We start from the raw sequence: 166,856 nt of genomic DNA, 5'->3' as shown, positions 1-166,856 counted from the left end.
CAGGGGCTTCGGGTGCAGTTGCAGCGTCAGGCGCGGAGGCAGCATCGGGCGCGAGCATGCCGTCGATTGCCTCGATGCCGCCACCGCCGCCGCCCGAGCCGCCGATGGTGCGCTACTGGACCGCATACGCGAAGTGCATGCAGCAGCGCGGCTACTACACCCGCTAAATCAAGCGCGACATTCATTCGACGAAACACACGCAACGCACACGCCCCCACACTGCCTGAACCCAGGCAGCGCCGATTCGCGCGCCGAAAGCAAAGGCGCGTCGCATTGTTGAACACGCCAGACGCGACCTCACGGCCCGCATTCGCCTAGACTAGTACGCTGATACGCACCCGCCAGCTGGTATGAGCAGGCGATCGCACGCGAACTCAACGGACGGAACCATGAAAGGCATCTTGATCGAGAAGCAGGACAACGGCAGCCACGCATCCATCACCGACATCGACGAAGCGAATCTGCCTGCAGGCGATGTCACCGTGCGCGTCGAATGGTCGACGCTCAACTACAAGGACGCACTCGCAATCACGGGCCGCTCGCCCGTCGTGCGCAGCTTTCCGATGGTGCCGGGCATCGACTTCGCGGGCGTGGTCGAAACCAGTGAGCATGCGCAATGGAAGGCTGGCGATCGCGTGATCCTGAATGGCTTCGGCGTCGGCGAGAAACATTGGGGCGGCCTCGCGCAACGCGCGCGCGTGAGCGGCGACTGGCTCGTGGCCATGCCTTCCACGCTGAGCGCGCGCGACACGATGGCCGTCGGTACCGCGGGCTATACCGCGATGCTGTGCGTCCTCGCGCTCGAGCGCCATGGCGTCACACCGTCGCAGGGCAAGGTGCTCGTGACGGGCGCCGCGGGCGGTGTGGGCAGTGTCGCGATCATGCTGCTCGCCAAACGCGGCTACCAGGTGATTGCATCGACGGGACGCCCGGCCGAAGCGGACTATCTGCGTGAACTGGGCGCGCAGGAGATCATCGATCGCGCAGAACTGTCCGGGCCGGGCAAGCCGCTCGCAAAGGAACGCTGGGTTGCAGCCGTCGATGCTGTCGGCAGTCACACGCTCGCTAACGCGTGCGCGGGCACGGCGTATGGCGGCATCGTGGCCGCCTGCGGGCTCGCGCAAGGCATGGACTTCCCCTCTACCGTCGCGCCCTTCATCCTGCGCGGCGTGACGCTCGCGGGCATCGACAGCGTGATGGCGCCGCATGCGCGCCGCGTGGAAGCATGGCAGCGCATTGCGCAGGATCTGAGCACGGCGCAACTGGAATCGATGGTCAAGGAAATCGGTCTCGCCGAGGCGCTCGCGGTCGCGCCCGACATGCTCGACGGCAAGGTGCGCGGGCGTCTTGTGGTCGACGTGAACCGCTAAACCCGCCCGTCAATCATCCATGCAGTTTATGCGATCTACCATTTTTAATCGATTTGCCTGATCGAGGCGCGAACCTTAATCTGAGTGCGACTCCCCCCATTAGCAACAGACTGGATCGCACCATGCAAGCCCAATCGTTCAAGGTTCGCGTCGACGCCGTGCGCGATGAAGCACACGGCGTCCGCTCATTCATGATTTCGCGCCTCGACGGCCAGCCCTTCGATGCATACGAACCCGGCGCCCACATCGATGTGACGAGCCCATCCGGCGTCACGCGCCAATACTCGCTATGCGGCGACCCCGAGTGCCGCGACTCGCATCTGTTCGCCGTCAAGAAGGAAGTGCAATCGCGCGGCGGCTCGCGTTCGTTGCATGATGATGTGAAGATCGGCACCGAGCTGTCCGTCGGTGCGCCGCGCAATCTGTTCCGTCTCGCCGATAACGCGAGCCGGCATGTACTGATCGGCGCGGGTATCGGCATCACCCCGCTGCTTTCGATGGCGTATCGGCTCCTGAAGATGAACGTGCCGTTCGAACTGCACTACTTCGCGCGCAGCGCCGAGCATGCAGCGTTTCTTCCGCTGCTCTCGCGCGCGCCGTTCGACGGTTACGTCAAACTGCACTACGGCATCGAACCCGACGCGCTCGACGCGGAACTCGCAGCCTGTCTCGCCGATGCACCACAAGGCACGCACGTCTACACATGCGGCCCCGTACCGTTCATGGACCGCGTGGTCGCTGCGGGTGAAGCGCGTCTTCCTGCTGAAGCGATTCATCTCGAACGCTTTGCTGCCGAACCTCTGGCGCCTGCCAGTGACAACACGCTCGACAGCTTCGACGTGCAACTGGCGAGCACCGGGCAAACCGTGCATGTGGACAGCAAGACGTCGATCGTCGAAGCGCTCGCTGCAATCGGCATCGAAGTCGACACGTCGTGCGGTGAAGGCGTGTGCGGCACCTGCATGGTCGATGTCGTCAGCGGCGAGCCTGAGCATCGCGATCATTGCCTGAGCAAGGCAGAACGCGCGAGCAACAGCGTGATCTGCTGCTGCGTGTCGCGCTCGCGCACGCCCACGCTCGTGCTCGATCTCTAGCGCTTCTTCTGGTCGAAGCGCTTCACCATCTCGGCCATCAGATCACGCATCCACGCGATACCCTCGTCTTCGTCGAAGTGCTCGTGCCAGTGCATCGTGACGGTTGCCTGCGGAAGCGCGACGGGCAGCGTGTAGATGCGAAACGCGTCGTTGCTGTTGAGGATGCCAGCCAGCCTTTGCGGCAACGTCGCGAACAGATCGGTGACGGCCAGCACGGCCGGCAGCGCGACGAAGTGCGGCAACTGCAGCGCAATGTTGCGGCCCACGCCTTGCGCGCGCAATGCGTCGTCGAGCGCGTGGTGACTGTGCTCGACGGAGCGCACCTGCACGTGCGACGCCTGCAGGAAATGTTCGAGGCTCAACGCCGAACCCGCGGGCAAACCGCGGCGCTTGCGCGTCATGCACACATACGTCTCTTCGAATAGCAATTGATGGCGCGTGCGCGCCATCAACGTCGGCAGATTGCCGATGGCGAAATCCAGCCTGCTCGAACGCAGCGCATCTTCTATCTCTTCCACAGGTAACGGCTCGACCGACAACTTCACGCGCGGCGCGCGCTCATGCAGCGCTTCGCAGATCGCAGGCAGATACGCCATTTCTCCCGCATCCGATAGCGACAGCCGGAACGTGCGCGTGCTCGTGGCGGGATCGAAGCTTTCGGCATAGCGCAACGCCTCGCGCACGGTATCGAGCGCGCGGCCCACGATGCTCGCAAGTTCCAGCGCGATCGGCGTGGGCTGCATGCCCGAGCGCGTGCGGATGAAGAGTTGATCGTCGAACAGCGTGCGCAAACGCGCGAGCGAATAACTGATGGCAGGCTGCGAAAGCGCTAGCCGTTCGCCCGCTTTCGTGAGGCTGCGCTCTTCGACGATCGCCTGAAACACGCGCAGCAGATTGAGATCGACGTGATCGAGTGAGGTCATGGTGGGGCTTCCGACTGGGTCCATATTATTTGCCGGACTTATTTACCGGCTAATTTTTAATCGATTTGACGCATGATCGGTGCAAAGCGAGACTGATGTCAATGCGAAAGAAACACGACATGTGTGCACTTTCGCCCGATATCCACTTTCGACAATCACGTCCCGACACAACACACCGATGAGCGACACTACCTGGCAAACCATCGACACGGGTGCGCTGCGCGGCCGCGTTCAGTCCGACCGCATTGCGCCCTCGCTGTACTACGATCCGAACCTGTTCGAAGCCGAACTCGAACGCATTTTCTACAAGACGTGGATCTGGGTCGCGCATGAAAGCGAACTGCCGAACCCGGGCGACTTCCGCACCACGACGATTGGCCGTCAACCTGTGATCGTCGTGCGCGACAAGACGGGCGCGGTGAACGTGCTGCAAAACCGCTGCCGCCATCGCGGCGCGACGGTGTGTGAAGAGCACAAGGGCAACGCGAAAGGCTTCACGTGCCCGTATCACAGCTGGTCGTATGCGCTCGACGGCACGCTGCGCGCGCTGCCTTATGGCGACGGCTACGAAGGTGTGTGCGAGAAAGGCGACCTGCCGCTCGCGAAGCTGCGCGTGGGCATCTATCAAGGTCTGATCTTCGCGAGCTTCAATGACGGGATCGAACCGCTCGAAGATTTTCTGGGCGGCGCCAAGCCGTGGATCGATCTGTTCATGAAGCAAGGCGCGGGTTATCCCGTCAAGGCGAACGGCGAGCACAAGTTCAAGTTCAAGGGGAACTGGAAAATCCAGCTCGAGAACACGACGGACCTGTATCACTTCCCGGTCGTGCACAAATCGTGGATGAAATCGATCGACGATGAAACGGCCGCCGCGATCACGAGCTTCATGACGAGTGAAGATGCGTTCTGCCGCTCGCTCGGCAATGGTCACAGCCTCGCCGTGCTGGTGCCCGAACTCGTCGATCTCGACAAGGACGATGGCGCGCCGTTGCCAGAGCGTTTTAACGAACTGGCCGCACAGCTTGCGCAGCGTCACACGCCTGAAGAAGTGCGGCGCATCGTGCGTTCGCTGATGGGCGTCGGCTTCAATCTGAATCTGTTCCCGAACCTCGCGCTGTCGATGGCATTCTTCCGCGTGCTGCGCCCCATTTCCGCGGAAGAAACGGAGATCCGTCACGTCGCACTCGCAATGGACGGCGGCCCCGACGAAGCGAACCGCGTGCGTCTGCGTATTCACGAACATTTCCAGGGCCCGTTCGGTTTCGGCAGCCCCGACGACGCAGAAGCATGGGAGCGTGTGCAGCGCGGCTCGTACGCCGGGCCCGATGTGCCGATTCTCGTGAACCGTGGATTGAACCGCGAAACGACCGCAGAAAACGGTGAAAAAACGGCACACGCAACGGACGAAACAGGCATGCGCGAAGCGTATCGCCAATGGCGCGCAATGATGGAGCAGGCATGATGGACGATCGCAACGCACTCTTCTCTCAACAGACCTTCGCGCGCGCGATCGAATTCATCTGGCGCGAAGCCGAAATGCTGGACCGCCGCGACTACCGCGCGTGGCTCGATCTGTGGGATGCGTCGGGCTTCTACGTCGTGCCCATCGACCCGCAAGCGACCGACTTCGCCGCGACGCTGAACTACGCATACGACGACCAGCATATGCGCGAACTGCGCGTGCAGCGCATGACGTCCGGCTACTCGGCGTCGGCATCGGACGCTGCACGTACGGTGCGCACCGTGTCGCGCTTCACGTTGACGAGCGATGCCGCTGACGTGGTCGAAGTGAAATCGGCGCAGGTGATCGTCGCGTACAAGCGTGGCGCGTCGACGATCTTCGCCGCCGATCTCACGCACAAGATCAGCTTCGCGTCGGGCGAGCCGCGACTCGTCGAGAAGGTGATCCGCCTGATCGATTCGACGGAAGCGCTGAGCGCGATCGGCTTCCTGCTGTGAGTCTTTGATGCACGTAGCGGCCTTACGAAGGGCGGCTACGTGCAAGGAGCAAAACCCGAGATGCCAACACTCGAAGTCTATCTGCCGCATGGGCATGACGAAGCACGCAAAGCATCGCTGATTCAGGGCCTCACGCAGGCAACCGTCAGCGCGATCGGCGCGCCCGCCGAATCCGTGCGCATCCTGCTGAGCGAAATGCCCGCGGTGCATTTCGGCATTGGCGGCAAGACGGCGGCGCATGGCGCGCCGCCTTCGTTGCCCGTGATCGTCGCGATCCTGATTGCAGGACGCACCGATGCGCAAAAGGAAGCGCTGATCGCCGCGCTATCGGAGACGGCTGCTGCCGTGCTCGATGCACCGCTTCAAGCCACGCGCGTCATGATCAAGGACATTCCCAGCACCGATTTCGGCATTGGCGGTCAGACGGCCCGCGCGCTTGGACGCTGAGACAGAGCTGAATGCCCGCTCACGTGGCGGACGCAAGCGGCAACGCGACACGGCATTCGAGTCCGCTGCCATTCGCCGCATCGGCGGGTTGTGCCCAGATCCGTCCGCCATGCCGCGTGACGATGTTCTTGCACAACGACAGACCGATGCCGTTGCCGCCCGCCTTCGACGAAGAGAAGCCGTCGAACAGACGCTCGTGCGCATCGGCGGGTACGCCCGGACCATTGTCGATCACGCGCAATTCCGCGCGTCCGTCTGCCAGCGCCGTCGCGAGCGTGACGATGCGCGTCGCGTCCTGCGCTTGCGTCAACGCTTCGACAGCATTGAACGCGAGATTCAATATCACCTGACCGATCAGCACGCGTTCGCAAAACACGGGCAACGCTTCGCCCGACTGTTCGATGCGCACACGCACGCCCTCTTCTTTCGCGCGCAGTTCGATGAAGTAGGCGACGTCGTTGAGAATGTCGCGCAGATCGGCATGCGTTTCCGTCGGCTCGCGCTTGACGATGTACTCGCGCACGCTCTTGATGATCAACGCTGCATGCTCGGCCTGACGGTCCGCGCTACGCAGCCCCCAGATCGCGGAGTCGATGCTGCCCTGGCCGAGCCGCTGGATCGCGCCTTCGATAAAGTTGCGCACAGCCGCAAGGGGCTGACTCAACTCGTGCGCGATGGCCGTCGCCATTTCGCCCATCGCGTTGTAGCGGCCCGCGTATTCGAGCATGCGCGCTTCCGTGCGGCGCGCTTCTTCTGTCGCGACTTCATCGCTGATATCGCGGAAGTGGATCAGCAAGCCGTTCAGATCGTTCTCGATCGCAACCCGCCTGCACGTGATGCGCAACCAGCGCGTGACACCGTCCCGTCGCGTGATCCGATAGCGTTGCGCATGGGTCAGCTGTTCGCTGGTGGCATGACGCAGTTGCGTGACGAGCCTGTCGCGGTCCGCCCGCGTGCAATAGTCGAGCACGGCGCCAAGCGGTTCGCCCGACGCGACGCCCAGAACCCGGCGCCCCGATTCGCTGATGAATTCGAGCTTGCCGCGCGGCGTCAGCACGGCCACGCCTTCGCCGAGATCCTGCATGAACTCGCGCAGCCGCGTCTCATAGCGGCGCAACTTCTGACGCGTCGCTTCTTCTGCGCTGATATCGCGGAACTGCACCATCACGACCGCGCGCTCGCGCAACGGCACATAGGTCGCAATCGCCTCGGACAACATGTCGACACCCGCGCGCGAGCGATAACACCATTCGTACACTTGCGGCCCTTCGGTGATCGCGCGGTCCATCGCGGCCACGCCGATCTCGCGCCGGTACTTTGGCTCTGGACGCGTCATGTCGGGCGCCTTCAGCGGCAACAGTTCTTCGAGAGAAAAACCCAACGCGACGCACGCCGCGCGATTGGCCCACACGATCGACTTCGTTTGTGCGTCGTGCAACAGCACGCACAGCGTCAATGCGTCGAGCAGACGATGAAAATCTTCTTCGGCGGGAAAGTTCATGATGCGCGTGCGACGAGCCTTATATGCAGGTGTAACCATAACACCCACCTCGTCTGTCACCCGCCTAAAGAATTCTTTAGTCGCACGGGCGTCGATACCAGGAAACGCGAACGGGCGCCCCAATTGATGCCGTCTTTTTGCGTTTTTAGACTGGCCTGAACGTCAACAACATCGAACGCATTCAGGAGAATCGACATGTCAGCCGCCACTGCTCTCGCCTCGTGCCACGCATTTCAGGAGCCTTCATTGCACGCGCAAACCGAAGACGCACTGTCTCTCGATGAGGTGATCGCCGAAATCGCCGCGCGTCGCGATGAATTCGATCGCCTGTCGCACGTGCCGCGCGACGTGATCGCGAAGCTCAAGCGTGCCGGCATCTATCGTGCGGGAACGCCGCAACGTTTCGGCGGTGACGCGCGCGCTCCCGGCGAATTCCTCGCGATGATCGAACGCATCGCGGTTGCGGACGGTTCGGCCGCGTGGGTCGCGAGCTTCGGCAGCGCGAACGTGTATCTCGCCGCGTTGCCGCTCGCCACGCAGCAGGCGATCTATGCGAGCGGTCCCGATCAGGTCTTCGCAGGCGGACTGTTCCCCGTGCAGGCCGCACAACCTGCGCCCAACGGATGGCGCGTGAACGGCACATGGAAATTCGCGAGCGGCTGCAAGGGCGCGGACTGGCTGGGCGTCGGCATCGGCGTGGGCGGCAAGGATGGCGGCGCACCGGGCAAACCGCGTACGGCCGTGTTTCGCCCGGTTCAGGTCGAGATTGTCGAAAACTGGGATGTGGTCGGCATGCAAGGCACAGGGAGCCACGATCTGCGCGTCGCCGACCAGTTCGTCGCCGAAGACTGGACCTTCGTGCGCGGCGGCACGCCGACTGTCGACGAGCCGCTGTATCGCTATCCGACAATTGCGTACGCGGCGCAGGTGCTCGCCGTCGTGAACCTCGGGCTTGCGCGCGCCGCACTGGACGTCGCGAACCACATGGCGGGTGGTCGCAAGACGACGACGGGCGCGCCGCAACTCGCGGATCGCGCGTACTACCGGATCGAGCTGGCGAAAGCCGAAGCGCAGTTGCGCTCGGCGCGCGCGTTCTTCTACGAATCGACGGATAGCGTGTGGCAGTCGATCATCGCCGGCAACGACGTGACGCCCGATCAGGTAAGCCTGCTGCGCCTTGCGGCCACGCAGATTGCGCGCGAAGGCGCCGACGTCGTGGGCCGCGCGTACCGTCTGGGCGGCACGATGGCGATCTATCGTTCGCATCCGCTGCAGCGCCTGATGCGCGATGCGATGGTCGTCACGCAGCATGCGTTTCTCGGCGAAGGCAATTACGACGGCGCGGGTGCCGTGTTCGTCGGTGTGCCGCCGATTCCCGGTTATCTGTAACTACTTCAGCTACTGATCATTTGATATCTGTTTTCAAGGGAGTTTCGTTTCATGACTGACAATCGTTCGTTGCCGTTGCGTGTGCTGTTCTGCTGCGGCGTCACGCAGAATTTCTTCGACTTGCCGCGCGAGCAGATCGGTGAAGTCTGGCAGGCCTACGGCACGATGCTCGCGGCCGTCGAAGCAATGGACAACGTGCGCGTGCTCGGCGTGATGGACGACGACCGGCTGGTGGTCGGCAAGTCGGATGGCGCGCCGTGGACGTTCTACATCATGGCCGACGTCGCCGATTTCGACACGGCTGTGGCAGTGTGCAATCTGTATCGCACGACGCCCGTGGGCGAATACAACCTGTGGCGCTACGGCAAGATCGAGGCGCGCGTCGGGCGTGCATTGACGGTGCCGCCTGCCGTTCAGAACGCGTCCTGAGCGATGAGCACGATCCCGCACACCTCGGACACGATTGAAGCCTTGCTGGCCCGCATCGCGTCTCTCGAAGCCGAAAACGCCGTGCGCAAGACCGTTGCGCGCTATATGGCGCTATGCGACGTGCCGTCGGGCGCGCTCGACGGCGAAACGCTTGCCGCACTGTTCACGCAGGATGCAATCTGGGAAGGCATCGGCCCGCAGTACACGCAGAAATTCGGGCGTCTTCAGGGACATGACGCTATTCTTGCCATGCTGCAGCGTTATCTGCCGCCCGTGCCGCACTTCGCGACCAACGTACACTTTCTGACGTCGGAAACGATCGAGGTCGACGGCGCGCGTGCGAAAGGCCGCTGGATCATGCTGCAGGCATCGGGCTACGTCGATGCGCGAGCCGAACTGATTGCCGCACGGCTCGAGATCGACTTCGTGCCCGCGCAGAACGGCCGCAACTGGCTGATCCAGCACTTTCGCACCGAGCGCCTCTTCGATGCGCCCTGGCAAGTCAACGCTCGCAAGGACACGACATCATGACTGCATTCATCAGCGAATTCGCGCTGAGCAAGGACCCTGCCGCGCAAGGCCCGACCATTGCGATCAAGGATTCGATCGACGTGGCGGGTTATCCGACCACGGGCGCAAGCCGCTCGCTCGCCGATGCGCCGCCCGCCGCCGCGCACGCGGAAGTCGTCCAGCGTCTGCTCGATGCGGGCTGGCGCATTACGGGCAAGACCAACATGCACGAGCTCGCGTTCGGCATGACAGGCATCAACGACTACACGGGCACGCCCGTCAATCCGCAGGACGCCGCGCGCATTCCGGGCGGCTCGTCGAGCGGGTCGGCTTCGGCAGTCGGATTGAAGCTTGTGGATGCCGCGCTCGGCACCGACACGGGCGGCTCGATTCGCGGACCGGCCGCGTGTTGCGGCGTGGTCGGACTCAAGCCGACGTTTGGGCGCGTCTCGCGCAAAGGCGCCGTGCCGCGTGAATCCACGCTCGATTGCGTCGGTCCGTTCACACGCGATATCGCAACGCTCGTCGCTGCCATGGCCGCCATCGCGCCTGCGTTCGATACGAACGTAGCGAAACGCGCCAGCGCACATGCAAACGTTGCGATCGTTTCTGCCGATGCCGACGCGGCCATTCGACAAGGCGTGGAGCGCGCTGTGCAGATTTCGGGGCTTGCGTCGCGTGTGATCGAACTGGATGGTCTGAAAGAAGCCTTCGAAGCGGGCCTCGCCGTCATCAACGTCGAAACGGCGCGCGAATTCGCGCATCTCGTCGAGACGGGCAAGCTCGGTGCGGATATCGACGCACGACTGCGCGTCGCGGTGCAAACAACCCAGGCGCAACTCGACACGGCCGAACGCGCACGGCGCGCTTTCACCGCGGTTGTAGATCAGGCACTCGAAAGCGTCGACGTACTGGTGCTGCCTACTCTGCCCACACTGCCGATCACGGTTGAGGCCGCGCGTAACGGCACACCCGTGCTCACGATGTCGTCGCTAATCCGCCCGTTCAATCTGAGCGGGCATCCCGCGCTGAGCTTGCCGATCCCAATCGAAGGGTCGCACGTGAAAGCAGGCTTGCAGATCGTCGGACGCAAAGGCGCGGACGAACAGGTCTGCGCCGTCGCTGCGCACTTCGAAGCTGCGCTCGCCGCCTCTTGAGATCCGAAGGAACTGGTACACATGTCGAACAGAGTCGTCATCGTGACGGGCGCGGCGCGCGGATTGGGCGCCGTCGTCGCGAAGCATTTTCACAGCGCGGGTTACAAGGTCGCGCTGGCCGATATCGCATTCGATGCCGCGAACGCGCTCGCCACTGAACTCAGCGCGGATCACGACACCGCGTGCGCAATCGCCCTCGACGTGACGCGCAAGGAAGACTTCGAGGCCGCACGCGATACGTTGATCGCCCGCTGGGGCCGGGTCGATGTGCTCGTCAACAACGCGGGCGCTTCCAAGGTAGTGCCCGTGATGGAGATTAGCGCCGAGCAGTTCGATCAGGTCATGGACATCAACCTGCGCAGCGTGCTGTTCGGCTGCCAGGTGTTCGGCCAGTACTTCGCCGATCGCGGCGTGGGACGCATCGTCAATATCGCCTCGCTCGCGGGGCAGAACGGCGGCTCGGCGACGGGCGCGCACTATGCAGCGGCAAAAGGCGGTGCGATCACATTGACCAAGGTGTTCGCGCGCGATCTCGCGGCGCGTGGCGTGACCGTCAACGCCATTTCGCCGGGGCCGCTCGATCTGCCTATCGTTCACGAAAGCGTGCCCGCCGACAAACTCGACAAGGTGATCTCGAGCATTCCCGTCGGGCGTCTCGGGTCGGCGGATTATGTTGCGCAGGTCGCGTTGCTGCTCGCATCGGGCGATGCGTATTTTGCCAACGGCGCCTGCTGGGATGTGAATGGCGGGCTTTATATGCGCTGATGCGCAGGCTGAAACCGGCGCGACGTTCAGGCTGTCAAGTCGCGCCGGCAGGTTTTACTCACGGCCCTCGCCGGGACTCCAGACGGCCATCACATCGCGCACCAGCGTCGCGATCGACGACGCGCCGAGTTTGTCCTTGATGCTTGCGCGATGCACGTCGACCGTCTTCACGCTGATCGACAGATCCGACGCAATGCGCTTACTGCCCTTGCCGTCCAGCACGCCGCGCAGCACTTCCTTTTCCCGTGCCGTCAGCGATTCGATCCGTTGACGCAACTCGCGGTGCTTCTGGTCGGCCGCATGCCGTTGCGTCGCAAGTTTCATCGCACGCTGGATGCGTTCGAGCATCTGCTGCGAGTTGTACGGCTTCTCGACGAAATCGATCGCGCCGTTCTGCAGCGCACGCACCGACATAGGTATATCGCCGTGCCCGCTCACGAAGATGATCGGCAAGGTTGCGCCGCGCGCGTTGAGCTCCGCCTGCACGTCGAAACCACTCGTCTCGGGCATGCGAACGTCGAGCACGAGACACGCGGGCGTGTTGGCGTCGAAGGCCTTCAGGAAGTCTGCGGCGTTCGCGAACCCTTCCGACTTCACGCCCACCGACTCCAGCAGCCACGCGAGCGACGTGCGCATGCCGTTGTCGTCGTCGACGATATATACGACGGGCGCGGGCGGTGCGGTGGGCGGGACCTTGCTGGCTGGACTCATATGTGGAACCTGTTGGCCACGCGCGCCGTATGGGGTGCGGCTGTCTCTGCGCGTTGCCTGTGTGATTTTGTGAAGTCCCATCATAACCAGCGCAAATTCGCGTGAAAAGCCTTCTTTGCAGGCTTTTTCGCATGGCTGGGCCCGATGCGGAAATGCGTGTCTTACGCAACCTGGTAAAACCTTTAGTCGACTCGGGAAGCTCGCCAGCACGCGTGCCGCTCGCGCGGATTTTTTTCGTGCGGCACGTGCCGTACGCTTGATGCATGTGATCGTCGCGCGCACAACCATCGCGGGTGAACGGTCGATTCGCAGCGAACCCCATGCAGGAAGCCACGCTCATGTCCGCTATGTCCACTACGTCCGATTCTCAACGCCCGACCATGCTCGACCCGGACGACGCGCGCAAGCAGTTCCGCCAGGCAATGGCGCATCTGGGTGCCGCCGTCAATGTCATCACGACCTCCGGCCCATCAGGGCGCTGCGGCATTACCGCGAGCGCGGTCTGCTCCGTGACCGACGCGCCGCCCACGCTGCTCGTCTGCATGAACCGTTCGAGCGCGATGCATGCCGTATTCGAAAGCAACCGCAACGTATGCATCAACGTGCTGCCAGCCCATCACGAACTGCTCGCGCGGCACTTCGCCGGTCTCACGCAACTGCCGATGGACGCACGCTTCACCTTGCCGGTGTGGGACGAGGGCCTGCATGGCGTGCCCGTGCTGCGCGATGCGCTCGCGAGCCTGCAGGGAACGATCGTCGAGTTGAAGGAGGTGGGCTCGCACTCGGTGATGTTCGTTGAAGCCGTACAGATCCGTGTGTGCGCCGACGGTGACAGCCTCATCTACTTCGATCGACAGTTCCATTGCGTGCCGAGGCTGTGCGCGGCGTGAGCACCGCTGCGCCGGGCGTTGTTACCCTGAGTTACTTTTATCGCAACGCTGTAGCACCTGTGTCGAACAGGCGCCCCTAGACTGAAGCCGTACCTCAGTCACGCGCATCCATGCGCAGGGAGCAAAAATGAAGAAGATGATGCTTGGTGCAGCTATTGGTGTAGCAATGCTGGCCGCTTCGGCTGCGGCTTCGGCACATGTCGACGTGGCCGTCGGTTTAGGCGTGCCGGGTGTAGTGGTGCCCGCTCAACCTGTGTACGCTGCTCCTGCCCCCGTTGCCGTCGGCTATGGCGATGACTGGCGCGCGCGTCGGGAATGGCGTGAACATGAGTGGCGCGAACGCGAATGGCGCCGCCATCAGGCTTGGCGTGAGCACGAGTGGCGCGAGCGTCAACGCTGGGGGTATTGATCGGGACTCGTCGCGCGTTGCAACGTTGAACGCGTGATGTTCCATCGCCTCGCCGTGGCCGGATCACTTCCGGCTGCCGCGAGGCGATGTCGTTTCTGTGGCGTCACACGCCAGGCTTCCAGGGCCACGAAGGATACAGGCGCCCGTCGCTCTCGACGCTCTCGCGTGACTGATCGCCAACCTCGTCCACGCGCTCGATGTCGGCATCAGCCGTGGGCGTGTCGACATCATTCGGGGCTTGCGCCGATTCAACTTCGAGCTTCGGCATCTGGGCCAGCTCTTCTGCCGCTTCTGCAAAAGGCAACCCGTCGCCGAACCATTCGACTTCGCGCTTCATCGCGTCGATGTAGGCTCGCCATCCCGAGGGATTATCCGCAAACAGATTGTCTTGCACCGCTAGCGCGAGCGCGCTGTAGTCGACCTGTTCATCGAGCAGCCGCACGGGCCATTTCTCGAACGACGCGCTCGCGCGTTTAGCGAACTCAGTCGTCTTCATCTTCGCCGATACCGCCGCAAGCCATTCATGCGCGCCAAGCTCCGCATGCGCGTTCAGCAGATGATGCAGCGTGTGATGTTTTGCATCGGCGGCAAGCGCCGCGGAGATGGCCTGCAATGCGTCGCCCAGATGCAGCAGCAGCGCGCGTCGTTCAAAAGCGTCTTTCATCGAAACATGTCCATGCATAAGTCTCGCGCACCTTAACGGCTGGCGCGCGATGTGAAGCGGTAATCGTGAATTGGCCGGGCGCTACGAGCGAAGGCCGAAGAAGCCCTGCCACAGCGAATCGAAGACACCCGGAGTACGCTGCTCCTGCGCGGGCTTGTCGTGTTTCGACGCCGCTGCGGGCTGCGCCTGCGAAAGCGCGTCTTGCGTAACGGATTCGGACTCTGCCGCCGCAGCCGCCTGCGCATCGACGGATTCGGCCGACTGCGCCGCGCGCCGCGACTCCTGCAACGCCCACACGCTGTCGGCGATGCGCTGCGCCATGTCGGCGTCGCACTCGCGACCGAGCAGCACGCCGAACAGCACGTCGCGGTTATAACCTTCACCGGCGTAGCGCATGGCCACACCCACCATCTGCGTGTACTTCGCCTCGGCGGCAGCCTGTGCCTTGCGCGCTAGTGCCGCCTCGACTTCCTTCTGGCGCTTTTCAAGCGCTTCCCATCGACGCATTTCCTGCTCATAGACGGTGTCGTACACCTTGCGCTGGGTTTCGTCGGAGAGGATTGCGTATGCATCCTTGATCTCCTGGAACGCTGCGCGCGCGACATCTTCCTGTCCGACATTGCGATCGGGATGCCACTTCATCGCGGCCTTCCGGTACGCCCGTTTGATCTCTTCCCAGGTGGCGTCTTGAGACACGCCAAGCTTCGCGTAAAGGGTCATGTCGCGTTGGGTCTCGGTTTGCAGATGACGGTCAGGTTCATCGTAGCACGGCACTTGATGTCGCTAGAAACGCTCTGGTCCGACGAAAGCGATCACGTGTGGGCCTTGTCAGGCACCAAATTTGCGAAACGCTACGCGATGCGCGCATGCATCGCAGATGATCGGGTGTCCCATGAGCCAAGACAGCAACGCCGAAGAACGACAGCGAGAAACGACCGTTCGCACCAGTTCCGTTGATCGGCCCGAAAAGGCCGGCGCCGAATCGCCGCATCTGGACGAAGGCGAAAAAGATCAGGCCGCGCAGCACACCGCGCCACACGCGCTGATGCTGCATGAGATCGTGCGAGAAGAAGGCGAAGCGGCGCTCGAACGCACGGTGATCGCGCTCATGTGGTCGTCGCTCGCAGCGGGACTGTCGATGGGCTTCTCGTTTCTCACGACAGCCGTTCTCCAGGCCGGCCTGCCGGACACGCAGTGGCGTCATCTGGTGTCGAGCTTCGGATACACGACGGGCTTCGTGCTCGTCATCATGGGGCGCCAGCAATTGTTCAGCGAAAGCACGCTGACGGTCGTGCTGCCCGTGCTCACGCGGCGCGAGCTGGACTGTTTTCTGAAGGCACTGCGGTTGTGGGTCGTCGTGCTGTGCTGCAACGTGGTCAGCTCGTGGATCTTCGCGGCGATGCTGCGCCTGCCGGGCGTGTTCGAAGCGGATGTCGTCGACGCCCTCGACGAAACGTCGCGGGCCGCCATCGGTCCCGTCGACACTTTTCCTACCTTCATGCGCGCGGTGTTCGGCGGCTGGCTGATCGCGCTGATGGTGTGGCTGTTGCCGAGCGCGCGCTCCGCACGCCTTTTGACGGTGGTGCTGATCACCTGGGTCGTCGCCGTGGCGAAGCTGTCGCACATCATCGCGGGATCGACGGAGGTGGCCTATGCGGTGCTGGCGGGCGATGCGTCGCTTGCCGACTACTTCGGCCGCTTTCTGCTGCCGACGCTCGCGGGCAACATCGTGGGCGGCATGTCGCTTGTCGCGCTGCTCAATCATGCAGCGATCGCACCCGAAATCAGCGAACGGCGCTGAGTCTCGTTCATCCGGCGCACGCCTGAATACATCTGTAGCGATGATGTTTTCTCATGCGAATGTGTGCTGACGCACACAGCGCGCTGCGCGTAGACGCGCCGTCACATTTCCGACATACATGTCCCGCAAGATCGGTCCCCGGCAATAAAAAGTAAGAAATCGCGTAAGAAACCTTGCGCCCGGTCGCCCGTTTGCTTTCTTTTGCCGTACGCGCCCGGCGCCGCCTTCATTGCATTGCTCCGTTCAAGGGACATTCCTGTGCTGCGCTTATCGCTCTTCACCCGCACCATGATCGGTGCCGTCGCTTCGCTCGCGGCCCTCGCCGCTGCCCCCGCCGCTCATGCTTCTGTCGATCTGATCGCGATCGGCAAGCTCGACGGCAATCTGCTCGACAAGTCGAAAGAGACATCGGGCAAGCTCGAAAACGGTGCGCCCGGCAATCTGCTCGGCGGCCTCGGTTCGGGCCTCGGCTACGCGGGCTGCCATACGTTCCTCGCGGTGCCCGATCGCGGCCCGAACGCGATCTCGTACAACAAGGCGATCGACGATACGGCCTCGTACATCAACCGCTTCCAGACGCTGCGTCTGCATCTGAAAGACGCGCCGAAAGGTTCTTCACTGCCGTTCACGCTGACGCCGAAGCTCGTCGACACGACGCTGCTGCACACGTCGGACCGCCTCGTCTACGGCACGGGTGCCGCGTACGGCGTGCCCAATGGCGCGCCGAAACTGAACCGCGACAATCACACGAACTACCTCACGGGCCGCTCGGACAACTTCGATCCGACGCATCTGTCGACGTATCCGCTCGACGGCCGCTTCGATCCCGAGAGCATCCGCATTGCGAACGACGGCGACAGCGTGTTCATCTCCGATGAGTACGGCCCTTACGTGTATCGCTTCGATCGCAAGAGCGGCCGCCGCATCGCGACGTACAAGCTGCCCGACACATTCGCCGTGTCGACGCTCGCGCCTGTGGGCGACAACGAGATCAGCATGAACACGTCGGGCCGCGTCGCGAACAAGGGCATGGAAGGCCTTGCGATTTCACCTGACGGCAGCACGCTGTACGGCGCGATGCAAAGCCCGCTGATTCAGGATGGCGGCACCAATGCGCAATACACGCGCATCGTGAAGATCGACATCCGCTCGGGCCGCACGACGCAATACGCGTATCCGCTGACGAACATCGGCACGGCAGCGAAGCCGAAGTACCCGACCATCAGCGACGTGCTGGCGATCAACGATCACGAACTGCTCGTCGACGAGCGTGATGGCAAGGGTCTTGGCGACAATTCGACGGCAGCGTTCAAGCAGATCAACCGCATCGACCTGACGGGCGCGCAGGACGTGAGCCAGGCGAGCGGTGAAAGTGGTCTTGCGCCGTATGCCGTGAAGAAAACGCTGTTCCTGGATATCGTCGCTGCGTTGACGAAGTACGGGTACAACGCGAACGACATTCCCGCGAAGATCGAAGGCATCGCGTTCGGGCCGGATGTCACGGTGCACGGTGTGAAGAAGCACACGCTCTATGTCGCGAATGACAACGACTTCCTCGCGACGGTCACCGATACGAATCATCCGGCGGGGATCGCGAATCCGAATCAGTTTTTTGTTTTTGCAATTGATAGTGCTGATTTGCCTGATTATGTCGCGCAGCGTCTGCCGGGAGAGGTCAAAAGTGGTCATGATCATGACGAGGCTTGTCGTCGTGATGATGACGATGATCATGATGGGCATGGGCACTGATGTCGTTGGCTGATTTCCTGCGTTCCTGATTGATGATTTTTGTTTTTGTTTTGGTTTTGCTTTGAGCCGGCATCCGCGATTTGCTTTCGTGCTTCAGGCGTCGCCCCTGTGCGGGGCGGCACCTACTTTTCTTTGCCGCGGCAAAGAAAAGTAGGCAAAAGAAAGCCGCTCAACACCGCCAGTTCTTGTTCCCGCCTGAGGGCCCCCAACGGGTCCTCTTCTTCATGCGGCGTCGCCCTTCTCGATGCCCGCTGCCAACGCTTTGAATGAGCGCCTCACCCGCTTCACACTCCCGCGTCGCCACACGCGCGATCAAATCTCCCACGTTCTATAGCGGCAAACTGTGTGTAGGCTGTCGCGGCGTACACGCATCACTCCAGACTGAAAACCACGGTCGGTGTTGTAAGAACGCTGAGGTGTGAAGCACTACGACCTACACACAGTTTGCCACCTGGGCGGCCGTAACCATTCGCTGCCGCTGGCTGCGCTACGGGTGCTTGAAGTGGGTGAGGCGTCTAGCCAACGCGTTGGCGACGGGCACCAAACCAGGCAAGTTGCCGTGTGAAGCGGAGGACCCGTTGGGGGCCCTCAGGCGGTGGTCAAGAGCGGGCGGTGTTAGCCCGCTTTCTTTGCTTACTTTCTTTGCGGCGGCAAAGAAAGTAAGTGCCGCCCCGCACAGGGGCAACGCTTGCGCCGCGTAGGCGCTAACGCGGATGCCAGCGAAAACACCAGCAAACCAAAACCAAACCAAACCCGGCTAAAATCAACCCATGAAAACCCCCGTGTCCCCAGCCACGCGGCAACCCAGCCTAAGGGAACCCGAATTCCCGCTGCACGCGCCAAGCGTAGCATCCATCACATTAGCCGCGGCGATCGCCCTAATCTCATGGCTCGCGTTCGCTGCGCAAATCGATGTCACCGTGCATCGAATGTTATCGCGCGGCTATGGCGTGATGGACGGCATCGAGCGGCTCACGAGTTACCTCACCAATCTGACTATCTTCACCTGCGCAGTGTGCTTTACCTGCGTCGCCTGCTGCACGCGCTGCAGTCCGCCTCTCGTGCGGTTCTTCCTCCGACCCACGGTCATAACGGCTGTGACCTGCTATATCGTGTTCGTAGGGTTCGCGTACAACCTGCTGCTGCGGCATCTGTGGACGCCATCGGGCTGGCGCATGCTGCTCAACGAAAGCCTGCACACCGTCGTGCCGCTGCTCGTCGCGCTCTACTGGCTGCTGTTCGTGCCGCGCTTTCATCTGAGGCTGCGCCATCTGCTGTGGTGGCTCGTGTATCCACTCGGCTATCTCGCGCTGACCATGGTGCGCGGTGCGTTTTCGGACTTCTATCCCTACCCGTTCATCGACGTCGGCGAACTGGGCTACCAACGCGCGCTGATCAACGCAAGCCTGCTCGTGCTCGCGTTCATGCTGCTGATGGCCGTGTTCGTCGCCATCAATCACCGGCGGCCGATTCCGTCCATCGCGTCTGCTTCACCGCCTCGCCCACAAGAGAACGATCATGACAACAACCCGGCGTGAATTCATCGTTGCAGGGCTCGGCTCCGCAGTCGGCCTGTGTGCGGCACTTGCCGCCAGCCGCGACGCGCGTGCCGACGACAAATTGAGCGAAAGCGATCCCGCCGCGCAAGCGGTCGGTTATGTCATCGTCGCCGCAAAAGTCGACAAGAAGCGCTTTCCCGATTACAAGGCAGGACAGACCTGCAACAACTGCTCGCTGTTCCAGGGCAACCCGACGGACGCATGGGGCGGTTGCACACTGTTCGACACGAAGCAGGTAGCGGGCGGCGGCTGGTGCAGTTCTTACACGAACATGTAGCGCACATCGCGGCGGCGATGTTCGGTTAGTATCGGGCGCGTGACTGGCTGTCTTCGCATGCGGCCGTGTCGTTGATCGCGTTGTGCTCCCACGACTTCATAAAAATCGCCTGACCCGATGCAAACGTCCGACACGTCTTGCCGGCTGTCCTTCCGTTTGCCTGCGCGCAGTGCGCGACGACGTGCGATAGCACGCGTTGCCGCGTACTGCCTGCTCGGCATCGTGTCGCAGGCCCGCGCGCAAGGTTCTGTCACCCTCTATGGGCTGATCGACACCAGCATCGAAGTGACGAATCCCGGTAGCGGTTATGTCGCACGCATGGACTCGGGCGCATATCGCGGCACGCGCCTGGGCCTGCACGGCAGCGAGCCGCTCGGCAACGGTAATAACCTCGTCTTCACGCTCGAAAACGGCTTCGATTCGGCAGGCGGAGCGTTCTCGGTACCGGGCAGCATCTTCAACCGGCAGGCATGGATCGGCGCACAGGGCGGATGGGGCGAACTACGCGTCGGGCGTCAGTATTCGCCCATCTACATCCCGTTCAAGGGACAACTCGACGCGTTCGGCGCCGGCACCATTGCATCCGGCCTGAACAACCTGTCGAAGATCACGCCGTACACCGACAACGCATTTGCTTACCTGTCGCCGACCATTGCGGGTTTCAGCGCGACGGGCATGGTGGCGCTGCGCGATCCCGGCGACGGTAACGGCATCGGCGGCTACTACGTGACGGCCGAGTGGGCGCTCGGTGGGATGAAGCTGTTGTACGCGCATCAGCAGACGCATGGCGACGGCGCGTTGCGCGCGAACTTCGCGGGCGCGTCGTATCAATGGGGAGCACTCACAGGATTCGTCGCGTACTTCAATGGCGACGGCGGAACGCCGCGCTATCACGACGATGGACTGTCAGTGTCCGCACTGTGGCAGATCACACCACAAGCGAGTGCATCCGTCGGCTATGCGCATGCACGCGACCGCAGCGGCGGCGACAACGATGCCGACCAGTTCAGCATCGCGTTCGACTATCAGGTATCGAAGGCGCTGCTGCTCTATCTCAGCGCAGCCGACCTCGAAAACCGCGGACAGGCCACGTTCACGCTGCGCGGTGTGAATGTGACGGGTATCCCCGTCGCCTATCCTGGCGCACCCGTGCGTGGCGTGCAGGTCGGGATGATCGAGCGCTTCTAGCGCGATGCATTATCGTGCCTGCCGAACTATCGTTCACACCTCTGCAATCGGATGCCGCTGACGGATGGCACATGCATTGCGGTTTGATCGATGTGTCGAACTGCACTCGAGATATCCACGCGATGAACCAGACTGCGCTTCCTGTCCCTCCCGTTTCACCTTTTTCACCTTTTCAGACGGGCATCCGCCTGCACACGCCGATGCCACCCGAGATCGAACCCGATCCGACACCGCCGCCTGACGACGATCCCGATCGCGACCCCAGTTCCCCGCCCATTCCCGGACGCGAGCCGGACCGCGCACCGCCGAGCGAGGAACCGCCGGCAGGCGATCCACCCGAGCGCGCACCGCCAATGCGGGCTACCGAGGCTGCGCGTTGAGCGATCCGCAGTTGGACGTCAAAGCTGGGAGTCGAGCAACGCGACCACGCGCTCAACAAGCTTTTCGGTCCAGGGGCGCCCGTTCCAGTCGTCGAGCGTCACGCGCTTCGATTTCGCGAGATCGTCCGCGAAGATCTGCGTCTGACGGCGCGCAAACGTCGCGTCGTAGATGTTGAGGTTCGCTTCATCGTTGAGCTTGAACGAGCGCGAATCGAAGTTGGTCGAGCCGACTGAAACGAGAAATTCGTCGACGACCAGCAGCTTGACGTGGAACATCGTCGGCTGATACTCGAACATCTGCACGCCCGCTTCGAGCAACGGCCCCCAGCATGCACGCGACGCTTCGCGCACGGTATGCGTGTCGATATGTCTGCCCGGTGTGATGATCTGCACGTCGACGCCCCGCTTCGCCGCCTCGACGATCGCGTTGATCGTCAGCTTGTCGGGCACGAAGTAGGCGCTGGCGAGATGGATCGAGCGCGTTGCTGCCGTGATCGCCATCAGATACATCAACTGCATGTCGTCGCTGCCGCCCGAGGGCGAGCTGCTGAACATATGCGCGAGACCGTCACCCGCTTCATCGGCTGCAGGAAAATAGTCGGGCCCATGCAATACATTGCCGGTCGCCTTGATCCAGTTGTCCATGAACACGGCTTGCATATGGCCAACCACGGGGCCCGTCACGCGGAAATGGGTGTCACGCCAGTGCTTGTCGTCCTGTGCATGCCCCGTCCATTCCTGTGCGATGCCGACACCGCCCGTGAAGCCGATGCGTCCGTCGATCACCAGCAGCTTGCGGTGCGTCCGATCGTTCATGCGGCCGAGCCCCGTCCAGTGCGGCTTGTGATACTGGATCACCTCTGCGCCTGCACTTCTGAGCATCTCAAGGTAGCGCGTCTCCATCTTCTGTGAGCCGACCCAGTCGAGCAGCACATGCACTGCAATGCCTGCGCGAGCCTTCTCCGACAGCGCACGCGCAACCTGTTCGCCGATCTCGCCGGACCAGTAGATGAAGGTTTCAAACGTAATGGTTTTCTGCGCGGTGGCAATCCCTTCGAGCATCGACGGAAAAATTTCGTCGCCGTTGACGAGCACGTCGAAGCAGTTTCCGGACGAAACGGGCGGCCCAAGCAGCAGACCCATAGAGCGCATGAACTGAGGATCGTCACTGCCGTACCGGCGCTCGATCTTGTGCTCGATCTTCTTCTCGCCCGTGGACAGATTGGCGATCGCGAGCACGACGACCAGCGTGACCACGGCGGTGACCAGGATCGTCAGCATGCGCCGCGTCTAGCGGAAGAAGGTGCGTTCAGGCCCGACGCGCGCCACACAGTCAACAGCGGGTCAACGGCGGTGCGCGTCGGGACGACGGCATTACCAGTCGGGATTGTTGACTTCCTGGCGGTAGCCATAGACATTGTTGACGAGTCGATGCGGGCGTCCGCCTGCCTGCATCGCTTCGCGCCAGTTGCTGAGCGTGGCGAGCGAATCGGTGTGCAGTACCGCGTACGGTTTGCCGGAAATGTCCCCACTCGTGGACGTGCCGGGGAAGAACTCGATTGCAGTGTCGTCGACAGCGAGCAGCATGCGCATATCCGTTTGCAGGATCTGCATTTCATACAGCGTGGCGGGTGTCATGGCGTGGCGCTCCAGTGCATCGGAATGGTTCTAGACCGTGGGAGCCGACCATGATGATCGACGGGTTGGCGACGACGGTTTTCGAAGGAACGGGCTTCATGCCGTGGCGGCGAGTGGCGACGAATGAAGCCCAGCCGCATATTGAAAGCAAGCGGCATACCCAATACGTGCTCGATACGGGGCGCGGCTTACGCCGGATGGCCGGTTGGATCTTTGAAAAAAAGTCCAACGGAAGGGGTGAAAATTACGCGGCGCTGCTCGCTGGCCTGCGCCGACAGGCGCGCCAGCTTCGTATTGCGCTCGCGGTCGAGGAGTCAGTCGACGGGCAGCTGGTCGCAGGCGTTGGTCGCCGTCGACGCGCAAATGAACGAGTAGTCGCCGCTCCAGCGCACTGCGGCGGCGCTCGCATGCACGGCGTCCTGGAAACCAGGCGACGTTTCCCACGCGATGTAGCCGGAGCACAGCACAGCGGACATCACGACGAGAGAAAAGGCAATTTTTTCGAAGATCTGAAAACGGGGCGACATGGCAATCTCTTCCTATAAGCTCGCATTTTATCTCAATACTAGGGTTTTCACCTATGAGAATTGCGGCTTTGCAACATGTCACTAAGACAATGCACGCTCGTGTGCGCACTGCCTGCGCCCGATAACGGCGCACGGGGTGCATGAAGAGGCATTAGAGATGGGCAAATCAGAGCGCCAAGCGGTGCATTGAGCGCGAGACGGGGATGCTGGGAACATCGGCGGACGGCAAGCAGGAGCCTGCCGCCGCCGGATACGCATCACGCGAAAGGTGTCTCCGACTGACGCACGCGCGCGGGCTCCCCGCGGTGCGTGCGAGGCGCATCAGAGGTCTTGCAGCCGGCTTCTTCGAGTACAGTGCGCGCGCGCTCGCGCATGTCGGCGGCGGCGAGCTGCGCGTCCGCGCCGCTCACCCAGACAGCGAGCCGCACGGCTGCGCCACCGCCGCGTTGGTAATCGGCCGCCGTCACGACGGGTGCGAGCGTCGTGCCGCCCAGCACGCGCGGGTCGCCGGCAACCATTTTCTTCAGCGCCTCGATCGCGCTCGCAACGTCCTTGCGCTGCGCAATCCCGACTTCCACCTCGACGCGCTGCGTGCCGCCGCTGCTGTAATTGATCACCGGATTGCTCCAGATCTGGCTGTTCGGAACAAAAACAGCATTGCCGTCGCTGCGTTCGATGCGTGTCGTGAAGAGCCCCACTTCACGTACGATGCCCGCGGTCGCGCCCGATCCTTCGATCACATCGCCGGCACGAAATGGCCGTAGCATCAGCAACATAATGCCGGCTGCAATATTCTGCAGTGTCCCCTGCAGCGCGAGGCCGATCGCGAGTCCGGCCGCGCCGAGCACGGCCAGCACGCTGGCTGTTGCGACCCCGACTTCACTGAGTGCAGCAAACAGCACGAGCACGCGCACGGCCCACGTGCCGATTGCATTGATCATCGGTGCGAGCGTCGGGTCGGCATGCGTGCGTGACATGGCCTTCGACAGAAATCCGCCGATCCGGTTGGACAGCCACCATCCGGCAATCAGGATCAGGATCGCAACACCCGCATGCATCAGGTCTTGCGTGAGCGTGACGAGCAGCGAGGGTTGCAGGTGAAAAACGCGTGCGAGCAGATCATCCATGGTTCGTATCGATGGTTTGAAAAGAGGAAGCACAACGATCGCCGTAATGTCGCGTAACGGACCACGCGGGAACGCCTGTTACCACGGCGCGGCAAGCGCAAGCGACTTGCTCTAAACTGGCGGCCCGAACGATGTCTCGACAGCACATGCGATTGCGTTGAGCTATTTCCGTCCAAGCGCGTGCAAATGCGGTGCCTGAGCACCAATCCAGGCGCAACCGTGCAGGCTGCACGCGGAAACCGGCCCGTTATATGGGACGACCCTCCATCTATCGATGAAAAAACCATCCGCCGACGCCAGCGACCCGGTCAACCCGTCCCCCCGCTCTACCGCCGCCGACACCTTCGACAAGCTCGTCGACGACACCGTCCGCGAACCCGAAATCAGCCTGCCTCGACAGACGCCATTCCAGCGTTTCTGGTGCACCCGCGTGCTGTCGTCGATGTCGTTTCAGATGCTCGCCGTCGCGATGGGGTGGCACATCTACGCGCTCACGCACAGCGCATTCGCACTCGGCCTGGTCGGTCTCGCGCAATTCCTGCCGATGTTCGTGCTGACCCTCGTGGTCGGCCAGGTCGCCGACCGTTACGACCGGCGACGCATTGCAGCGATTTGCCAGGGGCTCGAATGCACGGCTGCGGCGCTCTTCGCGTGGGGCACCTTCGACGGCTGGATCAGCGCGCCCGTGATCTACGTGCTTGCCGCATGCGTGGGCGCAGCGCGGGCCTTCGAGTCGCCCGCCGTCGCGTCGCTGCTGCCCGGCGTCGTGCCGCGCGCGCAGCTTTCGCAGGCGACGGCATGGGCCACGTCGGCGAACCAGGCTGCGCAGATCGCCGGCCCTGCACTCGGCGGCCTGCTCTACGGCATTGGACCGGGCGCCGCGTATCTGGCGTGCACGCTGTCGTTCGCGCTCGCTTCCGCGGCTGTCAGCACGATTCCGCTACGCACGAAGCCCGTGCCGCGCGCGCCCGTCACGCTCGAATCGGTGTTCTCGGGCGTGCGGTTCATCCGCAGTCAGCCGGTAATTCTCGGCGCACTGTCGCTCGATCTGTTCGCGGTGTTATTTGGCGGCGCAACCGCCCTGCTGCCGATCTTCGCGCGCGATGTGCTGCACGCCGGGCCGCTCGGTCTCGGGCTGCTGCGTTCGGCCTCCGCTGTCGGCGCGCTTGGCGGCACGATCTGGCTTGCGCACTTTCCGCTGCGTAACCGGCCAGGTGCCGCGATGTTCGGCGGCGTGATCGCGTTCGGCATCGCGACGCTCGTGTTCGGGCTGTCGCACTCGTTCATCGTGTCGTTCTTTGCGTTGATGGCGCTTGGCGCGTCGGATGTGATCAGCGTGGTCGTGCGGCTCTCGCTCGTGCAACTGCGCACGCCCGACGAAATGCTCGGCCGTGTGAGCGCAGTCAATTCGCTGTTTATCGGCACGTCGAACCAGCTTGGCGAGTTCGAGTCGGGGCTGACGGCCGGCTGGTGGGGCGCGCAGCCCGCCGTGCTGGTCGGCGGATGCGCGACGATTGCCATCGCGCTGTTGTGGATGAAGCTGTTTCCGGAGCTGCGCCGCACGCGCACGCTGGAACGCGAAGAACAACACGAAGTGACGGCATAGCGCTTTGGCGTTGGTTGCCACGATGCGGCGCGCGATCAGGCGCGCTCATTGCAAGTCCAGCTGGGTAGATCGGCCGCAAACAGGCACGTGTGCATTGCACATGCACACGCTTGCGCGGCCATCCCTGCCTAGGAGACGCACATGCACCCGACCCGACGCGCCCGCCGTATCCATTCGATTCATATGATCGTCACGCTGACCGCGCTCGCGAGCGCCACGCTGATATCGTTGCCGGCCCGCGCCGACGACGCACCGAGCCCCTGCACCGCGCTCAAGCGCATCGTTGCGGCCGCGCCCACGGGCTTTTCCCAACTGACGCCGGACGACGGCAAAGGCGTCGCGCAGCCGTACGGCGACGACGCGCAATGCGGCGCTGCAAAAGGCAGCTACGAGTGCTCGTGGACGCCGAGCGGTGGCGTGGGATCGAGCACAGCGGCGTTACAGGCGGTCGCCGCCGACATCGCGTCATGCCTGCCCGACGCCACGCATGATGTGAATTCGCCCGCGCGCCAGCATTTTTACGTCGGCCCGCGCGAGGCGCGCACGCAGATCACTGCGATGCCTGCGGGCGCAAGCAAGGTGAAACTGGTGGTCTCAGGCAAGTAGCGAAAAAACGCCGCGACGCTATTCGAAACTATTCGATCCGATACCAGACGCGAATGCCCGAATACCAGTGACTCACGCTGGTGTCGTCGCCGGAACCGAACGTCGACAGACTTTCGACGTTGATCACGTCGACCTTGTTTTCCTCGATCCACGCATTCGCGCGATCGACGAGCGCAGCGGCGTTTTCGTATACATGGCCCCGAATCACGTGGCGTTGCAGAACCTGGCGATCGAAATCGTGGAACGCGATCTTGCTCATGAGTTGTCTCCGACAGGCTGTTTTAATGGTTGATGCCTGCCGCGAGTCTATCAATCACGGGACGGGAGCGGCAATTGCTCGATCATCGACAGGCAATGTCCTGAGGGAGTGATCATGAATAGCGACAAGCAGAAAACGTCGGCCGCGGCCGGCCCGGGCGGCGACATCGAACACCCGAAGCACCCGGTTCATAGCGACAACGAAAAGAGCAAGATGCCCGAGCGGCATGACGAAAATCGCAAGCAATCGCCGGCGGATCGTCCGGGTAAAAAATCCGGCGAAGGCGAAACATCCGTCGGCTAGAGAGGTTGGATTTCGCTTGATGCAATCGCGCGCAAGTGCGGTCATTCGCAGCAAGAAATACGGCGGCCTGCACATTTTGCAGGGCCGCCGGTTTTTTTTCGGCGCGCTTCGCGCATTGTCTGCCGTTCGGAACGACGCACGCTGCATTTTTTACTGAATTATTTCTGGTTATTTTTCCGTGCCCTTCAACTACCTTGCCGTTTGCGGCGAAAGATTTCGTAATGTGAAGCATCGCTGCCTTTGGTTAATGGAGCGAGCGGAAAACGATGACGACATCCTGCAAGGTTTCCATTTGCGTGCCGACCTACAACCGGCCTGAACTGATCGTCCAGTGTCTGGACTCGTGTCTCGCGCAGACACACGCGAACGTCGAAATCCTGATTGGCGACGATTCGACCGACGACCGCACACAGCGCCTGATCGAAGCGCGTTACGCGCACGATGCGCGCATTCGTTACGTCAGGAATGAACCGTCGCTCGGTCAGGCGCGCAACGTCGCGAGTCTGTTTGCACGCGCGAGCGGTGACAAGATCACACTGATTCACGACGACGACTATCTTGTCCACGACGGCATCGCGAGTTTGCTGGCGCTGTGGCAGCAGCATCCGCAACTCGAAGTCGCGTTCGCAGACCAGTATGAAGTCGATGCGCAAGGCCACGTCGACACAGTGAAAAGCGCGACGCTCAACGCGGACTTCTATCGCACGGCACAAGCGCAAGGCTTGCAGAAGCAACCGGGACGCACAGGTCTCGTGCAGATGTTCCCGAACAACGGCTGGATGGCCAATGCCGATCTCGTCAAGCACATCAGCTATCGTGACGACGTCGGCACGTGTTGCGATTACGTGTTCGGCACCGAGTTATGTCTTGCCGCGTCGCAGGTGTATTACCTGCATCGCTATGTGTCGTATTACCGCAAGACGGACGTGTCGATTTCGCACAGCACGCGTGGGTCGACGGTTGCCGCCACGCTGACGGCATTCGAGTTCGTGACGGCGCTCAGGCTTGATGCGTCGCTTGAACCCGCTCGACGGCTTGCGTTGCGAAGGCTCGCGCCGATTGTCGTGTCACTGTATGCGAAGAATCATGCGCCGCTTGCCGCGCTGCGTGTGGCGATGGAGCATCCGTATGCTTATGCGTATGGGTTCGATGCTCGCTTTTACTATCATCTGTCGTTGATCTTGCGGGCGGTTATCGCGTTGAAGGGGCGTGGGTTGCCGCCTTCGGCGCCGCGGTTTCCATGATTTTTTTGCGCGCTGTTGGCATCCGCGAAGCGCCTACGCGGCGCAGGCGTTGCCCCTGTGCGGGGCGGAACTTACCTTGGCTTGTCTTGCGATGCTGGTCGGTTTGCTTTTGTTGTCGCTGGCATCCGCGGTTTGTTATTGGTTCTTCAAGCGTTGCCCCTGTGCGGGGCGGCACTTACTTTCTTTGCCGCCGCAAAGAAAGTAAGCAAAGAAAGCGGGCTAACACCGCCCGTTCTTGACCATCGCCTGAGGGCCCCCAACGGGTCCTCTCCTTCACACGGCAACTTCTCAGTCACCGCCCCTTGCCAGCGCCTCGAACAGGCGCCTGACCCACTTCAATCACCCGTAGCGCAGCCAGCGGCAGCGAATGGTTGATGCCGCCCAGGTGGCAAACTGTGTGTAGGTCGTAGTGCTCCACGCGTCAGCGTTTCTACGACACCGATCGTGCTTTTCAGTCCGGAGTGATGCGTGTGCGGCGCGAAAGCCAACACACAGTTTGCCGCTATAGAACGCGGGCAATTTGACTACGTGTGCGCCGACGCGGGAGTGTGAAGTGGGTGATGAGCCAGTTCGAAGCGCTGGCAACGGACAATGAATGGCAGGTTGCCGTTTGAAGCGGAGGACCGGTTGGGGGCCCTCAGGCGGGAACAAGGGTTAGCGGTGTTCAGCGGCTTTCTTTTGCCTACTTTTCTTTGCCGCGGCAAAGAAAAGTAGGTGCCGCCCCGCACAGGGGCAACGCTTGAAGAACCACTAACATCACGCGGATGCCAGCGCAAACAGAACCTCACATCACGGTTCGTGACGCAAATACCCTTCCTTCGACGGATCCCGCATCCGGAACGACACAAGCCCAGCAATCGCGCACAACGCCGTCACATACCAGTAAAACAGCGGCTCGTTGCCCGCCTGCTTCAACCACAGCGCCACATATTCCGCCGAGCCACCGAAGATCGCGTTCGCAACTGCATACGACAGGCCCACACCGAGCGCGCGCACTTCAGGCGGGAACATCTCTGCCTTGATCAGGCCGCTGATCGACGTATAGAAGCTCACGATGGCCAGTGCAATCACCACCAGCACGAACGCCATCACCGGGCTCGTCACATCCTTCAGCGCATGCAGCAACGGCACAGTGCCAACCGTCGCGAAAAAGCCGAAAAACAGCATCGACTTCCGACGGCCAATCCGATCCGACAACGCGCCGAATGCGGGCTGCATGATCATGTAGACGAAGAGCGCCGCCGTCATCACATTGCTCGCCGTCTTCGCATGCATGCCAGCCGTGTTGACGAGGTACTTCTGCATGTACGTCGTGAACGTGTAGAAAATCAGCGAGCCGCCAGCCGTGAAGCCGAGCACCGTGAAGAACGCGCCCTTGTGTTGCCACATGCCGCGCAGCGTGCCCGCCTCCTTACGTTGACGCGATTCGGCCGTGGTCGTTTCGTCGAGCGAGCGGCGCAGGTACAGCGCAACCAGTGCCGCACATGCACCGACCACGAACGGAATGCGCCAGCCCCAGGCCTTCAGCTCTTCCGTCGTCAGCACCTGTTGCAGGATCACGAGCACCAGCAGCGCAAACAGCTGGCCGCCGATAAGCGTCACGTACTGGAACGACGCGAAGAAACCGCGGCGGCCCTTCAGCGCGACTTCACTCATGTAGGTCGCACTGGTGCCGTACTCGCCACCCACCGACAGCCCCTGAAAGAGACGCGCGAGCAACAGCAGCGCGGGCGCGAGCGCGCCAATCTGCGCGTAGGTCGGCACGACGGCAATCACGAGCGAGCCGCCGCACATCATGAACACGGAGACCATCATCGCGAAACGCCGGCCGCGCTTGTCGGCGAGACGGCCGAAGAACCAGCCGCCGATCGGGCGCATCAGGAAGCCTGCGGCGAACACACCTGCCGTATTGAGCAGCTGCGCGGTCGTATCGCCCTTGGGGAAAAATGCCGGCGCGAAATACAGTGCGCAGAACGAGTAGACGTAGAAATCGAACCACTCGACGAGATTGCCCGACGAAGCGCCGACGATCGCGAAGATGCGGCGCCGGGTGTCGGAGGGAGTGAAGACGGTTGTGTCGGTCATGGGTGTCGGTCCCTTGTTTTAAAGTTTGGCGGTCGGTTGCCGCCTTTTGTATTGCACGCTAACCGCTTTGCAATCTGGTTTCGGACTGGTTGCAAGCTGGTTGCAGTATGCGTGCGAGATTGTATAGAGATGTAAGCTTTTGCGCGGTCGGTATCTTAACGGATATATGGTGCGTGGGCGCTGTTTTGTGGTTTTGGTTTTGGGTTTGGGTTTGGGTTTGGGTTTGGGTTTGGCTTCGGTTTTGATGGCATCCGCGATTTGTTATCGGTTCTTCACGCGTTGCCCCTGTGCGGGGCGGCACTTACTTTCTTTGCCGCCGCAAAGAAAGTAAGCAAAGAAAGCGGGCTAACACCGCCCGTGCTTGTTCCTGCCTGAGGGCCCCCAGCAGTTCCTCCGCTTCACACGGCGTTTTGCCGTTCAGTGCCCGTTGCCAACGCTCTTATTGAGCGCCCCACCCACTTCAATCACCCATAGCGCCGCCAGCGGCAGCGAATGGTTTGCGCCGCCCAGGTGGCAAACTGTGTGCAGGTCGTAGTGCTTCACACCTCAGCGCTCCTACGACACCGATCGTGCTTTTCAGTCCGGAGTGGAACGCATAAGTCGCGAAGACCTACACACCGTTTGCCACTATAGAACGCGGGCGATTTGATGGTGCGTGTTTCGACGCGGAAGCATGAAGCGGGTGATGCGCCTAGCCGAAGCGTTGGCAACGGGCATCGAGGAGGGAGATGCCGCAAACAGGACGGGCCCGTTGAGGGCCCGTGGGCAAACGTCAAGAATTGGCGGTGTTAAGCGGCTTTCTTTTGCCTACTTTTCTTTGCCGCGGCAAAGAAAAGTAGGTGCCGCCCCGCACAGGGGCGACGCTAATAAACCACTAACATCACGCGGATGCCAGCAACCAAGCTCATCAAAGCCGCACAGCAGGCGCCGTATATCTGCATTCGTACCGCTTCCTGACGGTACCATTTTCATCGACACTTTCGAGGTACACATCGAACTGCCACAACCGCGCCATGTGCTTGAGCACTTCGTCACTGTCGCCCGACAGATGCCGGTTATCACTCATGAAGTGACGCAACGTCAAACTACGATCACCGCGCGTATTCACCGAATACACCTGAATATTCGGCTCGCGATGATGCATGTCGTACTGCCGCGACAAAGCCTGACGCACATATCGATAGCCACTATCGTCGTGGATAGCCGACACCTCCAGCGCATCGCGCATATCGTCATCGAGCACCGAGAAGAGCCGCATTTCGCGGATCAGATGCGGCGACAGATACTGCGCGACAAAGCTCTCATCCTTGAAGTTGCGCATCGCGTAGTGCAAGGCCTGCAGCCACGGACTGCCCGCAAGCTCTGGGAACCACTTGCGGTCCTCTTCCGTCGGGTTCTCGCAGATGCGGCGAATGTCGCTCATCATCGAGAAACCCAGCGCGTACGGATTGATGCCGCTGTAATACGGCTTTGTGACGGGCGGCTGATAGACGACGTTGCTGTGCGAATGGAGAAACTCCATCATGAAGCCGTCTTCGAGCTTGCCCTCGTTGTACATCGTATTGAGCAAGGTGTAGTGCCAGAACGTCGCCCAGCCTTCGTTCATCACCTGCGTCTGACGCTGCGGATAGAAATACTGACCGACCTTGCGCACGATGCGGATCACTTCCCGCTCCCACGGTTCGAGCAGTGGCGCATTCTTTTCCGCGAAATACAGCAGATTTTCCTGCGGCTCCGGCGGATAGCGCTCGTCGACTTCTTCCGGCAAAGGCGTGTGACGACTGGGCAGCGTGCGCCACAGTTCATTCACCTGTGATTGCAGATACGCTTCGCGTTCGCGGCGCGCTTCGAATTCCTTCTGCAACGACAGCTTCTGCGGACGCTTGTACCGATCCACGCCGTAATTCATCAGCGCATGGCACGAGTCGAGCAGTTCTTCGACACGATCGAGCCCAAACCGCTCCTCGCACTCCGCGATGTAATTCTTCGCGTAGACGAGGTAATCGATGATCGCGTGCGCATCCGTCCACAGGCGGAACAGGTAGTTCCCCTTGAAGAACGAGTTGTGCCCGTACGCCGCGTGCGCGATGACGAGTGCCTGCATCGTCATCGTGTTCTCTTCCATCAGATACGCGATGCAGGGGTTCGAGTTGATGACGATCTCATACGCGAGACCCATCTGCCCGCGTCTGTAACTCTTCTCGGTGGCTAGAAAGTGCTTGCCGAACGACCAGTGCCGGTAATTGACCGGCATGCCGACGGACGCGTAGGCGTCCATCATCTGTTCAGCGCTGATGAGTTCGAGCTGGATCGGATAGACGTCGAGTTCATATTGCTCTGCAACATGCGCAATATGTGTGTCGTACTCTTCGATCAGTTCGAAGGTCCAGTCGGACGGACACGGCAACGGCCTTCTGTCGGCAACGTTCATACGGACTTCCCTTTGCCCTTTGGTGGGCGCCCCGGTGGGTCCCCGTGCTGCAGCTGCGTCAGGCACTCCGCCTGCTCCGGCATCGGGCGCACGCGCGTCCTGCGCGTGTGCCGTGTTCGCCTCGGCATGCCCGGCCTCACTCTGCTTCGGCACGCCTTTCTTGCGCTCGGGTTCATACCCGCGCGCCTCGTTATGCAAGTGGCGAGTCGTCATGCGGCTTCCACCTGCTTTTCGAACAGCTCGCGGAACACTGGGTAGATATCCGCAGCCGTTTCGACCTTCTTCATCGCCATATGCGGCTGACTCAACGCGAGTTGCGCATATTCGAGCCACAGGTTCTGCTCTTCGGGCGTCACCTGAATGTACGCAAAATACCGCACCTTCTCCAGAATGTCATCAGCGAGTATCTTGCGGCACTTCGGCGAGTCGTCGGTCCAGTTGTCGCCGTCTGAAGCCTGCGCGCCGTAAATGTTCCATTCAGTCGGCGAGTAACGCTCGTCGAGAATCTTCTGCATCAGTTCCAGCGCACTCGATACGACCGTGCCGCCGCTTTCGGTCGAATGGAAGAACGTGTCTTCATCGACTTCTTCAGCGCGCGTGTGGTGCCGGATGAACACCACTTCGATCTTCTCGTAGTTCCGCTTGAGGAACAGATACAGCAGAATGAAGAAGCGCTTGGCGAGATCCTTGCGCTGCTCATCCATCGAACCCGACACATCCATCAGACAAAACATGACGGCCTGACTGGACGGTTGCGGCTGCTTCACGCGATTCACGTAACGCAGATCGAACGGATCGATGAACGGAATGCGCCAGATGCGCCCACGCAGATGATGGATCTCTTCTTCGAGCAGCTTGATGTCGTCGCGACGATCGGCGGGGTCCGCCTTCATCTCTTCGAGTTGCTTCTCGAGTTCGTGCAGTTCGTTGACGAGCGGCGCGCCGAGCGCGATACGCCGGCCCAATGCGCTGCGCAGCGAACGCACCACGTCGATGTTGTTCGGCGTGCCTTCGGCCGCCCAACCCGCGCGAATACTCTTCCACGTCGGGACGGCAAGCAGATGGGTTTTGACGAGACGCGGCAGTTCGAGGTCGTCGAAGAAGTACTGCATGAATTCTTCGCGGCTCAACTCGAAGACGAAATCGTCCTGGCCCTCGCCTTCGTTGCTGGCGCTGCCACCGCCGCCGCTGCCGCCGCCACCTTGCGGGCGCGGTATCTTGTCGCCGCGAATATAGTCGGCGTTACCCGGGTGCACCATTTCGCGCTTGCCGCCAGGGCCATGCCGGAACGACGGTTCGGCAATGTCCTTGCGCGGAATCGTGATGCTCTGGGTGTTCTGAATATCCTTGATGCTCCGGTCGCGCACCGCTTCTGACACCGCGCGCCGAATATAGCCCTTTACGCGACGCAGAAAACGTTCGCGGTTTGCAATGCTCTTGTTCTTGCCTGCCAGCCTGCGGTCGATGATTTGATGAAGCACATCCGGTCTCCCGCTCCGATTTGGAATACGCGGGGCGCAAGTTGCGCATGCAATCTTATGTCCATGCGGCTTGCGCCTCGCAGGAGGCTCGCGCAAATCGGGTGAAGCGAACCCGTTTGCGCGAGCTTTGCAGCACGCGTGTCATGACGACTTGCGCACACGCAGATACCAGTCACACAGGAGCCGCACCTGCTTCGGCGTATAGCCCTTGGTGACCATGCGGTTGACGAAGTCTTCGTGTTTGCGCTGTTCTTCTGCCGACCCTTTCGCATTGAACGAGATGACGGGCAGAAGTTCTTCCGTATTCGAGAACATCTTCTTTTCGATCACGACGCGCAGCTTTTCATAGCTGATCCACGCCGGGTTCTTACCCCCGTTCGCGGCACGCGCACGCAACACGAAATTGACGATCTCGTTGCGGAAGTCCTTCGGGTTACTGATACCGGCAGGCTTCTCGATCTTCTCCAGCTCAGCGTTGAGCGCCGCGCGGTCGAAGCTCTCGCCCGTGTCGTGATCGCGAAACTCCTGGTCCTGAATCCAGAAGTCGGCGTACGTCACATAGCGATCGAAGATGTTCTGCCCATACTCGGAATACGACTCCAGATACGCGGTCTGAATCTCCTTGCCGATGAATTCCGCATAACGCGACGCGAGCACGTCCTTGATGAACGACAGATACTTCTGCTCGGTTTCCGGTGGGAACTGTTCGCGCTCGATCTGCTGTTCGAGCACGTACATCAGATGCACCGGATTCGCCGCGACTTCTGTCGTGTCGAAGTTGAACACGCGCGACAGGATCTTGAACGCGAAGCGTGTCGAGACACCCGTCATCCCTTCGTCGACGCCGGCGAAGTCGCGATACTCCTGATACGACTTGGCCTTCGGATCGGTGTCTTTCAGGTTCTCACCGTCATACACCTGCATCTTCGAAAAGAGGCTCGAATTCTCGGGCTCCTGCAAACGCGTGAGCACCGACATCTGCGCCATCATCTTCAGCGTGCCTGGCGCGCACACCGCATTCGACAACGACGAATTGCGCAGCAGCTTCTCGTAGATCTTCATCTCTTCCGAGTAGCGCAGGCAGTACGGCACCTTCACCACGAAGATACGGTCGAGCAGTGCTTCGTTGTTACGGTTGTTGCGGAACGCCTTCCATTCGGACTCGTTCGAGTGAGCGAGGATGACGCCGTCGAACGGGATCGCACCGAAGCCTTCCGTGCCCTTGAAGTTGCCTTCCTGCGTTGCCGTCAGCAACGGGTGCAGCACCTTGATCGGGGCCTTGAACATTTCGACGAACTCGAGCAGCCCCTGGTTCGCGAGACACAGGCCACCCGAATAGCTGTATGCATCGGCATCGTCCTGTGCGTATTGCTCGAGCTTGCGGATATCGACCTTGCCGACCAGCGACGAAATATCCTGATTGTTTTCGTCACCAGGTTCGGTCTTCGCGATACCGATCTGCCGCAGGATCGACGGGTAACGACGCACCACGCGGAACTTGCGGATATCGCCGTTGTATTCATGCAGACGCTTGACCGCCCACGGGCTGAGGATGCTCTTCAGATAGCGGCGCGGTATGCCGTACTGCTCTTCGAGAATGGGACCGTCTTCGTCGTAATCGAACAGCCCGAGAGGCGATTCGTTGACGGGCGAGCCCTTGATCGCATAGAACGGCACGCGTTCCATGAGCTGCTTGAGGCGCTCGGCGATCGACGACTTGCCGCCGCCCACCGGACCCAACAGATAGAGAATCTGCTTCTTTTCTTCGAGCCCCTGCGCAGCGTGCCTGAAGTAGGCCACCACCTGCTCGATCACGTCTTCCATTCCGTAGAACTCACGGAACGCGGGGTATACCTTGATCACCTTGTTCGCGAAGATACGCGACGTGCGCGGATCGTTGCGAGTGTCGATCTGTTCTGGCTCCCCGATTGCCGTCAACATGCGTTCGCCTGCAGTGGCGTACGCGGCGGGATTTTCTTTGCAGAGCGCGAGATACTCCTCGAGCGAAAGTTCCTCCTCTCGCGTTTTCTCGAAGCGGGTCGCGAAACTGCTGTAGATATCCATGCTACCTCCTCGCCGAAGTCTGGGACGATGTCGTGCGCGGCGCGCTATCAGGAAACGACATCGCTCGAATTCATCCTAAACCCTTTTAAATTTTTTTTCACGAACTACGTTGTGAAAATCGCGCCACAGACAGCACGCTTCAGCCCCTGCTTGATGACGAAAATACGGTCACCTACAATCGTTGCCCACACTGCAAGAACATGAAGGGCAGTGCTGCGTTGCACTTCCTGTTCCTTCCCTACGCTTCATCTGTCGCATGAGATGCAAACCATGTGGCATCGCGCGATTTCCTGCACTTTTCCGCACATTCGCAAAAGTCTCATCTACCACGCTGTCTGCCTGACCACATTACGCCGACACATTACTTCGTCTTGCGTACCCGCGCAGTGCATGTGACTTCTCTTAATGACACCGCGCCTTATCCGCCATAACGCACGCATCGTCGCTTGCGACGACAGAATGCTCGCTGTGTTACATGTTTCGCATGTGCGCCAGCGCGCGTTTCCTGCAGTTCGTCAGCGCATCGGTCATTTCGTTCAACACAAAGCTGCAACAGACGAGTGCATGTTTCAGACGCTGCATGAGCGAGCAGCGTCGAAATCCATGCTGCCCGCAGGGTCTGCATGCACGCCCGTTCATGTCTGTATGACGACGCGTGCAGTGCATATCTGAATAGGGACATGTAGCCAGGTGTTTGCCCACGATTCATCACCGGAGCTGTGCCGGGACAAAGGGGCATGAGAGTGCATGCGCATGCAGCAGACGTCATCGACGTGCCGCTGCCGCGTGAAGTGGAGTGAAGCGGACGTAAAACGCTTAGTGGTTTACGTCAATTCGACTTCGATTTCGCCGAGTCCGTCGATATGGCCAACTACGCGTCCCGGCCCTTCGACCCGATGCGCGCCGACATACGAGCCCGTCGTAATGGTCCATTCGGGCTCGATCGTGATACCCATGGCCGCGCAATGGTTGACGAACCACACGAGCAGTTCGCGCGGATCGCCTGCCGGGTTGCCCGGCGATTCAGGCACGAGCGACTGGCCTTCGAACGTCAGTTCGAGTTCGGGCGACACGAAATCGAACGAACGCGCGATCGATGCGTAAGGCACTGCATGTCCCGTCACGAGTGCACCATTGTTCTGCGCGTCGGCAAGTTGCGCGAGCGGCGCGACGTTCGGCCATTCGGCAAACCGGCTGTCGACGATCTCGATGGTAGGCAGGACGGAACCGACACGCGCGAGCACTTCGTCGCGCGCATAGGCCTCGCCGTGCGGCTCGATGGGCTCCGCGAAACGGAATGCGACTTCCAGTTCCAGCAGCACGCGAAAAAACGCACCATGCTGCACCCTGGCCGGCGACGCGTACGTTAATGCCGCCGGAATCGGTGCACCCGATGCCGGGCCGCCCGGCGCCTTGGCACCGATTTTCCAGGCACCCGTTCCACCGCCGAGGCCCGCGATCACCGCCTGCTGGATCGCGTAGGCCGTGGCGGCGTCGGGCGGGAGAGCGTCGAGTGGCAGCGTGCCGATGGCGCGATGCTGGCGGCGCGCATGCACGAGGCGTTGCGCAAGGTCGTGATCCGTCATGTCGTTTCCCTTATTGGCTGTTATGGGGCGTCGCGAGGCAGAAGCAACGGCGCATGGCGTTGCGGCAAGGTGAAGGCGATGCGGCACACACAACCTTCACTTCATACGGTTCCTGGATGGCGTCATGCAGTGCGGATAGCGGCATGCGCGCCACGCGTCCGTCAATGTACCGGAACAATTGTGCGCCGGGTCGGTTCGGCCACGCGCCAGAAACAAAAAGACGGCTGCCCGCGAGGGCAGCCGTCCTATGGTTCTGCGTCAGCCTTCAGGCGTCCGCGCCTGCGGACGGCGCGCCTGCTGGCGCGCGGTCTCGCAGGCCCGCTTTTGGTGCGTCAGAATGTCTCCCAATCCGCATCCGATGTCACGGCCGCTTTCTGCGACGACACTGCCGTGCGGGCAGGCGCGGCTGCGGACGTGGGAGCCGCGGCAGCAGGCGCCGGTGCGGCGGCGGGCATCGACGGTGCAATCTTGCGCGGCGCGCTCACGGGCGCCGTGTGGCGCACAGCACGCTTGGCGGGTGCCGTGGAGAATCCACCGCCCGCTTCGTCGACCTGGAACACGGAAACGGTCGTACGCAGCTTGGCGGCCTGCTCTTCGAGCGACGACGCAGCCGCCGCCGCTTCCTCGACGAGCGCCGCGTTCTGCTGCGTCACCTCGTCCATCTGCGTGACGGCGCGCGCGACCTGGTCGATACCGCTGCTCTGCTCTTCCGACGCCGCGGCGATTTCGCCCATGATGTCCGTCACGCGCTGCACCGCGCCGATGATCTCCGTCATCGTGCGTCCCGCTTCGTCGACGAGCGCCGAGCCCACCTGGACGCGCTCGACGGACGTGTCGATCAGTTCCTTGATTTCCTTGGCCGCCGCCGACGAACGCTGCGCAAGGCTGCGCACCTCGCCCGCCACGACCGCGAAGCCACGCCCTTCTTCGCCAGCGCGCGCCGCTTCGACGGCCGCGTTCAGCGCGAGAATGTTGGTCTGGAACGCAATGCCTTCGATGATCGCGATGATGTCCGCGATCTTCGCCGAGCTCTGGTTGATGTCGCCCATCGTGCCGACCACCTGGCCGACCACCGAACTGCCCTTGTTGGCGATCTCCGAAGCATTCGCCGCGAGCGCGCTCGCCTGGCGGGCATTGTCGGCGTTCTGCTTCACCGTGCCGGTCAGTTGTTCCATGCTCGACGCCGTTTCCTGCAGCGCGGACGCCTGCTCTTCCGTACGCGACGACAGGTCGATATTGCCCGCCGCAATCTGGCGCGTAGCCGTCGCAATCGATTCGCTGCCCGAGCGCACCGTGCGCACCGTTTCCGTCAGGCTGCGCTGCATCTTGCCGATACCTTCGATCAGTTGGCCCATCTCGTCACGCGAGGTCGCGACGACGGGACGGCGCAGATCGCCCGCGGCGATCGCGTCGAAATGGTCGAGCGCGTCCGACAGCGGACGGGCGATCGCGCCACGCAGCGTGAAGTACGAGAACAGCGCGGCCAGCACGCCGGCAATCAGTCCGACGAGGCTGATCACGCGAAACGTCGAGAAGCTCGACTGGGCGTTGTCGAAGCCCGCTTTCGCCGATTCGAACTGGAATTTGCGCAGCGTGTCGTCGGCCAACGACAGGTCGTTGTAGGCCGCCTGCAGACGCTTCGCACCGTCGAGAATCTTAGGTTGATCGTTTGCGCTAACGGTTGCGTAAAAGGACTCCATCACCTGATGCAGCGCTTCACGCTTGCCCGAGGCTTCCTGTGCGAGGCGGTCTTCATCGCCTTCGCGCGGCAGCGACAGATAACGTTTCCACCATTCATCCGACAGCGTGCGCATCGAGCGGGCGCGCTCCAGTGTCGAGGCGGCTTCGGGCGTGCCGATCATGAACGCGGCGCGGTCCAGCGCGAGACGCTCGCGTGCCGCATAGATCTCGGCGTTGCCGATATCGACTGCGCTGGGCATCTGGTTCGTGTACATGTCGCGCACCGATTCGTTCGAGCGGCTCAGGCCAAACAGCCCGAGCAGCCCGATCGCGACCAGCAGCGCGGCGAGAAAAGCCATCGTCAGGCCGATTCGCGCCTTGATGGTGATGCCCTTGTTCATGCTTCTTCCTGTGAGATGTCGATGAGAGGCGCGTCGTAACGCATTGCGTATGCGGTGGTTTTGCGCGGCGCCGTTTGAGATGGATCGTGGCGCTCTCACTTCGTTTACGGCACCCAGGCAGAAGACTTGAAGCTTCTATATGGTCTGATGAAACACGCTGGAAGGACTTGTAAGTATTACAAGCGACCCATGCGCATGTTTTGCGAAAGCCCGTATCGGAAACGCGATCGATCAGTCGTTGCCGACTTCGGCGCGAGTGGGAATGGACGGCTGCGCGCCCGCGCGCGTCACCGAAATCGAGGCCGCGCGCTGCGCGAAGCGGATCGCATCGGCGACCCGCTCGCCGCGCGCCAGTTGCGCGGCAAAGCCGCCGATGAACGTGTCGCCCGCCGCGGTTGTGTCGACGGCTTTCACGCGCGGTGCTTCGAAGTGCTGTGCTGGCGACTTGTCGAGCGCAGCCACCACGCCTTGTGCGCCGATGGTCACGATCACGTTGCGAACACCCGCGCTGCGCAACGCGTCAGCGGCGGCCACGGCCTCTTCGGGCGAGGTCACGGGCAGGCCCGTCAGGGTTGCGGCTTCCAGCTCGTTGGGAATCAGGTAATCGATGAGAGGCAGCCAGTCGTCCGGCAACGGGCCCGTGGCGGGCGCCGGATTCAGAATCACGATCTTGCCGAGCCGCCGCGCGGCGGCCAGTGCCGCATGTACCGCGGCGGGCGGCGTTTCCAGCTGGCAGACCACGACCTGCGCCGCCGCCAGCGCCGCTTCGTGGCGCGCGACGGTGTCGGGCGTCACCTCGCCGTTGCTGCCCGCGATGATGACGATCGCATTCTGGCTGCCGTCGTCGACGATGATGAGCGCGACGCCCGTAGACGCGCTTGTGCTCGTTTCCAGTGCCGCGCAGTCGATCCCTTCCGCTTCGAGGCCCATGCGCAGTTGCGCGCCGTTCGCGTCGGAGCCGACGCAACCGAGCATCGACACCTTGGCGCCGAGCCGGGCCGCGGCAACCGCCTGATTGCCGCCCTTGCCGCCCGCGACCTGCGCGAAGGTGTGGCCCGCGAGCGTTTCACCCGGTTGCGGCAGGCGCGGTGCGCGCGCGACGAGATCCATATTCAGGCTACCGACCACCGTTACGTGGCCGCGCGCTTCATTGGTCGCCACTGCTGCCTCCTGTCGTTGGCATTCAGGCGTGGGCTCGTTGCACCCGCATATACAACTGGTCGGCAACTGGTCGCTGTCGCGCAGCGGCTTTGTCAGGCCGCCTTGACAGCGCGGCGTGCGCCCGCAAACGCCGCCGTCGATTCGCGCAAGATGAGCCGAGGCGCAATCACCCGACGCCGGAATGCCGCGCCCGTCGGCGCACCCACCGGTTTGCCGCCGATCCGCTCGATCAGCGTCTGCGCCGCCATTTCGCCGAGCGCGCGCACCGACTGGCCGACTGTCGAAAGGGCCGGATACGTGAAGCGACCCAGTTCGATGTCGTCGAAGCCGATCACCGAGACGTCCTGCGGCACGCGCAGGCCGCGCTCGGCCGCTGCGCGCAGCGCGCCGATGCCCATCATGTCGTTGCCCGCGAAGATCGCCGTCGGCTTCACCGTGTCGAACAGTTGTGCCGCCGCGCGGTAACCGCCCGTGCCCGAAAAGTCGCTTTCGACGATGCCGTTCGACGCGATCTCGATGCCGCGTTCGGCCATCGCGCGAATGAAGCCGTGCACGCGCATCGCGCTGACGGCCGTCTCGACGGGACCCGTGATGCAGCCGATCTTCGAATGCCCGAGTTGCAGCAGATGCCGCGTGGCCAGATACGCGCCCTTCTCGTGGTCGATCTGCACCAGATCGGCCGACAAGCCTTCAATGTTCCGGTCGACGATCACAAGCGGCTCGCGCGAATCGGCGAGCGTCTGCGCGAGCGTGGCGTCATCGCCCGCCGACGCGACGATCAGCCCGTCGATACGCTTTTCCTGCAGCACGCGCAGGTAGTTGCGCTGCTTCGCGGGATCGTCGTCCGAGTTGCAGAAGAACAGGCAGTAGCCATTGCGCGCGCAACCGTCCTCGATCCCGCGCGCCAGTTCCGCGAAGTACGGATTCGTGCTGTTGGGCACGACGAGGCCGATCGTCGCCGTCGACCGCGCCTTCAGCGACCGCGCGACGGCGGACGGCACGTAGTTGAGCTGGCGGATCGCCAGTTCGACCTTCGAGCGCACATCCGCCGACACCGGCCGCGTATTGTTCACGACATGCGACACCGTCGTGAACGACACGCCGGCTATGGCCGCCACATCCTTGATCGTCGCCATAAGCTGAAAACTCCCCTGCCTGTTTTTACTGCTGGCCAATGCAGCTCATGCTGCATCCGCGGTGCTCTCGTTAAGTTCTTGCGAAGCGGACGCCGTCCCGCGCCACGACTGCCCGCCCTTCTTTCAACTGCGTTTGCGCCTGCTGCGATACGTGTCCAGCACGACCGCCACCACGATCACAGCACCCGTGATGATCCGTTTGGTCGGCTCGTTCGCGCCGATCTGCGCGAGTCCCGCCGCCAGCACCGAAATGATCAACACGCCAAAGAACGTGCTGATGACGGAACCGCGCCCGCCCATCAGACTCGTGCCGCCGATCACGACTGCCGCGATCACCTGCAGTTCGAGCCCCGCGCCCGCGTTCGGGTCGGCCGCTTCCAGGCGCGAAATCTGGAACAGCGCGGCAAGCCCCGACAACGCGCCCATCAAGGCAAATACGATCACCTTGTACGGCTTCGGGTTCACCCCCGCGAGCCGCACCGCTTCCTCGTTCGTGCCGATGCCGACCAGATAGCGGCCGAACACCGTGCGCGTGAGCACCAGTTGCGCGACGATCATCACGGCCACCGCGATCAGGAACGCCGGCGAGATACCCACGGCGATCGGGTTCGACAGCACATCGAACGCATCGCCGATATACGCGGTGCGCGAATTCGTCATCTGATACGCGAGGCCGCGCGCCGCTTCCAGCACGCCGAGCGATACGATGAACGACGGAATCCGCCAGCCCACCGTCACCGCGCCCGTGACCGTGCCCGTCAGCGCCGCTGCCGCCAGACCCAGCACAGCGGCCGCGAACGGCCCGAGCTGCCACTTCAGCGCCGCCACGCTCACCACCGACGCACCCAGCGCCAGCACCGACCCCACCGACAGATCGATCCCCGCGATGATCAGCACGAAGGTCATCCCCACCGACATCACGACGAGATCGGGAATCTGGTTCGCGATCGTGACGAAGGTCTCGTACGTCAGAAAATGCGAGCTCAGCACCGAGAACAGCGCAATCATCGCGATCAGCGCGCCCATCAGGCCAAGATAGTTCGAAAAGCCCAGCCGCGTGCCCGCCGGCTTGCCGCTCGCGAGCGGCGCCGAGGGATCGGTAGCAGGCGCTGCGGGAGCCGGATCCTTGCCCGTGACCCTTTGGTCGTTCATGACTGAGTCTCTCCTTCGTCGGTGTCGTGCGTGTGCAGCAGCGCTTCGCGATTGCGATAGCCGGCGAAAGCCGCCGCGAGCAGCGCATCCTGCGTCCACTCGTCCCGCTTGAACACGCCCGTCATACGCCCCGCCGACATCACACCGATCCGGTCGCAGATCAGCATCAGTTCGCGCAGGTCGCTCGACACGACCACCAGCGCGCGCCCGTCACGGGCCAGCGCGCCCATCAAACCATAAATATCGAACTTCGCGCCGACATCGATGCCGCGCGTCGGTTCGTCGAATAGCAGTACCTTGCAATCGCGCGCGAGCCAGCGGCCGATCACGACCTTTTGCTGGTTGCCGCCCGACAGCTCGCCCACCGGCTGCGCCGGACCCGACGTGCGGATGCGCATCGCGTCGATCTGTTTCTTCGCGAGCGCGTTCTCGCGCTTCGCATCGACGATGCCATGCCGCGCGACACTGGCCAGATTGCCCAGCGACACGTTCGCCGCGATCGGCTGAGGCAAGAGCAGCCCTTCGCCCTTGCGGTCTTCCGTAATCAGCGCGATGCCGAGCTTCACGGCGTCCGTCGGCGCGTCGATCTGCACGGGCACGGGCGCCGCGCCCGGCGCGGGCGCCAGCGACACGGTCCCGGCATCCTTCTGGTCGGCGCCGTAAATGAGCCGCATCAGTTCGGTACGTCCCGCGCCGATCAGCCCGCTCACGCCAAAAATCTCGCCCGCCTTCACCTCGAACGACACGTCGCGCACCACTGGCGCACGGCTCATCCTGTCGACCTTCAGCAGCGGCGCACCGATGTTGCGCACGCCCAGATCGATCCGCTCGCCGATCTCGCGACCGACCATCAGCGTGACGATCTGGTCGCTGGTCAGGTTCGCCATCGCGTCGACCCGCACCAGCCTGCCGTCGCGCAGCACGGCGATCCGCTCGGCCACGCGCGCCAGCTCTTCGAGCCGGTGCGAGATGTACACGAGCGCGACGCCGCGCGACTTCAGTGCGTCGATCTGCTCGAACAGCAGGTCGACTTCGCGCGCCGTCAGCATGGCTGTCGGCTCGTCGAGGATCAGCACGCGGCAATCGCCGATCAGATTGCGCGCGATCTCGACCATCTGCTGATGCCCGATGCCGAGTTCGCCCACGAGCGTGTCGGGATCGATCGCTTCCAGGCCGACCTGGGCCATCGCTTCGCGCGCGTCCTCGCGCAGCTTCCTGCGGTCGATCCAGCCGAACGCATTGCGCGGCAGACGGTTCAGGAACAGGTTCTCGGCAACCGACAGCGTCGGCAGCAGATTCAATTCCTGCATCACCATCCGGATGCCGAGCGCCTCCGCTTCCGTGCGGCTCGTGGGCGCATACGGCTGGCCTTCGAGTTGCATCGTGCCCGTCGTCGGATCGACCAGCCCGCCGATGATCTTCGACAGCGTGCTCTTGCCCGCGCCATTCTCACCCGTGAGCGCGAGCGCCTCCCCGGCGTGCAACGCCAGCGAGACTTCGGCCAGCACAGGCTCGACGTAGGTCTTGCCTATGCCCGTCACGGACAGCACGGCAGGCAATGGTTGTTGGTCGGTTGATGCCATCGTGATCCAGATCTCGTAGCCGCCGCGCGGACCTTGCGAGAACGCCGGCACGTGCCGGCTGCCCGTCGCGAGGCGCCGCCCGCTGGCCGCGCAAGTCATGTGGCAGGCGTGCGCCAAACCATGCGCACCCTGAACAGGAGCGCTTCAGTCTGCGCTCCCGCTGTCCTCGCCCCCGCGCGAGTCGCCCGTCGTCATGACGCTTATCTCTGGCATAACGGCGGCACGGCGGATTTCTTGAGCGTTTGGTTAACTTTCGCTCGCGGGCGGCGCGCGCTGCTCGTTGCGCGCCGCCCGGCAAGGCGCGAGCCGTTACTTCGTGACGAGATCGACAGGCGTTTCGACGACGCCGGACAGATCCGACTGCTTCTTGTGCTCGGAGATTGCCTTGAGCGCAACGTCGATACCGAACACGGCCTGCTTCGCTGCGTACTGGTCAGCCGTGGCGAGCACGCGACCATCCTTCAGCATCGGCTTGATCGCGTTGATGTTGTCGTAGCCGACCACATAGACCTTGCCCTGCTTGCCCGCAGCACGTACGGCCGACACGGCGCCGATCGCCATGTTGTCGTTGCCGCACAGCAGCGCCTTGATGTTCGGATAGGCATTGAGCATCGACGATGCGATCGCGTTGCCCTTGTCGATTTCCCATTCACCCGACTGCACCGAGTCGACCTTCGCGCCGACCTTCTGCATTGCCGCCTTGAAGCCGGCCGTGCGTTGCTGTGCGTTGGTCGTGGTCGACACGCCTTCGATGATGCCGACTTCATCGCCTGACTTCAGCTTCCTGGCCAGATAGTCGCCGACTTTCTCAGCGCCCTTCGCGTTGTCCGGGCCGACGAACGGCACGTTCAGATCCTTCGACTTCAGCACGTCGGGATCGAGCCGGTTGTCGATATTGACGACGATGATGCCGGCATCCACGGCCTTCTTGACCACGGGCACGAGCGCCTTCGAATCGGCCGGTGCGAGCACGATCGCATCGACCTTCGACACGATCATCTGCTCGACGATGCGGATCTGGTTGGCGGTGTCGGTCTCGTCCTTGATGCCGTTCGTGATCAGGTCGAACTGGTTGGGGTTGTGCTTCTGATAGTCCTTCGCGCCCGTTTCCATCGTCAGGAAGAACTCGTTGGCAAGCGACTTCATCACGAGCGCGACCTTCGGTTTCTTCGCGGCCTGTGCCCATGCCGACGAAAACGGCATCGCGGCGGCTGCCGTGAGCACGACGGCCGAGGTCAAAATGCGGCGGCGAATGCGTTGGTTCATGCAGTATCTCCAGTTGTTGGACTCGCGCTGAGCCCGTTTTTGATTGTGCGCAATCGTTTGCGAGCGCTATTCTCGGCGGCGCCTGTTCGCAGTGTCAACGACCGATGCTGCTGCGCTGCACAGCGCGCTGCGGCTTGCGGCGCGCGGCTCGACGCGTGGTGTGCCGTGGTGCTTCGGCGATACGGCGAATAACGTCGTGGCAAGAATGGCTCGCTTGTTTCTTCGGTGGTCATGCCTTCCTTCTGCTTTCTATCTTCCCGCGAGCCGCAAGCTATGTGGCAGGCAGGTGGCATATGCTGGCCCTTTATTGCGCGTGCCGCAAGGGAAAATGCGCTTGCCGTCGCGCTCTGCGCAACAGATGGGATCTGCGTATCATCGGTTGAGTGCGCGTGTCATCGTGTTGTCGCTGTTCGCGGCGCTATGACTGAGCGCGCATTCATTCGCGGAGTTGCCATGTTTGGTATCAGCCAGTTCCCGCTGTTTCTCGTCGCCGTCACCGTGCTCAATCTGACGCCCGGTCCGGACATCGCGTATGTGGCCGGTCAGAGCATCGCGCAAGGACGGCGCGCGGGTTTGCTTTCCGCGCTCGGAGTCGCGTTCGGCGGCTGCATGCACACCGTTGCGTGCGCACTCGGCATCACCGCGCTGCTCGCGGCGTCGCCGGGCGCATTCAACGCGATCAAGTGGATCGGCGCGGCTTATCTGATGTATCTCGGCTTGAAGATGCTGTGGCCTGCGGCGGCGGCCGTCGCGAGAGGCAATGCGGCGCCCGATGCACCGCGCCTGTCGCGCGGCACACTGCTCTTTCGGGGCTTCGTCACCAACGCGTCGAATCCGAAGGTGCTGCTGTTCTATATAGCGTTCTTCCCGCAGTTCGTCAGCGCCGACAGCCCGCACAAGACGCTGGCGTTTCTCGTGCTGGGCGCCGTGTTCGTGACGCTCGGGCTTATCAACGACTGCGTGATCGCGTGGCTCGCCGCGACGGCCGCACGTGCTGTGCGCTCGCAGCCGGCCGTGCGGCGGTGGATCGACCGGGTGGTCGGCGCGAGCTTTATCGGTTTGGGTGTGCGGCTCGCGTTGACGAAACGCTGAGCGTTCCCTTCGCGCGAGCCATGTGCGCTACAGCCAGTTCGCTTTCTTGAAACGCCAGTACAGGAAGAGATCGACCACCACCATTGCCGCGATGCACACGGGGTATCCGTAAGCAAAATGCAACTCGGGAATGTGCTCGAAGTTCATCCCGTAGATACCGGCGATCATGGTCGGCACGGCGAACAGGGCGGCGAATGAGCCCAGCCGCTTGGTCACCTCGTTTTCCGCGAGCGAGATCATGCCGAGATTGACCTGAATAGCCGTGACGATCATTTCGCGGCGGCCTTCGATGGTTCGCACGATGCGGTCGAGATGGTCGTACACGTCGCGAAAGTACGCCTGCATGCCGACGCAGATCGCGGGGATGCGCCCGCCCGTCAGCTTGCTGATACCTTCGAGCAGCGGCTCGATGTGATGCTGCAGCATCACGAGACGGCGCTTCAACGAATACAGGTCTTCGATGATCGCGCGCGATGCCGCGAGGTCATGCTTGTCGAAGATGCGATCTTCGATCTCCTCGATCTCGGTGCCGATCGACTCCAGAATCGGAAAATACCGGTCGACGACGTTATCGGCGAGTGCATATAGCACGAAGGCCGAGCCTTCTTTCAATAGCTGCGGTTCGCGCTCGCAACGCGCGCGAACCTCCTGGAACCCGTGACGCGTGCCGCGCCGGACGGACAGCACATAGTTCGCGCCAACGAACACATCGACTTCGCCGATCACGAACTCGCCGTCGTCATCGGTTTCGATGGTGTGCATGACGGCAAACAGCGAGTTGCCGTACTCCTCGATCTTCGGCCGTTGATGGCCATGGCGCACGTCTTCGACAGCCAGTTCGTGCAGCCCGAACTCATGCTTCATTACTTCGAGTTCGCCCGGTCCGGGATCTTTCAACGCCACCCAGACGAAGCACTCGGGTTTCGCGACATAGACGCTGATGTCGTCGATTTCGATATCGGCCAGTTTGCGGCCGTCCTGATACGCGGCGCAGTTGATCAGCATGATTGAATACCTTGAATACGAATCGGCTTTGCGGATTACAAATTGTTAGTCACGATGGGCTACATGGCCCTGATGCAAAGCCGCGCGGGGCGCGGTGTCAAGCTGCGATGTTACGTGGAGTTGAGGCGTTGCGTTGTGTCGAATTGTCATTGGCGAGCCGCGGGATCAGTTCGCGACGCGCCGCAGCATGATGCGATGATCGTTGTTGAACGAGACACTCGCGCGGTTCGAATATCGCGTGTCGGGCGTAACGATAAAGTTGATTTCGACGACGGGATCGAACTGCGTCGACACGCCGATGCGATGCGTGCCTGGCGTGAGCCACAGGACGATGTGCTCGCCGTTCATGATGTCCGCAATCTGCTCGCCATCGACATACACGAGCGCGTCGCGAAACCGCACGATCACGTTGTCGGTACGCTCCCGGCGAAGGTCCACGGCAACCTTGCCTTCACCCGGCTGCGTGTAGCCCTGCTTGACGATACGTTCAGTGGGGACGTCCTTGAACGGCACCTTGTCCGCGGGCGTGGCAGCGCACCCGGAGAGCAACACGGCAACGACGACCGCGACGGCGGCACCCGAAGCTGCAGCCTTGAGCTTGACTGCTTGCTCTAACGCAAAGGGTTGCGTGCGTGTCATGGTTCGTCTCCCCTGTTGGTGTTTCGTTATCCCGGCGCGCTGCGTCACGCGCCGTCATATGTTATTTCACGCGCCTGCGCCGAACCTCACGCGTTCGGCAACTGGAACGGGTTCAACACCCGCGCGCCCGTGCCATCGAAGTCTGCCACGTTGCGAGTGACCACGGTCAGGTTGTAGATCAGGGCGGTTGCCGCGATCAGCTTGTCCAGCGAGTGTCCGGGATCCGGCACACGCAAGTGGCCCCACGCCTGTGCGACGTCCGTACCGACATTCAGGATGTGGCTACTGAATGAATCCATGATCGTGTCGAGCCAGCTTTCCAGACGCGATGCCTGGGAGCTGTCGCCGCGATGCCGGATCAGGTCGACGCCGCGCCGCAACTCGCCCACTGTGACCACGGATAGATACAGGCGATGCCCGCCTGCCTTCGCCGTTTCGAAAAAAGCCTGCACGCCAGGATTGGCGCGGCTTGCCTTGCGCATTTCGCTGATTACATTGGTATCAATCAAATACACCCGGTCCCTCGCCTTCGTCAGTTGCGTCATGACGGCGCTCGAAGTCGGCGTCCTCGCCAACGTCGGGCATGCTCATCAGCCACTCCGCGAAGCTGAGCTTCTTCGGCTGAAAGAGCGCCTGCGCCAGGATTTCCCGATGCTCTGCTTCGACGCTGCGCCCGTGAGCCGCGGCCTGCTCACGCAGGCTCTGCACCAACGCATCGTCCAGACCTCGGACCAACAGATTTGCCATTTACATTCCCCGGTACACGTGTGATAGCAATGATAGCAAAGGCGTTGACACAGTCAATCTGGCCGGATGGCATAGGCTTGCGGCACGCCGCCGTTCCCTTCAACATCGGTCCGGACAGCCACTCACTTCCATTACGGAGAATCCATCGACGTGACGCATCTGGTTTTTATCTGCGGCCATGCAGGCGTTGGCAAGACGACGCTGGCCAAACGGCTGATCGGCCCATTGATGAAGGCAACGGGTGAAGCCCTCTGCCTGCTCGACAAGGACACGCTGTACGGCGTCTACAGCGCCGCCGCGATCGGCGCGCTGACGGGTGATCCCAACGATCGCGACAGCCCGCTGTTCCTGCAGCATTTTCGCGACCCGGAATACCGCGGGTTGTTCGATACGGCTGCCGAAAATCTCCAGCTCGGCATCGGCGTGATCGCAGTCGGCCCGCTGTCGCGCGAAGTACGCGAGCGCAAGCTGTTCGATCACGCGTGGCTTGGGGTGCCAAAGGACGTGAACATCAGCGTCGTGTGGGTGTCGACTGAGGAAGACACGGCGCGCGAGCGGATCGGCGCGCGCGGCAATCAGAATGACGCGTACAAGCTCGCGCATTGGGATGAATACCGTCAGCGCCGCTTCGTACCGGAGGGCGACGCGCTCGACGGTCTTCTCATGTTCGACAACACATCGCCCACAGCCGCAGATTACGACGCGCTGCTCGCGCGCATCGTACAGACACCGCAACCGCCCAGCATGATGTTGCCGCCGATGCCGGTGTGAACCGCGCCGCATTACGTTGCAACCAGCAAAAAGGGCGTCCGACCAGCAAGGTCGGACGCCCTTTTTACGGTTGCCCAATAAACGGCTCTCTGCGGAGCCTCAATGACTCAGATGGCCCTCGGTCCGGCTGCTATCCGGCGTTAAGTCAGACCGTCGCCATCGCATCCAGCGCGCGGCCTTCATACAGCTGGCCAAAGCGGTTGGCCAGGAACTCGCGCAACGACACCTGCTCCTGCCGCACGAAGCCGCTTTGCGGCAGCTTCTTCTCGCGGAACAGATCGAGCACGGCGCACATCGCGCCTGCCGTTGTGATCTGGATCGCGCTCATCGGCACGCCGCACACCGTCTTCGCGAAAATCTTGCGCGTGAACACTTCCTGCACCAGTTGGCCGTCGCGCACGCCCGTCACGGTGATGAACACCAGCACGACGTCCTGTGCCGTCGAAGGCACCGAGCGGCGCATGATCGTCTTCAGCGTATCGCGGTCGCTGGCCAGGCGCAGGTCTTCCAGCAGGAACTGCATCAGATCGCGGTGACCGGGATAGCGCACCGACTTGTAGTCGAGCGTCTCGACGCGGCCCGACAGCGTCTCGCACAGCGTGCCCAGACCGCCCGACGTGTTGAACGCCTCGTACTCGGTGCCGTCGAGCGAGAAATGCTCGAGGCCTTCGAGCGGCTGCACCCATTGCGTGCGGCTGTCGCGGATCGCTTCGCAGGGCTGGCAGTATTCGTTGATGAGGCCGTCGACGCTCCACGTCAGGTTGTACTTCAGCGCGTTGGTCGGAAACTCCGGCAGCGCGCCGACGCGCATCTTCACGTCGCGGATTTCGGTGAAGCGGTTTGCCAGTTCATGCGCGGCGATACCGATGAAGCCCGGCGCGAGGCCGCATTGCGGCATGAATGCATGGTCGGCGCCGTCGGCGATCGCGCGGATCGCGTGCGTGGCGCGCACGTCTTCCGTCAGATCGAAGTAATGCACGCCTGCGCCCTTCGCCGCCGACGCGACGCTCACCGCGAGGTAATACGGCAGCGCATTGACGAGCGCATCGAAGCCCTGGATTTCGGCGCGCAACGCGGCGGGATCGGCGGAATCGACGCGGCGGGTCGGGATGCCTTGCGCGGCCAGCTTGTCGAGCGCGTGCTGGTCGCGATCCAGCGCGAGCACTTCGTAGTCGCCGGTTTCACGCAGCATGTGCGCGATGGTGTGACCGATCAGACCTGCGCCAACGATGGCAACTTTCATGCGCTTCTCCTTAGTTTCTCTGGTTGGTGTCGGTGCGCCGCAGCGAACCTCTACGAAAGAGTGTAGGGAGAAGGCGAGTCGGTTTATAGAAGCAAAGTGCTGCGCAATGACCATGATTTTCGACGATATGACGAAGCATTTCGTCGATTCGTCGAAAACGTATCAAAACGTCGTAAACGGCATGCCTGTGAACGGCTGATCAGACGCCCATCCCGCGATCGATCTTGCGCGCGAGAATGATCGACGTCGTCGTCCGTTCGACGCCTGCCAGTCCGCCAATCTGATCGAGCAGATCGTTCAGCCGGTCTGGCGAATCGGCGCGCAGCCACGCGACGTAATCGAACTCGCCGCTCACGGCACACAGCAGCTGCACTTCCGGCATGCGGTTGAGTTTCTTCAGCACGTCCGCGCCAAACTTCGGCGCGATGATGATGCCGACATACGCATGCATGCTCGCGTCGAGCACGTCCTGCCCAAGCCGCACGCTGTAGCCGGCGATCACGTTGGTCTTTTCGAGTCGCGCGATACGCGCGATCACCGTGGTGCGCGCAACGTCCAGTTGCCGCGCGAGATTCGCGACGCTTTCGCGCGCATTGGCTTGCAGCAGTGCGACGAGGTTACGGTCGAGTTCGTCGAGCTGATCGAGGCGCGGTGGTCTCATCGATTGAAGGTCAAGGTAGAAGGTGAACGCCCGCCAGACATGGCAGGCCGATGACGCGGATTATGCGCCTTGCTCACGCATGAGAGAACGCATGAGCGAACCCATGCGCGCTGCACATATCGGATGACGCCACGCAGACGAAGAACATCACACACCGAACCGGTCGATCACGAAGTCGATGAAGGTCGTGAGCTTCGGTGTCGGTTGCCGGTCGCGCGGATAGATCAGATGCACAGGCGCGCCTTCGGGCAGCCAGTCTTCGAGCACCGGCACCAGTTCGCCGCGTTCGATCTCGCGCGCAACCAGCGCCTCCGGCTGCAGCACGAGACCGAAGCCTTGCAACGCCGCCATCTTCAGCGCCTGGCCGTTGTTCGCGCGAAAGCGTCCGGGGCGCAGCTGATAGTCGCTCTCGCCGTCGCCATCGAGCCGCCACAAGCCTTCGCGTCCCCAATGCAGAAAACCGAGGCATTCGTGATGGACGAGATCGGCGGGCGTCTGTGGCGTACCCATACGCTGCAGATAAGCAGGCGACGCGCATGCGCGCATCCGGTAAGGTTTCAGCGGCCGCGCAACGAGACTCGAATCGGGCAGCTTGCCGATACGCACGGAAGCATCGAAGCCCTCTTCGACCAGATCGAAGATGCGGTTCGACAGATCGAGTTCGAGACTGACTTCGGGATAGAGATTCAGATAGTCCGTCATCGCGGGCGAAAACACTTCGACGCCATACGTGAGCGGCACCGTCACCTTCAGCGTGCCGCGCGGCACGGATGTCATCGCTTCCGCCAGCGATTCGGCGGCCTTCACGTCAGCGAGGATACGCCGGCACTGTTCGTAATACTGCCGTCCGATTTCGGTAAGACTTTGACGGCGTGTGGTACGTGTGAGAAGGCGCGTGGAGAGCTGCGTTTCGAGCGCGCGAATGTGCTTGCCGACCATCGCCGACGACAGATCGAAGCGCTCGGCGGCCGCCGTGAGGCTGCCCGCTTCGACCACGGCCACGAAGACTTCCATGCTGACGAATTTATCCACCGGCTATTTCCGATCGTTTCGGTTGTAAGCAGTTGTCGCAATAGAGACGCAATCGCGCGATAACGTGATACTAATAGCGCACAGCATGATGCATGTCGAAGCCGACGCGTCGTGTAGCAATTAGTCTTATACGAATAGACAACAGGAGTCTCAATGAAAAAAACGCTCGCCATTCTCGCTTCCGCACTGACCATGAGCGCCGCATTTGCACAGACGGCCGCGCCCGCAGGCGCATCCGGTCCGGCCATGTCAGCGGCAGCGCCGGCTTCGAGTGCGGCTCGCCACGAGCAGCGCGTCGAAGACCGCATCAAGTATCTGCACACCCAACTGAAGATCACGTCGGCGCAGGAAACGCAATGGAACGCATTCGCTGACGTCATGCGCAAGAACGGCGAAACGATGGGCAAGCTGTTCGAAGAACGCCGCGCACATGAAAACGTCTCGGCCCTCGACGACATGAAGCAATACGCCGCAATCACGCAAGCTCATGCCGACGGCACGAAGAAACTGGTCGACGCATTCGAGCCGCTGTACAACAGTTTCTCGCCCGAACAGAAGAAGCTGGCCGACACGACCTTCCGCCGCCAGCCGCCCGAAGGCCGTCCGCACCGCAGCCATTCGCGCAAGCCGGCTGCGCCCGCATCGGATGCAACTGTAAAGCCGTAATCTGCTTCGCATGAACCAACGACGCCTGCCTCACCGGCAGGCGTTTTTTATTAGGTGCCGCAAGAATCTGGCATCATGCCCGCCTGCGCTGCGTTTGCCTATGCGTGTTGTATCGACACGCACTTACGCAGCCCCGTCAATTCTTGCGTTATTTCGCCTCATGATCGAACTGAAAAACATCGACCTGCTCACCGACCCGGCCGCGCAACGCGTCGTCAAGGACGAAACCGTCGCCGTGCAATTCGCCGAGGGCGACGGCGAACTGATGAGCCTCGAAGGACCGAACCGTTATACACGCGGCGACGCGCTGATCACGGGCTCGACGGGTGACCGCTGGGTCGTGTCGCGTGAACGCTTCGACGCGAAGTACCTGCCTGCGGACATTGCACTCGCGCACGGCGAAGCGGGCGCATACCGCAACCGCCCTGCCGTTGTGCTCGCGAAGCGCATGGACGAAGCGTTCTCGCTCACGCGCTCGGCACAAGGCGGCGACGTCCTCAAGGGCACAGCAGGCGACTGGATCATGCAGTACGCACCCGGCGACTACGGCGTCGTGCAGGCCGCGCGCTTTGCCAAGGTTTACCGGCTCGCCGACTGAGCGCGACGCTTCACACTCAGGCGAACTCGTCGCCCAGGTCGACGGTCACTTCACGCGGTATGGTCTTGCCTTCCGCGTACTCTTCTTCGAGCGATCCCAGCGTCGCTTCCACATAGGCGCGCAGCACCGCAAAGCTGCGTCCGCGCACGCGCGGCGGCATCGCGCGGTAGCGTGCAAGCGCCGCAGGCGCGATGGCGACCGTCAGTTCCATGCGCTTCGCCGTCGAGCCGAAACGCATTGCGATCCAGTGCACGACGATCTGCGGGACGCCGTTTTCATCGGGACGCTCGATGAACTGCGTCTGCTCCGGAAAGAGATCGCTGATCACGCGTGCCAGCTCTTCCATCTCCGCGTTCGCGCATTCGTACTGATAGGTTTCCATGTCGATTGGCCTCGGGCCGTTGGGTGTGTTTATCTGCGTTGAAAGTCAGGCAGCGTGCGTTGTGCGCCTGTGCAGTCTGATCAGCACGGCAGCCACGGCGATGGCCGCGACGGCATAGATTGTGTCGACGGTCACGAGCGACAGCAGTCCCGCCTGCGACATCGCAGCGGGCACGTCGATCAGCGCGTGCGCGGCAATCGCGATGGGCAGTATCGCACGCGATCCGGCGCGCACGCCGCGCCACATCAGCACCGCCAGCCCGATCTGGAACACCAGCGCCGCCACGCGTTCGATCACGAACACACCCGCCATCGCCGGCGACAAGCTCGCAAGCAGCAGATGAATGCGCATCAGCGATCCCGGCGGCATGTTGCCGAGATATGCATCGAGTTGTCCGCGATTCTCCAGCACGCCGAACGCGATCCATTGCGCCTGCACCAGCACGCCGACCAGCCAGACTTCCGCGCCGCCGTGACCCAGGCCGTAGGCAAGCGCAGTGCCGTCTGTTGCCGTGTTGGGTGGATTGCGGCGCGCGAGCCACCGCATCGCAATGAAGCGCCCCACTTCCTCGCAGATGCCCGCAACAAGCGCGCCATAGACGACGAACGCAAGCGGATCCGACAGCCACTCGCTCGTGGCCGGGTTGTCGCGTAACAGATAGTCGTTGATCGCGCGTTCGATCACCATCGCGGACAGCGCGAACACGGCGATGCCCGCAATCGCGTCGCGCCGGTTGAACGCGAACGGCGCACGCCAGCGGCGGTACAGGAAGATGGGAAGCAGCGCGACGAGAATCGTCGCGGCGATCAGCACGGCAAGCGTGACGGGAGAAACAGGCAAGGCGGACATGAGCGTTGGGCGAGCGCACGATAGGCGCAAAGTACGGAACTCGCCGCGCATTGTAAGCGCGATGCCGGAATGGCGCCGGAATGTCGGCGCGTTTGTCGACGGGTTGACTGATGACTCAGCGCACCGTCGACGCCCGTTCGATCAGTTCGCCCGGCAGCAGACAGTCGCGTGCGCTGGCCTGCTCGCCATCGATACGTTGATGCAGAAACTCGACGGCGCGATAGCCGATATCGTAAGTCGGCTGGCGAATCGTCGTGATGCCGGCAAGCTCGGCCCATTCGGGATCGTCGATCGACAGCAGCGCGACGCGCTTCTGCCAGTCGGCGCCATGCCGCTGGTTCAGGTGCCGCGCGAGCGCCAGCGCGACCGGTCCGTTCGCCGCGAACAGCGCGACGCGCGGCGCCGCGCCCGCGCCGTCGCGATGCGTGGCATCCAGTTCGGCATCGAGCGCGTTCAGGGTTTGCGCGAGATCGTCGGCATCGCCGAGTTCGAGCACGACGGTGCGCCCGCTCACCTGCGGATACTGTTCCAGCGCACGATGAAACGCGGCTTCACGCTGACGCCGCGAACTGATGTTCTCGAATGGCTGCACGACGAACCACAGCCGGTCGAAACCGCGTTCGACCAGATGTCGTGTCGCGAGTGTCGTCGCGCCTTCGTTGTCCAGCCCGACCATGTCCGTCACGAGTCCGTCGACGGAGCGATCAACCAGCACAGCGGGAATTCCTCCACCGCCCACGGGCCGCAGCGTCTCTTCGCTCACGCCGAGCGCATTGACGATCACGCCTTCCACGCGATACGTCGTCAGCAGTTGCAGGAAGCGCCGCTCCATATCGACTTCGTTCGCCGCGTGGCAGATCAGCGGCATATAGCCGAGCGCGTGGCACGCCGCTTCGACGCCTTGCAGCACTTCGACGGAATACGGGTTCGTCAGGTCCGCGACCAGCATGCCGATCAGCCGGTTGCGCCCGCGCTTGAGACCGCGCGCCATCTGGTTCGGCTGATAGTCGAGCCGTTCGATCGCGGCCTCGATGCGCGCGCGCAGTTGCGGCGACAGCACGCTCAGTTCGCCGTTCAGATAGCGCGAGATGCTCGTCTTGCCCGTACCCGCTTCGCGCGCGACGTCGCTGATGGTGGCGCGGCGCGGTGCGCCTGACGTTGGCGTGTTCATCGCGAGAGGACTTCGCGGTTGACGATGTTGATCTTCAGCGTGCCGTCGAGCGCGCCGACCAGGTTCTCTGCCGCGCAACGCGCCATTGCGTGACGCGTTTCGTGCGTCGCCGAGCCGATGTGCGGCAGCGCGACCACGTTATTCATTGTCAGCAGCGGCGAGTTGGGACTGACGGGTTCCTTGTCGAACACGTCGAGACCCGCGCCGTGGATCGTGCCCGCCTGCAACGCTTCGATCAGCGCGTTTTCATCCACAGTCTGGCCGCGCGATGCATTGATCAGAATTGCGCTCTTCTTCATCTTGCGCAGTTCGTTCGCGCCGATCATGTGACGCGTTTCGGGCGTCAACGGCACTTGCAGGCAGACGAAGTCGGACGTCGCGAGCAGTTCATCGAGTTCGACGCGGCGCGCGCCGTAGCGCTGTTCGGCTTCCGCGTTCGCGCTGCGGTTCGTGTAGAGCACCTTCATGTTGAAGCCGAGCGCCGCACGGCGGGCCACCGCGCCGCCAATGCGTCCAAGACCGACAATGCCGAGCGTCTTGCCCTGCACATCGACGCCAAACAACTCCGGCCCGATGCTCGCTTTCCACTCGCCCGCCTTCACCCAGTCGGCCAGTTCGACAACGCGCCGCGCGCTCGCGAGGATCAGCGAGAACACCGTATCCGCCGTCGATTCCGTCAGCACGTCGGGCGTATGCGCAAGCACGATGCCGCGCGTCGTCAGGTCGGCGACGTCGAAATTGTCGTAGCCGACCGAGATCGTCGACAGCGCCTTGAGCTTCTCGGCGCCGTCGAGCATCGCCGGCGTGATCTTCACGCTCGCGCCGATCGCGCCATCGGCGTCTTTTAACGCGGCGACGAACGCATCGTGCTGCGCGGCATCGGCCTGCACCACTTCGGCATGTTGCTGGAGATACGCGAGCACATCATCCGGCAGCGGCTTGTACGCGACGATCTTGCGCTTCATCGATTCACTTTCCTTGAGTAGCGAGCTTCGGAGTCTGCATCGGCTGCGGCTTGACGGCAAGCGTCAGCACCACGGCGGCGATCAGCGCCACACTCATGAACACGTACGACGCCGAGGGCGAGCCCGTCGCGCCGTTCAGATAACCGACCACATACGAGCCGACAAACGAGCCGAGCGCGCCCATGCTGTTAATCAGCGCCATCGCGCCGCCCGCGACGTTCTTCGGCAGCAGTTCCGGCACGATCGCGAAGAACGGTCCGTACGGCGCGTACATCGCGGCGCCCGCGATCACCAGCAGCGCATACGACATCCAGAAGTGCGTCGATCCCAACGCGTACGAACCGGCGAAAGCTGCCGCGCCGATCAACAGGAACGGCCACACGAACGCGCGCCGGTTGTTGAGTTTATCCGACGCCCACGACGCTGCGAGCATCGCAATCGTCGCAGCCAGATACGGCAACGCCGACAGCCAGCCCGTTTCGACCATGCCGAGCGACGAGCCGTTCTTCAGAATGGACGGCAGCCACAGCACGAAGCCATATACGCCGATGCTCCAGCAGAAATATTGCGCGCACAGCTTCACGACAGCGGGCGAACGGAACGCTTCGCCGTAGTTGCGCATCGGCTTGATCGCGGCCTGCTCGGCGCGCAGCGTATCGGCGAGTTGCTTCTTGTCGGCATCCGACAGCCACGACACCTGCTCCGGCTTGTCCTTGACGATAAACCACCAGCACACGGCCCAGACGATCGCGGGCACACCTTCGGCGATGAACATATGACGCCAGCCGAACGAATGCACCAGATAGCCCGACACGACCGACATCCACAGCACCGTCACCGGATTGCCGAGAATCAGGAACGTATTGGCGCGCGAACGCTCGCGTTTGGTGAACCAGTTGCTGATGAAGATCAGCATCGCGGGCATCACGGCCGCTTCGACCACGCCGAGCACGAAGCGGATCACCATCAGCGACGGAATGTTGCTAACGACGCCCGTCAGCGCCGCGCAACCGCCCCACAACACCAGGCTCCAGAACACGAGCTTCTTGACGCTCTTGCGTTCCGCGTAGATCGCGCCGGGAATCTGGAAGAAGAAATAGCCGAGGAAGAACAGCGCGCCAATCAGCGACGACAAACCCTTGCTGATGCCGAGATCCTGGTTGATGCCGGCGGCGGCCGCGAAGCCGTAGTTCGCGCGATCGAGATAGGCGAGGCTGTAGGTGATGAAGACGATCGGCATGATCGTCCACCAACGGCGAATCGCGAGTGATGAGGACATGAATGTCTCCGGTTGCTTGCTGAGGCGGTCGGTTGGTGTGCTGTTGAGCCGCGTGTCGGTCTTTGAAGCCATTACGCGGCGCTGCATCTTGTTCTGAGTTCGTGGTACGGGTGCTACAGAAAATAAACGTCAGGCGGCGAGCGCGTCGGCCTGTTCGAGCGCGTCGAGTTCAGCGCGTGTCGGCAGGCCTTCGGAATCGCCGATCACCTGGATCGCCAGCGCGCCGATGCGATTGCCGCGCGCCACCGCTTGCGGCAGCGTACGGCCATCGAGCAAAGCGCTGACCACGCCGACAGCGAAGCCATCGCCCGCGCCGACGGTATCGACCACGTTCTCGACGCGCTGTCCGGCGACGACGCCCGAGTCATCTGCCGTGCGGTAATACGCGCCCTGCGCGCCGAGCTTCACGATCACGCCCTTCGCGCCGCGGTCGAGGTAAAACTGCGCGATGTCTTCGGCTTTCGTGTAGCCCGTCAGAATCTCGCCTTCGCCGATGCCTGGCAGCACCCAGTCGGCGAACGTCGCCAGGTCGTTCAATGCGGCCGCCATCGCTTCGCGCGATGGCCACAGCGTCGGGCGCAGATTCGGATCGAACGAAATCGTCTTGCCGGCCTGCCGCATTTCGCGCGCCAGATGGAATGCCAGTTCGCGCGAACTTTCGGAGATCGCAGGCGCAACACCCGTCAGATGCAGATGACGCGCGGGCAGCACGTAACCTGCCACGTAGTCTTCCATCGACAGATGGCTCGCTGCCGAACCCTTGCGGAAATACTCGACTGCGGGATCGCTGCCGTCGTCGTTCTTCGACTTCAGCTGGAAACCTGTCGGATAACGCGCGTCCGTCGTCACGCAGCCCTGATCGATGCTTTCCTTCGTCAGCGTGTCGCGCACGTATTGGCCGAACGAATCGTTGCCGACGCGGCTCATGTAGCCGACCTTGAAGCCCAACCGTGACAGACCGATCGCCACATTCAGATCGGCGCCCGCGATGCGCTTCGTGAACTGGCCGACGCCCGCGAGCGCGCCCGTTTCGGCTGCGACGAACATGGCCATCGCTTCGCCGTAGGTGATGACATCGAGTGTCGGATGCATGTGTTCTCCTGATGATTCGCGCTGCGCGCCGCTGCCTCAGCGGGCCGCGAGTTGTGCGACGTGATGCGACGCGTCCTCGGCGATGCGCGCCGCGTCGAACGGGAATTCGATGCCGCGCGGCACATCGCGCGGCAAGAGCGGCAGCACGGCCGCGAACACGGGATCGTCGGCAGCGGGCGCGACGGCGAAACGGCGCATGCCTTCGCCCGTCACCGCCTTGCAGTGGATGTACTCGACGTGATCGGCCAGCTTGCGCGCCGCCTCGACGGGATCGACGCCCGGCCATTGCCAGTTGCCGATGTCGAAGGTCATGCCGATCAGCTTGTGGTGGCCTTCCTTGGCGAGCGCGTTGAACAGCCCGTCGAACTGCGCGAGCGAGCCGCCGCGTTCCAGTTGGCCGTTTTCGACCACCAGCCGTGCAGCCACGCCCTTCGTGCAAGTCTTGATCACGTCACCATGCGCGCGGCCCGAAAAGCCGCCCAGTTGCAGCTTGACGAAGCGCGCGCCGAGCGCCGTCGCTTCGATCAGCGCCTGGCGCAGCGCGGCTTCGTCGAGTGTGCCGTCGGGCGCGTACAGTTCAGCGGGCGTCGAATACACGGACCACAGCCCCTTCGCCGCGATTGCCTTGCCGAGCGCGCACAGCGCTTCCGCCGACGCTTCGGCCTCCAGCGCGAACAGCTCGCGGCGCACTTCGAAACCCGCCGCGCCCGCTTGCGCCGCCGTCTTCAGCCACGCGTGATGACCGTCCTTGCGGATCGCATCCATTCCAAACGCACTCGCAACGATGACTACTTCCGGCATGCCAACCACCTTGCTCTGTTGCTTAAAACTGTCTTTGGAATCGGTTCCAAAGACAGGCATCAAAAAAGCGCCTCTGCGCCTGGAGCGAATACTGCCCCGCTCAGGATGATGCGCCAATAGTGGTAATCCCTTAACGCCCGGAGTCGCCCGTTGCAGGCCGCGCGTCGCCGTTCAGGCACAGTTCGAGAAAGCGGCCGACCAGCCGCGATGGTGCGCTCGCGTGCGGCACGAGGATCGAAAAACGCCGCGTGAGCGGCTCGGGGCCGAGCGGCAAGCGGCACAGCGCCTCGTTCTCATGGCGCATTGACATTGCCGACACGAAGCCGACGCCCATGCCTGCGCGCACCGCCTCCTTCACGCCTTCGACACCCGCAATCGCCAGCGCGACGCGCATCGGCGCACCTGCGCGGGCGAACGCGCGCTCGATCAGCTGACGCACGCCGGAGCCTTCCTCGCGCAACACCAGCGCATGTTCGCTCAGCGCGCCAAGCGTGACGGCTTGCAAACCGGTGGTGGCGAGGGGATGCGAGCGCGGCATGATCGCGACGATCTCGTCCTCGTGCCACGGATGCACGACGGTATCGGGCGGCAGGTCGCCGCCGACCTGCCCTTCGACCAGCGCGATATCGAACGACGAAAGTGCGCCAACAATATCGGCCGTGTTGCCGTCGTCGGTATGCACGGTCACGTCGGGGTGGCGGCGCTGGAACGCGGCGATCAGATAAGGCAGCAGATAGCTCGCGGGCGTCGTGCTGGCGCCGATGCGCAGCGTGCCCTGCTCCATGCCGCGCAGCGCGTCGCGATAGGCATAAGCCTGACGGAACGTGTCGCGCAGCCGCGCCGCGTAGCTGGCGAGCTGCTCGCCGGCCGGTGTGAGCTTGATGCCGCGGCCGTCGCGCAGATAGAGCGGCTCGCCGAATTCGTCCTGCAACTGCCGTAACTGGCCCGACACGGCGGGTTGCGACAGATGCAGCGCGAGCGCGGCGCGGCTGATATTGCGATGTTCGGCGACGGCGGCGAACGTTATAAGCTGGTCCGGGGTCATTCCGTAAAACTATCAGAATCTCCGATATATTTCATCCTAAATCACGATTTCTCATATCGATATATTCAAATTAGGATAAGGCCATCGACTCATGTAGCAAACCTGCTCCCGAAAAGGTTGAAGCCATGTCCACCGCTCACACCCATGCCGTTTCCGCGCCGTCCACAACGCGCGGCCAGATCAACGGCATTCTGTTCGTCGCCCTGTTCGCCGCCGCTGTCACGCGCATCGCCGCGATTCCGGCGATTGCGAACCTCGGCATCAGCCCGCTGATCGTCGGTATCGTCGGCGGGATGATCTACGGCAATGCGCTGAAAGACGGCATGCCCGATAGCTGGGCGGCCGGCGTCAACTTCTCGGCGCGCAAGCTGCTGCGCATTGCCGTCGCGTTCTTCGGTTTGCGCGTGAGCATTCAGGAAATCGCACAGGTCGGCCTGCCGGGCCTCGCCGAATCGCTGCTGATCGTGGTCAGCACGCTCATTATCGGCACCTGGGCCGGCATGAAGCTGATGAAGCTGGACCGCGACAGCGCACTGCTCACGGCAGCCGGTAGCGCGATCTGCGGCGCGGCCGCCGTGCTCGCGTTCGAATCGACGCTGCAATCGAAGCCGCACAAGAGCGCGATGGCCGTGGGCAGCGTGGTGCTGTTCGGCACGCTGTCGATGTTCCTCTACCCCGCTTTGCTGCGCGCCGGCATCCTCCATCTGGATACGACGGGCGTGGGACTGTTCTTCGGCGGCACGATTCACGAAGTCGCGCAGGTTGTAGGCGCGGCGAGCAACGTGAGCCCGGAAGCGACGCATATCGCCACCATCGTCAAGATGACCCGCGTGATGCTGCTCGTGCCCGTGCTGCTGGTGGTCGGCATGTGGGTGAACCGCCCGGCGCGCGGCGCTGCTGCAAAGGATGGCGCTCATGCACCGCGCAAGCTCGCCGTACCCTGGTTCGCACTCGGTTTTCTCGCCTGTGTCGCGGTGAACTCGCTGCATATCCTGCCCGAAGCGGCGACCAGCACCGTCAACATGCTCGACACGTTTGCACTGACGATGGCCATGACGGCGCTCGGCATCGAAACGCGCCTCTCGCAGATCCGCGACGCCGGTCCCCGCGCGCTGACGACGGGCCTGATCCTGTACGTGTGGCTTTTCGTCGGCGGTCTCGGCATCACGTGGCTGGTTCAGCACCTGCTCGGCTAAGCCGGCCTTCCCGCCAACAAGCCCCGCCTCGCGCGGGGCTTTTGTGCTTGTCGCGCGCCATCGGCCGGAAGCCGACGGCGCGCGTTTTTGCCTTACCGCAAGCACACCCGTTGCAAGCATCGCGCGGCATACTTCTAGCTCCCTTCCGTGTGCAAACGCGGCGCGATCCCGCGCTGCCCAAAACCGAATGAGGATCGACCGATGACTTATCAGCTCTATTACTGGGATGGCTTGCAGGGCCGCGGCGAATTCGTGCGGCTGGCGCTGGAGGAAGCGCAGGCGGACTACATCGAGGTCACGCGCGGCGACGAGCAGGACGGCCTTGGCACGGGCGCGATGATCGACGTGATGGGCAGTAAATCGGAAGCGTACCTGCCGTATGCACCTCCGTTCCTTCAGGACGGCGACCTGATCATCTCGCAGACCGCGAACATCCTGTTCTACCTCGGGCCGAAGCTGAATCTCGCGCCGAAGGTGGAAAGCCTGCGCTACGTCGCGAACGGCCTGCAACTGACCATCGCCGACATGGTCACGGAAGCACACGACACGCATCATCCGCTCGCATCGGGCATGTACTACGAGGAACAGAAAGAGGCCGCGAAAATCCGCGCGACGGATTTCATCGACAACCGGATTCCGAAGTTCATGAGCTATTTCGAGCGCGTGCTGAAGCAGAACCCCGCCGGCGACAAGCACATGGCCGGCGACACGCTGACCTATGTCGATCTGTCGATGTTCCAGTTGATCGACGGCTTGCACTACGCCTTTCCGCGCGGAATGAAGCATTTCGGCGAGCACTACCCGCGGCTTGCGAAGCTGCATGACGCCGTGCTCAAGCGTCCGAACATCGCCGCCTATCTCGACTCGGAGCGACGTCTGCCGTACAACGAAACCTGCGTGTTCCGCCACTATCCCGAACTCGACAAGGACGCGCGCTGAGATGGGCTGACTTCGTGCTTTCATCGAGCCTCGGCGCGCTTTCGCACATTGGCGCGCCCCTCTTCAAACTCGCGACGCGCAATGCCGATAACATGCAAAGGCTCGCGCCACAAAACCAACCTTAAACGCCCGCTCCCGCCGTGCTTTCATTCCTGCTGAGACTGCGCACCCGCGCTGCCCAACTGTTCCGACTGTCCGATGCGCACACGATGCTGGTGTGGTCGGTGATCGTCGGCATCGTGGGCGCTTTTGCGACGATCGCCTTCCGCGAAGGCATCTCACTGATGCAGCGCGCGTTCACCGGACAGGACGGCAGTCTCGTCGAAATGGCGCGGCGCCTGCCCATTCCGATGCGCATCGCCTTGCCCACGTTGGGCGGGCTCGCGGCGGGCGTGCTGCTGGTCATCGCGCAGCGCGGCGCCGACAGGAAACAGCATACGGATTACATGGAAGCCGTCGTGATCGGCGATGGCGTCGTGCCCGTGCGCCTGAGCTTGTGGCGCAGCGCGTCGTCGCTGTTCACGATTTCGAGCGGCGGCTCGATTGGCCGCGAAGGTCCAATGGTGCAGCTGGCCGCCTTGTGTGCGTCGCTGATCGGGCGCGTCGTGCATTTCGATCCGCCGCGGCTGAAACTGCTCGTCGCCTGCGGTGCGGCGGCGGGTATCACATCTGCATATAGCGCGCCGATCGCGGGCGCGTTCTTCGTCACCGAACTGGTGCTCGGCTCGATCGCAATGGAAAGCTTCGGGCCGGTGGTCGTGTCGTCGGTGGTGTCGAACATCCTGATGCGCGAATTCGCCGGCTACAAGCCGCCTTACGAGATGCCCGTATTCCCGCCCGTCGCGGGACTCGAAGTGCTGCTGTTCGTCGCGCTCGGTCTGCTGTGCGGCGCGGCGGCGCCCCAGTTCCTGCGACTGATGGATGGCAGCAAGGCCAGCTTCCGGCGTCTGCCGATTCCACTGCCCGTGCGGCTTGCGCTCGGCGGGTTGATCGTCGGCATTCTGTCCGTGTGGACGCCCGAGGTGTGGGGCAACGGCTATAGCGTCGTCAACTCGATCCTGCATTCGCCGTGGACGTGGTCGGCGCTCGTCATCGTGCTGGTGTTCAAGCTGATTGCTACGGCGGCGACGGTCGGCTCGGGTGCCGTCGGCGGCATTTTCACGCCGACGCTCTTCTTCGGCGCCGTGCTCGGCTCGCTGTTCGGCCTCGGCATGAACTCACTGTGGCCGCACGGCACCTCGGCGCCGTTCGCCTACGCAATGGTCGGCATGGGCGCCTTCCTCGCGGGCGCGACCCAGGCGCCGCTGATGGCGATCCTGATGATCTTCGAAATGACCTTGAGCTATCAGGTCGTGCTGCCGCTGATGGTGTCGTGCGTGGTCGCGTACTTCGCGGCGCGCGCGATCGGCAAGACGTCGATGTACGAAGTCACGCTGCACCGCAATCGCGAAGAAAAGGAACGTATGCGGCTGCGCTCGACGCAGATGCGCGAACTGATCCGCCCGCCGCAAACCGTCGTGCAACCGGACGCGACCGTGCAGGAGATGACGCGCGTGTTCCTCGAATATCCCGTCAAGTATCTGTATGTGACGGATGAAAACGGCTGCTTTCTCGGCGTGGTCGCGTTGAAGGACATCACGTCCGATCTGCTCGACAAGCGCGATACATCGGCGAAAACAGCGGCAGATTACCTGCAGCCCCATTTCGACGTGCTCACACCCGATATGCCGATCGGCGTCGCGCTCCAGCATTTCATGGCATTCCAGGGCGAGCGATTGCCCGTGGTCGAAAGCGCCGCCCGGCCGACGCTCGCGGGTGTGGTCTACAAGACTTCGCTGCTCGACGCGTACTTCCGGATGAACCCGACGCGCTAGGTTTTCGTCATCCCGGCATCCGTTCGGCGCATGGCAAAGCGCGGCAATTTCCCTACAATGGATTGACCATAAACGAGCCGCAAGCCGCATCCCGCGATGCACGGCGCTGAGCAACGCCGGCGGAGATGCCCGCTCTGCGAGCGGGAGCGAAGATGAGCAAACCGTCCATCGATGCCGTGCGCCGCGATCATGCGGGCTGGATCTTCGTGCATATCGAAGGCGAGCCCTATGACCGCGGCGAACAGCACGGCCAGTTACTCGCCGCCGAAATCCAGAACGCGATCCACACCGCCCGCTATCTCGCGAGATGGGACACGGGCGAAGACTTCGACACGTTCATCAACGCCGCCGTCGAGCAGTTCGCGCCGCGCATCGACAACGAATACGCCGACGAAATCCAGGGCATCGCCGATGGCGCGAAATTGACCTTCGCCGAAGTGCTCGCGTGGAACGGCTACATGGATCTGCTGCAAAGCTGGTGGCCGCAGCACGCGGCGCAGCAGAAGCCGCAACTCGGACTCAAACCGTGGCGCGGCCGGCGCGGCCATCATTGCAGCGCATTCATCGCCACGGGCAGCGCGACGCGCGACGGCCGCATCGTGATGGCGCATAACTCATGGGACCGCTACGCAGCGGGCGACGCGTTCAACGTCGTGTTCGACATCGTGCCCGAGTCGGGCAATCGCATCCTGATGCAAGGCTTGCCCGGCTGTATTTCGAGCCTGACGGATTTCTGGGTGACGTCGGCGGGATTGATGGTAACGGAGACCACGATTTCGAATTTCGCCGGCTACAACGCGGCGGGCGCACCCGAGTTCTACCGCTCGCGGCACGCAACGCAGTACGCGAACAGTATCGGCGAATGGTGCGAGATGTTCTCGCTCGCCAACAATGGCGGCTACGCGAACAGCTGGCTGCTCGGCGACATCAAGACGGGCGAGATCGCCCGCTATGAACTTGGCCTGCACTGCTCCGGTTTCGAAAGCACGAAGGACGGCTTCTACTGCGGCTACAACACGGCCACCGACCTGAAGATCCGCAACCAGGAATGCACGGGCGAAGGCGAGGATTACACCGACGTGCGCAGGAACGGCGCGCGGCGGCTACGCTTCATGCAACTCGAAGAGATGCATCGCGGCAAGATCGATGTCGAGCTGGCGAAAGAGATGATCGCCGACCATCACGACGTCTATCTCGACCGGCCCGACAATCCATGTTCGCGGACCATCTGCGGGCATCTGGAACTCGACGACCAGCGCTTCGGCAGTTCGGATCACGGGCCGTTCAATCCGTGGGGCGCGAATGACGGCAAGGTTGTCGACAGCGAGATGGCGCGCGACATGGCGTTCTTCGCGCGCTGGGGCCATCCGTGCGGCCGGCCGTTCGACGCGCAGGCGTTCATGAAGCGCCATCCGCAGTGGAACTGGCTGAATGGCTATATGCGCGACCGGCCTTCGTGGCCGTGGGCGCGCTTCGACGTGCTGCGCTGAAGGCGTTCCGGCACACAGTCGCCACGCGCGACCGCTGGTCCCGGGGGTTAACGCCACCCGCTTTCTACATACGGGATGCCTCACGCATCCCGCTCAGCCGCGCCGGTGCAGGCGCCAGCGCACCCGCCCGACACGAAACCGCTTCAAACCTTCATCATCGGCACGCCATTTCCGCGCTTCGCGGCGCCTCTCCAGCGCTTGTAAAAATAACTGGCGTAATATGTGGGGGACGCGCGGTGCTCGCAGACGGCAACCGCGTGGAGCGGGCGTCATCCGGCTGTTAGACGAATGGCATACCGCTTGCATGCAGTTCCTGCGCTGCCTGGCATAAGGAGGTCGAGCGATGAAAACCTCGACGCTGTTGATCATGGTGACGTTGTCCGCTTCGTGTTTCGCCGCGCCCGTGCATACGGCGCCCGACGGAACGATCGATACGGCCGCCGCCCGCGCCAACGCCGCCCCCGTCGCGCCCGCCGCGCCGGACGTCGCGGCCCAGACCGATATCCGGCCGGAGCGATGGGAGCACATTGCGCTGCCCAAGTCGCGACACCTGGAGCGCGGCTTCGTGGCACAGGACGAACATCTGCAGACATGACGGCGCGAGCGTCGCAGGACACGTCGACTCCGGCTCGCCGGGCGCATTCTCGCCGGGCAGATGGTTCTGCTCGCGCCAACTACTTTCAGAACAATGGAGCGCGAGCATGACGGCATCGGCTATTCCGGGTGAATCGATCGACCTGCAGATTGCAGATATCCTGAGCGGCGTTACTTACCCGCTCAATAAGGACGCGCTCGTCGATGCCGCGCGCGAAGCTGGTGCGAGCAACGAAGTGCTGTCGATGCTCGACGGCCTGCCCGAGCAGGACTACACGGATATCCAGTCGGTGACGAAGCTGCTCGGCAGCAATTTCGGGCCGGGTCTTGGCATCTGACGGCAAATCCGACGGCAAGCTTATGCAGCAGCAAGATACGAAGCCCGCCTCGACGGTGAATGCGACGGTGAATGCGACGGGGCTCGCGCACGACTGGATTCGCCGCGCGCCCGCGCAGGGCGGCGTCGAACGCATCGAGGCATTTTTCCAGCACAACGGCTACGCGCTGCACCGGCACGACACCTACGCGATCGGCCGCACGCTCGCGGGCGTGCAGAGCTTTCACTACCGGCGCAGTGTGCGCAACAGCCTGCCCGGCGGCACGATGGTGCTGCACCCCGACGAAATGCACGACGGCCAGGCCGGCACGGAAGAAGGCTTCCGCTACCGGATGATCTACGTCGAGCCCGCGCTGTTCCAGGCGGCGCTGGGCGGCAAACCGTTGCCGTTCATCGAAGGTGGGTTGTCGACCGATCCGCGCCTCGCCGCCGCGACGGAAGCGCTGTTGCAGGGCATCGACCGCGCGATGGACCCGCTGGAGCAGGACGACGCGCTCTTCGATCTCGCGCATGCGCTCGACGCCGTGTCGGGCGCGCGCCCATTGCGCGCTTCGGCCGACTTCCGCGCCGCGCAACGCGCGCGTGACTATATGCACGCGTCGCTCGAGCGCCCTGTTACGCTCGACGAACTGGCCGCCGCGAGCGGCCGCGACCGCTGGAGCCTGTCGCGCGATTTCCGTGCGTTCTTCGGCACCAGCCCGCATCGCTATCTGACAATGCGACGGCTCGACGCCGCGCGTCAATCGATGCTCGGCGGCATGGCGCTCGTCGACGCCGCCGCTGCCGCGGGTTTCGCGGATCAGAGTCACATGACGCGCCATTTCGTGGCCGCCTATGGCGTGACGCCGTCGCGCTGGCTGCGCATGCTCGACCCGCAAACCCGCTAGAACGCCACACGCGTTCCTTTCGAATCGCAATCGCGCGTGCACGAACGTTCAAGACGTTTGAGCGCGCGCGTCCCTACACTCGCGGCATCCACCTTCAACGAAAGGAAATGCCATGTCCGTTACGTCCTATCAAGCGATCAATTTCGCCGCCAAGCTCAGCCTGATCCACGACCAGTGGCAGCAACGTGTGGTCGCCGAGATGAACGACTACCAGTTCAAAATCGTGAAGATCGAAGGCGATTTCATCTGGCACGATCATGCCGATACGGATGAAACCTTTATCGTGCTGGAAGGCGAACTGCGCATCGACTTTCGCGACGGTGCGGTGACGATAGGAGCGGGAGAAATGTTCGTCGTGCCGAAGGGCAAGGAGCACAAGCCCTACGCAGAAAAAGAAGTGAAACTGCTGTTGATCGAGCCGCGCGGTGTGAAGAACACGGGCAACGAAACCAGCGAGCGAACCGCCGCGAACGACGTGTGGATCTGAGCGCGCCGCGCCTATTGCATCGTCCGGCCGAACACGACACGCGCAAAGAAATTGCCGAGCACTTCTTCTGCGCGGTCACCTGAGAAACGCTGCGGGTCGATGGTAAAGAAAAACTGCATGCCGTCGCACAAACCCATTAAACCGACAGCCAGCGTTTCGGCGGGCAACGGCAGCGGCGTGCCCACGCGCACCGAAAATTCCGTGATGTATGCAGTCAACTGCTCGAGTTTCTCGTTCATGAATGCATTAAAGCGCACGCGAAACCGCGCATCGCGCGCGGCGAGCAGCTTCGCCTCGACCCATAGCAGGAAGCACTTGTTCTCGCTCGGCATGCGGCTGTAATAGCGCAGCACGCTCGCCTCCATCTCTTCGCGCGTCGCGTTCGCTTCGAAGATGTTCTGCAGATCCGCCTGCATCGCCTCGTGATCGCGACGCAGCAGTTCCAAGAAGAGTTCTGGCTTGCTGCGGAAGTTCGAATAGAACGCACCGCGTGTGTAGCCCGCCGCTTCCGCGATGTCCTCGACGCTCGCCGCGACGAACCCCTTCTTCATGAAAATGGCCTGCGCGGCATCGAGCAAACGCAGGCGCGTCTGGTCTTTGCTCTGTTCGCGGGTGAGTCGTATGCGTTTCATATTTAACAGTCTAGCATCGATCCGTCACGAGATTCAGTTTTGCATTCAGATACAGCTGTGTATTAGAATGCAATTCATCATCTGAAGCAACGTGCCGTGTAGCGACATGAACTGAAGTGCTCGCGGCCTGCTTCGCTGCACGCCGTCGGTAGCCTCTGGCTCGCCGTATCCGTTTGCATTTCAGCCTGGGGGCATCGTGAATCGTTCCCGTCGTGGCGCGCCATCCATCGCGCGCAAGCCGTTCCGCCTGTCCGCATCTCCTGCTTTGCTTCGCCGTTCCGCGCTGGCCGTGCTCGTTCTTGCAGGTGCACTGACACTTGCCGCATGTCACAACAAGGAAGCTGCCGCGCCCGCACCGCGGCCCGTGGTCGCCGTCGCCGTGCATGCCGATGGACAGCCGCTCGCCGCATCGCTGCCGGGCGAAGTCCAGGCGCGTTATTCGACGCCGCTGTCATTCCGTATCGCCGGCAAGATCATCGAACGGCGCGTGCGTCTGGGTGATGTCGTGCAGAACGGCCAGATGGTTGCGCGGCTTGATCCCGCCGATGCGCAGAAGAACGCCGCCAGCGCCGCCGCGCAACTGGACGCCGCGCAACACCGTCTCGTCTACGCAAAGCAGCAGCTCGACCGTGATCGCGCGCAGGCGCATGAAAACCTGATCTCGCAGGCGCAACTGGAGCAGACGGAAGATGCGTATGCATCGGCGGCCGCGCAGCGCGATCAGGCGCAACAGCAGGCCGCGCTCGCCAAAGACCAGCTTCAATACACGACACTCGCCGCCGATCACGCAGGCGTCATCACCGCCGAACAGGCGGATACGGGGCAGAACGTATCGGCGGGACAGGCCGTGTATAACCTGGCGTGGTCCGGCGACGTCGACGTGGTGAGCGACGTGCCCGAAGGCGCGCTCGCGTCGCTGCGCGTCGGCACGCTGGCGACCGTCAAGCTCGGCGCTTTGGCCGGCCGCACCTTCAATGCGCGCGTGCGCGAGCTGTCACCCGCCGCCGATCCACAAAGCCGCACGTGGCGCGCGAAGCTCACGCTCGATCATCCCGGTCCCGACGTGCGACTCGGCATGACCGCCGATGTCGACTTTGCACACGACAACGCCGCTGCGCACGCTTCGCTTTACACGCTGCCCGCCACCGCCCTCTTCCATGACGGCACGCAGCCCGCTGTCTGGGTCGTGAAGAGCGGCAGCGATCAGCTCGAACTGCGCCGCGTGCAGGTCGCGCATTACGCCGAGCGCACCATCGCGATCTCGCAAGGTTTGAACGAAGGCGAGCGTGTCGTGTGGCAAGGCGTGCACACCGTGACTGCAGGAGAAAAAGTCCGCGTCGTGCCGCCGCTGCATCCCGAGGATTTCGCGTCATGAGCGCAGCGCACGACGAAGAAGGACGCTTCAACCTGTCCGCGTGGGCGCTGCGACATCAGGCGCTGGTCGTGTTTCTGATTACGCTCGCAACCGCATTCGGCATCCTCGCGTACACGAAGCTCGCGCAATCGGAAGATCCGCCGTTCACGTTCCGCGTGATGGTGATCCGCACGTTCTGGCCCGGCGCGACCGCGCGCCAGGTGCAGGAAGAAGTGACGGACCGCATCGGCCGCAAGCTGCAGGAAACGCCGGCCATCGATTTCCTGCGCAGCTACTCGCGCCCTGGCGAATCGCTGATCTTCTTCACGATGAAGGATTCGGCGCCCGTCAAGGACGTGCCCGAAACCTGGTATCAGGTGCGCAAAAAGGTGGGCGATATCGCGCAGACCTTGCCGCAAGGCATCCAGGGACCGTTCTTCAACGATGAGTTTGGCGATGTCTATACGAACATCTACACGCTCGAAGGCGACGGCTTCTCGTCGGCGCAACTGCACGACTACGCGGACGAATTGCGCACCGTGCTATTGCGCGTGCCGGGTGTCGGCAAGGTCGACTATTTTGGCGATCCTGACCAGCACATCTATGTCGAGATCACGAACACGCAGTTAACGCGCCTGGGCATTTCGCCGACGCAACTCGCGCAGGCAATCAACTCGCAAAACAGCGTATCGCCGTCCGGCACGCTGACCACTTACGACGATCGCGTATTCGTGCGTCCCACAGGACAATTCAAGGACCTGAACGCGCTCGCAGACACGCTGATCCGCATCAACGGCCGCTCGTTCCGGCTCGGCGATATCGCGACGATCAAGCGCGGCTACGACGATCCGCCCGTTACGCAGATGCGTTTTCAGGGCAAGCCCGTACTCGGCATCGGCGTGACGATGCAGCCTGGCGGCGATGTGATCCGGCTCGGCAAGGCGCTCGACGAGAAGATGACCGAACTGCAGGCGCATTTGCCTGCGGGACTCAAGCTCGTCGAAGTATCGAGCATGCCGCACGCGGTTGCGCATTCCGTCGACGACTTCCTCGAAGCAGTTGCCGAAGCGGTCGCGATCGTGCTGGTCGTGAGTCTCGTATCGCTCGGCGTGCGCACGGGGATGGTGGTCGTGATCTCGATTCCCGTCGTGCTCGCTGTGACTGCGCTGTGCATGTATCTGTTCGATATCGGCCTGCACAAGGTGTCGCTCGGTACGCTGGTGCTGGCGCTCGGCCTGCTCGTCGACGATGCGATCATCGCCGTCGAAATGATGGCCGTGAAGCTCGAACAGGGCTGGAATCGCACACGTGCCGCCGCCTACGCCTATACGAGCACCGCGTTTCCGATGCTGACGGGCACGCTCGTCACCGTATCGGGCTTCCTGCCGATCGCGCTTGCGAAATCGAGTACGGGCGAATACACGCGCTCGATTTTCGAGGTGTCGGCGATTGCGCTGATCGCGTCGTGGCTCGCTGCTGTCGTGCTGATACCGATGCTCGGCTATCACCTGCTGCCCGAGCGCAAACGTCAGGCGCACGAACCGGAAGATCACGAGCACGATATTTACGAAACGCGTTTCTACCGGCGTCTGACGGGCTGGATCAGCTGGTGCATCGAGCGGCGCTACATCGTGCTCGCGATTACCGTGGTTCTATTCGTCGTGTCGCTGGCGGGCTTCTCGCTGGTGCCACAGCAGTTCTTCCCGAGTTCTGACCGGCCCGAACTGCTCGTCGACGTGCGGCTGCCCGAAGGCGCATCGTTCCAGGCGACCTTGCGTCAGGCGCAGCGCGTCGAGAAGGCCCTTGAGGGCAGGCCTGAGATCGATCATCTGGTGAATTTCGTCGGGTCCGGTGCGCCCCGCTTTTACCTGCCGCTCGACCAGCAATTGCAGCAGCCGAACTTCGCGCAATTCGTGATCACCGCGAAGTCGGTGGAAGATCGCGAGAAGCTCGCGCGCTGGCTCGAACCCAAATTGCGCAACGATTTCCCTGCGATTCGCACGCGCCTGTCGCGCCTCGAGAACGGTCCGCCCGTTGGTTATCCGGTGCAGTTCCGCGTAAGCGGCGACGACATCGCAACCGTCCGGTCGATCGCCGAAAAAGTCGCCGCGACGATGCGCGCCAATGCAGGCACCGCGAACGTGCAATTCGACTGGGACGAACCCGCCGAACGCTCGGTGCGTTTCGAGGTCGACCAGAAGAAAGCGCGCGAACTGGGCGTGACATCGGCGGATGTGTCGAGCTTCCTCGCGATGACCCTGTCCGGCTACACGGTCACGCAGTACCGCGAGCGCGACAAGCTGATCAGCGTCGATCTGCGCGCGCCGAAGAACGAGCGCGTCGATCCGTCCCAACTGCTGACGCTCGCCATGCCGACGCCCAACGGCGCGGTTCCGCTCGGCACGCTTGGACACATGCGCGACGACCTCGAATATGGCGTGATCTGGGAACGCGACCGCCAGCCGACCATCACCGTGCAATCCGATGTGCGCGGCAACGCGCAAGGCATCGACGTCACGCATGCAGTCGACAGGCAACTCGCGCAGATCCGCACGACGCTGCCTGTGGGCTATCGGATCGAGATCGGCGGATCCGTCGAGGAAAGCGCGAAGGGACAGACATCGATCAACGCGCAGATGCCGATCATGATCATCGCCGTGTTGACGCTGTTGATGATCCAGTTGCAGAGCTTCGCACGCGTTCTGATGGTCGTGCTGACGGCACCGCTCGGACTGATTGGCGTGGTAGCGACGCTGCTGCTGTTCGGCAAGCCGTTCGGTTTCGTCGCGATGCTCGGCGTGATTGCGATGTTCGGCATCATCATGCGTAACTCGGTGATTCTCGTCGATCAGATCGAGCAGGATATTGCGCAGGGACACAAGCGTTTCGATGCGATCGTCGGCGCGACCGTGCGGCGTTTCCGTCCGATCACGCTGACGGCGGCAGCCGCCGTGCTCGCGCTGATTCCTCTGCTGCGCTCGAACTTCTTCGGCCCGATGGCCACGGCGCTGATGGGCGGCATTACGAGCGCGACGGTGCTCACGCTGTTCTATCTGCCCGCGCTGTACGCCGCGTGGTTTCGCGTGCGCGGCGACGAGCGCGATCCGCGCCCTGAACCGTCCGCACATTCGGGGAATTGATCATGAATCGTCTTTCGATGACCCGCACGACTTTTTCCGTAGCCATTGCATGCGTGTTCGCGTCGGCCTGTTCGTTCGGGCCGAACGGCAACCCGCCCGCGATGCCCGAACCCGCGCATTACGGCGCCGACGCGCAGCCGGCGCAGACCGTGCCCGCACAAGGCGTCACGCAGCAGTTCGTGGTTGGCGCGAAGGCCGTGCCGCAATGGTGGCGCACGTTTCAATCCGATGAGTTGAACGCGCTGGTCGACGAAGGCCTGCGCAACAGTCCGACGCTCGCCGCCGCCGACAAGAGCCTTACCGCCGCGCGCGAGCAGTTGCGCGCGCAGGTTGGCAGCAACATGTTGCCAACCATCGATGCGGGCGGCCAGGCCGCGCGCCAGCGCGCGCTCGCGATTCCTGAGATCGGCCCGAACACGTTTCTGTACAACACGTTTGTCGGGCAATTGCAGGCGCAGTACACGTTCGACATTTTCGGCGCAGCGCGGCTCGCGGATGCGGCACTGGCATCGCGTGTGAATGTGCAGGCCTATCAGTTCGATGCAGCACGGCGCGCGCTGGCCGCGAACATCGTGGCGGCGGCGATTTCGGCGGCGATGCTCGATGCACAGGTGCAGACCACCGAACGCCTCGTCACGCTCGCCAACGAGCAGGCACGCGATACGCAGCGCCGCTACGATCTCGGTGCGGTGTCGCATAGCGATCTGTTGAGCGCGCAACAAAATGCGGCCTCGCTGGCGGCGAGTTTGCCGGTTGCGCGGCAGCAGTTATTGACGACGCGTCACGCGCTCGCTGTGCTGCTTGGCCGCACGCCGGATGCAGCGCCGCCGCCGCTCGATCTTGCGTCGCTGCATGTGCCTGAACAGGTGCCGGTGTCCGTGCCGTCCGATCTCCTGAAAGCACGCCCCGATATCCAGGCGGCGGATGCAACGCTCAAGGCCGCTGCTGCCGATGTGGGCGTCGCGACGGCGCAGATGTTTCCGAGCATCACATTGAGTGCGTCGATGGGCAAAGGCGGATTTAGCTGGCCCGTTGCGCTGTCTGGCGCGGGCGCCATCTGGAGCATTGGCGCATCGATCACGCAGCCGATTTTTCACGGTGGCGCGTTGTTTGCGCAGCGGCGTGCGGCTGTTGCTTCGTACGAAGCTGCTACATCGCAATATAAGCAGACGGTGCTTGCTGCATTCCAGAATGTCGCGGATACGCTTGCTTCTCTGGAGCATGATGCGCAATCGCTCGATGCCGCTAATGTTGCGGCGCGTGCGGCGCGGCAGGCTTTTGATGAGACTGCTGCGCGGTATCGGTTGGGTGCTGTGCCTGTGGCGGCTTCACGCTCGAGCGAGCAGCAGTTTCGGAATGCGCGGCTCGATGAGATTCGGTATACGGGTGCGCGGTTGAACGACACGGCAGCGCTGTTTCAGGCGATGGGGAATCCTCCCGCGGAGGAAGCGCAGGCCGCTGCGCCGGTTGTTGCGCGGTGAGCCTCTTTCTTTCAGAGCTGGCTAGTCCGTCGAGTTATCAACAGTTTCTGTTGAAGGGGTTGTTGATAAGGGCTGGACAGGTGGGGTAAGTCGTTGAGTTTGCATCAGAATGTGGGGTTGCCGTGCGGCCTGTTTTTTTGTTTGCTTTCGCTGGCATCCGCGTTTCGTTATTGGTGCTTCACGCGTTGCCCCTGTGCGGGGCGGCACTTACTTTCTTTGCCGCCGCAAAGAAAGTAAGCAAAGAAAGCGGGCTAACACCGCCCGTTCTTCTCCCTGCCTGAGGGCCCCCAACGGTTCCTCCACTTCAAATGGCGCTCTGCCATTCAATGCCCATTGCCAGCGCTTCGGCGAAGCGCCTCACCCTCTTCGATCACCCGTAATGCAGCCAGCGGCAACGATTGGTCACGGCCGCCCAGGTGGCAAACTGTGTGTAGGTCGTAGTGCCTGACGCGTCGGCGCTCTTACGACACCGATCGTGCTTTCAAGCCGTGACCTTGGTTTTCCGTCCGAAGTGGAGCGCGTAAGCAGCGATAGCCTACACACAGTTTGCCGCTATAGAACGCGGGCGAATTGGTCGCGCGTGTGGCGACGTGGGAGTGTGAAGCGGGTGAGGCGCTCAATAAGAGCGGTGGCAACGGGCAGTGAAAAGCAGGTTGCCGTTTGAAGCGGAGGACCCGTTGGGGGCCCTCAGGCAGGAACAAGAGCGGGCGGTGGTCAGCGGCTTTCTTTGCTTACTTTCTTTGCCGCGGCAAAGAAAGTAAGTGCCGCCCCGCACAGGGGCGACACTAGCAGACCACTACCAAATCGCGGATGCCAGCAAAAGCAAAGCCAACACCAAAACCAAAACCAAAACCAAAACCAAAACCAAAACCAAAACCAAAACCAAAACCAAACCTTATGGCTTATTAGACTCAAACAAATCCATAATCTGTTTCTTCTCGGAATTGGAAACACTCGGCGGCGGCGCCGGCGGCGTCATCCCCGCTGGCCCAACAGCACCAACGGCATCGCCACCGCTAGCCAGCGGATTCGCCGAATCCATTCCGATACTCGCGACAAACCCGCTCCCCGGCGTCATATCCGCATAGAACAGCTCGCCATCAACAGACGTCACACCCTGAGGAATCTCAGGCTCAGTCTGCGGCACACCACGCAGCGCACGCTGCATGTACTCGACCCAGATCGGCAACGCCAGTTGCGCACCAAACTCGCGGCTACCCAGCGACTTCGGCTGGTCGTAACCCATCCACGCGACCGCCACGAGCGACTGCTGATAGCCGGCAAACCAGCCGTCCTTCGCATCGTTCGTCGTACCCGTCTTGCCCTGCAGGTCATTACGATGCAGCACGTTCGTCCCCGCACCCGTACCCGCCGTCGCCACCGAATGCAGCAGGCTGTTCATGATGTACGCGTTACGCGGCTCCAGAGTACGCGGCGCATCCTTGCCCGCCGTCAACGGCTGTGCACGCGACAACGGCTGACCATGCGCATCGTCGACTTCAGCGATCAGATACGGATTGATCCGATAACCGCCGTTCGCGAACACGCTATACGCGCCCGCCGACTGCAACGGCGTCACCAGACCCGCGCCAAGCGCCATCGGCAGATACGGCGGCGTCTTGTCGGCATCGAAGCCGAAGCGCTGCGTCACGAAATCCTGCGCGTACTTCGTGCCGATATACGACAGGATGCGAATCGACACCAGGTTCTTCGACTTCTGCAGCGCGAGACGCATCGGCATCGGACCATCAGGCTGATCGTCGTCCTTCGGCTCCCACGCGTCGCCGCCCGGCGCGCTCGGCGGGAAGTACAGCGGCGCGTCGTTGATGATCGTCGCCGGTCCGAGGCCCTTGTCGAGCGCCGCCGAATAGATGAACGGCTTGAAGCTCGAACCCGGCTGACGCCATGCCTGCGTCACGTGGTTGAACTTGTTCTTGTTGAAGTCGAAGCCACCGACGAGCGCACGGATCGCGCCGTCCTGCGGCGTCATCGACACCAGCGCGCCTTCCACTTGCGGCAACTGCGTGATCTGCCAGTTGCCGTTTGCATCGGCGATCAGGCGCACAATCGAACCCGGCCGGATGCGCTGCGCCTGCGCCGCGCGCGCCGACAGCGAGCCCGCCGCGAAACGCAAGCCGTCGCCCATGACACTCGCCTGCGTGCCGTCGAGCAGCTGCACCTTCACTTCCTTCGGCGTCGCCGACGTCACCACTGCCGCGATGATCTCGCCGTTGTCCGGGTGATCGTTCAGCGCGTCTTCGATCGCTTCGTCACGGTCGTCGCCGGCTGCCGGCAGCTCGACGAAGCCTTCCGGACCGCGATAGCCGTGCCGGCGCTCGTAGTCCATCACGCCCTTGCGCACCGCGCGGTACGCCGCTTCCTGATCGGCGGAATCAATCGTCGTCGTAACGTTCAGACCGCGCGTATAGGTCTCGTCCTTGTACTGCGCGTACATCATCTGACGCACCATCTCCGAGATGTACTCGGCGTGCACGCTGTATTCGTTGCCCGCCGTCTTCGTGCGGATTTCCTGCTTGATCGCTTCGTTGTACTGGTCCTGCGTGATGTAGTTCAGGTCGAGCATGCGCTTCAGGATGTATTCCTGACGGATTTTCGCGCGCTTCGGATTGACGACCGGGTTGTACGCGGACGGCGCTTTCGGCAGCCCCGCGAGCATCGCCGCTTCGGCCAGCGTGATGTCCTTCAGATCCTTGCCGAAGTACACGCGCGCAGCAGCCGCAAAACCGTAGGCACGCTCGCCCAGATAGATCTGGTTCATGTACAGCTCGAGAATCTGGTCCTTCGTCAATGCGCGCTCGATCTTGTACGCGAGCAGCATTTCATAGATCTTGCGCGTGTACGTCTTCTCGCTCGACAGGAAGAAGTTGCGCGCGACCTGCATCGTGATCGTACTGGCGCCCTGCGATGAACCGCCGTGCGCGAGATCCGCGAAACCTGCGCGCAGAATGCCGATGAAGTCGACGCCGCCATGCTCGTAGAAGCGATAGTCTTCGATCGCGAGCACAGCCTTCTTCTGAATATCGGGGATATCCTGGAAGCGCACGAGACTGCGACGCTCTTCGCCGAATTCGCCGATCAGCACATGGTCCGCCGTATAGATGCGCAGCGGCACTTTCGGGCGGTAGTCGGTGAGTGCATCGAGCGACGGCAGCTGCGGGCCCATCACGACGAGCGCGTAACCGATGATCAAGGCGCCGACCACCGCCAGCGTCGCGAACAGCCCCGCGAACCACATTGCGATCGTGCCGCCTATCGAGCGCCTTCCCGAGCGCCCCGAGCCGCCCGATGACTCCGCGCGCTCGTCATCATCACGCTGCGCGTAGCGGTAGTCGCGGCTCGGGTTGTCGTTGCTGCCGAAAGATGGCTCGCGGCCTGGATGCCCTGAGGAACTGGAAGATTGCGGTCGTTTGATGATTGGCATGACTGGAATGATTGGCGCTTCCTACACGCAGGATTGGCACGCGTGGTGCGCTTGAATCGAAATCGTGGTGCCGCTCGCGCGCGTCCGCGCACAGCCATGACACCGTTGCTCGCCAGAAAGACGTGCTCCCCGATCCGTCGAAGGCTAACGTGTGCAGCGCATCACGACGGTCTCCGCCCTGACGACTGCTGCCGCACGACACCGGATGTGTCACCCCGTCCCGGCCGGTCGCACGGCACGCCCGGGCAGTGTCTGGCGCAACGTAACAGCGCATTTTAAAGAAATCAAGCGGCGCGGAACGTGATTTTTTTGTAAGAATTCCCTCATGATTGTGCCCCGCAGTAAGAAAAAACACCGTTCTGCGCCCCGAAAGCCCCACTGCGCCGCGCCCGTGCAGTTATCAACAGAAAATGTGGAGAGCCCTGTGGACAAGGCTTCCGCAAGCGCGCCAACTCGTTGATGTGACAGCCATTTTACGTCCCGCCCTATTTGCGCCCGCGCGCACCGCCATTTAGTCTTATGATGGATCGACGCGCGCCAGGAATGAGTTGCCGCCCTGCCGCGCCCTGCCCGGATTCCTCCGCAGTTCGACACTAAACAAAGAACGCGAGCCGATCTATGAACAAGCCCAGCGAACGCATCGTCGTCTTCGTCACGCCCGCCCAGAAACGCGCCATCTCGTCGACGGCCGAAAACCTCGGCATCAGCGTCAGCGAACTGATGCGCCGCGCGGTACTGAGCTTCGGCGCGACCAGCGAGCAGGTCAAGGCAGCGAGCATCGTCGACCGTTTGCGCGCGCCGCGTGAGCCCGATGCATTGAATGAAGCGCTGCAACGCGTGGCGCGGGCGAACAGACATCTGCGGCAAACCACGCCCGCGGCGCTCAGGTCGCCCGCTCCGCGCGACAGACAGGCGCGCACTGAAAACGATACCGTCTTCACCGATACCAGCGCCGCGCAACAGCCACTCGCGCCGATCGATCTCGCCGCCCCCGTTGCTGCCTCCGTCGCCGCGCTGGCGACGCCCGGCACGCACAACCTGGCGGACGATCACGCAGCCGCCGCCCAGGCCGCAGCGCGCGTAGCGGCCGCGAAAGCCGCGGCGCTTGCCTCGCACGATGCCGCTGACGAACGCAACGCAGCCGATCCCGCCAGCGACGCGCGCGCGCCATCGAGAACCTCCACACTGCTCCCGTCGAAACGCAACGCTGCGGGCAAGCGCCCTCAGGAACACGAAGACGACGAACCGGGCATCGACCCCACTGAAGGCAACGGCCGCTTCGCCTGAATACACGACACCAGGAGTCGTGCGTGCGATGGCTGTATCGTCGGCTATCCGAAAGAATCCGGCTACGCACTTTGACAAATCCGCGCGCTGATTCGTTCATCACGTTGCGCATGCGAGCCTATGCTGCGAAGGATTGCGAAAGCGTCCGCCCAAACGCGCAACAAATCGCACTTTAAGACCGTTTTAAGGGTACGCGTGGTGTAATATCCGCGAGCTGTTGAATGCCCGGTCATGCATCGATTGCATCGTGTGGACGTAGCGTTGGCGGGCACCTTGAGGCAAGTTAAATTTGCGTGCAGCTATTGCATTTTGTGCGTGCGCCCCGATGTCCGGTCCGGCGGCGAAGCCATCATGAAACATGCGCGAGAACGCGCTGTCTGATGGCAAGCAGCATGACCCGCAAGCTCGCGCAGGGCGGCGTAAACTACGTTCAATCGACGTCGTCGCGCACGAGGTTGCAAGCGCCGGGTATTCAGCGTCGATTTCAATTTATGGAGGTATTTCATGTCGCTTTTTGACAGCATCACGCGGACAGTCAAAGGTCTCTTGAACGACGCGGCCGACTCCGTGCAGGATCCCTCGCGTGATGCGCGCCAGATCGTGCGCGAACTCGACGAGAGCATCGCAAAAGCGGAGAACTCGCTGATCGAGATCCAGGCGCAGGTTGCCACGCAGCAAAGCAAGCGCGACGTGGCCGCCGACAAGGCGAAGAAGTACGAAGACGGCGCGAAGCGCGCGCTGCAAGCTGGCGACGAAGCGCTCGCACGTGAAGCACTCGGCGCGCAGGCTACCGCCGAAGCGGAGCGCGATGCGCTCGCGAAGGAACTGACCACGCTCGAGCCTTCCGTCGATCAGCTGAAGACGCAGATCGACGACATGCGCCAGCGCCGCAACGACCTGAACGCACGCTCGAACATCCTGCAGGCCAAGCAGCAGATCGCGGAAGCCAAGGACACGGCTGCGACCGCGTTGGGCGGAATCGGCGGCAAGAATCTTGCTGAAGATTTTCAGAAGCTGGAAGACAAGGTCGCGCTGTCGACAGCACGTTCGGATGCGCGCCTGAATTCGGCTGACGTGAAGAGCGGCAAGGCGCTCGACGACAAGCTCGCGGACCTGAACCGCGGCCCGTCCGTCGACGACCGTCTCGCCGCGCTGAAGAAGCAGCTGGACACGCCGGCGCAGTAAGCGCATGGCGATGCGCCGCGCGGTATCGAATACTTTGCACGATTGCCGCGCGGCGCAGCAACTCGATAGTCATGGAGACGGGCGTCAATGCGCCCGGCCCGCATCATGAAAAAATTCCTCGCAGCAGCTGGTGTTTCCCTGACGCTTTCGCTGATGCTCGTATCGGGCTCCGCCTTCGCGGTGCCGACGGCGACGCAGATCGAAACCTCGATTCAACAGCAGGACTGGCGCAAGGCCGACTCGCAGTTGAACGAGGTGCTGAAGGCGCATCCCGATAGCGCGCGCGCACACTATCTGTACGCGCAGGTGCTCGACCGCGAAGGTCGCCCCGCCGACGCGCTCGCACAGCTTCAACAGGCGAAAACCCTCGACCCGCAGGTCCGCTTCACCGATCCTGGCCGCTTCGCGGAGACGGAAGCGCGTCTGCGTGCGGACGCCGCGCGCGTGAGCGGCGGCAGCGGCGGTGTCACGCATCGCACCAGCAATCCGTTTGCGCAGCAGGAATCCACGACAGCCGCGCCGTCGGCTTTGCAGGCGGCGCCTGAGCGGCACGGTCCTTCAATGGGCATGTGGATCGGCATCGTCGTGCTGATCGGCGCGATCGCACTTGTCCTGCGCTGGACGCTGCGCCGCGCGCGCTCCCAGGACGACACGCGCGCCAACGACGATCGTCGCGTGCAACTCAAGCGCGCGACCGACCTGCTCAACGACGTGCGCTCGCTGAAGCTCGACGTAAAACTGTCGACAGCGCCGGGGCATGAAGCGCTTGAACGCGAAGTCGAAGGCGCGGAAACGCAGTTGCGTCAGTTGGTCGAAGCGCTGTCGAACAGCAAGAATCCTGTGCCGCCGTATCAGATCGAAGATCTCGAACGGCAGGTTGCGAGCCTGAAGGCGCGCGCCGAAGGCCGGCCCGATCCGAATGCGGCGCCTGCAGCTCCTGTTGGTGGCGACTCCTCTTTCGCGCGCGAAGCCGACCAGGCGTTCGGTCGCGGCCAGCAGCAAGGTTATCCGCCGCAAGCGCCCTACCCGTATCCGCCGCAGCAACAGCAGCCGCCTGTCATCGTGCAGCAAGGTGGCGGCTTCGGCGGCGGCATGGGTGGGTTGCTGACGGGCGTGCTGCTCGGTGAAGCGCTCAACTCGGGACGCGACCGCGTAGTCGAACGCGATGTGATCGTCGACGACGAATCGCGCAAACGCGGCGGCAACGACGCAGGTTCGATCGACTTCGGCCAGGGTTCGAACGACTGGAGCGACGGCGGCGGAGATGGCGGCGTCGATATGGGCAGCAACGACGATTCGGGCGGCTGGAACGACACCTGACGCGCCCGCGTCACTTCCCGCTTCACTTCCTCTGCTCAGGCACACACGAAGGGCTCCTCACGGAGCCCTTTTTCATTACGCTTCGTGCTGCGCGAGCACGACGGCGCCCGCAAACAGCCTGACGATGAAACGCTCCGCGTAATCGATCAGCGACTCGCGCTGCACCGCATTGCCGATGAATTCATGCGACAGATGAAACAGTTGCAGCACGATCTGCGTGCAGATTTCCTCGACGGTCTCGCGCGTCAACGTCGGCATGAGTTTTAGTTGCACGACGTCCTCGGCCATTTCGGCCGACACTTCGTTCAGGTTCACACGCACAGCTTCGCGCAGGGCCGGCGATGTACCGTGATACTCGGCCAGCGCACTTAGAAACGCCTCACGGTTTTCCAGCGCGAATGCGAAGAACGCGGCGCATGCGCGACGCGGCACGCTATGCGGCTCGTCATGCGCAGCAAGCCAGCGTTCGCGCCGAAGCATCGGACGCAGACGCCGGCTGACGGACTCAACGGCTTCGCGCGCCAGATCGTCTAGCGTATCGAAGTGCCGATAGAACGTGTTGGGATTGAGGCCCGCCTCGCGCGCAATCTCGCGCAGCCCGAGGCTTGCGAAGCTGCGGCCGCCCGCGGTCAGGCGCAACGCAGCCTCGATCAGCTTGCGCTTGCCGGGAGCGAGTTCCAGTTCTGATGCGAGTTGCATGAGCTTCCGTATAGCGACGCCATTTGGGCCGATGCCACTGCGTTGGCCTTGGAGTCAGCAATGTACAACGATCTTGACGCGATGTGTACAGTTGTCTACCCTGCGCATAAACCGTCGTAGACGGATGTAGACAACTCCATTTTTCTCTTATTCGCCATCGGAGAGCTTGCAGACTTCGACGATGCGCCGGAGCGTTGAACCCATGCCTTCACCCCGTTCTTCTGACATGCGAATCGCGATTATCGGAAGCGGATTCTCGGGCATCGGCATGGCGGTCCGTTTAAAGCGCATGGGCTATACGTCGTTCACGATCTATGAAGCGGCGAGCGATCTGGGTGGTACGTGGCGCGACAACACCTATCCCGGCGCTGCATGCGATGTGCCATCGCATCTGTACTCGTTTTCATTCGAAGCAAACCCGTCGTGGTCGCGCGCGTTCAGTCATCAGGAGGAAATCCTCGCATACCTGAAGCATTGTGCACGGAAGTATCAGGTCGACAGTGCGATGCAGTTCAATGCACGCGTGACGGCTGCGCGTTTCGACGAAACACGACTCGTGTGGCTGCTCGACATCGTACGTAATGGCGTACATGAAACCGTCGAAGCGGATGCGGTCATCTCTGCGATCGGGCAATTGTCGCGGCCAGCGATGCCGCAAATCGAAGGGCTCGATACATTCGGTGGAAAGATATTTCACTCGGCACGCTGGGACCATGACTATCCGCTCGACGGCCGACGTGTGGCGGTGATCGGCACAGGCGCGAGTGCAATCCAGTTCATTCCGCAAATCCAGCCGCGCGTCGCGCAGATGCTGCTGTTCCAGCGCACTGCGCCGTGGATCATGCCGAAGCCGGACAAGCCGGTCAGCCAACGCGCGCGCTGGTTCTTTACGCATCTGCCGTTCACGCAACGTTGCGTGCGCAGCGCAATCTACTGGCAGATGGAGTCACGCGGGCTCGGCTTCTTCGTCAATCCGAAGCTCGTGAATCCCGCGATGAAATTTGCGCGCAGCTACCTCGAACGGCGGGTGAAAGATCCTGCACTGCGCGCGAAACTGACGCCCGACTTCACGCTCGGATGCAAACGCGTGCTGTTGTCGAGTGACTACTATCCCGCGCTCCGCCAGCCGAATGTCGAGGTACTCACGACGCCGATCCGCAATATCGTGCATGACGGTATCGTGACGGCCGACGGCACGCATCACGCGGTCGACGCGATCATCTGCGGCACGGGGTTTCAGGTGAACGACGTCGGCGCGCCATTTGACGTGACGGGACTCGGCGGCGTCGATCTCGGCGCACTCTGGCTGCGCGACGGACCCGAAGCGTATCTCGGCACGAGCATCGCGGGCTTCCCTAACTTCTTCATCATGACCGGGCCGAACACGATCCTCGGCCACAACTCGATGATCTACATGATCGAGTCGCAGGTGCAATACATTGCCGAATGTCTGCGCGAACTGCAGCGACGCGGTGCGCGCACGATGAACCTGCGTGCCGATGTGCAACGCGCCTTCAATGCAAGCCTGCAACGCGACATGCAGAACACGGTATGGGCAAGCGGCTGCCATAGCTGGTACCAGACGAAGAGCGGCAAGATCACGGCAATCTGGCCGCGATTCACTTTTAGCTATCGCCGCCGCACGCGTCGCGTGCGTGGCAGCGAATACACCTTTTCGCTTTAGGAGCGTGCATTGCAAGCAGAGTGATTTGAGCAGTACAACACAGGGAGACGAAAAAATGGAGAACGTCGAAATGACGCGGACGACTCACGCGCCGCTGCCACCCCGCTCGCTCACGGCGCGACTCGGCATAACGAGCGTCCCGCGAGATGAACTGAAACGCCGTTATACACAAGCGGGTTCACGATTCGTGCAGATCATGGGCGCTGATGTGCACTATATCGACGAGGGCGCGGGCGACAGCACGATCGTGATGATTCACGGGTTTGCGTCATCACTGCACACGTGGAACGATATTGCATCCGCGATGGCACGCGAGCATCGCGTGATCCGGCTCGACCTCCCGCCGTTCGGGGTGACGGGCCCGCTGCGCAATGCGGCGGGTGAGATCGAAACGATGAACCTTCCTGCCTATCGTCGCTTCTTCGGTACATTCATGCAGGCGCTCGGCATCGCGCGCGCCACGCTGGTCGGCAATTCGCTGGGCGGCCTGCTAGCGTGGGACTACGCGGTGCGCCATCGCGATGCCGTCGAACGCCTCGTGCTGATCGACGCAGCCGGTTTCCCGATGAAGCTGCCAATCTACATCGGCCTGTTCAATCACGCGCCCGTTCGCATGAGCGCGCCGTGGTGGCTGCCGGAAGCGATCATCAAGAGCGCCGTGCGAAATGTGTACGGGGATGCGAGCAAGATCACGCCCGGCGTACTGCGTCGCTACGTCGAGTTCTTTCATGGCGAAGGCACGCGCGAGGCAATCGGCAAGATGGTGCCGACGCTGGACTTCGCCGATCTCGACACCAGTGTGCTTGATTCGCTCGACGTGCCCACGCTCGTGTTGTGGGGCGCAAAAGACCGCTGGATACCGCCTGCACATGCAACCGAATTCACGCGCCGCATTCCAGGCGCACGTTCGGTTATGTACGAAAACCTCGGTCACATTCCAATGGAAGAAGCGCCTCAACGCGTATTGCAGGATCTGCGTGAGTTTCTTGCCCCATTGTCTACCGGACGTACTCCATTGCAGGTTTAGACGCTGACTGACGCATGTCCGACATACACGCGTGTTTCATAGGCGAAGTCGACCGTACCGTCGTGCGCGGTACGGTCGAACAGTTCACGTAGTGCATCGAGCATCGGTTGATGATTCGGATGACCGGCCTTCGGCGCATAAGACGACGACATCAGCCGCCCTTTGAGCCCATCGAAGTCGAGACGCTGCGCGTTCGGAAAACGCGCCTGATGAGCGAAAGCGTCCCCGAACCAGGCAGCCATCGACTGATCATCGCCATAGCGCTCGGAGACGGCCTGATAATCGACGCCGAAACGCTGCAGCAGCGCTTCATAGTCGGCAAGAAACGGCGTGCCTTCGAGCAGCCGGCTGTTCCACATCAATGCGATCAGTCCGCGCGGCTTCAGGATCCGCGCAAACTCGCGTCGCGCCGTGTCGGGATCGAACCAGTGGAACGCCTGAGCGGCGATGACGAGCTCGACGCTTGCGTTATCCAGTGACGTCGACCCGGCCGTGCCTGCGACGCTCGCGTAACCGGCATAGTGACTGAGCCACGCGTCGGCGGCAGCCCGCATCGCCTGATTCGGCTCGACGGCCACGACCGGATGCCCCGCTTCGAGAAACAGCCTCGACGAAATGCCCGTGCCCGCGCCGATGTCGGCGACGCGCGCGCCCTCGGCGAGTCCACACGTCGTGTGCAGAAAGGTCACGACTTCGCGCGGATAGTCCGGCCGATACTTGACGTAGTCGGCTACGCGGTCGGTAAAGCGCTGGGTGGAATCGTCGGTCATCGGCGGAGTGCACTGGCGGAATGAAATGGGTTTCAGCTTACTGCAAGTTCATCCTGCACCATATGACAGGGCATGCATTCGGATTCAGCCGCCGCCTAGCAGCCGCAGCAAACCCCACAGGAACTTGCAGACCATGACGATCAGTTCCCATAGATACACCAGCTGTTCCCAGCCCGAAACGCGCGCGAAGGATTCAAACATCGGTCATTGGTTGGAGGATTCGGCAGATAGGCGGCACGGCTCGCGCACGGACACCGGCGATCGTACCCGATCCGACCACGGGATTGTCCCTATCAAGTCGTCCCGTAAGACGCCGTAGAGAATCCGTAAGCATGTCAGACGAAGTGCAATTCATGTGCCGCAGTTCATCAATGGGGTGCCGATCACGACCTGTCGCCCTTTTGCCGCATGTACTCACACGGACATTAAACGGACGTTGGGACGGCGCGCATCTGCGCCGTTCAGGAGACTTGACCATGACGGGCTTCTTCAATCGCCGCCTGCGCCGCAGTGTCGGCACTTCATCCGTGGTCGGCGATATCGCTGCGCACGCGGGCAAGCTCGGCATCGAAATCTGCGATGTGTCGGGTCATATCGAAGAAGTCGCCACGCGAGTCGAACGCCAGGCCGACGTGTGCCAGACGCTGCGCCAGTCGGCGGCCGCGACGCTTGCCGGCAATCACCGCATCGCCGCCGCGGCCCGCGAAATGCGCACAGTCACCGCGCAGGCTGCTGGCGACGTCGAAGGCTCGCAGCAGACGCTCGACGCGTCGCTGTCGGACATTCATGGACTGGTCGAAGGCGTCACGTTGATCGAGAGCCAGATCGGCGCGTTGCGCGCGGCGCTGACGCATGTTAGCCGCGTGTCGGAGGAAATTTCACTGATCGCGCGCCAGACGCATCTGCTCGCGCTGAATGCCGCCATCGAAGCTGCCCGGGCGGGAGAATTCGGCAAGAGCTTCGCCGTCGTCGCTGCGGAAGTGAAGACGCTGTCGGCGAAAACGGCGCAGGCAACGGGCCAGATCGAAACCACGCTTGCGCAGCTCACGGAGCAGACCGAGCGCCTGATTACGGAAGGCGCCGAAAACACGGCGCGCGCGCAGCGCGTGCGCGAAGGCACGCGGATGATCGGTGACGTCGTGCACTCGACCGGTCACGCGATCATGCAATTGAATGCAGAGGCGAACCAGATCGCGACACTGTCGAGCGAAATCGAAGAGCAATGCAATGCATTCGAGTCGCAGGTGCTCGAAATCGCAACCGACGTCGAGCATTCGGGCGAAAACTTCGTGCAGGCGAAGAACCGGCTCGGCAATCTGCTCGGCGTGTCGGAAAACCTGATCGAACTGACCGCGGCCACCGGCGTCGCAACGACCGACACGCCGTTCATCGACGCTGTCGAACAGGCCGCCGCGAAGGTCGGCAAACTGTTCGAAGCCGCTATCGCGCGCGGCGAACTGTCGATGAACGATCTGTTCGATGATCGCTACGTACCCATGCCGGGGACGAACCCGCCGCAATTCATGACACGTTTCACTGACTTCACCGATCGCATCCTGCCATCGATACAGGAACCGATACTCCAGCTCGATCCGCGCGTGGCCTTCTGCGCGGCTGTAGACGTGCGCGGCTACCTGCCCACGCACAATCTCAAGTTTTCCCAGCCTCAACGCGGCGACGCTGTCTGGAACGCCGCGAACTGCCGCAACCGGCGCATGTTCAACGACCGCACCGGCCTCGCCGCCGGCACCCATACGAAGCGTTTCCTGCTGCAAACGTATCGGCGCGATATGGGCGGCGGCGAATATGCACTGATGAAGGACGCGTCAGCGCCGATTTTCGTCAACGGCCGCCACTGGGGCGGATTACGTATCGGCTATCGGATCTGAACCGACTCGCTTTGCCGGGGCCTTTCAAGATGCAGGCACCGGCAAAGGAAATGAAACGACGCAACCTGAACTAGATCGCCATCGCCAGGCGGCGCTTTTCGGCCCGCTGCATGAAGTGATTTGCCACCACGACGCCCACGGTAACGACGGCGATGAACAGCGTCGCCAGTGCGTTCATTTCCGGGTTCAAACCCAGACGCACGCGCGAGAACACCACCAGCGGCAGCGTCGTCGAGCCCGGCCCGGACAGGAACGCCGACAGCACCAGATCGTCGATCGACAGCGTGAACGACAGCAGCCAGCCGGCAATCAGCGCCTGCGAGATCAGCGGCAGCGTGATGAAGAAAAATACACGCAACGGCGTCGCGCCGAGATCCAGTGCCGCTTCCTCGAGCGACGGATGCAGGTCGCGCACGCGTGACTGCACAATAATCGCGACGTAGGAAATACACAGCATCACGTGGCCGATCCAGATCGTGAAAATGCCGCGCCCTGCCGGCCAGCCGAGCCACTTGCCCATTTCGATGAACAGCAGCAGCAGCGAAATGCCCTGGATCACTTCGGGAATCACGAGCGGCGCGTTGATCATCCCGGTGTACAGCGTGAAGCCACGGAAGCGCCCCATGCGCGCGAGCACGAAGCCCGCCCACGTGCCGATGATCACGGAAGCAAACGCCGTCAGCAACGCGACGCGCAGCGACAGCCACGCGGCGTTGATCAGTTCCTCGTCCTGCAGCAAAGCGGCGTACCAGCGCGTCGAGAAACGCGTCCATACCGTCACCAGCTGCGACTCGTTGAACGAATACACGACGAGGCTGACGATCGGCACATAGAGGAACGCGAAGCCGATTGCAAGCGCGATGAACTGTAATACACGATTCGGTTTCATCAGCGCTTCTCCTCCAGTGCCTTCGCCTGCGAGTACTGGAACAGCGCCATCGGCACGAGCAGCAGCAGCACCATTGCGCAGGTGACGGCGGAGGCCATCGGCCAGTCGGCGTTGTCGAAGAACTCATTCCACATCACGCGGCCGATCATCAGCGTGTTCGCGCCGCCGAGCAGTTCAGGAATCACGTACTCACCCACCGCCGGGATGAACACCAGCAGGCAGCCCGCGATGATGCCGTTCTTCGACAGCGGCAGCGTGATCTGCCAGAACGCCTTCCACGGCTTCGCACCGAGGTCGTAGGCGGCTTCCAGCAGCGTCAGGTCCATCTTGACGAGGTGCGCGTAGAGCGGCATCACGAGGAACGGCAAATACGAATACACCATGCCGATATAGACGGCCGTGTTGGTGTGATACAGCTCGATGGGCGAATGAATCAGCCCGATCGACATCAGGAAATTGTTCAGCAGCCCGTTGTTCTTCAGGATGCCGATCCACGCGTACACGCGGATCAGGAACGACGTCCAGAACGGCAGCATCACCGCCATCATCAGGATGTTGCGTGTAGCCGGGTTCGAGCGCGCGATGTAGTACGCCATCGGATAGCCGAGCAGCAGACACAGCAGCGTCGAGATGCCCGCGACGACCACCGAGTTCACGTAGGTCGCAAAGTACAGGCTGTCCTGCAACAGGAACGCGTAGTGCGACAGGTCGAGCGCGATATGAATCACGCCGTCCTTGATCGACGTCAGCTCCGTGTATGGAGGAATGCCGAGCTGCAGGTCCGCGAAGCTGATCTTCACGACCAGCAGGAACGGCACAAGGAAGAACAGCAGCAGCCAGATGAACGGCCCCGCGACGACCGCCGTGCTCCCCGTCAGATGGAAGCGGCGCACGGGCCACATCATGAAGGAATGCAGCGCGCGTTTCATGATGTCAGCACCACGCCCGCCGACGCGCTCCAGCGCACGTACACTTCATCGCCCCATGTAGGCGTTTCGATCTCCGACAGCGCGAGGCTCGACACGTTCGCGATCACCGTCTTGCCCGCATCGAGCTTCACGTGATACAGCGAGTAGCCGCCCATGTACGCGATGTTGGTGACCGTGCCCTTGCCCCAGTTGAACGCGCCTTCAGGCGGCTTGCGTGTCAGCGCGATGCGCTCGGGGCGCACCGAGATCGTCACGGGCATGCCGAGCGGCCCCGTGATGCCGTGGCTCACATAAAGGCGCACGGGCAGATCGGGCGTTTCGATGTACACGTGATCCGGCTCGTCCTCGACCACATTGCCGTCGAACAGATTGGTCGAGCCGATGAACTCAGCCGAAAAGCGGCTGTTCGGATATTCGTAGACTTCGTTCGGCGTGCCGAGCTGCACGATCTCGCCTTCGCTCATCACAGCAAGGCGGCTCGCCATCGTCATCGCTTCTTCCTGATCGTGCGTGACCATGATGCAGGTCACGCCGACCTTGTCGAGAATGTTGACGAGCTCGATCTGCGTGCGCTGGCGGATCTGCTTGTCGAGCGCCGACATCGGCTCGTCGAGCAGCAGCAGCTTCGGACGCTTGACGAGCGAGCGAGCCAGCGCGACGCGCTGCTGCTGGCCGCCCGACAGCTGATGCGGCTTGCGCTTCGCAAAGCGCCCCATCTGCACGAGTTCAAGCGCCGATTGCACACGCTCCTTCAGTTCGGCTTTCGGCACGCCTTCCTGCTTGAGGCCAAACGCGACGTTCGATTCGACCGTCATATGCGGAAAGAGCGCATACGACTGGAACATCATGTTCACGGGCCGCTTGTACGGTGGCATCTGCGCGAGGTCTTCACCGTCGATCAGAATCTTGCCCGACGTGACCGTTTCCAGTCCTGCAAGCATGCGCAATAGCGTCGACTTGCCACAACCGGAACTGCCGAGCAGGGCGAACAGTTCGCCCTTCTTCACCGACAGATTGACGCCCTTGACCGCAACCGTCTCGCCGAATTTCTTCACGACGTCGACGATCTGCACGAAGTTTTCCGCTGCGTTCTGCGCAGCGGCGGAATTGCCCGAGGACGACACGCCGGCCCCTGCCAGCACGTTCGACTGGTCACTCATGATCTGCTGCTTCTCTCCCTGCATTTGACGAACAAAGCCCCCGGCTGCAAACCGAGGGCTTCATGATGATGCTTTCCTGCACAACCGTGTGGCTCAGGTCCGCTTAACGGCCGGACTTGAACTCGGTCCACAGCCGCGTCTGCAGACGCTGGATTTCAGGCGGCAGCGGCTTCAGCAGGAACAGCGTCTTGACGACATCCGCCGGCGGATAGACGGCCGGGTCGTTCGCGACATCCTTGTCCACGTACTTGCGCGCTTCCGCATTCGCGCTCGGGTAGTAGACGGCATTCGTGATGGCGGCGTGAACCTGCGGCGTCTCGATGTAGTTGATCCACTCCATCGCGGCTTCCTTGTTCTTCGCGTCCTTCGGAATCGCCATCACGTCGAACCACACGGGCGCACCGCCCTTCGGAATGTAATAGTCGACCTTGTACGGCTTCTTCGCTTCCGCCGCGCGATGCTTGGCGATCACGACGTCACCCGACCAGCCGTACGCGAAGCAGATGTCGCCGCCGACCATGTCGTTGATGTAGCCCGACGAGTTGAACTGCGTGATGTACGGACGGATCTTCTTCATCATCGCGAGTGCTTCGCGATAGTCGGCCGGGTTGGTGCTCATCGGATCCTTGCCGATGTAGTGCAGCGCGGCTGCGAACATCTGGTCCGGCGCGTCGAGCACGGAGACGCCGCACGCCTTCAACTTCGAGATGTTTTCCGGCTTGAACAGGATGTCCCAGTTATCGAGCGCGACGCCCTTGCCGAGAATCTGCTGCGCCTTCGTCACGTTGTAGCCGAGGCCCGTCGTGCCGTACGCCCAGGGCACCGAGAACTTGTTGCCCGGGTCCGCGCCCGCGACGAGCGCCATCAGCGCAGGATCGAGATACTTGAGGTTCGGGATCTTCGACTTGTCGAGCGGCGCAAAGATGCCCGCTGCGATCTGCTTGCCCGCGTAGTTGCTGGTCGGCACGACGATGTCGTAGCCCGAGTTACCCGTCAGCAGCTTGGCCTGCAGCGTGTCGTCGCTATCGTAGTTGTCGTACTTGACCTGGACGCCCGTCTGCTTGGTGAAGTTCGGAATCGTGTCCTTGGCGATGTAGTCCGACCAGTTGTACACATTCAGTTGTGTATCTTTTGCAGCCGCCGACAGGAAAGGCGTCGCGCACAGCACCAGCGCGGCCAGTTGGCCCACCACCCGTTTCTTCATTCCGTTCTCCGTTCTGACCGGCGCGAAACCGGTCGCTTACCCCGCTTCATGCCGCTGCGTGCTGCCAGTGGCGACCCTTGAAAAACCCGAAAACTACCATCAAACGATGCCCGATTCAAAAAAAACCGCCAGATGTCGCGCAAAGGGTACAGCGCGCCGCCATCCGTGAGCTGTGCTCGACTTCTGTGGGCTTCTGCCTGCTCTCCGCCCGCTTCCTGCGCGGTTTCTCTGCCGTGTCTGGGGTCGAGGGCACCAGCGGCCTGTGAAGGCCGATATGTGGTGCTCCGGCCCGCCAGAATGCACTGAGCCGTTGCGGCCGACACGCGCCGCAAAATTGGCCGCAATTTTATCGGGTTATCGCGTCCTGTCCACCCGAAAAAAACCCGCTTTCGCGCATCGAACCGCCATGTTCCGTTCAGGCCCACTGAAGCGGACTGCATCCACCCAATACACGTCTTCCACCCTCACTATAGACTGTCAAATTAGCCCAGATAGTGGTCGTAATGTGACCGCCTGAAAGGCATTGGAATGCATGGCATGCCGCTTGCCCTTTCAATTGCGTGCTTTGCCATCGATCTGCGATGAACTCGAATCCGTCCGCATTGAATCCGTCCCGCCGGCCCCGCCGCGCGGGCAACCGGCCGCCGCGTTCCGCCAACTGGCTGACGTTCGTCGGCGCGGGCGCGCTCGTCGCGATCGGCTACATGGACCCCGGCAACTGGGCGACGGCGCTCGCAGGCGGTGCGAGCTATGGCTATGCCCTGCTGAGCGTCGTGGTCATATCGAGTCTGATGGCGATGCTGCTGCAGTGGGTGGCATCGCGCCTCGGTGTCGTGACGGGGCGCGACCTCGCGCAGCTATGCCGCGAGCGCACCGGCCGGCACATGACGCTGTTCCTGTGGGTGACGAGCGAGATCGCGATCATCGCCTGCGACGTAGCCGAGGTAGTCGGCAGCGCGGTCGCGCTGCAGTTGCTGTTCGGCGTGTCGCTGACGGCGGGCGTGCTGATGTCGGCGGTCGGCACCTTCGCGATGCTCGCGTTGCAGCGGCACGGGCAGCGCACACTGGAAACGGTGGTGGTCGCGCTGATCCTGTTCGTCGGCTTGTGCTTCGTGATCGAACTGGTGCTCGCGCGCCCCGACTGGCGAGCCGCACTGACGGGCGCGGCGCCCAGCGCCGAACTGCTGCGCAACGCCGGGATGGTGTGGCTCGCGGCGGGCATTCTGGGCGCGACGGTCATGCCGCACAACCTCTATCTGCATTCCGCGCTCGTCAAGACGCACGCGCGGTGCGCCACCGATACCGAGATCGCCAGCACGTTGCGCGGCGTCAACTTCGGCACCTTCAGCGCGCTTTCACTGGCTTTCGTGATCAATGCAGCGCTGCTGGTCGTCTCGGCGGCCGTCTTCCACGCGAGCGGTCATCGCACCGTCACCGATCTCGCCGACGCGCACCGGCTCATCGCGCCCATCGTCGGCTCGCACTGGGCGGCGATCCTGTTCGCAGCCGCATTGCTCGCGTGCGGCCTGAGCGCGACCGTGACCGGCACGCTCGCTGGCCAGGCGGTGATGGAAGGCTTTCTGCAGATCCGGCTGCCACGCTGGCAGCGCGCACTGCTGACGCGCGCACTGGCGATCGGCCCCGCACTCATTGCCGTGGGCCTGTTCGGGCAGCACGGCTCCGCGCAGTTGCTGGTGGCAAGCCAGGTCGTGCTGAGCCTGCAACTGCCGCTAGCCGTCGTGCCCTTGATCCGTTTCGCATCAGATAAACGGCTGATGCACGGCTGGCGCGTGCACGGCGTGCCGCTCGTGCTCGCGTGGATGTGCGCGGCGGGCATCATCGCGCTGAACGGCGCGTTGATCTGGGAAACGGCAACAGGATGAACTTCAATGCTTGCGAATCCATTGCAGAAGCGCCGCTCCGTCCGTTGTAAGTCGCTTTTTCAATGACCTGGTCGTTACTCGCATGCAATGAGATGCAATGCACAGTAATGCATGGGAAGCGCAATGCACGGCCTGCTGCCGCTCCTTTCCTGCCGAGCGCTGGTGTGGCAGCGATAGTGCGAGGAACGTCACTGTGTGTCGGCCGCCAATAAATTGGGTGCCGGAAGCCCGTTTCGCTTTTGGTTTACCATAGCGGACCGCACGCATTCCCCGTTCAAGGTAACTCGATGTCATCGAATCTTCACGACCTCCCCGACAGCCCCTGCATCGGCGTCTGCTCGACGCTCTTCGACGAAGTCTGCAAAGGCTGCGGGCGTACGGCGACGGAAGTGTCGAACTGGGTTTTTCTCACCGACGAAGAGAAGCGCGCTGTCTGGACGCGCATCGAGGGCGAAGGCACGGCCATGCGGTTCAAGTACGACAAGCTGTAATGCCACGCGCTCTGCGCATGCACTGATGTGATCAGCAAAAACGCCGGCTCATCGAGAGGCCGGCGTTTTTCATTGCATGATCCATCACGCGCGAGGCACTCAGAACTTCATCCCGACGCCGAAGCCGACGATCCACGGATCGATATGCAGTGTGCCGAGCGATGCGCCATTGAGCGATGCATCCGTTTTCATCCAGATTTTCTTGACATCGACGTTTGCGAACACCGTCTTCGTCACCTGTACGTCGACGCCCGCCTGCAATGCCGGACCAAAACTGCTGCGCTTGACGGATATCTGCTGGTCGCCCACATGCAGCCCGTCATTGTAGAAGTACGTATAGTTCACGCCCGCGCCGACGTACGGCCGTATCTTCCCCTGGTGATTGAAGTGATACTGCAACAGCAGCGTCGGCGGCAAAACGTTGACACCGCCAAGGTTGCCGAGACTCGACGTCAGCTGATGACGCGACGTGGCGAGGATCAACTCGACACCGATGTTGTCGCGGATCATATACGTGAAGTCGAGTTCAGGCACGATGGCATTGTTGACGTCGACGTTCAGTGCAGACAACGTGTTGTTCGTACTCACCTGCGGCATGATGGAGATGGCCCGCAAGCGCACCAGCACGTCGCCCGCGTGGATGCCTGAAGTCGGATCGCCATCTGCGGCCCATGCATGCGTGGACATCAGCGCCAGTCCCGCCGCGCACAGCGCGGCAGCGATCGATCGGATTGTTGTGTTCATGAGCTACCCTGATTTTCTTGTGTGATTGCGCAAAACGCGATGCATTGCGCAAGAGCATTGTCGAAGCTCGCCGCCGCTCGCTTCTTGATGCCCGTCAACCCAGAGAAAACGCAAGGCGCCCTGCGACAGCCGGTCGCGCCACGCCCGTCAGCAGCAGTTCGAGGAGATCGCGGACGCTGCGGATTGCTGTGCCGAACGGCAAGGCTTCGCGTCCGCGAAAGAACAGACCGTTGTTGACGTCGCCGCGCAGTGCAGCCGCGAGCCGCGTATCGATGCAGAAATGGCCGAACTTTTCGATACCGTCGCGCAGACCGCATGCACTGAGGCATTCGAGTGCAGTCGGACAGGCACGCTTGAGTGCACCAATCTTGGTGCGAATGCGCGATTCGTTTCGCAGATAGCGCTCGAGCCACGGTGTCTTCACAGCGCGCGCGGGCAGGCCTGTCACGCTGACGAATTCGACGATGTCGTCGGGCGTCGCATCGGCAAGCACGCGCTTGAAGTTCGGATGCGCATCGCCCTCTTCCGTGACGGCGAATGGCGTGCCGATCTGCACGCCGTTTGCGCCCGCGTCGAAACACGCACGCACCGCTGCATGGCTGTTGATACCACCTGCAACGATCACCGGCACTTCAGTTCGGTTGATCTGCAGCGAAGTGAAAAGCTGATCGATCTCCTGCAGTACCCGTGTGAAGTCGAAGCGCGCATCGTGCATGTCGTCGAGATGGGTCACGCCGAGATGACCGCCCGCGTGCGCCGGATGCTCGATCACGATTGCATCGGGCAAGCGGCCTTTTTTCAGCCACTTCTTGAGCACCACACCAACGCCCCGGCTATCGGACAGAATCGGCACCAGCGCGATGTCGCATCCTTGCGTCAAGTCGGGCAGATCGAGCGGCAGCCCCGCTCCCATCACGATTGCATCCGCGCCCTCCTCGCAGGCGATGCGCACATAGTCGGCATGCGCGTTGACAGCCTTCATCACGTTGACGGCAATCATTCCGCGCCCTTCGCTGAGCGCCCGCGCCGCGCGGATCTCACGCACAAGCGCAACGCGGTTGGCATCTTCGAGTGTCGCGCGATCGGGCGCTGTACGGCACCGCTCGAGCAGATCGGCATGGTGATGGCGCAGATCGATGCTGGCGATCGTGCCGAGCGCGCCTTCGCGTGCCACACTGCCCGCAAGCCGGTGCGCCGACACACCGACGCCCATGCCGCCCTGCACGATGGGCAGCAGCGTTTGCCCGCGAATCACAAGCGGCGCAAACGGATGAGAAGGAAACATAAGAGGCCTCCGACGTCGACAGGATTCGACGAAAAGCCTCGATGGTCGCAATTGGCCGATGCAGCATCTTGCGTGAGATCAAACAAAAAGCGCGTGCCGGGTACCGACACGCGCTTTCGTTGCGCTCCATCATCATTCATGCACGTCACGCCGACATGAACTGCCGTGCAGCGTGCTCATGCAGTGCTATGCAGGCTTGTTGACCTTCAACTGCATCGACTTGTACTCGAGGTACTCTTCGAGCCCGTATGCGCCGTTCTCGCGTCCGTGTCCCGACTGCTTGAAACCGCCGAATGGCGCGGCCATGTTCCATGCGCCGCCGTTGATATCGACCTGGCCCGTGCGAATGCGCCGCGCGACACCCATCGCGCGCTCGTCGCTGCCAGCCCATACGGCACCGCCAAGTCCATACACCGAGTCGTTAGCGATACGCACCGCTTCTTCCTCGTCCTTATAGGTGAGGATGGTCAGTACCGGACCGAAGATTTCCTCCTGTGCGATGGTCGCCTTCGGATGCACGCGACCAAATACGGTCGGCTTCACGAAAAAACCCTTCGAGATGCCATCGGGCATGCCAGTGCCGCCCGTCACGAGTTCCGCACCTTCCTCAATCCCGCGGGCAATATAGTGCTGCACGCGCGACTGCTGCGCGGCGGAAGCCAGCGGACCAAGACGCGTCGTCTCGACACGCGGATCACCGGCAACGAACGCTTCTGCGGCCTTCTTCGCGAGCTCGCGCGCCTCGTCATAGCGCGATTCAGGCACGATCATGCGCGTGTGCGCCGAGCACGTTTGCCCTGAATTCAGGAAGCACGCGCTGAGTGTCCCTTTGACCGCCGCCGCGAAATCCGCATCGTCGAGAATGACGGACGCCGACTTGCCACCGAGTTCCAGCGCGACACGCTTCACGGTCGCAGCAGCCAGTTCCGACACACGCTTGCCCGCACGCGTCGACCCGGTGAACGACACCATGTCGACCGACGGGTGACTGGCCAGCACTTCACCGACCACCGGGCCATAGCCACTTACGAGATTGAATACGCCAGCGGGCAAGCCTGCTTCATGAATCGCTTCGGCGAGCACGAACGCGTTGAGCGGCGCGATTTCCGACGGTTTGAGCACGATAGTGCAGCCCGCTGCCAGTGCAGCGGCCACCTTGAGCGTGATCTGGTTCAACGGATAATTCCACGGCGTGATCGCCGCAACGACGCCGACGGGTTCTCGCACGACGAGCGAATTGCCCACCTGCTGCTCGAACTGGAATTCACTCGCAAGCTTCGCATAGGCATTCCAGTTGTACACGGGACCGCCAACCTGAATCGCGCGCGCGAGTTTGATCGGCATACCGACTTCACCGCAGATATAGCCTGCCAGCTCATCCGTGCGCGCCTTAAGGTTGTCTGCAATCTTTCGCAGGTACACACCGCGCTCTTTTGGCGTCGTCGCTGCCCAACTGTCGAAAGCGGCACGGGCAGCAGCGATGGCGGCCTCAGCGTCGGCCTCGATTCCTTCGGGAATCCGGCCCATCAACTCTTCGGTACCCGAGTCGATCACGTCGATTGTCCCTGTGCCACAGGGGTTGATCCATTTGCCGTCGATATAGAAGTGTTCGAAGGTCTTCATTGTCTTGTGTCCTGTCTCCTAGATAGTCCGTTTATTTTACTCGTGGGCAAAAGACTCGATCGGACACAGGCAGGAGGAATCGGAGCGCGCGCACCAACGCGTCAGCAACGGGCCAATAAAAAAGCCCGCTTCATGAGAAGCGGGCTTTTGTCGGAACTGATGCGGTAACGCTTACTGCAGACCCTGGCTCGACAGGAAGTCTTCATAATTACCGCCGAAATCGTTCAGCGTGCCATCCGTCTTCACTTCGATGATGCGGTTAGCCAATCCGCTCACGAATTCACGGTCGTGCGAAACGAAGATCAGCGTGCCATCGTATTTGTCGAGTGCGATCTGCAGCGACTCGATCGACTCCATGTCCATGTGGTTGGTCGGCTCGTCCATCAGCAGCACGTTGTGGCGGCCGAGCATCAGCTTGCCCCAGATCATGCGACCTTTCTCGCCACCCGACAGCACCTTCACCGACTTCTTGATGTCGTCTGCATTAAAGAGCAGACGGCCGAGCGTGCCACGCACCATCTGCTCGTCGTCGCCTTCCTTGCGGTACTGGTCAACCCAGTCCATCAGCGTGACGTCGTTCGGGAACTCTTCGTACGTGTCCTGCGGCATGTAGCCGACGTTGGCGTTCTCGGCCCATTTGATCGAGCCGTGGTCAAGCGACAGACTGCCCAGCAGCGAACGCAGCAGCGTCGTCTTGCCCGCGCCGTTTTCGCCGATGATCGCGATGCGCTCGCCCGGCTGCACGCTGATGCTGAAGTTATTGAAGATCGTGCGCTCGTACTTCTTCGAGATGCTTTCCGCGACGACCGCAATATTGTGCAGCTTCTTCTCGTACTCGAAGCGGATAAACGGATTCTGGCGCGATGACGGCTTGAATTCCTCGATCTTGATCTTGTCGATCATCTTCAGACGGCTGGTTGCCTGACGTGCCTTCGACTTGTTGGCCGAGAAGCGGCGCACGAAGTCCTGCAGATCGGCGACGCGCTCCTTTGCTTTCGCGTTCGCGGCCTGCTGGCGCTCGCGCGCCTGCGTGCTCGCGAGCATGTAGTCGTCGTAGTTGCCCGGATAGACCTTCAGCGTGCCGTAGTCCATGTCTGCCATGTGCGTGCAGACCTGGTTCAGGAAGTGTCGATCGTGCGAGATGATGATCATCGTCGAGTCGTACTCGTTGAGCACGTCCTCGAGCCAGCGGATCGAGTTGATGTCCAGGTTGTTGGTCGGTTCGTCGAGCAGCAGCACGTCCGGCTTCGAGAACAGCGCCTGCGCGAGCAGCACGCGCAGCTTCCAGCCCGGCGCGACGTTGCTCATCGGACCATTGTGCAGGTCTATCGAGATACCGATGCCGAGCAGCAGTTCGCCCGCGCGCGCTTCGGCCGTGTAGCCGTCGTACTCGGCGAACTTTGCTTCCAGTTCAGCCGCGTGCATGTAGTCGTCGTCGGTCGCTTCCGGGTTCGCGTAGATCGCGTCGCGCTCGGACATCGCCGCCCACATTTCCGTGTGGCCCATCATCACGACGTCGAGCACGCGCACGTCTTCGTACGCGAACTGGTCCTGACGCAGTTTACCGAGACGCACGTTCGGTTCGAGCATCACGTTGCCCGAGCTCTGCTCCAGGTCGCTGCCCAGGATTTTCATGAACGTCGACTTGCCGCAACCGTTCGCGCCGATCAGGCCGTAGCGGTTACCTTCGCCGAATTTGACCGAGATGTTCTCGAACAGGGGCTTCGGCCCGAATTGCATGGTGATGTTGGCAGTAGACAGCACGGCGCGTCCCTTTGAATGATAGATCGGCGAAAAACCAATTATTTTAGCAGGTTATCGCGTCACGCGCGCCGCGCTCCGGACTGCCGCGCCTGTCCTGCTACCCTTTTTTACGCGGCGTGTGCAACACGTCGATGAAACCGGCGAAATCTGCATTCGCGAGTCCCATGGCTGCACCGAGACGCAACAGCTGCTGCACTGTGCCCGAAACCGGCATTGGAGTGCCTGTTTCATATGCAGCGGCTGCAATCGTGTCCACATCCTTCTGGAACGTGCTCAGCGCCCCGATAGGCGGCTGGCCCGACTGGGTCATGCGCGGCACGAAGGTCTGCAGCAACACCGAGTCGGCCCAGCCGCCCGCCAGCGCCTGCGTCAGCCGTGCTGCGTCAATGCCGCTGCGCTGCGCAAGGCTGACGGCTTCGGCGATGGCCGCCACCGTCGAGGTCACGATCGCCTGATTGCACAGCTTGGTGGTCTGTCCCGCACCGGCTGCGCCCATATGCGTGACGCGCGATGCGTAGGCTTCGATCACGGGTGTGACGGCTTCGACATCGGCCGTCTCGCCGCCCACCATCACCGCGAGCGTGCCAGCGACCGCGCCTGCCACGCCGCCCGAGACGGGCGCGTCGATCCAGCCGATGCCCGCTTCCGCTGCCCGCCTGGCGAAAGCGCGCGTCGCTGAGGGCGGAATGCTGCCGTGATCGACGATCCAGCGCACCGGGCTTTTGCCGTTCACCTGTTCCACGCCCGGCACGATGCCGTTCACGCCGAACACCACCTCTTCGACAGCTGCTGCGTCCAGCACACACAGGAAAATCGCTTCAGCTGGTCCGACGAGTTCGGCCGGGGTCGACGCGACCGTCGCGCCATCTGCAATGAGCGCTTCCGCTTTCGCGCGCGTGCGGTTCCATACCTGCACTGCATGACCTGCACCCAGCAGATGCCGGATCATCGGCGCGCCCATCAGGCCCGGTCCGCAAAAACCGATCTTCACGTCTCACTCCTCCGTTCGATGCATTGCACGCATCGGGTTGCATCCGCCGGCACGATGCAGCCGGCGACGTTCGAACCGCCCATGATACCGGCCGTATCGCGTTGCAGCATGCCGGGCATGCGATGTGCGGCATGTATTCGGGTTCATCGGGTGCTGTCGTACGACACGCATTGCCTATACTTTTTCGACCACCAGGAGGTAAATCATGAGCGACCACGTGTACAAGCAGATCGAGCTGACGGGTTCGTCGACCAAATCCAGCGACGACGCTATCCGTTGCGCGATCGAAAAAGCAGGTAAAACGCTGCGTAATCTGCACTGGTTCCAGGTCGTGGAAACGCGCGGCCATATCGAGGACAACAAGGTCTCGCACTGGCAGGTGACGCTGAAAGTGGGCCTGCGTATCGACGACTGATCTGGCGCGCGGTCCGCGCGACCCGCAGACATGAAAAAAGCTGCATCCGGCGAGAAACCGGATGCAGCTTTTAGCGTTCGCGCTTGCCGTGCAAACACATGTATTGCGTTGCATTCTCGCAAATCACAACTCGCGCGAATGCAAGCGCTTCATTTCACGCTGATCACTTCGGCAGCGTACCGTCCACGCCCTCGACATACCAGTTCAGGCGTTGCAGTTCAGGATCGGTCAGCGTCTTGCCAGCCGGCACTTTCACTGCACCCGTCTGATCCTTGATCGGGCCCGTGAACACATCCCACTTGCCGCCTGCCAGTTCCGTGCGCTTCGCGTCGACATCCTTCATCGCGTTGGCCGGAATTGCCGACGTGTTCATGTCCTCGAGATTGACGGCCTTCTGCGGAATGCCCCACCAGACGGGATCGTTCTTCCACTTGCCGTCCAGCACCTGCTGGATCGCAGCCGTGTAGTAGACGCCCCAATGTGCGACGACTGAACCCAGGTGCGCCTCAGGGCCAAACTTCTTCATGTCCGAGTCCCAGCCGAATGCATGCACATGCTTTTCTGCAGCAGTCGCCAGCGTCGCGCTGGAATCTGTGTTTTGCAGCAGCACGTCTGCGCCCTGTCCGATCAGCGTTTCGGCTGCCTGCTTTTCCTTACCCGGATCGAACCAGCTGTTGATCCAGATCACCTTCGTATGCACCTTCGGATTCACCGAGCGCGCGCCGAGCGTGTATGCATTGATGTTCCGTACCACCTCAGGAATCGGCACCGAAGCGACAAAACCCAGCGTGTTGGTCTTCGTCACGTAGCCGGCCGCGACGCCTGCGAGATACGCACCTTGATACATGCGCACGTCGTAGGTACCAAAGTTCGCTGCCTTCTTGTAGCCCGTCGCGTGCAGGAAGACGGTGTCTGGAAAGTCCTTCGCGACCTTCAGTTCGAAGTCCTGGAAGCCGAAGCTCGAACCGATGATGATCTTGTTGCCCTTGTTCGCCAGATCGCGGAACACGCGCTCGGAGTCAGCCGACTCGGGCACGTTCTCGACTCGCGTGATCTTGATCTTGTTGCCGAACTTCGCTTCCGCTTCCTTCGATCCCTGATCGTGCGCGTAGGTCCAGCCTGCGTCGCCGGGGTTGCCGAGATACACGAACGCGACGCCGGGCGCATCGGCGGCCTGGGCAGTCTGCGTCAGCGCACCGCCCGTCGCGAGCGTCGCGGCGGCCAATGCCAGTGCGCTCAGTATGGTTCTTTTCTTCATGTTTTCTCCTGTCGTTGAATCAGATGTTTTTACTTGATGAACTGGCATACACCGACATGCAATGTGCGGCACACGTTCAGCCGGCCGCAAAGAATGGCTTGCCGAGCGATGCAGGCGCATTCAGGCGAATCGTGTTCGGATTGCGCGAGATCAGCACGAGCACGACGACCGTCGCGACATACGGCAGCATCGCAAGGAACTGCGTCGGCACCGGGACGCCAATCGCTTGCGCATAAAACTGCAGGCCCGTCACTGCACCGAACAATAGTGCACCAATGAGCAGACGACCCGGGCGCCATGTCGCGAACACCACGAGTGCCAATGCAATCCAGCCGCGACCTGAAGTCAACTGCTCCTGCCACAAGTGCAGGTTGACGATCGAGTAGTAACCGCCTGCAAGCCCGGCCATTGCACCGCCGAACAGCGTCGCGCCGTAGCGCACGCCGATCACGGGAAAGCCGACCGAATGCGCAACCTGCGGCGACTCGCCGACCGAGCGCAGAACGAGCCCGGCGCGCGTGCGATACAGGAACCAGCCGACCACGCCGAACATGATGAAGGCGAGATAGTCGAGCGGCGTCAGGCTGAAAAGCGCCGGGCCGAGCACGGGAATTTTCGAAAGACCCGGAATGACCCACGTGCCGATCGACTCGCGCACGGCAGCCGATGTGTATGGCTTGCCGACATAAGCTGACAGGCCGATGCCGAAGATCGTCAGCGAGAGTCCCGTCGCAACCTGGTTGGCGAGCATCGACAACACGAGAAACGCAAACAGCAGCGACATCGCGATGCCCGCGCCGATCGCGGCGAGCACGCCTAGCCACGGGCTGCCCGTGATTGCCGTGACGGCGTATCCCGTCACCGCGCCCATCAGCATCATCCCTTCGACGCCGAGGTTGAGCACGCCCGACTTTTCGGTGACGAGTTCGCCGACGCCCGCGAACATCAGCGGAATCGCTGCAACGACGGCGCTCGACGTGAGCGCGCTGGCTTGTTGAATATCCATAAGATCCAGTCTGGGTTCGGACGGTTTTACGATGCCGCGATACCGCGACGGCGCACGCGATAGTTGACGAACAGGTCCGCACCCAGCAGGCAGAACAGCAGCAGCCCCTGGAACACACCCGACAGCGCCTGCGGTAGTTGCATCGACGTCTGCACGGCTTCGCCGCCGAGGTACAGCAAGGCCATCAGCAGGCTCGCGAGCACGATGCCCACGGGATGCAACCGTCCGACGAACACCACGATGATTGCGGTGAAGCCATAGCCCGGCGACCAGGTCGCCTGCAACTGGCCGATAGGGCCGGAAATTTCACCCATGCCGGCGAGGCCAGCGAGGCCGCCGCTGATCAGCAGCGAGGTCCAGATCGTCTTCTTGTCCGAAAAGCCCGCGTAGCGCGCGGCCAGTGGCGCCAAGCCGCCCACGTTCATCCGGAAGCCCGCGAAGCTTTTGCGCATAAAGATCCAGACCAGCGGAATCGCGATGATCGTCACGAAAATCGATGCGTTCAGACGCGTGCCCTTCAGAAGTTTCCAATGCCAGTCGCCGTAGAGCGTCGGATAGAGCGCGTCGCCTGAGAACATTTCGGAGAGCGGGAAGTTCATCCCTTGCGGATCGCGCCACGGGCCGCTTACCAGATAGATCAGCAACTGCGTCGCGACGTACGTGAGCATCAGGCTCGTAAGAATCTCGTTGGTGTTGAAGCGGCTCTTGAGCAGTGCGGGAATCGCCGCCCACGCCATGCCGCCCAGCACGCCCGCGACCATCATGGTCGGCAGGATCCACCAGCCGGTTGCCTGGTCGAAGTAGATCGCGACGCCGCTCGCCGCGATGCCGCCCAGCAGCATCTGGCCTTCCGCGCCGATGTTCCAGACGTTGGCGCGGTAGCCGATAGCAAGGCCTAGTCCGATCAGACAGAGCGGCGACGCTTTCAGCAGCAGTTCTGCCCAGCCATTGATGCTCGACAGCGGCTCGATGAAAAACGCAAACATCGCCTGGCCGGGATCGCGCCCGACGAGGCTGAAAATCAGAAAGCCGATCGCGAGCGTGAGCAGCGCGGCGATCAGCGGCACGGCAATCTGCATCGTTCGCGATGGCGTCGTGCGGGCTTCAAGTCGATACGGAAGAATCATTGTGCGTGTGGTCGATGTTGTCTCTGCAATTGCATTCGGTGGCATTTCAGTTCATGCATGAAAGATCATGCATGCGCCGGTTGCCCCGCCGACGGTGGCGTGCCTTCGCGATCGCCGAACAGCCCTGCCATCCAGCGGCCGATCTCTTCCGCGTTCGTTTCACCCGTTTTGCGGGTCGGCGACATGCGTCCGCGCGCGATCACCGCGATGCGATCGCAGATGTCGAACAGTTCTTCGAGTTCTTCGGAGATCACCAGAATCGCGACGCCGCGCGCAGACAGATCCAGCAACTGTTGCCGGATGAACGCGGCTGCACCGACGTCGACACCCCACGTCGGTTGCGCGACGACGAGCACCTTGGGCGCCTGCAATATCTCGCGCCCAACGATGAATTTCTGCAGGTTGCCGCCCGACAGGCTCTGCGCAAGCGCACCTTCTCCGCCGCAGCGCACGTCGAACGATTCGATGCAGCGCTTCGCGAACGCGCGCATCGCGCCCGCGTTGATCCAACCCGAGCGCACCATCTGTTGTCGGTGCGCCGTGAGAAGCGCGTTTTCCGCGAGCGACATCGCTGGCACTGCCCCGCGTCCGAGTCGCTCTTCGGGCACGAAGGCAAAACCGAGCCTGCGACGCGCCGCTGCGCCGAGCCTGCCCGCCGGCTTGCCGCAGATCGTGACGGCATCGGCGCGCTGTCCCTTGTGCTCGCCCGACAGCGCCGCGAGCAGTTCCGCCTGGCCGTTGCCCGACACGCCCGCGATGCCGAATATTTCACCTGCGTGCACGCTGAACGACACATCGTCGAGCGACGTGCCGAACGGATCGTCGCTTGCAGATGAAAGATTTTTCACATCGAGCAGCACGTCACCCGGCGTATGTGAGCGGCGCTCGTAATCGGGCAGCGAGTGGCCGACCATCAGTTGCGCGAGCGACGCATGCGTCTCTTCGCGCGGCGTCACACGCCCCGTCACCTTGCCGCCGCGCATCACGGTGGCCGTGTCGCAGAGTTCCTGGATTTCGTCGAGCTTGTGGCTGATGTAGAGAATGCTGCAGCCCTCCGACGCGAGCCGGCGCAGCGTGCCGAACAGCTTGCGCACGGCTTGCGGCGTGAGCACCGAGGTCGGCTCGTCCATGATCAGCAACCGTGGGTTCTGCAGCAGGCAACGCACGATCTCGACGCGCTGCCGCTCGCCGACTGTCAGGCTGTGCACGTGGCGCTGCGGATCGATGTCGAGGCCGTATTCGGCGGACACTTCGCGAATGCGCTTGCCGAGCACCTTCAGATCGAACGGCTCGTCCAGTGCGAGCGCGATGTTTTCGCCGACGGTCAGCGTCTCGAATAGCGAGAAGTGCTGGAACACCATGCCGATGCCGAGCTTGCGCGCCGCAGCCGGGTTGGCGATATCGACGGTTTGTCCTTCCCAACGGATTTCGCCTGCATCCGGGCGCACTGCACCGTAGATGATCTTCATCAGCGTGCTCTTGCCTGCACCGTTTTCGCCGAGCACTGCATGAATTTCACCGGGCGCGACGATCAACGTGACGTCGTCGTTTGCGCGAACGGCAGGATATTGCTTGCTGATGCCGGTCAGCGCGAGGCGCGGTGTGGCGCCGCCGCTACGGTTTGCGCCGTTTGCGTGTGTGCTGCCGCCCGTCGGGCTGCCTGTGGATGTGTCGCTCATGTTCTTCCGTGTTACGCGTGTGGCCAGCGGCACGCGGCGTCCCGCGCGCTCCCCGCCTGAATCCTGCCCGGATCCAGGTTACATCCCGCTTGATACATCGGCCCGGACGCGCGCGTCGTGCTACCGCAGCCGATCGACAATACCGAAATCGACCCTCTCAGTCGAGCCGCCAAAATTCCCGCAGAGCCGCGCCACTGCGTGGTTTGCGGGTATCCCACCCTTGACGGTTTTTTATCTATATATTAAAACGCATATACCCCCAAGCCTGATCGATCAGCCAGAACATATATTTCGGAGAAGTCATGAGTCAGCAACGCGAGGCGATCGACACTTACCTACTGCGCGTCTTGCACACCCTTTTGATGGAGCGCAGTGTCACGCGCGCCGCCGTCAAACTGAACCAGTCCCAACCCGCGATCAGCGCGGCGCTGCGGCGCCTGCGCGACATTACGGGCGACCCATTGCTCGTGCGCGGCAAGTCCGGCATGGTGCCGACGGAGTACGGGCTGCGCCTGCTCGAGCCTGTGCAAAATGCACTGCGCGAGATCGAACGCATTAAATTTCAGCAGCACAACTTCGATCCGGCGACTTCGATCCGTTGCTACCGGATCGGCTGTCCGGACTACCTGAACGTGCTGTTCGTGCCGACTGTCGTCGAGCGCTTCCGCCAGGCCGCGCCGAACGCGACACTCGAGTTCCATTCGCTCGGGCCCGCGTTCGACTACGAACTGGCGCTCGAGGACGGCAAGCTCGACATCGTCGTCGGCAACTGGCCGGAACCGCCCGAGCAGTTGCACCTGTCCAACCTGTTCGTCGACCAGATCGTGTGCCTGATGAGCAACACGCATCCGTTCGCCAAGCGTGGCGGTCTGACGCTCGACCAGTACCTGAACGCGCCGCATCTCGCGCCGACGCCCTATTCCGTCGGCCAGCGCGGCGCCATCGACGTCCACCTCGCGCGCGAGCGCCTCAAACGTCATGTCGTCGTCACGCTGCCGTACTTCAACCTGGCGCCGTACGTACTGATCAAGTCCGATCTGATCTTTACGACCACGCGCCTCTTCGCCGACTACTACGCGAAGTTCCTGCCCCTGACCGTCGTGCCCGCGCCGCTCGACTTTCCGCCGATGCAGTACTACCAGTTGTGGCACGAGCGCGTGCACTATTCCGATGAAGTGCGCTGGCTGCGCAGCCTCGTCGCTGAAGCGACCAAGACGCTGATCGACAAGTAACTCCAGGCACTATCCTGCAGGGCGGCGGTCTCGGACTGCCGCCCTGCTTTCATGCACTACGCTCAGGCTGCACTTTCATACAGCGTCTGCGCTAGCCGGTTGTGCCGCTCGATCACCGGACCGAGATCCACGGTCGTCAACACACCGTCCTTCACCACGACCTTTCCGCCGATCACGCTCGTCGACACCTGCGACGGCGCGCAGAACACCAACGCCGCGACGGGATCATGCAGCGCGCCCGCGAATAGCGGCTGACGCAGATCGAACGACACGAAATCCGCCGCCATCCCCGGCGCCAGCGCGCCGATATCATCGCGGTTCAGCACCTTTGCGCCGCCGAGCGTCGCAATCTCCAGTGCCTCACGCGCGGTCATCGCATCGGGTCCGAAGCCGACCCGCTGCAGCAACAGCGCCTGGCGCACTTCAGCGACCATCTGCGCGCCGTCGTTCGATGCCGATCCGTCGACACCCAGACCGACGGGCACACCCGCAAGCCGCATCTTCTTCACGGGAGCAATTCCCGATGCGAGCCGCATGTTCGAACACGGACAATGCGCGACGCCCGTCCCTGTGCGTGCGAATAGCTGGATGCCGGCATCGTCGAGCTGGACACAGTGCGCATGCCATACGTCGTGGCCGACCCAGCCGAGATCTTCTGCGTATTCGGCCGGCGTCATACCGAACTTCTCGCGGCTGTATGCAATATCGTTCACGTTCTCCGCCAGGTGCGTATGCAGCGACACGCCGTACTGGCGCGCCAGTGCAGCCGACTCACGCATCAGGTCGCGGCTCACTGAAAACGGCGAGCATGGCGCGACGACGACACGCAGCATCGCGTAACGCCCTTCATCGTGATATGTCTCGATCAGACGCTGCGTGTCTTTCAGAATGTCCGCTTCCTTTTCGACAACGGAATCCGGCGGCAAGCCGCCGTCCTTCTGTCCAACGCTCATGCTGCCGCGGCTAGCGTGAAACCGCATGCCGATGCGGCGCGCGGCGGCAATGCTGTCGTCGAGCCGGCTGCCGTTCGGGTAGATGTAGAGATGGTCGCTCGACGTCGTGCAGCCCGATAGCAGCAGTTCGGCCATCGCCGTCAGCGTCGACACCTCGATCATCTCCGGCGTGAGATTCGCCCACACCTTGTACAGGCTGGTCAGCCAGCCGAACAGCTCGGCATCCTGCGCGGCGGGAATCGCACGCGTCAGGCTCTGATACATGTGGTGATGCGTGTTGACGAGGCCGGGAATCACCAGATGCCCCGTCATGTCGAGGATTTCGTCGGCAGTATCCGGCAACTGGTCTGTCGGCCCGACCGCGACGATCCGGTTGTCCTCGATATAGAGGCCGCCATCGCGCAGTTCGCGCCGCTCGCCGTCCATCGTCACGAGCACGGCCGCGTGCCTGACCAGCATTGTTTTGCCGCGCTGGCCAGTTGTATTGTTTTGCATCGTCATTCGTTTCTCCAGTGCTGCCCTGTGTTGCCGCCAATGTGGCCGCTGCACGATGCTGCCGCCCTGCGCTGCATCGCTGTGCCGTCACCGCAGCATGCGGCTTTCCGGGCAAGTGCAAAAGTCGTTCGAACGCGATACCGGCGGCACGCCACCGTGCCGCCGCGTCCGTTCGAACGCAGTTGGCCCGGTTACCCAGCGTGATCCGCCGTCTTCGGGATGCGCGGCCACGCCGCGCATAGCCATAACCTTCGGGCGACAAAATTGCGCTGACAACTCGCGCCATTGCGATACCGAAGTTCACGCCCGTCATATAGTCCGCATTTTTGGCGCCGGTAGGATCGGAACCGTGCAGCACCACCGCCCGTCGCGCATGCATCAGACTGCCTTTCCAGCATCTGTCAGCGGCGCTTCATGCGGCAGCGATTATCTTTCCTATCGCTGGCTCGCGGAACTGAACAATGTTTCTACAATGGATGTCACGGCGCTCGTTTCAATCCGCCGACGGGTATGTAGCCACTGACGTGGAGCCTCGATCCGCCGCAACGTGTAATGGATCGGGCCGCCGCTGAAACCTCGCATCTACACAAGGACAATCGCGAATGGGCAAGCTCACTACCCACGTGCTCGACACGGCCAACGGCCGTCCCGGCGCAGATATCAAGGTTGAACTCTTTGCGCTTTCCGGCGACTCGCGCCGCGCGCTCAAAACCACTACCACCAATCACGACGGCCGCTGCAACGAGCCGCTGCTCGAAGGCGAGGCGCTCGTCGCCGGCGAATATGAACTGGTGTTCCATGCGGGCGACTATTTCGCATCGATCGGCACCAAAGTGCCGGAACCGCGCTTCGTCGATCGCGTCGTGCTGCGTTTCGGCGTGGCCGATGCAGGTGCGCACTATCACGTGCCGCTGCTGGTGTCGCCGTGGTCGTACAGCACCTACCGCGGCAGCTGAAGCGAACCCGGTACGCGTGCACGATCGTGCGCACGCTTGCATTTCGCAGATGACATGGAGACATATGCGAAGCGCAAGCTCAGCAATCGACGGTCGATCAGCATCCGATTTCATCCAACTGCCATCGCATGCACTGATCCGATAGTGGACATGCACCGGCACAACAACCCCGCATGCCGCGCAACACCCCAGATGCTGCGCGAACAACGAATCAGGAGTGGAGGAGTTTCATGGAAGGCTTTATCACCGACTGGCTGAATCTCGCGATTCGCTGGTTTCACGTCATCGCCGCAATTGCATGGATCGGCGAATCGTTCTATTTCGTCGCGCTCGACAACAGCCTGAAACCGCCTACGGACCCGAACCAGCGTCGACGCGGTGTGTTCGGTGAACTGTGGCACGTGCACGGCGGCGGCTTCTACAACATGCAGAAGTACACGGTCGCGCCGCCTGAAATGCCCGATGACCTGCACTGGTCGAAGTGGCCTTCGTACACGACCTGGCTGTCGGGCTTCGGTCTCTTCACGGTGCTCTATCTGTTCGCGCCGAACACGTATCTGATCGACAAGAACGTGCTCGATATGGGCCCCGTCGTCGCGATCTTCTCGGCACTCGGCTTTCTGATCGCGGGCTGGATCGTGTATGACTCGCTGTGCCGGATTCTCGGCAACAAGGACAAGGTGCTCGGTATCTGCGTCGGCATCTACGTGCTGGTCGCCGCGTTCCTCGCGTGCCATATCTTCGCTGGCCGTGCCGCCTATCTGATCATGGGTGCGATGCTCGCGACGATCATGTCGGCGAATGTGTTCTTCGTGATCATCCCCGGCCAGCGCAAGATGGTCGATGCGATGCTCAAGGGCGAGACGCCGAACCCGATCTACGGCAAGCGCGGCAAGCAACGCTCGGTGCACAACACGTACTTCACGCTGCCCGTCGTATTCGCGATGCTGTCGAACCACTACGCGATGACGTACACGCATCCGTATAACTGGGCCGTGCTCGTCGTCATCATGCTCGCTGGCGCGCTGATCCGTCAGTTCTTCGTGATGCGTCACCGTGGCCAGGTACTGTGGTATCTGCCGCTGGCCGGTATCGTGCTGATGTTCGGCGCTCTCTTCTGGACGATGCCCAAGCCCGTCGTGCCTGTTGCGGAAGCGGCGAATGCGCCTGTCATCAAGACGGCCGATATCGTGCCTGTCCTGCAGCAACGTTGCGTGGCATGTCACTCCGCGCATCCGACGATGATGGGTAGCGCGCCCGCTGGCGTCCTGCTCGATACGCCCGCAGAGATTTCGACGAACGCACAGCGCATCTACCAGCAGGCTGTGACGCTGAAGGCGATGCCGCTTGGTAATGTCACGCATATGACTGACGAAGAGCGTCAGAAGATCGCTGCCTGGTTCCAGGGTGGCGCAGTGAACTGAAGATCGAGGTGTCGGTGACGGGCGCAAGCCCGTTTCTTCGAGGTTAGCGGACTATTCGCGCGAGCGGTGGTCCGCTTTTTTTTGCGCCTGGAGGGTGGCGCTTGTTCGTGCGGCATGGTTTGCAGGTTCGTTGCATGCGCAACGAGGGATGCGAAAGCGTTCGCGGTTTGCTTTTGTGGTTTATGCGTTGGTTCAACGTAGTTGTGTTCGCGATGGCATCCGCGATATGCCTTCGTGCTTCACGCGTTGCCCCTGTGCGGGGCGGCACTTACTTTCTTTGCCGCCGCAAAGAAAGTAAGGGAATCTCTGCAAAAGACCTGGCATTGACGCCAGCCTGGAGTATCCTGGGATCAGGAGAAATTCAGGGAGTAGCGTGATGACACAACTCGGTCTTGGTCTGGATCTGTCAACGAAGCGCACGCGCAAGCGCGAGTTTCTGGATGAAATGGACCGCGTGGTGCCGTGAAAGAAACTGATTGCGCTGATCGAGCCTCATTACCCTAAAGGCAAGACGGGGCGTCCGCCGTTTCCGATCCAGACGATGCTGCGCATTCACTTCATGCAGCAGTGGTTCAGTCTCTCGGACCCGGCGATGGAAGAGGCGCTGCACGATATCCCGCTATACCGTGAGTTCGCGCTGCTGGGCACGGGCATGACGCGGCTGCCTGACGAGAGCACGATCCTGCGCTTCCGGCACCTGCTTGAAGCGCATGCGCTGTCGGCCAGCATGCTGGCAACGGTCAACAAGATCCTGCAGTCAAAGGGCTTGACGCTCAAGGTGGGCTCAGCGGTCGACGCGACGCTGATTTCAGCGCCCAGTTCGACCAAGAAGAGTGGCACACGCGACCCCGAAATGAGCCAGACGCAAAAAGGCGGCAGCTGGTACTTTGGCATGAAGGCACACATTGGAGTCGATGTGGAGTCGGGGCTGGTGCACACGGTGAAGTGCACGCCAGCCAATGTTCACGACATCACGGTGGCGCATGAACTGTTGCACGGCAAGGAGAAGGTTGCGTTTGCCGACGCGGGCTACGTGGGCATTGAGAAACGAGGCGAAACGAAGGCGGTTCAGTGGCACGTCGCGATGCGCCCGAGCAAGCGCCGAAAACTGGACAAGAGCAAGCGGCTGGATCGGATCTACAACGAGATCGAGCGGCTCAAGGCGGGCGTGAGAGCGAAGGTGGAGCACCCGTTTCGGGTGCTGAAATGCCAGTTTGGCTATCTGAAGGCGCGATATCGGGGGCTGGCAAAGAACACAGCGCACATCGAAACGCAGTTCGCGTTGGTTAACCTCTGGATGGCGCGCAAGGCGCTCGCCAAAGCGAAATGAAGGGCGAACACGCCCCGCAAGGGCGCTGCGCCCTTGCGCAAGAGGCGATCGGGAGCCGATCCATCTGTTGTAAATGACCAGGCGACGCTCTCTCTGAGCGTGTCAGTTAGAAATCCAAAGCAGAAAACGGGTTGTTCAGACCTTCCTAAGCAAAGAAAGCGGGCTAACACCGCCAATTCTTGACCACTGCCTGAGGGCCCCCAACAGTTCCTCCACTTCATACGACAACCTCTCAGTCCCCGCCCGTTGCCGGCGCTTCGAACAGGCGCCTCACCCACTTCAATCACCCACAGCGCAGCCAGCGGCAGCGAATGGTTACGGCCGCCCAGGTGGCAAACTGTGTGTCGGTCGTAGTGCCTCACACCTCAGCGCTCCTACGACACCGGTCGTGCTTTTCAGTCCGGAGTGATGCGCGTACGCCGCGAAAGCCTACGCACAGTTTGCCGCTATAGAACGTGGGAGATTTGATCGCTCTAGTGCCGACGCGGGAGTGTGAAGCGGGTGAGGTGCTCATTAAGAGCGTTGGCAGTGGGCGTCGAGAAAAGCAACGCCGCATGAAGGAGAGGACCCGTTGGGGGCCCTCAGGCAGGAACAAGAATTGGCGGTTTTAAGCGGCTTTCTTTTGCCTACTTTTCTTTGCCGCGGCAAAGAAAAGTAGGTGCCGCCCCGCACAGGGGCAACGCTAGCAAACCAAAGGCAAAACGCGGATGCCAGCGCACAGAGCAAAAAACCAACCAAATGCCTGCGCAGCAAAAAACAAACCACAAAACCGATCAAACAACAACCGCATTCATCGCATCTTCCGTCAGCCACTGCGACTCACGCAGATCCTGCTCGTTGAGATTGAGCCCATCGCCACCACGATCGACGACGATGAAATCTGTCACCTCACCCAACGCCAGCAGCGGATGATGCCACACGCCTTTCGCGTAGTTCACGCCTTGCCAGCCGCTAGTCACGAACGCACGAATCTGCGATTCATCCAGCTCGCCAGCAGGGGCAACAACAACCAGATACGGTTTGTCGTTTAACGGAACGAACGCCTGCGAACCCAGCGGATGCCGCTCCATCATCCTGATTTCGAACGGCAGCATACGCGGCTGTCCGCGAAAAAGATTGACGAGCGTGCGGCCGCCTTCATCCGTGACGTCCACTTTCGCGAGATCGTGATAGCGGATCGTCGTGCCGAGATTGATGGGGATCTGCTTCGCGCCTTCCAGTTCGATCACATCGCCGAACGGCGCGAACGCTTCGCGTGTCAGCGGTTCGATAGCGAGTGTCTTCATGATGCGAGCGTGCCCCACAAACGCAGACGCGACACGCCGCCGTCCGGAATGATGTTGAAGCGGATATGCGTGACGGGGCCGAGAGCCGCAATCTCGCTCTCGTAGAAGTGCTGCTTGTCCATCTGCAGTTTCTGTTCGCCCAGCAGCACGGGCCAGAACATCGCCTGCGTGACCAGCGAGCTATCCGTGCCGCCAGTCACGTACGCGGCCTGAATCGAACAGCGGTCCGGATAGTTGCCCTTGAAGTGCGCCGTGTCGACTTCGATCTTCTTGATGACGCCCGGCTGTGCCAGCGCGACGATCGCCCAGTCGTTGCCCGGCTCACGGCGACGACGCGTTTCCCAGCCGTCGCCCATGTTGACTCCGCGGCCCGGCATCAGCAGCGTCGATGCAGCGCCGAAGTGCTGGTTGTTCGCGCCGACCAGGTACGCGCCGTTTTCCATCGCGGCGAGGTCGAACAGATCGGTGCGGCTCGCGCCCGCCCAGTCGACTTGCGGCTGGCCGTACACGCGCAGGCGCGCAATGCCGCCGTCCGGATAGATGTTCACGCGCAGGTGGGTGTACGCGTTCGTGTCGCCCACTTCGAGGTAGTGGTGGCTATTGCCTTGCAGCGTCGTCGACGGGACGATCTCAGTCCATTGCGTCGACTGGTTCGGTGCGCCATCGACCACGCGTGCCGCCTCAACGGACGCCGCTGGCGGGAAGTTGCCCGTGAAGTGGCTGGTGTCGAGATCCAGGCCCTTGATCACGCCCGGACGCGCGAGCTTGACGACGCACCAGTCATAGCCCGTCGTACGCTTGCGGCGCGTTTCCCAGCCGTCCATCCACTTGCCGTGATCGTCGTACTTGCCCGGAATGAAAACGGCCGGCTCCGGATTCAGCATGCGGTCTTTCGGCGCGAAAAAATCGTCGCTGGCTTCGAGCGCCTGCGCGCCAAGACGCGGGTCCGCGAGATTCACGAAACGGCGTGTGAATTCGGGAGCGTTGGGATCGAGAATCGGGAGTGCCATTGTTGTCTTCCTTGCTGTCTGGTTGTTGCTTTGAGAGTGCGTGTCGCTATCGTGACGATGGTGCGTCGATCAGCCTGCCATCAGGCGCTGATCAGATCGTCGAGACGGAAACGCGCGATACGGTAGATCTGGTCGAGGCTGGCGCGCAATTCGTCGGCGCGGCTGTTGTTCACGCGCGCTTCGAAGTTCGCGATGATGCCGTGCCGGTCGTAGCCGCGTACGGCGAGAATGAACGGGAAACCAAACTTCTCACGATAAGCTGCATTCAACTGCATCAGCTTGTCGAACTCTTCCTGCGTGCACAGGTTGAGACCTGCACCGCTTTGCTCGCGTGTCGATTCGGCCGTCAGTTCGCCGCGCACAGCCGCCTTGCCCGCGAGTTCCGGGTGGGCATTGATGAGCGCGAGCTGCTTCGCTTCGCCCGCTGTTTCGACTGCATGCGACATCGTCTTGTGCAACGCGTCGATGCTCGCGTACGGGCGCTGCGCGGCCGCGATTTCGGCGACCCACGGCGAATGCTCGAAGATGCCCGACAGCGCTGCGACGAACGCGTCGGTCGAGATGCTGTTGAGTTGGTCCAGTGTGTATTGCATCGCCTTCATGCCGCAGCCCCGCGGTTGTCCTGTTGTTGATAGGGATGATGCTCGCGCCAGTGACGCGCGATATCGACGCGCCGCGTGACCCATACGCGCTCATGCTTTTCGATGTGATCGAGGAAGCGTTGCAGCGCGCGGAAGCGGCCCGGACGGCCGAGCAGCCGGCAGTGCATGCCGATCGACAGCATCTTCGGTGCTTCATCGCCCTCTTCGTACAGGACGTCGAATGCATCGCGCAGATACGTGAAGAAATGATCCGCCGTGTTGAAGCCTTGCGGCGTAGCAAAGCGCATGTCGTTGGTGTCGAGCGTGTACGGCAGGATCAGTTGCGGCACTTTAGTGCCGCCTGTCGTTTCGACATCCATCCAGAACGGCAGATCGTCGCCGTAGTTGTCGGAGTCGTACAGGAAGCCGCCGTATTCGGCCACGAGACGCCGCGTATTGGGACTGTCGCGGCCCGTGTACCAGCCGAGCGGCCGCTGGCCCGTCACGCGTTCGATCGCTTCCATGCCCAGGCGCATATGCTCGGCCTCGCGTTCGGCCGACATGTCCTGATAGTGAATCCAGCGATAGCCATGGCACGCGATCTCATGCCCCAGTTCGACGAATGCGCGCGCAACTTCCGGATGCCGTTCGATCGCCATGCCGACCCCGAACACCGTCAGCGGCAAGCCGCGCTTCTCGAACTCGCGCAAGATGCGCCACACGCCCGCGCGCGAGCCATATTCGTAGATCGATTCCATGCTCATGTGGCGCGATGGATACGACGCCGCGCCCACGATTTCCGACAGAAACTGCTCCGAGCCCGGGTCGCCGTGCAGCACGCAGTTCTCGCCGCCTTCTTCGTAGTTGAGAACAAACTGGACAGCGACGCGTGCGCGTCCCGGCCAGTTTGCCTGCACAGGGTGGCGGCCGTAGCCGATCAGATCGCGTGGATAGTTCGGGTCGAGTGACATGATGTGAATGCGCAGCGGTTGACGTGAGCGTTGACAGATACACGCCGGCGGACGTCGTGAAAGCGGCAAAACGCGCTACGGCAAGGCCGGCAGGGTTGAACCAGTGTAGCGAAAACACCCGGGTGCGCCCATACACCCGGGCAGATAGTGCATGTCAGACTGAGTGTATGTGCGGTGCAATATCGGCGGCTGGGTCGCCGCGCAGTGCATTTGCGTTTACCCGAAGCAGCGCTTCAGCGGCACTTTGGTGCACAACCGGCGCAGCAGCGGGCTGATCGCCCGTCGGGCTGAAGCGTGCGAACTCGCCGTCGTAGCGCTTGGCGAGCGGGCGCGCGTAGTCACCGCGCTTGGCGGTGGCCAGACGCAACGAGACGAGCGCTTCGACCCACTTCACCGCCGCCGTCACGCCTTCGACGACCGGCGCGCCCAGTGCATCCTCGATCTCACGGCACAATTCAGCCATCCCCGCACAGCCGAGCACGATTGCATCCGATCCGTCCTCGTCGAGCGCACGGCGGCATTCGTCGAGAATGATGCGCCGCGCGGACGAACCGGGCTGATCGAGTTCGAGCACGGCGACATCCGTTGCCCGCACGTTGCGACAGAAGCGTTTCATCCCGTAGCGCTCGGCCAGATGCCAGGCCATGCCGCAGGTGCGCGAGAGCGTCGTCACGACCGAAAAGCCCGGCGCCAGCACGCTCGCCGCATGCATCGCCGCTTCCGCGATGCCGATGACCGGGCCGCGCGCCAGTTCACGCGCCGCATAAAGGCCGGGATCGCCGAAACATGCAATCACGTAACCATCGAAGCCATCGCGCTCGCCCGCTTCGATTTCCGCAAGAAGCCCGGGCGTGGCGAGCGCCTCGTCGTAATACCCTTCGATCGACGGCGGGCCCATCGTCGGGCTCACCGCCACCAGCTCCGTACCCGGCGCTACGACGTCTCGCGCACAACGGCCCATGGCCTCCGTCATCCGTTGCGTCGTGTTCGGGTTGATCAGTTTGATACGCATGTCGACTCCGATTGCATCTTGATGAACTTTCATGCACCGCGCAGCAGCTTGCGAGCCAGCACGCTGTAGAACACTGCACCCAGGCCTGCGCCGATGAACCACGAGAAGTTAGCGAGACCATTCAGCGACGGCACCATCACGCAGATCACCGCAATCACTGCAGCCGGCAACAGCGCGCAGACTGCACGATAGTTCACGCCATTGTGATACCAGTACGAACCTTTTTCAGACACCGTGTACAGGTCGTCGAGCACGATCTTCTGACGTTTCACGAGGAAGAAGTCGACGATCAGGATGCCGTACAAAGGTCCGATGAAGCTGCCGAGCACATCGAGTGTGTAGTGGATGACAGCCGGGTTGTTGAACAGGTTCCACGGCGTGATGAAAATCGATGCAACCGCAGCCAGCATACCGCCTGCACGCCAGCTGATGAGCTTCGGTGCAACGTTCGAGAAATCGAATGCAGGTGACACGAAGTTGGCAACGATGTTGATACCGATCGTGGCAATCGTGAAGGTCAGCGCTCCGAGAATCACAGCCGTCGGATAGTCGATGCGGCCAACTGTTTCGACGGGGTCGGTAATCAGTTCACCGAACACGGGAAGCGTCGCAGCCGTCGTGACGACCGTCACCAGCGAGAACGCGAGGAAGTTGACCGGCAAGCCCCAGAAATTGCCGCGCTTGACGCTGCGGAAGCTCTTGCCGTAGCGCGAGAAGTCACCGAAGTTCAGCATCGGGCCCGAGAAGTACGACACCACCAGCGAGATCGCCGTAATCATCACGGGGATCACTTCCATGCCGTGATACTTCACGCCGCCCAGGTTGATGCCGATGTTCTGCCAGCCTGCACGCCAGATCATGTAGCCAGCGAGAATGAACATCACGACATACACGGCAGGACCGGCGAAGTCGATGAACTTCTTGATCGTCTCCATGCCGTTCCAGAACACGAGTGCCTGCAACACCCACAGCAGCATGAAGCCTGCCCAACCGACTGTCGACAGACCCATGAAGCCGTGATGATGCACATCGGCATAAGGCAACAATTGCGGGACGAACTTGAGCACGACAATGACGAGCGCGCTCGATGCAAGATACGTCTGAATGCCATACCACGCGACCGCGATCAGCCCGCGAATCACGGCGGGAACGTTGGCGCCCAGCACGCCGAAAGTCGCGCGACACGCAACAGGATACGGCACGCCGTTCTGCTGGCTGGGCTTCGCGATCATATTGCACAGCACGTTGACGATCGTAATGCCGACGAGCAGCGCAATCAGCACCTGCCAGCTCGTCAGGCCGAGTGCGAAGAGACTCCCCGCGAACACGTAGCCGCCGACACTGTGCACGTCCGACATCCAGAACGCGAATATGTTATAGGCGCCCCACGTCTGATGCTTCAACGGCGCAAGGTCTTCGTTGTACAGGCGTTCGCTGTAGCCAGCGGGCAGCGCGTGTGCGCCTTGTCCGCTGCTGTCGTAATCAGGGATTGCCGAACTATCCGGTGCTGCACTGAACTGAGCCATGGATTCCTCCTAAGATGGGAACGCCGACGGGAATCGACGAACATTGCATCGTGTATGCCAGGCGCACGGCCAGTCCCCTACGTGACTGACGCGTATGCATATCGCTTACAGGTTGCCGCGGGTGTCTCCGTACTTACGTACTTGTTTTGATGACCCGGCAGGCTTTCCGCGAATGCCTGCCGGGCTTTGCCGTGTGAGCGTGGATGCCTGATGGGCGTCCTTCGCCGTACGGTCTTTCGGTCTCGATACATGCCGGGTGCGGCCTGTACCGGATGGGGTCTCAATCCTCAATCGACCTTTGGGTCGACTTTCTGGTCAATCACCGTTCACTTCAGTGCAGCGCGCACCGCCGGCGAGCGCGGGCGTGCGTCAGGCTTGCACTTCGATCAACGTCAGCCGGCTGCGGCCTTCATCGCGCGCGTGCCGAATACTTCGTGCAGATCGGTCCCACCGCTAGCCGGCCGATCCAGCATCTTCAACTCCACGCTTTGCAGGTGACGTGACATCAGCGCGCCTGCTGTTTTTGCGTCGCCGGCATCGAGCGCGGCGAGAATCGCTTCGTGGTCCTCGAACGAACACGGGCTGCGGCCGAGCGATTCATACAGCGCCGAGATCAACGTCGAGCGCGCCACCAGACCGTCGAGGCAATCGCACAGCACCGTGTTGCCCGTCAACGACGCAAGTTCCGTATGGAACTCGCCCGACAGCCTGATCCACGCCGGGAAGTCGCGCGATTCGAACGCCTTGCGCTCCCGCGCGATCATCCCGCCGATGTTCTTCAAACGCCGCGAGCCCTGGCTCGCGCAAATCTTGTCGACGACAGCCAGCTCGATGATCCGGCGCATCTCGAACACTTCATGCACTTCCTGCAGCGACGGACTCGCGACAAACGCGCCGCGGTTCGGTTCCAGATCCACCAGATGGTCGGTGGCCAACTGGGCCAGCGCCTGGCGGATCGGTCCGCGCTTCACGCCGAACACTTCGCACAACTGGGCTTCCGTCAATTTCGCGCCGGGCGCGAGCCGATGCTCGAGGATCGCGGCGCGGATGCGCTCGGCGATCGCTTCGGGTTTCGTGTTGCTCGCAGTGGCGTTGGGTGTCTCGGACATGATGATCGTGCTGTTATGGAGTCCATCTTAGGATGGACATAAAAATTGTCAACAATTTTGACAGTCGATTTTCGACAATTTCGGTTTGGACTGACCTGCCGAAAATGTATCGAAAGCGGCTATGTCTGTTGCTGGATAAAGGTTTTGACGTAAACAAGCCGGTCGGAACCCGCTTGTCTTGCTGGCCATTTTGTCAACAAAAGTGGGCTTCGTGGTGGCGTATCAGCATTTGCAGGGGTGCGATCTGACAGACAGTTAGTTGCGAATGAACCCCAAAAATATAGGCGAGTCACCTCGCCTTCCCATCGATTTGCCACGGAGCGCTGAAGTCAGTCGAGCACAGGATGCCCCGACACCGTCAGCTTGAACCCATGCGCACCCGAAACGAGATGCGCGTCGGCGCCCACGGGCAGCGTCACCATATCGGGGATGTGCCCGAACTGCAGGCCCGTCACGATCGGAATGCCGACCACCGACCTCACCTGCTCGACCATCGCGCGCAGATCGTAGCCGTTGTCGTAGTCGAAGGGTTTGCCGCCCGAGAAATCTCCGAGTACAAGCGCCTGTTGCCGTTCCAGAATGCCCGCCAGATGCAGCTGATAAATCAGCCGCTCGATCCGGAACGGTTGTTCGTTCACGTCTTCGACGAACAGGATGCCGCCTTCGACGGGCGGCATATACGGCGAACCAACCAGCGACGCCAGCACCGCCAGATTGCCGCCCCATAGCGTGCCCGACACCTCGACCGTCTGCGGCTGGGCAACCGTGCTGGACACCGTGAACGTTTCCGACGTCAGCGCTTTCCAGAAATGCTTCATCGTGAAATCGCTGACGTTTTCCGCGCCGAAATCGACGGCAAGCATCGGCCCGCCAAAAGTCGTCACGTTTGCCTGCGACAGCAGCGCGAGCTGCAGCGCCGTGAAATCGCTGTGTCCGCAAAACGCAATCGGCTGATCGGTCAGGCGCCGCTGCAAGCCACGATAGTCCAGACCATGCAGTATCCGCACCGCGCCATAGCCACCGCGCACGGCGAGCACGATATCCGGCAATTCACGCGACGGATCCGCGAGGTGATTCACTTCCGCCGCGCGTTCGCCATCCGTGCCGGCGAAACGCTGATAGCGCCGCTGCGTCGCGTTGACGTTCTCGACGTGATGTCCTTGCGCGCGCAAGCGCTTGAGCGCCAGATGAATCGCGTTCGGATCGTGCGGATAGCCGGAAGGCGCGATCAGTTCGATGGTGCGGTGCTTGGCCATGGGCAGTGGCAAGTCAGGAGGTCTGGGAATTGTCGGAGCGCGAAGCGTCCGTGTCCGATTCGTTTTTCAATGCGGCCGCGGCACGCGCTTCCCGCGCGGCGCGTCGGCGGTCGGCGAAAAATGAGCGCAATGCAGCGCCGCACTCGTCTTCGAGCACGCCGCCCGTGACGGTCGTATGGTGGTTCAACTGCGGATTGGCAAATGCATCGACGACGCTGCCGCACGCGCCCGTTTTCGGATCGCGCGCGCCAAATACGACGCGTGCAATGCGCGCGTGCATGATTGCGCCCGCGCACATCAGACACGGTTCGAGCGTCACATACAGTTCGCAGCCCGGCAGCCGGTAATTCTCGAGTTTTTGCGCAGCGGCGCGCAACGCGGCCATCTCGGCATGCGCGGACGGATCGTGTCCGCCGATCGGATGATTGAATCCCTTCGCGATCACTTCGTCGCCGAGCACCAGCACGGCGCCGACGGGCACTTCGCCGGCCGCGCGTGCCTCGTCGGCAGCAGCCTGCGCGAGCGCCATGAAATGGAGATCGCGTTCGGAAATGGGGACGGGTTCTAGTGCGGGCGCACTGGCGTCATTCGCACCGGCTTCACCGGACGAAGGAACGGGCGAATCTTCAGATGAATTAGGAATCGAAGCCGACACAACTTCAGAATCGACGCCCGTGCTCACGCCTGCCCCGCGTCGGCGGCCGGCTCGATCGCGACGCGCTCCGACAGACGCTCGGCGATCCGGCGGCAATACTCGCGCGGCATCGTGAGCGGACCGCCGCGCAGCGATTCGAGCGCCATATCGAGGGCCAGCATTTTCGCCTGCAGGCGGCAGCGCGTCGTGCTGTCGCTGACGGCATCGAGTTCGTTCTGAAGGTCGCGGAGCGCCCGCAATTGTTCGACGGCAGGCGGCACGAAGCCCGCATTCTTCAGAATGCGGTTCGCGACTCGAACTTCCTCGGGCACCAATGCGTCGTCATCGAGAACCTGCGGTGCGCCGGTTCCCGGCAAATCATCGAACTCGCCGCGCGCGGCCGCGGCGGCAATCCGTTGTTCGACAAGTGCATCAAGCAATTTCATTTGCAGTCCACTACGTTGCGGCTCGGTCATTTTATCAGGACGTTGCGAAATGGATTTGTCAGACGCCTAGAGGACACACCCAGGAATAGGATTTGTCGTATGGGATGGCATTTCTCGCCGAGATATGGTTGTGAGTTTTGCCGATGCACGACTCCCCATGTCCCTTCAAAAATTTTCACCTGCCATTGTCTCGATTCAACCGAAGCGCGCCGTCAAACCCACTATCTGCGCGAGCACCCAGCGGGGTCGGATCGTGTGGTTCGTGAAGGTAGTCGTAGCGAGCGTCGTTCTGTCGCTCGCGTTGTCGGGCTGCGGCGTGTTCTGCAACATCGGCGGCGGCAGTGGCGGGATCGGCGGCAATTGTGACGTCGGCACCGGCTTCCGCTTCTGAGCCGTCCCTCTCCGATCCATTTCCTGCTCGCGCGATCGTTTCGCAAAACGTTTTTATCCGAGGCGCAATTTACACACTGTTACGCGAGCCGCGCGTCAATAACGATCTGCCTTTCCCTATACTCGTCGCCGTCCACAGCTGGTGGCGCCACGACAATTACGCAACATGACCCACACCCGTTTTGCTCGCCCGATCGTTCGAACGACGTTGATCGCGCTCTGCGTCACGCTGCCGCTCGCAGGCTGCGTCGTCCCTGGCAATTCGCCTTATGCATCGGGCTATGGCTCGACTTACGCTACGCAACCGGCTTACGCGCAACCGGCACAGCCTGCCTATGCGCAACCTGGTTACGTGCAGCCGCCGCAGTATCAGCAGCCGTATCAGCAGCCCTACGCACAACAGCCGCAGTATCAGCAACAGCCCGGCTACGATCAGCAGTCCGACTGGCAGAACAACCAGGCTTACCAGCAGCCGCAGCAGGGCTACGGCGAGCAATACGGCGTAGTCTCGTCGATCCAGCCGCTCGCGAATCCGGGCGCCGTGACGACGGGCGGCGTCGCCGGAACGGTGATCGGCGCGGTCGTGGGCGGTGTGATCGGAAATCAGTTCGGACGCGGCCACGGACGCGATGCGGCAACGGCTATCGGCGTGCTGGGCGGCGCCGTCGCGGGTAATCAACTGGGTCAGCAGGCAGGCGCGTCGTCGCCGGGTGGCTACCGTATTTCGGTGCAACTCAACGACGGCTCGGTGCGCGCGTTCGACGTCGGCACGCCCGGCGATCTGCATCCCGGCGACCGCGTGCGTATCGCGGGCAACCGGCTCGACCGTTACTGAGTCATCTGGCCCATGCGCTGATCCATGCGCGGGCGCACACTGTGCGCCGCGCATGTCGCTCTGATCACGCTACCGAACAGCATCACTCCGATTCAACCGCCCTGCCCGGCTCATAAAACATCGCAAATAGTTCGGACTGCGATCCGACGCCCAGCTTCGCGTAGATGTGCTTCTTGTGTGCGCGCACCGTCTCGAACGAAATGGACAGCTTCTCAGCGATCGCGCGCGACGAAAACCCGCTCAACGACAGCATCGCCACTTCGATCTCGCGCGCAGTCAACGCGCCGCGCCCGTTCTTGCCGGTGAGCATGCCGAAGCGCGCGTGCAGATCTGCCCCGTCGCTTTCCGACGCACGCGGCACCTCCTCGACGACGAACTTCTCGAAGCGCAAACGCTGTTGCATCAGCGCGAGCACCCACGGTGAGTACAGCGTCAGCAACGCAATCTCGCGCTCATCGTAGCGACTCGTCTTGCCGAGCGAAAAGCCCATCGTGTGATCGCGATCGATCACGACATTGAAGTGCACCTCGTCGCCGACGATATTCTTCTTGAAGTACCGCTGGTAATACTCGGTCATCCGGAAGTTGTCGGGCGCGACGTCCGCGAGCGTGTAGAAGCCCGACGCCTGCGTTTCGAACGCGGCGAGATAGAACGGATCGAGCTGATACAGCGCGGCCAGATAATCCTGGAACATCACGTCGATCTTGCCGTCGGGCAGCGCCTGTTCGGCGAGCACGAGCGGCGCGGCATCGCGGTGAAAACGCAGCGCGACCCAGCTATCGAAACCGACATGCCGCTCCAGCACGCGCGTGAGGCGCGCCCAGAAATGCGGCCCGTCGAGGGCATCGATGGCCGAACCGATCTCCCGATGAAAAGCGAGATCTCGCCATTCGAAGTCCATCGTGTCCTCCGGTGAGGGTAACCCTCGTGGGTAATTTCAAGACAAAAATAATACCCCGATAATCAGCCTCAATACGAGCAATGGCGGCGCACGCACTGTTCTGCGCGACGCAAGAATCGCGCGGCACGAGCACACTGGCAGCACAGCGCACGACACTGAAAGGCATCTGGAAGGAGGCAATACATGCAGGTAGAACTGGCGCAACTCGCGCTGATCGACAGCGACGTCGCGAACAATACGCGCAAGGTCATCGAAACGATCCAGCGCGCCGATACGGCGGGCGGCACGAAGCTGATCGTGTTCCCCGAAACCTCGCTGTCGGGCTTTCCGACGCGCGAAAACGTCGCCGATGTCGCGCAGACGCTCGACGGCCCGGCACTGACGTCCGTGCGCAACGCGGCGTGCGAAAAAGGCGTGTCGGTCGCTGTCGGCCTTGCCGAACGCGACGGCGGCCAGTTCTACAACACGACTGTGCTGGTCGACGAACAAGGCGAGATCGCGCTGCGTTATCGCAAGACGCATCTGTGGGCATCGGACGTGGGCGTGTTCACGCCGGGCGACCGCTACGAGACCTGCATGTGGAACGGCCTCACCGTGGGCCTGCTGATCTGCTACGACATCGAGTTTCCCGAATCCGCGCGCGCGGTTGCCGCGCTCGACGCCGATCTGCTGATCGTCACCAACGGCAACATGGACCCGTTCGGTCCCGTGCATCGCCGCGCAATCCAGGCGCGCGCGATGGAAAACCAGATGTTCGCGCTGATGGTGAACCGCTGCGGCACCGGCGACGACAACCTGAGCTTCCCCGGCCTGTCCGCGCTGATCGATCCGTTCGGCGAGACCGTGCTCGAACTGGGCGGCGACGAAACGGTGACGAAGGCGACGATCGATTTCAAGCGGCTCGAAGCCAGCCGCGAGCACTACAACTATCTGCACGATGCACGGGTGCCGCTTGGCCTCGTGCCCGTCGAACAGTCGAACGGCCATCGCGCGCTGATGATCGAAGCGCGCCGCCGCCGAAACGACTAACCGCTTTTCAGCAGTCTGCAAGGAACATACCGCACGGGGCATGCGCGCCCCGTGCGTGTGCGCTCACGTCCGTCGAAATGCCAGCCATAAGGCATCCATACGACATCCATATCGGCCATTCCTGTTGGCCTGGCTTTAGGAGAAATCATGCAAGCGTCGTCATCCTCTGAACCGTCGCACCTGAAGCGCACGCTCGGCTTGCCGTCCGTGCTGTTGTTCGGCCTCGCCTACATGGCGCCGCTGATCGTCTACGGCACTTATGGCGTGCTCGCCAAGGCGTCCGACGATACAGCCGCCCTCGCCTATCTGCTCGCGCTGATTGCGATTGCGTTCACGGCACTCAGCTACGGCAAGCTCGCGCGACTCTTTCCCGTCGCCGGCTCGGCATATACGTACACGCGCAAGACCTTCAATGCGCATCTGGGCTTCATGATTGGTTGGGCAACGCTGCTCGACTATTTCTTCCTGCCGATGGTGATCTGGCTGATCGGCGCGGCGTATCTGAACGCCGCGTTTCCGCACGTGCCGTCGTGGATCTGGATCGTCGCGTTTATCGTGCTGACGAGCGGGTTGAACATCGTTGGTATCGAACTGGCTGCGCGCTTCAATATCGTGCTGATGGTCGTGCAGCTGGCGATCGTCGCGATGTTCGTCGCGCTGTGCTGGCACTATGCGTCGGCAGCGGCGGGTCCCGGCGGTATTGCGATGGCCGAGCCGTTCTTCAAGCCGCACGTGCCGCTCGGCGCGACGATGGCGGGCGCAGCGATTGCCGCGTATTCGTATCTCGGCTTCGATGCCGTGTCGACGCTGACGGAAGAAACCATCGATCCGAAGAAGAACATGCCGCGTGCGATCCTGCTGATCGCGCTGATTGGCGGCGCGATCTTCGTGATCGCCGCATACACGATGCAGCTTGCACACCCGGGCGTCGAGTTCAAGGACACCGATTCGGCTGCGTTCGAAGTGGCGAAAATGATCGGCGGCGACATCTTCGTGACCGTGTTTCTCGCGGGTCTGATTCTGGCGCAGTTCGCGTCGGGGATTTCGGCGCAGGCGAGCGTCGGCCGGTTGCTGTATGCAATGGGCCGCGACGAGATTCTGCCCAAGCGCTTTTTCGGCTATATCCATCCGCGCTACAAGACGCCGGCGATCAATATCGCGATTGCGGGCATCGTCGGGCTGATCGCGCTGAAGCTCGATGTGGCGACGTCGACGTCGTTCATCAACTTTGGCGCATTCCTCGCGTTCACCGCGGTGAACCTGTGTGTGATCCGTGTGTATCTGTCGGGTAATCACGGCGACCGCAAGATTGGCGTGCTCGGCGGGCTGGTGTTTCCGCTGATCGGCGCGGTGTCGGATATCTGGCTGCTCGCGAGCCTGGAGAAGACGGCGCTCGTGCTCGGTGCGGTGTGGTTCGTGCTCGGTCTCGTGTATCTGTGCTGGATCACGCGCCTGTTCCGCCAGGCGCCGCCGGAAGTGGCGATCTAAGAGACTGTCCTGCTCGCTCGAGCGACCAGGTCGAATAAAACGCGGCGCAATCAGCGCCGCGTTTTTTCCATTCACGCTGTACAGCTTTCGGATCGAAAAACGAAACAAAGCCAGGACAGCGACGGAATTGGCTCCCTTCCCTGACTTGTGGACATCAGCGGACAGCGTAAAATACTGTACACATATACAGTGTCGCTGTCCGCCATGGAACTGCTCAAAAAGCTCGAAATACTCGCCGACGCCGCCAAGTACGACGCGTCCTGCGCGAGCAGCGGCGCACCGAAACGCAGTTCGCGCGGCGGCGAAGGGCTGGGCGCCAGCACGGGCTCAGGCATCTGCCACAGCTTCACGCCCGACGGCCGCTGCGTGTCGCTGCTGAAAATCCTGCTGACCAACTTCTGTCTGTACGACTGCCAGTACTGCGTGAACCGGCGCACGAGCAATGTGCCCCGCGCACGCTTCACGCCGGAAGAAGTCGTGAGTCTCACGCTCGATTTTTACCGGCGCAATTACATCGACGGGCTGTTTCTGAGCTCGGGCGTGATCCAGTCGTCCAACTACACGATGGAGCAGCTGGTGCGCGTCGCGCAGTCGCTGCGCGAAGATCATCTGTTTCGCGGCTATATCCATCTGAAGACCATTCCCGATGCCGATCCGCAACTGATCGCACAAGCTGGCCGTTACGCGGACCGCCTGAGCGTGAACATCGAACTGCCGACGGAAATCAGCCTCGAACGGCTCGCGCCCGAAAAAAGCGCGCGCACGATTCGCCTGGCAATGGGTTCGATCCGCCTCGCCCGCGACGAAGCCGATAGCGACGCAAAGGCGCCCCGCTTCTCGCCTGCCGGGCAAAGCACGCAGATGATCGTCGGCGCGGACGACACCAGCGACAGCACCATTCTGCAGACGGCCGAAACGCTGTACGGCTCGTATCAACTCAAGCGCGTCTACTATTCCGCGTTCAGCCCGATTCCCGACAGCCCGACGGCGTTGCCCGCACAAGCGCCGCCGCTGCTGCGCGAGCATCGTCTGTATCAGGCAGATTTTCTGCTGCGCGGCTATGGTTTTCGCGTCGATGAACTGTTCGACCAACCCGGCAACCTCGCGCTCGATATCGATCCGAAGCTCGCATGGGCATTGAGTCATCGCGACAGCTTTCCCGTCGATCTGAACCGCGCCAACGCGCGCATGATCGCGCGCGTGCCGGGTATCGGCATGCGCAATGCAAAGCGTCTGGTGGAACTGCGGCGCTCGCGGCGTATCCGCTATCAGGATCTCGTGCAGTTGCGCTGCGCGATGGGCAAGACGCGGCCTTTCGTCGTCACCGACGACTATCGTCCCGCACAGGACGACATGTCGACGCAGCGCTTGCGGCACGCGTTGACGCCGCCGCCCGCGCAATTGTCGCTGCTCTGACTGCGAGCGCACGCGCATGCGAGTCATTGCGATCGAAGACAGCTATACGGCGTGGCGTGAAGCTGCCTTGCAAGCGCTCGCAGGCCATGTGGCGCCGGAAGAGATCGACTGGCGTATCGATGGCGACGAAGCTCGCGCGGCCGCCTCCGCGCTGTTTGATGACGCTGAACCTCTAGCGCTCGCGAGCGGCGTGTCTGCGGAGGTCCGCATTTCCCGCGACCTCGCCGAGTTGCTGAAGGACGCAGCGCTCTATCGCGATACGGCGCGTTGGGCGTTTCTGTATCGCGTGCTCTGGCGCTGGCATGGCGGCGATCGATCCGTAGCATCGCCCGCAGACAGCGACGGCGCCCGGCTCTACAAGATGGCCAAAGCTGTGCGCCGCGCGAAGCACGACATGATCGCGTATGTGCGTTTCCGGCTGCGCGAGCCCGGCAACGATGCGCCCGCGCCGGATCTGCCCGAATATGTCGCGTGGTACGAACCGGACCATGACGTGCTCGCATGGTGCGCCGAGCATTTCGCGCGTCGCATGGGGCGTTCGACGTGGCTCATTTCGACGCCCGACAGCGCGGCATGGTGGGACGGCCGCGCGTTGCATCTCGAGCGTCGTCCGGCGTCGTCCCATGATCATGCCAGGCACGGCGCCGATGAAGCCGAAGCGCTCTGGCTCACCTACTACCGCAGCACGTTCAATCCGGCACGACTGAACGAAACCGCGCTCGAACAGCACATGCCCGTGCGCTTCTGGAAGGGTTTGCCGGAAGGCCACCTGATTCCGTCGATGATCAGCGAAGCGAAAAGCGGCGCGCAGCGGCTCGCGCAGGCGCGCGGCGTCGGCGAACTGGGCGGCAAAAGCGTGCCTGTCGATGCGCACAGCGCGCAGCCCACGCGTCAGCAGCCCTCGACGCTCGACGCCTGCAGGCGCTGCGAATTGTGGCGGCACGCGACGCAGGCTGTCGATGGCATCGGTCCCTTCGATGCTTCGATCATGCTGATCGGCGAGCAGCCGGGCGATCAGGAAGATCTCGCGGGCAAGCCGTTCGTCGGCCCGGCAGGCAAGCTGCTCGATATGGCGATCGAGCGCGCGGGCTTGCAGCGTGAGAGCCTCTACCTGACCAACGCCGTCAAGCACTTCAAATGGCAGCTGCGCGGCAAGCGGCGTCTGCATAAAACCGCGGCGCAGCAGGAAATCGACGCTTGCGGGTACTGGCTCGAACGGGAGCTTGAGCGTGTGAAGCCTGCTGTCGTCGTGACGCTGGGCGCGACTGCGTTGAGTGCGCTGCTGCGCGAGAAAGTCAGCTTGCGCGACTGGATCGACAAGCCGCTCGATGTGGACGGCATGCAGGTGATCGCGACCTATCACCCGTCTTTCGCGCTACGCCAGGACAGTGACGATGCGCGCGACCGGGTGCTCGATGCGATTGCTTCGGCGCTTGCCCGGGCGCGTGATCTGGCGCGCACGCAACAGGAACGGCAGCACGCGGCGCGCTAACGTCACGCGTCTTTGCCACCGGCATGCATGAAGTGTTTTGTGAAAAGCCGCTTTGCTTCACGCAGCCCCTCGTCGGTAAACACGACGGACTTCGCCTTGTTGACGGGATCATCGATCATGCCCCGCTCGTGGAGCCGGTTCAGCGCATCCCAATCGAAGTTCTTCCATGCGCGGTCGTTGTCGTGCAACGTCAGGTAAAGAAGTGCGAGAACCGCGTCATCAACAGCAGCAGTATCGATGTCCATTGCGTTCACTCAGATGCGTTAAAGATTGGCCGAAGTACCGTTCGATACTTGCCAGAATCTGATCGAACGACCTGCGCCCACGCGTCGGCACAACGATTTTAGGATCGATCCATTGCCCGTACACTCGACACGCGTTTTGCTCCCTTTCGCCGGGAATGAAAGCTGGCGCGTCGTCGCAGAATGCGCGAGCATTCGTTGATGCGATGGACCAACGCCGTGCTAACCACGCTCGAAACCTTACGTCTGCGCCTCGAACCGTTCGACGAAACTCACTTCGCCGGGCTGCTCGTGCTCAACTCCGATCCCCTGATCATGCAATTCCTCGGCGACGGCTCGCCCGCGACGCAGACGGAAGTGCTCGAGAGCATCGATACCGCGAAGGCGCGCTGGGAACGGTTCGGCTTTTCGTGGTGGTCATTCATCAGCAGACAGAGCGGCGAAATCATCGGCGCCGGCTGCGTGCAACACATCGAAAACGAAGCGGGCAATCCCGTCGAAGTCGGCTGGCGTCTGAAGCGCGATCATTGGGGACAAGGCTACGCGACGGAGGCCGCGCAGGCGATGATCGGCTTCGCATTCGATCAGCTAGCGCTCCCTGCTGTTTATGCGACCACGCATCCGTCGAATGAACGATCGATCAATGTGATGAAGCGGCTTGGCATGCGCAGCGTCGGGTTGCAGCCGTACTACGGGACGCTTGCCGCGACGTATGTGCTGGAAAGAGCGTAACCCGCAGCCCATCCATCTCAAAATTAGTCCTCGTCCGATGTCAGACGCTTACGCGCTTCCCTATTCTTGAAGCATCGACAGCGCGCCACTCGACACCAAAGCGACCGCGCCTGTTACCACCTTCATCGACAGGAGCGCGTCATGTTTGCCTACTTCCTTCTCAGCCAGTTCAGCCAGTGGCTCCGTTTCGTGGACAAACCGCGTTGCGGCGCGTTTCTTGCCGCGTCCGTCGATATCGAAGAACTGAACAGGAACGTTCGACGATACGATCGATGACGTCGCCCCGATGCGTCTAGACAAGAAAAAAGCCCGCTTGCGCGGGCTTTTGAACATTCAGGCGTTGGTTAGTGCCGGCACGTCAAGACGTCCGATCACTCCCATTCAATCGTCGCAGGCGGCTTGCCCGAAATGTCGTACACCACACGATTGATACCGCGCACTTCATTGATGATCCGGTTCGACACATGGCCGAGCAGATCGTGCGGCAGATGCGCCCAGTGCGCCGTCATGAAGTCGAGCGTCTGCACCGCGCGCAGCGCGACGACATATTCATACGTGCGGCCATCGCCCATCACGCCGACGCTCTTCACCGGCAGAAACACCGCGAACGCCTGGCTCGTCAGGTCGTACCACGACTTGTCCGTGTCCTTGTCGATGAACGTACGCAGCGTTTCGATGAAAATCGCATCCGCGCGACGCAGCAGATCCGCATACTCGCGCTTCACTTCGCCGAGAATCCGCACGCCGAGGCCGGGGCCAGGGAACGGATGGCGATACACCATCGAAGGCGGCAGGCCGAGCTTCACGCCCAGTTCGCGCACTTCGTCCTTGAAGAGTTCGCGCAGCGGCTCGAGCAGCTTCAGATTCAGCGTTTCCGGCAGACCGCCGACGTTGTGATGGCTCTTGATCGTATGCGCGGCCTTCTTGCCCTTGCCCGCCGATTCGATCACGTCCGGATAGATCGTGCCTTGCGCGAGCCACTTCGCGTCAGTCAGCTTGCCGGCTTCCGTCTGGAACACCTCGACGAACTCCGCGCCGATAATCTTGCGCTTCGCTTCGGGATCCGTCACGCCCTTGAGCTTCGACATGAACGCTTCGCTCGCGTCGACGTGGATCACCTTCACGCCGAGGTTGTCGGCGAACATCGACATGACCTGCTCGGCTTCGTTCAGACGCAGCAGACCGTGATCGACGAACACACAGGTAAGCTGATCGCCAATCGCGCGATGCAGCAGCGCCGCCGCCACCGACGAATCCACGCCGCCCGACAGACCGAGAATCACGTGCTCGTTGCCGACCTGCTTGCGGATGTTCTCGACGGCTTCGTCGATGTAGTTGCCCATTTCCCAGTCGGGCTTCGCGTCGCAGATCTTCAGCACAAAGCGCTCGAGCATCGCGCGGCCCTGCACCGTGTGCGTGACTTCCGGGTGCCATTGCACGCCGTAGAAGTGACGGGCCTCGTCGGCCATCGCGGCGATCGGGCACGATTCCGTCGATGCCATCAGCTTGAAGCCTTCCGGCATTTCCAGCACCTTGTCGCCGTGGCTCATCCACACCTTCAGCATGCCGTGGCCTTCCGCCGTCGCGAAGTCCTGGATGCCGTCGAGGAAGCTCGTATGGTTGCGCGCGCGCACTTCCGCGTAGCCGAATTCGCGCATATGGCCGACGTCGACCTTGCCGCCGAGTTGCTCGGCCATGGTCTGCATGCCGTAGCAGATGCCCAGCACCGGCACGCCCGCTTCGAACACCGCTTGCGGCGCGCGCGGCGTGTCGCTCTCGGTCACCGAGTTCGGGCCGCCCGACAGGATGATGCCCTTCGGTTTGAATTCGCGGATGAACTCGTCGCTGACGTCGTGCGGATGGATTTCCGACAGCACGTGCGCCTCGCGGATACGACGTGCGATCAGTTGGGTGACTTGCGAACCGAAGTCGAGGATCAGGATCTTGTCATGCATGGCAGCGGACGGAATCTAAAAAGAACGGATAGGGAAAGCCGTGGGGGCCGCAATGCGACCGAACCGAACGGCGTTGTATTTGAAACGGATTGGCTTGCGCGGCGTGGGCGGACTGAGCGCCGCATCGCTGCGTGCCGTGATCGACTGAAAAGCTCGATAAAAGACCTGCGCGCAGACGGATTCCAGTTGGTTCGACAGTGGGCGTGAGCTTGCGCGGGTCAGCCATGAAACGGCGGCCGGGGCGTGCCGGATTTGCCTTCGGCGGCACGCGCATCGGCTTCGTTGCGCTCGGCTGCCGCGCGTTCGCGCGCAGCGGCGTCCTCGTGCACTTCGGCGCGGCGTTCGTGCGCCTGCGCATCTTCATGCGCGGCGGCGGCCGCTTCGGGCATGGTTGCGCGCGGCGCTGCTGCAGCAGCCGTCAGACCAGGCTCGACGGGATGTCCCGTCGCGGGACTCACCGGCGTAGCGCGCAACGACGGCTCGACATGCGGCCCGCTAGCAGCGGGATACACGACGCCGGGGCGCGCCACCTCGCGCTCGCGTTCAGCCTTGCGCGCCTCGTTCTCGGCATCGCGCGCGGCTACACGGTCGGCACGCTCAGCGGCGGCCGTACCGGCCAGCCGCTCACGCCGCTTCACAGCACCCGCGAGCCTGACGCCACCTAACCCGAGCACGAGCAGCACGACGGCCACCAGAACCGCCACCAGCTGACCCAAACCCGTCAACTGCGGTGTATGCAAGCCGACCAGCCAGACCAGCATCAATACGCCTGTCAGCCAGTTCACGTGGCCAACGACCTTGGCCGTCGTCACCGTCATCGCACCGTTGATCGACGCATGCAGTGCAAGCCACGCGAGACCGATCAGCGCAATGCCTGCACCCTGCCCAACCAGCACAGGATCCGTTTGCACCAGCTGCAGCGCGTCGTACAACGATTTCCATGGCGTGAGCAGGAACAGCAGCCCGAACGCCAGCAACAACAGAGCATCGATGATCAGTACGGCACGCAGCAGCGGCTTCATCGGCGATTAGTCCACGTGGTAGTTGGGGGCTTCCTTCGTGATCTGCACATCGTGCACGTGCGATTCGCGCATGCCCGCCGCCGTGATTTCGACGAACGACGCCTTGTCGTGCAGTTCGTCGATCGTGCGGCAGCCGCAGTAGCCCATCGAAGCGCGCACGCCACCGATCAGCTGGAACAGGATCGCGCCAACCGAGCCCTTGTATGCGACACGGCCTTCGATGCCTTCCGGCACGAGCTTGTCGATGTTCGCGGAGTTGTCCTGGAAGTAGCGGTCAGCCGCGCCGTCCTTCATCGCGCCAACGGAACCCATGCCGCGGTACGACTTGTACTGGCGGCCCTGATACAGGAACACGTCGCCCGGCGATTCTTCCGTGCCGGCGAACATGCTGCCCATCATCACCGCATTCGCGCCGGCTGCCAGCGCCTTGCTGACGTCGCCCGAGAAGCGCACGCCGCCGTCCGCGATCACGGGCACGCCCGTACCCTTGAGCGCATCCGACACATTGGCGATAGCCGAGATCTGCGGCACGCCCACGCCTGCGACGATACGCGTCGTGCAGATCGAGCCCGGGCCGATACCGACCTTCACGCCGTCCGCGCCGTATTCGACGAGCGCCTTCGCTGCGTCGGCCGTCGCGATGTTGCCGCCGATCACTTCGACGTGCGGGAAGTTCTTCTTGACCCACTGGACGCGCTCGAGCACACCCTTGCTGTGGCCGTGCGCCGTATCGACGACGATCACATCGACGCCTGCCTGCACCAGCAGTTCCACGCGCTCTTCGTTGTCCGCGCCAACGCCGACGGCCGCGCCTGCGCGCAGCTTGCCGTGTTCGTCCTTACAGGCGTCCGGGTGTTCCGTCTGCTTCGTGATGTCCTTCACGGTCATCAGGCCGCGCAGTTCGAACGCGTCGTTGACGACCAGCACGCGCTCGAGGCGGTGGCTGTGCATCAGCGCCTTCGCTTCGGCGAGCGGCGTGCCTTCCTTGACCGTGACGAGGCGCTCGCGCGGCGTCATGATGGTGCGCACGGGCTCATCCAGACGGGTTTCGAAACGCAGGTCGCGGTTCGTGACGATGCCGATCAGTTGCGCGCCTTCGACGACCGGAAAGCCCGAAATGCCATGCTGGCGCGACAGCGCGATCACGTCGCGCACCTTCATTTGCGGCGGAATCGTGATCGGATCGCGCACGACGCCCGACTCGAAGCGCTTGACCTTCGCGACTTCGCGAGCCTGCTCTGCCGGCGTGAGATTCTTGTGGATGATGCCGACGCCACCCATTTGCGCCATGGCAATAGCAAGGCGAGCTTCGGTGACGGTGTCCATCGCGGCGGACACGAGCGGCATGTTCAGGGAGATGTTGCGGGTCAGCCGGGTTTTCAGGCTGGTGTCGCGCGGCAAAACGTCGGAGAAAGCCGGGACGAGGAGCACGTCATCGAACGTGAGTGCTTTTTGGATCAGACGCATGGCAAATCCTATGGGCGCAAAAGCGGATTATACGCGATACCGCCCGGTTTTCGCTGCGCGAACAGTCAGTTAGCGAAATTCTTCAATGCTTTTTCGCGTCGAACGACCGTCTGATTTCGCTTCTGCGTTCGCCTCGCGTTCGAACGGGTTTCGTATGCTCGTTCGAACGTGCGAGCGTCCGGGCGTGCCGTCAGGCATGCTTTTTCCAGCATAGACGACGCACGGCAAAGTGCAGGATCGAACAAGACGCGAACCCGTCCGACCCGCTATGCTTCGCGCACTTTTCAGTTTTCGATGGGGCAAGACAATGCGGCGCGGCGTGGTGTACGGGATGTTGGCGGGAGCGTTATGGGGCATGGTGTTTCTGGTGCCGCGGCTGCTACCCGATTTTTCGCCCGTGCTGCTGAGCGCCGGCCGCTATGTGATGTATGGCGTCGTGTCGCTCGTCGCCGCGCTGCCGTCCGCACGCTCGCTGCTGCGCCGTCTCACCCGCGAAGATCTGAACGCGCTCGTCAAGCTTGCGCTGGCGGGCAATCTGCTCTATTACCTGCTGCTGACGGGTGCCGTGCACCTGGTCGGTATCGCGCCGTCGTCGCTGATCGTGGGCGTGCTGCCCGTCACCGTGACGCTGCTCGGGCGGCGCGATCATGGCGCCGTGCCGCTTGCGCGGCTGGCGTGGCCGCTCGCGCTGGTTGTTGCGGGTATCGCGTGCATCAACGTCGATGTGTTCGGTAGCGCGGGAGAAACTTCGGGGTCAATCATCACCAAGCTCGTCGGGATTGCCTGCGCGGTCGGCGCGCTTGCCTGCTGGACGTGGTTCGCCGTCGAGAACGCGCGCTATCTGCAGCGGCATACCCATTTCAGCGGCAATGAGTGGTCCGTGCTGTGGGGCGTCGTGACGGGGATGTTGGGTGCGCTGCTGTGGCTCGGTGTGGCTGTGCTGCCGTCGTCGGCGGTCGATACTTCCCATGTCGACGCACGCTGGCATCTTTTCTGGCTGCTGAATCTGGGACTTGCGATCGGCGCGTCGTGGCTCGGCAACGGCTTGTGGAATGCCGCGTCCAAGCGCCTGCCGCTGACGCTGTCGGGCCAGCTGATCGTCTTCGAGACCTTGTTCGCGCTGCTCTACGCGTTCATTTACGACCACCGGATGCCCCGTCCGCTCGAACTGGCGGCGATCGTGCTGCTGGTCGCGGGCGTCAGCTGGTCGGTGCGCCAGCACGCCGACGACGATTCCGACCGCACGACGCTCGAAGACAAGGCTCAGGCGGCTGTGCACTAGCCGCTGATGCGGGCCGGGCCACGAACGCTGGCCGCCCGTTCGAGTCCCCAAACAGAAACGGCGCACCGCCTGACACGGTGCGCCGTTTGTCCTTTGTTCACGCGAAATCGCGGGTCAGCGCGAATCCTTGTGCAGCCACTTGCGCCCTTCCACCGATCCCTCCTGGCGCGACTTTGCGACCCGCCGCTGCCGCGCGAGCTTCGGATCGACGATCAGCGGCCGGTAAATTTCGACGCGATCGTGATCCGCGAGCACCGTATCCAGCGGTTTGAGCTTGCCGAACACACCCGTTTTCTGTTTCGTCAGATCGATTTCCGGATGCCGCGCGAGGATACCGCTCGTGTCGATGGCCTGCCTGAGCGTCGCGCCTTGCGGCAGTTGCAGTTCGATCAGCGTCTGCGCGCCCGGCAGCGCGTAGCAGACCTCGATGGTCAGATTGCTGCTCATGCCTTGCCGTAGCGCTGGTCGGCGCGCTTCACGAACGATTCGACAAAAGTGTTCGCGATATGGCTGAACACCGGCCCGATGAGTTTCTCCAGCAGAATGTTCGAGAACTCATAGTGCAGCGCGAACTCGATCTTGCAGGCATCGGCGCGCAGCGGCGTGAAGCGCCAGTAGCCGGTGAACTTCTTGAACGGGCCGTCGGCGAAATTCATGTCGATGCGCGTCGGGCGTTCCTGGGTGTTGTGGGTCGCGAAGTGCTGCTTGATGCCCTTGAAGTTGATGTCGATCTTCGCTTCCATCAGGTTTTCCTCCTGGCGGCGAATCTCGACGCCGCCGCACCAGGGGAGGAAATTGGGGTAATCGGCGACATCGGTGACGAGGTCGAACATCTGTTCCGCCGAATGGCGTATCAACACGGTTTTCTGGACATCTGCCATAAATTGAACAGCGCGTGGCAACAGGGATTGAGAAATAGCGAACGCGTGACAACTGAATGACACCGCGGCGGGTTTTCGGCGCCCCGCTTTGCTAAAATCGTGATTTTAAACGAGTTGGCCAGTTTCCATTCATGAGCATCATCGACAACAGAAAAGCGTTCTTCGACTACTCGGTCGAGGAGCGTTACGAGGCGGGGCTCGTGCTGGAGGGCTGGGAAGTCAAGGCGCTGCGCGCCGGGCGCGGGCAGATCAAGGAAGGCTACGTGGTCATCAGGAACGCGGAGCTGTTTCTGATCGGCACGCATATCAGCCCGCTGCCCGAGGCATCGAAGTTCGCCAATCTGGATCCCGTGCGCACGCGCAAGCTGCTTTTGCACGCTGAGGAGATCAGCAAGCTGATCGGCAAGGTCGAGCAGCGTGGGTATACGCTCGTGCCGCTGAATTTCCATTACAAGAATGGGCGGGTGAAGTGTGAGATCGGGCTTGCGAAGGGCAAGAAACTCCACGACAAGCGTGAGACCGAGAAGAAGCGGGACTGGGAGCGGGAGAAGGCACGACTCATGAGGTCGTGAAGGTTTTTTGCTGCTTGCAGCGCCTGGCTTTTTTTGCTGTTTTTGGGGTTGCTGCTGGTGGTTTTGGTTTCAGGTTTTCGCTGGCATCCGCGATTTGTCTTGCCTGCTTCACGCGTCGCCCCTGTGCGGGGCGGCACCTACTTTTCTTTGCCGCGGCAAAGAAAAGTAGGCAAAAGAAAGCCGCTGAACACCGCCAGCTTTTCTTCCTGCCCACGGGCCCCCAACAGCCCCGTCCTGTTCGCGACAGCGTTCTTCTCGACACCCGCTGCCAACGCTCTTATTGAGCGCCTCACCCACTTCACATTCCCGCGTCGCCACATGCGCGATCAAAACGCCCACGTTCTATAGCGGCAAACTGTGTGTAGGCCATCGCGCCGTACACGCATCACTCCGGACTGAAAAGCACGATCGGTGTCGTAGAAACGCTGCCGGGTGAAGCACTACGACCGACACACAGTTTGCCACCTGGGCGGCCGCAACCATTCGCTGCCGCTTGCTGCGCTACGGGTGATTGACGCGGGTGAGGCGCCTGTTCAAGGTGTTGGCAACGGGCATTGAATGGCAGAACGCCGCGTGAAGTGGAGGACCCGTTGGGGGCCCTCAGGCGGCGGTCAAGAACGGGCGGTGTTAGCCCGCTTTCTTTGCTTACTTTCTTTGCGGCGGCAAAGAAAGTAAGTGCCGCCCCGCACAGGGGCAACGCGTGAACAAGGCAAGACAAAACGCGGATGCCAGCGCAAAGCGCAGAAAAACCAAACCCAGCGTCACAGACACAACCAACCCAACAACAACTTCAAGCCTTAGCCTGCCCCTTAACAATCGTCAAAGCCGAAGCAATCATAGAACTCACATCAGCCATATTTCCAGGCACGATGAGCGTATTACCTGCCTTGGCCAGGTTGCCAAACGCATTCACATACTGCTCAGCAACCTTAAGATTCACAGCCTCCATCCCACCAGTAGATTGAATAGCAGCCGCGATCTTTTGAATCGCCTGCGAATTAGCCTCCGCAACAGCAAGAATCGCGGCCGCCTGCCCTTGCGCCTGATTGATCGCCGCCTGACGTTCACCCTCAGACTTCTGAATCGCCGCCTCGCGGCCCCCAGACGCGATATTGATCTGCTCCTGCTTCCGCCCTTCAGAGGCGGCAATCAGCGCACGCTTCTCGCGCTCCGCCGTAATCTGCGCCTGCATCGCATGAAGAATCTCCTTCGGCGGCGTCAGATCCTTGATCTCGTACCGCAGCACCTTCACGCCCCAGTTCGACGCGGCTTCGTCCAGCGCCGACACGATCGAATGATTGATGAAGTCGCGTTCCTCGAACGTCTTGTCGAGTTCGAGCTTGCCGATCACCGAGCGCAACGTGGTCTGCGACAACTGCGTGATCGCGAACACGAAGTTGCTCGACCCATACGACGCCTTCATCGGATCGGTGACCTGAAAATACAGCACGCCATCCACCTGCAACTGCGTATTGTCACGCGTGATGCAAACCTGGCTCGGCACGTCGAGCGGAATCTCCTTGAGCACATGCTTGTACGCGATCCGGTCGATGAACGGCAGCACGAAGCTCAGGCCCGGCGTGAGCGTCGCGTGATAGCGGCCGAGGCGCTCCATCACCCACGCATGCTGCTGCGGCACGATCTTGATCGTCTGCGCAGCCATCACGATCACGACGATCAGCAACACCAGTCCAACGATGCTCGATGAATCCATTCCTGCACCCCCACTCTATTTTGATTGTTGTGCGCTTTCAGATGCGCTTAGGTCAGATCAGACGACTCAGGCTCGCGCCGGTGCATGCCTGCAAGCAACGACGACAAGGCAACTGCCGCGCAGCGCAGTAATTTCGTAGAGATGCGCATCTTCCGGCTCGCCGGGCGCGAGTTCGACGTCCCATGACGCGCCGCGGTAATTTGCGCGCGCACGTCCGTCGTGCCACGCGGACACGGTCAGCGTCGAGCCGATATCGATATTGACGTCAGGATTGCGCGCAGCCTCGGCGCGCGTTTTCGTTTTGCGCCCAAAGCGCGATTTGCGCAGCAACAGCATCGCGGCGAGCGCCACCGCAGCCGCGATGCCCAGTTGCAGCGAAAGATCGAGGCCGGCGAGACGCGCCAGCGCCGCCGCGATAAAACCGAGCGCCACCATCAGCAGATAGAACGTGCCATGCATCAGTTCGAGCACGATCAGCACGCCCGCGCCAATCCACCAGAACAGTCCACTTTGCAACACTTTCGCCTCCACAAAGCAAAACACCCCGGATCTACCGGGGTGTTTATAGCATGAAGCGTCCAGCTTTTATCGTTCGCGGAAGCACGTTTTACGTGCCTCTACAGATCGATGCGCAATGCTTATTTTGCCGTCACTTTCGCCAGGTTTTGCCACGTCTCGATGATCGTGTCCGGGTTCAGCGAAATCGACGCGATGCCTTCCTTCGTCAGCCACTCGGCGAAGTCGGGGTGATCCGACGGACCCTGACCGCAGATACCGACGTACTTGTTCAGGCGCAGGCACGTTTCGATCGCGCGCTTGAGCATGAACTTGACGGCCGGATCGCGCTCGTCGAAATCGACGGCGAGCAGTTCCATGCCCGAGTCGCGGTCCAGACCCAGCGTGAGCTGCGTCAGGTCGTTCGAACCGATCGAGAAGCCGTCGAAGTACTGCAGGAACTCTTCGGCGAGGATCGCGTTCGACGGCACTTCGCACATCATGATCAGGCGCAGGCCGTTTTCGCCGCGCTTGAGGCCATACTTCGCCAGCAGACCGACCACGCGCTCCGCCTGCTTCAGCGTACGCACGAACGGCACCATGATCTCGACGTTGTCGAGGCCCATCTCTTCGCGAACGCGCTTGAGCGCGATGCACTCCATCTCGAACGCCTGCGCGAAGTCTTCAGCGATGTAACGCGACGCGCCGCGGAAACCGAGCATCGGGTTTTCTTCGTCCGGCTCGTAGCGCGAACCGCCGATCAGCTTCTTGTACTCATTCGACTTGAAGTCCGACAGACGCACGATCACGGGCTTCGGGTAGAACGCCGCGCCAATGGTGGCGATGCCTTCCGTCAGCTTGTCGACGTAAAACGCACGCGGCGATGCGTGACCGCGCGCGACGCTTTCGACTGCCTTCTTCAGGTCCTGATCGATGTTCGGGTATTCGAGAATCGCCTTCGGGTGAACGCCGATGTTGTTGTTGATGATGAACTCGAGACGCGCCAGACCCACGCCCTTGTTCGGCAGTTGCGCAAAGTCGAACGCGAGTTGCGGATTGCCGACGTTCATCATGATCTTGACGGGGATTTCCGGCAGTTCGCCGCGCTGGATTTCCGTCACTTCCGTTTCGAGCAGACCGTCGTAGATCTTGCCTTCGTCGCCTTCCGCGCACGAGACCGTCACCAGCGCGCCGTCCTTCAGCACGTCCGACGCATCGCCGCAACCAACCACTGCCGGCACGCCCAGCTCACGCGCGATGATCGCCGCGTGGCACGTACGACCGCCACGGTTCGTGACGATCGCCGCCGCGCGCTTCATGACGGGTTCCCAGTTCGGGTCGGTCATGTCCGCGACCAGCACGTCGCCCGGCTGCACACGCTCCATTTCCGACGGATCGTGAATCACGCGCACGGGGCCCGCGCCGATCTTCTGGCCGATTGCGCGGCCAGTTGCCAGCACCTGCGACTGACCCTTCAGCTTGAAGCGCTGCTCGGCCTTGTTGCCGCCCTGGCTCTTCACCGTTTCCGGGCGCGCCTGCAGGATGAACATCTTGCCGTCGCGGCCGTCCTTGCCCCACTCGATGTCCATCGGACGCTGGTAGTGCTTTTCGATGATGACGGCGTACTTCGCCAGTTCGATCACGTCTTCATCGGTGATCGAGTAGCGGTTGCGCTGCTCGTGCGGCACGTCGACGGTCTTCACGCGGCCTTCTTCGCCAGCCTTCGTGAATTCCATCTTGATGAGCTTCGAGCCGATCGAGCGACGGATGATCGGGTATTTGTTCTGTGCGAGCGTGGTCTTGAAGACGTAGAACTCGTCCGGATTCACGGCGCCTTGCACGACGGTTTCACCAAGGCCGTAGCTCGACGTGATGAAGACCGCGTCCTTGAAGCCGGATTCCGTATCGAGCGTGAACATCACGCCCGCTGCGCCGACGTCCGAACGCACCATGCGCTGCACACCCGCCGACAACGCGACTTCAGCATGCGTGAAGCCCTTGTGGACGCGATAGGAGATTGCGCGGTCGTTGTAGAGCGACGCGAACACGTGCTTCATGCGATCGAGCACGTCTTCGATGCCGACCACGTTCAGGTAGCTTTCCTGCTGGCCGGCGAACGATGCGTCGGGCAGGTCTTCCGCCGTCGCCGACGAACGCACGGCAAACGACAGCTCTTCAGGCGAGCTCTTGGTCAGCGTGTCGAACGCTGCACGGATTTCCTGCTCGAGACGCGCTTGCATCGGGGCGTCGACGATCCATTGACGGATCTCTTTGCCCGCAGCGGCGAGCGCCTTCACGTCGTCGACGTCGAGCGTCTCGAGACGTTGGGCGATGCGTTCGGTCAGGTTGTTGTGATGCAGGAAGTCGCGAAATGCGAGCGCCGTCGTGGCAAAGCCCGTCGGCACACGAACACCCGCTTCAGCGAGCTGACTGATCATCTCGCCGAGCGAAGCATTCTTGCCGCCGACGATTTCCACGTCGGTCATTCGCAACTGCTCGAATGGAACTACATACGCCTGATCCTTAGCAACGTTAACTGCGTTAGTCATACAAGCCCCTAAGTGTGGAAAAAATACACGATTGCGCAAGTGGGCTTGAACACGGGGCGCCCATTGGGAGCGTGTACCCGTGCCTTGCGCAACCTGTTGGAGAAGCAATCGCGAGTGGCTTTTGTGCACCGCACGAAGCCCGACGAAGCAGGAGATTGCCCGAACTTGCCGCGTAGCCGCGCAAGTTAGAAACAAATCACGCCGCAATCAGAGTGGGATAACAGATAGTTACACCCGATTTCGCTGCAATTGCTTATCCAACAGGTTGCCGCTATTCTACCGTGCCGACTCTCAAAATGTGACAGTCGGACGAGAAATGCGCCAGAACGGCGCACACTGCGCCGCAGAAGCGCCGTTGCAAGTTTCCGGCCAGCCACCGGGCAGCGCGCGAAGCGGCAATGTCTGATTTCGAGTGGCTGCTGCCGCTCATGTTCCCTGCCCACTGATGCCGCCCACCGTATTCATCGTCTCCGACGGTACCGGGATTACTGCCGAAACCTTCGCGCACTCGATCCTCTCCCAGTTCGACCAGAAATTCCGCCTGGTCCGCGTGCCGTTCGTCGATTCGACGGAAAAAGCCTACGCTACGCTCGAAAAGATCAACGAAGCCGCGAATCACGAAGGCCGCCGTCCGATCGTCTTCACGACGCTCGTGAATAGCGCGTCGAACCAGATCGTGAAGGATTCGAATGCGCTCGTGCTGGACATGTTCCAGACCTTCGTCGAGCCGCTCGAACAGGAACTGGAGCTGAAGTCGAGCCACGCGATGGGCCGCGGCCACCAGAACGCGGACACAGAGGAATACAAGAACCGCATCGAAGCGATCAACTTCTCGCTCGCGCACGACGACGGCCAGTCCAATCGCAATCTGGAAGAAGCCGACGTGATCCTGGTTGGCGTGTCGCGCAGTGGCAAGACGCCGACCAGCCTTTACCTGGCGATGCAGTACGGCGTGAAGGCGGCAAACTATCCGCTGATTCCCGAAGATTTCGAGCGCGGCAAGCTGCCGACGCCGCTGCTCGCGCATCGTACGAAGATGTTCGGCCTGTCGATCGATCCGCAGCGGCTTTCGGAAATTCGCAACGAGCGGCGTCCGGGCAGCAAGTACGCGGCAATCGAAAACTGCCGCTATGAAATCAACGAAGCCGAGACGATGATGCGGCGTGAAGGGGTCAAGTGGCTCTCGTCGACGCACAAGTCGATCGAGGAAATCGCGACGACGATCCTGCAGGAAATCAAGCTGGACCGGTCGTCGTATTGAGAACGATGCAGTGACATCAGCCGGCAGCGCGCTGCTGCCGGCACTGCTCGAAAAGACACACGGCGGCGGCGGCCGCGACATTCAGCGACTCCATCCCGCCCGGCTGCGGAATCGTCACGCGGTACGTCACCGCGTCGCGCCACGGCTGCGACACGCCCGCCCCTTCATTGCCAAACACCCACGCCACCGGGCCCGCAAGATCCGTGTCGTAGATCGCTTCGGCGCCATGCGAGTCGGTGATCGCGACAGGCACATCGAGCCGTTCGATCAGCGTCTGCGGTTCGATATCCTCGTGAATCTGTAGCAGAAAATGCGCGCCCATGGCCGAGCGCAGCACTTTCGACGACCACGCGTACGCCGTGCCCGGCGCGCAGAACACGTGATCGATGCCCGCCGCAGCCGCGCTGCGCAGAATCGACCCGACATTGCCCGCATCCTGCACGCCGTCGAGCACGACGCAGCCTTGCGTCACGCGCTCCGGCAATGGCAGATCGAGCTTCTCGACCAGCAGCAGCATGCCGACGCCATTGACGACGTTCGACAGTTGCCCAAACAGCGCATCCGGCAACGTGACGAGGCGCCGCTCCTCGATGCGCGCGACGATCGCCTGCGCTTCGTCGTGACGCAGCGCGCCCTCCGTGACGACGCACATTTCCGGCTGGCCCGCGACGTCGAGATACGCGCTCGCAAGGTGAAAGCCTTCGAGCAGCGCATGACCGCTCTTGCGCTGTTGATGCGTCGAACCGGCCAATGCCTTCAGACGTTTGTAGAGCGGATTGTCCCGCGAGGTGATGGCTTTCACTGGCAGCGAAGACCGTATCGGTACGAAAAATAAAGCGGTGAAAAGAAAAGCGCCCGCGGGCGCTTGATCGTGTTGTGCGCAGCGTCAGAAAGGCGCACTGTCGTCGACGGCAGCGGGCGGCATGACCACCACACCTCGCGGCAGCGCGACCGCCGTGCCAAGCCGCAAATGCGCCTCGCGCACGGGCGCAAACGAGCGCCGGTGATGCTCACACGGACCATGCTCGCGCAGCGCCGTCAGATGCTGCGGCGTGCCGTAGCCCGCATGTGCATCGAAACCGTACATCGGAAACATCTGATGCAGTTCGAGCAGCATGCGGTCGCGCGTGACTTTCGCGAGAATGGACGCGGCCGAAATGCACGGCACGAGCGCGTCGCCACTGACGATCGCCTCGCTGCGGATACTCAGCGTCGGGCAGCGATTACCGTCGATTTTCGCCAGCGTCGGCGTGACTTTCAGACCTTCGACGGCGCGCTTCATCGCCAGCATCGTCGCGTGCAGGATGTTCAGCGAATCGATTTCCTCGACCGACGCCGAGGCGATGCAATACGCCAGCGAGCGCTCAATGATCTTCTCGTACAGTTCGTCGCGCTTTTTTGCCGTCAGTGCTTTTGAGTCATCGAGGCCGCGAATGCGCGGCTTCGATGGATCGAAAATCACGGCGGCGGCCACCACGGGACCCGCGAGCGGACCACGTCCCGCTTCGTCAACACCGCAAATGACGTCTTCCGGCGACGAAAAATCGAAGCCGTCCTGATTCACGGTCTTCGATGCCGTCTTGCGGGTCATGGACGCCCCCGGCGCGTTTCGATCACTTCGACGACGGCGTCCGCAGCCCGCTGCGCTGTGTTTTGCCTGAGCACGTGATGCATCTCGGTGAAAATTTCCGTCAGCGTGCGCCGGTTTGCATCATCGCGCAACTGGGTGAGCGTGGCGTCCGCCAGCGCCTCAGGCGTTGCGAAGTGCTGCAGGATTTCCGGCACGACGAAACGTCCCGCCAGAATGTTCGGCAAGCCCACGTACGGCAGATACCCTTGGCGACGCATGATCTGCCCCGTCAACCAGGGCACCTTGTACGAGATCACCATCGGCTTTTTAAGCAGCGCTGCTTCGAGCGTCACCGTGCCGCTTTTCACGAGAATCGCGTCGGCAGCGGTCATCGCGACTTGCGCGTTGCCGTCTGTCAGCGTCAGCGGCAGCTTCGGGTGTGCGTCGACGAGCGGTTTCAGCAGTTCGCGCAGCGCCGGCGTCGCGGCAGGCATCACGAAGCGCACGCCCGGCTCGCGCTGCAGCATCAGTTCCATCGCGTCGAAGAACGTCGGGCCGATCAGCGAGATTTCCGAGCGGCGGCTGCCCGGCAGCACCGCGATCACCGGGCCGCTTTCAGGCAGCCCGAGTGTGCGTCGCGCGCCGGCCATGTCCGGTTCGAGCGGAATCTCGTCGGCGAGCGGATGGCCGACATATGTCGCCTTCACACCCGATTTCTCGAGCAGCGCCTTTTCGAACGGAAACACGCACAGCATGTGATCGACGGCCTTGACGATCTTCTTGATGCGGCCGCCGCGCCACGCCCAGATCGACGGACAGACGAAATGGATGGTCGGAACGCCCGCATCGCGCAGCGGATGCTCGAGGCCGAAATTGAAATCGGGCGCGTCCACGCCGATAAACACCGACGGCGGCTCCGCCAACAGTTGCCGCTTTAGCTCGTTTCGGATCCCGAGAATCTCGGGGATATGCCTCAGCGCTTCGACGTAGCCGCGCACCGACAGCTTTTCCATCGGGAAATGCGCGTCGAAGCCCTTCGCGATCATGCGCGGGCCGCCGATGCCGAAATACTGCGTCGAATCAGGCAGACGGGCCGCCAGCCCGTCCAGCAGCGAAGCCGCCAGCAGATCGCCCGACGGCTCGCCGGCTACCATTGCGAGCCGTAGCGGACTGGTAGGCAACGGCATCGGTCAGCGGATGATGCCGCGCTGCGACTGCTCGACGAAGTCGACCAGCGCGCTCACCGGCTCGTCGCCGTCGCCGCCCGCCGAAGCGAGCTCGCGCAACTGCACCTTCGCTTCTTCGAGCGACAGACCGTTCTTGTACAGCAGACGGTAGGCCGAGCGCAGCGCCGAAATCGCATCCGGCGAGAAGCCGCGGCGACGCAGCCCTTCGACGTTGATGCCGTGCGGCTCGGCCTTGTTGCCCGCCGCGATCACGAACGGCGGAATGTCCTGCACGAGCGCCGACGCGCCGCCAAGCATGGAATGCGCGCCGATGCGCACGAACTGGTGCACACCCGACATGCCGCCGACGATCGCGTGATCGCCGATGATCACGTGGCCCGCCATCTGCGCGTTGCTCGACAGGATCACGTTGTTGCCGATCTGGCAGTCGTGGCCGATGTGCACATACGCCATGATCCAGTTGTCGTCGCCGAGCGTGGTGATGCCCTTGTCCTGTACGGTGCCCGTGTGGATCGTGGTGAACTCGCGGATCGTGTTGCGATTGCCGATCACGAGCTTCGTCGGCTCGTCGCGATACTTCATGTCCTGCGGACGGCCGCCGACCGACGCGTAATGGCCGATCCGGTTGTCTTCGCCGATCGTCGTGTAGCCTTCGACCACACTATGCGAACCAATCGTCGTGCGCGCGCCAATCGTGACGTTCGCGCCGACAATGGCGTACGGTCCGATTTCGACCGATTCGTCGAGCTGCGCGCCCGACTCGATGATCGCAGTAGGATGAATCCTGCTCATGCGCCCTCGCTAGTATTTCCGCGTATCAGTTACATGGCGCGGATGACGCTGCGGCGTCATCCGACGCGTTGAAGCGGTCACGATGCAACCCATCTTGTGACCGCCCGAGGTGTCGATTGTTCTGCCTTGCGTGTAACCGGACGTGACCACGAATGGCCGCCCGGCCGCCGGCAGTTACTCGCTGTCCGTCTGGCGCACCGCGCACATCAGGTCGGCTTCCGCCGCCACCTGGCCGTCCACTTCGGCGCGCGCCTTGAACTTCCAGATGCCGCGCATATGGCGCTCGAACGTGACGTTCAGGATCAGCTGGTCGCCCGGTTCGACCACGCGCTTGAAGCGCGCATTGTCGATGCCAACGAAGAGGTACAGCGTGTTGTCGGGGTCGTGCGGCTCTTCCGCGAAGGTCAGCAGCGCTGCCGTCTGCGCGAGCGCTTCCAGAATCAGCACACCCGGCATGACGGGGCGCTTCGGGAAGTGACCCATGAAGTACGGTTCGTTGATCGACACATTCTTCAGCGCTTTGATGCTCTTGTGCGGCTCGAGTTCGAGCACCCGATCGACCAGCAGGATCGGGTAGCGATGCGGCAGCAGCGTGAGAATCTTGTGAATGTCGAGATTGATTTTTTCGGTGCTCATGGTGTTTCTGCTCACGCAGGGGTTGCGCGATGATGACTGCGAATGCTGGGTAGAGGGGCCTGAATGATGATGACGCGCCCTGCCGCCCGTTCCTGTGCCGGTTGCGCGCGTTTTGGGGGCCGCGCGCGCCGGCGCTCGTTTCCGTGATGCTTATGGTGCCGGGATGCTTACGCCTTGTCTCCGGAGGCGCTGGCAACCGCGGCTTCGAGTGCCTTGATACGATCGCGCAACTTGTCGAGATTGCGCATCAACGCGGCGCTTTTGTTCCAGTCGGCATGATTGACGGCCGGGAATGCGCTCGTGTACATGCCGGGCTTGCTAAGCGACTTCGACACACCCGACTGCGCGGTGACGATCACGTAGTCGGCAAGCGTGACATGACCGGCAATGCCGACCGCGCCGCCGATCATGCAGTGGCGGCCGATCGTCGTGCTGCCCGCGATGCCCGCGCAACCGGCGATCACCGTGTAGGCGCCGATCTTGCAGTTGTGGCCAATCTGCACGAGATTGTCGATCTTCACGCATTCTTCGATGACAGTATCGGCCATCGCGCCGCGGTCGATCGTCGTATTTGCGCCGATTTCGACGTCCGGTCCGATCGATACGCCGCCCACTTGCGGAATCTTGACCCAGCTGCCCGTGCGCGCATCGCCTTCGCCGACGAAATCGGGCGCAAAGCCGAAACCGTCCGAACCGATCACGGCGCCCGCGTGGATGATCGCACGCTCGCCGATCTTGCAGCCGTGATACACGGCGACGTTCGGATACAGATGCGAGTCCGCGCCGATTTTCGTACCGCGGCCAACCACGACGTTCGCGTCGAGGCGCACGTTCTCGCCGATCGAGACGCCCGCTTCCACCGTCACATTCGGGCCGATCACAGCGCTCGCGGCGATCTGCGCGGACGGGTCGATGGTTGCGCTGGCATGCACGCCGGGCTTCGCCTTCGGCGTCGCCATGTCGATGAAAGCCTGCGCCAGACGCGCGAAGTAAGCGTAGGGATTCGGCGTGACGATGAAATTACGGCCGTCGCGCGCTGTTACCTTGTCCAGATCCGCCGCGTTGATCAGCACCGCGCCCGCGCGGGTCGTCTCGACCTGCGCCAGATACTTCGGGTTGGCGAGAAACGCCAGTTGATCGGGGCCGGCCTGATCGAGCGGCGCCAGGTTGCCGACGCGGTGCGCGCGATCGCCGACGATCTCTCCGCCGAACCGCTGGACGATCTGCTCGAGCGTGAATGCCATGCGTGTACTGCTCCTGCTGTTCAGTTGCCCAACCTGCGCGAGATCGACCGCATCCCGCGCGCCGGGGAGTTGCGCAGAACGGCTGCCGTCGGCGCCGTCCTGCCCGGCTTCAATTGCCCGACGCTGCCAGTGCCTTCAGCACCTGGTCGGTGATGTCGATACGCGGGCTGACGTACACCGCTTCCTGCACGATCAGATCGTAGTGCTGCTGCTCGGCGATCTGCTTGATGACCTTGTTCGCACGGTCGAGCACAGCCGCCAGTTCCTCGTTGCGGCGCTGGTTCAGGTCTTCGCGGAATTCACGCTGCTTGCGCTGGAAGTCCGTATCGAGCTGCGACAGGTCGCGCTGCTTCTGCGCGCGATCAGCCGCCGACAGCGACGCGCCGTTCTTGTCGAGCGAGTCGGACATCGACTTCAGACGTTGCGCCATGTCCTGCAGGTCCTTGTCGCGCTTCGCGAACTCCGCTTCGAGCTTGGTCTGCGCAGCTTTCGCCGCCGCCGACTCACGCAGGATGCGATCCGAATTCACCGCGGCGATTCTCGCTTCCTGCGCCAGCGCGGCATTTGCCGCGCCCACGCCGAGCGTCATGGCCAGAGCCATTGCACACGCCACACGTTTCGAAAACATACCAGTTAGCAAAGTCATCCTCTCGATGCTGTAAGGGGTTCCAGTTCCGGCGCGCGCGATCAGAACGCCGTACCGATCTGGAACTGGAACTTCTGATACTGGTCGCCCGTGTGCTTCTGCAGCGGGAAGCCCAGCGACAGCTTGAGCGGCCCGATAGGCGAAATCCACGCGAGACCGACACCGTAACCGTAACGCAGGCCGTTCGAGCCGGTGGCCGTATCGCCGCCCTGACGCGAATCGCCCCAGACGTTACCGGCATCGAGGAACGTGAACACGCGCAGCGTACGGTCATAGCCCGTACCCGGCAGCGGGAACGTCAGTTCGACGTTGGACACGAACATCTTGTTGCCGCCGATCGGGTCGTTCGTGACCTTGTCGCGCGGACCCAGCGAGCTCGGTTCATAGCCACGGACCGAGCCGATACCGCCCGCGTAGTAGTTCTTGAAGATCGGGTACGCGTTGCCGATACCGTTGCCGTAGCCGCCCTGAACGTTGAAGCCCAGCACGAAGCCGCGCGAGAACGAGTAATAGTACTGCGCCTGCAAGTCGGCCTTGTAATACTGGACGCCGCCCAGCGGCGTACCGTACTCGGTGTTCGCCTGCGTGAAGTAACCGCGGCTCGGTACCAGCGCGCTGTCACGTGCGTCGCGCGACCAGCCGATCGTCAGCGGCACGTTGTTCGACACGCGGCCGAAGTCCTGCACGTAGTTCTTGTAGGCCTGCGGCGTATTCGCGTCGACGTCGAGCGTGTTCTGCTCGAAGCCCGCGCCGAAGTAGACCGTGTCCACTTCCGAGAACGGAATACCGAACTTCAGGTCACCGCCCATCGTGACGATACGGAAGCTCGAATCCGTCGAGTAATACAGCGGCTCGTACGTACGGTAGTAGACGTCGGTAATGCGCTTGATGCCGTCGACCGTGAAGTACGGGTCGACCTGCGTGACCGTCAGCGTACGGTACGTCTTAGCGGTGTTCACGTTCACCGACAGACTGGTACCCGAGCCGAACACGTTGTCCTGCGACACGCCCGCCGACAGCACCACCTTGTCCGTCGACGAGAAGCCGGCGCCCAGCGTGATCGCGCCCGTAGGCTTTTCGGCGACCTTCACGTCGACGTCCACCTGGTCCGGCGTGCCTTCCACCGGCACGGTCGTCACGTCGACATCCGTGAAGTAACCGAGACGGTTGATACGGTCTTTCGACAGCGCGAGGCGGTTCGAATCGAACCACGAGCTTTCGAGCTGGCGCATTTCACGACGCACGACTTCGTCGCGCGTACGCGTGTTGCCCACCACGTTGATGCGGCGCACGTACACGCGGCGGCTCGGGTCGACCTGCAGCGTCAGGTCGACCTTGTGATGCTCCTGATCGATCTGCGGCAGCGCGTTCACCGTAGCAAACGCATAGCCGTATTCGCCGAGCTTGTCGACGATCGCCTTGGTCGTGGCCTGCAGCTTTTCCGCCGAGAAACGGTCACCCGGTTTGATCTTGATCAGCTTGTTCAGCTCGGCTTCGCGGTCGAGCAGATTGCCTGCGAGCTTGATGCTGTTGATGGTGTACGGCTCGCCTTCATGCAGCGTCACCGTCAGGTACATGTCCTTCTTGTCCGGCGAGATCGACACCTGGGTCGACTCGATATTGAACTCGAGGTAACCGCGATTCAGGTAGTACGAGCGCACGTTCTCGAGGTCGCCCGTGAGCTTTTCCTTCGCGTACAGGTCGTTCTTCGTGTACCACGAGAACCAGTTCGGCGTGGACAGCTGCATTTCATCGCGCAGCGTGCTCGTGCTGAACGCCTTGTTGCCGATGAAATTAATCTGGCGGATCTTCGCGCTCGGACCTTCGATCACGGCGAACAGGACCGCAACACGGTTGCGATCGATCGGCGTGATCGTAGTCGTGACTTCAGCTGCGTAAAAACCGCGCGTCAGATACTGGCGCTTCAGTTCCTGTTCGGCCTTGTCGACGAGCGCCTTGTCGTAATAGCGGCCTTGCGAGAGACCGACGGCGCGCAGCGCCTTGATCAGGTTGTCCTTCTCGAACTCGTGCAGGCCGGAGAAGTCGATCGTGCCGATGGCGGGACGCTCGAGCACCTGCACCACCACGACGTCGCCTTCGGTGGCGATCTTCACGTCGTTGAAGAAGCCCGTTGCGTACAGCGCGCGGATGGCTTCGGAAGCCTTCTCGTCGGTAAACGTATCGCCTTGCTTGATGGGAAGGTAGGAGAACACCGTGCCGGGCTCGACCCGTTGCAGCCCTTCGATCCGAATGTCTTTCACCACAAAAGGTGTCGTCGCGTGAGCTACCAGCCCATGCGCGGCGATTGCCGCGGCTACAACCGTCTTTGGAACAAAGCGATGAGGTTTAAACAACGTGCTTCCCCAGTGTGTATAGCTGCATCAGGTCAGGCGGGCGTCATCGTACGCCGCCAGACACTTTAAAAATGGATTAAACGAGCAAGATCGTTGAACAGCGCAATCGCCGACAGGGCGACGATACAAGCCAGTCCCGCTCTTTGAAGAACGAGCTGCCAGCGATCCGATACGGCTTTGCCGGTAACAGCTTCAACCAGATAATATAACAGATGCCCCCCGTCCAATACCGGTATTGGTAAAAGGTTGAGCACGCCGAGGCTTATGCTGACTAGCGCGAGGAACGACAGGAATGCTGACGGACCGAGCCTCGCGCTCTTGCCCGCATAGTCCGCGATGGTCACCGGACCGGACAGATTCTTCAGCGACGCCTCGCCGACAATCATCCTTCCGAACATCCGCACCGAGTACACAGCAAGGTCCCACGTGCGATGCGCGCCGAGCCGCAGGCTTTCTGCAGGACCATAACGGACGTCGATCGACGGCACCTGCGTGGCGAGCTCGGCACCGATACGGCCGATCGGCTGACCCGTCGTTTCATCGCGCTGCGCACCGGGGACGATGGTTAGATTCTGTAATGCACCCGTCGTCGGCTGATCGGCTTTCGGATTCTTCCCGCCACGCTCGATCTGCAGCACGATCGGCTTGCCCGCGTGCGACTTGATGTAGTTGATGAAGGTGGTCGCGTTGTCAGCGGGATGGCCATCGACGGCGCGAATCTTGTCGCCTGCCTGCAGTCCCGCCGCCAGCGCCGCGCTGCCCGGCTGCACGCCCGCCACCGACAACGTACCGCCGCCCGGCTCGAAACCGAGGCGCGACATGAAATCGTCATCGACTTCCTTTTCGCTCAGGCTTTGCAGGTCGAGCGGAAAGTCGAACGTGCCATGCGTGTCCTTCGCGGTGAGCACGACGCGCTTGTGATCGAACGCGGCGCCGAGCAGCTTCCAGCGCAGGTCGGACCACGAACGCACGGTCTCGGATTCACCCGCGTTCGCGTCGCGCACCGCGACGACCTTCTCGCCGCCTTCGAAACCCGCGCGAGCAGCAGCCGTGTCGGACGCCGGCGCGGCGACGATCGCGGCGGGCTCGGTGACCCCCGTAGCGAAGACGGCTGCAAACAGCACGACGGCCAGAATGAAATTGGCGATCGGACCAGCGGCCACGATCGCGATGCGTTTGCCCACCGATTGACGGTTGAACGCGTGTGGCAAGTCGGCGGGCGCGATGGGTGCGCCCTCTTCGCGCTCGTCGAGCATCTTGACGTAGCCGCCGAGCGGCAGCGCCGCGATGGTCCACTCGGTGCCCGTCTTCTTGCTGACCCAGCGCGCGAGCGGCTTGCCGAAGCCGATCGAAAACCGCAGCACCTTGACGCCGCACAGGCGCGCGATGCTGTAGTGGCCATATTCATGGACGACCACCAGTACGCCAATCGCGACTGCGAAGGCGACCACTTCGATCAGCAGGTTCATAAACGCCTCACTGGACGGCGCGTTCCGTAAGGCGAGCGCCCGCCGGCAGACCGTCGATGAATGCGTGGGCGGCACGGCGCGCAGCGGCGTCGGCGTCGACCACGTCGGCGAGGCTCGATGCCTCGCGGTTGGGCAATGCGTTCAACACGGCATCGACGACCTGGGCGATCGCCATGAAACCGATACGGCGTGACAGGAACGCTTCGACAGCAATCTCGTTCGACGCATTCAGCGCAGCGCTCGCGATACCGCCTTCGGCGAGTGCTTTCATGGCCAGCGCGAGACACGGGAAGCGCGTGTAATCGGGCTTCTCGAACGACAGCTGCGCGATCTCCGCGAGATCGAGTTGCGCGACGCCCGAGTCCACGCGATCCGGGAACGCCAGCGCGTGCGCGATCGGCGTGCGCATGTCGGGATTGCCCAGTTGCGCGAGCACCGAACCGTCCGCATACGAGACCAGCGAGTGAATCACGCTTTGCGGATGGATCAGCACGTCGATGCGATCGCCGGGCAGATTGAACAGATAGTGCGCCTCGATCACTTCGAGGCCCTTGTTCATCATCGTGGCCGAATCGACGGAAATCTTGCGGCCCATCACCCAGTTCGGATGCTTGCACGCTTCTTCCGGCGTAACGTCGACGAGGCTGGACGGTTCGCGCGTACGGAACGGGCCGCCCGATGCCGTCAAAATGATCTTCGACACGCCGCCATGCTGCGCGATTTCACGCGGCAGGCATTGGAAAATCGCGTTGTGCTCGCTGTCGACGGGCAGCAGGATCGCGCCGTTGTCACGCACCGCGTCCATGAAGATCTCGCCCGACATCACGAGCGCTTCCTTGTTCGCAAGCAGGATGCGCTTGCCGGCGCGCGCGGCCGCGAGGCTCGGCTCGAGGCCGGCAGCACCGACGATCGCCGCGACGACGGTATCGCAGCTGTCGCTCTTCGACACGTCGACCAATGCCTGCGGGCCGTAGGTCACTTCCGTCTTGCAGCCCGCTGCGCGCAGTTTCTCCGCGACGCTCGCAGCCGTATCGGCATCGCCGACCACGGCCACTTCGGGCTTGAAGCGCAGGCATTGCTCGACGAGCTTGTCGCCGTTGCGGTGCGCCGTCAGCGCATAAACCGAGAAACGTTCGGGATGACGCGCGACGACGTCGAGCGTACTGTCTCCGATCGAGCCCGTGGAACCGAGCAAAGTGATTCGTTTTTGCATATCTTTTCTCTAGCCGATAGCTACGACAACAGCAGCATCGCGAGCGGCAGCACCGGCAACAAAGCATCGATACGGTCGAGCACGCCGCCGTGACCCGGCAGCAGATTGCTCGAATCCTTCACGCCGGCCTGGCGCTTGAGCATCGATTCGAACAGATCGCCCACCACGCTGAACACGACCAGCAAGGTCAGCGTGGCAAACGCACGAGCGGTGCCCAGATGGTCGAGCAACGCGGAATACAGGGTGGGCGCGAACGCATGGGTGACGACGGCCACGGCCGCGACGATCATCACGGCCAGCCACCCGCCGATCGCGCCTTCCCAGGTCTTGCCGGGGCTGATCGACGGCGCGAGTTTGTGCTTTCCAAACGCCTTACCCGCGAAGTATGCGCCGATATCGGCCAACCAGACCACCAGCAGCAGGGAAAGCACGAATGGCACGCCCGCCATCCGCGCCGCGACGAGCGCGTGCCAGCAGGCGGCGAACACCACCACGCCCGCCAGCAGCAGGAACGGCCGCCACGCGCCCTGCGCGAGCGTCGGCTTGCGCAGCAGCACGAACGGGCCGGCGAATATCCAGAAGATTGACGAGGCCTCGAAGAGCGGCCGCGGCGCCGCGACGCCCGTGCCGAGCTTCGTGCTCGCGACCAGCGCCAGCGCGGCGACAATCGCGTAGATCACGGGGCCTGCGCCTGGCAGCTTCAGCAGCCGCGCCCATTCCCACGCGGCAAACACGACGACGAACGCGATCAGCGCGCCAAACCCGCCGATCGGCGCCCAAAGCGTGACGGGAAGAAGAATGGCCAGCAGGACGATCGCCGTGATGACACGGGTTTTTAGCATGGAAGCGAATCGGCGTTTTGCGATTGCGGTTCGAGTTGCGCGCTGGTGCGGCCGAAGCGGCGCTCACGGCCCGTGTACGAGCCGATGGCGCGACCAAGCGCGTCGGCGTCGAAATCCGGCCAGTAGGTGTCGGTGAAATAGAACTCGGTGTACGCGAGCTGCCACAGCAGGAAGTTGCTGATGCGCTGCTCGCCGCCGGTGCGGATAAAGAGATCCGGCTCGGGTGCGTAGGCCATCGCCAGGTGTTCGGCGAAGGCTTCCTCGCTGACCTCGACGGGACGGCCCGCTGCCACCGACTGCTCGATCAGCTTGCGCGTGGCCTGCATGATGTCCCAGCGGCCGCCGTAATTCGCGGCGATGGTCAGCGTGAGGCGCGTGTTGCGCGCCGTCTTGGTTTCGGCGCGATTGATCAGATCCTGGATCTTCTTGTCGAACATCGACAGATCGCCGACCACGCGCAGACGGATGCCGTTTGCGTGCAGCTTGCCGATTTCGCGCTCGAGCGCGGTCACGAACAGGCGCATCAGGAACGACACTTCGTCGGTCGGACGGCGCCAGTTTTCGGAGCTGAATGCGAACAGCGTCAGATATTCGACGCCCTGGCGCGCGCAGGCTTCGACGGCTGCGCGCACTGCGTCGACGCCGCGCGTATGGCCCGCCACGCGCGGCAGACGGCGTTGCGTCGCCCAACGGCCATTGCCGTCCATGATGATCGCGATGTGACGCGGTACGGCTGCGACGTCAGGAACGCGAACAGTTGAGCTTGTATAGGTCATGGCCGTCGGGTAAAGCTACGAAGAAAGAAACGATGATCAATGAAAGTCTTGATGTCTGGTGTGCGCCAGACCATCAAACCGTCATGATCTCGCCTTCCTTGGTCTGCACCAGCTTGTCGATTTCGGCCACGAACTTGTCCGTCAGCTTCTGGATGTCGTCGCTGCCGCGGCGCTCGTCGTCTTCCGAAATTTCCTTGTCCTTCACGAGCTTCTTCAGTTGCTCGTTGGCGTCGCGGCGCAGGTTGCGCACTGCCACCTTGGCCGTTTCGCCTTCGCTCTTGACGACCTTCGTCAGTTCGCGGCGGCGCTCTTCCGTCAGCGGAGGCATCGGCACGCGGATCAGGTCGCCGTGCGTGGCCGGGTTCAGGCCCAGATCCGATTCGCGGATGGCCTTCTCGATCACGCCGACCATCTTCTTTTCCCACGGCTGCACGCCGATCGTGCGGGCGTCGACGAGCGTCAGGTTGGCAACCTGCGAGATGGGCACGGGCGAGCCGTAGTAGTCGACCTGGATGTGATCGAGCAGGCCCGTGTGCGCACGGCCCGTGCGGATCTTCGACAGATCGTTCTTGAACGCGTCGAGCGAGCGCTGCATCTTTTGCTCAGCGCCTTTTTTGGTGTCAGCCACAGACATGATTAAACCTCCGAACCTTCAAAACGATGCGGGCCCGCCAGCGCGCGAGGCGCAGCCTGAGCCCGCGTTCAAGCCCACAGACGTGAAAGAGAGTTTACACGTGGACGAGCGTGCCTTCGTCCTCGCCCTGCACGATGCGCTTGAGCGCGCCCGGCTTCACGATCGAAAACACACGGATCGGCAGCTTCTGGTCGCGGCACAGCGCAAAGGCCGTCGCGTCCATCACCTGCAGGTTGCGGCCGATCGCTTCGTCGAAACTGATCGTCGTATAGCGCGTAGCCGACGGGTCCTTCTTCGGATCGGCCGAGTAGACGCCGTCCACCTTGGTTGCCTTCAGCACGACTTCCGCGCCGACTTCCGAACCACGCAGCGCAGCCGCCGTGTCGGTCGTAAAGAACGGGTTGCCCGTGCCGGCCGCGAAAATCACGACTTTGCCCTCTTCCAGCTGGCGGATCGCGCGGGGACGGATATACGGCTCGACCACCTGGTCCATGCGCAGCGCCGATTGCACGCGCGCTTCGATGCCGGCGTGGCGCATTGCGTCCTGCAGCGCCAGCGCGTTCATCATCGTGGCCAGCATGCCCATGTAGTCAGCCGTTGCACGGTCCATGCCCGCTGCGCCGCCTGCGACGCCGCGGAAGATGTTGCCGCCGCCGATCACCACCGCCAGTTGCGTGCCGAGCCGCACCACCTCGGCCACGTCCGCCACCATTCTTTCGATGGTCGCGCGATTGATGCCGAATGCATCATCGCCCATCAGGGCTTCGCCAGAGAGTTTGAGGAGGACGCGTTTATAGGCAGTGGGCATAGAGATATCCAGGTCGCGCTGAGCAGGGCAAATAGAGCCGCCAAACAACAGGAACTAACTGTAGGGGTGAAATACGGGTTCGGGCAAGCGCCGCCAAATTGACGCGCCCCGGCGCCAGGCCAAAGCTGCGAACAGGCGGCTGCGGCGCGCCTTTCGCGCGTGCAGCCCAAGGGGCGCTGCCGGCCGCGGCGAAGTCCAGCCCCGCCGCGGGTCAAACGGTACTGCTTGAAACTTAAATGACGCTTATTGTTGCTTTGCAGCAGCGACTTGCGCAGCGACTTCAGCAGCGAAGTCGTCCTGGCGCTTCTCGATGCCTTCGCCGACGACGAACAGCGAGAACTTCTGCACGCTCGAGCCAGCTGCCTTCAGCATCTGTTCGATCGTCTGCTTGTCGTTCTTCACGAACGGCTGGTTCAGCAGCGACACTTCCTTCAGGTACTTCTGCACCGAACCGTCGACCATCTTCGCGACGATTTCAGCCGGCTTGCCGGATTCAGCAGCCTTCTGCTCGGCGATGCTGCGCTCTTTGGCGATCAGATCCGCCGGAACGTCGTCCGACGACAGCGAGACCGGCTTCATAGCCGCGATGTGCATCGCGACGTCCTTACCGACCTGCTCGTCCGCGCCCGTGTACTCGACCAGCACGCCGATGCGCGTGCCGTGCAGGTACGCAGCCAGCTTGTTCGACGTTTCGAAGCGTGCGAAACGGCGGATCGACAGGTTTTCACCGATCTTGCCGACCAGTGCCGAGCGCACTGCGTCGACCGTCGAGCCGTCCAGCGGCAGTGCCGACAGCGCAGCGACGTCAGCCGGATTCTGCTTGACGATGAGTTCAGCGACCTGCTTCGTGAAGCCGATGAAGTCGTCGTTCTTCGAGACAAAGTCGGTTTCGCAGTTCAGTTCGACGATTGCGCCGACGCCGCCTTCGATGAACGAAGCGATCACGCCTTCAGCCGTGACGCGCGACGCAGCCTTGCTGGCCTTGTTGCCGAGCTTCACGCGCAGCAGTTCTTCCGCGCGCGCCATGTCGCCGTCGGCTTCCGTCAGCGCCTTCTTGCATTCCATCATCGGCGCGTCGGTCTTCGCGCGCAGTTCTGCCACCATGCTTGCGGTAATTGCCGCCATCATTCGCTCCTTGAGTCTGTCTGTCACACGCCGCCCGCATTCGATGCCGGCGACAGAATTTCGTTTCCGCGCAGCGCACAAATTTTCGGGCGCTGCCGCGTGCCCGTTGCGGCACGCACATTCAGATCGTCGCGACTAAAAAAAAGGGGACTATAGAGAGCCCCCTTTTTTGCCGGACACAGGGTGCTTTACGCTTCCCCGTTGACCTCGACGAACTCGTCGCCGTCGGTGCCGCGGACAGCTTGCACGACTTCGTTCACTGCGTTCGCACGGCCTTCGACGATCGCGTCAGCCACGCCTTGCGTGTACAGAGCGACTGCCTTGCTGGCGTCGTCGTTACCCGGGATCACGTAATCGATGCCTTCCGGCGAGTGGTTCGTATCGACCACAGCGATAACGGGGATGCCCAGCTTGTTCGCTTCCGTCACAGCAATCTTGTGGTAGCCGACGTCGACCACGAAAATTGCGTCAGGAATGCCACCCATGTCCTTCACGCCGCCGATCGACTTTTGCAGCTTGGCGATTTCGCGTTCGAACAGCAGCGCTTCCTTCTTGCTCATCTTTTCGAGCTCGCCTGCCTCGACTGCTGCCTCCATGTCCTTCAGGCGCTTGATCGAAACCTTCAGCGTCTTGAAGTTGGTCAGCATGCCGCCGAGCCAGCGTGCGTTGACGAACGGCATACCTGCGCGCAGCGCTTCTTCAGCGATCGTGTCGCGCGATTGACGCTTCGTACCGACGAACAGGATCGTGCCGCGGTTCGCTGCCAGTTGACGCACGTACTTCAGTGCGTCGTTGTACATCGGCAGCGTCTTTTCGAGGTTGATGATGTGAATCTTGTTGCGATGGCCGAAAATGAAGGGGGCCATCTTGGGATTCCAGAAGCGCGTCTGGTGACCGAAGTGGACACCGGCTTCCAGCATTTGACGCATGGTAACTGCCATGAAAATCTCCGCTAGGGTTGGGTCTTAAGCCGGCCGCCGTATCCGCCGCGCCGCCTTCACCACATTTTGGGAAGACCTGACGCCGCGAACACCCTGGGTGCGCCGGCTTGCGAATCTCGTGAATTGCGGCACATGCCGCCGTTGACGAGGAAAGCCTGCCGCCAATACGAATTCCGGATGTGAACATCGCAGATATTCAAACTGACGATTGACTTAGCCAAAGAGTATAGCACGCGAGCATTGCAGGACTCAACCTGCCCGGTGGCTCCCAGTGATGTCGCGGGTTGCACCTCCACCCGCCCGAACACCCGGCAATTTCCAGCGATAGCGCGAATAAGGTGCGATAATTACACGATAAACCGCATTTCAGGCCCGACTCATGGCTATTAAGCTCCAAAACCAAGACGATATCGCGCAAATGCGCATCGCCGGACGGCTCGCGAGCGAAGTGCTCGACTACATCACGCCGTTCGTGAAACCCGGCGTCACGACGGGCGAACTTGACCGCCTGTGCCACGAGCACATGACGAACGTGCAAGGCACGGTTCCCGCGCCGCTGAACTATCAGCCGCCCGGCTATCCTCCGTTTCCGAAGGCCGTCTGCACGTCGGTGAACGACGTGATCTGCCACGGCATTCCCGGCGACAAGGCGCTCAAGAACGGCGACGCGCTCAATATCGACGTCACCGTGATCAAGAACGGCTATTACGGCGACACGAGCCGCATGTTCATCGTCGGCGAAGGCTCGATCATGGCGAAACGTCTCGTGCAGACCACCTATGAATGCATGTGGCTCGGCATCGAGCAGGTGCGCCCGGGCGCGCATCTCGGCGATATCGGCTACGCGATCCAGAAGCATGCGGAAAGCCTCGGCTACAGCGTGGTGCGCGAATACTGCGGCCACGGCATCGGCCAGGTGTTCCACGACGAGCCGCAGGTGTTGCACTACGGCCGCCCAGGCACCGGTATCGAGTTGCAGGAAGGCATGATTTTCACGATCGAGCCGATGATCAACGCCGGCCGCCGCGACATCCGCACGATGCCCGACCAGTGGACCGTCAAGACGAAGGACCGCAGCCTGTCCGCGCAATGGGAGCACACCATCCTCGTCACGCCGACGGGCTACGAAGTGCTGACCGTTTCGGCCGGCACGCCCGAGCGTCCGCAAATCGCGGCCGCCGCCACCGCCTGACCCTTTTCGCCCCTAACCGCCGCCTATGAGTAGCGTTCACGCTGTCGCCCATTCCGATGCCACGTCTCTCAAGGCGGACTACAAGGTGGCCAAAACCCCGCTGCTCGACCGCTTCAAGACCGCGACCAACGTCGACACGCTGATGCGCGCGCTCGCGCGCATCACCGACGACGCACTCCGCGGCGCATGGGCTGCCTGTGAGCTGCCCGAGACACTGGCGCTGCTGGCCGTCGGCGGTTACGGGCGAGGCGAACTCGCGCCCCACTCCGATATCGACATTCTGGTGCTGCTGCCCGATGAACCGGTGCAGCATCTGGAAGCGCGCATCGAGCGCTTTATCGGGATGGCGTGGGACCTAGGGCTGGAACTGGGCAGCAGCGTGCGCACGGTGTCGCAATGCATCGAGGAAGCGGCGAATGACGTCACCGTGCAGACTTCGCTGCTGGAAGCGCGGCGCATCGTCGGCAGCACGGCGCTGTTTGAGAACTTCTCGCAGCGCTACCGCGACGCACTCGATCCACGCGCATTTTTCCAGGCAAAAGTGCTGGAAATGCGCCAGCGTCATGCGAAGTTCCAGGACACGCCCTACGCGCTCGAACCGAACATCAAGGAAAGTCCGGGCGGGTTGCGCGACCTGCAGCTGATTCTGTGGATCACGCAGGCGGCCGGATTCGGCAGCAGTTGGCGCGAACTGGACGCACGCGGCCTGATCACGGATCGTGAAGCGCGCGAACTGCGTCGAAACGAAGGCTTTCTGAAGACGCTGCGCGCGCGTCTGCACGTGCTCGCCGGGCGTCGCCAGGACATTCTGGTGTTCGACCTGCAGACCGCGCTCGCCGAAAGCTTCGGCTTCAAGGCGACGACCACGCGCCGCGCCAGCGAACAGCTGATGCGCCGCTACTATTGGGCCGCCAAAGCCGTCACGCAGCTCTCGACCATTCTGATTCAGAACATCGAAGCGCAGCTTTTTCCTAGCACGAGCGGCATCACGCGCGTTCTGTCCGATCGTTTCGTCGAGAAACAGGGCATGCTGGAAATCGCCAGTGACGACGTGTTCGAGCGCGAGCCGAACGCGATCCTCGAAGCCTTCCTGCTGTACGAAAAGACGCCGGGCGTCAAAGGACTGTCGGCGCGCACGCTGCGCGCGCTTTACAACGCGCGCGACAAGATGGATCACCGCTGGCGGCGCGATCCGGAAAACCGGCGCCTGTTCATGGAAATCCTCAAGCAGCCAGTGGGCATCACGCACGCGATGCGTCTGATGAACCAGACCAGCGTGCTGGGGCGTTATCTGCTGAACTTCCGCAGGATCGTCGGACAGATGCAGCACGATCTGTATCACGTCTATACCGTCGATCAGCACATCCTGATGGTGCTTCGGAATATGCGGCGCTTTGCCGTGGCCGAGCACGCGCACGAATATCCGTTCTGCAGCCAGTTGATCGCGAATTTCGAGCGGCCGTATGTGCTGTACGTGGCGGCGCTGTTCCACGACATCGCAAAGGGCCGCGGCGGCGATCACTCGACGCTCGGCATGGCCGATGCGCGCCGCTTCTGCCGCGAGCATGACATGTCGGCGGACGACACCGCGCTCGTCGTCTGGCTTGTCCAGCATCACCTGACGATGAGCCAGGTCGCGCAAAAGCAGGACACGAGCGACCCCGAAGTCATCAAGCGTTTCGCCGAAATGGTCGGCACCGAGCGGCACCTGACGGCGCTCTATCTGCTGACGGTCGCCGACATCCGCGGCACCAGCCCGAAGGTCTGGAACACGTGGAAAGGCAAGCTGCTCGAAGACCTGTACCGCGCGACGCTCGCCGTGCTCGGCGGTGCCCGCCCCGACGCGCACTCGGAACTCAAGCAGCGCCAGGAAGAAGCGCTCGCGCTGCTGCGGCTCGAAACGGTGCCCGAAAACGCGCACCGCGCGCTGTGGGACAAGCTCGACGTCGGCTATTTCCTGCGTCATGACGCGGCCGATATCGCATGGCAGACACGCGTGCTGTATCGCCATGTCGAGACCGAAACGCCGATCGTGCGCGCGCGGCCCTCGCCCATCGGCGAAGCGCTGCAGGTGCTCGTCTACGTGAAGGACCGCCCCGACCTGTTCGCGGGCATCTGCGCGTATTTCGACCGCAACGCGCTGTCGGTGCTCGATGCACGCGTCAGCACCACCCGACACGGCTATGCGCTCGACAACTTCCTCGTCGCGCATACGGAACGTGACGTGCATTATCGCGACATCGCCAACCTCGTCGAACAGGAACTGACGGAACGCCTGAGGGCGGAAGGCACACTGCTGCCGGATCCGTCGAAGGGCCGTCTGTCGCGCCTGTCGCGCACGTTCCCTGTGACGCCACGCGTCGACCTGCGGGCCGACGAGCGTGGCCAGTATTACATCCTGTCCGTGTCGGCCAACGACCGGCCGGGCCTTCTTTATTCGATCGCGCGCGTGCTGGCCGAGCACCGGGTCGGCGTCCATGCGGCGCGGATCAATACACTCGGCGAACGCGTCGAGGACGTGTTCCTACTCGATGGACACGGCCTCTCCGACAACCGACGACAAATCCAGGTCGAAACGGAGCTGCTGCGCGCGATCGCAGTGTGAGATTTCATGCGAGTCAAACTGACAGCCAAGCATCCGCGGCCGGCTTCGTCCGAACGCACCCCTGTGCGTTCGGGCAGCACGACTGCCCGCAAGCCGACGCGGCCTGCCCCCGCCAAAACTGCATCGTCGACGGGACCGCGCGGCAGCGCCGGTGCCAGCAGCGCACCGGC

At 62.2% G+C, this 166,856-nt stretch carries 154 protein-coding genes and 2 pseudogenes; 65 read left to right on the top strand and 91 right to left on the bottom strand.

The window, feature by feature from the left end:
• The first annotated feature begins 389 nt into the window (after positions 1–389).
• Together G3O01_RS28635 and G3O01_RS28630 are read left to right on the top strand one after the other, a co-directional pair.
• Positions 390–1,370 carry an MDR family oxidoreductase gene (locus G3O01_RS28635; protein ID WP_205809959.1) on the top strand — a complete coding sequence of 327 codons (981 nt, stop codon included), beginning with the start codon at positions 390–392 and terminating at the stop codon, positions 1,368–1,370.
• 122 nt (positions 1,371–1,492) lie between these two features.
• Positions 1,493–2,464 carry a PDR/VanB family oxidoreductase gene (locus tag G3O01_RS28630; RefSeq protein WP_205809958.1) on the top strand — a complete coding sequence of 324 codons (972 nt, stop codon included), beginning with the start codon at positions 1,493–1,495 and terminating at the stop codon, positions 2,462–2,464.
• Here the strand turns inward: G3O01_RS28630 and G3O01_RS28625 are convergent.
• Complete coding sequence (locus tag G3O01_RS28625; protein ID WP_205809957.1) at positions 2,461–3,387, bottom strand: LysR family transcriptional regulator; 927 nt, start codon at positions 3,385–3,387, stop codon at positions 2,461–2,463. The two genes, G3O01_RS28630 and G3O01_RS28625, sit on opposite strands and share 4 nt — an antisense overlap.
• Before the next feature lie 178 nt (positions 3,388–3,565).
• Between G3O01_RS28625 and G3O01_RS28620 the strand changes: the two genes are divergently transcribed.
• Genes G3O01_RS28620 through G3O01_RS28610 form a run of 3 tightly spaced genes read left to right on the top strand, consistent with a single transcriptional unit; the run spans position 3,566 to position 5,793 of the window.
• On the top strand, positions 3,566–4,849 hold the full coding sequence (locus tag G3O01_RS28620; RefSeq protein WP_205809956.1) for an aromatic ring-hydroxylating dioxygenase subunit alpha: 1,284 nt from the start codon (positions 3,566–3,568) through the stop codon (positions 4,847–4,849).
• The gene (locus tag G3O01_RS28615; protein ID WP_205809955.1) at positions 4,846–5,346 is read left to right on the top strand and encodes an aromatic-ring-hydroxylating dioxygenase subunit beta; all 501 of its coding nucleotides are present in this window, start codon (positions 4,846–4,848) and stop codon (positions 5,344–5,346) included. The genes G3O01_RS28620 and G3O01_RS28615 overlap by 4 nt, the downstream gene beginning before the upstream one ends.
• Before the next feature lie 60 nt (positions 5,347–5,406).
• The gene (locus G3O01_RS28610) at positions 5,407–5,793 is read left to right on the top strand and encodes a tautomerase family protein (protein WP_205809954.1); all 387 of its coding nucleotides are present in this window, start codon (positions 5,407–5,409) and stop codon (positions 5,791–5,793) included.
• Between the two features lie 19 nt (positions 5,794–5,812).
• Here G3O01_RS28610 and G3O01_RS28605 read toward each other — a convergent pair whose 3' ends face one another.
• Positions 5,813–7,294, bottom strand: coding sequence for an ATP-binding protein (locus G3O01_RS28605; RefSeq protein WP_205809953.1), 1,482 nt, complete (start codon positions 7,292–7,294; stop codon positions 5,813–5,815).
• Positions 7,295–7,489: 195 nt separating this feature from the next.
• On the opposite strand from G3O01_RS28605, the gene G3O01_RS28600 reads away from it, so the two are divergent.
• Genes G3O01_RS28600 through G3O01_RS28580 form a run of 5 tightly spaced genes read left to right on the top strand, consistent with a single transcriptional unit; the run spans position 7,490 to position 11,544 of the window.
• Positions 7,490–8,683 carry an acyl-CoA dehydrogenase family protein gene (locus tag G3O01_RS28600; protein WP_205809952.1) on the top strand — a complete coding sequence of 398 codons (1,194 nt, stop codon included), beginning with the start codon at positions 7,490–7,492 and terminating at the stop codon, positions 8,681–8,683.
• A 51-nt stretch (positions 8,684–8,734) separates the two neighbouring features.
• On the top strand, positions 8,735–9,112 hold the full coding sequence (locus G3O01_RS28595; protein ID WP_205809951.1) for a hypothetical protein: 378 nt from the start codon (positions 8,735–8,737) through the stop codon (positions 9,110–9,112).
• Between the two features lie 3 nt (positions 9,113–9,115).
• Entirely contained in the window at positions 9,116–9,643 is a 528-nt protein-coding gene (locus G3O01_RS28590; protein ID WP_205809950.1) for a nuclear transport factor 2 family protein, read from the top strand.
• On the top strand, positions 9,640–10,779 hold the full coding sequence (locus G3O01_RS28585; protein ID WP_205809949.1) for an amidase: 1,140 nt from the start codon (positions 9,640–9,642) through the stop codon (positions 10,777–10,779). Before G3O01_RS28590 ends, G3O01_RS28585 begins: the two co-directional genes overlap by 4 nt.
• A gap of 21 nt (positions 10,780–10,800) precedes the next feature.
• Positions 10,801–11,544 (top strand): SDR family oxidoreductase, encoded by a 744-nt coding sequence (locus G3O01_RS28580; protein WP_205809948.1) that lies wholly within the window; start codon positions 10,801–10,803, stop codon positions 11,542–11,544.
• A gap of 54 nt (positions 11,545–11,598) precedes the next feature.
• Here the strand turns inward: G3O01_RS28580 and G3O01_RS28575 are convergent, their stop codons facing one another.
• Positions 11,599–12,255: a response regulator gene (locus G3O01_RS28575; RefSeq protein ID WP_205809947.1), complete on the bottom strand. Its 657-nt coding sequence runs from the start codon at positions 12,253–12,255 to the stop codon at positions 11,599–11,601.
• Positions 12,256–12,602: 347 nt separating this feature from the next.
• Here G3O01_RS28575 and hpaC point away from each other — a divergent pair, with 347 nt between their 5' ends.
• Together hpaC and G3O01_RS28565 are read left to right on the top strand one after the other, a co-directional pair.
• Positions 12,603–13,145, top strand: a complete 543-nt coding sequence (gene hpaC / locus G3O01_RS28570; RefSeq protein ID WP_205809968.1) for a 4-hydroxyphenylacetate 3-monooxygenase, reductase component — start codon at positions 12,603–12,605, stop codon at positions 13,143–13,145.
• A gap of 127 nt (positions 13,146–13,272) precedes the next feature.
• Positions 13,273–13,554 carry a hypothetical protein gene (locus tag G3O01_RS28565; RefSeq protein WP_205809946.1) on the top strand — a complete coding sequence of 94 codons (282 nt, stop codon included), beginning with the start codon at positions 13,273–13,275 and terminating at the stop codon, positions 13,552–13,554.
• A gap of 103 nt (positions 13,555–13,657) precedes the next feature.
• Here the strand turns inward: G3O01_RS28565 and G3O01_RS28560 are convergent, their stop codons facing one another.
• On the bottom strand, positions 13,658–14,218 hold the full coding sequence (locus tag G3O01_RS28560) for a hypothetical protein (RefSeq protein WP_205809945.1): 561 nt from the start codon (positions 14,216–14,218) through the stop codon (positions 13,658–13,660).
• 81 nt (positions 14,219–14,299) lie between these two features.
• A complete protein-coding gene (locus G3O01_RS28555) occupies positions 14,300–14,938 on the bottom strand; it encodes a J domain-containing protein (RefSeq protein WP_205809944.1) in 639 nt (212 codons plus the stop codon).
• A gap of 172 nt (positions 14,939–15,110) precedes the next feature.
• Here G3O01_RS28555 and G3O01_RS28550 point away from each other — a divergent pair, with 172 nt between their 5' ends.
• The 6 genes from G3O01_RS28550 (at position 15,111) to G3O01_RS28525 (ending at position 21,172) form a co-directional block, all read left to right on the top strand.
• On the top strand, positions 15,111–16,019 hold the full coding sequence (locus tag G3O01_RS28550) for a formate/nitrite transporter family protein (protein ID WP_205809943.1): 909 nt from the start codon (positions 15,111–15,113) through the stop codon (positions 16,017–16,019).
• 288 nt (positions 16,020–16,307) lie between these two features.
• Positions 16,308–17,768: an esterase-like activity of phytase family protein gene (locus tag G3O01_RS28545; protein ID WP_205809967.1), complete on the top strand. Its 1,461-nt coding sequence runs from the start codon at positions 16,308–16,310 to the stop codon at positions 17,766–17,768.
• A 770-nt stretch (positions 17,769–18,538) separates the two neighbouring features.
• The gene (locus tag G3O01_RS28540) at positions 18,539–19,306 is read left to right on the top strand and encodes a Pr6Pr family membrane protein (RefSeq protein WP_205809942.1); all 768 of its coding nucleotides are present in this window, start codon (positions 18,539–18,541) and stop codon (positions 19,304–19,306) included.
• Complete coding sequence (locus G3O01_RS28535) at positions 19,287–19,604, top strand: high-potential iron-sulfur protein (RefSeq protein WP_205809941.1); 318 nt, start codon at positions 19,287–19,289, stop codon at positions 19,602–19,604. Before G3O01_RS28540 ends, G3O01_RS28535 begins: the two co-directional genes overlap by 20 nt.
• Positions 19,605–19,721: 117 nt before the next feature.
• On the top strand, positions 19,722–20,792 hold the full coding sequence (locus G3O01_RS28530) for a porin (RefSeq protein WP_205809940.1): 1,071 nt from the start codon (positions 19,722–19,724) through the stop codon (positions 20,790–20,792).
• A gap of 122 nt (positions 20,793–20,914) precedes the next feature.
• On the top strand, positions 20,915–21,172 hold the full coding sequence (locus G3O01_RS28525; protein WP_205809939.1) for a hypothetical protein: 258 nt from the start codon (positions 20,915–20,917) through the stop codon (positions 21,170–21,172).
• Between the two features lie 18 nt (positions 21,173–21,190).
• Here the strand turns inward: G3O01_RS28525 and cls are convergent, their stop codons facing one another.
• On the bottom strand, positions 21,191–22,453 hold the full coding sequence (cls, locus tag G3O01_RS28520) for a cardiolipin synthase (protein ID WP_205809938.1): 1,263 nt from the start codon (positions 22,451–22,453) through the stop codon (positions 21,191–21,193).
• A gap of 93 nt (positions 22,454–22,546) precedes the next feature.
• The gene (locus tag G3O01_RS28515) at positions 22,547–22,810 is read right to left on the bottom strand and encodes a hypothetical protein (protein ID WP_205809937.1); all 264 of its coding nucleotides are present in this window, start codon (positions 22,808–22,810) and stop codon (positions 22,547–22,549) included.
• Between the two features lie 50 nt (positions 22,811–22,860).
• On the opposite strand from G3O01_RS28515, the gene G3O01_RS28510 reads away from it, so the two are divergent.
• Positions 22,861–23,355: a hypothetical protein gene (locus G3O01_RS28510; protein WP_205809936.1), complete on the top strand. Its 495-nt coding sequence runs from the start codon at positions 22,861–22,863 to the stop codon at positions 23,353–23,355.
• A 239-nt stretch (positions 23,356–23,594) separates the two neighbouring features.
• Here the strand turns inward: G3O01_RS28510 and G3O01_RS28505 are convergent, their stop codons facing one another.
• Positions 23,595–24,464 (bottom strand): mechanosensitive ion channel family protein, encoded by an 870-nt coding sequence (locus G3O01_RS28505; protein WP_205809935.1) that lies wholly within the window; start codon positions 24,462–24,464, stop codon positions 23,595–23,597.
• 274 nt (positions 24,465–24,738) lie between these two features.
• Here G3O01_RS28505 and G3O01_RS28500 point away from each other — a divergent pair, with 274 nt between their 5' ends.
• Positions 24,739–26,070: an MFS transporter gene (locus tag G3O01_RS28500; RefSeq protein WP_241024322.1), complete on the top strand. Its 1,332-nt coding sequence runs from the start codon at positions 24,739–24,741 to the stop codon at positions 26,068–26,070.
• A gap of 141 nt (positions 26,071–26,211) precedes the next feature.
• Positions 26,212–26,676: a hypothetical protein gene (locus G3O01_RS28495; RefSeq protein WP_205809934.1), complete on the top strand. Its 465-nt coding sequence runs from the start codon at positions 26,212–26,214 to the stop codon at positions 26,674–26,676.
• A gap of 28 nt (positions 26,677–26,704) precedes the next feature.
• On the opposite strand, the gene G3O01_RS28490 is transcribed toward G3O01_RS28495, so the two are convergent.
• A complete protein-coding gene (locus tag G3O01_RS28490) occupies positions 26,705–26,935 on the bottom strand; it encodes a hypothetical protein (RefSeq protein WP_205809933.1) in 231 nt (76 codons plus the stop codon).
• A 114-nt stretch (positions 26,936–27,049) separates the two neighbouring features.
• Here G3O01_RS28490 and G3O01_RS28485 point away from each other — a divergent pair, with 114 nt between their 5' ends.
• Together G3O01_RS28485 and G3O01_RS28480 are read left to right on the top strand one after the other, a co-directional pair.
• Positions 27,050–27,238 (top strand): hypothetical protein, encoded by a 189-nt coding sequence (locus G3O01_RS28485; protein WP_205809932.1) that lies wholly within the window; start codon positions 27,050–27,052, stop codon positions 27,236–27,238.
• 266 nt (positions 27,239–27,504) lie between these two features.
• Positions 27,505–28,482 carry a glycosyltransferase family 2 protein gene (locus tag G3O01_RS28480; protein WP_205809931.1) on the top strand — a complete coding sequence of 326 codons (978 nt, stop codon included), beginning with the start codon at positions 27,505–27,507 and terminating at the stop codon, positions 28,480–28,482.
• 789 nt (positions 28,483–29,271) lie between these two features.
• Here the strand turns inward: G3O01_RS28480 and G3O01_RS28475 are convergent.
• The 12 genes from G3O01_RS28475 to G3O01_RS28425 all read right to left on the bottom strand — a co-directional run bounded on the left by G3O01_RS28475 (position 29,272) and on the right by G3O01_RS28425 (position 46,508).
• Positions 29,272–30,567 carry an MFS family transporter gene (locus tag G3O01_RS28475; RefSeq protein ID WP_205809930.1) on the bottom strand — a complete coding sequence of 432 codons (1,296 nt, stop codon included), beginning with the start codon at positions 30,565–30,567 and terminating at the stop codon, positions 29,272–29,274.
• 417 nt (positions 30,568–30,984) lie between these two features.
• Complete coding sequence (locus tag G3O01_RS45595) at positions 30,985–31,110, bottom strand: hypothetical protein (protein ID WP_277403056.1); 126 nt, start codon at positions 31,108–31,110, stop codon at positions 30,985–30,987.
• A gap of 364 nt (positions 31,111–31,474) precedes the next feature.
• Complete coding sequence (locus G3O01_RS28470) at positions 31,475–33,211, bottom strand: SpoVR family protein (RefSeq protein WP_205809929.1); 1,737 nt, start codon at positions 33,209–33,211, stop codon at positions 31,475–31,477.
• Positions 33,208–34,479 carry a YeaH/YhbH family protein gene (locus tag G3O01_RS28465; protein ID WP_205809928.1) on the bottom strand — a complete coding sequence of 424 codons (1,272 nt, stop codon included), beginning with the start codon at positions 34,477–34,479 and terminating at the stop codon, positions 33,208–33,210. The genes G3O01_RS28470 and G3O01_RS28465 overlap by 4 nt, the downstream gene beginning before the upstream one ends.
• A 141-nt stretch (positions 34,480–34,620) precedes the next feature.
• Positions 34,621–36,543 carry a PrkA family serine protein kinase gene (locus G3O01_RS28460; RefSeq protein WP_205809927.1) on the bottom strand — a complete coding sequence of 641 codons (1,923 nt, stop codon included), beginning with the start codon at positions 36,541–36,543 and terminating at the stop codon, positions 34,621–34,623.
• Between the two features lie 824 nt (positions 36,544–37,367).
• A complete protein-coding gene (locus tag G3O01_RS28455) occupies positions 37,368–38,129 on the bottom strand; it encodes a hydratase (RefSeq protein ID WP_205809926.1) in 762 nt (253 codons plus the stop codon).
• Between the two features lie 332 nt (positions 38,130–38,461).
• A complete protein-coding gene (locus tag G3O01_RS28450) occupies positions 38,462–40,210 on the bottom strand; it encodes a methyl-accepting chemotaxis protein (RefSeq protein WP_205809925.1) in 1,749 nt (582 codons plus the stop codon).
• Between the two features lie 231 nt (positions 40,211–40,441).
• Positions 40,442–41,371 carry a ribokinase gene (gene rbsK, locus G3O01_RS28445; protein WP_205809924.1) on the bottom strand — a complete coding sequence of 310 codons (930 nt, stop codon included), beginning with the start codon at positions 41,369–41,371 and terminating at the stop codon, positions 40,442–40,444.
• A gap of 92 nt (positions 41,372–41,463) precedes the next feature.
• Entirely contained in the window at positions 41,464–42,507 is a 1,044-nt protein-coding gene (locus tag G3O01_RS28440; RefSeq protein ID WP_205809923.1) for a LacI family DNA-binding transcriptional regulator, read from the bottom strand.
• Positions 42,508–42,630: 123 nt separating this feature from the next.
• Complete coding sequence (locus G3O01_RS28435) at positions 42,631–43,659, bottom strand: ABC transporter permease (protein WP_205809922.1); 1,029 nt, start codon at positions 43,657–43,659, stop codon at positions 42,631–42,633.
• Entirely contained in the window at positions 43,656–45,242 is a 1,587-nt protein-coding gene (locus tag G3O01_RS28430; protein ID WP_205809965.1) for a sugar ABC transporter ATP-binding protein, read from the bottom strand. Before G3O01_RS28430 ends, G3O01_RS28435 begins: the two co-directional genes overlap by 4 nt.
• A 309-nt stretch (positions 45,243–45,551) precedes the next feature.
• Positions 45,552–46,508 carry a sugar ABC transporter substrate-binding protein gene (locus G3O01_RS28425; RefSeq protein ID WP_205809921.1) on the bottom strand — a complete coding sequence of 319 codons (957 nt, stop codon included), beginning with the start codon at positions 46,506–46,508 and terminating at the stop codon, positions 45,552–45,554.
• 453 nt (positions 46,509–46,961) lie between these two features.
• On the opposite strand from G3O01_RS28425, the gene G3O01_RS28420 reads away from it, so the two are divergent.
• Positions 46,962–47,600, top strand: a complete 639-nt coding sequence (locus G3O01_RS28420) for a LysE family translocator (protein ID WP_205809920.1) — start codon at positions 46,962–46,964, stop codon at positions 47,598–47,600.
• A 27-nt stretch (positions 47,601–47,627) separates the two neighbouring features.
• Here G3O01_RS28420 and corA read toward each other — a convergent pair whose 3' ends face one another.
• From corA to G3O01_RS28400, 4 genes are all read right to left on the bottom strand, one after another.
• Positions 47,628–48,605 carry a magnesium/cobalt transporter CorA gene (gene corA / locus G3O01_RS28415; RefSeq protein ID WP_205809919.1) on the bottom strand — a complete coding sequence of 326 codons (978 nt, stop codon included), beginning with the start codon at positions 48,603–48,605 and terminating at the stop codon, positions 47,628–47,630.
• A gap of 165 nt (positions 48,606–48,770) precedes the next feature.
• Positions 48,771–49,244 carry a hypothetical protein gene (locus G3O01_RS28410; RefSeq protein WP_205809918.1) on the bottom strand — a complete coding sequence of 158 codons (474 nt, stop codon included), beginning with the start codon at positions 49,242–49,244 and terminating at the stop codon, positions 48,771–48,773.
• 86 nt (positions 49,245–49,330) lie between these two features.
• Complete coding sequence (locus G3O01_RS28405) at positions 49,331–49,759, bottom strand: type II toxin-antitoxin system VapC family toxin (RefSeq protein ID WP_205809964.1); 429 nt, start codon at positions 49,757–49,759, stop codon at positions 49,331–49,333.
• Positions 49,746–49,991, bottom strand: a complete 246-nt coding sequence (locus G3O01_RS28400; protein ID WP_205809917.1) for a DNA-binding protein — start codon at positions 49,989–49,991, stop codon at positions 49,746–49,748. Before G3O01_RS28400 ends, G3O01_RS28405 begins: the two co-directional genes overlap by 14 nt.
• Before the next feature lie 150 nt (positions 49,992–50,141).
• On the opposite strand from G3O01_RS28400, the gene G3O01_RS28395 reads away from it, so the two are divergent.
• Complete coding sequence (locus G3O01_RS28395) at positions 50,142–50,762, top strand: ATP-binding protein (protein ID WP_205809916.1); 621 nt, start codon at positions 50,142–50,144, stop codon at positions 50,760–50,762.
• Positions 50,763–50,907: 145 nt separating this feature from the next.
• On the opposite strand, the gene G3O01_RS28390 is transcribed toward G3O01_RS28395, so the two are convergent.
• The 3 genes from G3O01_RS28390 to G3O01_RS28380 form a co-directional block, all read right to left on the bottom strand.
• On the bottom strand, positions 50,908–52,005 hold the full coding sequence (locus G3O01_RS28390; protein ID WP_205809915.1) for a saccharopine dehydrogenase C-terminal domain-containing protein: 1,098 nt from the start codon (positions 52,003–52,005) through the stop codon (positions 50,908–50,910).
• 199 nt (positions 52,006–52,204) lie between these two features.
• Positions 52,205–52,666, bottom strand: a complete 462-nt coding sequence (locus G3O01_RS28385) for an Lrp/AsnC family transcriptional regulator (RefSeq protein ID WP_205809914.1) — start codon at positions 52,664–52,666, stop codon at positions 52,205–52,207.
• A gap of 147 nt (positions 52,667–52,813) precedes the next feature.
• Positions 52,814–53,698, bottom strand: coding sequence for a LysR substrate-binding domain-containing protein (locus G3O01_RS28380; protein ID WP_205809913.1), 885 nt, complete (start codon positions 53,696–53,698; stop codon positions 52,814–52,816).
• 153 nt (positions 53,699–53,851) lie between these two features.
• On the opposite strand from G3O01_RS28380, the gene G3O01_RS28375 reads away from it, so the two are divergent.
• Positions 53,852–54,364, top strand: a complete 513-nt coding sequence (locus G3O01_RS28375; RefSeq protein ID WP_205809912.1) for a Spy/CpxP family protein refolding chaperone — start codon at positions 53,852–53,854, stop codon at positions 54,362–54,364.
• Between the two features lie 160 nt (positions 54,365–54,524).
• Complete coding sequence (locus G3O01_RS28370; protein WP_205809911.1) at positions 54,525–54,962, top strand: PGDYG domain-containing protein; 438 nt, start codon at positions 54,525–54,527, stop codon at positions 54,960–54,962.
• A 16-nt stretch (positions 54,963–54,978) separates the two neighbouring features.
• Here the strand turns inward: G3O01_RS28370 and G3O01_RS28365 are convergent, their stop codons facing one another.
• The 8 genes from G3O01_RS28365 to G3O01_RS28330 form a co-directional block, all read right to left on the bottom strand.
• A complete protein-coding gene (locus G3O01_RS28365) occupies positions 54,979–55,344 on the bottom strand; it encodes a DUF3022 domain-containing protein (protein ID WP_205809910.1) in 366 nt (121 codons plus the stop codon).
• A gap of 45 nt (positions 55,345–55,389) precedes the next feature.
• Positions 55,390–56,193: a YhfC family intramembrane metalloprotease gene (locus G3O01_RS28360; RefSeq protein ID WP_205809909.1), complete on the bottom strand. Its 804-nt coding sequence runs from the start codon at positions 56,191–56,193 to the stop codon at positions 55,390–55,392.
• Positions 56,194–56,308: 115 nt separating this feature from the next.
• Entirely contained in the window at positions 56,309–57,364 is a 1,056-nt protein-coding gene (locus tag G3O01_RS28355) for a LacI family DNA-binding transcriptional regulator (protein ID WP_205809908.1), read from the bottom strand.
• Positions 57,361–58,329 (bottom strand): D-glycerate dehydrogenase, encoded by a 969-nt coding sequence (locus G3O01_RS28350; RefSeq protein ID WP_205809907.1) that lies wholly within the window; start codon positions 58,327–58,329, stop codon positions 57,361–57,363. The genes G3O01_RS28355 and G3O01_RS28350 overlap by 4 nt, the downstream gene beginning before the upstream one ends.
• A 4-nt stretch (positions 58,330–58,333) precedes the next feature.
• Positions 58,334–59,608 carry an MFS transporter gene (locus G3O01_RS28345; RefSeq protein ID WP_205809906.1) on the bottom strand — a complete coding sequence of 425 codons (1,275 nt, stop codon included), beginning with the start codon at positions 59,606–59,608 and terminating at the stop codon, positions 58,334–58,336.
• A 129-nt stretch (positions 59,609–59,737) separates the two neighbouring features.
• Positions 59,738–60,700 carry a sugar kinase gene (locus G3O01_RS28340; RefSeq protein ID WP_205809905.1) on the bottom strand — a complete coding sequence of 321 codons (963 nt, stop codon included), beginning with the start codon at positions 60,698–60,700 and terminating at the stop codon, positions 59,738–59,740.
• Between the two features lie 36 nt (positions 60,701–60,736).
• On the bottom strand, positions 60,737–61,501 hold the full coding sequence (locus G3O01_RS28335) for a TIM barrel protein (protein WP_205809904.1): 765 nt from the start codon (positions 61,499–61,501) through the stop codon (positions 60,737–60,739).
• 130 nt (positions 61,502–61,631) lie between these two features.
• A complete protein-coding gene (locus G3O01_RS28330) occupies positions 61,632–62,546 on the bottom strand; it encodes a LysR family transcriptional regulator (RefSeq protein ID WP_205809903.1) in 915 nt (304 codons plus the stop codon).
• Between the two features lie 125 nt (positions 62,547–62,671).
• Between G3O01_RS28330 and G3O01_RS28325 the strand changes: the two genes are divergently transcribed.
• The 8 genes from G3O01_RS28325 to G3O01_RS28290 all read left to right on the top strand — a co-directional run bounded on the left by G3O01_RS28325 (position 62,672) and on the right by G3O01_RS28290 (position 70,350).
• Positions 62,672–63,742: a YeiH family protein gene (locus G3O01_RS28325; RefSeq protein ID WP_205809902.1), complete on the top strand. Its 1,071-nt coding sequence runs from the start codon at positions 62,672–62,674 to the stop codon at positions 63,740–63,742.
• 201 nt (positions 63,743–63,943) lie between these two features.
• Positions 63,944–64,681 carry a glutathione S-transferase gene (locus G3O01_RS28320; protein ID WP_205809901.1) on the top strand — a complete coding sequence of 246 codons (738 nt, stop codon included), beginning with the start codon at positions 63,944–63,946 and terminating at the stop codon, positions 64,679–64,681.
• Between the two features lie 140 nt (positions 64,682–64,821).
• Positions 64,822–66,555: a ClcB-like voltage-gated chloride channel protein gene (locus G3O01_RS28315; RefSeq protein ID WP_205809900.1), complete on the top strand. Its 1,734-nt coding sequence runs from the start codon at positions 64,822–64,824 to the stop codon at positions 66,553–66,555.
• Between the two features lie 152 nt (positions 66,556–66,707).
• Positions 66,708–68,045, top strand: a complete 1,338-nt coding sequence (locus tag G3O01_RS28310) for a C45 family peptidase (protein WP_205809899.1) — start codon at positions 66,708–66,710, stop codon at positions 68,043–68,045.
• Between the two features lie 343 nt (positions 68,046–68,388).
• Positions 68,389–68,640: a hypothetical protein gene (locus G3O01_RS28305; RefSeq protein ID WP_205809898.1), complete on the top strand. Its 252-nt coding sequence runs from the start codon at positions 68,389–68,391 to the stop codon at positions 68,638–68,640.
• Between the two features lie 106 nt (positions 68,641–68,746).
• Positions 68,747–68,977 (top strand): DUF2795 domain-containing protein, encoded by a 231-nt coding sequence (locus tag G3O01_RS28300; protein WP_205809897.1) that lies wholly within the window; start codon positions 68,747–68,749, stop codon positions 68,975–68,977.
• Positions 68,978–68,999: 22 nt separating this feature from the next.
• Positions 69,000–69,863 carry an AraC family transcriptional regulator gene (locus G3O01_RS28295; protein ID WP_241024321.1) on the top strand — a complete coding sequence of 288 codons (864 nt, stop codon included), beginning with the start codon at positions 69,000–69,002 and terminating at the stop codon, positions 69,861–69,863.
• Positions 69,864–69,975: 112 nt separating this feature from the next.
• Positions 69,976–70,350: a cupin domain-containing protein gene (locus G3O01_RS28290; protein WP_205809896.1), complete on the top strand. Its 375-nt coding sequence runs from the start codon at positions 69,976–69,978 to the stop codon at positions 70,348–70,350.
• A gap of 11 nt (positions 70,351–70,361) precedes the next feature.
• Here the strand turns inward: G3O01_RS28290 and G3O01_RS28285 are convergent, their stop codons facing one another.
• A complete protein-coding gene (locus G3O01_RS28285) occupies positions 70,362–70,982 on the bottom strand; it encodes a TetR/AcrR family transcriptional regulator (protein WP_205809895.1) in 621 nt (206 codons plus the stop codon).
• A 265-nt stretch (positions 70,983–71,247) separates the two neighbouring features.
• On the opposite strand from G3O01_RS28285, the gene G3O01_RS28280 reads away from it, so the two are divergent.
• Genes G3O01_RS28280 through G3O01_RS28270 form a run of 3 tightly spaced genes read left to right on the top strand, consistent with a single transcriptional unit; the run spans position 71,248 to position 76,957 of the window.
• On the top strand, positions 71,248–72,357 hold the full coding sequence (locus G3O01_RS28280; RefSeq protein ID WP_346779226.1) for an efflux RND transporter periplasmic adaptor subunit: 1,110 nt from the start codon (positions 71,248–71,250) through the stop codon (positions 72,355–72,357).
• Positions 72,354–75,476: an efflux RND transporter permease subunit gene (locus tag G3O01_RS28275; protein WP_205809894.1), complete on the top strand. Its 3,123-nt coding sequence runs from the start codon at positions 72,354–72,356 to the stop codon at positions 75,474–75,476. The genes G3O01_RS28280 and G3O01_RS28275 overlap by 4 nt, the downstream gene beginning before the upstream one ends.
• A gap of 2 nt (positions 75,477–75,478) precedes the next feature.
• The gene (locus tag G3O01_RS28270; RefSeq protein ID WP_205809893.1) at positions 75,479–76,957 is read left to right on the top strand and encodes an efflux transporter outer membrane subunit; all 1,479 of its coding nucleotides are present in this window, start codon (positions 75,479–75,481) and stop codon (positions 76,955–76,957) included.
• A gap of 895 nt (positions 76,958–77,852) precedes the next feature.
• Here the strand turns inward: G3O01_RS28270 and G3O01_RS28265 are convergent.
• Entirely contained in the window at positions 77,853–80,399 is a 2,547-nt protein-coding gene (locus G3O01_RS28265; RefSeq protein WP_205809892.1) for a penicillin-binding protein 1A, read from the bottom strand.
• Positions 80,400–81,017: 618 nt separating this feature from the next.
• On the opposite strand from G3O01_RS28265, the gene G3O01_RS28260 reads away from it, so the two are divergent.
• The 3 genes from G3O01_RS28260 (at position 81,018) to G3O01_RS28250 (ending at position 84,191) form a co-directional block, all read left to right on the top strand.
• Positions 81,018–81,686: a hypothetical protein gene (locus tag G3O01_RS28260; protein ID WP_205809891.1), complete on the top strand. Its 669-nt coding sequence runs from the start codon at positions 81,018–81,020 to the stop codon at positions 81,684–81,686.
• 504 nt (positions 81,687–82,190) lie between these two features.
• The gene (locus G3O01_RS28255) at positions 82,191–82,871 is read left to right on the top strand and encodes a PspA/IM30 family protein (protein WP_028370824.1); all 681 of its coding nucleotides are present in this window, start codon (positions 82,191–82,193) and stop codon (positions 82,869–82,871) included.
• A 105-nt stretch (positions 82,872–82,976) separates the two neighbouring features.
• Positions 82,977–84,191, top strand: coding sequence for a tetratricopeptide repeat protein (locus G3O01_RS28250; protein ID WP_205809890.1), 1,215 nt, complete (start codon positions 82,977–82,979; stop codon positions 84,189–84,191).
• Positions 84,192–84,266: 75 nt separating this feature from the next.
• On the opposite strand, the gene G3O01_RS28245 is transcribed toward G3O01_RS28250, so the two are convergent.
• Entirely contained in the window at positions 84,267–84,890 is a 624-nt protein-coding gene (locus tag G3O01_RS28245; RefSeq protein WP_205809889.1) for a TetR family transcriptional regulator, read from the bottom strand.
• A 202-nt stretch (positions 84,891–85,092) separates the two neighbouring features.
• On the opposite strand from G3O01_RS28245, the gene G3O01_RS28240 reads away from it, so the two are divergent.
• On the top strand, positions 85,093–86,574 hold the full coding sequence (locus G3O01_RS28240) for an NAD(P)/FAD-dependent oxidoreductase (RefSeq protein ID WP_205809888.1): 1,482 nt from the start codon (positions 85,093–85,095) through the stop codon (positions 86,572–86,574).
• 70 nt (positions 86,575–86,644) lie between these two features.
• Positions 86,645–87,601, top strand: a complete 957-nt coding sequence (locus G3O01_RS28235) for an alpha/beta fold hydrolase (RefSeq protein ID WP_241024320.1) — start codon at positions 86,645–86,647, stop codon at positions 87,599–87,601.
• Here G3O01_RS28235 and G3O01_RS28230 read toward each other — a convergent pair.
• Positions 87,598–88,371: a class I SAM-dependent methyltransferase gene (locus G3O01_RS28230; RefSeq protein ID WP_205809886.1), complete on the bottom strand. Its 774-nt coding sequence runs from the start codon at positions 88,369–88,371 to the stop codon at positions 87,598–87,600. The genes G3O01_RS28235 and G3O01_RS28230 overlap by 4 nt on opposite strands.
• Positions 88,372–88,847: 476 nt before the next feature.
• Between G3O01_RS28230 and G3O01_RS28225 the strand changes: the two genes are divergently transcribed.
• Positions 88,848–90,260, top strand: a complete 1,413-nt coding sequence (locus tag G3O01_RS28225) for a methyl-accepting chemotaxis protein (protein WP_205809885.1) — start codon at positions 88,848–88,850, stop codon at positions 90,258–90,260.
• 70 nt (positions 90,261–90,330) lie between these two features.
• Here the strand turns inward: G3O01_RS28225 and G3O01_RS28220 are convergent, their stop codons facing one another.
• The 4 genes from G3O01_RS28220 to G3O01_RS28205 all read right to left on the bottom strand — a co-directional run bounded on the left by G3O01_RS28220 (position 90,331) and on the right by G3O01_RS28205 (position 94,442).
• Positions 90,331–91,149 carry an ABC transporter permease subunit gene (locus G3O01_RS28220; RefSeq protein ID WP_205809884.1) on the bottom strand — a complete coding sequence of 273 codons (819 nt, stop codon included), beginning with the start codon at positions 91,147–91,149 and terminating at the stop codon, positions 90,331–90,333.
• Positions 91,149–92,078 (bottom strand): ABC transporter permease subunit, encoded by a 930-nt coding sequence (locus tag G3O01_RS28215; protein WP_205809883.1) that lies wholly within the window; start codon positions 92,076–92,078, stop codon positions 91,149–91,151. Before G3O01_RS28215 ends, G3O01_RS28220 begins: the two co-directional genes overlap by 1 nt.
• Positions 92,075–93,238, bottom strand: coding sequence for a polyamine ABC transporter ATP-binding protein (gene potA, locus G3O01_RS28210; RefSeq protein ID WP_205809882.1), 1,164 nt, complete (start codon positions 93,236–93,238; stop codon positions 92,075–92,077). Before potA ends, G3O01_RS28215 begins: the two co-directional genes overlap by 4 nt.
• Positions 93,239–93,341: 103 nt before the next feature.
• A complete protein-coding gene (locus G3O01_RS28205) occupies positions 93,342–94,442 on the bottom strand; it encodes a polyamine ABC transporter substrate-binding protein (protein ID WP_205809881.1) in 1,101 nt (366 codons plus the stop codon).
• 77 nt (positions 94,443–94,519) lie between these two features.
• On the opposite strand from G3O01_RS28205, the gene G3O01_RS28200 reads away from it, so the two are divergent.
• From G3O01_RS28200 to G3O01_RS28190, 3 genes are all read left to right on the top strand, one after another.
• The gene (locus G3O01_RS28200) at positions 94,520–94,708 is read left to right on the top strand and encodes a hypothetical protein (RefSeq protein ID WP_205809880.1); all 189 of its coding nucleotides are present in this window, start codon (positions 94,520–94,522) and stop codon (positions 94,706–94,708) included.
• A gap of 315 nt (positions 94,709–95,023) precedes the next feature.
• Positions 95,024–96,325 (top strand): Nramp family divalent metal transporter, encoded by a 1,302-nt coding sequence (locus G3O01_RS28195; protein WP_205809879.1) that lies wholly within the window; start codon positions 95,024–95,026, stop codon positions 96,323–96,325.
• Between the two features lie 287 nt (positions 96,326–96,612).
• A complete protein-coding gene (locus tag G3O01_RS28190) occupies positions 96,613–96,816 on the top strand; it encodes a DUF1289 domain-containing protein (protein ID WP_205809878.1) in 204 nt (67 codons plus the stop codon).
• Positions 96,817–96,915: 99 nt separating this feature from the next.
• Here G3O01_RS28190 and G3O01_RS28185 read toward each other — a convergent pair whose 3' ends face one another.
• The 5 genes from G3O01_RS28185 to G3O01_RS28165 all read right to left on the bottom strand — a co-directional run bounded on the left by G3O01_RS28185 (position 96,916) and on the right by G3O01_RS28165 (position 103,223).
• Complete coding sequence (locus G3O01_RS28185) at positions 96,916–97,560, bottom strand: OmpW family outer membrane protein (protein ID WP_205809877.1); 645 nt, start codon at positions 97,558–97,560, stop codon at positions 96,916–96,918.
• 94 nt (positions 97,561–97,654) lie between these two features.
• Entirely contained in the window at positions 97,655–98,845 is a 1,191-nt protein-coding gene (locus G3O01_RS28180) for a nitronate monooxygenase family protein (protein WP_205809876.1), read from the bottom strand.
• A 186-nt stretch (positions 98,846–99,031) separates the two neighbouring features.
• Positions 99,032–100,468 (bottom strand): aldehyde dehydrogenase family protein, encoded by a 1,437-nt coding sequence (locus G3O01_RS28175; protein ID WP_205809875.1) that lies wholly within the window; start codon positions 100,466–100,468, stop codon positions 99,032–99,034.
• Positions 100,469–100,639: 171 nt separating this feature from the next.
• Positions 100,640–102,232: an ABC-F family ATPase gene (locus G3O01_RS28170; protein WP_205809874.1), complete on the bottom strand. Its 1,593-nt coding sequence runs from the start codon at positions 102,230–102,232 to the stop codon at positions 100,640–100,642.
• 97 nt (positions 102,233–102,329) lie between these two features.
• The gene (locus tag G3O01_RS28165) at positions 102,330–103,223 is read right to left on the bottom strand and encodes an NAD(P)-dependent oxidoreductase (protein WP_205809873.1); all 894 of its coding nucleotides are present in this window, start codon (positions 103,221–103,223) and stop codon (positions 102,330–102,332) included.
• Positions 103,224–103,428: 205 nt separating this feature from the next.
• On the opposite strand from G3O01_RS28165, the gene G3O01_RS28160 reads away from it, so the two are divergent.
• Complete coding sequence (locus tag G3O01_RS28160) at positions 103,429–103,638, top strand: dodecin (RefSeq protein ID WP_205809872.1); 210 nt, start codon at positions 103,429–103,431, stop codon at positions 103,636–103,638.
• Between the two features lie 163 nt (positions 103,639–103,801).
• On the opposite strand, the gene G3O01_RS28155 is transcribed toward G3O01_RS28160, so the two are convergent.
• The 4 genes from G3O01_RS28155 to G3O01_RS28140 all read right to left on the bottom strand — a co-directional run bounded on the left by G3O01_RS28155 (position 103,802) and on the right by G3O01_RS28140 (position 108,708).
• The gene (locus G3O01_RS28155) at positions 103,802–104,896 is read right to left on the bottom strand and encodes a BMP family ABC transporter substrate-binding protein (protein ID WP_205809871.1); all 1,095 of its coding nucleotides are present in this window, start codon (positions 104,894–104,896) and stop codon (positions 103,802–103,804) included.
• Between the two features lie 76 nt (positions 104,897–104,972).
• A complete protein-coding gene (locus G3O01_RS28150; RefSeq protein WP_205809870.1) occupies positions 104,973–105,902 on the bottom strand; it encodes an ABC transporter permease in 930 nt (309 codons plus the stop codon).
• A 26-nt stretch (positions 105,903–105,928) separates the two neighbouring features.
• On the bottom strand, positions 105,929–107,029 hold the full coding sequence (locus tag G3O01_RS28145; protein ID WP_205809869.1) for an ABC transporter permease: 1,101 nt from the start codon (positions 107,027–107,029) through the stop codon (positions 105,929–105,931).
• 65 nt (positions 107,030–107,094) lie between these two features.
• Positions 107,095–108,708 carry an ABC transporter ATP-binding protein gene (locus G3O01_RS28140; RefSeq protein WP_205809868.1) on the bottom strand — a complete coding sequence of 538 codons (1,614 nt, stop codon included), beginning with the start codon at positions 108,706–108,708 and terminating at the stop codon, positions 107,095–107,097.
• A gap of 302 nt (positions 108,709–109,010) precedes the next feature.
• On the opposite strand from G3O01_RS28140, the gene G3O01_RS28135 reads away from it, so the two are divergent.
• Positions 109,011–109,940, top strand: coding sequence for a LysR substrate-binding domain-containing protein (locus G3O01_RS28135; RefSeq protein WP_028370402.1), 930 nt, complete (start codon positions 109,011–109,013; stop codon positions 109,938–109,940).
• Positions 109,941–110,002: 62 nt separating this feature from the next.
• On the opposite strand, the gene G3O01_RS28130 is transcribed toward G3O01_RS28135, so the two are convergent.
• A complete protein-coding gene (locus tag G3O01_RS28130) occupies positions 110,003–111,394 on the bottom strand; it encodes an 8-oxoguanine deaminase (protein WP_205809867.1) in 1,392 nt (463 codons plus the stop codon).
• Positions 111,395–111,990: 596 nt separating this feature from the next.
• Here G3O01_RS28130 and uraH point away from each other — a divergent pair.
• The 3 genes and pseudogenes from uraH (at position 111,991) to G3O01_RS28115 (ending at position 115,098) form a co-directional block, all read left to right on the top strand.
• The gene (uraH, locus tag G3O01_RS28125; protein ID WP_205809866.1) at positions 111,991–112,344 is read left to right on the top strand and encodes a hydroxyisourate hydrolase; all 354 of its coding nucleotides are present in this window, start codon (positions 111,991–111,993) and stop codon (positions 112,342–112,344) included.
• A 230-nt stretch (positions 112,345–112,574) separates the two neighbouring features.
• The gene (locus G3O01_RS28120) at positions 112,575–113,768 is read left to right on the top strand and encodes a urate hydroxylase PuuD (RefSeq protein ID WP_205809865.1); all 1,194 of its coding nucleotides are present in this window, start codon (positions 112,575–112,577) and stop codon (positions 113,766–113,768) included.
• A 376-nt stretch (positions 113,769–114,144) separates the two neighbouring features.
• Positions 114,145–115,098, top strand: a pseudogene (locus tag G3O01_RS28115) (IS5 family transposase).
• A 773-nt stretch (positions 115,099–115,871) separates the two neighbouring features.
• Here the strand turns inward: G3O01_RS28115 and G3O01_RS28110 are convergent.
• The 10 genes from G3O01_RS28110 to G3O01_RS28065 form a co-directional block, all read right to left on the bottom strand.
• Entirely contained in the window at positions 115,872–116,384 is a 513-nt protein-coding gene (locus tag G3O01_RS28110) for an ureidoglycolate lyase (RefSeq protein WP_205809864.1), read from the bottom strand.
• Complete coding sequence (gene alc, locus G3O01_RS28105; protein ID WP_205809863.1) at positions 116,381–117,394, bottom strand: allantoicase; 1,014 nt, start codon at positions 117,392–117,394, stop codon at positions 116,381–116,383. The genes G3O01_RS28110 and alc overlap by 4 nt, the downstream gene beginning before the upstream one ends.
• A gap of 80 nt (positions 117,395–117,474) precedes the next feature.
• Entirely contained in the window at positions 117,475–117,996 is a 522-nt protein-coding gene (gene uraD / locus G3O01_RS28100) for a 2-oxo-4-hydroxy-4-carboxy-5-ureidoimidazoline decarboxylase (RefSeq protein ID WP_205809862.1), read from the bottom strand.
• The gene (puuE, locus tag G3O01_RS28095) at positions 117,993–118,946 is read right to left on the bottom strand and encodes an allantoinase PuuE (RefSeq protein WP_205809861.1); all 954 of its coding nucleotides are present in this window, start codon (positions 118,944–118,946) and stop codon (positions 117,993–117,995) included. The genes uraD and puuE overlap by 4 nt, the downstream gene beginning before the upstream one ends.
• Positions 118,947–119,100: 154 nt before the next feature.
• Positions 119,101–119,958 (bottom strand): aspartate/glutamate racemase family protein, encoded by an 858-nt coding sequence (locus G3O01_RS28090; protein ID WP_205809860.1) that lies wholly within the window; start codon positions 119,956–119,958, stop codon positions 119,101–119,103.
• A 29-nt stretch (positions 119,959–119,987) separates the two neighbouring features.
• A complete protein-coding gene (locus G3O01_RS28085; protein WP_205809859.1) occupies positions 119,988–121,484 on the bottom strand; it encodes an NCS1 family nucleobase:cation symporter-1 in 1,497 nt (498 codons plus the stop codon).
• Positions 121,485–121,876: 392 nt separating this feature from the next.
• A complete protein-coding gene (locus tag G3O01_RS28080; protein WP_205809858.1) occupies positions 121,877–122,593 on the bottom strand; it encodes a GntR family transcriptional regulator in 717 nt (238 codons plus the stop codon).
• 329 nt (positions 122,594–122,922) lie between these two features.
• The gene (gene ldcA / locus G3O01_RS28075) at positions 122,923–123,849 is read right to left on the bottom strand and encodes a muramoyltetrapeptide carboxypeptidase (protein WP_205809857.1); all 927 of its coding nucleotides are present in this window, start codon (positions 123,847–123,849) and stop codon (positions 122,923–122,925) included.
• Between the two features lie 13 nt (positions 123,850–123,862).
• Positions 123,863–124,402: a tRNA adenosine(34) deaminase TadA gene (gene tadA, locus G3O01_RS28070; RefSeq protein WP_346779225.1), complete on the bottom strand. Its 540-nt coding sequence runs from the start codon at positions 124,400–124,402 to the stop codon at positions 123,863–123,865.
• Positions 124,403–124,527: 125 nt separating this feature from the next.
• The gene (locus tag G3O01_RS28065; protein ID WP_205809855.1) at positions 124,528–124,929 is read right to left on the bottom strand and encodes a DnaJ family domain-containing protein; all 402 of its coding nucleotides are present in this window, start codon (positions 124,927–124,929) and stop codon (positions 124,528–124,530) included.
• A gap of 157 nt (positions 124,930–125,086) precedes the next feature.
• Between G3O01_RS28065 and G3O01_RS28060 the strand changes: the two genes are divergently transcribed.
• Together G3O01_RS28060 and G3O01_RS28055 are read left to right on the top strand one after the other, a co-directional pair.
• Complete coding sequence (locus G3O01_RS28060) at positions 125,087–125,320, top strand: hypothetical protein (protein ID WP_205809854.1); 234 nt, start codon at positions 125,087–125,089, stop codon at positions 125,318–125,320.
• A gap of 165 nt (positions 125,321–125,485) precedes the next feature.
• A complete protein-coding gene (locus G3O01_RS28055; RefSeq protein ID WP_205809853.1) occupies positions 125,486–126,154 on the top strand; it encodes a glycine zipper 2TM domain-containing protein in 669 nt (222 codons plus the stop codon).
• 82 nt (positions 126,155–126,236) lie between these two features.
• Here the strand turns inward: G3O01_RS28055 and G3O01_RS28050 are convergent, their stop codons facing one another.
• On the bottom strand, positions 126,237–127,055 hold the full coding sequence (locus G3O01_RS28050) for a helix-turn-helix transcriptional regulator (protein ID WP_205809852.1): 819 nt from the start codon (positions 127,053–127,055) through the stop codon (positions 126,237–126,239).
• A gap of 183 nt (positions 127,056–127,238) precedes the next feature.
• On the opposite strand from G3O01_RS28050, the gene G3O01_RS28045 reads away from it, so the two are divergent.
• The 4 genes from G3O01_RS28045 to G3O01_RS28030 all read left to right on the top strand — a co-directional run bounded on the left by G3O01_RS28045 (position 127,239) and on the right by G3O01_RS28030 (position 132,480).
• Positions 127,239–128,084, top strand: coding sequence for a carbon-nitrogen hydrolase family protein (locus G3O01_RS28045; protein WP_205809851.1), 846 nt, complete (start codon positions 127,239–127,241; stop codon positions 128,082–128,084).
• Positions 128,085–128,231: 147 nt separating this feature from the next.
• Positions 128,232–129,572, top strand: coding sequence for an APC family permease (locus G3O01_RS28040; protein ID WP_205809850.1), 1,341 nt, complete (start codon positions 128,232–128,234; stop codon positions 129,570–129,572).
• A 204-nt stretch (positions 129,573–129,776) separates the two neighbouring features.
• Positions 129,777–130,988, top strand: a complete 1,212-nt coding sequence (locus G3O01_RS28035; RefSeq protein ID WP_205809849.1) for a putative DNA modification/repair radical SAM protein — start codon at positions 129,777–129,779, stop codon at positions 130,986–130,988.
• Positions 130,989–131,004: 16 nt separating this feature from the next.
• Positions 131,005–132,480 carry a UdgX family uracil-DNA binding protein gene (locus G3O01_RS28030; RefSeq protein ID WP_205809848.1) on the top strand — a complete coding sequence of 492 codons (1,476 nt, stop codon included), beginning with the start codon at positions 131,005–131,007 and terminating at the stop codon, positions 132,478–132,480.
• A 2-nt stretch (positions 132,481–132,482) separates the two neighbouring features.
• Here the strand turns inward: G3O01_RS28030 and G3O01_RS28025 are convergent, their stop codons facing one another.
• Positions 132,483–132,725: a DUF6429 family protein gene (locus G3O01_RS28025; RefSeq protein ID WP_205809847.1), complete on the bottom strand. Its 243-nt coding sequence runs from the start codon at positions 132,723–132,725 to the stop codon at positions 132,483–132,485.
• 198 nt (positions 132,726–132,923) lie between these two features.
• On the opposite strand from G3O01_RS28025, the gene G3O01_RS28020 reads away from it, so the two are divergent.
• Entirely contained in the window at positions 132,924–133,454 is a 531-nt protein-coding gene (locus tag G3O01_RS28020) for a GNAT family N-acetyltransferase (protein WP_241024318.1), read from the top strand.
• Between the two features lie 60 nt (positions 133,455–133,514).
• Here G3O01_RS28020 and G3O01_RS28015 read toward each other — a convergent pair whose 3' ends face one another.
• From G3O01_RS28015 to guaB, 4 genes are all read right to left on the bottom strand, one after another.
• On the bottom strand, positions 133,515–133,787 hold the full coding sequence (locus G3O01_RS28015) for a hypothetical protein (protein WP_205809845.1): 273 nt from the start codon (positions 133,785–133,787) through the stop codon (positions 133,515–133,517).
• A 38-nt stretch (positions 133,788–133,825) separates the two neighbouring features.
• Positions 133,826–135,409 carry a glutamine-hydrolyzing GMP synthase gene (gene guaA, locus G3O01_RS28010; protein ID WP_205809844.1) on the bottom strand — a complete coding sequence of 528 codons (1,584 nt, stop codon included), beginning with the start codon at positions 135,407–135,409 and terminating at the stop codon, positions 133,826–133,828.
• Between the two features lie 218 nt (positions 135,410–135,627).
• Complete coding sequence (locus tag G3O01_RS28005) at positions 135,628–136,431, bottom strand: hypothetical protein (protein ID WP_205809843.1); 804 nt, start codon at positions 136,429–136,431, stop codon at positions 135,628–135,630.
• 6 nt (positions 136,432–136,437) lie between these two features.
• Positions 136,438–137,898, bottom strand: a complete 1,461-nt coding sequence (gene guaB / locus G3O01_RS28000) for an IMP dehydrogenase (protein ID WP_205809842.1) — start codon at positions 137,896–137,898, stop codon at positions 136,438–136,440.
• A gap of 307 nt (positions 137,899–138,205) precedes the next feature.
• Here guaB and G3O01_RS27995 point away from each other — a divergent pair, with 307 nt between their 5' ends.
• Positions 138,206–139,180 (top strand): DMT family transporter, encoded by a 975-nt coding sequence (locus G3O01_RS27995; RefSeq protein ID WP_205809961.1) that lies wholly within the window; start codon positions 138,206–138,208, stop codon positions 139,178–139,180.
• Between the two features lie 114 nt (positions 139,181–139,294).
• Here the strand turns inward: G3O01_RS27995 and G3O01_RS27990 are convergent, their stop codons facing one another.
• Positions 139,295–139,627, bottom strand: coding sequence for an RnfH family protein (locus G3O01_RS27990; RefSeq protein ID WP_205809841.1), 333 nt, complete (start codon positions 139,625–139,627; stop codon positions 139,295–139,297).
• Positions 139,624–140,061 carry a type II toxin-antitoxin system RatA family toxin gene (locus tag G3O01_RS27985; protein WP_205809840.1) on the bottom strand — a complete coding sequence of 146 codons (438 nt, stop codon included), beginning with the start codon at positions 140,059–140,061 and terminating at the stop codon, positions 139,624–139,626. The genes G3O01_RS27990 and G3O01_RS27985 overlap by 4 nt, the downstream gene beginning before the upstream one ends.
• 131 nt (positions 140,062–140,192) lie before the next feature.
• On the opposite strand from G3O01_RS27985, the gene smpB reads away from it, so the two are divergent.
• Positions 140,193–140,633 (top strand): SsrA-binding protein SmpB, encoded by a 441-nt coding sequence (gene smpB / locus G3O01_RS27980; RefSeq protein ID WP_205809839.1) that lies wholly within the window; start codon positions 140,193–140,195, stop codon positions 140,631–140,633.
• A gap of 790 nt (positions 140,634–141,423) precedes the next feature.
• Here the strand turns inward: smpB and G3O01_RS27975 are convergent.
• The 3 genes from G3O01_RS27975 to ppsA form a co-directional block, all read right to left on the bottom strand.
• Entirely contained in the window at positions 141,424–142,347 is a 924-nt protein-coding gene (locus tag G3O01_RS27975; protein WP_205809838.1) for an SPFH domain-containing protein, read from the bottom strand.
• A 66-nt stretch (positions 142,348–142,413) separates the two neighbouring features.
• Positions 142,414–142,866, bottom strand: coding sequence for an NfeD family protein (locus tag G3O01_RS27970; RefSeq protein ID WP_205809837.1), 453 nt, complete (start codon positions 142,864–142,866; stop codon positions 142,414–142,416).
• 119 nt (positions 142,867–142,985) lie between these two features.
• Positions 142,986–145,391: a phosphoenolpyruvate synthase gene (gene ppsA / locus G3O01_RS27965; RefSeq protein ID WP_205809836.1), complete on the bottom strand. Its 2,406-nt coding sequence runs from the start codon at positions 145,389–145,391 to the stop codon at positions 142,986–142,988.
• A 445-nt stretch (positions 145,392–145,836) separates the two neighbouring features.
• On the opposite strand from ppsA, the gene G3O01_RS27960 reads away from it, so the two are divergent.
• Positions 145,837–146,652: a pyruvate, water dikinase regulatory protein gene (locus tag G3O01_RS27960; protein WP_205809835.1), complete on the top strand. Its 816-nt coding sequence runs from the start codon at positions 145,837–145,839 to the stop codon at positions 146,650–146,652.
• Between the two features lie 16 nt (positions 146,653–146,668).
• Here G3O01_RS27960 and G3O01_RS27955 read toward each other — a convergent pair whose 3' ends face one another.
• The 16 genes from G3O01_RS27955 to rpsB all read right to left on the bottom strand — a co-directional run bounded on the left by G3O01_RS27955 (position 146,669) and on the right by rpsB (position 162,889).
• Positions 146,669–147,454: an RNA methyltransferase gene (locus G3O01_RS27955; RefSeq protein ID WP_205809834.1), complete on the bottom strand. Its 786-nt coding sequence runs from the start codon at positions 147,452–147,454 to the stop codon at positions 146,669–146,671.
• Between the two features lie 84 nt (positions 147,455–147,538).
• Positions 147,539–148,243: a ribonuclease HII gene (rnhB, locus tag G3O01_RS27950; protein WP_205809833.1), complete on the bottom strand. Its 705-nt coding sequence runs from the start codon at positions 148,241–148,243 to the stop codon at positions 147,539–147,541.
• A complete protein-coding gene (gene lpxB / locus G3O01_RS27945) occupies positions 148,240–149,409 on the bottom strand; it encodes a lipid-A-disaccharide synthase (RefSeq protein ID WP_205809832.1) in 1,170 nt (389 codons plus the stop codon). The genes rnhB and lpxB overlap by 4 nt, the downstream gene beginning before the upstream one ends.
• A gap of 3 nt (positions 149,410–149,412) precedes the next feature.
• Positions 149,413–150,201 (bottom strand): acyl-ACP--UDP-N-acetylglucosamine O-acyltransferase, encoded by a 789-nt coding sequence (gene lpxA / locus G3O01_RS27940; protein ID WP_205809831.1) that lies wholly within the window; start codon positions 150,199–150,201, stop codon positions 149,413–149,415.
• A 174-nt stretch (positions 150,202–150,375) separates the two neighbouring features.
• Positions 150,376–150,837 carry a 3-hydroxyacyl-ACP dehydratase FabZ gene (gene fabZ, locus G3O01_RS27935; RefSeq protein WP_035990836.1) on the bottom strand — a complete coding sequence of 154 codons (462 nt, stop codon included), beginning with the start codon at positions 150,835–150,837 and terminating at the stop codon, positions 150,376–150,378.
• 167 nt (positions 150,838–151,004) lie between these two features.
• The gene (lpxD, locus tag G3O01_RS27930) at positions 151,005–152,081 is read right to left on the bottom strand and encodes a UDP-3-O-(3-hydroxymyristoyl)glucosamine N-acyltransferase (protein WP_205809830.1); all 1,077 of its coding nucleotides are present in this window, start codon (positions 152,079–152,081) and stop codon (positions 151,005–151,007) included.
• A 109-nt stretch (positions 152,082–152,190) separates the two neighbouring features.
• Positions 152,191–152,682, bottom strand: a complete 492-nt coding sequence (locus tag G3O01_RS27925; protein WP_241024317.1) for an OmpH family outer membrane protein — start codon at positions 152,680–152,682, stop codon at positions 152,191–152,193.
• 86 nt (positions 152,683–152,768) lie between these two features.
• Entirely contained in the window at positions 152,769–155,081 is a 2,313-nt protein-coding gene (bamA, locus tag G3O01_RS27920; protein WP_205809828.1) for an outer membrane protein assembly factor BamA, read from the bottom strand.
• Between the two features lie 65 nt (positions 155,082–155,146).
• Positions 155,147–156,550, bottom strand: coding sequence for an RIP metalloprotease RseP (gene rseP / locus G3O01_RS27915; protein ID WP_205809827.1), 1,404 nt, complete (start codon positions 156,548–156,550; stop codon positions 155,147–155,149).
• A 7-nt stretch (positions 156,551–156,557) separates the two neighbouring features.
• A complete protein-coding gene (locus G3O01_RS27910) occupies positions 156,558–157,763 on the bottom strand; it encodes a 1-deoxy-D-xylulose-5-phosphate reductoisomerase (RefSeq protein WP_205809826.1) in 1,206 nt (401 codons plus the stop codon).
• Positions 157,764–157,783: 20 nt separating this feature from the next.
• Positions 157,784–158,605 (bottom strand): CDP-archaeol synthase, encoded by an 822-nt coding sequence (locus G3O01_RS27905; RefSeq protein WP_205809825.1) that lies wholly within the window; start codon positions 158,603–158,605, stop codon positions 157,784–157,786.
• Positions 158,599–159,381 carry a polyprenyl diphosphate synthase gene (uppS, locus tag G3O01_RS27900; protein ID WP_205809824.1) on the bottom strand — a complete coding sequence of 261 codons (783 nt, stop codon included), beginning with the start codon at positions 159,379–159,381 and terminating at the stop codon, positions 158,599–158,601. Before uppS ends, G3O01_RS27905 begins: the two co-directional genes overlap by 7 nt.
• 73 nt (positions 159,382–159,454) lie before the next feature.
• Positions 159,455–160,015, bottom strand: coding sequence for a ribosome recycling factor (gene frr / locus G3O01_RS27895; RefSeq protein ID WP_109478633.1), 561 nt, complete (start codon positions 160,013–160,015; stop codon positions 159,455–159,457).
• 94 nt (positions 160,016–160,109) lie between these two features.
• Complete coding sequence (gene pyrH, locus G3O01_RS27890) at positions 160,110–160,823, bottom strand: UMP kinase (RefSeq protein WP_012400732.1); 714 nt, start codon at positions 160,821–160,823, stop codon at positions 160,110–160,112.
• Between the two features lie 243 nt (positions 160,824–161,066).
• Entirely contained in the window at positions 161,067–161,948 is an 882-nt protein-coding gene (gene tsf, locus G3O01_RS27885; protein WP_205809960.1) for a translation elongation factor Ts, read from the bottom strand.
• 188 nt (positions 161,949–162,136) lie between these two features.
• A complete protein-coding gene (rpsB, locus tag G3O01_RS27880; protein WP_109478630.1) occupies positions 162,137–162,889 on the bottom strand; it encodes a 30S ribosomal protein S2 in 753 nt (250 codons plus the stop codon).
• 379 nt (positions 162,890–163,268) lie between these two features.
• Here rpsB and map point away from each other — a divergent pair, with 379 nt between their 5' ends.
• The 3 genes and pseudogenes from map to G3O01_RS45405 all read left to right on the top strand — a co-directional run.
• Positions 163,269–164,081 carry a type I methionyl aminopeptidase gene (gene map, locus G3O01_RS27875; RefSeq protein WP_205809823.1) on the top strand — a complete coding sequence of 271 codons (813 nt, stop codon included), beginning with the start codon at positions 163,269–163,271 and terminating at the stop codon, positions 164,079–164,081.
• 25 nt (positions 164,082–164,106) lie between these two features.
• On the top strand, positions 164,107–166,686 hold the full coding sequence (locus G3O01_RS27870; protein ID WP_205809822.1) for a [protein-PII] uridylyltransferase: 2,580 nt from the start codon (positions 164,107–164,109) through the stop codon (positions 166,684–166,686).
• A 6-nt stretch (positions 166,687–166,692) separates the two neighbouring features.
• Positions 166,693–166,856: pseudogene (locus tag G3O01_RS45405) on the top strand (pseudouridine synthase); the annotation flags it as partial.

It is taken from the genome of Burkholderia sp. Ac-20365 (genome assembly GCF_017104715.1).
Lineage (GTDB): Bacteria > Pseudomonadota > Gammaproteobacteria > Burkholderiales > Burkholderiaceae > Paraburkholderia.
This window is presented reverse-complemented; position numbering and strand designations above follow the sequence as displayed.

Coding starts and splice junctions, on each gene's coding strand:
- G3O01_RS28635 (WP_205809959.1), top strand. CDS start 390: ATGAAAGGCATCTTGATCGAGAAGCAGGACAACGGCAGCCACGCATCC.
- G3O01_RS28630 (WP_205809958.1), top strand. CDS start 1,493: ATGCAAGCCCAATCGTTCAAGGTTCGCGTCGACGCCGTGCGCGATGAA.
- G3O01_RS28625 (WP_205809957.1), bottom strand. CDS start 3,387: ATGACCTCACTCGATCACGTCGATCTCAATCTGCTGCGCGTGTTTCAG.
- G3O01_RS28620 (WP_205809956.1), top strand. CDS start 3,566: ATGAGCGACACTACCTGGCAAACCATCGACACGGGTGCGCTGCGCGGC.
- G3O01_RS28615 (WP_205809955.1), top strand. CDS start 4,846: ATGATGGACGATCGCAACGCACTCTTCTCTCAACAGACCTTCGCGCGC.
- G3O01_RS28610 (WP_205809954.1), top strand. CDS start 5,407: ATGCCAACACTCGAAGTCTATCTGCCGCATGGGCATGACGAAGCACGC.
- G3O01_RS28605 (WP_205809953.1), bottom strand. CDS start 7,294: ATGAACTTTCCCGCCGAAGAAGATTTTCATCGTCTGCTCGACGCATTG.
- G3O01_RS28600 (WP_205809952.1), top strand. CDS start 7,490: ATGTCAGCCGCCACTGCTCTCGCCTCGTGCCACGCATTTCAGGAGCCT.
- G3O01_RS28595 (WP_205809951.1), top strand. CDS start 8,735: ATGACTGACAATCGTTCGTTGCCGTTGCGTGTGCTGTTCTGCTGCGGC.
- G3O01_RS28590 (WP_205809950.1), top strand. CDS start 9,116: ATGAGCACGATCCCGCACACCTCGGACACGATTGAAGCCTTGCTGGCC.
- G3O01_RS28585 (WP_205809949.1), top strand. CDS start 9,640: ATGACTGCATTCATCAGCGAATTCGCGCTGAGCAAGGACCCTGCCGCG.
- G3O01_RS28580 (WP_205809948.1), top strand. CDS start 10,801: ATGTCGAACAGAGTCGTCATCGTGACGGGCGCGGCGCGCGGATTGGGC.
- G3O01_RS28575 (WP_205809947.1), bottom strand. CDS start 12,255: ATGAGTCCAGCCAGCAAGGTCCCGCCCACCGCACCGCCCGCGCCCGTC.
- hpaC (WP_205809968.1), top strand. CDS start 12,603: ATGTCCACTACGTCCGATTCTCAACGCCCGACCATGCTCGACCCGGAC.
- G3O01_RS28565 (WP_205809946.1), top strand. CDS start 13,273: ATGAAGAAGATGATGCTTGGTGCAGCTATTGGTGTAGCAATGCTGGCC.
- G3O01_RS28560 (WP_205809945.1), bottom strand. CDS start 14,218: ATGAAAGACGCTTTTGAACGACGCGCGCTGCTGCTGCATCTGGGCGAC.
- G3O01_RS28555 (WP_205809944.1), bottom strand. CDS start 14,938: ATGACCCTTTACGCGAAGCTTGGCGTGTCTCAAGACGCCACCTGGGAA.
- G3O01_RS28550 (WP_205809943.1), top strand. CDS start 15,111: ATGAGCCAAGACAGCAACGCCGAAGAACGACAGCGAGAAACGACCGTT.
- G3O01_RS28545 (WP_205809967.1), top strand. CDS start 16,308: ATGATCGGTGCCGTCGCTTCGCTCGCGGCCCTCGCCGCTGCCCCCGCC.
- G3O01_RS28540 (WP_205809942.1), top strand. CDS start 18,539: ATGAAAACCCCCGTGTCCCCAGCCACGCGGCAACCCAGCCTAAGGGAA.
- G3O01_RS28535 (WP_205809941.1), top strand. CDS start 19,287: ATGACAACAACCCGGCGTGAATTCATCGTTGCAGGGCTCGGCTCCGCA.
- G3O01_RS28530 (WP_205809940.1), top strand. CDS start 19,722: ATGCAAACGTCCGACACGTCTTGCCGGCTGTCCTTCCGTTTGCCTGCG.
- G3O01_RS28525 (WP_205809939.1), top strand. CDS start 20,915: ATGAACCAGACTGCGCTTCCTGTCCCTCCCGTTTCACCTTTTTCACCT.
- cls (WP_205809938.1), bottom strand. CDS start 22,453: ATGCTGACGATCCTGGTCACCGCCGTGGTCACGCTGGTCGTCGTGCTC.
- G3O01_RS28515 (WP_205809937.1), bottom strand. CDS start 22,810: ATGACACCCGCCACGCTGTATGAAATGCAGATCCTGCAAACGGATATG.
- G3O01_RS28510 (WP_205809936.1), top strand. CDS start 22,861: ATGATGATCGACGGGTTGGCGACGACGGTTTTCGAAGGAACGGGCTTC.
- G3O01_RS28505 (WP_205809935.1), bottom strand. CDS start 24,464: ATGGATGATCTGCTCGCACGCGTTTTTCACCTGCAACCCTCGCTGCTC.
- G3O01_RS28500 (WP_241024322.1), top strand. CDS start 24,739: ATGAAAAAACCATCCGCCGACGCCAGCGACCCGGTCAACCCGTCCCCC.
- G3O01_RS28495 (WP_205809934.1), top strand. CDS start 26,212: ATGCACCCGACCCGACGCGCCCGCCGTATCCATTCGATTCATATGATC.
- G3O01_RS28490 (WP_205809933.1), bottom strand. CDS start 26,935: ATGAGCAAGATCGCGTTCCACGATTTCGATCGCCAGGTTCTGCAACGC.
- G3O01_RS28485 (WP_205809932.1), top strand. CDS start 27,050: ATGAATAGCGACAAGCAGAAAACGTCGGCCGCGGCCGGCCCGGGCGGC.
- G3O01_RS28480 (WP_205809931.1), top strand. CDS start 27,505: ATGACGACATCCTGCAAGGTTTCCATTTGCGTGCCGACCTACAACCGG.
- G3O01_RS28475 (WP_205809930.1), bottom strand. CDS start 30,567: ATGACCGACACAACCGTCTTCACTCCCTCCGACACCCGGCGCCGCATC.
- G3O01_RS28470 (WP_205809929.1), bottom strand. CDS start 33,211: ATGACGACTCGCCACTTGCATAACGAGGCGCGCGGGTATGAACCCGAG.
- G3O01_RS28460 (WP_205809927.1), bottom strand. CDS start 36,543: ATGGATATCTACAGCAGTTTCGCGACCCGCTTCGAGAAAACGCGAGAG.
- G3O01_RS28455 (WP_205809926.1), bottom strand. CDS start 38,129: ATGACGGATCACGACCTTGCGCAACGCCTCGTGCATGCGCGCCGCCAG.
- G3O01_RS28450 (WP_205809925.1), bottom strand. CDS start 40,210: ATGAACAAGGGCATCACCATCAAGGCGCGAATCGGCCTGACGATGGCT.
- G3O01_RS28440 (WP_205809923.1), bottom strand. CDS start 42,507: ATGGCGACGATCAAGGATGTGGCGGCCATAGCCGGCGTGTCGTTCACG.
- G3O01_RS28435 (WP_205809922.1), bottom strand. CDS start 43,659: ATGAACGACCAAAGGGTCACGGGCAAGGATCCGGCTCCCGCAGCGCCT.
- G3O01_RS28430 (WP_205809965.1), bottom strand. CDS start 45,242: ATGGCATCAACCGACCAACAACCATTGCCTGCCGTGCTGTCCGTGACG.
- G3O01_RS28425 (WP_205809921.1), bottom strand. CDS start 46,508: ATGAACCAACGCATTCGCCGCCGCATTTTGACCTCGGCCGTCGTGCTC.
- G3O01_RS28420 (WP_205809920.1), top strand. CDS start 46,962: ATGTTTGGTATCAGCCAGTTCCCGCTGTTTCTCGTCGCCGTCACCGTG.
- corA (WP_205809919.1), bottom strand. CDS start 48,605: ATGCTGATCAACTGCGCCGCGTATCAGGACGGCCGCAAACTGGCCGAT.
- G3O01_RS28410 (WP_205809918.1), bottom strand. CDS start 49,244: ATGACACGCACGCAACCCTTTGCGTTAGAGCAAGCAGTCAAGCTCAAG.
- G3O01_RS28400 (WP_205809917.1), bottom strand. CDS start 49,991: ATGGCAAATCTGTTGGTCCGAGGTCTGGACGATGCGTTGGTGCAGAGC.
- G3O01_RS28390 (WP_205809915.1), bottom strand. CDS start 52,005: ATGAAAGTTGCCATCGTTGGCGCAGGTCTGATCGGTCACACCATCGCG.
- G3O01_RS28385 (WP_205809914.1), bottom strand. CDS start 52,666: ATGAGACCACCGCGCCTCGATCAGCTCGACGAACTCGACCGTAACCTC.
- G3O01_RS28375 (WP_205809912.1), top strand. CDS start 53,852: ATGAAAAAAACGCTCGCCATTCTCGCTTCCGCACTGACCATGAGCGCC.
- G3O01_RS28370 (WP_205809911.1), top strand. CDS start 54,525: ATGATCGAACTGAAAAACATCGACCTGCTCACCGACCCGGCCGCGCAA.
- G3O01_RS28365 (WP_205809910.1), bottom strand. CDS start 55,344: ATGGAAACCTATCAGTACGAATGCGCGAACGCGGAGATGGAAGAGCTG.
- G3O01_RS28360 (WP_205809909.1), bottom strand. CDS start 56,193: ATGTCCGCCTTGCCTGTTTCTCCCGTCACGCTTGCCGTGCTGATCGCC.
- G3O01_RS28355 (WP_205809908.1), bottom strand. CDS start 57,364: ATGAACACGCCAACGTCAGGCGCACCGCGCCGCGCCACCATCAGCGAC.
- G3O01_RS28350 (WP_205809907.1), bottom strand. CDS start 58,329: ATGAAGCGCAAGATCGTCGCGTACAAGCCGCTGCCGGATGATGTGCTC.
- G3O01_RS28345 (WP_205809906.1), bottom strand. CDS start 59,608: ATGTCCTCATCACTCGCGATTCGCCGTTGGTGGACGATCATGCCGATC.
- G3O01_RS28340 (WP_205809905.1), bottom strand. CDS start 60,700: ATGCATCCGACACTCGATGTCATCACCTACGGCGAAGCGATGGCCATG.
- G3O01_RS28335 (WP_205809904.1), bottom strand. CDS start 61,501: ATGCCGGAAGTAGTCATCGTTGCGAGTGCGTTTGGAATGGATGCGATC.
- G3O01_RS28330 (WP_205809903.1), bottom strand. CDS start 62,546: ATGACCCCGGACCAGCTTATAACGTTCGCCGCCGTCGCCGAACATCGC.
- G3O01_RS28325 (WP_205809902.1), top strand. CDS start 62,672: ATGTCCACCGCTCACACCCATGCCGTTTCCGCGCCGTCCACAACGCGC.
- G3O01_RS28320 (WP_205809901.1), top strand. CDS start 63,944: ATGACTTATCAGCTCTATTACTGGGATGGCTTGCAGGGCCGCGGCGAA.
- G3O01_RS28310 (WP_205809899.1), top strand. CDS start 66,708: ATGAGCAAACCGTCCATCGATGCCGTGCGCCGCGATCATGCGGGCTGG.
- G3O01_RS28305 (WP_205809898.1), top strand. CDS start 68,389: ATGAAAACCTCGACGCTGTTGATCATGGTGACGTTGTCCGCTTCGTGT.
- G3O01_RS28300 (WP_205809897.1), top strand. CDS start 68,747: ATGACGGCATCGGCTATTCCGGGTGAATCGATCGACCTGCAGATTGCA.
- G3O01_RS28295 (WP_241024321.1), top strand. CDS start 69,000: ATGCAGCAGCAAGATACGAAGCCCGCCTCGACGGTGAATGCGACGGTG.
- G3O01_RS28290 (WP_205809896.1), top strand. CDS start 69,976: ATGTCCGTTACGTCCTATCAAGCGATCAATTTCGCCGCCAAGCTCAGC.
- G3O01_RS28285 (WP_205809895.1), bottom strand. CDS start 70,982: ATGAAACGCATACGACTCACCCGCGAACAGAGCAAAGACCAGACGCGC.
- G3O01_RS28275 (WP_205809894.1), top strand. CDS start 72,354: ATGAGCGCAGCGCACGACGAAGAAGGACGCTTCAACCTGTCCGCGTGG.
- G3O01_RS28270 (WP_205809893.1), top strand. CDS start 75,479: ATGAATCGTCTTTCGATGACCCGCACGACTTTTTCCGTAGCCATTGCA.
- G3O01_RS28265 (WP_205809892.1), bottom strand. CDS start 80,399: ATGCCAATCATCAAACGACCGCAATCTTCCAGTTCCTCAGGGCATCCA.
- G3O01_RS28260 (WP_205809891.1), top strand. CDS start 81,018: ATGAACAAGCCCAGCGAACGCATCGTCGTCTTCGTCACGCCCGCCCAG.
- G3O01_RS28255 (WP_028370824.1), top strand. CDS start 82,191: ATGTCGCTTTTTGACAGCATCACGCGGACAGTCAAAGGTCTCTTGAAC.
- G3O01_RS28250 (WP_205809890.1), top strand. CDS start 82,977: ATGAAAAAATTCCTCGCAGCAGCTGGTGTTTCCCTGACGCTTTCGCTG.
- G3O01_RS28245 (WP_205809889.1), bottom strand. CDS start 84,890: ATGCAACTCGCATCAGAACTGGAACTCGCTCCCGGCAAGCGCAAGCTG.
- G3O01_RS28240 (WP_205809888.1), top strand. CDS start 85,093: ATGCCTTCACCCCGTTCTTCTGACATGCGAATCGCGATTATCGGAAGC.
- G3O01_RS28235 (WP_241024320.1), top strand. CDS start 86,645: ATGACGCGGACGACTCACGCGCCGCTGCCACCCCGCTCGCTCACGGCG.
- G3O01_RS28230 (WP_205809886.1), bottom strand. CDS start 88,371: ATGACCGACGATTCCACCCAGCGCTTTACCGACCGCGTAGCCGACTAC.
- G3O01_RS28225 (WP_205809885.1), top strand. CDS start 88,848: ATGACGGGCTTCTTCAATCGCCGCCTGCGCCGCAGTGTCGGCACTTCA.
- G3O01_RS28220 (WP_205809884.1), bottom strand. CDS start 91,149: ATGAAACCGAATCGTGTATTACAGTTCATCGCGCTTGCAATCGGCTTC.
- G3O01_RS28215 (WP_205809883.1), bottom strand. CDS start 92,078: ATGAAACGCGCGCTGCATTCCTTCATGATGTGGCCCGTGCGCCGCTTC.
- potA (WP_205809882.1), bottom strand. CDS start 93,238: ATGAGTGACCAGTCGAACGTGCTGGCAGGGGCCGGCGTGTCGTCCTCG.
- G3O01_RS28205 (WP_205809881.1), bottom strand. CDS start 94,442: ATGAAGAAACGGGTGGTGGGCCAACTGGCCGCGCTGGTGCTGTGCGCG.
- G3O01_RS28195 (WP_205809879.1), top strand. CDS start 95,024: ATGAACTCGAATCCGTCCGCATTGAATCCGTCCCGCCGGCCCCGCCGC.
- G3O01_RS28190 (WP_205809878.1), top strand. CDS start 96,613: ATGTCATCGAATCTTCACGACCTCCCCGACAGCCCCTGCATCGGCGTC.
- G3O01_RS28185 (WP_205809877.1), bottom strand. CDS start 97,560: ATGAACACAACAATCCGATCGATCGCTGCCGCGCTGTGCGCGGCGGGA.
- G3O01_RS28180 (WP_205809876.1), bottom strand. CDS start 98,845: ATGTTTCCTTCTCATCCGTTTGCGCCGCTTGTGATTCGCGGGCAAACG.
- G3O01_RS28175 (WP_205809875.1), bottom strand. CDS start 100,468: ATGAAGACCTTCGAACACTTCTATATCGACGGCAAATGGATCAACCCC.
- G3O01_RS28160 (WP_205809872.1), top strand. CDS start 103,429: ATGAGCGACCACGTGTACAAGCAGATCGAGCTGACGGGTTCGTCGACC.
- G3O01_RS28155 (WP_205809871.1), bottom strand. CDS start 104,896: ATGAAGAAAAGAACCATACTGAGCGCACTGGCATTGGCCGCCGCGACG.
- G3O01_RS28150 (WP_205809870.1), bottom strand. CDS start 105,902: ATGGATATTCAACAAGCCAGCGCGCTCACGTCGAGCGCCGTCGTTGCA.
- G3O01_RS28145 (WP_205809869.1), bottom strand. CDS start 107,029: ATGATTCTTCCGTATCGACTTGAAGCCCGCACGACGCCATCGCGAACG.
- G3O01_RS28140 (WP_205809868.1), bottom strand. CDS start 108,708: ATGAGCGACACATCCACAGGCAGCCCGACGGGCGGCAGCACACACGCA.
- G3O01_RS28135 (WP_028370402.1), top strand. CDS start 109,011: ATGAGTCAGCAACGCGAGGCGATCGACACTTACCTACTGCGCGTCTTG.
- G3O01_RS28130 (WP_205809867.1), bottom strand. CDS start 111,394: ATGACGATGCAAAACAATACAACTGGCCAGCGCGGCAAAACAATGCTG.
- uraH (WP_205809866.1), top strand. CDS start 111,991: ATGGGCAAGCTCACTACCCACGTGCTCGACACGGCCAACGGCCGTCCC.
- G3O01_RS28120 (WP_205809865.1), top strand. CDS start 112,575: ATGGAAGGCTTTATCACCGACTGGCTGAATCTCGCGATTCGCTGGTTT.
- G3O01_RS28110 (WP_205809864.1), bottom strand. CDS start 116,384: ATGAAGACACTCGCTATCGAACCGCTGACACGCGAAGCGTTCGCGCCG.
- alc (WP_205809863.1), bottom strand. CDS start 117,394: ATGGCACTCCCGATTCTCGATCCCAACGCTCCCGAATTCACACGCCGT.
- uraD (WP_205809862.1), bottom strand. CDS start 117,996: ATGAAGGCGATGCAATACACACTGGACCAACTCAACAGCATCTCGACC.
- puuE (WP_205809861.1), bottom strand. CDS start 118,946: ATGTCACTCGACCCGAACTATCCACGCGATCTGATCGGCTACGGCCGC.
- G3O01_RS28090 (WP_205809860.1), bottom strand. CDS start 119,958: ATGCGTATCAAACTGATCAACCCGAACACGACGCAACGGATGACGGAG.
- G3O01_RS28085 (WP_205809859.1), bottom strand. CDS start 121,484: ATGGCTCAGTTCAGTGCAGCACCGGATAGTTCGGCAATCCCTGATTAC.
- G3O01_RS28080 (WP_205809858.1), bottom strand. CDS start 122,593: ATGTCCGAGACACCCAACGCCACTGCGAGCAACACGAAACCCGAAGCG.
- ldcA (WP_205809857.1), bottom strand. CDS start 123,849: ATGGCCAAGCACCGCACCATCGAACTGATCGCGCCTTCCGGCTATCCG.
- G3O01_RS28065 (WP_205809855.1), bottom strand. CDS start 124,929: ATGAAATTGCTTGATGCACTTGTCGAACAACGGATTGCCGCCGCGGCC.
- G3O01_RS28060 (WP_205809854.1), top strand. CDS start 125,087: ATGTCCCTTCAAAAATTTTCACCTGCCATTGTCTCGATTCAACCGAAG.
- G3O01_RS28055 (WP_205809853.1), top strand. CDS start 125,486: ATGACCCACACCCGTTTTGCTCGCCCGATCGTTCGAACGACGTTGATC.
- G3O01_RS28050 (WP_205809852.1), bottom strand. CDS start 127,055: ATGGACTTCGAATGGCGAGATCTCGCTTTTCATCGGGAGATCGGTTCG.
- G3O01_RS28045 (WP_205809851.1), top strand. CDS start 127,239: ATGCAGGTAGAACTGGCGCAACTCGCGCTGATCGACAGCGACGTCGCG.
- G3O01_RS28040 (WP_205809850.1), top strand. CDS start 128,232: ATGCAAGCGTCGTCATCCTCTGAACCGTCGCACCTGAAGCGCACGCTC.
- G3O01_RS28035 (WP_205809849.1), top strand. CDS start 129,777: ATGGAACTGCTCAAAAAGCTCGAAATACTCGCCGACGCCGCCAAGTAC.
- G3O01_RS28030 (WP_205809848.1), top strand. CDS start 131,005: ATGCGAGTCATTGCGATCGAAGACAGCTATACGGCGTGGCGTGAAGCT.
- G3O01_RS28025 (WP_205809847.1), bottom strand. CDS start 132,725: ATGGACATCGATACTGCTGCTGTTGATGACGCGGTTCTCGCACTTCTT.
- G3O01_RS28020 (WP_241024318.1), top strand. CDS start 132,924: ATGCGATGGACCAACGCCGTGCTAACCACGCTCGAAACCTTACGTCTG.
- G3O01_RS28015 (WP_205809845.1), bottom strand. CDS start 133,787: ATGTTCAAAAGCCCGCGCAAGCGGGCTTTTTTCTTGTCTAGACGCATC.
- guaA (WP_205809844.1), bottom strand. CDS start 135,409: ATGCATGACAAGATCCTGATCCTCGACTTCGGTTCGCAAGTCACCCAA.
- G3O01_RS28005 (WP_205809843.1), bottom strand. CDS start 136,431: ATGAAGCCGCTGCTGCGTGCCGTACTGATCATCGATGCTCTGTTGTTG.
- guaB (WP_205809842.1), bottom strand. CDS start 137,898: ATGCGTCTGATCCAAAAAGCACTCACGTTCGATGACGTGCTCCTCGTC.
- G3O01_RS27995 (WP_205809961.1), top strand. CDS start 138,206: ATGCGGCGCGGCGTGGTGTACGGGATGTTGGCGGGAGCGTTATGGGGC.
- G3O01_RS27990 (WP_205809841.1), bottom strand. CDS start 139,627: ATGAGCAGCAATCTGACCATCGAGGTCTGCTACGCGCTGCCGGGCGCG.
- G3O01_RS27985 (WP_205809840.1), bottom strand. CDS start 140,061: ATGGCAGATGTCCAGAAAACCGTGTTGATACGCCATTCGGCGGAACAG.
- smpB (WP_205809839.1), top strand. CDS start 140,193: ATGAGCATCATCGACAACAGAAAAGCGTTCTTCGACTACTCGGTCGAG.
- G3O01_RS27975 (WP_205809838.1), bottom strand. CDS start 142,347: ATGGATTCATCGAGCATCGTTGGACTGGTGTTGCTGATCGTCGTGATC.
- ppsA (WP_205809836.1), bottom strand. CDS start 145,391: ATGACTAACGCAGTTAACGTTGCTAAGGATCAGGCGTATGTAGTTCCA.
- G3O01_RS27960 (WP_205809835.1), top strand. CDS start 145,837: ATGCCGCCCACCGTATTCATCGTCTCCGACGGTACCGGGATTACTGCC.
- rnhB (WP_205809833.1), bottom strand. CDS start 148,243: ATGACCCGCAAGACGGCATCGAAGACCGTGAATCAGGACGGCTTCGAT.
- lpxB (WP_205809832.1), bottom strand. CDS start 149,409: ATGCCGTTGCCTACCAGTCCGCTACGGCTCGCAATGGTAGCCGGCGAG.
- lpxA (WP_205809831.1), bottom strand. CDS start 150,201: ATGAGCAGGATTCATCCTACTGCGATCATCGAGTCGGGCGCGCAGCTC.
- fabZ (WP_035990836.1), bottom strand. CDS start 150,837: ATGAGCACCGAAAAAATCAATCTCGACATTCACAAGATTCTCACGCTG.
- lpxD (WP_205809830.1), bottom strand. CDS start 152,081: ATGGCATTCACGCTCGAGCAGATCGTCCAGCGGTTCGGCGGAGAGATC.
- G3O01_RS27925 (WP_241024317.1), bottom strand. CDS start 152,682: ATGGCTCTGGCCATGACGCTCGGCGTGGGCGCGGCAAATGCCGCGCTG.
- rseP (WP_205809827.1), bottom strand. CDS start 156,550: ATGAACCTGCTGATCGAAGTGGTCGCCTTCGCAGTCGCGATTGGCGTA.
- G3O01_RS27910 (WP_205809826.1), bottom strand. CDS start 157,763: ATGCAAAAACGAATCACTTTGCTCGGTTCCACGGGCTCGATCGGAGAC.
- G3O01_RS27905 (WP_205809825.1), bottom strand. CDS start 158,605: ATGCTAAAAACCCGTGTCATCACGGCGATCGTCCTGCTGGCCATTCTT.
- uppS (WP_205809824.1), bottom strand. CDS start 159,381: ATGACCTATACAAGCTCAACTGTTCGCGTTCCTGACGTCGCAGCCGTA.
- frr (WP_109478633.1), bottom strand. CDS start 160,015: ATGTCTGTGGCTGACACCAAAAAAGGCGCTGAGCAAAAGATGCAGCGC.
- pyrH (WP_012400732.1), bottom strand. CDS start 160,823: ATGCCCACTGCCTATAAACGCGTCCTCCTCAAACTCTCTGGCGAAGCC.
- tsf (WP_205809960.1), bottom strand. CDS start 161,948: ATGGCGGCAATTACCGCAAGCATGGTGGCAGAACTGCGCGCGAAGACC.
- rpsB (WP_109478630.1), bottom strand. CDS start 162,889: ATGGCAGTTACCATGCGTCAAATGCTGGAAGCCGGTGTCCACTTCGGT.
- map (WP_205809823.1), top strand. CDS start 163,269: ATGGCTATTAAGCTCCAAAACCAAGACGATATCGCGCAAATGCGCATC.
- G3O01_RS27870 (WP_205809822.1), top strand. CDS start 164,107: ATGAGTAGCGTTCACGCTGTCGCCCATTCCGATGCCACGTCTCTCAAG.